Source organism: Lysinibacillus sp. FSL M8-0216, assembly GCF_038595555.1.
Taxonomy (GTDB): Bacteria; Bacillota; Bacilli; order Bacillales_A; family Planococcaceae; genus Lysinibacillus; species Lysinibacillus fusiformis.
In genome coordinates, this window is record NZ_CP152007.1 from 2,133,328 (window position 1) to 2,364,013 (window position 230,686).

The following is a 230,686-nucleotide window of genomic DNA, read 5'->3' on the forward strand; positions in this document are numbered from 1 at the left end:
ATTCTCCTTTTTGCTCTATAATTTCTGCATATCCGAGAATGGAAGTAAGAGGAGTTTTAAGCTCATGAGTAATATTGTCAAAAAATAGCTTTTCCTTCTTGTTTAACTCTTTTAAACGATCACGGTCACTTTCTATTGTAGATATTTGACTATTAATTCGTTTGATCATATCATTGAAATTCATTGCCAATTCACCTATTTCATCTTTTCTTTTAAAATGAATATTAACATTAAGATTTCCTTTTTTAACCTGATTAGATGCATGTGTTAATTCAACGAGGGGAATAGTGATATGTCTTGAAAGAATATATGAAAAAAGAAATGCTACAGTAAAAATAACCACGGCTATATAAAAAATAATATCTAAAATCCTTTTACTTTGATTATAAAGAAGGCTAAAATCTTTCGAAAAACGTAAAATTCCAACCTCTGATCCATCAATTACAACAGGGTAAGAGAAAAGAACCTTGGCTTTATTTTGATAGTAGGAGATATGATAAGCAGTTTTTCCCTTAATAGCTTGTTGAAGATCAGTATCTATTTTTTCTAAAAAGGATTTTTTATCAGAAGAATATAATAACGAACCATCTAAACTATAAACACTTACATTACTACCTGTAGAAAAGTTTAAGTCGTGTACCATTTCTTCTGCCATTTCACCAAAATAAAGCTTGTTATTTTTATAATGATTAATTAAAAAAGATTGGCGAACATACACATTACTGTTTTTTTTTAACTCAACTAAATCAGAAGTTATAATCTTCTCGTTATTAGTCCAAGTTACTTCTTTTACAGTGTAATTAAGTACTAGAAAAGATAAAAAAAAGATGGCGAAAAAACCAAAAATAAATTTTGCTTTAATAGTTCTTAGCATCCTTTACTTCACCTGCTTTTCAAATTTATAGCCAATTCCAAATACTGTGGTAATAATGTCTCCTGCATCAAGTTTTTTTCTAAGACGCTGAATATGAGTATCAACAGTACGTGTATCACCAACAAAATCATACCCCCATACCAAATCGAGCAACTCTGATCGAGTAAAGATTTTACCCTTTTGTCCTATTAGAGTCATTAATAAATCATATTCCTTGGGAGTAAGCTCTATATTTATATCATCTTTTATTACCAGCCTTTCTTCTGGTAGAATTAAAATATTTTTAAATCTAATATCTTGGCTTTTTTCTTGCTTTTCCAAGCTATTCGTTTGATCTAATCTTCTAAAAATTGTTCTAATCCTAGCAACTACCTCACGCAAATCAAACGGCTTTGTGATATAGTCATCTGCTCCATATTCTAGCCCAATTACTTTATCGGTAATATCAGATTTAGCAGTTATCATCAAAATGGGAATATTGTAAGTGGTTGTTACTTGTTTACAAATATCCAACCCGCTACAATCGGGAAGCATCCAGTCAAGTAAAAGTAGATTAGGCTTGTATATTGCTATTGCACTTAATCCAGAAGATCCTGTTGTTTCAATGCGTGTATGAAAACCTTCCATCATTAAACCATATGACAGCAAATCAGCAATTGGTTCGTCATCTTCTATTATGAGAATTTTAGTTTTGTCCATGTAAATGTCCACCTTTTTTTATATCTATTTAAGTATAGTCCCATATCAAATTTAGTATTATCCAGTGTCTAGATGATACAAGAAGCTTTCAAAGAAAGCCAATACAAAGTTGTTTTGTGACATTTTGTTTACATATTGATTAATCTTTAGAGACAATTGAGAGTTATATTTGGCTATGGTTATAGCCCCAATATGGAAAAGGAGGAATGTTTATTGTTAATCGAAAATGAAACTCCTGATGGTTCTAAAAGGAGCTCAGGTGGTCTCGGTCGTTTGGTCGCTCTTGATGTTGCGCGTGGATTGGCAGTCTTAGGAATGTATGTGCAACACTTTGCTTTGAATGAAAAGAATGCAGCAATCGTTTCAGGAAATACAACTTTACTATTTGTACTTTGTGGTGGTATTTCTTATTCTCTCATGGCACAGGGAATGAGGGATAAAGGTATAGAAAAAACTGCTTTTAGGTCACGCATGCTAGCACGGGCGGTTTTTATCGATCTTATTGGGTATACTCTCATTATGTTAAATACACCGTTTGGGGTGATATTACCCGCTTATGCAGCGCTTTTTGTACTTGCTTTACCCCTGGTGTATCGTTCGACTCGTGTGCTTGTTACAACAGCAATTTGTTTAATCTTGTTAGGACCACCAGTAATGGTACTTGGAGGAAGTTTGTTTTCTGAAGCTTTTCTTCTGTATGATATTGCCGGGGGTCCAATGTCAGCTTTAGCACTTTCCTCTGTTTTTGTGGCAGGAATGGCTATTGGTCGTCTTGATCTTACTAGTACACATACTGCTCTTTCATTGGCAGGTAGTGGTTCAATTATGCTTATAATTAGTATTATGTTGTCTAAATTTGTACTTCCTGATTTAAGTCAAACCTTTGAAAATTGGCTTATAAGTGTTCAAGGGGTAAACAGTATTGAACTAGACCCGTACGCAATCTGGCCATATAATGTGGAACCACCAATGTGGCACAGTCTACTTTTAACAAGTTCACATAGTGCATCCTCTTTCCAGACGTTGATGGGTCTTGGGGCAGCATTTTTTGCTCTTGGAATAGTTTGTATCATATCCAAAAAAATTTCTAAATTAGTGATTCCTTTCGCCTTAGTTGGACGTATGGCGTTGACGATGTATGCAATTCAGTTTGTTGTGGTATGGGGTATTCAACTAGCTGGCGGTAATTTTAGTCTAGGTGAAATACCATTTGGAGACATGTTAATCGTTATAATAGCATTGGTGGTAGGGTGGTTATTATCTTGCCTTCCTAAAGGTCCACTAGAGGCATCCTTGCGACATTTTGATAGTTTTTTTACCCTACGCAATCAAACCGAAAGGTGCATTAGCAATCACTTGAAAGAAAAAATATAGTATTTATTGCCACAAATAAAGGTTTATTAAAAGGTATAGCAATATACATGAAATAGAAATTAAAAATACACCTCAAAAAAAATCATACATTTAAAATAAAGCGATGGGACAGTCTTTTTAAACAAGACTGTCCCATCGCTTTTAATATAAAAACTCGATAAATAAAAAACAAACTAAATCTATGTAATACATTTCATCACAAAATTCTTTGTACGACAAATTTTAGTGTGTTCGTATGATAACACAAAATTTTAAACTTCCATTTTAGTTTCACATATATCAAATTTAGCTTTTTTATTGTTGTGACAATTTGTTTACAAGTATGTTAAACTTCTGCGATATTCAAACCTTATATTAAAGATGTGGCGTTTGAATGAGAGCAAAAAGGATTTTGATGCCACTGTTCAACCTTCAATAAATAGAGTAAGGACTGAAGTAACAACATGAATAAAATCCAAAATCAAAAAAATAAACACTATATGCCAGGTCTTGATGGTCTTAGAGCTATATCAGTTCTTGCAGTCATAGCATATCATTTAAACCTTAAGTGGGCACAAGGAGGTCTCCTTGGGGTAGGGATTTTTTTTGTTATCTCTGGTTATCTCATTACTGATCAAATTATCAACGAGTGGAAAGGGAAACAAAGATTTAATCTGCTAAATTTCTGGATACGAAGATTTAGGAGGCTCCTTCCAGCTATGCTATGGATGCTATTCTGTGTAGGAACATGGCTTTTAATATTTGATTTAGATAGATTACTTTCATTAAAGGGTCATTTTGTATCAGCTTTATTTTATGTGAATAATTGGTGGTTAATTTTTAACAAAGTTTCTTATTTTGAAAGTTTCGGTCCTCCTTCACCTATTGGACATTTGTGGTCTCTCTCCATAGAAGAACAATTTTACTTTATTTGGCCACTTTTTCTAGTTATCGGATTAACAATAGTTAAACGCAGAAGCGATCTTATCAAATGGATTTTAATTGCTGCAGCTTTATCAGCTATATCAATGGGATGGATTTATGAACCTGGCACTGATCCAAGTAGAGTTTACTATGGTACTGATACTAGAGCATTTGGCTTACTTATTGGTGCAACTCTGGCTTTTATTTGGCCAAGTAAACAATTAAAACAAAGAGATCAAGTTCCATATCAAGCACGACTAATTTTAGACGTAATAGGAGTAGTAAGTTTATTAATAACTCTCATATTAATGGTTTGTACCAACAAATTTAATGAATCACTTTATCCATGGGGATTTGTATTTTTAAGTTTTATTACTGCAATTTTAGTTGCGGTCCTTGCACATCCTGCAAGCATTATTGGAACAATGTTGGGATGTAAACCTTTACGCTGGATAGGGGTTAGGTCATATAGCTTATACTTATGGCATTTTCCAATCATTATTTTATCAAATACAACCAACAAAGAATTTAGTATTACACACATCACAATTCAACTAGTTTTTAGCTTTATTTTGGCATCTTTATCTTACAAGTATATAGAGGAACCCTTTAGGCGAAGAAATTCTAAAGAAAATCCACGTAGCAAATGGCGCTTAAGAAGATATTATATGCGTGCGATATACTTGGCAAGCATTCTTTATAGCTTATTTTTTCTTATTATATTTAGAGTGTATATCACCCAAATTGAATCTAAAGCCACGGCTAATGAAGAGGAAATACTTTATGTAGAGGAAAAAATTGACACTAAGGAAGAAAAGAATGTTTCAAAAAATTTTGTTTATCAGGATGGGGCTGGGATTACAGTCATAGGGGATTCGGTTATTGTTGGTGTTGCTCCTTATCTGGAAGAGTTACTTCCGGGAATCTTGATTGATGGAAAAGTTAGTCGTCAAATGAGTCAAGTGGAAGAAATTATCAAACAGCTACAAACAGAAGGGAGATTAGGCGAAAAGATTATTATTGAGCTGGGAACAAATGGTCCCTTTAATTCAAATCAATTACGTAATTTACTTTCATCACTTCATGATAAGCAAGTTTTTATTGTAAATACACGTGTCCCTAAAGATTGGCAGGATAATGTGAACAAAGTGATTTCAGAGGTTGCTATTGAGTTCCAAAACACGACTATTATCGATTGGTATGCAGCTAGTGAAGGAAAAGAAAATTATTTTTATGAGGATGGAGTGCATTTGAAACCAAAAGGTGCAGAATACTATGCTTCTATAATACTAGAAGCAGTTAAGGAAAATATTTAGGAGAGTTTTTAAATTATATTCACATTAAGAGAGGAAAGTATTATGTATAAATTAAAAGAGAAGAAACAAACAAAAGGTAAAAAGAAACTAATCCTTGTACTAGCACTATTGCTCATTTCCATTGGCATTGTTAGTTATGGTATGAATAAAACCGTTCCGACAAATAAATCCATAGAAGAAGTAAAAGCAACTCACATTGAGGAGATTCATGACAAGGTGGAAGTGGAGGGGAAGACGGAAGTTTCAAAAAATGTTAATACTCAAGATGTGACAGGGGTTACTGTTATTGGGGATTCGGTCATTGTTGGTGTCGCTCCTTATTTAGAAGAGTTACTTCCAGGAATCTTAGTTGATGGAAAAGTTGGTCGTCAAATGATACAGGGGGAAGAAACTATTAAACAGCTACAAACAGAAGGGAAATTAGGTGGGAAAATTGTTATAGAGCTTGGGACAAATGGCCCCTTTACTTCAAACCAATTACGTAATTTACTTTCCTTACTTAGCGATAAGCAAATTTACCTTATAAATACACGTGTCCCTAAAGAATGGGAGGAAACTGTAAACAATACGATTTCAGAGGTTGCTCCTGAGTTTAAAAACGCAACTATTATTGATTGGTATGCAGCTAGTGAAGGAAAAGAAAATTACTTTTATCAGGATGGAGTACATTTGAAACCAGAAGGTGCTGAATTCTATGCTTCTTTGATTCTAGAAACAATAAATGAAAATAATTAATGATGTATGTTTTCAAAGATTACTTACACTAAGTAAATAGTAAGGACAGTGAAGTATATGTATAAATTAAAAGAGAAGAAAAAATTGAATATCAGAAAGATAATAATACTTGTGCTAACTCTATTTATTATTTTTGCTGGTTTAGTTAGTTATGGGATCTATAGAACTGTAGCACAATCAGTTGACCATATTTATAAACCTTTGAATAAAGACAAGGATAATGATAAACAACAGCAAAATAAAACTAATATAGAAAATTTAAAACCCCTCTCATTTTTACTACTAGGGGTGGATGAGCGACCAAATGATGTTGGTCGTTCTGATTCTATGATAGTAGTTACTGTTAGTCCTAAATCAGAAATATCAACAATGGTAAGCATTCCACGTGATACGAGAGTTTATAATCCTATGAAAAATTCTTATAGTAAAATAAATGCGGCTTATGCTTATGGTGGAGTGGAAGGAACAGTCCAGGCTGTTGAACAATTTTTAAATATTCCTATTGACTATTACATTAAGGTTAATATGGAAGGTTTTAGGGATATTGTTGATGCGGTTGGTGGAGTGACAGTAAATAATAAATTTGCTTTCACTCTTGAAGATGTGTTTATACCTGAGGGAAAACAACAAATAAATGGTCATGTTGCTCTTAAATATGTTCGAATGCGGAAAGAAGATCCTCTTGGAGATTTCGGTAGGCAAACAAGGCAAAGAGAAGTGATAAGTAAAATTATTGAAAAGGGTACTGAATTTTCTTCATTGGTAAAATATCCGAAAATATTAAAAATATTAGAAAAAAATGTACAAACAAACTTAAAACTAGAACAACTAATTGATATTCAAAAAGCATATAAATCTGCTGCTCAAATAATAAAGCAAATAGAGATCAAGGGTGAGGGAAAGACAATAGATGGTATTTGGTACTACATTGTAAATGATGATACAAGGTTAGAGATTTCAGATGAGTTAATGTAAAATATTTGAAGTGGCATATAAAAACAACGTGTAAATATCTCAACAACTACTTTAGAAGTGAGACAAAATGTGTAAAAAAAGAATCTTCTACCGAAAACGGATTTGGAGAAAAAAGCTCTAGAATCTGGAGAAATCCCAAAAAAAGATTGGTGCCGAACTTGCTAATGTTATTTAAAAACCTTTAGAAGATGCGTAAAAGATAGGTTGGTATAAGTTATGACTGAAGAGAAGAAAGAGGCTAAAAAACATCAAATTGATTATAACGTTATATATGTGCACGTCTACTCAACAGGTGAACAGTTAATATGTAGTTTTGATAAGCCCCATCCAACAATGGAACGACCAACGTTCAAGCAAGCTATGCGTGTAACACCTAATTACGTTGCATTTGCTGAAGAAGGCGATACACTTATATTTTCAGATATGACTATTATAATCAAAGAAAATTTGAAAAACGAAGGATTGGATGAAGACTTTCTTGATTCATTAACAACAGCTGGGGATGCCTTTAAAGAATGGCGTAGACTGTTAAATAGGTTGGAGAGTAAAGAACGTTTACAATTCCTAAAAATGGTTTACAATGAAGGCTTTAAGAATTGTAAATAAAACAATGAAAAGATAAAGGTAAAAGAAAAAGAAAAAGAAGCGCAAACAACGGGAGTGTACTCACACTCCCAAAAAACTTTGTTTTTGATTTGGTAGGTGATTTCTCGAACTTTACAAATATTTAGCCTAGAAAAATATGCAGCTATATTAGTTGTCGCTTTGCTCTCCAAATTATTAGTATTCTATAAATTTTATTTGAAGATGATGCTTTTGTATATAGAATACATTCAGATATCGAGCCAATGTATTTTGCGTTAATATACATTGTAAAGAAAAATGAAAAACCCCAACAAAAGACTGCGTATAACAGGCTTTTGAGGGCTTTGTAGGGTACATATTACAAAATAAAAAAAATTAGTCCGTGAAACATTAAATAAATGGCAAAAATATTGATTTATCAACGTTTACACGGACTTTTACATTAATTAGCCCCACTGCTAGCCCCAGTTCCGCATTCCAAACTTCTACTGAAAACTTCTACTGCTTGTTCTTCTAACTCTTTCATTACATGGAAACCAGCTTTTAAAATCGTATCTCTAAATATTTTATGAATGGCCATGCAATAGGTTATTGAATTTATTTATAAATACAAATAACTGAATGTCAAATTGTTTGCCATGTTTCAATAAAATTTGTTTACACCATACTTGGTATTTTTTTAATTGATCAATTACAAGATCATCCACCAAAATTCTTCGATAACTATTTTTAGTTTTCGGGGTACGCGTACCAATATCATCACGTGTACGTTCTATTGTAATTATATTATTTAACCTCGTATAATTGAGTGTCGTCTATCCTCTCATACGATAATTTTCCGCTAAAAAGTACTGTAGTTTGGTTTGAAAAATGAATTTAATAATATTCTTCTTGAACTAACAGTTAAAGGGATACAGAGTCCTCTTTCTGATTTTTAAATAAAAATTATTTGACAAATAAAATATATTTATGATATTATTAAAAAATTTGATAATAAACAATTTATATGTTAAGGTTAAGAAGATTACCATAATGGAGGTGGATTATTTGTTCGAAATTGGCGATAACATTGTTTATCCAATGCACGGAGTAGGTATAATTAAAGCTATAGAAGAAAAGGAAATCTCAGGGGAAAAGCAACAGTATTATGTCATAAAAATGTTAATCGGTAATATGCAAATCATGATTCCTACAGGTAAAATATTGAGTTCTAGTATACGCCCTGTTACTGACATAATTGCATTAAAACACATCATAAACATTTTTCAACATGGAGAATCAGATAGATTACTGCCTTGGAAACAAAGGTATAAAGTGAACACGGACAAAATAAATACGGGTAAAATACAAGAATGTACTGAAGTTGTACGTGATTTAATTCGTATGAAGAAAGAACAAGGACTTAATTCAAGCGAAAAAAAAATGTTAGATAACGCACATGAATTTTTGATTAGTGAACTAGTATTAATTAAAGGGATTACTGTAAATCAAATAAAAAGTTTCTGTTAAGGTTAATTTAAGATAATGTATTACATTTTGCGTAAATATTCTGAATTTTTAGGGAATATGTTTATTATTAAAAGTAAATCATTTTAAAGACATTCAACTTCTCCCACTCACCTTTAGAGCATTAACCTCTTTTGTTCTACAATTTCATCAATTTTTATTATTTAAATTTCTTTTACGAAGGTTTGAAGTTTTAAAAAATAACTTTATAAAATAGTCACCTGATTTTTGCAATCCTGATTCACACTGGCACGGACAAGGAGCCATAAGGATGAAAGAGAGGTAGGGGTTTCATTGTTTTAGGTATACAATATATTATTTAAGTCATTTTTTCTAGAAGAAAAAACAATCAATCTCACCTCTATACTTTAAGAATTTTTTACATCTACATAGACGGTCAGTGGATTTTTCTATGTATTTACATTTTATTTAAAAAATATTCTTCTTAAAAAGAATTATTTTTGTTCGATGTAAAGGATTTGTAACTTTTCATCTTGATGATCACTGAGAGCATGGATAGTATTACATTGTGTGTGTTTACATACTAGGAGGCAAAACAAATGGAAAAAGGTAATGTAAAATGGTTTAATGGCGAAAAAGGCTTCGGATTCATCGAACGTGAAGGTGGAGACGACGTATTCGTTCATTTCTCAGCGATTCAAGCGAAGGTTACAAAACCTTAAAAGAAGGTCAAGCAGTGACTTTTGATGTGGAGGAAGGTCAACGTGGACCTCAAGCTTCAAACGTACGTACAGCTGCTTAATTTTACAAAACAGGGAAGGCAGGCTCTTTTATGAGAGTCTGCTTCTTTCTAGAAACACTATTTACTCAATTAAAAGGCAATTAGAATTGGATGTAGATTTGAAAAAAAGTCATGACGTTAATAAATAGTTTTAAGTAAAATCCTGTGTTGGTATGCAGGATTTTTTATTGTTCCACAAACTGGCCATTTAATTTAACAATACCTTTAAAGGGAAATGGATATTTATGTTAAAATGTAGATAAGAATATGAAGCTATTAAATTTAGAGATGGGGCGGCATATGAATAGCCAATTTTATTTTATCAATGCTTTTACAAAAGAAAAATTTAAGGGAAATCCTGCAGCAATAGTTTTCTTAAGAGAGAAAAGATCAGAAGAGTGGATGAAATACTTAGCAAAAGAACTCAATCAACCTATTACAGCTTTTATTTCAAAGGAAAATGGAAATAACTATCAACTTAGATGGTTCACACCGACTAAAGAGATTGATTTATGTGGGCATGGTACATTAGGAGCTGCTCATATTTTATGGAGTGAGGGTTTTTCTTCATCAGAGTCAACAATTAACTTTTATACTCAATCAGGACTTCTTCAAACTGAGCTATTTGAACAACAAATAATTCTAAAGTTTAATTTAAAAGAATCAACTCAAACAGAAGTGACTGAGAAATTAAAACGTGTTATTGATTTCCACATAAAAGATGCTGCTTGGGCAGAAGATCGGTACATTTTAGAACTGGAAAACCATGATATGGTTCATAACGTAATGCCTAATTTGGATGCAATTCGAGAACTAGAGGGTCCAGGTATAATTATTACTAGTCGTGGATTAGATAAGTATGACTTTGTATCAAGGTATTTTGCTCCAAAGATAGGAATTAACGAAGATTACGTTACAGGCTCTGCACACTGCGCATTAGCTTCATATTGGAGTGGTCTCTTAAATAAGAAAGAATTTACAGCATATCAGGATTCAGAGCGCGGGGGTGAAATAAAACTAAAGATAAAAGGAGAAAAAGTTGAGTTAATTGGGGACTGTGTAACTTTACTGAAAGGACATTTATATAATTAGCTAATCTTCCGTAATAGGGCGCGATTATTTAAGAACGCGTCTTTTTCTTTTAAAGGACCCTATTGTTGCAGATATAAAAAGAGGCTGACATTACATCAACCTCTTTTTAATGATTTTTAGGATGCAGCGATTACTTCGCAAGATATATCAAAAAGCGAATGAAGAACTTTGATATCCTATATTTAAAGGAGGTGCCTTCGTTGTATAACCATGAAATTATAATTAAGAAAATTATTTTGTATGGGGAAGAAAACCTACATGAACCACTACCCTTGGAAAATATTGCAGCACAATCAAATTTTTCAAAGTATCACTTTCATCGAATATTCCAATCCACGATTGGCATGACAGTAACTGAATATATTCGGTTAAGGGAGATATTACAATAGCATATAAAGAAACACCCAAATCATTAGAGCTTACAGCGAACAGTGAATCATCCGACATAAGTGTAAATTTAGAAGGTTATCAGAAAGAAAAACATACAGATAAATTAAAAAAAGGAAAGATTGGAGAAGCCTCAAACAAATTAGAATTAATTAGCAAAGAAGGTGTAATAACTATAAAATAAAAACTTACAATCTGTGTGGTTAATAAATAATGTTAAGACGAGAACTTGAACAACAGGGACCACATTTATCTACTGGGATTGATATTAGTGAGAGCCATTCTATCTGTCGTTATATAAAAAAACAATTGCAATTGCTGAATTAAGAAGTTGGAAAAAAACAATAAAAGGAAGTTCAGGCATTTGAATTCAAATAATATAAAGTGAGGGCCAGATTGTTGAGGAACGTTTTCAATAAAATTGGATTTTATTGTTGATTTATAGAGTAAGATTATGAAGTTTCTCATTTAAACTAACGGCGCAGAATAGTTGAAGAAGAACGACTTTTTGTTATTGATATATACTTAAGTATTGAGGTAGCAGCAGTAAATGTTGCTACCTTTTTTATTCTTTGGAGATTCATAAATAATAATCTGTAACGTAGTAAAAGAAGAATATTTGAATGGTTATATTTTAATTTGTGGTAGAAAAACTTTTTAAGTTAGTAGTACGTCAAAATCAATAGAGTGCGCTTATAATGAATTTTTTACCTTAAGGAGAGGTTGTAAAAGATGAATAAAACAGATTTAGGAACAAACATCGCAGATTTTGTGATGCAGAATAAAGAGAAGTACTACAGACTGGCTTACCAGTATGTGCAAAATAGGGACGATGCACTTGTCGGGCGCGTTTCTGTAACAAGAATTAGCGCTCGTTTTAATTAAAGGGCCAGATTGTGGAGGAGGTAATCTCGCATTAATAGTGGTGAACCGTACCATAAGTAAGTGCATTTTTTGAAAAATAGAGACAGCACACTTGGTGGAGCAGTATTTTACTGCTGCGGTAAAATAAATATAAAGGGGCGTAGAAGTTTTTTTGAAACCATAATAAATTACATCCAACACTTTAATGTACTGTTCTTGACATAACTTGAAACGAAAATCAAAATGATTATCATAACTGATTAAATTGTAATAGCATAGGAAGGAGCAATCTAATGGACTGGGTAGATAGTATTCGTTACATGGTTTTATTATGAATATAGGTGAACAAATTCAATTGTGGAATCAAGTTGTCATTCGTGTACTGGACGTTCGAATTAAACGAATAGGGCGAGGCGATGTGATTTATGATTATGTAACACCAGCAAGCATGTTTATGTTTGTTGCAAATGGACATGCTGAACTGTGGGTAAATGATGAAGTGTGGCTATCCGAAAGGTTTCATTTACTACATATTGGTAAGGGGCAGCGGCTAACGGTTCAAACTACTGATTTTCTTGATCTCTATATGATTTTATATAATGCTTCTTTACCTGCTTCCGCATTGCGAGAGTTTCATATGATGATGCAAACAGACAATCCATTTATGAAAAGCTGGGCAGTGTCCCCCTCCGAACCACTTTTTATGTTGGAGATGCTAGAATCTATGTTTGCAGACTGGCAACAAATTAACAATAAACAGGTAGACAAAGAGAATAATCTAAAGAATGACCACGAATTGATGAGACTGAAGGCCAAAGGGGATTTCATCCGTTTCGTACATGCAGCGTTACAGGAGCGGATGGAGCATGTACATGCCCCATCGCTAACCGAACAAGTTGTCCGCTATATCGCAAAAAATTATTGTGGCATGATTTCCATGGAGCAGCTGGCCCAGCAAATGAATTACACTCCGCAATACATTTCGAGGAAATTCAAAGAACAGATGGGATGCAGTCCACTTGATTATACGATACGCTTACGTATAGACTTAGCGCGAAGGTTACTGTGTGATACCGAAGCGACACTACAGGAAGTAGCTGCTTATGTTGGTTATCCTGACACTATCTATTTTAACCGTATGTTTAAGAAGCAAACAGGTATAACACCAGGGGAATACCGCAAGCAATATCAGGATATAGGTTCAAAAGATACAATGAATTGGACAAAATTGTCCATTGTTGCTCCACATCCAGCAATGTATCATTTAATTGATAGTGATATTCATTATCAATTAATGCTAGATGGAGGAAATGATATGGCAATTAGAAAGAAAAATCTGTTAGCAATGGCGCTATTGTGTCTAACTATGGTCACATCGGGATGTGGGACATCATCAGAAGGGGCAAACGAAAATAGTGACTCAACTGAATCGAATCAAAGTAAGTCTGAAGCACCTGCCAACATTCAAATGCGAACAATGACAACGGCACTCGGAGATGTGAAAGTGCCTGCCCAACCACAACGTGTAGCGGCACCTGCCTATTTAGGAACCGTGTTGGCACTTGACGTCCAACCAGTTGCATCTGTTTCTTTTTTAATGGATAGTCCATACATAGAAGGGATGCTTGACGGTGTGACAGATGTGGGAGATTCGCTAGAAGCACTGGTTCAATTGAAACCAGATTTAATCATTACCCAACTGAATCAAGAAGAAGCAGTAGAAAAATATTCGCTGATTGCGCCAACTGTGGCTATGCCTTACAATAGCTTTGAAACGATTCAGGAGGAAATACGTTATTTTGGTGATTTATTAGATAAAAAGGATGTCGCTGAAAAATGGATTACCAATTTTGAAAGTCACACAAATAAATTACGTGAAGAAGTTCAACATGTACTTAATGAGGGAGAAACAGTGTCTGTCATGCAGGAATACGATGGAAAAGTATTCTTATTTGGACCGAAATCTGGGCGTGGCGGTCGAATTATGTATGAAATATTAGGTGCAACTCCACCTTCAACTGTGCCAGAACACATGCTAGCAGAATCATTTTATGAGTTTTCGTTAGAAATGCTTCCTGAGTATACAGGTGATTATTTGGTTTTAACAACTAAATCGACGTTAGAGGAACTGCAGGCTGATCCGATTTGGGGTAACTTACCTGCAATTCGAGATGGAAAAGTATACTTGTGGAACGAAAGTCAGTCATGGTTTCGAGACCCGATTGCTGTAGAAGGGCAAATAGACAACTTAGCTAAATGGATTATTGAAGCTACCAAAACAAAATAAAAGTGTAGCTAAAGAACGTCTGTGATATATAAATATCAAACATTTAGAAAAGAGACATTTTCGATTTTGGAAATGTCTCTTTTATCATGTCTTTTCAAAATATAATGTAGATACCCCTATAGTCCAAATGACAAATCATATCTATTTAATAAGTGAAGGATTGTATAAGAGTTCAATGAAACAGTATTTAGAATCAACACCTTTAAAACGATTTATCCAATGTTTTAAACGTGAATGTAGTCCGTTCACAATAAAAATTGGTTTAAAAAAGCAAAAAAAATTTATTAAACGAGAAAATTGTTAGTATTTATACTACCTAAAATTGATATAGAAATACATGAGAAAACGCTATTAATAATAAAAAATAGTTATTCAACAATCGGGCGCGTTTGTTGAACAACATAGCTGAAAAATGATTATTCCAAATTTACACCGAGTACTATTACCAGGCGTAGAAATTGTATTTACATCAGACTTTGACAAATTTGCAATATATGCTTTATCATATCGCCCTAATATGGTGCGATATTTGTCTTTCTAATGTCTATAACATCTCAAATTTGATAGAATTACGAGAGTTTTGTACTGTATGATGGTGAAGAGGTGAGTACACATGTGGAAGAAGCTAACGAGTTGGATCTGTATAGTACTATCAATTTCGATTGATTACTTCAGTTAAAAAGAGCAAAGTTTTTCCTCATTCTTTTTCATCTAATTCTCTGTTTCTTCCCAAAGAAAAAGTATTTTTTTATATTGATGCTATAATTTTTCTCCATATCTTGTTAATTTTACTCCCTTTGAATTTCTGATAAACAGTTCTTGGTGATAATGTGATTCAATCTTTTTTATTTTTGCAGTCATATTGGATTGAAGGTGATTTAGTTCAATTGAAGCTCCTGAAATGCTTCTTAACTCCGCCACCATAACAAATGCTTTCATGTTTTCTATAACCACTTTGAGTTAATACGTATTACTAAATTAAAAAATTTTGCTTACACGCCGCTAAGAATTATTAATAATATTAGCCCCAACTTTGTACATTATTTTGCGTTAATATGCATTGTAAAGAAAAATGAAAAACCCCAAAAGACTGCATATAACAGGCTTCTGAGGGCTTAATAAAGTGCTTATTACAAAATAAAAAAATTAGTCCGTGAAACATAAAGATGATAAGTAACCTAACATTAATAAAAGTCCAATACCCATTACGATGCTCATGCTTTGTACCTCCTTTAAAAAACCGACACATTATTCATAAATATTGTACAATGAATTATAGAAATATGAAACCTTTTAATGGCGAGAACGTATATAATAATAGGAGAATTACCAATTTGTACATAAAGAGTAGGTGATACTGAATGAAAACGTGGGTTAAAAAAAGTATTGTCATAATGGTTGCGTTTTTAACATTTGGTTTAATTACGCCAACGCATGAAATATGGGAAGCATTCGATCAAAATCCTTCGAATCGTGCATCTATCGGTCCTGCATCGGGGACAAGCACAGCTCTAGCTGCTGAACCTGATTATAGTAGTGACGAGCAGGTTCATATCCAAGAGGAAGAAATTGATTATAATGCCTTGCTTATGGATGCAGCGAGAGAGCAATCATACATAAAGTTTGGTACTAAAATTGGTCCTAAAATTAGCCATGAATTTGACAACATCATCTTCCCAAAAATGGAGGAGGCGATTGCCATGACTGTCGCTAGTTTGGACGAGCAATCCTTAGCATCTTTAACCATCTCTGAAAAGCCAAGTGGTAATTATGGTGAGAAAATTTTCAATGTAATCAATAACGATACAGGATCAGATGTCATCCGCTTCCATGTACGTACTGAAAAAAGACCTCAGGAAGGCTATTATTACAACTTCCACTATCACAGCGTCGAGGACGACTTCATGGCACACTATAATCTAGGCGATATTTACTGGGAAAAAAACACACCACCGAAGTGGTTGTCATAAAAAACGTAAAACACTCGTTTATATAGCGAGTGTTTTTTTGTAGGGAAACGTTGATATATCAATGTTTGTTGTGGTTCGTTAAGTAATAAGTAATATGAAAGGGTGAGAGGGGTGTTAGGGAATAGTACGTACCCCAAATTGTACCCTAAAATCATCTGTTCGATGGTCGAATTGAGATGAATAATAATCAAGCCGAAAATGCGATTCGTCGCAAGAACTGGCTTTTTTCTGTTAGTGAAGCCGGTGCTAAAGCAAATGCCATCTGTTTGAGTTAAGCAGAAACAGCCAAAACAAACGGCATTGATTTCTATCGGTACCTTGTGAAGCTATTAACGGAGCTACCAAATTTATCGATTCAACAACAGCCAGAGACCTTACAAGATTACATGCCTTGGTGGAAAAATATCTAACCCACATGTTTAAAATAGCCCAGCTATCTGAAAAAAACTCAGATAGCTGGCTATACGTCGTGCGTACCAAGAAGGTGCGCTAATTTTTGTATTTCAGGCTTACGCTTTATCAGCAACTAGCAATAAGCGTATTAAGGATAACATTGTAAAACAGATGATGGAGTGATGCAGAGGCTTCGTGCCTTATATGAATTTATTGCCACAATCTTTGGATTGTGGCAATAAGCAATAAATAAGGATTTTTAAACCTCGCAAATTAATAATCAATTCTAATCAGGGTTTTTACTGTTCGTCCTCAAATACCTGTTTTATATTTATAAATATTTTTTTCTTTTTCAAAAATAGAAGTATTATGTTCATATTTTTTGGGATTAGATAACTTTTCAAGCTCTTGTATCAACATATCCTCTAAATCTATGGACTCTTTCATGTTTTCTGAGGTTTGTTTAACCTCCTTAACAAGTAATCTAACTAATTTTTGTCCATTCGATTTCACAAGATATGTCCGTATATAACCATCTTCATATCTGGTTTCAAATTTAGGTTTGATATTTTTCTCGTTTTCGTCTTTGTCTTTATGTATATTTTTAATTCCAAATAAATCTAAGAGACTTTCATTTTTTATATTTTTATTTACCTCTGTTTTCAAATAATTTAATGTATTACTGGCTTGAATTTGCATTAATAATTCTCCTTAATTACAAAATATTTTAAGTCAAACACTTTAGTTAAATTTGAAATAGGTTTAATTTAGCATTTTTTATACTTTATTATAACCTTTATAGTTAATAAATGGGGGTTTTTGAAAATTCATTTAGTATTTTTAATATCAGTTTGCTGATGCACAAACATTATAGTATTAATAACTACAATATAATTCTTACAAAAGTAATAGATGTTACATTCGTTATAGATTAGGTACTCAAAAATTTATCTTGTAAAATGGGAGGCAAGATGGTGCGATAAGGTTTTCCTCTCTTGGTATTTATAAAAACCTAAATATTAGGAAAAGACAGACCGACATTGATGATAATATTAATAAATAAGGCTAACAATAGAGCCACATCAAATCACTTTGAAAGTTTTTAATCAAGGTGGTTTAGGGTAAATGTTACTGATGGAGGCGTAAGAGGGTAGAACTGGTTCTTCTGCAGCTAACGAAGCAGTATACTTCCATGAGGAGAAATGTATATGGGAACTTATATTAGTTCCCAACGTTTTAAAATTAAAGAGAAAGTGTAGGTACTTGAGATTTAAGTGTGATATTTAGAATGTGGTGAAAAAGTAGGAAGATAGTACCGCCTAATCTTTAACGGGTGTTAGTTAAAGATCAATGTGTAGACTGAATATTGTTAAAAGCGGTATTGAGTAATTAGATAGCGTAGTTTTCTTCAATGCAAATGATGGGAGAAATGATATGGAAAACGACTGGGACAAAGCTATAGGTTCTCTTTCTAAAATAAAAGTTTTTTCAAATCCGAATAACGAGCCAGTAACCATATGTGGTGAAGCTAATGATTTGAAGTGTATAGGTGTTGGTACAGATGCAGCTGTTTTTCAGTCTCTTTCTGTGCCGGCTTATGCATTTAAAATATATGCCAAAGACAAAGTACACAAAGTAAAAGTTGAAGCAACGGTTTATCAAGTATTAGAAGAATCACCTTACTTTTCAACATGTTTTGCTGCATACAACGAATACCTGGTTTTAAGCTACGAAGAAGGAAAAACGCTCTTTGACTGCATTCTTCAGGGTATTCACATTCCAAAACAGGTTATAAATGAAGTGGAGGAAGCAAGAGAATATGTTCGGAAGAAGGGACTTAACCCTCGTGATATTCATTTGAAAAATATTTTACTACAAAATGGAAGGGCAAAAATAATTGATGTCTCTGAATACACACTACAAGGTAATGATCATCGATGGGAGCATTTAAAAAAAGGATATGAGCAATACTATCATTTAATAGATGGAAATTCTGTGCCGTTTTGGTTAGTAGAAACGATTCGAAAGTGGTATAACCAGCGTGGAAAGAATACTTCATTTGAAGAGTTTGCAAAAAATATTTTAAAACTTATGTTAAAAAATAAATGAAATTATGAGTAGTTTAATAACAAGAAGGGGCTAACCTCTTATGATATTGACCATCCACTGATTTTCCTATAAGAAAAGACAGTGGATGGGACATTATTATGATTCATTTTAAGTATGATATATTAATTACTATAAATAAAATCATTATTAAAAGCCTCCAATTGTATAGAGGTTTTTTTTATGCATTTTACCTTATCGTCTATATCATGTTATTAAACGTTTTTAATATCGCTATCTACGTCTTTGTTTTTTAATCTTCTGAACTTAGCTACGAATAGCAGTAATAATGGTAATAAAATAGCAAAAACGGCTATAGCTAGTGGCCAAGTCTGCTGGTTGTATTGATCAGAATGAATGATATTCGCATGAACAATTTGAGAAAGAGCTATGGAAATCATTCCAAGTGGAAGGATTAACGGTCTATGCTCCTTTAGTTTAAGTATGTGACTTAATCCAATTAAAGAAGCATAAAAATACATAAAAGCTCTTACAAATATTGTAACCATCCATATAAAAGCCATAATAATTTCAACGCGTTGTAAAAAGTTTCCTACAGAAACTCTTTGCGCTAATGTATAACTCGGAAATGTTCTTAAAGTAGTATTAGTTACACCTAATACTAATATAGATAAAGCTATAAAAGCTGTTATAATAAATCCTCCAACTATTATTCCAATGTAAAAGCCCTTTTTCCCAGATTCAAGATTATTAATAGCAGAAGGAAAAATCATTAATAGAACAATTAATGGAAATGAAAACAAGCCCATGAAATGTAACACACTATATATTAATGGCGGAATGGATACTTCAAAAACTGGTTGTACATTTTTAATATCTATTTGGGGAGAAACAAAGAACAGGAAAATAATAAAAACAAACAAGAAAATCGGAAACAGTATTTCTAAAGTACGCGCAAAAACTTCTATACCTTGATATGCTGCAAATAGAATAATAAAACTAAAAAGTATAGAAAATACAACCGGCGGCGTTTCCGGCATCACTTCTGTTTGTAAAAAATTCCCAATAAAGTATAGTAGCTCACCTGATGACAGAAGTGTTAACAGCACGAATGCTAAAGATATAATTTTTCCTATAAAGCTCCCCAAAAATTTTTCAGTTACTTCTGTAAGAGAAAGATTCATCATTTTATTGGATAAAGTGATATAAAGCTTTATTAAAAGTAAGCTTAATATTGTACCTATGGTGGCTACAATCCAAGCATCCTGCTTTACTTCCAGCGCTAGGCTTGCGGGAATAATTAATATTCCTGTCCCAACTGTGAAGAAAATAACAAGTATTGTGAATTGACGTGAACTTATCAACTGTTTTTCCATATAAATGCCTCTTATAAGTTATTTTTATTTAACAATGTTTCTTTTAGCAAGTTACTGATTGGTTGGAAAATATACATGATAGGCTCCAATGGGCTGATAATTAGAGCATTAAAAACTACAGCAATATTTAAGAATGTCCCCATGAATAACAAAATAGAGAATGTCCAAATTAATTTAGTGCCACCTTTTTTTAATTTTGGAAGTTCAATAACAACAATAACAATTGAAATTATTAATATGCCTAAGGTGATAAACATAGTCAATTTTACTCCTTTAATTTTGAGTTTTGCAAAGTTCCTAACCCCCGTGTATAGACATTAACCTTAACATTTACTTCTACCTCAGGATAAATGGTTTGCCAGTCGTCTTTAATTTTTCTCCATTCTGTAGGATTAGCACGATGAATCGCTTCTCCAAAGCCAAGTACATCTGCCTGATAATTTTCTTGAAATATATTCAGCACTTGATTAATATTTTTTTTAATGTGTTTTTCAGTTTGATTATTAATCCAATCGATCGTTTTTATGTCTGTTAAATCAATATCACATTTCACCTCAGCAACATTTTGAACAATATCAATGTTAATGTTTATAGTCGGTTTGCCGTCCTTAAAAATTCCTTTTGTTTTCGTTTTAGATTGAGTAATTTCGGTTGTTAGCTCTCCATCTGAAGGACAGGAGATAATTTCAATTGTTGATTTAATATTGTCGTTTAAATAACTAAAACTTTTACTGTTATATTCATCGATGTAGCCTAATAATTTATCCTCTTTAAAAATGGCGAGGCCCGTAAACTTAAGTTTTACTGGCGTTTCAATTCTTTCAACATTTGTTTGGTCAATTCCTAAAGTTTTATCCCCTAGAACTTCAATTGCTGATAAAACAAAATACTGATCATTTACTCCTAAATCTGTCACTAAATCTTCAACATCGACTTCTAAAGTAGAGCCCCATGCATCTTGCGTGATTTTAAGAGAATTTAACATCCTACTTGCAGGTATTTTTTCTATGGGAGTTAATACATTTAAGACATCCTTTGCAGTTGCTTGCTGAGAGACAATTATAGTAAAGTCATTTCGAATCTCCTGATCTCTTGCTAGAAAATCAACAGAATCTCGTATACCTTTGTCTGCTAATTCTTCTCCAACAACAACTAGCTGTAAATGGGCAAAATATAATTTTCTTGGAGATAAAGCTAATATTTTTCTAACTGCTTCAAATACAGTTTTTCCTTCGGCATGATAAGTAACTACTGGTGCTTGTCCATTAGCCGATTTTAAAGAGACTTGACTAGGATCAATTACTTGTACCGAAATGGCATATTCACCATCAATAAAGTCTATACCTAGCGCAGCGACAAGAGCTAAATCATTTAATTCACGTTTACTCCAACAACCACTAAGAATTAAAATTAGAAAAATCAATGAAAGAACGATTAAGTTTTTCTTCATAATGTAACCTCATTTAACAGTTAATTATTACTAATTTTTACGCCCTCTAACATTATTAATTTGACTGATCAATCGTGGACGTGTGAGTAAGGAACGTCGTGGAAAAATAATGAGCGCATCTTTTTGATCTTTTGGTATTAAAGGTGCAAATGGGCTCATGTATGGAACACCAAAAGAACGCAAACTACATAGATGGATAATCAAAAGCATAATTCCTACAAAAACTCCAAACAGTCCAAACATAGCTGCTAACACCATTAATGGGAAACGTAAAATACGGATAGAATTGGATAGACCATAGGCTGGGAAAAGAAAACTACAAATGGCTGTCAAAGCAACAATAATAACCATTGCTGCTGATACAATACCTGCCTCAACGGCTGCTTGGCCAATGATTAGTGTTCCGACTATAGAGATTGCGGATCCAATCATTCTAGGCATCCTTAATCCTGCTTCCCTTAACACTTCAAATGCGATTTCCATAATTAAAGCCTCTACAAATGCAGGGAAAGGAACACCTTCTCGCTGTGCATATATACTGATAAGTAGGCGTGTTGGAATCATTTCTTGATGAAAAGTCGTTAGAGAAATATAGAGAGAAGGGGCAACCAAGGCAAGGCTGATACCTAAAAACCGAATAAGTCGAATAAATGAACTGACAAAAGCGCTTTGATAATAATCTTCTGCAGATTGTAAAAAAGAAGTGAATAAAGCAGGTACGATTAAAACAAAAGGTGTACCATCTACTAAAATAGCAATTTTACCTTCAAGCAATTCTCCAGCTATAACATCTGGACGCTCGGAATTATAAACAGTAGGAAATATAGTAAACTTTGAATCTTGAATTAATTGTTCAATATAACCACTCTCCAGAATGCCATCTATGTCAATTCTATCTAATCTTTTGAGCACTTCCTTCACTATTTTTTCATTTGCAATACCATTTATATACATAATGGCTATTTCCGTTTGGGTAACTTCACCAATAACTCTTGTTTTTATCCAAAGATTAGGACTTTTTATTTTGCGTCTAATTAAAGCTGTATTGGTTCGTAATGTCTCGGTAAATGATTCTCTGGGCCCTCTAATAACAGCTTCTGTTACCGGTTCTGTGATAGATCTATCTTTAGAGCTTTTTGTACTTGTAGAGATGCCTATAGCAAGTCCCTCTAATAATAAAACGGTTTCTCCACTTAAAATAGCGTTAAACAATGAAGGGAAATCTGAAACATTTTTTATACTCCCTACAGTTAAGCAATATGTTTTTAATCGATCTACAATTTCTTGTGAAGTAGTATCTGATGTTACCTCAAAATCAGAGATAATAGATTCTAATATAAAGTCAGTAATCGAGGTATTATCAGCAAGACCATCTGTATAAATAATAGCTATTGGTACTTCTATAGGTTTACCAATCAAAAATTCACGGATAATAATATCATTGCTGTTACCGATTGAGTTTTTAATAGTTTTGATATTTTTCGGGAGAGATGTAGAAAGTGACGTAATGGTTTTATTTTTTAAGAGATTATCGATTTCTGAATTGCTCACTACAATGTCCTCCTTTAGTTTTCTATTTAATAGAATATGCAATAGATAGTGAGTTTATACTAGATTTAATGAAGAGAGGAAGAGTTTAATAGAATTATGTATTTATTTTTTGATAGAAATAAAAAAGCAGTCAACAAAACTCGTTGACTGTTTTAAAAACTTTAGCTGCTTAAAATAGTAGGTTTATCAAATGAAACAATATCAATTATATGGTCTAAACACACAATCTGATAATGGAATAGCTCCTTGTAGGAATATATATCGAGAGCTATAGTCCCTTTACTTATGAAATCTAAATAAGTTGATTTTGTAAAAAGACGTACTGAGTTACCCAAGAAATTATCTTCTTGATTTACAAAATGAAAAGATTCGTCAAAAACAGAGTAGGCTACATATGTATCGAATTCTAAATGTATGACCGGCAATGTCTTATCAATTTCAATAGGATGGACATCATTAAATGTATTTTCATCAAAACTTACATCCTCGCCTTTTGAACTAATGGAAGCTCTATTAATAGAAATTCTTAAAGAGTTTGTCCCTGGCTCTACTATATTATCTAAAAACAAATAACCTTTCCATTGCATTAAATCTTCATAGTACAAAAAAATCACCCTTCCAAATTAACAATGAGGTTATGGTCATTTTATAGGTAGAATATTAAAATGTCAATTTAAAATAAGTTGAATAGAAATAAAAATTTATTGTTTATCAATAAAAAAAGATTGATTTAGAATATATTTCGGGTTTATAATTGTTACAGCAAGTTGTAGGAAGAAGCAGTGGAAGAATCAAAACTTTTTACATTAAAATATTTAGAATGGAGGAAATAAGTTATGAAAAAATATATTTTTGCATCAACACCAATTATATTAGGAGTACTTAGTTTTTTAATCTTTATGATGAAAGGGAGTAATGTAGCACCTGATGGTACATTAGAAGAACCATTCTTTCTTATTCCAATAGGATTTTTATTGTTATTTATTGGATTTATATGTGTAGTAGGGGTAGCACTAATTTCGGTTATTAAAAAAACACAATACGTTAAATAATAATATATAAAACAACCAGGTCTGATGTGACCTGGTTGTTTTATATATTTACATATTTATTTTACTCAAAGAAAATATTATTTTTTCAAATTATACTGCTCTCCCCAATCTCTCATAAGTTTTATTATTGGTTCAAGTGTACGACCGAATTCAGTTAGCGAATATTCTACTTTGGGTGGTACTTCTTTAAAGATTTCTCTATGGATTATACCATCCTTCTCTAATTCACGGAGTTGTAACGTTAACATTCTTTGAGTAATATCGGGCATCAAACGTCTAAATTCATTGAAACGCTTCGTTCCTGACATAAGGTGATATAAAATAACACCTTTCCATTTACCACCAATTACCGCAAGTGTTGCTTCAACAGGACATCCATAGGCATCAGGACAAGCTGAATAAGGGTTGATTTGATTACTATCTGTCATTAAAATACCTCCAGATTAATTAGTATAAAAATTGATACTATACAACAAAAATGTGCGTACTTACATTAAATATATCATCGTATTATTATAGCTGACATAAGGAAATAAAAAATGAAGGAAAAAGGAGCAATTTTAATTATGGAAAAAATGAAAGCTGTAGGTTTACATCAATACTTACCTGTTGATCAACCAGAGAGTTTATTAGATTTACAAATTGCAAAGCCAAGTGTTAAAGATAGAGATTTATTAATTAAAGTAAAGGCAGTTTCAGTGAATCCAGTAGATTATAAAGTAAGAACTCCGAAAGAAAAGTTTGAGGACACTCCTAAAATTTTAGGGTGGGATGTGGCAGGCATTGTTGTAGAGTCTGGTCCATTATGTACATTGTTTAAACCAGGTGATGAGGTATATTATGCAGGCGATATAACACGTCAAGGTTGTAATAGTGAATTTCATCTTGTCGATGAGAGGATTGTAGGTCATAAGCCAAAGTCATTAAATTTTGCAGAATCTGCCGCATTACCATTGACTTCAATTACTGCGTATGAGGCCATATTTGATAGAATGAAAGTTAGTAGTTTATCAAATGAAAATAAAAATAAAACAATTTTAATTATTGGTGCAGCTGGTGGGGTAGGTTCTATTGCAATCCAACTAGCTAAATGGGCTGGGCTAACGGTTATAGGTACAGCTTCTAGACAAGAGTCACGTGTTTGGGCTACTGACCTAGGTGCAGACTATATCATAAATCACTATGAGGAATTTATTCCGCAGCTTAAAATAATAGGTTTTGAAGCAGTTGATTATATTCTATGTTTGAATTCGACACAAGAATATTGGGCCAATATGGCCGAGGCTATCGCTCCACAAGGAACAATTTGTTCTATTGTAGAAACAGATGAGCCAATTAATTTGACATTACTTAAAAATAAAAGCGTAACATTTGTGTGGGAGTTTATGTTTACACGATCTATGTATCAGACTGAAGATATGAATGAACAACATAAATTATTAAATAGAATAGCTATTTTAGTTGATAGTAATATTTTAAAAACCACAATATCTGAAATTCTATATCCAATTAATGCAGATAATTTAAGAAAAGCTCACGCTATTCTTGAGAATGGAAAAACTATTGGGAAAATTGTGCTTGAGGGTTTTAAATAAGACATTGTGACTGCCTTTGTTTTTCACCTCCATTGGCAGTATTTTATTCGTGTGATAAATAGAGTGAAGGGCAGAGTAGGCTAACAATCGACTAAATTTAATCGTCATTATTGATGTTTTATTTAAAAGGATTGGTTGCAAGGATAAAACTAATTTATAAAAGGGCTAAGATTTTTCGCATTTTAAATATTAGATAATGTTTATGTATGGATATCTAAAACAGCCTTTGATCCAAAGTAATGTTCGGAGATGAGAAAAAGCTGCAACGTCCTCGCACGTTACAGCTTAGATATAGATGTTAATTATTCATATCTTTAAGGCCTATGCTGTGTTCATTTGGCATCTCTGGCATAACTGGTACTGGGAATCCTTCAGGTGGAGGAGTCACATTTAGATCTCCACCATTTCTACTTGGAGTTTGTCCTTGGAATATTTCACCGATACGAGTTGGATCTAATGCGTTTCTTTGCCTCTAAAATTAGAGCTTTGGAAAAAATATTGCATCATGGTTCTCATTTCCCCATAATGACCACCTAGTATTTCTTGCATGACACGTGCTGCTTGTGGATCTGGTATGTCAGGTTTAATAATGTTAATTAATTCTTCTTTGTAATCATACATTTTAATTCCTCGATTCGGGGAAATTGGCTTTATTTTTCAGGGTAATCTACATGCAATGGTGGTGGTACAAGCCAACCTTTATTTTTGTTGAGACGCAGTAGTTTAGCACCGATAAGAGCTTTTGCAGTATGGAATTGGCCATACATTAAAGCAATATCCTCTCGAGTGGAAGTGCCCATTGCCTGACTACATGCAACTAATCCAGCAGCTAGGTCTACTGACAGTGCAGCACTAATTTCTGGATCATTAAATTTAGCACCAGGAGGGATATCTTCCATTCTTGCTACAGGTCGTTCAGGTGAAGCAGGTGGTAAAGCAACACCATTCGTTTTTAGAATTTTTTCTAATTGTTTTACTTCATCCCTACATGTTTCGATGATATCTTCAATAATTTTTTTAAGATCTTCATCCCCAGCGTGATTATAAAACGTTTGATAGCCCGAAATCATACCATAGTCTGCAATTAAACTTAACCAGACACTAAATACTTCACCATAATGCAATGGTTCATCTTTTGGATTTCCACCAAGAATACCCATAATAACACTTCCTTTTCTTGTTTTTCGCCATTAAAAGCAAGGTTAGTATGGATGAAATAATAATTACCATTCAATTTTTAATAAAATATTTAAGGGTTTGAGGTAATAAAATGAACTAAAAAGGACCAACTTCTATACAGAAAGTGATCAAGTAATTAAGTAAATGTTAGGAGCAACAATACCTAGATTGATATTATGTATCCAAAGCTGACTATGATAGGCGGTTACTTTATCAAAAAAGTCACAGCAAGTGAAATCTCTGCAGTTCCTTTAACGGATTTAAGTATGACTTCCTCAGCCGTTATCTTGATAGAAATAGACATAACTCTTATGCGTTGGTAATGTAGAGAAAGATATAAGTAGTGATATGGTTTACTTACTTGAAACTAATTGTGCAGTGAATCAAAATGAAGAGACTAATATAAAGCTTTGCAATAGCGGTAACAAGTAGGCAGGTGATAAATTGGTATTCGTAGTATTAGATAAGGAGTAAAACTATGAATGAATTTAATGAAATATTAACATATGTAAATGAATTACTTTATGAACCTAATCAATTAATTATAAAAAACATCCGAGAGGAAACTCAAAATTCTGAGTACGGGGCTGGGATATTTCAGTTGAATTCTAAATCTGTTAGATTTAGAGTCGCAAAAATAACACCTACCAAGGTAGGCCAATTTGTTTCCTTTTGGGAAAAGGATGAAGCTAATAAAAACCAAGCATTCTCATATGATAATGCCACTGATTTACTAGTAATAAACACTTTTAATAATAGTGGTGATTTTGGCCAATTTATTTTTCCAAAAGAAGTTCTTTTAAAACAAAAGATCCTTAAAAACGTTAATTCAAAGGGAAAAATGGCTATTAGAGTTTATCCTAGTTGGGATACTCCTACTAGCAAACAAGCAATAGCAACTAAAAAATGGCAATCACCATATTTTGTTAAAATAGACGCTAGTACTAGTTTTCCAAACCATGAGCTATTAAAATTATACTCCTTCTAAAATTAGATATCTTTAACTGTGTCATTCAAATATTTACTATACATTTCGAGTTCATATATAGCTTATTCAACAATCGGGTGCGTTTATTTAGGAACGCGTTTTTTTAGTGCCAAATTGTGGAGGAACGCAGTCTAAAGTCATTAAATGCAGCATTAAACTATTCGTATAGATTACTTCTATTACCTATAAGAACGAGCTTTTTTAAAAACTCACTTTACAAAGTATATCAAAAGTGTAAAATTACACTTTAATACAACTTATGTATATTTACAATAAAACATAAGATAAATGGAGTGGGATGATGAAGAAGACGATTGTTTTAGGTATATTTGTTGTTAGTTTATCGGTAAATTTTTATATGTTCGGGAAATGGCTTTTTTTGGATCTATGGTACGAGCCAACTGAGGAAGAACAAATTTTTTTAAATCAAATGGCTCAGTTAACAGTTGAGAGCGAGGATTACCAACATATAGCGAAATATTCGAACGTCATTGCCCTTGCACCTTATATAAACAAAAGTACAGGTGGACATTTTCCATTCAATATGGAGATTGAGGTTAAAACCACTAAAAAAACATTTATTTTTACATGTGAGGATGCTACTTGTTCGAAGATGCACATGGGAGGGGAATACCTCACTACTTATACAGATGAAGATTTACTACTGCCCTTTAAAATATCAAATTAAAGGTAAGTCTAAAGTCTCGAATGCTTTTAAAGTATTCGAGGCTACTTGTGTTTATCATTTTCCGACAGAAGAATCCTCCTTCCCAGTCTTCAACAAACGGGCGAGGTTGTTGAACAACATTGATAGAAAATGAACCAAACTCTCTAATTAAATTCTTAATAAAGATCAATCTTTGAATTCGAAGTTATGATATCATCCACGAGTGTTTCTAATGGCGATAAAGATGCTAAAGCCTGTTATTAATTGGTAATGGGCTTTTTAAATGTACAGTCCAATAAGCGTAAAATCACATTTTATTGCTATTAAATTTTTTAATGACAGTTGCTAAAATGGCGAGCATCAAAACGATGACACTATTGATCAATAAAAAGTACCCTATTTGCATGCCATAAAACAACGCAAAAGGATCGCGAATAACCATTATCGCTAAAGTCCCACCAATTGCACCAAAGAAGACTGCTAGTAGTAATAGTATGAACGCGGAAACATAAAGATTATTCTTTTTTCTGTACGCTATAAACGCAATCATATTCGCAATAATGATAAACAAGACCATAAGTATTATGAAAAACCTATCCATATGACGCCCTCCTTCATAAACAAACACACCATTAATACGATTGTTGAACTATTCTGCACCGATGGTTGAAAGATAAGCCTTCTTTTAACTTCGGAAGCGGGATTTTCCATTTTACATCTATTTACTTAAATACGCTTACAAAGAGTATAAGTTCCATTATAAAACAATTCACCTATCTAAAAAGGATGGACATGGCTAATGACGACGCAGTGTTACAAAGGCGTATCAAGATTTTTATCTACAGCAGAAAATGACGTGGTACTACGCTATGTTAATATTGCTCTTCAAGCACAAGTAGAAAATTATTAAAGCCCAGGCACTGCATTAATTTTGAGCCTGGGCTATTTGTGTATTTTCTTAAAAAGTTGACCATTCTATTATGGATAGGAGTGAAACAATGAACGATATAGGCTACTTACAAATAGCTATTGAAACAATTATAACTTTTTTTGTCCTTCTGGCTCTTACACGTCTTTTAGGAAAAAAACAATTAAGTCATTTAACTTTTTTTAATTATGTAACAGGAATAACAATAGGGTCCATGGCTGCAAATATGGTTATTCTTAGTACAAAAGATTACACAAAGGATTTACTTAGCCTAGTAATTTGGTGTTTACTTACTATAATTATTAGTTATATAAGTCTTAAGTCAGGGAAAATTAGAGTAATCCTTGATGGTCAACCTACAATTATTATAAAACATGGAAAGATAGACAGAAAAGCATTAAAAAGAACAGGTGTGAATATCGATGACCTAACGATGCTGATTAGGCAAAATCAAATCTTTTCAATAACAGAAATTGATTTCGCCATACTAGAACCCGATGGTAGACTTAGTATTCTCAAAAAGCCTGAATATCAAGGGACACAAAAAAGTGACTTAAACATATATCCTTCGCCACCCACTTATTTACCGATTGAAATAATTACGGATGGAAAATTATTACCTAAAAATTTATTAGAAGTTGGTAAAAGTAGAGATTGGTTAAAAAATGAATTAAGCAGGGCCCATATAAAAGAGATAGATGAAGTATTTTATGCTGAGATTCAATCTGATGGAAGCTTATTTATACAAAAATTCTAAACAAAAGTAACCAGTCACTCAATGGAGTACCTGGTTATTTTTTTGAAGCTCACGCAGCAGCCAGTAAAAAAACAATCGAAGGCTAGCTACGAAAGTAATAAAATATAGCTATTTTTATTGACCTTCCCCTTACAGGAAACATTATATTTAAAGTAATTGATTAAAGGAGGTGATGATTATGCTTTCAATTGGTGAATTCTCGAAAATATCACATCTTACGTTGAAGACACTTCGATACTATGATGAAATTGAGCTTTTAAAGCCTGCTTCCATAGACAGTCAAAATAACTATCGCTACTATCATCTTTCCCAATTAAAAACGGCTCTATTGATTACGCGATTAAAAAACTATTTATTTTCGCTTGAAGAAATCAAAGATATTTTAGCAAATTTGGAAGATACGGACTTTTTAAACGCTAAAATGCAAACCAAGCAAGAAAAATTAACAAAACATATAACTGATTATTGTTCGCTATTAAAGAAATTAGAGCTTGATATTCAACGCCTAAATAAAGCGGAACATATCATGGGTTACTTAGATAAAATAGAGATTAAACTTATGAATCACTTGACCTTTCATATATTATCTCAACGAAAACAAATGAATACCGCTGATTTTCTATTACACTTTAATGAATTATTGAGTAGAGCTTTGTTTGCAAATTTAGCACCTATTGCGAAACCACTTGCCATTTTTCATAGCGCAGAATATGTACCAGAAAAATATGATGTAGAAATAGCAATTCCCTTGGCAGAGGCCACACATGAAACAAAAGTGTTTAACCCCGGTCTTTGCGCAATGGCAACGCTTACTGGCTCTTATGATGAATTACCGTCTATTCATACAAAGCTACATATGTGGATTAAAGATAATCACTATAATCTGAATGGTGCGCCGTTTGAAGTTTATCAAACGAATCCATATAGTACATCGGAGGAAAATAATATTGTAGAAGTATATTTTCCTATCCAATAAGAAGTTGAAGGAGTGTAATACAATGTATGGCATTAACCAGCCAACGATAAAAGAAAAAATCTTGATTGTAGTTGCTGAAATGATCTATCTGGTCATTGCATATTATTTACTTTTCATTACTTATGACAAATCAGGCATTGCACTAGGGCTTTTTATTGCTTTGATTATTACAGCTTTACGATTAACGGCTATGATGTTTATTTGGTTGACTAGAGGCATAGCATGGCAAGAAGCTATTATGAACAGTATGGCTTTTGGGATCTATTATTTAGGCTTCCCAATCTTAATGATTACTAGTAATCAAGATCCAAATGTAGTTGTCCTTATTTTAGGTTGGGTATTATTTGTAGGAGGAAGTATGCTAAACACCGTTTCAGAGTTGTTAAGAAAGCCTTTTAAAGACAATCCTGATAATCAAGGAATGCTATATACTGGAGGATTATTTAAATATGCAATTCATATTAATTATCTAGGGGATTGCCTCTGGGTATTAGGTTTAGCGCTCATCTCTAACAATATTTATAGTTTACTTATACCACTTGGTCTAATTTTAGTATTTGTATTTGGATATATTCCTAAATCCGACGATTATTTACAGAGCAAGTATGGAGAACAATTTACAGTATATAAATTGAAAACAAAAAAGTTAATTCCGTTTATCTGGTAAATCCAAAACAAGCGTTTCAAACAGAGCAAGATCACCCTTTAACTTGGGACATTTGCCTATTTTTATTCTATAAAAAATAATTACTAATACGTACCATTAACGGGTTTTGCTTGTTGCTTCGCATATTTGGATTAACTAGTTCTTCGTCTTACAAAGATAAAAAAGCTGCGGCTTTTAATAAACGCCACAGCTAATAAAAAGTGCGTGCGAGGCACCAATATCAATGTATGCAATGGAATGTTACTTATTACTTTTAATCATTTTAGCTAGGATGAGATGTTTTAAAAGAAAGGAATTAAGAAGAAATGAACTTGTCATAATAAAAAACAAAAGCCACTTTAAATCTCTTCAGCTTCTTTAGTAGAGAAAAACAATATGGAGTTCATTTTATACTTCAAAAAGCTTACTGAACAATAACTTTGAGGGAGGACTTTATAAAAAAGAATATAAATACAACCGGCAAAGGCTGCCGGTTGTGGATGATGAGTAAATTTACTTTGTATTGTTTTCGTTTGAAAATCGACCTGACGCAAATTTTTTGTTAGTTTCAGCTTGTTGAATTTGCTGTCTGATTTCATTAACATCCGTCTCATTTCCGAATTCTTGGCTCATCGAATTCGTTGAACCAGAAGCTTGCATTTTCTTAGCTTCAGCTTGTTGGATTTGTTGTTTAATTTGATTTACATCAGTTTCATTTCCAAATTCCTGGCTCATGGCATTTGGAGTTTTTGAGTTAAAGTTTTGATTGTTGTTCGCCATTATAAATCACCTCCTGTAATTAGTGTGTACAGAAGGTGTATTTATATCCGTTTTTTTCTAAAGCTTATACGTTTAAAGGTTTCGACCTAATCAGCAGCTTGGCTAGTAGAGGGTGAAACAAAGTAATAATTTAAATAGCGCAACTCATAAATATTGTAGATAGCTTAATAGAAATGACCAGCAAAGCTAATTTAGTCATGCTGGTCATTTTAAGTTACGTCGTTAATTATAGGTCTTAAGCCTGAAAGGGGATAAGTCTATCATTGTATTTACGAACATAGTATACTACGATATTCTATTTATAGAAAATATTTCTTTTTTCTAAGAAATATTTTCTTAAAATCTATTACTTCACTAAGGAGGAAATTTTTTTCATGAAAAATAAATTATCCGGGGTGTTAGCTGCTACTTTAGCGTTAACGATAAGCCTACCAACAGGGGCTATGGCAGTTTCTGACAATCAGACTACGGTTGTAGTGAGCCAAGAAGTTGCTAACCATAAACTGAAAAAAATTGCAGCAGAGAAGGCAAATCTACTCACGCAGTCCTATGAGACGACTAGTGTGCAGTATGCGCTAATTGATAATGGTAAAGTTATTTTGTCGGGTCAAGCAGGCAAGAACGATATGGAAGGAAAACAGCCGCTGACTAAAAATACCCTTTACGGGATTGGTTCAGTTAGTAAAATCTATACAACGGCGGCTGTGATGAAATTGGTCGACGAAGGAAAAGTTGATTTAGATGTTCCAGTCGTTCATTATGTTCCTGATTTTCAGATGAAAGACGAGCGTTACAAACGCATTACGCCACGTATGCTGCTGAACCACTCCTCCGGCTTGCAAGGTACTGGGTACGGTAATAGCTTTTTATTTGATGATAATGATACGTATGCCCATGATAATTTGTTGCGACAATTGTCCAACCAGAGCTTAAAAGCTGACCCTGGTGCATTCTCGGTATACTGCAACGACGGCTTTACACTGGCTGAGATTATGGTGGAAAAAGTAAGTGGAATGAGCTTTACCGAATTTATACATCAGCAGTTTACGGAACCCTTAAAGCTCAATCATACGAAAACACCGCAGAACACAGGGAAAAATGACAAGTTTGCTGGACTTTATTTTCCAACATACGAAGGGCAGCTTCCTGCTGAATCGGTGAATGTGATTGGAACGGGAGGAATCTCATCCACAGCAGAAGATATGGTGCGTTTTTCACAAATATTTATGGGACATGAAAAAGGAATTCTCTCTGATAAGGCAGTCAAGGCAATGGAGCAAGAGGAATATAAAAAAGGAATGTGGCCAGGAGATGGAGATAATATTATCAACTATGGTCTTGGCTGGGATAGTGTGAAACTATATCCATTCAGTGAATACGGGATAAAGGGCTTGGCTAAAGGTGGAGATACAGGACTACAACATGCTTCATTGGTCGTACTTCCTGAGCAGAAGATGGCAGTGGCTGTGTTGTCATCTGGCGGTAGTAGCTCTACAAATCAACTGATGGCGACAGAAATACTGCTCGCTGCGCTTAAAGAAAAAGGCGTAATAAAGGATATCAAGCCGAACAAATCCTTTGGCAAGCCGGTCAAGGCCAAGATGCCTGAAGATATAGCAAAGAAAGCGGGTTTTTACGGCAATAGTTTCAGTCATTTCAACATAGAAATTACGAAGAATGGAGAACTACTCTTACCCGGTAATTCAGAAGAAAAATATGTCTATACTGCAGATGGAAGCTTCATTCATGAGACAGGCACTTCCAAGCTCTACTTCATTAAAGAAAAGAATGACCGAACATATTTAGTGGAGAGCTCATTTATTTCGTTACCGGGTTTAGGGCAAGTAGCGGTTACTCAATATTTAGCCGAGAAACTAGAAGACAATATGCTATCGAAGGAAACGACTGTCGCATGGGCACAAAGGGAAGGGGTTAAGTATTATCTCGTAAACGAAAAATATAGTTCTGTGCTATATCTCTTACCAATGATGCTGACAACACAAATTAATCGTAATGAAGATCTAGATGGCTATTGGAATGGCAGAAAAATTACAGGTCCGAACACGGCTGCGCATCAGCTTCAGATCCCTGTATCGGCAGGTCGTGATACGTCGGAAGCTCGTTTCTATACAGAAGGTGGTAATGAATATATGGAGATGGGCGGATTGTTATACGTAAGTGGGTCCAACGTAAAATCACTTGATGCAGATCAAACATCCAAAGTGAAGTTACAAGCAAGTGGGCATGCAAAATGGTTTACGATCCCGCAAGCGGCAGCAGGGAAAACGATGACAGTGTCATTACCAGCAAAAAGTTCGTTCGCAGTGTATGATGAGGAAGGACTATACGTCAATTTTACTGTTGTGAGCGGCAATAACAAAGTAAAGCTGCCGAAGAACGGAACGGTTGTATTTGCGGGTGCACCGAACTCGGAGTTTACAATCACGTTGAACTAGTTCTAATACAATCGGGTGGGTATTCTGAGTATACATGTAAACCACTGCCCACATGATAACATTCTTATTTTATGCCATGAAATAGATAGAAGATAAGAATTAATACACACAAAATCACTCATTTGAAAAATAATGAGTGATTTTCATTTTATTCTTATATTAATAGTGAAAAGATACAACTACTGAACTTCATTTTCTAATATTCCATAGAAGCATCCTACACATTGCAAGATATGGTCAATTGATTTTGGGAGGGAAGTAAATTAAAAAATTGAGCCATTTCCATAATAGGAAATGGCATAATGGGCAATTAGAATAAGGGTACAAAATGGGATACGCGAAGCTAAACCATATGGCTTAACACTATTATTTATATGATTTTTTTTCTGTGTTTTTTAGTTAATTGTCTTTAAATAAAAATTATATGGTCTCCATTGTATTGTAAATTTACAGGACCACCTTCTAATTTAGGAAGTGGTCAAGATGAAAGAAAAAATTAGGAGAGCCTAGTATCTGGGAATAGGATGTTCTAAGTGTTATTTATGTATCAAAAGTTTTGTGATAGAAGCGTTCAACTCAGATAGACGTTCTAGAAATAAGAGCTGTAGCGGTACACACGCTACAGCTCGTTGGTTGTATTAACAGTCTTTTTCTCTTTTTAAGAAAGTTGCGCCGACAATGATCAAAAGAATAAATAGAACAACAATTAGGGCAAATGTTGAGCCATTATTAGATCCGCCGCCATAATAGCCACCATTTTCTATGCCGCCTACATTTCCACAGTATCCCATAATATATCCCTCCTTTCTACAATACATAGTATGTTAGCGGTAGACAAGGATTGGGGTGTTAACCTATCAATTATAGGGCTACATAAAGTATATTTTTGTTAGACGAGACAATAAAAAAAGCCATTAGGGATAGGAGCGATCATTAGATTTAATTAGGGTATGTGTGATCAGGTTAGCTTTACCTTACTATTAATAAATGTGATAACTAATCATGAAAATAGATAAAGCATTTCAGAAACTACTGGAGCAAATTTGAAGAGGATATATACTGGATAAAGCCCCTTCAGATAGTTTGAAGGGACTCTCCTATACGATTTGTGTATGACGATAGTACTAAAATAGTTATTTGTATTTTTTAGCTAGAGATTCGCTAACAATTGCTCCAATGATCGTCATAAAAAATGGTGCAATTTGAAAGAATAGAGAATCCTTTAGGAACACAATATTTAAATCAAATAACTTATTTCCTATGACAATGAATATCTTAGCTAGTATGAATAAGAATCCAATGATTAAAAGAATATCAAAAAATAACTTCCATCTTGGATAGACTAATTTTTGGCTATCTTTGATGAGTTTCTCTTTCTAAGAATGATCCTCCTTTACTAATTCATCAAGCGTAATATCAAAAATATCACTTAACTTAATTAACAATTCAATACTAGGGTAACTTTCTCCACGTTCCCATTTGGAGATAGAATGTCTACTAATATTAAGTTTTTCTCCAAACAAACCTTCTTGTCTTGTCTGTATTTTATAATAACGGGTTCTGTTGTTGATTGCGAAATGTAAAAAAGTAAAATTAAAGAGAGATCAGTTCGCAAGCGAATTAAACTCCCTTTTAAATATTGATTTATCAGTATTTTATAATGGGCGAGTTTCTAGCAATATATATTACAATAACGAACAACTGCAGACCAGCAGTCAGTGGTCAAATGTATAGAAATGGGGTGAGTATGATGACGAAAATTTCCTATAGTGGTTTGAAATGTGGAAAAAGTGATGTGGAAATAAAAATATTGGTGGATATACAAAATGATTGGTTAGAGATATCGCATACCAAGGAAGTCTCTCAAGTGATGAACAAAACAACAGGTGAATATATCATAGTCGATCGAAATACCTTGAAACTTGAGATAGTTTAAGCTTTCAATGAAGCTTGCAAAGAGGTAAAGGTCTTAATTAATATTAAAGGGTTTATAAGTGGTAATTATATCCATATCATCTTTTGTATTGTATAATAAAAGTACACTATTTAAAAGGTGATGGTCATTTTGCTAACAATCTTACAAATTGTTTTTTCAATCCTAGTAGTCTCATTTTCAACTTACGGAATTATCACAGGTGATTATCGGTTAAAGTTCTTAATGATATTGTTCTTAGGTGTTTTGCTTTTAATTTTAGGATTGAAAGAATTTCAAAAAGAGAGAAAAATTAATGGCTGGCTCTATATTGGGGTATTTTTATTTTTAGTATTTGTGTCCATTACTAGTATCTTTTAATAAACAGGAGGTATAAAGTTACCTCCATTTTTTAAGCTTTCACCTTTGGGTGGAGGCATTTTCTTTTGCTTTGATAACGACATCAAACAGCCAACATGCAACAGATTGAGAGTGGAGAGTTTGGTGTGGTTATGAGTGGGCTTGGTAGAATAATATTCTAATTCGGTAATTCTTGCATTATGATAATGTATGGGGGATGTAGGTTTCCTCGCCATCATGGATAACAATGGAGGGTTTAAATGACACCAGAGCATATTGTTAAGAAATTTTTTGAAGAAGTACGTTCAGGAAAAAATCCAGATTATGCAACTGAATTAATGGCAGACCAAGTATTGGCACACCAAGTTATTTCAGAAGAAGAAATAACGGTTGTAAGAACGCCAAAGGATTATGCTGAACATGTAAAAGAAATGATAGACGCATATGGCGATTTTTCATTAGAAATACAAGAATTCATAGTACAAGATCAGAAAGTATATGTACGTTGGAAACAAGCTGGTACACATGTTGGAGAGGTTGATGGATATCAGCCAACTAATCTTCCGGTTATTGAAATAGCTAGCGCGATTTATAGAATAGAAAATGAAAAAATAGTAGAATACTGGATACAAATTGATCGAGCTGGTATTGAAAACCAACTCAAACGCAATACGAATAATTAACATCCTTGAAGTGACCCCTAAAAGTTAGACACGCTTCATTGTTTAATAGGAGGCTAATTTCAATCATACGTTTCACTGGCTCCTTCCAAAATTACATATTTGGCTCTTTTAATAGGTGCAATCAACCTTTTATAATCAAATTACATGGTGAAAGGGAAACTGTAAACAAATTAAGAAGATCGTTATTTTTTATTTCACAATGATTGTAAAGAGGAGGGGTTTATATGTTTATTCCAAAGTATTATAAAATAACAGATATGAAAGAAATACAAGAATTTATTAAAATGAATTCATTTGCGACAATTGTTGCGATAAGTAAGGGGAGGCCCATAGCGTCCCATATTCCATTACTGCTTAATCAAGATCAGGATGACTATTACCTAACAGGTCACTTAGCTTACGGCAATCCGTTATGGAAAACTTTTGAGGAGACGGATCAACTATTAACTATATTTAATGGTCCACATGCTTATATTTCTTCGTCTTGGTATGAACAAGAAAATGTACCCACTTGGAATTATCAAGCCGTTCATATTTATGGGAAAGCAAGTATTATGGAAGGTACGGAATTAGAACAGGATTTATCAAAATTACTAGAAAAATATGAGAAATTCCGAGAAAACCCTGTCCTGTGGGAAAAGCTATCTCCTGAAATGTTACAAAAAGAAATAAAAGGAATAAAAGGATTTAAAATAAAAGTAGAAGAGGTTCAGGCTGCCTATAAATTAAGTCAAAATCGGAATAGTACGGATTACGCCAATATTATTAAAGAGCTTTATCAAGAAGACGATCCATATGCTTCTGCAGTAGCTGAGGCAATGAAGAAAAACAGAAATGACTAAAACAAAAGGCAGAAACGAGGTGTTAGGAACGTTTCTGCCTTTTGATGAAATTGAAGAAAGAGAAGATTAAAAATGAAAAATGAGTTGTCCTATAATAGAACAGCTAGTAACTAGTAAAATTATTTAGCAGATTTAAAAAGTGCTTTTCCTTTTTTGTATACAAATCTTTCCCACTTAGCTAACAGCCCATTTCCATTCTCGCCATTTTCTAAAGCTAACGCGTGATTTTTATGGAAATCTTTTACTCGATGATGATGTTCTTTTTGCCATTGGTGTAAAGGACGATGATTCATTTTCTAACCTCCTTTTAGTGATTTAAGTATATGGCGAAAAGAGATTAATGAAAAGTAATCTGTACCTTTTAGGAAAAGCAAAAATAATTCGTTAACTTATTTCAATCGAGAAAAGAATTTAGCGGTCCATGATATTTCTCCTTATTCATTTCGTAGATTTAAAGGTTACAATACCAATAGTTCTTTTAGGCAATAATTATGGATAAAGAAATTGGGTTATTAAAATTAATTCATTCAGTAAGTTTTTTCTAGATCAGAGAGGTAGAAAAATAGGTATGGTAACTTTTGGTACTTTGATAGCTTTTGCACTTGTTTCACTTGGGATGGTTTGCTCGCCAGGACCGAATATGATGTATCTCATTTCTCGTTCTATTACACAAGGACGGATGGCAGGATTCATATCATTATTAGGTATAATGCTAGGTTTCATCATTTACATTATTGCCACAATGTTTGGACTTACAGTGCTGTTCATTACGGTTCCATTTTTATATGAATTGGTGAAATGGTCTGGAGCCGTGTATTTATTATGGCTCGCTTGGAATTCGATAAAACCTGGCGCAACATCTATACTTGAACCTCGGACAGTTTCTATAGAACCACCAAGGAAACTATTTTTAATGGGACTTATGACGAATTTGCTAAATCCCAAGATTGCCATTTTGTATGTATCACTATTACCTCAATTTGAAGATCCAGCAAAGGGTTCTTTACTGATTCAGGGAGGAATATTGGGCCTAACACAAATCACCGTGAGTTTTATAGTCAATCTTATTATTGTTTTGGTAGCTAGTAGAGTTGCTAAATTATTGGGCACACGTCCTACATGGTTAAAAGTTCAACGATGGTTCATGGCAAGTGTTTTGACATGTCTTGCTGCTAATCTTGTATTTGATTGTAGATAAAGTTTGATTAGTATATAACTAGCTCTTTATGAAATGAAAGATTCTGGTGTAGTGGGCGTTGTATATACAAATGGGCTAAAATGTGCATTCCTACAACGGCATTTTGTTCGACTATTCGAAAAGGCATATAGAGGGCGATTAATGTTAGTCGGAAAAGGTCGTATACAAGAAGCGTATTCTTAGAATTAATAAGAATCATTGTTATTTTTATAGTTTTTGGATGTCTTATGTGGGGAGCGGTACAACTCATTTATTCCACTTTACAAACAAATATGGATCATGATATTGGCTGGTTCCCAGGGATAGCAATATACATAATTTTATTCATTCTGTATCGTAATAAGTTACAATTCTCAGGCTTTTATGAAGGCCCCAATCAAAAAACATTACCCAAAAAAGTAACTCTTGTATTAATGGCTTGCTCTCTATTACTATTCATACTACCAACCATCATACAATAAACTTGAGAACTTAGTGGCAACAGGATCAGGGCTCGTTTTTAGAGTCCTGGTCTTTTTTTATTCTCTAATTTTGCCGTACTTCATTTCCATAAACCTAGCGTGAAGTATGAAATCCTATTGTTGTTGGACTGAGGAGAAATGAAAATTAAAAAAAGGGTCAATTTTCGGGGCGACCCTTTTATGGTAAACATAAAAAAGGCTGTTATGATTATTTTACCTCGAAGAAGGAAGGCTATATGGAGACTATTAATTATTGCCCGACATTTATGTTGAACAAAGCTAGCGCCTAGTGCCGACAATAATTAAAAGTATGAATAGGACAACGATTAGTGCGAATGATAAATTATCGTGTTTGTCATAGTTTGTACCCATTATAAATCCCTCCTTTCTATCATCTAGAATATGTAAAGTTATAGATAGGAGAGATGCTATTCATCTAATCAAACCTTTCTTTTGAAAAATTTAATAAGAATTTTTCGTCCATAAAGGTCCTATTTATTTCATGCAAATAGAAGATTGCTGAAATCAGTCGCTTAGTGCTGTAATATGAATCGATAATGTCAGTTCCTGCGCTTACCCGGGAAATTTTTTTCTTATTTCCTAGGCGAGTAACCCAATTGATTAGGGAAATATAAATCATGGCAGCATATGAAATAACAGCGGATGAACGGATTACCGAGGAAATAAGGCTGTACAGGGAGCGTCATTTGGTAGTGAAATGATTGCTAGCATATAGAGAACATTTAAAAAAGCGGAAATAAACGTGATCTATTATATAATGGCTGCTTTTACAAATGCGAAGTTTGATGGAGGCCAGTCGGCTTAATAAATAAACATAATCCAAGAGTGGTAGTAGGTGGACATGTAATTATACGGTAAAAGGTCAGCTCACGGCTCTAAAGATATGAATTATGTTTTAAAAACAGGATACAATTTGTGTTAAAATGATAAAAAATTAAGGGGTGATTCATTTGATCAACTATCCATTTTTAAAAGATGACATGACCATTGGAGTTACAGCACCTTCCTCTGGTGTACCCGTTGAACTTCATGATTTATTGAAAACAGCGTGTATTCGTATGGAAAATAAGGGGTTTAGAGTCATTTGTGGAGAAACTGCTTGGACTCAGGATAAGGCAAAATCTGCCTCTGCTATTAAGCGTGCCGAAGAATTTCATCACATGATGGCTAATGATGATATCGATATTATTATTCCTCCATGGGGTGGAGAGCTCCTTATTGAAATACTTGAATATATTGATTTCTCCAATATTCAGCCAAAATGGGTATTAGGGTACTCAGATGTTAGTCTATTATTGTTGGCAATTACATTAACAACGGGTATCGCTACTGCACATGGAACGAACTTAGTAGATTTAAGAGGAGAGTATTTTGATGATACAACCGCCATGTGGCAATCAGTTTTATCCTTAAAAAAGGGCGAGTCCATCGTACAGCATTCGTCAGACCACTATCAAAAAGAATGGCAGTTCGATAGCCCCTCGCCTTATGTTTTTAATTTTACGGAAAAAACGAAATGGCAATCTACATCAGTGGAGAGGGTGAAAATTCAAGGGCGTTTACTTGGTGGATGTATAGATACTATCAGACATTTGATTGGAACGAAATTCGGTGATGTTCAAAGCTTTCAAGAAACGCATATTCAAGGAGAATCTATTATATGGTACTTGGAAAACTGCGAATTATCCACGACTGATCTACGCAGATCCCTTGTACAAATGAAATTAGCTGGATGGTTTAATAATTGTTCAGGTATTCTATTTGGTAGAAGTGCTGCGAATACATCCGTTGGAAACTATACAATTGAAGATGTATATCAAGAACTTTCTGAGGAGCTACAAATTCCTATTATCTATGACATTGATTGTGGGCATGTGCCACCACAAATCACTTTTATAAACGGAGCATATGCAGAATTAGAATCATATAACAGTAAAGGGACTATTGTGCAACACTTTATATAAGTATTTCCCAATGTAAAAACACCCTCTAAAAGATTTAGAGGGTGGGTATTTGTATGGTTATGCGATTAGATGGAATTTCGATAAGCTTTTTGTGTGGTGAAGTACTTAGATTTTGATAAAATATTTTGGAGATTATGTTGCGCTAATGGTCCTAATTTATTACTATTAGAGCCCAATAAACCATCCTTAGCCGCATTTTTAAGTGTGTCAATTTGTTTAGTTGTGAGTTTAGAGGTTTTGCTGCTTTCAATAATTTTATTCACATTATCGATTCTCTGTTGTTTCTCTTTAGAAGTACGGTTAATGTCGTTACTGTTTTGGTTGTTTTGTTTTTGTTGTGTGAGACCTTGTTTATAAGATCGACGAGTCATTAAATATTGCATAGTTGATGAGTTTCTCGATGTTATCATAAAAAGTTTCCACCTTCCTAATTTTTTTAGTTTTTACCATACATATCCTATTATCGTCCAAAACTCTCTTTACATTAGCTTCAAAATTAAATTATGGAGAAGATGAACATGAAAATTAACTTAGCACAGATGAATTTAAAAACTTTACCTGATTTTAATGTATCCCAAATAAAGGGAATAAAGGATTTGAATCTATTTGATAACGATTTGAGGGAAATACCTACAGAAATCTTTCAAATGACGAGTATAGAAATACTGAATATTTCAGTCAATAAAATTAACAATTTGCCAGCAGAAATCACGAACTTAAAGAATCTGAGAATGTTAGATGCAGGGCATAATCATATTGACCTCATTCCTCCTGAAATTGGTCATTTAGTGAATATGGAGGACTATTTGTATTTTCATCATAATCAATTGCAATCGATTCCTCCCGAAATCGGCCAGCTTACAAAAGTAAGATATTTAAACTTAAGTGATAATTTGTTGAGTGGACTACCAGAGGAAATAGGGAATTTAAATAAACTGGTAGAACTGCGAATAATGAATAATCGATTAACGGAGTTACCAGAAAGTTTGTGTAGATTAACGAATTTAAGAGAATTACATTTGAAAAAAAATAGCATGACTAGTCTGCCTGAAAAAATCGGAGAACTAGCATTATTACGGGTTTTAGAGTTAGAAGACAATCAATTACAGGAAGTACCTGATTCATTACATACATGTATAAAATTAAGGCGGTTAAATCTCAGACAAAATAAATTGAAAACATTGCCAGCATCGATGGGTCATTTGAAAAATCTACTAGAATTAGATCTACGAAGTAATGATTTAAAGGAATTACCGGAATCATTATTGGCAATGGAAAGCTTAGATCGACTAGATTTAAGGTGGAATCATGAATTAAAAATCCCGAGCTGGTTAGATGAATTAGAGGCAAGAGGCTGTATCGTATATTTGTAGAATTAGAACAGTTGAGTGTGCTTTGACCATATAAGTAAAGTTCGAAAAGCACGTGAATAGTTCTAGCTAATCGTTTTTATCGTAAATAAAAAGGACTTCCACAATCAAAGGTGGAGGGCTACTATTGCTAGTTGGGCTAAGTTTCATAACCGATTGGAAAGGGATTATGCTTTCGGTAGTAGGATTATTTATCATGATGCAGCCTTTCCAAAAGCTGCTGCCGGAGTGTACCTTAAGTGCCAGAAGAGGTTTGCCTGCTACGATTACCTCAAGAGCGACCGAAAGTTAAGTTGTGTTGACTTTGACAGAAGTGAAAATACTTCCTGCAGATTTGGCTGGATTAATTGTGGCCGCAGGTGCATTAAGTTGGTCAACTGCAGCTTGGCTACAGTCAAAACTTGATGCTAAAGACAATGGAAATGGGCGAAAGAAACGGGTATTGGTGGGACTAGGGAATTTGCAGTAATCTCACAGCTAATTACTGGATTTCGTATCGGTTTAGCACATCCTACCACTGGAGCTATTGCGTTGCAACACGCTAAATCAGGTGAAGAGGGAGAAATATCCGCAAGTCTCCTGTTTACTGATGCATTTAGTCCGGGTTTGAGCATCGGGATTGGCGGAGCTCTCATCGGTGTTAGTCAATCGCTGAATTTGGGATTGTTGACGGGGATTCTTTTGGCATTGTTTCTTCAATTATTTTTCGTACTCATAAAGGGCCAAATTTTTGAATAACATTCTTTAACGAAAGGTTCTAAAATGATGATATGGGAATTTTTCATTGACAAAATTTTCAGTATTTAATATGATTTAAATCAATATATAAGTCAATGATTGGAAGTAGTAGGGAACAATTATTGTATAGAGAGCTGTTGGATGGTGCAAAACAGTCAATAATTTTCTGAACTCGTCCATGAGTATTTATGCTGAACTAAAGTAAGTATAAACGGCAGCTACCGTTATAGCTTAAGTGGATTAATGTTTAATTAATCAATTAGAGTGGTAACGCGAATGTAACTTCGTCTCTTTATTGAGGCGAAGTTTTTTTATTTTTAGGAGGGTGAGCCATGAAACTATTGTGAGAGAAGTTAAAAAAAGTGATCGAAGATTTCGAATGTAAAAGGTTATTACAATAATATTTACAGCTATAAATATTAACTTTCAATGTGTTAACCGAAGGGGGAGAAATTTTATGAACGATTGTTTTATTTGTAATAAACACGCTGGAAATATTCATACCGCAGGGATAATGATTTACGAGGACGAATATGTTTTTGTTGGACATATTGATAGAAATGGTAATCCAAACTATCTTGGGCATATTATGATTGATTTAAAAAGACACGCTCCCACACTTGCCGATATGACAATGGAAGAAGCAAAAGCGTTTGGAGTTATTATGGCTCGAATTAGTAAAGCTCTAACAGAGTCAGAAAATGCTGAACACATTTACTCATTTGTTTCAGGAAATTCAGTCCCACATCTTCATATGCATCTAGTAGCTCGTTATCCAAATACGCCAAAAAAATACTGGGGACCATCTGAAGTTTACGATTGGAAAGATGCTCCAATGGGTGATAATAATGCTATTATAGCGCTTTGTAATCGTCTTAAAACGTATCTAGATGGTAATCCACATGAATAATAAGAGTAAAGATTTTAGTTGGATCGGAAGCCAAGAAAACTTCGTAGACAACCCAAGCATTCTTCAACTAAATCATATTCTAGTTGGTCGTTACGGTGGTAATTCTAATGCAGGACAATATAAGAATGAAGATGGTTGCTTAGTTTGGCATAACATCAAAGAAAATTGGGAGTTCGTGATTCTCCTTGATGCACATAATACAACAGAGAGCGCTAAAATTATTTTAGAGCAGTTCAATAAAGAAAAATGTACCATCAAAAATTTATTATCCTCACCTGTAAATATGAATTTTTTTAATATGATGGAAAATAAGATTTTAAGTATGTTTCAATCGGCGTATTTCCTATCTAGTTGTCGGAGAATCAAGGGAGAAACAGCTTGCTTAATTGTAGTCAGGAAAGATAAATATGTATGGTGGTTTTCCGTTGGAGATTGTATTCTTTGTTTATTTCATCCACAATTAGCTGCATTAGGCCAATATCAATTGAATCAAAGGCAATTTTATGAATGGATAGGACAGGTTAATACTTTTGAACAAGAAGTTCCTTGCTATACAGTTGGAAGAAGGGAATTAAGAAAAGGAGAAAATCATTTATTCCTTACAACCGATGGAATAACGGAATGCCCGAATGAACCCTATGCAAACGTGATAGATATTTATAATGCAGTTAATAACCTAGATGATGAGCGTAGTATTTGGAAAATGTTACGAGACATCCAAGAAAATAATGTTAGAGACAGTACAACAATTATTTCATGGAAGGTAAATATTTCGAAGACTGCCACAATCCCTAGTAATCAGTAAAATATATTAATTAGTATGCAAAATAAATCTAAATAACGTTCCCAAATCAAAGTTTGGAAAGAAACCGAAATCCAAGAAATGCTATGGGTAGTTAGCGGGGGAATCATCATATTTATTTTATCTGTAGCCATCAATATATTTGATGGATTCCGTAAGGCTCGAATCCGTTAATTCTTTTAGTATCTTCCATCACTCCATCTAACTTAAATCATTTTAGCTAGTCCAAAAAAGAACACATTGACGAATACGAACATTGAATAAGATAGCTTCCATCTATTTTTTTGTATGCTAGCTCATGTTATAATGAGGAGCTTAAGTTAATTAAGACCTTGAACGGATGCCAAGAAAAGCCTCCGCAGAACGAGAAAGTATGGAGGTGTAAGAAAATGAATAAACGTTGGACGATTGGTAAAATTAAAGAATTTGTTGAGAACAATTCGGAAAGTAAGTTGCTATCAACGGAATATCACGGGTTTTCTCAAAAGTTACTATTTAAATGTGCATGTGGTAGTAACTTTGAAAAAACATTTACTAAATTTAAAAATAAACATCAACGAAAATGTGATGTATGCCAGCCACCAAAAGAGTCACGTTAAACGTAGTGTCGATATTTAATAAAGCTTTATGTGACCTAAAGTATTAATAATTTTATATGAGTTTGATTTGAAATCACCTTCCTCCTATAGTTCCTTTATAGAGGAGGTGATTTTTTGTGTCTGAAATTATTTCTGAAGTTTTTCCAAGCAGTGGAGGGGGATAGTGTCATTTTTCACTCAAGCTATGCCACTACAAAAGTCAAATTGCGCTAGCCATTAAAAAGGCAGAAATGTTGCCTACACAACATTTCTGCCCTTATTTCATTTATTTTTGGGTTATTCGTTGGAAAAAGTCGCGCGTTCTATTCATATCTGATACATGCTCATTACATGTTTGGCTATCTGCACAAATATAATTACTATGGTTAGTAAATGTACCAACGACTTGCCCTTTAATGGAAGTCGTAAATAAGCCAACATCTGAATGACGATTGCAGATGGCGCAAATACCGCGAACAGTATTGTTGGAAAATACCCCTTTAATCCCCTGGAGTTTGTCGTCTTGTTCGAGGACAACGTATTTTCGATGTGTCCCAACATCATCCCATGCTAGGTAACAAATTTGTTGAAAATCAAGTTCATCTAAATTAGGTAGCTTCAGCTTTTTCTCCTTTTTAAACAATGATTTGAGGGTGCTAGCTGTTACTGGCTTAAACGGTATGACATAAGGCTTTAACTGCTCTAACAAGGCATCGCCCTGCGCACGATCTGTGACGGTGAAAAGCTGTTCAACAAGTTGTGTTTCCTCAGTGGATAACTCTAATTTGGTAGTAATTTCCGTTTCGACAAGCCCACGTACTGCAAGAATGACACTTTTGTCCTGCGTTGTGGTAAGGGCATGTAAAATTTTACTTAATTGCTGTTCCAGTAAGTGATAGTTTGCGACCATTAAGAACGGCTGAATAGTTTGTTTTTCCATTTGAAATCTCTCCTGTTTTATAGGCTAATTTTAAAAGCATTTGGCCTAAGAGATCATTCAATTTCTGTTATGGATATAACTTAATTTAGACCTCTTTGACCTCAGAAGCCGTTCTAGAGCATGCATTACAAGTGAATGCGGACATTTCGATCCCTCCCTTAAGGATTGTTGATTTATATAAGTTTTTTATTTTTAGTCTAAAAAGTGAATTATCTTGATTTTTTAATTTTATCAAATGTTACGCTTGTTTTTCAATAGTCAAATGACCGGTGAAGTGGTGATAAGTATTTAAACATGCATATGACTCAATTGCCTTTGAAACATACTTCATTAACGATGGCATATTGAGCGAAGTTATATCTAAGACCATGTAAATTTATATAGTTGAGATCGAATATACCTTAAATAATTCAGGCACGAAGATAATGCGCGATTTTTTATTTTTTGGAAGACTGAATGAGAATGTTTTAGTTTTCACATCAAAGTACAATTGTTTATTAATGTAAATTTTATTATACTCATAAATCTATATAACAGCCCATTGGTATTGAAATTCAGAGCTTCTTAAGAGAAAAATTAGGATTGTTTGCTTATTTTTAATAAACCAATTATTTTTCTAACATAAAAAAGAAGAAAGTAAATAAGTGTAACATCTATAAAAAAATAAAGTATATTAAATTGAATTGATGTAATACCATTTTTGGTAAATAAAGAAAATGTAGATGATAACTCATTCTCACCGATGTAACTTATAAATTGAAAAGGGGCTCCAAATTTGTTGGTTCCATAAGATACAAAGAAAACGGACAATAAAGTCATGATAATGCTAATCCATAATAACCCCTTTTTATTTGTAACTTGCATTAGCCACCTCCTTTTTAACTACCCAATATAATTATTGTATCATAAAAAAGAAAAAATGTAATATTTTGTAAATTATTAATGGTTTACATTACGAGAAAACCACTATTAGTAGCAGTAGCTTCATTTTCAGTATGAAGTTTTGTATTCGGACAGAGTGTTAATGTGCATGAGCTAGTAGCACAGGAAGAAGTATCTACAGCTGAACAAGAGCTTAGAGAAATTCAACAAAAGTATAATATTTGCTTATTGCCCTATGTATTTTCTGAATTGTTCGATAGATAAAAGATTGCTATAATTGAATGAATTGGTTCATAAAGGAGGAATTGTGATGACACAGAAAATGAATAGTCAACGAAACAATGCTTGGAGAATTTATTCAATTTAGGAGGCACTATGCTATTAAATCAACAAGGTTTTGATCTCTGGGCGGATGGCTATGACCAAACCGTTCAACTTAGTGAAGAAAATCAGCAATACCCATTTGCGGGCTATAAAGACATTTTAAATAAAATTTTTAATGAGGTCATGCAAGTTCCGGCATCGACTGTATTAGATATTGGCTTTGGGACAGGTGTTTTAACAGCTAAACTTTATGAGCATGGGCACAAGATCGATGGCTTTGATTTTTCTTCGAAGATGATGGCTATTGCACAGGCAAAAATGCCACAGGCTAACTTACTCGAATGGGATTTATCGAATGGTCTACCTACAACACTGATGAACAATCAATATAATGCGATTGTTAGTACGTATGCCCTACATCATTTTACTGATGAGCAGAAGGTTACGTATATCAAACAATTATTACAGCAACTAACACCCGATGGTAAAATTTTAATAGGCGATGTTGCCTTTCAAACAAGAGGGCAGCTAGAACAATGCCGTCAGGCTAGCAAAGGCTATTGGGATGATGATGAGTTTTATTTTGTCCATGAGGAGCTAAAAATTAGCCTGCAGGATCGTTGTCAGCTACAATTTTACCCAATCTCGCATTGTGGTGGTGTTTTTGTAATATCGAATTGTACTGAGGTAGATAGATAAATGCTCAATCAAGACGTTTTATATGGAGAATTCGAAATAGATGGTGTGCTAGAGGAACTTATTCAGTCATCGCCTGTTCAACGATTAAACGGAATTCATCAAGCAGGAGCTGGCTGTTTGGTATATCGTCAATGTAAAAGAAATAAATACCCATGCGATTTAAAAAAATAAGAAGGGTATTTATGTGAGAATCATCAAAAGTTAGTCTATGACAGATAGGGCTAATGTAAATAATGCGAAGGAGCTGTCAAAAGATAGCTCCTTTTGCTTGTTAGGCGAACATCGATAAAATATATTTGCCAGAAAGCATAAACAGCTAGCGCACTCATTACCGAAGTACCAGGCTTAAACCAGTTCGTTAAGAGGAAGACCAGTACAGTAAATAACAGCATGCCGATCGCTCCGAGCACGGTGTTTTGTAGGACTGTATGAAAGGTAGATGCTTTCATATTTTTCATTTGCATGCCCATGTTAATCAATGTCAAAATCGGCAGGGCCGTAACAATTGCCATTTTGCTTTAGTAAACTATCTGAAAATATAAACTTTATGGGGAGTACTTTAAATGTATCGTAATTTACGATATAATCGTATTCAACGATATATAAAAGGGGTACCAACATGATTACAAATATAAATGAGTATTTTACTACGATATTTTATCATCTACATACAACACATGAAGATGTGATTTCTCACCAAAGTGTGCGGATTTTACAGATGATTCAAAAGGAAGAAGAGGTAACAGTACGCGATATTGCAGGGTTATTAAATATTTCTCCTAATACAGCGTCAGAGCATGTGAAAAAACTAGAGCGACATGCCTGGGTGACAAAAGAACGTGCGAGTGACGATCAACGTAAGGTTATTCTTCATTTGACAGTAGAGGGCTTACAAATACTGAAGAAAAACTCAGAATTAGATGAAGAGAAGCTCAAGCATGCACTTAATAAGCTAACAGAACAGGAACAACAGGCCATCCTACAGGCATTCCGACGTCTAAGTGAGGTGGCGAAATAATGTATACATTGTTTAAAATTCTTAGCTCGGCAGCAATTATTGGTGTCGTCACAGAAGTGGCACGAAGATTTCCTTCCTATGGAGGAATTATTGCGGCATTACCTTTAGTGAGTATTTTAAGTATCATTTGGCTGACGGTACAAAGTGAATCGAGCGAGCATATTCAACGCTTTACAGTTAGTGTCATTGTAGGTTTACCGGCAACCATGTGCATGCTGTTTGTTATTTACATGGCGATGAAATCCTCTATTCATATTGTCTTTGCTATTGGTCTAGGTATTCTTTCCTGGGCAGTTTTCTTAGGCATTCAAAAGGCCATTGCTGGTGTTTTTCATCTATCCATTTAACGAGGAGTTCAGACATGACAATCATTGAAATTCAACAATTACCACAACAAAATGTGCTTCATTTTTTTAAGGAGCATTGGGGAACTACAGAAATGGTCATTTCAAGTGGCGTTTATGACTGTAGTCAATTAGAGGGCTTCGCTTTTGTCAATGACCGTCAAGAGATGATAGGACTTGTTACTTACATTATTCGTAAGCAAGACTGTGAAATCATTTCTCTCGATAGTCTTCAAGAAGGCAAAGGTATCGGTTCAGCGCTTGTACAAGCAGTAGAACAAATAGCTTTTGATAACGGTTGTACAAGCATTACTCTTATTACAACGAATGATAATTTACATGCCCTAAAGTTTTATCAAAAAAGGGGATATTACTTCATCGAAATCTTGCCTAATGCGGTGGAAAAGGCAAGAGCCTATAAGCCTTCCATCCCATTTATCGGCAATGATGGCATTGCGATACGAGATGAATTACGACTACAAAAACAGCTTGACTTCTAAAAAGTCAGGTTGTTTTTTGTTATACTGAGAAAGTGGAAAGAGAGGGAACATATGAAAAAAATAGTATTTGCCTTATTACTAAGTGTGCTTGTGGTGGGCGCCGCATTTATGATTTATCTTAAGAGTAATCCACCGCTTGTCATTCAAAGTTACACAAGTAAGCAGGGCAATGAAGCGGTCAAGATCATTGCGATTGAAAACAAAGGATTACGTGAAATTAAGCTTACGCAACTACTTGTTAATGAAAAACTTCCTGATAGTGCTGAGCTGGTCATTAGTAAGTCTGAACCATTTGAGGTCGAAACAAAACTAGAGGGAAATTCCAATATGTCATTTCATAAATTAACGCAAGTTAAAGTTTTACCTCGTTCATACATAGATCAACAAGCAATTGGCAAGCAGCCACAGCATTATGCGGTTCAAGTCAAAGCAGCCGACATCAAAAAGGTGAAGATTCAATATGAATATTTACGCATACCTTTTACCCTAACCGCGGAACTTCAACAAGGTCAATAGACAGACGATACGCTAATTTTGTCTTATCATTTATGCCTGTGTCATTTCTTAAGATTGTTTGCTGAAAAGCACTAATTCCTCCTAAATCATGGTAATATTATAGTAATAGCAATCGTGATACTAGGAGGGACCTAATGGCAATTATCATAATGGGTATAGTACTATTTATCTGTGTTATCACTGTGGCTTTAGTGTTAATGAAAAAGTTATCGAAGAATGAAATTATGCTTGAAGTAACAGCCACCTCAGAAGGAAAAAATGAATTAGATCAAGCGATAATGAAAATATATTTTACGTATTCTATCGGCAAACTTGCTAGTAGGAAACGTCAAATCCTTGGCAGTGTTGAATGGTCTGATGGGTGGATGCCTGTTAGCTATAATCTAAAGGAAAATGGTGTGTATCGTGAGGAGCGATTACTTTATGCAACAAAAAATCAGTCCTACTCAACCTTTGAGATTCATGCACCCAATGCAATCGATGATCAAGGGCGAGGTGAAGGGTACGCTGTTCTTGTATTGGAAAATCCCGATATTTCCCATAGATCATCTAGAGCAGGTGTCATCCTTGCCGTCACAGCCAATATGATTACATATCAATTATCAGATTCCACTAGCTGGCATAATGAAGTTGTTATCAATTAACTCGAAAAAAGCTATCCAAATAGGGTAGCTTTTTTTATTAGTGCTAAAAAGTAAAATTAGGCTGATTATGGAACTAAATGAGGGGAATAACGTATAGAAAGAAGAGGGACTTGTAGGATGGAGGAGGATGTAGATGAACGAAATGCCAAGCATACACCAAAAACGATTGGCAATAGATGAGCAAATATGTGCACTCTTATTTCAACGGAAAGAGCTCTCTGCTCATACAAAAGATAGCCCAACAGATGAAATGATGAAGGAATGGGCGCAAAAATATGGTTTCGATGACAAATTTTTAACCATGATTTTCAGTGTGATTAAATCAGAAAAATACTATCAATCACGTGTCGAGCCAGTCGGATTTCGTCAATATATTCCGGTATTACAATCGCAGGGAGTGGGAGATCGAATCTATACGATTTCTTATGTTCGCCAATACGAAAATGCAAGTGTTGTACAGCTTTTGATTGACTGGGATTATGAGGAAGATTCCTATCAAGATATTCATCAAAGATCAAATCGCCATTATTTAGGGTTATTTATAGACCAGAATTATGAATGCCGCCATACAGGTGCATGTGGTTCAGATGGATATGAAAGTAATAGATATGTAGTGACGCCACCATTACCAGATGACATACAAGGACTCAGCTTTATTTTTACAGAATACAAAGATGTGTTTGAAGAAAAACCAACAGGATTGACTGTCACCATGCATTGTTAGGGGGAATAAAATATGAAGAAATGGATAGTGCCAATTGTTTTACTACTTCTGTTAACAGCCTGTCAGAGTCCTGAGCAGGAAGTGCATTATATCGCTAAGAGTGAGCATTGGAAAGCGATCTACCATAGTAATTCTGATCAAGGATTACGCTTATATTATCTTGATGAGAAGGATGATTTAGGGCCCTTACAAATCACCATTGAAGGGGAAAAGGAATCCCAAAATATAATGGATGTGCAGTTAAATAAAGAGGGGTATTATTCATTTACGAAAAAAGAAAGTGAGAAGTTTTTTAAAAGGAATGCTAAGCCAATTATTCATATGCAATGGCTATCTGAAAATGAGTCTTTAGAAATAAAGAATCATTAATGGATAATAATAATTCGATACAGAACTTTTGGGCTCATTGTTTCATTTGTTATAGGGATATCGTGTATGACGCGTTATGTATGTAAGTTGAAATAAATGTAAGCGTTACGAATTTTGACCAGAACAACCGTGGTCATTGAAACGGACGATTTTTTTATTTCAAGGTTTGACAAAAAAAACAGAATTCGTTATAGTAATTAACAATTTCATGCAAAAATGAAATGAGCCATGATAAGGACAAGAGATTCGATCAACCATTTTCAGAGAGGGAGGCCTTCGCTGCAAGCTTCCTAATGTTGTGATCCCTTCTTACTACCTTGGAGCTGTGCTTGGAAACTTGCACCGTCTTTTGCAACGTTACGGCAAAATCAATGAGCCACTAGTCTATTTACTAGTGGGAATTTGGGTGGAACCACGGGTAATGAACACATACTCGTCCCTATGTAGGGGCGGATATGTGTTTTTTTATTTTGGTCCCCATTCTAAAAGCTGAATGAGGATCAAGTCTTTGGCAGGTCCATAGTTTTTCAAATTGTAGTCACAATTAGGACTTCTATGACACACCATAGCAAAATTGATAAAAATTAAAGGAGTCGAGAACATGTCAAATCAAGTTATTCACATTCAATTTCCAGATGGTCAACAGCAAGCATTTACAAAAGGCGTGACACTAACCGAAATTGCCCAAGCGATTCGTCCTGAGCTTCGCAAAAAGGCAGTAGCGGGGAGTGTCAATGGAACCATCGTTGATTTGACGCGCCCGATTATGGAAGATGCTCAAATTACATTGTATGATGCTAGCTCTAAGGAAGGAATTGAAGTTATTCGTCATTCAACGGCCCATTTATTAGCACAGGCTGTCAAACGTCTATACCCCCATGCACAGTTTGGGGTAGGACCCGTGATTGAAAACGGCTTTTATTATGATATAGACATTGCGGATACACTGACACTAAGTGATTTACAACAAATTGAAAAAACAATGAAACAAATTGTGCGGGAAAATGTACAAATCAAGCGACGAGAGGTTTCGAGGAATGAAGCTAAGGAGCTTTTTGCTCATGATGCGTTAAAGCTGGAACTGTTGGAGTCTATTCCCGCTGATGAAACCGTGACGATTTATGAGCAGGGTGAATTTTATGATTTATGTCGAGGTTCCCATGTTCCGTCTACGGGGAAATTACAACACTTCCAATTAATGCATGTATCAGGTGCGTATTGGCGAGGCGATAGCGACAATCAAATGCTACAACGTATTTATGGGGTTGCCTTTGCAACAAAAGAAGAACTTCAACAATACTTCGTGTTTTTATACGAAGCAGAAAAGCGAAATCACCGTAAACTAGGCAAGGAACTTTCGTTGTTTATGTTTTCAGAGGAAGCGCCGGGAATGCCCTTTTATTTAGCAAATGGTCAAATTTTACGGAATGAGCTGGAATCCTATTTGCGAAATTTACAAGCAAAATATGACTATCGAGAAGTACGGACACCTCTAATGATGAATCAGCGTTTATGGGAACAGTCAGGTCATTGGGATCACTATAAAGACAATATGTACTTTACACAGGTGGATGATCAAAGCTTTGCCTTAAAGCCAATGAACTGTCCAGGACATATGCTCATCTTCAAAAATAGCCTACATTCTTACAGAGATTTACCAATACGAATGGCAGAATTCGGGCAAGTGCATCGCCATGAATTTAGCGGTGCGCTGAATGGATTGTTACGCGTTAGGTCATTTTGTCAGGATGATGCACATATTTTTGCAACACCGCAGCAAATTGAAAATGAAATTGCATTGGCTCTAAAAATAATAGATGAGGTGTACAATGTATTTGGTTTCCAATATTCGGTAGAACTATCGACACGTCCAGATGACTATATGGGAGAATTGTCGTTATGGGATCAGGCAGAAGAGGCGCTTGAAAATGTGCTGACAAATTTAGGCATCGACTATACGATTAATGAGGGGGATGGGGCTTTTTACGGGCCGAAAATCGACATTCATATTAAAGATGCCATCCAACGAAGTCATCAGTGTGCCACAGTACAACTCGATTTCCAGCTACCTGAGAAATTCGATTTAACATACATTAATGAACACAATGAAAAAGTTCGACCTGTTGTCATCCATCGTGCGGTGTTTGGTTCCATTGATCGTTTCCTAGGTATTCTCATTGAGCATTTTGGAGGGGCGTTCCCGATTTGGCTTGCACCGCAACAAGTGCAAGTCATTGCAGTGGCGGATGCACATCAAGACTATGCTAAGCAAGTAGTAAAAGCCCTACAACATGAACAAATTCGGGTGCAACTTGACGATCGTCAGGAAAAGCTCGGTAAAAAGATTCGGGAGGCACAATTGCATAAAATACCGTATATCCTTGTTATCGGGGATCGAGAGACTGCCCATCAAAATGTGTCTGTCCGTAGACATGGACAACAAGCCACTGTTGAATATTCCATATCACAATTAATAGAGGAAATGACAGAAGCCATCAAACTAAAGAGCTTATAAAAGAAAGCTTGCTTTGAATAGATCTACTATTCAAGGCAAGCTTTTTAAAAAAAATTTCTATTTTTTTGAAATGACTACTAGAATCTAGTTGCGATGCATACAATGAATTAAAGGTCCTTGGTCCTCTCTTGGAATTGGGATTGACCAAGTAATACTGTTTGTGTTTCAGCGTCGATGACTAGAAATTTTCGATAGGTCTCATCGGTATTGTGCTGAAAAGATGCTAAAAAATAAACTTGTCGATTGGGATGAACAAAAGTATGTTGAGAGAGGTCTATTATTTCTTGTTTACTATTGGTTTGTAAATAAAAATTTTCTGTCGCCTCTGCTATATCTCTAAAGGCCATTTTTTGCCGAATATTCCATGACGCATGGGGATATTCCTCGTAAATTGTACGATTAAGCTGCTGATAAAATTCGTCCTCATCACGAAACGATTGAAATTGGTTGTTTGGATATTGATATAGTGTATTTATTTCAGTTGGTGTGCAAAGTGTGGGTGCCGTATGGTCTACTGAATGTTGGGGTGGCAATAATATTTTGGAAACAACCATAAAAGTTAAGATGAATACATGCATTATTCAACCTCCAGATGTCTTCTTATCAAAAACATCGCCTACTTTTTTGGGATCTATACATGTAGAGGTTGGCTAGCCGAATGCAAAGATAAAACCAGCCAGAATTCAGGTCTGGCTTTACCCATATCTATACTTTCTTCTATTATATGCCTCGTTATGATTAGGAAGCTTGTGCTTGTTTTAAATATCTATTTAGTAGGACGTCCAATTCTTGACTGTAATCTACTACAGCCGGATGAGTGAAACCAAGATCCTTTGCTTTTTTATACATAATTCTACGTTTGATCTCAATTTCCGCCTTCAAGAATTGTTTAAGCAATAAGTTTACCAAGATATTTTCCTCCTAATTTTTTATCCTTATTCATAAAATTAATTTCTTATGACCTCGATTCAACTTTTTCATTGTATATCACTTATATTAAAAAAAATGTCATATTGTGTATCGTAACTCAAATTCGTAATTTAGTCACAGATAGGGACCTTCATCCTGTTATGCGAAAAACAAACATTTTTCACTGTTTAGTTAAAAGGATTTATTATAATATCCATTTATTTCATAAAAATTAAGTATATTAACCCTAACTGTTGAGCTGTTAGGGTTGTTTTCGTGTTTCAATTTAGAAAAAATTAAGTGAGAAAAAGAATGGGCTTAAACCATTTATACTATGAAAAAAGTTGTTGTTTGATATTGAATTTTCCAACAATTTATGGCGTTATTCGTATCTTGTCACATTTTATCAAATAAGCTTTAATGTTGTTTAGAAATGGGGACATTTCATTGAGTGTGGAGAATTATTGAGAATTTTTGAAATTAATGGAATAATAGAAGGGGTATGAAAGAGTAACTTTGTTGTCGCTACTTTTCCAAATAAACGAGCAGCATGTGAAGTGGAGGAGCTCTCACATGGGAACCATCCGTTGGAATACCTTTACTAAAATATGAAACGTATCAGCTTTTCTTAAATTAATATTATTACTACGTTGAAAATAATTGAGTAAATGCTGTCTCGCTGGATGCATTATAGGCCATTACATATAGTAATCACGAATACGCAATAAAAGAATTGTTTGAGCAACAACTTGAAGTGAATTGGCTTGTTTGATGTAATGACGAATAGCTTTAATAAAACGCGCAATTCTGATATGCATGTTTATTTGGAAATTACTGTGGATAGCAGGCGATTTTTGCATGGTAATTTCATTTACCTTGATTCGGCGAATGATGAGTGGAGGAGACAAGAATGACAGAATTATATTTTGTGAGACATGCACATGCCGATTATTCCGAGGATGAATATCATTAAAAGGAATTAGGGATGTAGAACGAGTGACATCTTTATTTAACGATCAACGCATCGATGCAATCTATTCGAGTCCTTATAAAAGAGCCATTCAAACAGTACAGGGTATTGCTAGGTATCATGATGTACCAATTCAAATTGTGGATGCACTAAAGGAACGACAGCTTGCCAATGGAGCGATAGAAAATTTTCAGGAAGCACTACAACGAGTTTGGGAAGAGCCTAGTTTTGCATGGGCTGGTGGAGAGTCCAATCAGCAGGCAATGGCACGGGCTGTACAGAGCTTACAAACTATCATTCTTTCTCACCCCCATGACAGCATTGTTATTGGTACACATGGCAATATAATGGTGCTGATGATGCAATCCTTTGATTCACAGTATGATTATGTATTTTGGCAAACGCTGTCTATGCCTGATATCTACCGATTATCTTTCCGTGAGCTGACTTTATTAGAAGTGGAGCGAGTATGGCAAAAGGGCTGATAGACAGCTAGTGATGGTCTTATGAGAGGGTCCATGTAAAGGACGATGATTGAGGCAGTTGGATAGCTACGTGAATGGATTCGTTAAAACCCAGTCGAGTTGATGTAAAGAAAGAACCCCAAAGAAGACACGATTTATGTATCTCCCCTGGGGACATTTACTATTTGACTTGGTTCCATTCAGAACGTAATAAGCCAAATACTATGAGGTCATGGAAGGTGCCGAAGCGGAATATTTCATTTCGTAAATGCCCTTCCTTCGTGAAGCCGCATTTTTCATAGGAGCGAATAGCTGCAGGATTAAAGCTGAATACTTGCAGTTTGATTTTTTGAATGGCCATGTATTGGAAAATGAATTCAATTAGTGTTTTCATAGCATCCGTGCCATAGCCTTTTCCTTGCCATTGCTGTCCAATTGAAATGCCCACAGAGCAAGTGCTATTTTGCCAGTTAACAGCAAAAACACCACAGGAACCAATCAGTTGGTGAGTCGCTTTTTCATAAATACCAAAGAAAAATTCATCTTTTTTTCCACTGATAGAATGAAAGAATGCGGAATGGTCCTCCATCGTTTGAGGGAAGGGAATTTCATCATTAGCTAGTAGTAAAGTTTTTGTTTCACTTTCAATGGCTACAAATGATTCTAAGTCAGCGGGGGCCATTTGCTGTAATGTAATGGATTGACCGGTTAAAAATGTTTTTAAATAATGATCCATCTATGATTCTCCCTTTAATAAGGGCTGCAAGTATCGTTACAACCCCTAGATTGATAGCAAAGCTTTAACGTCTACTGCCATTTTCGCACTCATAGGCACAACTCCTTTAGTTTGAGTGCTTAAATTGTACCATGTCTACCAATTTAGGGGAATATTTTTTAAGAGAGGAAGGAATAGCCGTGCATACAGCCTATTTTAAGAATTTACTACAATATTTACCGCAAGAGGAGCAACAACAATTACAGAAAGCAAATGGTGCCACAGATGCACAAATTGAAAGCTTACTAGAAATATTTCCACAAAGTCCGCAATCCTTCATTGAACTACTACAGGATGTCAACGGTACTTACCATTGTAAGCATGGACAAGAAAACATTAGTGTGCTTGTACTAGGTTCCGATTTGGGGGATTATCCGTACTATTTAAAGGCAGTTGAGCAAATACTAGCAGATGCTCAAAATCAGCGTGAAACGATTTTTGAGCGTTATCAGGACTTTTTAGAGTATGTGGACATAGATAAAAGGATAAATATGCATGTACCGTTAAACGAACGATTATGCTTTGCAGATTGCATGAATAATGGAGGAACATCCTGTTTGTATCTTGATTTTTCGCCAGCTGAAGGCGGAAAAATGGGGCAAGTGGTTCGATATGTCCATGATCCCGATAGCTTTGAGGTCATCGCTTCTTCATTTGATGAATATTTACAACAGCTTGTTGAGGGGGAATATGAGTTTACAGCTCTCTACGAGGAGGAGTTTTGATGGCTCTGACATTGAAGTTTTATGAGGACAAGGCACAATCGTTAGTAGATCAATATACTATTACAGAGGAGCAGCTTCGCTATACAAAGTCGCCAAAGGATAGCATTGAACTTGCTAAGGAGGATGACAGTAGACACGCTGTTTTAGCTTTCGATGGAGACAAGCTAGTAACCTTTTTTGTGTTACATGAAAAAGAAGGGGTAAAGCCTTATTCCTCGAATGAACGGGCGTTACTAATTCGCTCATTTTCGACCGATTATCATGAGCAGGGCAAAGGCTATGCAAAGGCAGCTCTTCAAATGTTACCAGACTTTGTTCGTCTGCATTTTCCATTGATCAATGAGCTAGTACTAGGTGTAAATGTCCCAAATATAACGGCACAGGCACTCTATATAAAATGTGGGTTTGTAGATGAGGGTAAACAGGCGACAGGCTTAGGGGAAGAACTCAAGGTAATGAGTTATTATATAAAGGATGTGGAAATTTGAGCGATATAAAAGTGGCAGGGTTGGAACATTTGCAGACACTATGTGCAATCGATCAAGAGGTGATTGGGAACGCATCCAGAAGTGATGAAATTCAGCAAGCCATCGAGGAGAAACGTTGTCTGCTTCACCATTTTGCTGATGATATTACAGGATTCTTAATTTCTACTGAGGACTTTTTTGGCTATGACTTTATTTCCTTAGTCATTGTTAAGCCATCAGCGCGAAGAAAGGGGATCGCCTCTGCCTTAATAAATGCATATGTAAAAACAAGCAATTCGTTAAAGGTTTTTTCCTCTACGAATCAATCTAACACAAGTATGCAACATGTATTTCAAGCCTTAGGGTTTGTCAAAAGCGGGGTTATTAATAATCTGGATGACGGCGACCCAGAAATTATTTATGTAAAAATAGCCTCACCACTGTAGTAGGGTGAGGCTTGCCTTTATTTTTTTGCTTTTACAAATAAAAAGGATGGTCGGCGAAGTTCCTTTTCAATAGAAGGAAGCCGTTGAATAGCTTCCTCGCTTGGCTGAGGTTCAACCATTTTGTCGATCGATAAGCCATGGTCGATTAATGTATTGATGATTGTAGCAATAGTGCGATGATATTTGACCACTCCGTCTACCAGCCATGTTTGCTGTCTTATGCCTTCTTCTTGGTAATTATCCATTGCATAGTGTAGCCGTTTACCTTGTTCATCGTAAATCCAATTACCCTCCTTCGTTCGGCGAGCAGTAGCAATCGGATGCTCCACGGAGAAAATAAAAACGCCGTCTGGACGTAGCATTTGGGCAATTTGTCTAATGACTGCCTCAAAATTTTTAACATAATGAAGCGAAAGTGAGCTTGTTATACAATCAAAACGATTGGCGGATGCTTCATAATCCTCAATTGCTTGAAGCTGATAATCAATTTGTGGATGTGCATTTTCTGACTGAGCGATGAACAGCATATTACTTGAAACGTCCAAAGCAGTCACATGCTTGGCGTGGTGTTGGATACAGTATTGGGCGAAGTCACCCATGCCACAGCCAATATCGAGCATTTCTAAATTCGTTAAAGAGGGCAGTAATGATTTCATGGTAGGCTGCTCTAATAAGCGATTATAATTAGATGGTCTTTGCCGTAATGCCTTGTATTGATGGAAAAATTCAGGGTTGTCATAAATATTTTGTTTCATTATAACCTCCAGCTTGTGAAACATAACGTTATGTCATTTGTGCGCACTCTTATTTTCCCATGCGAGACGAAAAAGAAATAGACTTATAATCCGATTTTTTGTAAGATGTAGATAGAGGCATGCCATCATTTAATAACGATTAAATTCCATATATTAACAAATATATGGTTTGTTTTTTGAGGAGGAAACTAATGAAAAATTATGTTCTACTCAGGACGATGTTTTGTATATATAGCCTCACAGTTTTGACCCATTATTTTCTGACTTTCCTAGAGCATGGAAGAGCATTTTTTGTTACCATGATCATCCCACTACTATCAGTGATTATTGTTCAAAAGATTTTCACCAAGCTACCCATCCTATCAACTTTTTCCTTCACAAAGCCTAAATGGTCATGGCTCCTAGCCAGTATTTTCATCCCTTTTTTGTTAGGTCTCCTAGTACATAGTTATTTTTACTTGACGCATCATCCATCTTTTCTCATCATCACCCCATCTCAACTGAGTATGTTATTACTAATAGGGCTCACCATTAGTACAGGCTTGGCTTTACTAGAAGTAGTCGTCTGGCGAGGCAACTTTCATGTATATTTGCGGCAACGCTATAGCTTTTGGTCGACCGCTACCCTTACTGGAGTAGGGTGGTCTTTATGGCATCTACCTATAGTTGTACTATATAAGCCCTATATGATGCCAGCTGTTGGAATACCTGCGTATTTGTTGCTCCTTTTTGTGTTATCCATCGTGCTTTCAATCATTCGAGAAGTAGGTCAATCCATTGTGCCTGTTGCTATTTCATGGAATGATGAATGTCTTTTACTTAGGGGTTAGTCAGAGTATGACCGTTTCTCCAGATAACCAAGAGATCGTCAAATGTCTTACGATTATCTTGTTCCTCTTCCTTTATTGCCATAAAAATGTAACAATTTTTAAAAATTAAAAAATTAAAAGGAAAATATGGCACTTCTTGTAATCTGTAGCGTTCTTCTTATTTGGAAGCAAATTCCGTATTAAAAGACGTTGGAGGGATTTAGTTGAATCAAGAAACCTTATTATCCTTTAGTAGCAATTCCTTATTTATTGCCTTCATTCTACTACTGATTGCGATTGTGCCATTAGGGCTTGCCGTCAAATCGAAAGGGAAGATGTTTGGCAAGCTAGGTATACTTCTTACTTATGCAGCCTTTGTCCTGCAACTCGTTTATTTCGTGGTGAGATGGGTAGCTGTAGAGCATGCACCCGTCAGCAATATGTATGAATTTATGACGTTCTTTGGCATCATGCTCACAGGGAGTTATCTCATCATCCATTTTTTATACAAGCAGCTTGTTGTGGGCTTATTTACAATTCCTGTGTCATTAATCATTCTTGGCTATGGAAGCGTTTTTGCGAAAGAAGTGTCACCACTCGTACCTTCCTTGCAGAGTCACTGGTTAACGATACATGTGATGACCGTCGCTTTTTCCAGTGCGATTCTATCGGTATCCTTTGCCACTGGATTAATATTTTTATTAAGCACATTGGATGTTTCCAAAAGATCCATACGTACATATTCGTTAGAATTTGTCTTGTATTGCTTAGTTGTCGTAATTGGATTTATCGGCATTTCGACTTTTTTCAGCCTAACAGCGGATGACCTACAAGTACAATTCGAGAATGTTCAAGGTCAATCAGAAAAAGCAGTCTATTCCATGAAACCCTTAATCGTGAATAAAGGAGCAGTCACAGAAAATGGTGATTCTGCTGGTTTAATCGAAATAACAAATAAAATAGATGCTAAAAAGTTAAATTCGATTGTCTGGGCATTTATGATTGGTACGGTCTTATATGTTGCCATTCGTCTGGCTACAAGAAAATCGGTGAGTGCTACATTAAAGCCATGGACAAGTCGGGTTCAGCCACAATTAATGGATGAAATCTCCTATCGAGCAGTTGTCATTGGCTTCCCACTATTTGCATTAGGTGGGCTGTTATTTGCCATGATTTGGGCACAAATAGCTTGGAGCCGGTATTGGGGATGGGACCCTAAAGAGGTCTGGGCGCTAATTACTTTTTTATTCTATGCAGCCTTTCTCCATTTCCGCTTATCCAAAGGCTGGGAAGGGGAGAAAACAGCCTGGCTTGCCATCATTGGCTTCAGTATCATCGTGTTTAATCAGGTGTTTGTTAATCTAGTGATTGCAGGCTTGCATTCTTATGCGTAGGGACCATTTGCCATTTGATGCCGAAGGAACAACGCATTTAGATAGAAAGGACGCCTTCAACTTATTCAAGCGAAGCCATATAATGAAAGGGAAAAATCGATGACCATGTCCTTTTTTCTAAAATTGAATATTGTTAGTCTGCTGTACGGTTGGATTTTCTTTATATGTATGACATTACAACTCAATTATTATCGATTACTACGACTTACAGGCTGGACAGCTGACAATTTGGATCTTTTCTTGCTTATTGTTCAATTAGTAGGCCTTAGCGTAGCGACGATATTTATATATAAGCTCACCGTTACGTGGCTTGGGCATCGCCGCTGGATTTATGCAACAATGATTCTATGGTTACCGTATACTGTGATTTTCACAATGGTTTTTACCTACCTGTTTCCCATTTCCGATCGAGGAGATATGCCAGTACCTGTGCAAGGGCTTATTCTGTTGGTCATGCTTTGGGGATATCCGTTGTATATTGCCATCATAAGTCTTGCTGCGAGGACATAAAAAAAGAGACATCTTCAAAATGGATGTCTCTTTTTTCATTTGCTCGTCTATGTTTGGTGAATATTATATTTTCACTACATTCGTTGCTTGAGGTCCGCGGTTGCCTTCTTCTACGCCGAATTCAACTTTTTGGCCCTCTTCTAAAGTTTTGAAGCCATCTGTTTGGATAGCTGAGAAATGTACGAATACATCATTGCCACCTTCAACTGCAATGAAGCCAAAACCTTTTTCTGCGTTAAACCATTTTACTGTCCCTTGTGTCATGTAAACACCCTCCCAAAAAAATTCAACAATCAATTTCTTCAATACATATAAAAAGCGGATTCAAAAGCTGTATTACCTTTGAATACAAGTTTTTAATCGTAGCAATGAAGTAATGTAATTATTAGCTTTATTATAGTACAGAATTGTTTGTATATCCAGTAAATTCCGTTTTTAGTAAGAAAAAATTTACAATTGTAATCTATTAGTAATGAAATGTTCTTCTAGCATTAGTTAATCCATGCTTTTTCCTTTGCTACAATTACTGCCTCTGCACGAGATTCAACGTTTAATTTAACGAATAGTTTCGATAAATAATTCTCTACGGTTCTTTGGGTCACACCGATAGCAGACGCAATGGCTTTATTTGTACAGCCTTGAGCTACGAGCTGTAAAATTTCCTGTTCTTTATCGCTGAGTAATACTTCCTGCTGGGTATTCGGCAAATTGGATCGTTGCTGGACAAAATCTAAGAAGTCTGCTGCCAGTAATATTTCGCCACGTAGAGCTGCTTGAATCGTTTGGATGACTTGCTCTTTTGTAGCTAGTTTTGATAATAAACCATCAATCTTTTTCTCAATTAATAGCTCATAATAATCGGCAAGCTCGTAGCCTGTATAGAGAATAATGAGGGCCTCTGGTTGTTTTTTCTTGATCATTTCTGCTAGTTGGATACCGTTGATCGGTTTCATATTAATATCAATGAGAAATAACTGAAAGGCTTCCGTATCCATTCTTAGTAAAACTGCTGCACTATCCTGCTCTGTTTCAATCTGGACATTGACTAAATCCTGTAACAATGTTTTTGTACCATCTAAAACGACAGGATGGTCATCTATAATAAGTATGTTCATCATATGAATCCCCGTCCTCTTGTATTTGAATAAAAATATGCATTCCTTCATTGTGTCTAGATTGGATGGTGATGTCCCCGTTAAAGGCACGGACACGCTCACGAATTCCATTAATGCCCATGGAAGCTGAGGACTGAATTAAATCCTCAATATCACAGCCTACTCCATTATCTTCATATTGTAGAATAAAGCCTTGAGGTATCGCTCGTAGAGTTAGTGAAACTTCTGTAGCATTAGCGTGTTTAATCGCATTATTTAATAGCTCCTGAACTAGGCGATAGACGACTAGATGGAGTGTGGCATCCTGAAATTCCACTCGTTCAATTTGAGAGCTTACTAAAAAGTCAGCCCGTATTTTTACCTTTTGTATTAATTTTTTTAGGGCTATTTGTAAGCCGAAAGTATCGAGTAATGGTGGACTTAAATTCTCACAATACTCTCGTAGATCCTTTGTGGCATTCAGGAGCTGTTCACGAATATCCAAAATGGTGTCCCTTTGAATAATAGGAGTGCCAGCAAGGACATCGAGTTCTCTTGCTAAATGTAGCTGCTCCTGCAAAATCGTATCATGTAGTTCCTGAGCTAAAATACTCTTTTCCTTCTCAATAATATTCCATAATAGTTTATCAAGCCAAGGAAGCGGTGTATCACTGGTGTTTTTCATATGTTGAACTTCGAGTACTAAATCTTCAATTTGCTGTAAATTATTAATAGACATTGAAACATAAAGTGCGAGTAGCTCTAGCCATAATAATTCTTCCTTTTGTAGCGTATGCTTTATTTCTAACATTATTTTTTCGTCACCTGCATCATGCAGCAGCAATTTTGTGTAGTAGCTTCCGAGCATGGGAGCTGGTGTATCCTCTGTGACCGTTCTTATAAGAAAGGCTGTCGTGCCTAATTTTTCAGTAATTTCAAACTTAAAGCGTTCCAGTAATTCTTGTTGATTTTTAGCCTTGCCCATACGTTGCACGGCGGCATATAAATTATGTACATAATTTCCAGTAGAAGAAAAAATAATTTTTCGATACTTAAAATCAATACGTTCCTTAATATAAAAACTAGCCATCATCACCATGAAAACTAGTAAAAAAATACTTGTAACATGGACTACAGATAATTGACCCATAAACAAAAGGGCAATACCTGTTGTCAGTAGAAGGGCACTGAAAAACGCCAGTGTCGAATAATAACGTAATCGTGATAATTGGTATTCAATATCAAATAATCGTTCATTCACTTGGATGAACAGAAATGAAAAAGGAATAAATAATAAAAATAACGCGGCGATATCTGCATGTAATAACGGCTTATTACCTAAAATTTCAGGTGTCACGAAAAAAATCAGGAATGGCAAAAATGGAATGATAAAGGCTATGGCAATCAACCGAATTTTAGCTAATTTTGTGCGCAAATAACTTGTTAATAAAATATAAATAGCGTACAGCACAAGGATTGCGAATATACCTAAGTTTAGGAGAGGAGTAATCTCTCGGAATGAAGGTATAAAACCTTCCAGAAAGTAACAACCTGGGATGACCAATGATGAAAAATAAAGCCATTTGCTGTCAATATAAGCCCATTTGATTTGAAGGTAACGGAAAAAGTGCTGTAAAAAATCAATGAATAGCACCATGCATAAAATAATACATAGGCCAATCACAATCTGGCCAATAAGATTGCCCCTTGCCGATGCCCCTGTACTAATATAAGCCAACGAACAGGTTAACAAAAATAAAGTCAATAAAAATGTCGGAGGGTTATCTTTATTGCGTTGCCATAAATAAATGGCCACACCGAAAGCTAAAAGAAAATAAAAGATCGGGAATAGAATTTGCAAATATAATTCTTCTGGCATATCAATATGCTTCACATCAATTGTTTGAATAGTCCCATCAGTCTTTTGGATAGTTAATTGTTTAGCACTTCTAATCAGTGAGAACAATCGCACAGAGCGATTTTCCAAAGCTGGCTGCCCATCAATAGCTAGTACAATATCACCCCGTTCGATATTTTTTTGATGAGCCCATGAAGTGTAGTAGCTATCCATAATAGCTGCTTGCCCATTTGTTGTATCAAGGGTGAGACTAATAAACGGTGTTTTTATGGCAATCGCTAATACGTAAATGCCGAGCATTAAATAGGTAAGAAAAATACAATATGTCCATTTTTTCATTTTGAAACCTCTGTTTGCTAGATGATAATAAACTCCTATATATTATCGCTAATTATTGATAAATTTGGAATACCGAAATAGAGGCTTTCGGAAAACCACTATTGCGTTTTCGGAATGACGAAATAGTTTTTTCGGACATGGCTATGATAGTGTAAGTTTAATAATTATGACGAAAAGGGGGACGGTGACGTGAAAAAAGGCGTTTTAACACTAATTCTTTTTTTCTTAATCGCTTTGATTATGATCCCATTGACCACGAAGGCTAAAATGGTTCATGAAGATAAAGTCGAGGTTGAAATTTGTCTAATCGGTAGCGATAACCATTTTGTTTATAAAATTCCAAAGAGATTACATAAAGATATACCCTATACGGAGATGAGAAATGGCATACAAGCATCTTTAGCCAGTCATTGGGAAATTGAAGAAGCTCGCTACGATACGAATAAATCGGATGTTTCCTATACTTTTTACATTCAGGATTTATTCCAAGAAAAGCAAGATGGGCAGCTAAAAGTTGCCATTCCCTATAGTATTTTGGTAGGGATGTTTGGAGAGCAAGATCCGATTCAATTGAAAATTTTAGCGAGTAAGTTATCGAATTGGACGGTGAACACGAAGGATTGGACAGCGCTCGGTTTTATGGAGCCTTTTACTTTTTTAAGTGAACGTCAATATGTTTATGAAGGAGCCGTGAATGATTTATTGAACCAAAGAGTAGGTCATTTTGATGGTACGATTCAGAAACGTCCATTTATCCTTTACGCGGTCATCTATTTTAGTTTTATGGTAGTCCAATTGCTAGCTTGTTTTATTTTATCGAGACGATTAAAAAGGAAAGTCATCAACAATCCAGCCAATTTACATCAGTTCCGTAAACTAAATTATATGTACCAATCATTGCCAATCATGATTATTGTTGCACAAATTGTATTCCTTGTACTTTCGGGCTTGATTACGGCATTCGGTCTTTATTTTAGTCCTGGCATCGATTTATTAGTTATTGTTGGACCTGTTTTATTAAATATCATCTTGCTTCCTACCTTCTTTGTCACAACAGAGAGTGAAATTTCAAGAGAGCTGAAGAACACTTCCTCCCATTCTGGCTTCTAATGAAATAATTTCTTCATACGAAAATACGTGATGAAATGGTATAATGGTCAACAGCAAACTGGAAGGAGCTGTTGAAGAAAAATGACGCATCCAGAAATGGCGTACTTAAATTTACTACAACATATATTAGAAAATGGCACGAAAAAAGAGGATCGAACTGGGACGGGTACATATAGCATCTTTGGTTATCAAATGCGTTTTGATTTAAGTAAAGGATTTCCTCTTTTAACGACAAAGCGCGTACCTTTTAAGCTTGTCGCGAGCGAATTATTATGGTTCATTAAAGGGGATACGAATATCCGTTATCTATTGCAACATAATAATCATATTTGGGATGAATGGGCATTTAAAAAATGGGTTGAATCAGATGACTATACAGGACCAGATATGACTGATTTTGGTCGACGTTGTTTAGTGGATGACGCATTTAATACATTGTATCAGCAAGAGTTAGCCTCATTTTGTGAGCGTGTCTTAGCAGATGATGACTTTGCTCAAAAATACGGAGAGCTTGGCAATGTCTATGGCAAGCAATGGCGGCATTGGACAACTTCTACTGGGGAAAGTATCGACCAGTTGCAGGATGTCATTCATCAAATCAAGCATAATCCAGATTCACGCCGTATTATCGTCAATGCGTGGAACCCAGAGGATGTTATCAATGCAGGTGCGAAGGGCAGTAAAGCCGCATTGCCACCATGTCATGTCATGTTCCAATTTTATGTATCTAATGGCAAATTAAGCTGTCAGCTCATGCAAAGAAGCTTGGACACTTTATTAGGCTGTCCTTTTAATATAGCTTCGTATGCATTGTTAACACATTTGATTGCACATGAGTGTGGATTAGAGGTAGGCGAATTTATTCATAGCATTGGGGACGCGCATATTTATGCGAACCATGTGGAACAAGTAAAAGAACAACTTGCTCGGGAGCCAAAGGAACTACCGACGTTACACATCAATCCAAATAAAGCATCGATTTTTGATATCGAGCTTGAGGATTTATCAATCGAGGGGTATGATCCACATCCCGCTATTAAGGCTCCGATTGCCGTCTAACATAAACAGCAGCCATTTTGGTTGCTGTTTTTTTTGGCACTATAACTAGGTCAAATTATATGTTTTGCTAAATAGGCTAGTAGTTGGATGACTGATAGCTAGGAAGTTGATTATAGTAATTGTGGGATTGTTAGCATTATTTGGAATAGGTAGTCGGTCAAATTTATGGTAGAGGTGAAAGTTGTGAAGAAAACAATGGTCCTTCCGGAAGTAGAAGAAAATGAGCAACAGTCCGATCATCTAGAACGAAAAAAGGTTTCCGAGCAACAAGCGCAGGACGCTAATACCTCCAATTTATCCCGGCAACAACTTTTCGACATGATGCAAGTGATTGAAGAAATCCGTATTAAAGGCTATAAAGAAAGACTATAAATGTAAGCGCCTTCTAAGCTATAATGGCTGAGGAGGTGTTTTTTTATGAACGTAATCTTTATAGATTCAGTCACAGGTGATGAATTATTGCACATGGTATCACACGACGTGGCAGGTATACTTGCGGCAGCACAGGGGGAAAGCGTGACTTTTCCAGTAGGTCATTTTAAATATGAATTTCATAATTTAGATTTTTATGATGACAATGGGCAAATACGGCAGGAACTAGTGATTTATGTCAATAAAATCTAAATGTATGTATAGATAAGTCAAGAAACGGAACTATAAAAACAGGTAGCGAAAAGCAATGTGCTTGCTTTTTTATTTACCTGTAACTATAATAGTTACAACAGGTGGTGATACATATGGTGAACAGTCGATTTTCGGTGGCGATCCATATTCTTTCGCTAATTGCTACAACATCTGATAAAAGCTTACTTACGTCCGATTTTATCGCTGGAAGTGTAAATACAAATCCAGTGGTCATAAGACGTATGATTGGTGTTCTGAAAAAGGCAGGCTTACTTTTATCACATTCAGGGGTTGCGGGGTATGAGCTTTTAGTGGAACCAAAGAATTTAACACTTTTAGCAATTTATCAAGCAATCGATGGGCCAGAACAGCTTTTTGCGATTCATGATGAGCCGAATCCAGCGTGTGCAGTGGGACGAGAAATCCAACATACTTTGGAAGATGTGTACACATCTATTTGGCAGGCAATGGAAGCACAGCTACAGGCACAGACTTTGCAGGATGTGCTAGATCAGCTTCGTACTTAAGCGAAGATGGTCTATCTGTATCTAACCTGTAACTAAAATGGTTACAACTATATATTAAGGAGGAACATACAATGAAAATTGCTGTCATTGGTGCAACAGGTAAAGCAGGACAAAAAATAGTAGAGGAAGCGGTGCAACGTGGTCATGAGGTAACAGCTATCGTTCGTTCTGCCGCAAAAGTAACAACAGCTATCCCCGTAATAGAAAAAGACGTGTTTCAATTAACACAGGATGACGTGAAAGACTTCGATGCAGTAGTGAATGCGTTTGGCGCACCAGCTGGTCAGGAAGATTTACATGTGAAAGCGGGTCGTCATTTAATCGAAATTTTCCGAGACATTGATACAAAATTATTGGTTGTGGGAGGGGCAGGTAGTCTTTTTGTAGACCCTGAAAAACAAATCCGTGTAATGGAAACGCCTGATTTCCCAGCTATGTTCCTAGCAACTGCGCAAAATCAAGGACAAAATCTACAAGACCTACAACAATCTGCTATCCATTGGACATTTTTAAGTCCATCTGCATTTTTTGATCCAGAAGGTCCACGTACAGGTCACTATACAACAGGAGTCGATCATTTATTAGTAAATGAAGCTGGTGAAAGCTATGTAAGCTACGCAGATTATGCAGTGGCAGTATTGGATGAGCTTGAAAATCCTCAGCATCAAAATAGCCGTTTTACTGTAACTTCGAATAAATAATAGAAGAATGAACAAACCAATAGAATGGACCTAATCGGTTTATTCTATTGGTTTTTTTGATTCACAATGAAATTTTTAACACTATCGCATACAGTTGCCTAATTATTTTGTATCGAACCTTTATCCGCTAATAATGCTAGGGCATTATTAAAATGTGCTCGGTTTTTAGCGATTTCTTTGCTTTTTTGAAGGATTTTTTTCGTTTACAGAAAAATGACTGTTTACAATACGACTTTTATTAGCTACTATCAAGTGTGAGTATTACATAAAAGGAGACGACAATGATGTCAACACAACGTATAGAAAAAGATTTTTTAGGTGAGCGCGTATTACCAGCAGAGGCTTATTACGGAATTCAAACACTACGTGCAACGGAAAACTTCCCGATTACAGGCTACACAATTCACTCTTCACTTATTAAGGCTATGGGGATTGTGAAGAAAGCAGCTGCGTTAAGTAATATGGAAGTACACCTATTATCAAAAGAAATTGGTGAGGCAATTGTCGAAGCAGCGCAAGAAGTAATTGATGGCAAATGGGATGCAGAATTCCTTGTAGACCCAATCCAAGGTGGAGCAGGTACATCCATCAATATGAATGCAAACGAAGTCATCGCCAACCGTGCCCTAGAAATTTTAGGGAAAGAAAAAGGTGACTATCATACAGTAAGTCCAAACAGTCATGTCAATATGTCACAATCAACAAACGATGCTTTCCCAACAGCCATTCATATCGCTGTGTTAAATTTAATAGATGAATTATTAGAAACGATGGACTATATGCAATCCGTTTTCCATCAAAAAGCAGAGCAATTTGCACATGTCATTAAAATGGGACGGACGCATTTACAGGACGCAGTGCCAATTCGCTTAGGACAAGAGTTCGAAGCTTATTGCCGTGTCATCAACCGTGATATTGTACGTATTCGTCAAACACGTCCAAACTTATATGATGTAAATATGGGTGCAACTGCAGTAGGTACAGGCTTAAATGCTTTCCCAGATTATATTAAATCTGTCGATGAGCATCTTGCAGAAATCTCTGGTTTACCATTAAAGGGTGCGACACATTTAGTTGATGCTACACAAAATACAGATGCTTATACAGAAGTATCTGGTGCGTTAAAAATTTGTATGATCAATATGTCGAAAATTGCAAATGACTTACGCTTAATGGCTTCTGGTCCACGTGCCGGCTTAGGGGAAATCCTTTTACCAGCTCGCCAACCAGGTTCTTCGATCATGCCAGGTAAAGTAAACCCTGTGATGCCAGAAGTACTGAATCAAGTGGCTTTCCAAGTGATTGGTAACGACCATACAATTTCATTAGCTTCTGAAGCTGGTCAATTAGAGTTAAATGTTATGGAGCCGGTATTAGTATTTAACCTAATTCAATCTATCAGCATTATGAATAATGTTTTCCGTGCTTTTACAGAAAACTGCTTAAAAGATATTGAAGCAAATGAAGAACGTATGAAAGAATATGTAGAGAAAAGTGTAGGGGTACTAACTGCTGTGAACCCTCATATTGGCTATGAAGTTGCTGCTCGTCTTGCACGTGAAGCGATTCTAACAGGTCGTTCAATCCGTGAGCTTTGTATTGAAGCGGGTGTTTTAACAAAAGAACAACTGGACCTAATTTTAGATCCTTATGAAATGACACATCCAGGTATCGCTGGCTCAAGTATCATGAATTTAAAATAATTAAATTATAGGGACTGTAGGTATGCCTTTGTGGCTGTCTATAGTCTTTTTTTATGCGCTTTTTAGAACTTTACTCATATAAAAGGGGCTTTTTCTTATGTTTTTTAGGATTATTCAACTATAATAATGGTATGGAAGTAATATTTTAGTTGGGGGAATTTGTTATGAGTTTACGAAATAAGAGTTTACTTGGCTTTTCAGCTTTAAATGTGTTAATGATTATTATTTTATTTTTAGATTTGGCCAATGTAACAACATTAGAATGGCTTGCAACCGTTTTAACCATCTTGGGAATTGCCATTACACTTTCGTACACGGTCTATGTCCATTTTAAAGTGATACAGCCTATTAAACAGTTAACGGAGGCTGCTCAAGGGATTACCTCAGGCAAATTGGATACAGTTGTCATTGAGGTACATGATAATGGGGAAATCTCTCAGCTAGCACAATCTTTTTTAGATATGAAAAATCAATTACGAACAATGACACAAAAAATTGCGAATAGCTCTACGGATTTATCGACAAGTATTGAAGAACTATCAGCAAGTACGAGTGAAATTACGCTAGCTGTGGAAGAAGTAGATCAGCAGATAGAGAAAACATCAGATGGCTTGAAGCAAGCTGCACAATCCGCTAGTGAAAGTGCCCATGCGATGCAAGAAACTGTCGATGGAATTGAACGTATTACCGTTGCTACACAGGATGTTTTTAGTCATGCGAAAGAGGCCAATGAAATTGCTGGAAACGGGGTAGCCATTTTACATGTAGCAAAGGAACAAATGCAATTTATTTCATCATCAACTGACAAAACAAGTAGTCTGATGCAGCAACTATCCACTAAAATGTCAGATATTAAATCGATGACCGATATGATTACAGCCATTACTGATCAAACCAATCTATTAGCCTTAAATGCTGCCATTGAAGCCGCACGGGCTGGAGAACATGGTAAAGGCTTTGCAGTAGTAGCAGAAGAGGTCCGACAATTAGCTGAGCAATCGAAGCATTCTGCTACGCAAATTGTTGACTTAGTAGTAGGCATTGAACATGATACAAAACAAGTCGCTTCATCGGTGGAGGAGGATTTGAAAAATGTTCAGCAAGGTGTTTATGTCATTGATGAGGCGACAAAATCATTCGGGACGATCACACAGCATGTAAGTCGCATGAATAACCAGCTTGAAGACATTTCCGCAACAGCCGAACAGCTTTCCAGTAGCGCAAATGAAGTGGCATCAACGGTCATAACTATTGCGGATGGAATGGGCCGATTATCGAATTACACAGAGTCTGTTTTGCAGTCAATGGATGAGCAAACTGCCTCCATGCAAGCTGTCAATCACGTCACACAGGATTTAAGTGTGCAGGCTGATAGTTTACAAAAATTAACCAATCAATTCGGTGCTTAAGAGGCCCGTGGGAAATTTCAAGGGTTTATAGCCCTGAAATAATGATTCGAAACAAATAAATTTACAAGTTTTTTAGTATAATTTTATTGTTCCTTTACTCCATAGGATAAGAGGCTTTTTTACAGTTGACCAATTTTCTGTAAAATAAGCCTCTTTTTTTATGAATTATTTATAAAACTTGTAAATTCACAGATAAATAAAAATGTTGAATTTTTTAATTTAGTTTCTTATAATGGACTAGCTGTTACCTCTATTACTCACTTCAACTATTGCAACCCGCGTTCGCCGGGTCAACAAGTCATTTCTATTTCTCTTCGCATATCCCTTGCGAAATCATAATTTGTAAGACAACAATTAAATGCTAAAAAAACTAAATGGTATTAAAAAGCTCATCCAATTGAAAGGAAGTATGCTTCGAAAAATATTATTGAAAGATAATTCTGAATATAGGAAAGAGAGAGATTGATTTGAAGCTATCACCAGTAGAACAAGAAAAACTACTCCTCCATGTGGCAGGAGAACTTGCGCTGAAAAGAAAAGCTCGCGGTTTAAAGCTAAATTATCCAGAAGCTGTTGCCCTTATTAGTAGTTTCATCATGGAGGGTGCTAGAGATGGAAAAACTGTAGCACAGCTAATGAGTGAAGCTAAGCATGTTCTGACAGCAGAGGACGTAATGGAAGGTGTCGGTGACATGATTTCAGATGTACAGGTAGAATGTACCTTCCCAGATGGGACAAAACTTGTCACAGTTCACCGTCCAATTCAGTAAAGGAGTGTTGGCAGATGATTCCTGGAGAAATTCGACCAAAAAATGGTGTGATTGAAATCAATGTGGGCAGGGCAACAAAAAAGGTTTTAGTAGCCAATACAGGTGACCGTCCAATTCAAGTAGGTTCACATTTTCATTTTATCGAAGTGAATCGATTTCTAGAATTTAATCGTGAAGATGCAATCGGTATGCATTTAAATATTCCATCAGGGACGGCAGTTCGCTTTGAACCTGGGGAAGAAAAAGAAGTAGAGCTTGTCGAATTTGGTGGGAAACAGCTTAAATAAGCTAACAGAAGGGTCAACTCACCATAAAGATGAAATTTTAGACAAGGCAATTGAAGGTGGCTTTAAAGGAGCGGAAGAAAAATGAAGGTAACACATGAAGCTTACGCGAAAATGTTCGGTCCTACAGTTGGCGACAAAGTGCGTTTAGCCGATACGGATTTGTGGATCGAAATTGAGAAGGACTATACATCCTATGGAGATGAAGGTGTCTTTGGTGGTGGTAAATCACTGCGTGTTTCAATGGGGCAAAATGGTAAAAATACACGTAATGAAGGTGTGCTAGATACAGTCATTACTAACGTCATCATTATCGATTATACGGGTATTGTGAAAGCTGATATCGGTATTAAAGATGGCCGAATTATTGGTATCGGCAAAGCAGGCAATCCGAATAGTATGGATGGCGTCGATCAGGATATGATTATCGGCGTAGGGACAGAGGTTTATGCAGGGGAAGGGCTTATAGCAACAGCTGGTGCCATTGATACACATATCCACTTCATTAGTCCCGATCAAGTTGAAACAGCCCTATTAGCAGGCACAACAACTTTTATTGGTGGCGGAACAGGACCAGCAGCAGGTTCAAAGGCGACAAGCTTAACTGCTGGTGAATGGCATCTACATCGCATGTTACAGGCTGTGGAAGGCTTCCCAATGAATGTTGGATTACTTGCAAAAGGTAGTGCCTCGGACCCAGCACCAATTATCGAGCAAGTTCGTGCGGGTGCCATCGGATTGAAGATTCATGAGGACTGGGGGGCAACACCTTCCGCACTGGACCAAAGCTTAACCGTTGCAGACGAGTACGATATTCAAGTAGCCTTGCACTCCGATACATTAAATGAAGCAGGATTTGTGGAAGATACAATCAATGCCATCGATGGCCGTGTTATTCATATTTTCCATACAGAAGGTGCTGGTGGTGGACACGCGCCTGATCAGCTAGTAATGGCATCTTTACCAAATATTTTGCCAGCCTCGACGAACCCTACGAAACCATTTACGACGAACACGATTGATGAGCATTTAGATATGCTGATGGTATGTCATCACTTAAAGCATGATGTGCCAGAAGATGTCGCATTCGCAGATTCACGTATCAGACCTGAAACGATTGCTGCAGAAGATATTATGCAGGACTTAGGAATATTGAGCATCATGTCTTCGGATTCACAGGCGATGGGTCGTGTGGGAGAGGTGACGATACGGACGTTCCAAACAGCAGACAAAATGAAAAAGCAACGTGGACCTTTGCCACAGGATGAGGGCAAGGAACACGATAATTATCGCGTCAAGCGCTATATGGCGAAGCTAAATATTAACCCAGCAATCGCACATGGTATTAGCCATGAAGTTGGTTCACTGGAAGAAGGGAAATTAGCCGATATTGTTTTATGGGAACCAGCGTTCTTTGGCGTAAAGGCAGAAGTGGTCATCAAAGCTGGTATTGCCGTTTATGGTATTACAGGTGATCCAAATGCATCCATTCCAACACCGCAGCCAATGAAAGGGCGGCAGACTTATGGCTTCTATGGACAAGGTCCTCAAAATTGTGGTATGACATTTTTACCGAAAATTGCGGTAGAAGAAGGATTGCCAGAAAAATTAGGCTTAAAACGAATGATTGGGACGGTTTCGAATTGCCGAAATATTCGTAAATCTGATATGAAGCTTAATAACGAGACGCCAGAAATTGATGTGAACCCAGAAACATATGAAGTAAAAATTGATGGTGAATTAGCAACATGTGAGCCGGTAGATGTACTACCAATGGCTCAACGATATTTCTTATTCTAAGCAATTAAAGTGAGAGTAACAGCCAATAAAAAGACAATGAGGTGCTAAACATATGTTAATCGAAAAAATTATTGGGAATATTGCCCACGAAGAAGAACATCAACAAAAGACAACAGAATGGATTGAGCTAGAATGGGAGGAATTAAGCAAACGAATTCTTCGCACAGAAACAGATCAAGGTACAGACATTGCTTTACGACTAGAAGGTGATGAACCATTAAAATATGGTGATTTATTATTTGAGGATGATCACCTTCGTATAGCAATTCGTACAAAATTAGAGACTGTCATTGTTATTACGCCCAAAGACATGCATGAAATGGGAAAATCAGCTTTCGAATTAGGAAATCGTCATACGCCTTGCCTCATTGAAAACAATGAAATCATCGTACGAGCAGATCATACGATAAATCCATTATTAGATGAAATAGGGGTGCACTATGAAACAACAGAAAGACGTTTCAAGCAGCCATTCAAATACCGTGGACACTCTCACTAATTTATCGATACTGCAACTTTTACAAATTCATGATTCGGCATTCCCAATAGGTTCATATACACATTCCTACGGTATGGAAACGTATATTCAAGAAGATTTCATTCGTACAAAGGAACAATTAATCGAATTTTGTCAGGGCTATTTATTTCATAATTTAGTGCACGGAGATGCGATTCTTATTCAAGAAGCATTCCATGCAGCAAAAGACAGAGATATTGCTCGTCTTACAGAGCTCGATGAACTTTGTGGGGCTATGAAGCTTGCTAAGGAATCTAAAGAGGCGAGTGTCAATGTAGGGAAGCAATTTGTGCGAACTGTGACACCGCTTATGGAATACCCTTTTTTATCGCAGTGGAAGGAGAGAATCGAGCGTGAAGAAGTGAAGGGACATTACGCCGTGATTTATGGAATCTATTGCGAGGCGCTAGGTGTCAATGTTTTTCACGCAGTGATGACCTTTATGTATGCATCAATTAGCGGCCTAGTACAAAATGCTGTACGTGCAGTACCGTTTGGTCAGAATACAGGTGTCCAAGCATTGAATGAGCTATTGATTTCGGTAGAAGAAGCAGCGCAAACAGTGATGTCATTAACGATGGATGATTTAACGAATAATGCGTTAGGGATTGAATTGGCATCCATGAAACATGAGTTTTTATATTCCAGATTATTTATTTCATAGAAAGAGAGAGGATAACAATGAAACCAATACGTATTGGTATCGGCGGCCCAGTTGGGTCAGGAAAAACATCTTTAGTAGATCAATTAACACGTGTGATGCATGAGCATTATCATGTAGCGGTTATCACAAATGATATTTATACAAGAGAAGACGCTCAATATTTAATAACGAATGGTGTTTTAGAGGAAGAGCGTATTATTGGGGTGGAAACAGGTGGTTGTCCTCATACAGCTATTCGTGAGGATGCATCGATGAATTTTGCAGCGATTGATGATTTAAATAAACGTTTCCAAGATTTAGATATTATTTTCATTGAAAGTGGTGGCGATAATTTATCTGCAACATTTAGTCCTGAGCTAGTGCATGGCTATATTTACGTAATTGATGTGGCAGAAGGACAGGATATCCCACGTAAAGGCGGTCCAGCGCTAACGCGTTCAGACTTACTACTAATCAATAAAACATCATTGGCGCCTCATGTTGGGGTTGATCTAGAAATAATGGATCAGGATGTGAAAAAAATGCGTGGTGGCCGTCCATATATTTTTGCAGATGTTCGTTCACAAACGAATGTAGATAAGGTGGTTGAATGGATTCAGCACCATATGCTACTTGAAGGTGCCGAAGCTGTTGACAACCATGCTTAATCAACCAAAGATCAATCATTTCGGCAAATTAGAAATGGCCTTTGAGCCTAGGAGGGGCTATACAAGACTAGTTCATGTGTACCAGCAGCCTCCCTTAAAGGCTAGCCGTGAATTATATGAAGGTAGTGATCCAACTGCCACAGTATTTTTGATGGAATCCTCTGGTGGGATGGTAGCGGGAGACCGCAATGAAATCGATGTCAAACTGGCACCAGAAAGCCGAGTAAGACTTAAGCAACAATCAGCATTGAAAATCTATCCTTCGCATACAGGTGATCATTGTACCCAGGCTATTACGGTTGAAATTGCTGATGAGGCACGGTTAGAATGGCTTCCTGAAGTGACCATTCCATTTGAACGAGCCAAGTTTCAAGCGTATACAACTATTCACATGAAGGAGAGCTCGACATTAATTTGGGGTGAAATTATCGCACCAGGCCGAGAAATGCGGGGAGAAGTCTTTGATTATCAAGACTACCAATCTAAATATAAGGTTTATGTAGAGAATAAACTTATAGCGTTTGATTCCATCCATTTTAAACCACAGGAAATGAATTTTGCAGCGCTTGGCTTGCTCGAAAAGGCACTCTATATCGGTTCCTTATGGATTGTGTCACCACTTGTGAAAAATATGAACATGAGAGATTTACAGGCTTTGATTCAACAGGAGCAATCTCTTCAGGCAAGCGTAACAAAGCTAACAGATCAGGCGATTCATTGTAGATGGCTCGCCAAAGAGCAACGAACACTTCACAAGGAAATAAATCGTATGTTTGAACATATGACAGCATTACTGTAATTTCTGCTGTGATAAAGGAGATAGTGAATTGAAAAAGTTTTCAGTATGGATACTTCTAATGATACTTTGTCTTGCAGGCTGTTCGAAAGAGTCCAGTCAAGGCGAGGAGAAACAGTCAACTGCTTCGTCAGCTTCTCAGGCGAATGAGCTTGTTTTTGCCTCAGAGTCAGAGTTTGCAGGTTTAAATCCTCTTTTAGAGGAAACGAATGTGGATGCCTTTTTATTTAGAGGTTTGATGCGTTTTGATGAACAAAATGTACCTGTATTTGATATTGCTAAAAGTATTAATATATCAGATGACCAGATGACTTATACAATTGTGTTGAATGATCATGTGACATTTCATGATGGGCAGGCTTTAACAGTCGACGATATTATTTTCACCATTGAAAGTATTCTTGACGATGCAAACGGCTCCTATTTAAAATCTGATTTTACCCATGTGACGGGCATGAAAAAAATCGACGACACGACAATGACCCTCCAATTAGATGAACCATTTACGCCGATGCTAGACAAACTAACTGTGCCTATTTTGCCAAAGCATGCCTTCGAAGGACAGGAAATGAGAACCGCACCATTTAATCAACAACCAATCGGTGCCGGTCCTTATATGTTTGAACAATGGGATAAAGGGACAAGCTTGACACTCAAAGCATTTCCTACTTTTTATGGTACAAAAGCTTCAATTGAACAAGTCATTTTTAAATTTATCCCTGATAGCAATGTGCGTGCCTTACAGCTAAAATCTGGTGAGGTTGATATTGCATTACTTGATCCAAATCAGGTTGAGGAACTATCAAAAGTAGAACATTTAAAAATGTACGAGGTTGAATCCGCCGATTATCGCGGCGTTCTATTCAATATGCAGTATCCGATTTGGAAGGATGTTTCACTAAGAAAGGCGATTAGCTATGCAACGGATCGTGCTGGCATCGTAAAAGGTATTTTACATGGCTACGGCACAGAAGCTTATTCGCCACTACAAAAACATAATTTTGTGAATGAAAAAATCGAACATTATACTTACGATGTAAAAAAAGCAAATGAGCTGCTCGAGCAAGCAGGCTGGCAATTAGCTGATGACGGTTTCCGCTATAAAGATGGCCAAAAATTAACATTTACCATTACCGCGCCCATTACTGATACTGTGCGTGTGAATATGGCCAATTATGTGGCGGAGGGCTATAAAGCTGTTGGGGCAGATGTGAAAGTGGCTGCACTGGATTGGAGCAATATTGTTATTGAAGAAACAGAAGCCTTTATGGTTGGATGGGGAAGTCCATATGATGCGGACCATCATACGTACAGCCTTTTCCATTCTGGAGAATCCAGTCTCACGAGTGCTGGCTATAATTACGGCAGCTATGCCAATGCAAAAGTAGACGCATTGCTAGAGGAAGGCCGTACTACGGTCGATCCTGAGCAACGTAAGAGAGTCTATATGGCATTGCAGGAGGAGCTAGCTCAAGACCCACCGTTTGCCTACTTTGCTTATGTGGATGCTGTATATGGTATCGATAAACAAATTAGCGGTGTTAAAGAGCGAATTTTAGGTCACCATGGAGCAGGCTTCTTATGGAATGTCGAGGAGTGGAAATGGAATGATCGCTAAATGGCTTGGGAAGCGAGTGATAATGGGGACAATTGTCCTCATTATCGTGAGCTTCCTCTCTTTTTTCATGATGCATACCGCTCCTGGCAATCCCGCAGCAGCGTATTATGGAGGCAATGCCCAAACATTAACGACGGCTGAGAAAGAACGTATTGAACAAGCCTTTGGTCTCGATCAACCCGTATTCTTACAGTATGGGACTTGGTTGGGGGAAGCATTACAAGGTAATTTAGGGTACTCAGCTAAAGAAGGAAGACCTGTCTTGACGATTTTACTTGAGCGCTTACCGAATACGCTACAGCTCGTTATTTTAACGTTAGTCCTTGTAACCATTGCCTCTATTTGGCTTGGCTTACAGGCTGGCATGAGGGAGGGCTCATTACTCGACCGTGGACTTTCTATCTTTAGTATTGCTAGCTCCGCGATACCCCCATTTTGGCTAGGCATATTATTCATTATGGTCTTTTCCATAACATTAGGTTGGTTTCCGTCTTCGGGAATGAATGATGTGCGGGGCGATGGAGGGTTCGTGGATCGTTTATATCATATGGCACTCCCGCTAACAGTCCTCGTTATTTCCCATGTTGGCATCTTTGCCCGTTTTTTGCAGGATAGTGTAAAAGTAGAGAATCATAGCTACTATGTACAAGTGGCACGTGCGAATGGAGTATCTGAACGTGAAATTCGAACTATGATTTTACGAAATGCTGTCATTCCTTATATTAACTATGTCGGTGTGACCATCCCATCATTTTTCGGAGGCTCCATTGTAGTCGAAACATTATTTGGTTGGTCAGGATTAGGACAGCTTTTGGTAAAATCCGTCATGCTCAAGGATTTTCCCGTTTTAATGGGGGCTATATTGATCATCGGCGTTGTTGTGGTCATCTGTTTATTTGTCATTGATATTCTGATGATTGGCTTGAACCCTCGATTAAGAAGAGGGGGATTTGTATGAGAAAACAGCGGAAGTACCCGATCTTTTGGCTTGTGCTTTTAGCTCTCATTTGTACAACGACTATTTTTTCTTCATTATTAGCTCCTTTTGAGCCGAATATGATGGATATGAATCAAATTTATCAAGCACCGAATGCCATTCATTTATTAGGAACTGACCAGCTAGGGAGAGATGTTCTTTCGCGCTTATTAGTCGGAGGAAAGGTGACGCTCCTCATTGCCACTGTGTCTGTCGTGCTATCTAGCATAATTGGCATCATTTATGGGGGCATAAGCGGTTATTTCGGCGGTGTCATTGATGCTGTAATGATGCGTATTCTCGAGGCCTGTTTAACCATTCCCTCATTAGTGATCGTCTTAGCTCTACAGGCAATTATGCAGGGCAGTGTGTGGCGAATGGCGATGATTATGGGGATCACTGGATGGTTTGTTACTGCTCGTATCGTCCGCTCTGAGTTTATCCGGTTAAAGGAACAAGAATTTGTGCAGATGGCGAAAATGTTCCGCACGCCGCTGTGGAAAATTCTCTTTGGGCATTTATTGCGTAATTGTATCCCTGCGTTATTTGTGGTGACCATCTTTAATTTTGCTGGGGCTATTTTTACCGAAGTTTCCTTAAGTTTTTTAGGAATTGGTGTCCCCCCAGCTACTCCATCATGGGGAACAATGCTGTACACAGCTCAAAATGATTTACTTGTAGGTGCTTGGTGGATGGGACTTTTCCCTGGGCTGTTAATTTTTATAACGATTTTATGTGTGCAAGTTATTGGAGGTACTTTCAAACAAGGAGGGAGCCGATCGCATGTTTAAGGTTGATAATTTAGCTGTTCGCTTATCCGGCAAATCCCTTATTCAAGGTTTGACTTTTACTGTGCCTAAAGGGCATATTACCGCTATCATTGGTGAGAGTGGTAGTGGCAAAAGTACGACCCTTTCAGCTCTGCTTGGGATGCTGCCAGCACGAGCAAGTATGGAAGGCTCGATTTTATTTAATGAAAAAAACCTCATGGCCATGTCTGAACAGGAGCGTGTGGAGCTACGGAAAAAGCATTTCTTTACCATCTTTCAGGATGCCACGAATAGTTTTTCACCAACTCAAAAAATGAAGCCGCAACTCTATCGGTTGACGGCTTCGAGGGTGGGACATAAGGAAGAGGAATTTTTAAGTAAAATCATGGCTATTTTAAAGGAATTAAACTTACCGGAGGATGTGCTACAACGCTATCCATTTGAGCTTTCTGGCGGTATGCTACAACGCTGCATGCTTGCCTGCGCCTTCTATAATGAACCCGATGTTTTAATGGCAGACGAACCGACCTCTGCTCTAGATATGCTCCATCAACAAGAATTTATCAAATTGCTAAAAAATCTCCATGCCCGCCTTGGGACGACCATTCTCTTCATTACCCATGATTTAGGGGTTGCTAAGATTGCTGATTCCATGCTGGTGATGAAAAATGGTGAAATTGTAGAAAGTGGGCAAGTATCGGAAATTTTTAAGGAGCCCAAGCATCCATATACGAAGCGGCTTGTCGCTCATCATTTTTAGGAGGCGTTGATATTGTTGCTTCATGTTGATCAGGTGAATAAAAGCTATCGAGCAGGACAGCGAATATTGAAGAATATAAACCTAACAGTTGGAAAAGGTGAAATCGTAGGGCTTGTGGGAGAAAGCGGTAGTGGAAAAAGTACTTTGGCCAAACTAATTATGCAGCTAGAAAAGCCTGAAAAAGGGGCTCTGTTTTTTGAAGAGCAATTAATGACGAAGCAAAATCGCTCGTATTTTTATGAAAATTGCCAAATCATTTTTCAAAATGCTACGGCTGCCTTAAACCCCGTGTGGACCGTCAGGGAATTGTTACGCGAGCCCAAACAGGTGGCACACAAGTCCTTCACGGACCGCGAACTACAGACAATGCTTGAAATGGTAAAGCTCCCATCAGATATTTTAGAAGCCCTGCCTTCTGAGCTAAGTGGAGGGGAGCGACAACGGGTTAATATACTAAGATCGATTTTAGTCGAACCTCAACTATTAGTATGTGATGAAATCGTTTCGAGCTTAGACCGCTTGATTCAACGAGAGATAATCGATTTATTAGTGACTTTAAATAAAGAAAAAAACATGGCGATTTTATTTATCTCGCATGATTTAAAGGCAGTTTCTTATTTGTGCGATCGCATTTACGTGATGAAATCGGGTGAAATTGTTGATGAGAGCCGTAAATGCGAAGGTGGCTTTGCTTTTACAGACAAGTATGCGCAAATGCTCTTCCAAGCCGTAGAAAACGGATGAAATATCCATGTTACCAATAGAAAATAAACCGAAAAACACTTTCCTTATTTGAATGGAAAGTGTTTTTTATTCTTCTTTCAATGATCTGAGTGGGGCGGTCAAATCCTCAGAGGGGCTATAGATTGTATGGGTATCCCTTACGTTCATCCATGTACCAAAGATGAAAGCCATATTGGTTTTCAGCCGTATCCACTACTTGTACGTCAAATTGTGGGGCAGCCATATTGACAATTCCCTCATTTAACACTGCTGTCGTCATTCCTTTATGGAATAGGTTGAGAGAATCCTCATCCTCATATCCTTTCATAAAATCAGTATGCACAGAGCCAAATATAACGCTGTTAGAAATGCTAATCTTAGCCAATTTCCCACCTGCAAGCTCCTCATTTGTACAGCCTAAAACAACAATGGCTAATAGGGACATGACTATGACTAGCAATGTTCGCTATAAGCCTTCTCCTTTATAGAATAAATATTACAAAAACGAGGGTCGTAGCCCAGTTTTCATCATAATATAGTAAACAAACAAAAGCTGAAAGGGGATAAAGCATGGGTTTATTTGATGGATTAATTGGCAATGCAAGCGAGGTGAATTTTGAAAAATTACAGGAGGAGGTCAATGATTTACTAATTCCAAACGAAACCATTAAAAATGCCTATAAAATTATTAGAGACATATTTATTTTTACGAATAAACGATTAATCCTCATTGATAAGCAAGGAGTGACTGGCAAGAAAACGGAATACCATTCCATCCCCTATAAAAATATTGTCCATTTTTCAGTAGAAACGGCTGGTACATTTGATTTAGATGCTGAGCTAAAAATATGGGTATCAGGCAGTTCATTACCCATCCAAAAAAACTTCAATAAGGCGACCAATATTTATAAAGTGCAAAGTGTTTTAGCGCAGTATGTTTTAGGCTCGAATTAATGGTACCTATAGAAACAAAAGCAAAACACATCCAAAGCCCGCATATATGCGAGGCTTTTTTTGTTGTGATTAGAGGACAAATCATAGTGTTAGGTGTAGTTAAAAGTATATGGTAACTTTTGTATTACTTATATTTGGCATTAAACTATTCATTAGTAGAAAGGGGATGAATGTCATACAAGGTGCGAGATTTCTCGATATATTTTACAGTACAGTCGTAGGTTCCTTGTCTAACATCACTAAATTTATCAAAATCTCCAGTGAAATAAAGTTCGCCGTTAATGTCTACAAGTAGTTCGTGGATTGCGGTTCTTCCGTTTGATTCAAACTCTCTTACGGTACATTTACCAGTAACTATTTGAAAATTTTTAGTTTGAATAGCAATAAAATCTTCGATTGACCATACAACAAGAAACAAACATAGGACGCTGAAAAAAGACGCAGTAATTATAACCCCATAAAAATCCTTGTGACTACGTTTATTCTTTATAAAAAAGATTAGGAGAGATGTGCAAATGAGTAGCCCAATTAGTGGGAAGATGATGTCTAACAAAATATATTTCTCCTTTTGAATAACATATAGGCTATTATTCTACAATTATTTTTAATTACTTACTAGTAGAAATAATTTTTTGAAACAGTTTATTTAAGAAGAAAATCAATCACACAATGTAGTTATTAGAAAGCAAAGCTACAAAGAAATCGAAGCGCTAATTGAAATCTCTCTCGCAAATTTAGCGAGCGAAAGAAGTGAGCAAATAATCTTGATCGATTTTTTGCGTTGAAAGTTCGTGACCCAAAAGTTCTCTATGCTGATCGGTGCTTTCTGCTGCTCTGACGCACAACTTTTTTTCTTTTTGAAGAACAATAGTTATAATATACACATTAATATTTGTAAAGATGGTGAAACAATGGAACAGATGCTAAAGGAAATAATGTCTCCAAGTAATCAATATAAAGTTCAAATTATAAAACGGAGAGATGGTCTTTTTACAACAGAAGTATATATGTGGCAAGAAGACTGCGGATATGAATTTTGGAGTCCTATTAAAATAGGATTGAGTTTGATTGAAACTGAGGAAGTAGCCGTAACATTAGCCATTGAACAATTAAGACAATACTCTGGTGAAATTATTACTCTGTAGTTACATCACTCAACACTGTCATACGTAGGGAGAATCAGTCAATCGGGTAGATAATTGTTTAGAGTCTTCTAAGTGAAGTTAGTTATTAGTTTGAATATTCTGAAATATCGTAAGATAATAATAAAGAAACTGGAATATTTTATGTTATTTGACATCGGAAATAGACTACCTTACAATTGATTTTAATAGTCTGTAAGGAATGTATAGAACACAGCATTCCTCCACAACTGAATAGCGTGTAGTAATAGGTGTAAATTGCGTGCAATTTGCTTAAAAGGGAAGTCGGTGTGAATCCGACACTGTCCCGCAACTGTAAATGTGAGCGACTTTTCAGCAACCACTGTCAAATGATGGGAAGGGGAAAAGTGGCGATGACCATGAGTCAGGATACCTGCCTAGTTACGAGTACACACCATAAACCTACGAGGAATCATACAGATATGTCTTTCTAAAAGATTGATATAACAACGTTTAAAGCCATTTCAGGAATATGTACAAGTAGATTACCCTTTTCTGATTATCTAATAAATTGGAGAAGGTGTTTTTATGTTGATAAAGTTTGCAATTCAAGATTTTTTGTCAGAAAGAAAAATGATGAATGCAAGTGAATTTACCCTAATTAATTACAGGAGCTTTTTTAGAGGGTTTCAAGAATGGCTGAGAGAGAATAATATTCAAGATGTGCAAGACATTACTACAAATACACTAAGATTGTATTTGATGTATTGTAAAAATGAGAAAGGTAATAGTCCAAACACAATCAACAATAAAGTAAAAAATCTTAAAGCATTTTTTAATCACCTTATAGAGAATGAGTTTGTACAACATAATCCTTGTCTAAAATTGAAAAAACAACAAACAGATGAACGGATCGAAGTATTTACAGATGCACATATACGACAAATGCTCCGATACTATAGACGCATGAAACGTAAAGATCATGAGTTCACAGCTTATAGAAATACTGCCATGATTATAACGCTTCTTGGAACAGGTATACGCTTAGGAGAAATGCGAGGATTAAAATTTTCAGATGTGCATATTAAGCATATCAGCATATTTGGTAAGAATCGTAAATTAGAGACTGTTCCACTTACTAAAAAGGTATATAACGAATTAATTGATTTAAAACTATATTATGAGAGATACTTTGGTCATGAAGTAGAATATGTTTTTGTGCATAGAAACGGTGAACAAATATCCTACGAGGCGATAAAGGGTGTATTTAAAAAATTGCAAGAAGTAATGAACTTTAAAGATATACGACTTTCAGCTCATACATTTAGACATACTTTTGCTCAGAAGTTTTTATTAAATGGCGGCGATGTATTTACATTACAAAAGATTCTTAGACATACATCACTTTCAATGACAGAAAAATACTTGGCTCTTTGGGGATCAGCATTACATGAACAAAATGAGAAATACAACCCATTAAATAACTTGGATATTTAAAACAAAAAGAAAGGTTAGTTATAAGTAGCCAACTCTAAGATAAATTTAATTAATTATTAGGTGAGTAACTATATGAGTTACTCACTTTTAACTTGGTATATGATATAACATTACTGCAACTTTAATTTCTTTATTTTTGTCCCCGTTCAAGTGGAAAATATAATTAAACCAACTTTCATCCTTTTGATCCACAAACTTAATGAAATTCTCATGAGTCTGAATAGACTCTGTTGCAGCTTTTATAACATTTGTGAAATCCTTATTTCGAACAAACATTATTACAGAAGTTTTAGAATCTCTCCAAGTCAGGTAACCTAGTAATTGGTCAATAGTTCCTAAAAATCCTTTTGCGCCTGTCCAGAATTTACACTCTCCAACAAAAACGTTGCCACCATCATACCTTAATAAAATATCTGTCTTACCACTTTTATTAAATGTTTCTCCTGTTGCACTACCATCAAAATGAGGTTCTAGCAACATTAAGAAATGATCACGTAAATCTTCTTCTCCTTTATCACTATACACAGATGGCTTTCGTTCAAACTCTTTACCCATATCATTAATTATTTGCAAAATAGCATTATAGGTATTATCTTCTAGGGTTGGAGTTGGAGAAAAACCATCAATTGTAGAAACAGGTTTGGTATCAATCTTTTTCTTTATCTTTACATCTGGAATAGTAAAAGTTTCAGATACACTACCGTTTTTTCTTATAGGTACTGTTAACCCAGAAACTAACTCTTTTCTTCTTAATAGCTCGTTCTTCCTAAATAAAAATTCAAGCTCAACAGTCTTTCTTAAAGAATTATTATAAGAATCAATATTTTTATTTAAATCTTCAATTGTTTGCGATAAATCTGCTTTAAATCTATCAAAATCTTGTTGTACTTTTTGATAATCTTCATCAAAAACAATATATCTTTTTATAATATGTGTCTTGGAAACCTGTGCCTTTTGTGGATTTAATATAAAAGCATTCGGAGTAATTGAAAACAAAGTTCTATTACCATTGTACGGAATATGATAATATACTACAGGTTTAACATATTTTTGCTTAAGGCTATTAACAACTTTTTCATCTTTAATATCTGCAAAAATATCATTCTCTATAATTTCAAATCTCTCCATAGATAGCTTATTTACTAGATAATCTATATACTGTTCTTGACCAACATTAAGAATGTAATTTTCTTCCTCTAAAGCAACAATATTTTTAATATCTTTTGTCCATAAATTTAAGTAATGCATGAGAGGCTCTTTCTTCTCACTAAAAAACAGATATTCTTCCTGATAGTTCAATAATACCAACTCCTACAAGTAATAGTAGTTAATTATATCAAACTAATCTAATTTCATCCAAGAACATAATAACTTTGAATTATTTCCTATTACATCTATTGATAAATTCTTTATGCGAATTCGATATTAAAGAATTATCAATAGATGTAAAAATAGATATGTAATTACAAATAAAAATAATAAACACATTAATAGTAAATATTCCTTGTAGTATAATAAAATTAGATTTTTTGAACTAATTTATTGATGAGAGTTGGGACACAATTGATAAAAGAAATAATTGAAAAGATGGACTCTTTAATACCTATATTGACAGTTATATTTGGTAGTATTAGTATACGAAGTCTATTCATATCTTTCTATACATCTCTATCTTACGATTCATTTGACATGAGATTATTACAAAGAGATAAATTTGCAATGATTAAATTTAAAAAAAATATAAGTATATTTCTAATTATTGTTCCAGTATGTTGTGCTTTAGGATTTTTATTAGCATATGAAGTAATAATTTTTCCAGTATTTCTTTCGGTATTTAGTATCGCTTTCCTTGTTTCTACTGTAGGCATGATTCTTCACTATGTAGCATCTTTTTTAGAGTTTATTTTTATAAAAAGTACTAACACTAAATGGTTACATTGGCTATATACACCTTTAAGTAAACTTTCTTTTATTTATGAATTAAATGTTAAAACAAAAATTCATATGACGTTAGCTTTCTTACTTCTTTCTATAACAATGCTTGCTTATGGATATATTGCTGATGTAGAAATGGTATTAACTAGCCTAACTGATTATTTAATAACAATGATAGGGATTTCATTTTTACTAATTTATTCTTTAAAACCAGAGACTAAATCTGTTAATTATATCTTTATAGAAGAAAATGATAATTTGAGCATCTTATTAGAAAAGAATGGAATTTCAGAGAAGTTAAGATTAGAGTACTTTTTAACTGACTCTATAACAGTGCTTTCAACTGAGGATAGAGTATATAGGGTAATTAAAAGAATATCAGAATCGAAAAGTACATATGAAATATATACAAAACTTTGAATAATGATCAATATTCTTTAAGAAAGTGTTAAATGAGAGGATGTATTTCGAATGTGGAGTATTAATAGTAAAATTTGGTTTTCTATATTCACGGTATGGCTATTAGTAATTTTAAGTGTATATTTAAAATCAGATATTACAATGGAGAATATAAATAGTCTATTGAATATTTTAGCAGGTATATTAGTTACGGCTTCAGTTGGAATGGGGGCTATAGCATACATTTTTGTAAAGGCAGGAACAATGACAAGAGTATTGGATATGGTTATTGTTCTTATCTTCTTATCTTTTACTTGAGCAGTTATTGCACATATAGACGATATTGGCTTCCTTTTCCTAAAAAAAGTTCAAGTTTTCCTAAACGCATTAGTTTTAACAACGAGTTGTGCTTATATTGGGGGATATTTAGTGGGTCTTATAGGAGAAGGTAAGGAAACAAATAAGCGGAATGTTAATAATGTAACTCAGTATAAGAAAAAAATGAATAAGCGAAAGGGAAAAACAAACATAGTAAAGTAAATTTCAATTTTGAATGATTCATATTCTTTGGGATATTTAAAGGCTGAGTAGAAGGGTTTTCGACTTTTTTCAGCCTTTTTTTGATCAAGAGGGGGGTACGAGTGACACTGGTATTACATTTTCTTAGCTAATTGTTTTGCTAGGAGTAATGTGTTTTCTATTGAGGCGATTAATAATTCTTTATCTACTTCATCTAATTCATTTATTATCTCATGTAGTCTTTTGTCTGCATAACTCTCGTTTTTAACTTTTAAATTATCACATCTTTTAAATTCAGTTCGAGCTAGAAGGTAGTCAGTCGATACATCAAAGTAATCTGCTATTGCTTCTAATTTATCCGAACCGGGTGTTTGTGTTTTTAAACGGTATAAAGTATTTTTGGAATATCCTAGTGATTCTTCCAAGTCATTAATCGAAATTTTTCTTTCTTTACATAAAATTTTTACTATCTCAAACGTTGTCATATCAACCATCCCTAAGAAGCCAGTCGGAATAATTTAAACTTTTTGCATAAAAATAGTTGACTTATATTATACTTATAGTTTAATATTACTGACATAAGCTAAGTTATTCGCATAAAGACAATAGAAAAGACAACCTTATAATATTCATTTTATCGTGGGGGAACGGTTCAAAATGCTGATTTAGCAGGCTTTTCAAAGTCTTATTTAGCTATGTCTATATATTAAACTATACGTATAAAAAAAGTCAACATAATTAGTGAATTATTTAAATATGTCCAATCTAAAACACACAAAGGAGAGATTACATGAGCAGTTGTTACAGCGTTTTAAGTCCTAATTATAGAGGAGTAAAGAAGTATAGTGTACTAGTAAGCACACGAATCGTAGTTGAAGCTGATTTTAATGATTATAACGGTGTTAAGTTATTAAATCGTGATGGATTTTTACGTTACATGGATAAATTTAACAAATTAATGGTGCAGCTAGATGGAGAGGATGCATTAATTACAATTAAGAAGGCTTCTTACTCTGTTTTAGAGGGCAATGACAACATTGCAGTAATTGATGTCCTACTTGAATTTGATATCTTTGCAAACAATGAAAATGAAGCTGCTAAAAAGATGCTACGTACATTAGAAGGGGATATAACAATCAACAACTTTACACTGCTAGATGCGGATACATCAAGAATGGATTTTGATTGCGAAATACTGTTGTACGAGTTTAATCATAAATACTTAATTAAGGAGATCACTCACTATGATGAAGCACCAAAAAAATATGAGCAACTTGCTTCATTAAAAGTAATTGTGAAGGGCGATATACCTGAAGTACCAGAATGTTTTGGGGAGTGGGGTGTTCCGTATAAATCGGATGACATATCAAATGATGATATTTACAAATTTGAAGGCTTTAATTTGACTATTAACAGCTTAAAAAATATTGATTATAGACTAATTCCAGTATCCTTTAAAGTGTTAGAGAAAGATTTAGCAGAATTTACTTTTGCTTTTAATATTAAAATTTACGGTTATAGCGCTGATCATGCAAGCGACTTATTTGAAGAGTATTTTTCTCCTAGCAATATAAAGATAGATGATTTCACATTCATAGATGATGAAAATTTTATCACTACAGAATTAGAAATTGTAAAAATTGCTGAATCTTCAGTCGAAGAGTTGGCGGTAGCATTATGAATGAAGAAATTAAAGAACTCGAAGAATACTACTCTAGTCATTTGAAAATCGAAAATAAAGTGGAATTCGAAAACGCTATAAGCGATTTATACAGCGAGTTGCGATCACTGGATGCTTATAACCTTCTCGTTTAAATTAAATTTTTCTTCCTCACCGTCTACCAAACGAAAGAAGAATAGTCGCAAATGAAACTGAGGGGTTAACTCCCCTCTTCCTATCTAGTATAGTATCACGATCCATTATTTTATGCAAAAAAAGGTAGAATTAAAAAAGTTTTGAACTCCACTAGCTACTTACTGAAATTACTATTATTATTTGAATGAGTTTAAGTTTAACTAATCATACAAAAAATGTTTTTAGGCTCGACTGTCACTTCTCCAAATTTTACATTATAATATTAATAAGTATCCGAAAATCGATTAAACACAAATAAACACATACAAACTACTTGTAAATGTGTCGATTTTATTCTACCTATATTTAGAATGGAGGTGTTTTTATATGTTTAGATTAAGATGTACTTAGTATAACATCAGAAATAATAGATGTAAATAGGTAACAGTGTATATTCAAAAATGCTTCTTTAAATGTAATAGAAAAGGAGAGATGGGGGAAACGTTGAGAATTTCAGAGTTAATTACAGTGGAGAAAATAAATAAGTGGAAGTTAGGAGACATTATTACTATCGATGCACAGACAGGAAAGGGTAAAAGCTATTTTGTAAAAAATATACTTTACGCAATTGCGAAGAGGGATAAAAAGAAAATCCTATTTCTTGTACATCGAAAAACGGTAGATGAACAATTTGTTAAAGAATTAAAAAGAGATAAAAAGTCAGATGTAATTGAAGTAAGGACTTATCAGCATATCGACTCTAAATACAGGATGCATCAAAAGTTTGATTTCTCTGACTATCAATATATCATTTGTGACGAATTCCATTATCACACAAGTGACTCAGCTTTCAATGAATTTACGGATTTATCGTTAAATGCCATTTTGAAGGAAAAGGATAAAACTAGAATTTTTATGTCGGCTACAGGTAGGGATGTTACTCAATATATCAATAATCATATGAAACTGGAAAGTATCAATTATCAAATACCACACGATTATTCACATATTAAAAAGTTAGAATTTTATAAAAGGAAAGAATCTGTACACGATTACATAACTAGTATTATTGCCAGTGATAAAAAAGGATTAGTCTTTGTTAGATCTGCAAAAGAAGCATATGATCTTCATCTCATGTATAAAGATTATTCAATGTTCCTGTGTGGGGAGTCTAATAAACTGTATAAACATGTAGAAAAAAATAAAGTAGATTCAATGCTTGAAAATGAACGATTTGAAGATAAGCTTCTGATTACTACTCTTACATTGGAAGCAGGAGTAAATCTTAGAATGGCAGACTTAACTGAAATTGTATGTGATGTTGGATATGATGTTGGAATTTTACTTCAAGCTTTTGGACGAAAACGAATCGAAATGAAAACGGATTATATAAACCTATACATAAAAGCTGTAACGAATAATCGGTTGGGAGGAATTAAGTCTCAACTCATAATAGAAAATCAGATTGCAATGAATTTTTGTCTTACCACTGATACTGAATTTACAAAGGCTAATTATCGTAAAAAACTAAGTCCGATGATTTATGATGAACCGACTAAAAATGGAATAGAAAAAAGGTTAAATATGGTGAGATGGTTCAAGGTTCAAAAGGATTTAGAACTGATAGAAAAAATGCTTGAATTAAAAAATAATAATCTTGGTTACTGCCTATACGTATCCAACTTATTAGGAATTCCTTACACAATTAAAGAAGAAGGTGAAGTATTGTCAGATTTGGAAATTTACTTAGAATCTCTAGTGGGAAAAATGTTATTTGTTGATGAAAGATGGGATTTGATTAAAAAGATTGGATTGAAAGATAAAAATAGCAAACTCCAAAAAGGTTTAAAGACCATAAATTCATATTTAAATGAAAATAACATCAATTATCAAATAACATCTCATGTTGATAAGAGAAGAAAGTTATTTAATGGGGATATTAACGATAATAGAGATAAAACTTATTGGACTATAAATTGAATCTTGGGGTAAATTTCATACGAAAGGCTCTATATAAGCATTACACATATTTTTTACCCCAAATAAGATAAATACATATACGACAGATTTATTGTTGAATGTGACCGAATAGGGAACATTTAATTATAAATATGGCGAAGGCAATAGTTTTTAGTTATTAGAATCACTCAATTTGCGATAGCGAATTGTTAGTGATACTTATAATCTCAAAAGTGTTGACTATCTTTTGACCTTAGATTTTTACTGATTAAGAAAAGAGAGCATATATTCAGAAGTAAAGGTTAGAAATAGTCGAATTAATTAATAAAGTTTTAAATATAAAAATACATAAAAAGGGATGGCAATTATGACAAACATTATTAAATTTAAGAAACGTACAAAATCAAAGCATGAATTATACTCCAATGCTTTGGATAGGGTTTGTAAAAGTATTAAACCAAATATGAATAAAGATGAGGTCACTAATACAGCGATTAGAATGGCTTATTACAGTATTATGATAGTCAATACTTGCAAGCCATATGAAGCATCCTACAAAGAGTTACATAAATATTTTGATATTGCTCAGATGGCAAAAGGTGCGCTATCTATACTTACATATAAAGAGCTTCAGCAAGGTTTCCCTATTGAAAAGGAATATGACGGTGAAAAGTTTGGTATGATGGACTACTTTTACACTGTTGATGAATTAAAAGGATTTGATTCAGATATGCGAATTGGTGACAAAATCAATGAAATATTATGGGAGTATTACAACAAAAAAATAATGAAACTTAACTCTAAATTAGCTGTAATCATGAGTCAAATTAATCGCATGGAAGGTAAGAAAGGTATTTCAGAACAGGTATTTGAGGATATGGGAATTGATACTTACACAATGAAATCAGATGGTGAATTAGTCCGAAATAAACGTAAACCAAATCTAAGATTGATTACACCATCATAAAATTGGTCGTAACCATTTCAGTTACGACCTATCACTGGTCATAGGAGAATTACCCAAGACCTTATATGAACAGCACGACAGTAGTGGTCAACTTGGTAAGCAGAGCAGGTCACGTTTGTCTAAATTATCTATGACACTAGGTATACGAAGAAGATGGTCGAGGTCGGTGAGAGCGATTACAACGCATCAGGTTACTGATTTAGTAACATAACAAAATCTGCTATGCCTGAGTGACAGAGCGTAATTAAGTTATCGGCACTAATTGATAAGTCATGATAGTGTATTTTTAATTCCGACTCTATGTCTGAGTTAACCATAGGGATACTATCACAGGGGGCTTGATACTTACGAAGCGACATTATGTCACTCAGTGGAATTAATATTAAAACTCAACTTCGAAAATTTGGGTGTTGCGTCAAATTTGAGGTAGGGATATTTTGACAGGTTTAGCATGTATCTCGCAATACACAGAGTTACAACTTGTATTGTAGATAGAGTAGCTCATTTAAAAAATATATAAAATTGAAAGGGAGTATTACGTGGTAAAATATGACAACAAAGGTATACATATTCGTACTATTCAAGCTTCAAAGGCTTTTGAGCATTCGGAGAGAGGAGAATATATCAAAGCAGATTATACAGGTCTGATGCCACATTCATTGTTGTTGATGAAATTGGAAAAAGAACGTGGATTTAAAAAACGTATTGTTTTTTTAGAGGGTTCGAAAAAAAATCCAATTAATTATAAATATGTAAGTGACGATTTAGTTAATATTAAATTTGATACAAGTGTAAAAGATTTAGAATTTGTTAAACATCAGTTATTAAAGGATATTTCAAACCTTGAAAAAAGTATTGATAAAGCAGTGATGGATAATGATGCCAAAAAGGATAAGATGTTGCAGGGGATTTTGAAGCGAAAGAATGAACGCTTTGAGAAAATAAAGAAAATTGATTCCTCTAAGGAAGTAAAATGGCAAGAAAAATCAACAGGCGATTTACGTACATACTTGTACGCAAATGGATTTAAATTAGATGATGATGTGAAATTTGTACAGTTTTCGAGATCATCATCAAAAAGCAGAAAAGGCGAGGTACTTTTCATTAAGGAAACTTTATTAAAAAATATACAAAAATGGATTCGGCTGGGATTTACAATTAGAAAAAATGAATCGGTAGACCTTGTTTCTTTGCGAGCTTATGAGTCTCTTATTGGAAGTGGAATTGAATCCACTGTAAAAATTGGTGTAGAAAATATCTTCATTACAAATGATTTGCAGTCTAAATTTAAATTAAAAGATGAAATTAATGTTGTACGTACTGATAGTAGTGGTAAGTTGGGAGTTGTTAAAGAAAAAGATTATGAAATTACAAATGACATCTGGGATGGACAATCTTTAATGGATTACAATGCTTTTTTTAAAGATAAGGATTATTCTTTCATGTTACTACGTAATCACATGTTTAAATCGGCAGGCTTTTCATTCGACATTCAAGGATATTTACAAGATTATCACGATAAATATAAGCCTACTGAGCATTATGATGATTGGGAAATTGAAGATAGATACGGTGTTCCTATGTCAGCTAAGGATATATTGATGGTGACAACTCCGAACAGCTGTAAATTCCTTAAATTTGCATATTTGACTACTCCAAATAATTCGTTCATTGATTTTAAAAATCGCACTCCGAACAAACAAATGTATTATGAGCGTAAAATGTATGAACATTGGAAAGATGAAGTGATAAAAGATGGTGAAATATTTGGTATATGCAAGCACGAAAAAGAATCAACCCATTCATTTTACGATGATAGCGAGGATTCAGTACATCGTCTATCTTACCAAATTATTAATACTTTGCCTGCTGATGAAAAGTCCATTTCAATATTAATGAAAGATGAACAACAATACATAAAAAAACTACAAAATAATGAGAATGAATTATTTATCGATTACCTTGAAAAAACAAGCAGTGACTTAAATTCAAATCATTTATATTCAAATCTTTATCATATTAATGATGACATACAATACACTCAGATGTTTAAGGACTATAAATCAACAACCATTAACAAATACAAATCAAAATTGAAGCGTGGAAACATACGTGTAAATGACATTGATTATTGTATCATGTGTTCGAATCCCATCGAAATGATGGAAAGTGTAATTAATAAGACTACATCAAATGACTTAAAAGCAATCGCATTGAAAGGTGATCAAATTTATACAAAGCTTTTTCCATTTGGTGAAAAAGTCGTAGGTTGCAGAAATCCACATACTGCAACAAGTAACTATTATAAGAGCAAGAATACATATAATTCCTTAATCGATGACTATATGAAACATATGAGTAAAAACATTGTAATAGTCAATTCGATTGAAACATTAATTATGGAAATTTTAAGTGGGTGTGATTATGATTCGGATTCGCAGCTATTAATGGCTAATAAATGTATTCGATATGTTACTAAAGGAATTGAAAAAGATTTTCTTCCTGTTGTAAGTGGAATCAAGCCAGATAAGACGAATAGTTACATATATTCTCCTGCACAAATGGCAGAAGCAGATGAGAAGATTTCAAGATCAGCAGCAACAATAGGTATGGTCGCTAATCTCGGACAGCTTGCACAATCCGTTTTTCAGGATTTAAAGGCAAATGGTGAAGTAGAGAAGGAAAAGAAAGTATTAGATTTGGTTTCGCAAGTGGTGGCACTCTCGACTGTCTGTATAGACCTTGCAAAAAAATCATTCAAAGTAAAAATTGAATCTGAAATTAGTTCTATCCGAAATGCCTTAAATGCTTATATTCAAGATAAAGAAGAATACTTCGAAGAAGGGGTTAAGAAAACTAGAATCAACGCAATTTATAAACCTAAATTCTTTAAAGAAATCGAAAAGAAGAAAATTGAGAAGGAGCGTAAAAAGGGGACTGTACGTAAAGTTCCTGTAATATATAAGGACTTCAAAACACCAATGGACTACCTTCAAAAGCAAATTAAACTTATTGGCAATTCGGATCGCACAGATACAATTCCATTAGCAGATTTATTAAATAAAGATATAAAATTAAGTGATTCAAACAACAATCAAATTCCTAAATTTAAAGAAATGATTACTAATATCAATGCTGAATTTAGTCCTATTAATAAAGATACTTCAAAAGATGATATGGAAGAGAAAATGATGAGAGCTAATGAATTAATGAGTAAATATAAAAATGAACTGTCTGGGTTAGTAGTGAATGCTGCTACTATTAAAAGTTTGATTAATCGAATGTATATTGAAGATAAGGATTCAGATTTCAAAATAGATGAAAATAGCAAAATGCTTAATCTTTTATTATGCACTCATTACGAAGAATTTAGCAAGGTTTTTGCAAAAAAAGGAGTAAAATTTTAATGAATTTTTTAAAAGAGAGTCTATAAACCGTTGGTATTACTAGGTTTGTAGACTATTCTTTTCTTGCTATATAGTAGAGGAAATGAATTATTTCAATCTACTTGAACTAATTCTGAATTTTTCATACACATATGTTATTATTCTCCCTTCTCCTTTTAATTTTTTATGTAAAAAATAAAATCATTTCTTAACGCCTTATCGCTTTTTGTAAATGATCTTCTCTTTTTTTACATGTAGAGACTCTTAATCGAGTCTCTAATGCCTCTTTAATTCAATTAATTGTTTGAAGTTGCCATTAAATTTCTTCTAAACAGTTCTGATTTTTTGAGACTCCGATTCGAGTCTCTCTTTTTTCATTTAATTAATTCATTTAATAAATTTACAAAATACAATAACAGGAGATGATAAAAGTGTCACAAGATGAACGAAACGAGTTGTATCTCGAAATGAGAAAAAAAAGAATAAAAGGTAAAGTGGCTGCGAAAGCAATTGAAATATCACCATCATTATTGAGTCAATATTTTAATCATAGAGCCAACATGAATATTGAAAATGTAAATAACTTAAAAAAATATATCGAAGAATATGAGGGATAAGGATGAGTGTATATACTATTTTTAATAAAATGTACAAACATGCAATTGAAGATGAAAATTTATTGAGGTATTTATTTTATGTTCCGCAACATAAAGATGATGATGTGACTTTGGTGACGGCTGAGCGAGCTAATCTAGTGGGTAATTTTGATGTAATTAATCAAATTGTTAAAATGCGTAAACGAAACGAAGACGATTTATCTATTGATGACTCTAAATGCGTTTTGTATATGTACTTAGACAATTTTGAAAATGCAACTACTGGTACTAATAATGCTATTGATCCTTACAGCTTTTTACAATCAGTTAATATTGATGTATATGTGCATCGTGATTACCAAAATACATCTTATAACTTAGCGAGAGTTGTTGATCGAGTAACAGCATTATTTAATCAAAAACATGTAGGTGGAATTGGGAACGTTACTTTTGCGGGAAGTGGGAAGTTAGATGATGTCGATGGCTTTGAAGGAATGCAAATTAAATTCAAAAATAGATATTCAACTCGATAATCTTTGTATTTATACTAATTTATCATAACACAAAAATTAATTATAAACAAGGGTAAATAATAATATGGTGAAATCATTAAGGGATATAAAAGAAATTGTTTTGGAAAATAAGAATGTAATAGTAATTGACATTGAAAAAGATGACAGCGATAAGATGGTTAGAAATAAGGTTATTACTGCTTTAGTTGATGCATACGCATTTTATACAGTGGGCGAAGCCGATGAAGTTGAGTTTAGTTATTTCAAAAATCAATTATCGTATTATATTAAACTTTTCTTTAAAGAAAATAACTCATTTGAAGATATTGTTCAAAGAAAAGAAGTAAAAATACAAGGCATTTCAAATAAAATCGTTTTTATAGATAAAGGATCATCTTCATTTGATATTAGCACTAGGATAATTGAAATCAACGAGGATTATTGTGATTTTTCTTTATCATCTGCAAAAAGACTATTAGCTTCAGAAATTGGAAGTGTGCTTTTGAGCCTTATGCAACATTACAGTCGAGTTGGAGATGTGATTAAAAACTCTGGAAATAAATATGGAGTTTCAATGTACGATTTAATGTCAACTATTGTAAATAACAATATTGATAAATTGTTGTTTGGAGAGCAGCGTGATAAGTATATCAGTATTTTGGATGTCGGAAACTCAATATACAGGATTTCTTTTGAAAATGAACTTGAAAGTGAAAGCGAAAAGGGTGATGGGGATAAAGTTTATGGACGATGTATAACGTACAATGAAAATAAATATAGTCCAGATAATAAAATCTTACTTAAAAAAGATATGCCTACAGACTTTACTTTCCATGTATTTATTCACGAGTTATGCCATGCAGTTATAAATGAAAATGATATTGATTTCGCTGGAATTTACAGACGGTATGAAAAAACTGGTACGAATTATGATGAAATGAATACGGTTATTGAGGAAGAAGTGGTAAGTAAGATGTCTGCAACTTTATCTTCTGTATTTTTACGAAATAAAGAGACATTCAACCTGTTTTTCCCATTATCTATATCTAGTAATGATAAGAAAAGCGAAACTAAAAAGAAAGAAGCTGTATAAATGAAATTTGTTTGGAACGATAAATGTGAAAACAGTAAAGAAGGATTCGCTGAAGCAGTTGTAAGCAACAGTAATAATGAAGGGTTCGAAAAGTGTAGTCTTTACGTAGATAAACCATGTCGAATCATTGTGAATGACTCTATGATCGAAGATATCACATCAAGCTTCGTTATTACTGCTGTATCATTTGGCGAGAAGATAAAAAGTATTGTAATACGTGATAGTAACGTTAATTTTAATTGGGAAGGAGTTTATTGATGTTAAAAACTTATACAGATAATTATATGAATGTATTAAAAAATACGTATAAGAGTATTGTTGATTTAAAAGGTGAACAGCTTCATGCGAAAATCAATACTCAATATTTAGATGTTAAAGAGGTCAAATCTGCATTAGGTGATGAAGTAGCAAAGTATTTTAATATTAAAAAACAGGAAGCGATTAAGCTTTTAAATGTCGAAGCACAGGAATAGGGGATTCAGTAATGATAAGAGGAGTTCACTTAGAAAAAGCGAGTATTATTGAACAGTTAGAGGATTATGTGTGTGACAATAAACAGGATAATAGAGTTGTTTCTGTTGAGATTGATAAGCACATCGATAATATTATTAACTCGAATTATGTAGTTACAAATATAACGATTAGAGCAATGAATGACGATATTGCACATACATTAGATTCCTTAAAATGGCGAGATGGAAACTTGGTTGAACATCTGGAAAGAGAATTAAAAAAGGTATCGGAACATGGTTAAATTGAGTGTGGATGAGATAGTAAAGCGTATTAGTAAAGGTAAGTCTATTCAATTGAAATTCGGTGTACTTCATGAAGCAATTAATAAGGTGCAAATTGGTTGTGCTTTGATTGATCCTTGGGAGTACGAATGGATTTTAGATGAATATGAGGAAGATAGAATATTTTTTTCTTAGCTGGATATGGTCAAGGTTATGAGAGAGTACGTGATTATTTTGAATACCTTGCAATAACATGTTTCATCAATGATAAAACATAAACTAATGCTTAAACGTAAACATATATGTGTACATATAATTAATATTGAACATAATAGGAAATACATAATAAAAAAGAATTAGTAAAACAATACGAGGATGCTTCAGATTATCTGTGGACGTTTGTTAATACAGTTGATGAATATTCAGCATATATGCAACAATATAAAAATGATTACAAATTATTAATGGACAAATTAGATGATTATTTAGATGCCATATTAAAGTTACATTGTAAAGTGTTTAAAATAGATGACTATCAAAATATCTATACTGATAACATTGCGATTTGTTGCAATAGTTATTATGAAGATCCGATTTTTCCAGTTCCATTCGTTGAGGTATTTAGTTATCTGAATAAGGAAAAGTTTGATAATGTCGATTTGAAAGATTTTTGTCTTGTGTTATTCGGAGAAGAATTTGAGCACATTACAGACGGAAAACAGAAAGAATCAATTTATATGTCAGAAGCATATCGAACAGTATTGAATAGTGCTCGTGAACAGGTGGAAAAAAGTGTTGAAGAGGAAAATGCTATATAGGGATATTTTAGCCAACTTTTTAACTATAAAAATACATGATTTAAGAGGGAGGGTTAAATTTGACCTTCCCTCTTATTTTATAGGAGTTACCAAATTGGGATTACTCGAATTTTTAACAATCGTATTTTTAGTATTAAAGGTAACAGGTATCATTTCATGGTCTTGGTGGATAGTATTTATTCCTGCATACATAGCAGCAACTATTTATGTTATTTGGATTAGTACATCATTAGCTAATATGTATAAAACGAATAAGGTTATTAAAAATCTGATGAAGTAAGTGTTTAGGTTATGATATTGTTTGATTATTTTAACTTAATGAAAGAAGGGTAGATTAGGATGAATACTGATGAAAAATTAAATAAACGTTTTGGGAGATTTTATATTTCAAACGAGTTACTTTTTGATAATTACCAACTCGTTAATTGTATATTGAGTCGTGTAGTGGTAGTTGAGTGTACTCACCATTATTACAGTAATCAATTTGAGTATATTGCTATTTCTCCATTATTTGAAGTAGTTGAAGACGGATGCAAATTTAACGAATTTAAAGTATTGATAACAGGTGATGAAATCAAGTTTGAAAAATTAGAAGGATGTTAAAAGGGGATGGAATGGGAAATGAATATAGAGAGTTACAAGAATAAACCATTAAATATTGCTTTACATGAATTAACTACTATTGAAGATGAAGAAAAGTTGATTGAAACTGGATTGATTCTATTTGGAAATACGTTTGTTGATTTAATTGTTACTGAATCACGTTAAGGGTGTTGCTTCATTTCAATGCCTTTTTATTATGCGTAAAGGAGGAATTATTGAAATGAAATATATGATTGATAAATATGGAAATGTAACAGTGGTTCAAGATGGACTAGAGTTAAAAAAGTAATACATTTTAAAAAAATGATTAGGTTGTGATATTCAATGGAAGAAAAAGAGTTGCAAAATGAGATTGCAAAGGTAAGGAGCGAATTAAATTTTAAGCAGCTTCGTTTTTGTGATGCCTATTTAAATAATGGAGGAAATGCAACCCAAGCATACAAAGAGGCAGGATATAAATGTTCAAGTGATGCTAGTTATACAACCCAAGCGAGTCGGCTATTGAAGAAGGCTTATATTCAAAAATACATAAACCTTTGTAATCAATTAAATAGTATCTATTGTTCACTTGATCGTGCCGATGTAATTAGAAAGTTAGAACATATTATTACTGTTTCTGAATTTCCGATTGGTCAACAATTAGAAGCAATGAAAATGCTCAATCAGATGAACGGTTGGAATGCTCCAGAAAAATCTGAAGTTGTCGTTAATACTGATGATAATTTAAAGCGATTATCTGAAATGACTACTGAAGAAAAAATGGAGTTGTTACATAAATTTGAAAACAATAGAATTGAACATTAATTTCTCAAGTACCAAAAAACTACCTTTTAGGTATGTGAGAATGTGATTTTTCAGGTACATAAAATAATTGCTTTTTGGTACTTGAAAGTGTATTGTTAATCTAACAAGTATTTCCATTGGGAGGTTAACTATATGACTAATGTTGTACCATTAAACAAAGCGATCCATGAAAAACAAATGAATGAAATAGTTGAGCAATCAAATTTAAAAAAGTTACAGGATTATAAAGGTGAATTTAATCTATATGTAAAATGGGCTAAGGCTTCATCTTATCCAGAGGATTCATTTGAAACTGTTGAAAAGTATCTACTTGAACAGGTGCAAGTGAAGAGGGTTAAGTTGAATACTTTTAACCGTAAACATGCAGCATTAAAATTTTACCTTGAATATCAGTACGATTTAAAACAAACAGATAAACAAACCACGAATACAAAAGCAATGAGAGCGTTATATAAAACTGGTGAATACATGAAGTTGGCAAGTGTTCAAGCTAAGACTAAAGCCGAAAATAAAGATGAAGTATTAGGCATGATTGATAAATACGATACGAAAGAAAAGAGCGATATTCGTAAACGTGCCATACTACTTGTTAATCTTATTACTGCTAACCGTCCTAGTGAAATGGTAACTATGAAGGTATCTGATTTCAATTTAGATAATAATGAAGTATTAATTTCCCTTCATAAGCAAGGAGTACCACATAAGAAACGATTAACAATTGAATGTGTAAATGCAGTTAAAAAGTATATTAAAACGTTTGATTTGAATTCAGATGATTATTTTGTAGGCAAAGCAGATAAGCATGGTAATTATTCAAGTGCTGAATTAGATGCAAATGTTTATAATAAACATGTTAAACGATGGTTAAACGGTTTAGCTCCTTATTCGTTACGTAAAACGCAAATCACAAACATGTATAAAAATGGTGCTGATATTCCTGTAATAGCAAAGCAAACAGGTCATTCAAGTAAAGAGACAATTACAAAACACTACATCGACGTATACGCTAATGATGTGGATCAATACTTATAATTTTTGAAGTCGTGCATATTGCATGGCTTTTTTATTTTGTAATAAATTAGGACTACCAACAGCAAACTATTAATTAGGGTGCTGCTGAAAGGACTATAAAGGAGTATGCGAATGAATTTAGACCATTTAACTGAAGAAGAGTTAAATATGTATTTGCTATTAAAGCGAGAAAAAATAATTGAAGATGCACAGAATGATTTTTATGAGTTCTGCAAAGTTTTATATCCTAATTTTTATAAACCAAATCGTACCTTCTTGAAAACCATCTGTAACACTTTACAGGACTTTATAGAAGATAAGCTTATTAATCCTACAACTAATGAGCCTTATCAAAATTTAACACTCAATGTTCCTCCTCGACACGGTAAGTCATTCACAATTAAAAACCTTGAAATGTGGCTACTAGGTAAGAATAATAAGCGACAGATTATAACTGTATCATATTCACGAGATTTAGCTGATTTATTCGCACAACAAGTACGAGATGGAATTGATGTTGGAATGAGCGATGATCTTAATATTACATATGCAGATATATTTCCAGATACTAAATTAAAGTATGGTGATTCATCTAAAAGAAAATGGTCATTAGAAGGTAGTGAAAGACCAAACTATTATGCAACTTCTATTGGTTCTGCAATTACTGGTATGGGTGCAACTGTAGGAGTAATTGACGATCCAACAAAGGATGATTCAGAAGCCTTTAATGAAGATGCATTAGAAAAGATATTGAACTGGTACGATAACACCTTTGCTTCTCGCATAGAAAAAGGTGGTAAAACTATTTTAATTATGACTAGGTGGAGTACCAATGATTTAACAGGTCGATTACTTGAACGTGAGAGTTCTGATTGGTACGAATTAAAATTAGCAGCTTGTTTGAACGAAGAAACTGGTGAAATGTTATGTGATGAAATATTTGATTTTAAGATGTATCAAAAGCGCAAAAGAACAATGTCGCCAGAAATTTTCATGAGTAACTACCAACAAGAACCAATCAAATTGACAGGGAGACTTTACACGCATTTTAAAACGTTTAAAAAGATTCCTGTTAATGAATACGATAAACCTTTATTCACCAAAGTAATAGGATATGTTGATTATGCGGATAAAGGTAAAGACTGGACTTGTTGTGTGATCAGTGGAGTATTCAATAATGAATTATACATACTCGATGTTCTCTATTCTCAAGAATCATCGGATAAAACAGAGTATATGTTGGCTGAAGTTATACATAAAAACGAAGCGAATGAGGTTACTTTTGAAGGTAATGCAGCAGGCTCAGTAATTGCTCGTAATGTTGAAAAGATATTGCGTTCCCAATTCAATAATCATTTAACAACTATTAAAACGTTCCACCAATCTAAAAATAAGGAATCACGTATCTTATCTATGTCCTCGACTGTGGAGCGATTAGTTTATTTTCCTTCAAATTGGAATGAACGATGGAATAAGTTTTATTTAGCATTGATTTCATTTCAACGTATTTTTAAAAATAACAAGTGGGACGATGCGCCAGACTGCATTACTGGATTAGTCGAATTAATTGAAAGTGGCGGTAAACCAATTAGAGCAGTTAAATCAATATTTTCGTATTTAAAATAAGAAGGTGATAAATTGAATACAAAAATACAAAATAAGATTTTACGTAAATTGAAAAAAGGGATTCCAATCAATTCAGAAATGATTGATGAATTACTACAGGATCATAAAGGTAAAATTACGGATGTTGATAGGCTTTGGAATCGATACTTAGGTGATGCACCAATTAAAAAAAGGGAAATGCCAGAATACGCACTATCTAATGAAAAAATAACTAATGATTTCTTTTCGTTGATTGTGAATAATAAGACTGGTTTCTTTTCTGGAATCCCTATTAATTATACGATAGATAAAAATTCATATGGAGAAATTGATGGTGAAATATCCGAAATAGCTTCATTGAAACATAAATCACACAGTAATGTATTAACTGAGTTTTTACTACGTAATAACATACCAGATCTCGATGCTGAGATGACGAAAATTGTTAGTGTCTGTGGTGACGGTGTTCGCAAATATTATACTGATAAACAAGGTTATACAAGAGTCGTAAATCTTAAAATGAATGAAGTAATCGTACTTCTAAATGAACATAAAGAAGTCGAATATGCTTTGCGATTTTTTAAGGATTACAACGATGACGATGAGTTAGTTACATATGTGGAGTTTTATGACGAATTTGGAATTACATACTTTGTAGAGAACACAGGTAAGGATAAGGACATAGTTAAATACATTCTTGATGCAGATTATAGTGATAATCCTGTTCAGCATGTATTTGATTTTTGTCCTTTTGTATATTTCCAAAATAATGAGGAATCAATGTCCGATGGGGAAAGAGTGTTTTCACTGATTGATGCCTATAACACAGTCTTATCAAACAATAATAATGAGTTAAATGGTTTTTCAATGTCTTTGTTACTGTTTAAAAGTAAAAATGGAATTGATGATAAAGTAGTCAAATCAATGATAGATTTAGGTGCATTAGAATTAGACCCCGAAGATGTTGTTGAATATTTAACTAAAACACTTGATGCAACGTTTAGCGATTCCTTTCTTGATCGTGTTGAACAAAATATCTTCCAGTTTTCTGAATCGGTCAACTTCAATGACGAAAAATTCAACAATCTTTCGGGTATTGCATTAAAGCATAAACTACAGGCACTAAGCAACAAATGTATCGCCTTGGAAGCTAAATTTAAACGTTCATTAACCGAACAGTTTAAAATCATTACAAGTGGATGGAAGAAAATTGGTATTGATATTGATTATCTTGACATTTACTTTACATTCAAACGTAACCTTCCACCAGATCTTGAATATGAAGCGAATTGGGCAAGTAAGATGCAAGAGACATTATCTCATAAATCTGTCCTTGACCTAATGACAAGCGTAGATAATTCGGAGTACGAATTACTTGAATGGGGAAAAGAACAGCAATCATCTTATGTACAACTAACTAATCCTAATACACCAGTAGAGGAATTATATAATGTTAGAAATTTAGAAGAAGGTAATGCAGATGAATCAAAGTAGATATAAAGAATTTATCAAAATGATTCGTACCATTCAAAATGAAAACGAACGTAGAATAGCTAAGTTGTATCTGAATGAATTGGATGCGTTACGTCAACAAATTTCCAAAATGTATGAAGATTACGGTGAAGACGGTTCAGTTACTTTAGAAGGTGTAGAAAAGTATGGCTATTTGGAGTCATTAGAGGATTCATTTATAGAGCGTATTAAAGTTCTTTCAAGGCAACAGGAATTGATTACGAAAGAAGCTATTACAACCTCATTTACTGAATCATATTATTATAGGGGGTTTGCAATTGAATCTGTTGCAGCTATAAGTATCTTTACATTACTTTCTCCACAGGTAGCTAATTCATTTGTCTTCAATGACTTATTAGCCGTAAAGTGGAATGAATCGATTAATGATGATAATAATGCATTAATTAAAAGCATTAAAAGTACAATTAGAACTGCTCTAGTGCAAGGTGACGATTACAAAAAAACTATTGATAATGTGAAAGAACGTGTCAATGTTGGTAAAAATAAAGCACTACAAATCATACAAGAAGAGATCCATCGAGCTAGTGAAGATGCTAATTTAAAGGTAATGCAAGATGCTAAAGATAAGGGCGTCATCATGAAGAAAAGATGGCTTTCTACTTTAGATAGCCGTACCAGAAAAACGCATCAACACTTAGATGGTCAAACGATTGATGTAGATGCTTATTTCATCTCAAAAAGTGGACGCAAAGCACAAGCACCAAAGAAGTTTGGTGATCCAAAAGAAGATATTAATTGTAGGTGTACTACTATTGCTATCTTTGAGGGATTAGAGCCAAAAGCACGTAGAGCAAGGGATGCTCAAAATAAAGGTGAAATAATAAAGTATACCAATTTTAACAAATGGAAACACAATTTAAATTAGTAAATATTATTATAAGCATATAATCAACCTTGCCACCCTGACGAGGAGGCAAATAGTATAGTTATTATGGTGATTAAATATGACAAGATTATATCACCATACAGGTTCCCCGAACTAATGGATAAACGTTTTAGTTAATGATTTTCTCTAAATCGTTAATGTAAATAGTTTTAGAGTTTTTAATGTCTGACGTAAAGACTAAAGTCAAGTTATTTGAAAGAAGCCATTCCAAAACAGGATATCCATATCTTGAAGATATTTTCTTCCGTTGATTTGGTTTAATCGTATTGCTATTTCGTAGATACCAAGGGAATATTGATTCTTCATTCTTGTCTCCGCCTCTTTGTCTATGACGCTTTGTTTGTTGATTAAGAGCTTCGCGAACAGAATTATCAAATTCATTTTCGGTGATTTCACGGATCATATTTTCTGTGAGCTGAGTTAAACGGTCAACGTAATCTTCCCAAAAGTTGTTCATCTTCCAACTTGGCGCTTGGCAAATTATTTTCTTAACATCCCAATAGGAGATTGATTCCCAAAAACCATTAAAGATAAGCTCTTCATCAGAGCGTCTGAAGAAAACAAGTTGTTTAGCGGATTGATCGCCCTTACTGTTAGTGATTACAATCATTATTTTCCAAATTCCGTCAGTTTGGTTGAAAAAAGTTGATATTGTTCCTACTTCACCTTCGTCAAGGTTTACAGAATTATCATACTGATAGTCGAACCGAAAAGGCGTCCGAACACGACCAGTCAAGGTATTTAGATTATTCATTACATTAGTGATTATCAAAAAGAGTCACTTCCTTTGTTTTAAGATTTACTTATATAGAAAATAAGATTGATAAAATTTTCTATATAAATAGAAAGTTATTACATAAAAGTGATTCATAAAGCTTAAAAATATTTTTTAAAGTTATAAGAATCATAGTACTATTATAACAGGTAAATTAAAGTACAACATTACAATTTTTCTTTTTCGTATTTTTCATGGACACAACCTCACTTGAATAGTTTGGATTTGAAAAGCTATAATATCAAAATTAAATTAAAAGAGGTTAATATAAGTAAATTTAAAAGGAGCAATATTAATTATGAAAAAAATATTTTATGACTTATTAAAATTAGACTTACAATATTTCGCAGAAGAAACACAAACTACTGAAACGAGTACAGAAAGTGAGCAACAGGAAGAAACTAAAACTCTCACAATGGAAGATGTTCAAAAACTAATACAATCCGAGACAGATAAAATTCGTACTGAATACAGTAAGAAGTTGAAAGATAAAGACGAAGAATTAGAAAAGTTTAAAATCGATAAAATGTCTGAAGAAGAATTAAAGGCACATGAAATTGAGCAAATTAAATTGGAAAATGAAGCATTAAAACAAGAAAAGTTAGGCTTCTTTGTTCAATCAGAGTTAGTTAAACAATCAATCGCACTTGAAGCAACAGAACTTATTATCGGTAACGATGAGGAAGATATTGTTAAGAAGGTAACTGTATTAAAGCAAATCATTGATAATGCAGTAACAGTTAAAGCGAGTGAATTGTACCGTGAAAAAGGTACAGAACATAAGCAAGGTACAGATAAAGTAGGTAGTATGTCAAAAGCAGAGTTCAATGCTCTTAGCTTAAAGGAACGAACAGAATTATTTGATACAAACCCAACTTTATACAATGAATTACGTAAATAACTAACTAATCGAATTTAAGAATAGGTCGTAAACCTGTTCTTTTTATTTTGTCTTGTTTTGGATTTTAAGACATTAAAGATAAAAATACTAAAAACAAAAAAGAAATGGAGTGCATATTCAATATGACACAAACAAAATTAGCTAATCAAATCAATCCACAGGTGATGGCTGACATGCTTTCAGCTCAATTACCATCTAAACTAAAGTTCGCACCTTTTGCAGAAATTGACCAAACTTTAGTCGGTCAAGCAGGGGATGCCGTTACAATCCCTTCTTTCGTTTATATCGGTGAGGCTGAAGATGTAGCAGAGGGAGTAGCAGTTACACCTACACAATTAACTACTGCTTCAAAAGAAGTACGAGTTAAAAAGGCAGTAAAGGCTGTGGAATTAACAGATGAAGCAATGTTATCAGCACATGGGAATCCTGTTGATGAAACATACTCACAATTAGAAAAATCACTAGCAGATAAGGTGGACTCTGATTGTGTGAAGGCTCTTAAAGGAGCAACATTAGTGCATACAGCAGGTACAGCAATTTCTTACGATGCAATTGTTGACGCTATTGATAAATTCGTAGAAGAAGATGATGAGGTAAAAGTATTATTTATTCACCCGAATCAAAAAGCGACAATCCGTAAAAGCCCAGAATACATCAAAGGTGTCGAAAAGGCATTTATGACAGGTGTTATTGGTGAAATTGCAGGAGCACAAGTTGTAGCTTCTAGTAAAGTTCCATTCGATTCTGTTGGCAATACGTACACTAACTTCATTATTAAAGAAGGTGCATTAGGTATCTATCTTAAACGTGATGCAAATGTGGAGAAGGATCGTGATGTTCTAGCAGGATTAGATGTGTTAGTAGCTAATCAACATTACGTAGCTGCTCTTAAAAATGAATCAAAAGCAGTAAAATTAATTACAACTAAATAATACTTATTAGTAAAACTTAAACATTTATGTATACATAATAATTAAATTGAAGGGGTAGGAATATCCCTTCTTTTTAAATTTAAAACGGAGGTGTAATTATGTTATTGAATAGACATCGTAAAAAGAATGTTGAAAAAGTAACAGAACAGGATTCTAAGAAACCTAAAACTGTTCCTAAGAAGAATCCAGAAGCACAAAAACAAGTTAAGAAAACTGAAGAGAGTGATAAATGATGAATGAATCATATTTTTCCTCATTAACAGTTAAATCTTTTTTAAATATTAAAGGTAGCGAGAAAGATGAACAAATCAATATGCTTATCCCTTCAACTGTCAAATTCGTAGAAAATAAAACAGGATTACACTTAGATTTATCAAATTTAGATGATGGATTAGCTTTCATCATCTCTAAAATTATTGAATATTTTATGACTAAGGCAGGTTTAACAAGCTACAGCTTATCAAGGGAATCAAGTTCATTTTCAGACGAAATCCCTGCATATTTATTGTCGTTACTTGAGCCTTACATTGTAGATTGTCATGGAAATAATACCAGTAAACCAATTAGATTTATTTCGTTGAGGTGATTCATTATGAATGATTCAATTGAAATTTATCGTACTACAGAAACATTAATTATGGGTAGGATTCATTATGATTACAATAAACATTGCAATGTGAGTGGAGTAATTGATTTGCTTTCTGGTGGGGTTAATTTAAAGGCAATGAAGATGGTTGAAGAGTCTACACACATTTTAATCTGTGGTGTAGATGATATTCAAATAGGAGATTACGTGACTTGTAACGGTAATAAAAAACGAGTATATGAAGTTACATTTGTTGATAATCCCATGAATCGAAACCATCATCTTGAGGTTGAATTGAAATTCCATCCAGATCAAGAAATAGAAGAATAGAAGGTGAAAGAATGTCAGAAGTACAAGAATTGGCATACATAGATCTTCGTCAATACATAGTAGAGAATTGGAATCAAGTACGGTTACTTAACGATTTAGGAGAAGAAGTATTTGTTAAGCCTATCCCTAGTGGGAGTCATATTAGATGGACTCATACAACAACACGAACACAAGTTGTTATTGGGACGGATTTAAGTGGTAATCCCATTTTAGGATATATCAATGTACAAACTAATCCTAAGATGCAATTGCGTATCCAAGTATATGGGAGTGAATTGACTCTACCTACTAACATTGCATCGGTTGAGTTAGTTAATCTTAATAGCCATGATGTGTCAGCCCGAATCAAAGAAAGCTTAGATACTGTTGCGAACTTTAAAACAGCACAAGATATTTTAACTTACACATTAAACCTTGATGTGGGTGATGTTTTATGAGTATCACAGTTATAGTAGAAAGTAATTTAGATACTATTCTTGACGAACTAGATGCTAAAAAAGCAATTGTGCTTAAAGCATGGGGGCAACTCGGTCAATCTGAAGCTAAAGTACGTGCAGCAGTTGATACAGGTGACTTACGCAGATCGATTCAATATGATGTGAAACTTTCAGAGGACAAAGTAGATATAGGATGTAATAAAGAATTAGGTGAACATGCTCCGTATGTTGAATTTGGAACATCTAAAACTGAAGCACAACCATTTTTAGCACCTGCCTTACAAGAAAACACTCGTAAATTTAAACAAATTGCAGAAGGTATTTTTGAAGGTGGGTGATTAAATGGGGAGTATGGTATCTAAATACGATTTCATCATGAATAAGTTATCAGACATTGCGCCTGTTTACATAGTACAAGCATCATCAACAGCCAAATTTCCATATATCATTGTCGATTTTACAACTCAAAATGAATTAGATTGTCTCAAAGATGAGTTGTTTCTCGATGTAGATGTATGGCATAAAGCAACCTCTAAGGAAGATGTCTTTATGAAGACAGAAGATTTAGCAGATAAAGTTGAAAGCTGTCTAAAGTATCTACGTGACTCTGATTCCGAGCATGGTTATGTGATTAATCAAATTAATCGTATTCGAGTTCCAGACGAAGATAAGACAACGCAACATAGGAAATTAAAATTTTACGTTAAAGCGTACAATCGCCATTGACAAATTGGAGGAATACATAAATGACATTAAATACACGTAATTATTCAAATAAAATTGTAGATCGCATCATGTTGGATGCAGGGGCTATTTATTTGAATACAAAATTAGAAAACGGTGAATTTACAGGTACAGAGTTAGGTGCCACGCAGGGCGGTAATGAATTTTCTATTGAAACAGAAATTCGCAATATTGGAGTTGATGGTGTAAAAGGTCGAGCAAAGGGATTAAATGTACTCGAATCAGCAAATCCAAAACTGAAAGTAAATTTACTTGAAATCACAGCTCGTAATTTAGCTATGGCAATTGCAGGAAGTAATTTAGATACAACTTCAGATGAAGCTTATGACATTCTAACAGGTAGTGACTCAATCAAATTAGAAGAATATCTAGATAACATTGCTTTCGTAGGTCGATTAGGAACTACAGGTAGAAATAAACCTGTTATCATTGTAATTGAAAACGTTCTTCAATTAGATCCAGTTTCTATCAAAACAACTGATAAAGGTGAAGTAGTATTAGCACTAAACTTTACTGGTCACTATTCAGAGCAACAGATTCTAAATGGTACTCAACCATATAAAATCTACTATCCGAAAGAAAAGGAAGTAACATCTCCACCTGAAACAGAATCACCTTGATCACCTAGCCTAGATATCCTCTAGGCTTTTTATATTGAATAAAATTAAAAAATATGAAAAGAGGAATTATTATGGCTGAAAATAAAGTAACTGTACGTGGATGGGAATTAGATGATTTCTTTGACTTACTAGAAATCTACGACAAGCTAGATATTACTTTTGATACAAATGCATTTAAAGGGATGGATAATAAAGCAATTCAGAATTATATGGTTAATCAAGCTTTACGTAAATTACCTAAAGTTCGCACAGAAGTATATACATTAATTGCTTCCCTTACTGGTTCAACAGTTGAGGTCACTAAAAAGAAGGGAATTAAATTCCTTATGGATTTATTTACTGAATTACTTAAGGATATTAATTTTACTGAAGCCTTATCAGAGGTTTTTACTCAAGAACCAATCGAATAGAAATCCCTGATAAATACGATGTCAAGCATGTGCTGTATAAAAATTATGGTAGCAATGCTGATAGGATTATCAAAGGTCGTTTTCGTGAGGTTTTTATCTACTACAATAAGGCAATCGAAGAAAAAGAAGATGACAGGCTTTATCATTTATGGACTAATTTAGTTCCACATATGACTAGAGAAAGCTTTGTTCCTTTTAACCAATATAAGCGAAATATATTTAATAAACCTTCCGATAAGTCAAATTCAAATAGCAATTCAATGAGTAACATTATTGAAAGCAATAAATCTGAAGAAGAGATATTACAAGATGCAAAAAATATTTTGAATATGAGTATTGGAAAGGTACACCAGATTGAGGTGAAAGTTTAATTGAATTTAATGAGTCTAGTTATGTCTGTAGTGTTACGAGATGAAGAAGCAAGAAACTCTTTAAATGAATTACAGAACCAAGCGCAACATGCAGGAAATAAATTTAAAGATGTCGGTGCTAACATGGCTAAAATCGGAGCAGGTGTAGCTTTAGGTGTTGGTGCAATTGGTGGTGCCATGATGACTATTGCTACTGATGCAGATAATGCTAACCGTAAAATCCAAGCTACGTTAGGATCAACAGCAGAAGAAACAAAAGCAGTAGCAGACCAAGCTAGAGCCGTATGGAAAGCAGGTTTCACTGGATCAATGGAAGAAGCGTCTGATGCGGTATTAGCGGTTAAGCAACACATGTCAGAACTAAATGATGCTGACTTATCTAAAATTACACAACAAGCTATGTCTATTTCTCAAACGTTCGATGAGGATGTTGGGGCTATTTCACGTTCGGCTGACATGCTAATGAAACAATATGGTATTTCATCTGAAGAAGCAATGGATAAAATCACATGGGGATTCCAGAACAATCTAAACTATTCTGGTGAATTTTTAGATAGTTTATCCGAATACTCGGTATATGCAAATGAGTTCGGTATGAATGTTGATCAGATGATGTCCATGCTTCAAACTGGCTATGAAAATGGCGCATTCCAATTAGATAAAGTGGGCGACTCAATTAAGGAAAGCTTCCTACGATTATCTGATATGGGTAAAGGCGAACAAGAAGCAATTAAAGCATTAGGATTAAGTGCGGATACTATAATGTCTCAAATTAACGCAGGTGGTGAATCTGCTAGTAAGGCATATGAGCAAGTAAACATGGCTTTAGCAAGTACAAAAGATGAGACAGAACGTAACGCTTTGATGGTTGCATTGTACGGTACACAGGCTGAAGATGTTGGTATGAAGGTAATCGAAGCTATGGGTGGCGCAAGTAACTTAATAGGGGATACGACAGGTAAAGCACAAGCGTTAAATGAAACATTTAGTCAATCACCTGCTCAACAAATGGCGGCACAATGGAATACAATGAAGGATTCTTTGGTTCCATTAGCTACTGAAATGATGAAATTAGGTATGGAGATATTACCCTATATTTCATCTGGAATTGAAAAACTGACTGGCTTTATGTCTGGAATGTCACCAGAAACAACTAAGACGGTAGTTGCAGTAGGGGCAGTTGTAGGTGCGATAGGCGGATTATTACTTGTATTATCACCTGTAATTGGAGCAATCGGTTCAATCATTCCGTTATTCGCAGGAGCAGGTGCAGGAGCAGGGATTTTTGCAGGAGCATTAGCTGTTTTGACAGGTCCAGTAGGAATAACTATTGCCGCAATAGTAGGTATAGGGACGGCTGTAGGGTTGGTTGCTAAAGATCTTAGTGAGTCTTCAATTGAAGTGGAATCATGGAAAGATAAAGTGTCTGAATCAACTGCCAAAGCATTAGGTAGCTTTATGGATTTATCGGATGAGGCAACGACTTCATTAAATCAATTATCTTGGTCTGGACAAGCAGTAACTCAAGAAATGGCTACTAAGATGACTGAAATCTATAGTCAGATGGGCGATCAAGTTTTAAATGAAATGAAAGTTGATCATGCAAAAGAATTAGAAACAATGACTCAACACTTTGCTAATACGTCATCTTTAAGTCAAGCCGAAGAAGCTGCTATTTTACAACGTGTTCAAACTCATAATGCTGAACGTGAAAAGGCGACTAAAGCAGGAACAGATAGAATTAAAGAGATATTTGCTAATGCAGCAGCAGAGAATAGAACAATTACAGAGAATGAACAAAAAGAAATAAATTCAATTCAAGATACAATGAAAAATAATGCTATTAAGCATATGACTGAAAGTGAAGCAGAGCAAAAAGTAATTCTTGAAAATCTTAAAAATGAAGCGTCTAAAATTACAGCAGAACAAGCAGCAGAAGTTGTTCAAAACTCGTTAAAACAAAAAGATGATGTTGTAAAAGAAGCTAACGAACAGTATGACAAAACTGTTGAATGGGCTATTAGACAACGTGATGAAACAGGTACAATGTCTGCTGAAGAAGCTCAAAAAGTCATAGATGATGCCAAACACAAGCGTGATGAATCGATAAGAAATGCAGAAGAAATGCATGAAAAAGTAGTTGGTGAAGCGAAATCACAAGCTGAAGAACATGTTCAAAATGTCGATTGGGAAACAGGTGAAGTTCTCAGTAAGTGGCAAGTTTACAAAAATAACGTGTCATCTGAATGGGAAGCCATGTGGAAGGACATTGATAAGTGGTGGGGTGATATGTCTGACTCTATTACGGACAGCATTGAAGGTTCGGTTAAATGGGTCGGTGACGGAATCGATAAAATTAAAGGCTTTTTTACAAACTTAGAATTGAAGCTTCCAGAAATCAAACTTCCTAAATTACCTAAAATTGAACTAACTACTACGACTAAGACTATTTTCGGTAAAGATATTGATGTACCTTCTATCAAATGGAATGCTAAGGGTGCAATCTTCAAAAGTCCAACCATCTTTAATACAGCCAATCAAGGTCTACAAGGGGTAGGGGAAGCAGGGGCAGAAGCAGTTGCACCGATTGACACATTAGTGGGATATGTTAAAACAGCCGTAAATGATGTAATAGGTCAAAAAGGTAAAAGAGACATTCATATAGAACAAAATTTCTACGTCAAAGGTGATTTGAATGAGGTCGAAGTAGAACGTAGAACAAAGAAATCATTAGAGCAAATGGGCTTTGCTTACTAAGGGGGTGATATATTGCAAATTGTAACTTTCACGAATGATTTAAATGAAATGATTGATTTTGATTTTAATTCTTCATTTATCTTGAGTAAAATTGACGGTACTGGTAGCGTAGCTGCTAATCATCGTACTTCTAATATTCCTTCTTCGCATGGTTCACAGCGTACATTATCCACTTTAAATCCTCGATATTTAACACTTCATGGCTCTCTTATTGTATCTCATAGAAGTGAACTAGCTTTACTCAAAGAACAATTATGTGAAATATTTAATCCTTCTTTGAAAGATGGAAAGCTTACATATGATGCAGGAGCTGGTACTAAATTTGTATATGCAATTGCTGAAGAACTTCCCATTTTCAGTGATTACATAGGGGATTCAGTTAATTTCATCATAAATTTAGTTGCTAATAATCCATTTTGGCATGATATAGAGTTTTATGAACATACATTTACTACTCCTTATCAATCACTATTTACATTTCCTCAATCCACACCTACACAAATGGGATTACATACTGATACTCAAACATTTTTTAATAAAGGTAATGAGCGTACACCTTTAATTTTAGAATTTGAAGGTGGAATTAAAAATGTGAAGTTTATTAATAAAACAAATGGTGAATGGATTGAATTTAGGAAAAAGTTGAATAGTAATGAGAAATTAATTATTAATTCAACAACAGGACAAAAAGAGGTAAATATTACTAATACAAAAGGTGAACAAAAACAGGGTTATGGATTATTAACCTTTGATTGTTCTACTTATATACATCTTGAAAAAGGAAACAACATAATTCAATTTATAGGTGAAACCGATTCTAAAAAAGGATTAGTTAAATTGAAGTGGGAAACAAATTATTTAGGGGTATGAGTATTATTTGTACGTATTAGTAATATGTGTACATATATGTTTACTTAATTATAAGGAGGTTTATTATGGCTGAAATATCAAGTTTCTTTGATTCATCTGAGTACCATGTACGTAAGTATTCGGCTGAAGATTTTAGTGAGGTTTTTTCTACTTTCCTATCAACAGGTTTAGTACATACAAATAACAATCCAATGCTTTATATTGAGCAAGATGTTGAAGATAATTTAAAGGTTGTATTATCAAAAGGAATTGCAATGATTGAAGGTCATATGTATAAAAATACTGACAATTTATTCTTCAATATTAAGCCATTGGAGAATTCATTTTCACGTATTGATCGCTTAGTAATTCGATGTGATGAAAGACCAGAAGTGAAATCAATTAATGCATTTATTGTTGAGGGATTACCTTCTGTTAATCCTGCTCCACCAACTATTACACGTTCAGATGGTGTTTATGAATTGTCGGTATGTCAAATTGTCGTAAATACAAACAACACACTGAATATCATTGATGAACGTTTAGATGACTCTGTATGTGGATTATCTCACTCTCGTTTTAGCATTCCAATGGATAAGATGATTGAGGACTTTGCTATTTTTAAAGATCAATTAAACACACAATATAATGATTGGATTCAAAACGTTGAACAAGGCTTAGATGTGCCAGATTTGCGTAAAGACTTTGAATTAATGAAGCGAAATTATACTGAATTAATCATGCAACGAAATCTTGAAGGGAAAGTAGGAGCAGGGGAGCGAGGGTTCTTTTATGACAATTTAGCCGATAACAAAAAGATTGATGTAACTAATACTACTGCTGTCGTTGATACGGATAACATGAGTATTAATCTAAATCCATCTTCTTTAAATGGTCACGTTACGTGGAAAACACACCCAGTGGGATTCGTAGCTAGTAAAATTGAACACTTCCATACACGACCAATCGGACAGTTATTAGAAGTGGTTGAAACTGCTTATGGTGGCTCAAATCAAATTAAAGTTAAAAATATTGAGGTTACGTTAACGGAGGTGATTTAGCTTGAATGTACAGCGTATTAAAGATTTGCCAATAGGCTCAAAGATTAAAATGGGCAAATTCCAATCCCATAAAAATGACTATCCTATGTCATGGCGAGTCGTATCAACGAACCATCATGAATTAGATAACAACTATCCTTTAAATGCGGTTACTGTTATTGCTGATAAAGTAATTTATACGATGTCATACGATGCTAAAGAGCCAGATAACGCAAATGAGCAACGAGCAAAGGTGGGGAATAACCGTTATCGATTATCTAATATTCGTCAATGGTTAAATTCTGATTTGGGTGATGGACATTGGTTTGAACCTCAAAATATTGCAGGAGCAAATCATTATAATGATAGAGACACTCCACCTTCAAAGGAATTCATTAAAAATGAATGGAGACACGAGTCTTACGACAATTTGAGGGGCTTTGTATCAATGTTTAGAGAGCATGAATTGAATTCGATTCTACCTACTAAAGTCAAAGTAGGGATAAATGAGACATATGATTACTCTCCAACAATCAATGAATTAGAGCGATACGATTTATTAGATGATAAATTCTTTCTCCCTTCTGTCACTGAATTGGGGTATGGGGATAATACTTATAATACAGTAGATGGAAAAGGCATTTCTGAAGGTGCGGCAATTCCTTATTTTGAAACAAAAGAGAATCGAAAATCAGCTATGCTTAAAGAGTATTTTGTTAATTCGAAATATAATACTGTTCATTCCGATCATACTCATGACTCATTAAATTACTCATACATGACTCGATCCTCTAAATTGGATTCAACTACTCAATTTTATTTAAGTAACGATAAACTAGAGGTTGCAGCACAACCATTTAATAACTATTGTTTACGTCCGATGTGCAATATTGATGGTGAAACATTAATCACTCTTAATCCAGACGATGAAGGGTATTACACAATTGTTGCAGATGTTCCTCCATTAATCGAAGTGAAAAAGGTTGATGTATTAGACGTACATTTCAAAGTGCATGACATGAAGGGCATACCATTAAGTGTTGAAACATATTTCAATGGGGCATTATTAGATACTTTTACAGCTAATTTAAGCAATACGTTAATTACAACTATTCCTTACAGTGCTATTAAATCAACCCAAAATGAATTGATATTTATAACAAAAGACGATGCTAATTTAGAAGGTAATCAAACTTTCAAATTGGATTTTAAAGGTGACTTAGTAAAAGTAGGGGATAAAATCAATGGTAAAAATGAAACATTTGATGTAATCGGTGTAACTGATAACAATGACGGTACAGCATCATTAATCGTTGACCGTAATTTAAAGTATCTTATCGAGAATGGTCGAAGCGTTGAGTTGTTAACTTTTAATTATCAACCTAAAGTCCATTTTACAGAGAATTATCATTCAATACCAACTTATCGAGACATGACGTTTAATGAATTATCCATTGAATCAGATGGAATTGTTAGAGAAAAATGGTCATTTGAAGGTGATGGAGTATATAGTAAAACAAAAATTGATATTAAACGTAAATCAACACATGATCAGATTTTATTAAAATCAATAGCACAAAACTTTAAATTTAAAGATGAAATGTGAGGTGAGTTAAATTGGTAAACTACACGCACACTTCAGATCTAAAATTCCCCACTTTAGTTGCTTCTGGTGAATTTGACTTATCCTTAAAATTTACTATGTCTGATTCATCTACTGTCAAAATAAGTTCAATTAGAGTACACAGTAAAGTTGATTTTTTTGAAGGTGAAATACCACCTTTAACTGTCACTATGTTGGATGATTTTCATTTAAAGTTGTCATTTAGTCCATCTATGTATAAAGCTAAGTTTATTTTAAATGATGTAGACATAAGTGAGATGAGTATTAATGATGCTGAATGCATTTATTATTTAAATCCTGCCATTTTAAAAGAAGGAGATAATATGTTACGCATCATTGTTGAGGATAACGAGAGTTTAGAACATTTGAAAGCATTTAAAGTACATAAAAAGCTATCAGATGTAGCACTTAATGCTAATTCAACCATTCATGTTAAAGGTAAAAAATACAAAGTAATAGATGCATTAGGAGAAGTAGTAACATTAGATCAACCATTATTATCTGGTGTTAATATATCATCATTTGTTGAAATACCAAAATTTAAAACCGTTCCCTATGCGAACCTATCCTTTTACAAAGAAAAAAAAGCAATGTTGCCAATGAGTTTTGTTAAATCGGTATTTAAGGACGGATTAGTTGAGGAAATGTATGAAATGGATAACGTTCTGGGGGATGTGCTACATACAAAAATTGAAGTAGTTAGAGATAATTTAGTTGATTCTGTTGACATTAATAATATTCAATATGCTTTAAAGCCTGACGAGGTGTAATATGAAAGTAAAAATTAACGTTTTAAATCATGATTTAAGTCGATTAACTGTAATAGATGAATACGAATCCCTATTTTTTGAACGTAAATATAATGACGTAGGAGAGTTTATTTTAACTATCAATTTAGCATCCAATCAAGCTCATTTGCTTGGTATGGGTGCTTTTATTATGATTGGATCAGATGAACGTAAAATAGGGGTTATTGGGAACATAACGATGCAAGATAATGAAGATGGAACAAGTTTGATTATAGTCAAAGGTAAAACATTGGGCATCATTTTAAATTGGAGAGAGATTATTCCTCGTGAAAATGAATCCTCAATTACATATACAGGAAATGTGGAAAGTGTACTGCATTATTACGTGAATAATCACTGCATTAATCCATTTGATGCCTCTCGTAAAGTCCCAATATTAAAAGCTTCTAAGGATAATAAAACAGGTAGCGTTATTCGATGGGTATCGAAGCAAGCAAGGTTACTCGATGAGATAAAAATAATCTCAGAAATCTATCAATATGGTTGGCAAATTAAAGCTGATATTGATAGTGCTAAATTAATTTATGATGTCTACAAAGGTAGAAATCTAACCATAGACAATGAAGAAGGTAATAGTCCTGTAATATTTTCTAAAAAATTCGAGAATATTTTCAGAATGGAATACATACAAGATAATAATGATGAACGAACATTTGCTTATACTTTATTAGATAATTCAGGAGCAGGTCGTAAATTATATGAATCTAGTAGAGTAAGTGGATTTGACCGAAAAGAGATCACATTACAAGTTGCTTCACAAGAAGATAACGAGTATATAGATGTACCCGAAAGATCGGACGCTTTACTAAAAGAATATAGCAAAATTAAAACGGTAGATGCTGAAATACGTGATTGCAAAATGTTTAAGTTTGAACAAGATTATGATCTTGGTGATGAGGTAACAGTTTTTAATGAGACTTGGAATATGAAAGAAAACATGCGTATTATCAGTATTGCAGAGACATACGACAACAATGGATGTACTATAAATGCACGTTTTGGAAGTAGAATCTTAAGTATTATCGATAAGTTAAAACGTGAAAATAGAGTATATGAAATATAATACATAGCCCACAAACGTGGGTATGTTTCAGTTTAATTAATTCAATATTATCACTAGTTGGAAGGATGGATGTGTGAGCAGGAAAATAAAGATCCACAACACAGATATTGAAATGGAGTTAACAGATCCTACTGCTATATGGTTTTACGAATCTCAATTAAAAGAAGCAGAAGAAAGAGGACAAGTACTTAGAGCAAAATTAACTGATCAGGGAACAATCTACTATACAATAGGAGAGCTAAATATAGAGAGGGCTGCTAGGCTATTTTATGAAATGTTAAAAGAACAAGGGAAAATCTAATAAGAACTTTGTATTTATTTGAGTGTATTAAAAGGTAATATCAGCCTTACCTCGAATAATGTTGTAAGAGGTGATTGTAATGGAGGATAAGGTGTATTGGAAATGTGATTATACGTACTTTGAAAAAGGCGAAGTCAAAACTACTGAATATAAATCGCCTAAGCAATATGATAATTCATACAATATAAATGTGATTGCTAAGATATTAGCGAGAGAGATTAAAAATGAAACAGGTCGTACAGTAAAAAGTTTTATTAGGTTCGTGGAAAGCCCAGTGGTAAGGAAAAAGATAAATCAGGTTGGGGACATTAAAGTTAAAAATGGAGCAAGTCTAAGTGAAATTGTTTATAATGTGGCTACGACAGAAGAAGAATTAAAAGAAGTAGAGAAAAATAGAAAGAATTTAGAAGATTTAATGGTTAATATGTTCCTTCATTATTATAAATCGAAAAGAGATAATAAAAACCTATAAGGTTTATTTAATGTAGTTTAAGGGGATGATGTGAATGGGGAAGATAGTTACTGAAGAAGAATTCATGAAAGGCTGTTTGAAATTAGCTCCACCTAATTCAAAGATAAGGAAAATTGAGAAGGATGGATATACATTTTTTCAAATAGGGGATCTAAATATAGATAGAGCTGCTAGATTATTTAAAGATTTAATTAAATAATAGTATTTTTTTAAAAGAGGTTATTCTTGATGGATAGCTTCTTTTTGTTTACTTCTTAGATAAATCAATTATTACTTGCTTATAAAATTAATTCTCCCCTTTAATGTATTAAATTGGTATAATTGTACTAATAATGTATGAGGGAGAGAATTAATTGAAAAAGTTAAAATTTATAATTCCATTGTTGTTTTGTTTGTTAATTGGATTAGGTATGAATAACGCTAGTGCATCAGAAGGAGTATCAATTTATATAAACGGTGAGAAACAATCGTTTAGTAATCAAGCAGTAATAGAAAACGGTAGTACATTAGTTCCTTTAAGAGGTATTTTTGAATCACTTGGTGCTAATGTCCAGTGGAATCAATCTACTCAAACAATTGACGCTTCAAAAGGTAATACAAAAGTATGGCTGAAAATAGGTTCGAAAAATGCTAAAGTAAATGATAATGCTATAAATTTATCTGTTCCAGCACAAGTTAAGAGTGGAAAAACACTTGTTCCACTTAGATTTATTAGTGAGTCATTAGGGGCAAATGTCCAATGGAATCAAAAAACTCAAACGGTAACAATTACTGGAGATTCAAATAATAAAAAAACGGAAAATGAAGAAAAGAAAGTTCCAACTTTAAAAATTGGCGAGACTTTTTCAGATGATCAAATAGAAGTTACACTTAAAAAAGTGGAATATGTAGATGGTGTTGATAAGGGATTTAATGTTTATTTATCTGTAACTAATAAATCTGAAAAGCCGTTAATTTATCCTGGTGGATTGCGATTTAAAATTAATGAGTCTAAATATGAAAAAGAAATAAATGACATTGGATATATAAATCATTTTAATTCAAAAGGATATATTTACAAAGGGGAAACAACGGAAGGACATTATCAGTATCTCTTTGACAAAGATATATCAATTAAAGAAATAGAATATAACACAGGGATTGTTAATTATCCTAAAGCAAAGTGGATTGTTGAATAAATAATTAGGTCGCCTTTTGATAGGTGGCTTTTTTAATTGCCTTCCTTTTCCAATTTCTTGACAGTAGGTAAACTACATATTACAATTTAGTTTGATAGTCAGTAAGGAATATTTACTCTACTATTTCTGACATCTTTTAAACGGCTAGAAATCAACTGAATAGCGTGTAGTAATAGGTGTAAATTGCGTGCAATTTGCTTAAAAGGGAAGTCGGTGTGAATCCGACACTGTCCCGCAACTGTAAATGTGAGCGACTTTTCAGCAACCACTGTCAAATGATGGGAAGGGGAAAAGTGGCGATGACCATGAGTCAGGATACCTGCCTAGTTACGAGTACACACCATAAACCTACGAGGAATAGGAGGTGGCATGTTGACAAAACAGAATGCTCTGTTCGTCACAGTACGTCATACGCCCAAAGTTCATGAAAGGGTTCATTTTAGAACTCCTTCACATTTACTTAGGGTTTGTTTGGCATTGTGTGATGAAGCACATTAAAGCGAAGGATTTCCTCAAACATAGTAGGAAGTCCTTTTTGTTTTGAAAATATGTACGCAAAGGGGATGCACATAGGATGAATATTCATGCAACGACAACACAGGAAACGCCTTTTGTAGATATGACGATTTGTAAGCAGCCACGGACAGAAATTGCTAAGAAAGCGAAAACAAGAATGGTGGTCGAATCACTAATTGATCAATTATTAGCAACGAGACTGATTCGCAACGATCGTTTTTTTGAGCAAATCTTATATAATAAAGACATTATTTGGATACAAAATGGGGAGGTAGAAGGCCATCTTTTTGCTCAGGCGAATTTAACGGATCAACTGAAAACGAAGACGAATAGCTTTATGATGTATATGCCAACCAACCCTATTGTTTATGAGGTGAATGGGGAGCAGTACCACTTAATTACACGCATTGATTCAACACGAGCAAAGCCTAATCTTGACCGTCTTTCACAGGAGCCCAATCCAGTGTTAAGCGCTGCACGTGTCAATGATTTACTATGCTCGATTGTCATACGTTTTTATGAAACGTATATGAACGATTTAGAGCAAATTCCTCATCAGGATAAACTAATTGCATTTGCACAGCAGGAATACACGCAGTTTCTTCAAGCCGTTAAGGAATTAAATGATTATCACTTTAATTGGCATCCACGTGGGAACGGCCACGAGCTATTATTAACATTAATTGATCAACTACAAATATTAAAAAGTCAGCCTGGAAAAGTAGTTATCGACTTCACGAATACGCAAGGTTATGTGGTGGTTGAACCTGCCTATCCGGTGCACAAGCCTTCAAAGAAAGCTGTTGGTGCCATATAAAAGCAAGCCCTCCATGAAGCGGAGGGCTTGCTTTATTTTTTGTAGGGATATTCTACCTTCATCTGAAGTACTAGTTCAACAGATTTGCCATGCTAGTACATGAACTTAGCTCTGACAATGCATGGCTGCTTGCGCCTCTTGCCAAGGGACAGAATAGCCTTTACCTTTTGAACAAAAAATGCTAGAAGAACTGTATTCAGGGTCGGCATTTTTATCATAGCCTATTTGAGATATTACTTCTTCTGCATGATGACACAAATCATAGCCATCAAATTGGAGGGTAAGCGCACCTTTCCCATTTGTATAGGCGGCAAAAATCGTGCTATAGCTCATGAAGGTCGCTACTGGTGCACGTCCTGTTAATACAACTTCTGTTTCAGTGAGTACAGGGTCGTCGAAGGTGCCAGCAGCCTGTTGAATGTCGGTCATCATACGGCCAATAAAGTCATTGGAAGCCTTCATTTTAAAGCGATAATACGGCTCAAGCAGGACGTTCTGTGCTTGTTCCAGTCCTTGGCGCAGTGCTCGGAAAGTGGCTTCTCGGAAATCACCGCCAGACGTATGTTCATTATGTCCACGTCCCGTTAAAAGCGTAAAATGAATATCTGCTACTGCGTAGCCTGTGAGTAAGCCATGATGATCACGTTCAAACAAATGCTTCTCTACGAGGCGCTGGTTGCCCACTGATAAATCATCCGCATGGCAGGCATTGCTAAAGGTAATGCCAGTCCCACGTTCATTTGGCTGCATTAATAAATGAATTTCTGCATAATGCTTAAGTGGTTCAAAATGTCCGTAGCCTGTAACGGTTGTCGCAATTGTTTCCAAATATAATATTTGCGGCTCTCCAAAAGAGATGTTTAATGTAAAGCGCTTCAATAATACTTCTATCAGTACCTCTAACTGAATGACACCCATTATATGCACATGGATTTCCTGAAACTTTTCCTGCCATACGACACGCAATGATGGCTCCTCGGCCTCTAGTAGACGGAAAATCTTTAATACTTCTTTAATATGTTGCTCACCCTCATATTGAACTTTTGCCTGTAATGTAGGGACAAGCTCATAGGGCTGTGATAGCGTGTTACTGCCAATGCGATCGCCAATGTGTGCCTGGCTGAGCCCTTTAACAGCGAAGATTTCACCAGCCTCAACATGCTGAACAGTTTCAAAACGGCTGCCGTTATAAAGACGAATTTCTGTTACTTTCTCTGTAAGGTCTCCAAACGTAAATTCATCTCGAACATGTAATTTGCCTGTTAAAGCCTTGATGAATGTTAAACGCTGATGGCCATCATGTCGTATTTTAAAGACCTCTCCTTGAAACGGTGCTTCCGGCTCGAAGTGAGTACCCGTTATGAGTGGAAGTTGAGCAATCAATTCTTGAATGCCTTCATCTTTTAATGCCGAACCAGTAAAGCAGGGGAAGGCGGATTCATTTTTAATCATCGATTGTAGGTGCTTCATACACAGGCCATGCTCCAATGCTTCATTCAAAAAGGCATCCAGGAGCTTTTCATCACGCTCCGCCAGCCATTCCATGATTGTGCTGGAAACATAATTCTCCTGAAGTGGTTCATCGACGAATAATACATGTTCCGAGAAATCTTTATGGAGCTGGGTCATCACAGCCCTTACATCTGCTCCGTCACGATCTATTTTATTAATAAAAAAGAATGTAGGGACATGATAGTTTCGTAAAAGCTGCCATACCGTTTCAGTATGACCTTGAATACCCTCTACCGCACTTATAATAATGATGGCATAATCCATGACACGGATGGCACGCTCCATCTCTGGGGAGAAATCGACATGTCCTGGTGTATCAATCAACGTATATGTATCGTCGCCAATAGTCATGCGTCCTTGCTCGGCAAATATCGTAATGCCCCGTTTGCGCTCAAGCTCATGATTATCTAAATAGGCATCCTGATGATCGACACGTCCCCGCGCTTGAATACTATTTGTATGAAAAAGCACTTGCTCAGAAAAGGTTGTTTTTCCTGCATCAACATGAGCAAGAACCCCAATCGTCTTGTACATAATAAATCCTCGTTTCTATAAGTAGCTATCTTCTCATTGTATCAGAATACTAGCACAATTATTTCTTGTAAAATGATTCGTCTTTTTGTCGAAATAGTGCTAATATAATGATGATTATATTTTTTGCATTCTATTACTGATTGCGAATTAACGCATGAACTGCTAGTCTATCAATAGCATAATTAGAACATATTGGTGCAAATGGCATTTGTCATTTGCTTAAAAGGGAAATCGGTGCAATTCCGATGCTGTCCCGCAACTGTAAATGGGGAGTCTATACAGCATGCCACTGTAGTTTAACTATGGGAAGGCGTATAGATGATGAACCTAAGCCAGGATACCTGCCAGTATATGTATGTTAACTAAGAACCACGAGGATGGGGATAGTGATAAAGGTACTAATACCGTTTTTTCACTATGCAACTCTCTTGGCGACAAGAGGGTTTTTTTATGCCCTTCCAATTATCCTAGTAGCAAAGAAGTCTCTGATTTCTTTCTATATTTATGACAACAAAGGAGAAAAGGACATGAAAAAATGGAGAAGTATATGGCTAGTCATGGTCATCGCCTTAATCGCTGTATTAGGAGCGTGTGGCGCAAAGGACAAGCCTGAATCAGCAAAGCAAACTGAAAAAGTTGAACCGTCTGAGGCGACAACAACTGAGGTCATCATTGAAAATAATGAAACTACCCAAACCTATAAGGAAGCACCAAAAAAGGCCATTAGCTTAAATCAGCATGTAACAGAAATTATGCTTGCATTAGGCTTAGAGGATTCCATGGTAGGGACAGCTTATTTAGATGATAAAATCTACGAGCCGCTTCAAGCAGCCTACGATAAAGTTCCAGTTCTTTCAGATCAATACCCAACAAAGGAGCAAGTCATTGATGCCGAGGCAGATTTCTTGTATGCAGGCTGGAAAAGTGGCTTTGGTGAGAAAGGTGTTGGAACACCAGAGGAGCTTGAGGAATTAGGAATTCATACGTATTTACATACGGCTTCCAATATGACAAAGCCAACATTAGAGGATATTTTCACGGATATTCGTCATATCGCGGAAATATTCCGAGTGGAAGATCGCGGTGAAGCATTAATTGAACAAATGACAAAAGATGTCGAAGAAGTTCAAGCAAAATTACCAAAAGACAGTGAAAATTTACGTGTGCTAGTCTTTGACAGTGGTGATAAAGACGTATTCACGGCTGGTCAAAACTTTATGAATGAGCTAGTAGCAATCGCTGGCGGTCAAAATATCTTTGGAGATGTGGAGTCAGGATGGACAACGGTATCGAAGGAAGATGCAGTAGATCGCAATCCAGAGGTGGTGGTTGTCATTGATTATGGTGAAACAACTGCTGAACAAAAGATAAAATTCTTAAAAAATGATCCAGCGTTGAAGGAAATGGAAGCAGTCATAAATGATCGCTTTGTCATTCTTCCACTTTCAGCGGCATCTGAAGGGGTACGTGCTGCAGCGGCCATTCAAATTTTAGCCAAGGGCTTCTACCCAGCCAACTTTTAAAAACATTCGAGCTAGCGCTTTGCTAGCTCCTTTTTCTTAAGGAGCGATAACAATGAATGCATTTCGTCAAAACATACCAGATAAAACGTTCGAAACTCTAAATCAGCAAGGTGGTTATACACGATTAGCGGTAAGCCCTGGCATTATTAATAAGCATTATACGCCAGCCCAATTTCAAAAAATAGCTGAAATAGTAGGGGAGAAGGGGGCCATTAAATATTCGGCCTCCTATAGCATATTATTATCGATCCCCTCTAGTGAACTGACAGAAGCGACCCATGCCTTACAGGAGGCTGGACTGTTTGTTGCTTCCTCAGGACCTCATATTGCCATGAAGGCATGTGATTTTTGTGATGGAGAAAAAATGGAGGCAGTTCCTCAAACAGAACAACTCTATCAGGCATTGGACGGTATAACTGTGCCTGCAAGAGTACGAGTCAATGTGAATGGCTGTGCATCGGCTTGCTATAATCCTACATATGATGATATTGGTTTAGTCTATCAGCATGAGAGCTTTGATGTTTATGTAGGAGCCATCCCTATGGGGGCGAAGGCACAGGCGGGTACTCTCTTCGCGAAAAGGGTAGGGATTGATCATATTGAGGATTTTTTGCTACAAATCATTCGTCTCTATCAAAACCAAGCTCGTTCCAATGAACCTTTTTATAAATTTTATCGCAGAACAAAAATGAATGCTGATTGGGAACTAGTAAAAAAATCAATAGAGTAGCAGGAAAAATACTTAGGGTGTCGAAATATTGTAGTAGAGCATAGAAAATGACAATACAAAGGAGCAAGAACATGACAACTAAACAAGGGATTCAACCAGAAGATCTTTATCACTTGAAATCAGTGGCAGATCCACAGCTCTCACCTGATGGGACTGAGGTAGTTTATGTAGAGACACGTATTGATGAGAAGAAAAAAGACTATGTATCTAACTTGTTTTATTTAAATTTAAAAGACAAACGTCCTCAGCAATGGACATATGGTAACGATCGGACAAGCTCTCCTGTCTGGTCGCCAGATGGCAGTCAAATTGCTTTTTCTTCGACAAGATCAGGCAAGCCGCAAATTTTTGTACTGTCGAAAACAGGGGGAGAGGCGAAGCAAGTGACGTATTGCAAAAACGGTGCGTCAACGCCTGTCTGGTCTCCTTGTGGAGAGAAAATTGCCTTTTCAGTTTTGCTAGGTAAAGATGAAACTATCTTAGACAAAGCTGAAGATGACAAGAAAGAAGAAAAAGAACTCAAGCCACTCGAAATCGATAAGATGAAACATAAGTCGGATGCGGGTGGATTTATGGATATGGACCAGCATACTCACATTGCCATTGTCGATTTAAAATCTGGTGACTTAAAGCAAGTGACAGAAGGGAACGAGGATTTCCATCTGAGTACATGGTCGCCAAATGGCAGTTATCTTACGTACTTAGCAGATCAAGCAGAGGACTTAGATTTTTCGTTTAATGCGGATATTTATTTATTCGATTTAGAAACAAAACAGAGTCGCAAGGTAACAGAGGGGATTGGCTCCTATTACCAAACGTCCTGGTCGCCTAATAGCCGCTTCCTTTCCTTTGTTGGAGGAAAACGTGAGTTTGAAAATGCCACACAAGCGAAGCTATGGATTTATGATATGGAACAAAATCTGCTAAACTGTGCAACAAGTGAATTTGATGCCCCTGTGGGTGACTATGTCATCGGTGATTTCCTGCAAGGGGTAGCAGCACCAAGTGTACAATGGATGAATGATAATCATAGTTTCTATTTCCAAGTAACGGATCACGGCAATGCGGCAATTTACTTTGGGAATGTAGATGGTGAAATTTATCCAGCTATTCACGATGATCAATACGTTTATGGTTTTTCATTAGATGCTCAAAATGATCAAGCCGTTGTCGCCATAAGTACGACAACGAATCCGGGCGATTTATATTACGTCAACTTAAAAACGGGTGAAAAAGAACGATTGACGACAGTCAATGAAGACGTTTTAAAGACGAAAGAGTTAGCTGTGCCAGAGAGCATTGAGTTTGAAGGAGCTGAGGGCTGGAAGGTCAATGGCTGGATCATGAAGCCAGTGGGCTATGAAAAAGGGAAGAAATATCCTCTTATTCTTGAAATCCATGGTGGTCCACATGCGATGTACGGCAACACCTATTTTAATGAATTCCAAATCCTAGCTGCTCAAGGCTTTGCGGTGCTGTATACAAATCCGCGCGGAAGTCATGGCTACGGACAAACGTTTGTGGATGCAGTACGTGGTGATTATGGTGGCAATGACTATCAAGACCTAATGGCCGCTGTAGACTATGCTTTAGAGCAATATGAGTTCATTGATCCAACTCGACTAGGTGTAACAGGTGGGAGCTATGGTGGCTTTATGACCAACTGGATTGTTGGGCATACCAACCGCTTTAAGGCAGCAGTTACACAACGCTCTATTTCAAACTGGATTAGCTTTGCAGGAGTGAGTGATATTGGCTATTACTTTACAGACTGGCAAATTCAAGCGGGGCTCGAAAATATAGAGAAGCTATGGCATCATTCACCATTGAAATATGTAGACAATGTTGAAACACCATTGCTTATTTTACATGGTGAAAAAGACTATCGTTGTCCGATTGAACAGGCGGAGCAATTATTTATCGCCTTGAAGTATCGGAAAAAAGAAACGAAATTCGTCCGGTTCCCTGAAGCTAATCATGAACTGTCAAGAAGCGGAAAGCCAACATTAAGAATTAATCGTCTCGAATATATACGAGATTGGTTTGTGGAAAAGCTTTAAAAAAGAGGTGGCTTAGGAAGTGAACATACTTCTTAAGCCATTTTTTATAGAAAAAAAGAACCACAGCAAAGTGTGATTCCAGATGAGTTAGTCCATTTTTTGAATAAAAACGACCTTCAAATAATTAAATTCAGGATATTCACGAGGCACACGGAAATCCTTTGGTAAACCGTATTCCTCTACAATTTTATAGCGTGTACGAGTCTCTTTAAATGCTTGGTCGATAAACCCTTTAAACTTTTTCATACCGAAGCTTGCGTTGTTTGTGGAAGCCACAATAATGCCATTTTTGGCTGTAATCGCAATCGTATCCTTCAGTAATTTTGGATAGTCCTTCGCCGTTGAGAACGTCATTTGCTTTGTGCGGGCAAAGCTTGGTGGATCTAATACAACAAGGTCAAATTTTAATTCGTGACGCTGTGCATATTTAAAATAATGAAAAACGTCCATTACTTTTATATCCTGCGCTTCATAATCAATTTGATTGACGCTAAACTGCTCAATCGTTTTGGCTAAACTGCGCTTTGCAACATCGACACTTGTTGTTTTAGTAGCTCCTCCAAGCGAGGCTGCTACAGAAAATGCCCCTGTGTAGGAGAAGGTATTTAGCATATTTGTTGTGCTCGCATAGCGCTCACGAATAGCTAATCGTACTTCCCGTTGATCAAGGAAAATTCCAGTCATCGCACCATCATTTAAATGGACTGCATAGGTCATCCCATTTTCCTTAACCATGATTGGAAATTCGCCAGGAGTCCCCATGACAAAATCATCCTGTTCCATATATTGCCCTTTACTATCGAATCGTTTTTTCTCATAAATGGCCTGGTAGTTGATGGTTTCAGCAAGCGCCTCATAAACGACTTCTTTCAATGAGTAAATACCCTCGCTATACCAACTCACCATATAGTAGCCATTAAAGAAATCGATCGTTAGGCCACCGATACCATCACCCTCGCCATTGAAAACACGGAAGGCTGTTGTATGTTCATTCTGGAAGAATGCTTCTCGTAGCTGTATAGCTTTTTTGAATTTTTTAATGAAAAAAGCTTTATCAATGGTTTCATTTATATCTGTCGTCAGGACCCAGCCAATCCCTTTATTTTGAATACCGTAGTAACCTGTACCAATAAAACGATTATGGTGATCCATCAGCTTAAGTAGAGTCCCTTGCTCGTAAGGTAGTTGTCGTGCATCCACTGCATCTTTTGAAATTAATGGGTAGCCTTTTTTTAATTGATCAGCAAAAGGCTGTTTTATTTGTAGTGCAATTATTTGTGTCATGTTGTCATCCTTTAAAAACGTTTTGCTTTATTATCGCACTGTTTGGATGGGATAGCCAAACTTATTTCAGGAATTCAGCAATTTTTGCCACCGTTTCGATTGTTGCCTCTTCAAAATAATTCATTTTGCTAAAATAGCTATGAATTAAACCAGACATGGTTATATGCTCCACAGGTACTCCAGAGTCAGACAATTTTTGGGCATAACTTAAACCTTCATCAAAGAGGACATCTGCCTCTGCTGCAATGAGGAGTGTTTTAGGCATACGTCTTACATCCTCGAGCAGTAGGGGAGACACCAATGGATTTGTAAAGTTCAATTCATCTGTATAGTGTTGAGAAAACCATTGCATGCCCTGTTTATCTAGGCCGAACTTTTCTCCATAAGACTGATAGGAAACGGTCGTAAAATCCACATTCGTAACAGGATAAATGAGTGCTTGTGCTTGCAATGATGGTCCACCTGAAGTTACAGCTAAGTAGGCCACGACCGTTGCTAAATTTCCGCCAGCACTGTCCCCAGCCACGGTCAACCGAGCAGCATCGCCACCATATGCTTCGATATGGTCATGCACCCATACTAAGCTATCGTAGGCATCCTGCAATGGAGTTGGAAAAGGAAATTCAGGAGCCAAACGATAATCCACTGAAACGACAATTGCTTGCGCTTGGTCTGCTAAAAGCTGACAGCCAGCATCAACAGACTCTAAATTACCATATACCCAGCCACCGCCATGATAATAAACAATAACAGGTAATGGTTGAACATGAGTAGGTATATAAAGTCGTAGCGTAATTTGAGCCCCATCACGCATGGTAATTAGTTGATCTTGCATCGCCGCTAATATTGGCTTATGGGGTGATTGCCATGGCGTAACCGTACGCATCGCGCGAGCTTCCTGTGGTGTAACTTGATAGTAGGGTGTAGCAACTTGTTGATCTTGAATATAATGAACAGCTTCTTTTCTTAAAGTAGTCATCCTCATCAGTCCTTTATCGTGACGTTTATTACTTACATTATAAACTATTCATATAATTTTACTAGGATTTAATTTTAGAAAAAGAAAATTCTTTCATAATAGAGGTGAAATCAACGAATTGTGTTTATAATAAAAGGGAAGAAAGTATTTGGAGGGACAGTATGATTTCTTTAATTGTGGCACATGATGACAACCATGTAATTGGTTATAATAACGGAATGCCTTGGCATTTACCGGGAGATTTGCAGTATTTCAAAAACAAAACAATGGGCAAGCCAATGATTATGGGACGAAAAACGTTTGAATCCATTGGTCGTCCACTACCTGGACGTCGCAATATTGTTATTACACGAGATGAAAATTATCACGCAGAAGGCACTGAAACTGTGACGAGCCTAGAAGAAGCAATAGCGATAGCAGGGGATGTAGAGGAAATCATGATTATTGGCGGTGAGCAAATTTTCCGTTTATCAATGGAAATGGCAGATCGCTTATATATTACAAAAATCAATCATTCATTTCGGGGCGATACCTTTTTTCCGAGCTATGAGGAGAAGTTTGTAGAGGTTTCTGCTGAACAGCCCGAAACAGCTTCAGAAGGCTATACTTTCCAATATCAAATTTTTGAGCGTAAATAACATGGGAAAAGCACGGTTTTGATAGACCGTGCTATTTCTATATTTAGGGGAGATATTGATGCGCAACATACGATTATCGAGTGGAGAAATTGCTCAAGTTGATTGCTTGAGCTGTGCCATCATAAGTGGACAGGTCAAGCCCAATGGTGGTGTTATCATTGAAACGGATTATTTTCACGCCCACCAGGATGTAGCTTATCCAATCAAGGGATTAGTTATTTTAGCTTCAAAGCGTCACATCCATTGCTTCGATGAATTAAATAATGACGAAAAACTGGATTACATCAATCTCTTAACAAAAATTAGACAAGCTCAAAGGGAAGTATTGGGCATTGAATACGTTTATTATTTTTACAACGAAGATACGACTCATCATTTCCATACTTGGATGGTGCCCCGCTATGAATGGATGAATGCATTCGGGCGATCCGTTGAATCCTTGAGGCCAGTATTACTTCATGCCAGAAATAATTTGAGTAATGAGGAGCATGAAAAAGAAGTAAGGGAAGCTATTGAGCTTTTAAGAGAATCCATAAAAAATCGCTCCTTATGAAGAAGGGCACTGAAAAAGTCCATATCTTTTTTTTCATTTGGCACTGTGACTCTACTGTTGTTTTCCGAAGCATTCCGCTCGCTTTCCGCGGGCGAGCGCCGAGTCTCCTCCTACGCTTCGCTTCGTGCGGGGTCTCGTCTGTCTCGCTTTCCCGCAGGAGTCGAGCGATGCTTCTCCAAACAACGCAATGTATCATTCTATTATTTTAGTCACACTTTCCTTTATAATAAAAGAATGAATATGTAGGTGGTGCCCCAATGATTTCAAATCAGGAAACCCTTAATTTAAGTCCATACATGGCAATCTACGATATTGTTGTGCCAAAAGATAATATGCTTCGCCAGATCAATGAACTTGTTGATTTTTCATTCATTTTAGAAGAGCTAAAAACAAAATATTGTTTAGACAATGGACGTAATGCCATTCCTCCAATTCGCATGTTTAAGTACTTATTATTAAAAGCGATTAATGATGTATCAGACGTCGACCTAGTAGAGCGCTGTCATTCAACTATTTCTTGGATATGGCAACAGAAGATCCAGTGAGACAGAAATAAGGCACTTCCTGTTCAAAATTGAACAAGAAGTGCCTTATTTTTATCTGAAAAAGGTTCGCATTTATGAAAACATAAGTTTTTCAGTGCCCTCTTATGAAGGGAGCGACTTTTTTTATAAATAGAAGTACACACAAGCGTACATGGAAGCACAGCCAGCTAGCACAAAAAGATGCCAGATTGCATGGTTATAAGGTAGAGAGCGCCAAGCATAAAAGATGGCTCCAATTGTATAGAACAGTCCACCTGCAAGTAGTAAAGCAAAGCCATAAAATCCTAAGTATAAATAAACAGGCTTAATAGCAAAAATGATGAGCCAGCCCATGCCAATATAAAAAATTAAGGATAGCACTTCAAAGCGGTTAATGAAGAAACATTTAAAAAGAACACCTAATATTGCGAGTGACCAAATAATACATAATAAAGTAATGGCTAGGGTGCCACCCACCGCAATTAATAAAAACGGCGTATACGTACCGGCAATTAAAATATAAATGGACGAATGGTCCAAAATAGCGAAAAAGTGTTTATATTTTTCTGGCATACTGTGTAGCAATGTGGACATTAAAAACAGGATGATGACAGAGACGCCAAAAATACTAAAAGTAGTAATATGTAGAGCATTACCTGTTTGCACAGCTGTAAGCAGTAAAACAACTAGAGCCGGAATACTTGCAATAAAACCAATACCGTGTGTAATGGCATTCCACAGTTCTTCCTTCCAAGATTTATAGTCAAATGAATCAATCATTTACAACACTCCTTTCGTTCATGTATTTACTATACCCCAATAATTTATACATGAACATTTACATTTGTCATATATTTCATATCAAAAATGTCATAAGGCTGTCATATTCTTTTAGGGGCTTTGATAGACAAGAGATAAAGGAAACGCTATAGTATCAAAGGTAGCGTTTACATTTTCAAAAAATCAAGGCTTTGCCTAATGACAAATGTCATGTTTACATAATGATTCATTAGTCTATATAATAAATTTTAATGAAGTAAAAGGATGTGTCGAAGTGGGACGAATTCATATAGTAACGGACTCAACTTGTGATTTAACAAAAGAAGAAGTAGCACAGCATGGCATACATATCGTGCCATTAACAATTCAAATTGATGGTGAAACATATATAGATGGTGTGGATTTAGAGCCACAACCCTTTTTAGGCTTGATGAAAAATGCTAAAAATTTGCCGAAAAGTTCACAGCCTGCACCAGGTAAATTTAAGGAATTATATGATGAGCTAGGCAAGGATGGCGATCAAATTCTCTCCATCCATATGACAGGTGGTATGAGTGGCACGGTAGAGTCAGCACGACAAGCGGTTCAAATGACAGACGCTGATGTGACGGTGATTGATTCACGCTTTATTGCAATCGGTTTAGCTATTCAGCTACGTGAGGCTATTAAAATGCGCGATGCTGGAGCAACAGTTGAGGAAATCGTAGCTCGTCTGGATAAAGTACGTGCAAACACACATTTATATGTAATTGTGGATACGCTTGAAAATCTAATTAAGGGCGGTAGAATTGGTAAAGGTACAGGCTTTATCGGTTCATTGCTGAACATCAAAGTTATTGCTAATTTAGAGGGTGGCGTTTACAATCCCGTTTCCAAGGTGCGTAGCCATAAACAGGTAGTGAATTACTTATTTAAACAATTCCAAGCTGATACGGCTGGGAAAACAGTCAAAGCTGTCGGTATTTCTCATGCAGATGGCCTCATCACAATGGGGAATCCATTAAAAGAGTTAATCGAAGGTACTGGCTTTAATGACGTTGAGATTGCCTTTACATCTCCAATTATTTCGACACATACTGGACCGGGTGCCATCGGATTTATTTATTTTGCAGAATAATAGTGAGGAGCTACTACATAATGAACTGCCCCGTAAAAGTTAGACATTAATCTAACTTTTACGGGGGTTTTTTTATGACAAAAGTAAGTGTTGAACAACGTATTCAAGCAGTTCAACGATATTTAAATGGAAATGAAACTTTGATCGAAATTGCGAATGATATCGGTGTTACAGCTCAGATTGTCAGTGAATGGGTTCGCCGTTATCAAAAAAATGGCGTAGAGACTTTCTTAAAGTCCTATACAAACTATTCAGCTGACTATAAAATGAATGTACTTAATTATATGAACGAGACAGGTACATCTTCGAGAGACACAGCTGCACTATTCAATATTTCATCTCCTGGCATGATTCGGAATTGGAAGTTGAAGTTTGAAGTTGGTGGTTATGATGCTCTTGTTTCTAAGAAAAAGGGGCATCTATCTATGAAAAAAGAGACAAAAAGAACAACGAAATCAACACCAGCTGAAGGATCTGTTGAGGCGTTAGAAGCACGAATCAAACAATTAGAAATGGAGAATGCGTACTTAAAAAAGTTGAATACTTTAGTTCAAATGCAAGAAAAATTACCAATCAAATCAAAGCGCAAGTAATTTATGAACTAAAGGAAATCTATGAAGTAGTGGAATTAATCAAAGTCGCTGATATTCCACGTAGTACGTATTATTACTGGGAAAAGCGTTTGAATCGTCATGATAAATACGCTGATGTGAAAGTCGCAATTCAGTCCATTTATCATGAACATAAGGGACGTTATGGTTATCGTCGGATCACCAAAGAACTAAAAAAATTTGGTATTCATCATGATCCGAAAACGATTAACTGCTTGATGAATGCCATTGGCATAAAGTGTGAAGTCCGCATGAAGAAATATCGTTCGTATAAAGGTAACGTCGGAAAAATTGCCCCAAACATATTACAACGCGATTTTACAGCGGAAAAAATGAACGAGAAATGGGTAACAGACGTGACAGAGTTCCATCTATTTGGTGAGAAACGCTATTTATCACCCGTCCTTGATCTATGTAATGGCGAAATCATTGCATACTCGGTTATGAAGCGTCCAGTGTATAAACTAGTCCATAATATGTTAGAACAAGCATTGGAGCGCCTTGAATCAAGTGATCAAGTTATTCTTCATTCAGATCAAGGTTGGCATTATCAAATGAAAAAGTATCAACAAACATTAAAGCAACATGGTATTACGCAGAGTATGTCCCGTAAGGGTAATTGTTTGGACAACGCAGTCATCGAAAATTTCTTTGGCTTATTAAAATCTGAACTCCTGTATCTACAAGAATTTGAATCTATGGCACATTTTGAACAGGAGCTCAATGACTATATTCACTACTACAATCACAAACGAATGAAAGAAAAATTAAAAGACCTAAGCCCGGTGGAGTACCGAACTCAGGTCTTAGCAGTTGCTTAACTAAATATGTCTAACTTTTTTGGGTCAGATCATAAGTAAATGTAGTGGCTTTTTTCGTTTTGGCCCTTTTAGCTGGATACTTGTTCGCTATTTGGAAAAGAGGAATTTTGGCAACAACACAAAATTATGGAGAACAGAGAGTAAGTCACTTTTCATTAGGGTATGAACTATTCTATAATAGAAGGTACAGAAAGGGATGGAAGGTGGTCAAATGGACATTCGGCGATTTATGTTGTCATGTTTGGCCGTCTTAGTACTTAGTGGTTGTGCAATATCAATCGATGAGCCGAATCCGCAAGCAGAGCCTGACGGTGAGCAAGCAGAAACGGAGCAAGATATGACGCAGGATGAGCAACAAACAGTAGAAGAGGAAAAAACCTCCAAGAATATGTTGACGCAAATTTTTGAACATTTTTTTGAGCCATCAGCAGAGGATTTATCGCAAATTGATGAAGAAAATGCAAAGCAACTGCATTATCTGGCACTAGGAGATTCATTAACAGATGGTGTCGGTGATGAGTATAGTCAAGACGGTTATGTAGGAAGATTAGCAGATTCATTGCTTACGTGGCCCTCGATTTCCGAGGTAGATGTTGATAATCGTGGCAAACGTGGTAGACGTAGTGATCAGCTACTAAAATTAGTGAAAAAAGGGCATTATGATGAAGAGTTGCAACAAGCGCAGCTCATTTCTTTAACAATGGGTGGCAATGATGTCATGAAAGTTGTTAAACAGGATTTGTTTAATTTAAAGCGTGACGCATTCGATAAAGAATTGCGGACGTATAAGCAGCGCTATAGCAAAATCGTTGAAGGCATTCGTGCAAAAAATCCGACAGTGCCCATCCTACTCATTGGTTTCTATAATCCGTTTTCGATTGTGACCAATGAGGCGAATGAATTCGATACAATTATCACAGAATGGAATAATGTGATTGAGGAAGTAGCGAGTGAAGATTCCAATGCTTGCTATGTATCGGTGGAGGATTTATTTGATTCAAATGAAGAGCTCGTCTATCATACAGATTTTTTCCACCCCAATGCAAAGGGATATGAAAAAATGACAGAACGTATACTAGCGGCAATGGAGCAGTGTGGTATGGAAGAAAAGATTAACAAGGCAATAGGCTTCGAGGAGTGACAAAATGAATAAATGGAAAGTCGCGTTTTTCGCCTTAGCAGGCACAGTGCTTTTTGCAATCCTCCTCGTCGTTTTTTTAGCAACTAGACCAGTAGATGGAGTCGATGTTGCCAAGCGTTCAGCAGGTGAAAGTGAAAGCAAAGGAAATGTACTCGTGGTGCAAACCACAACAAAGGAATTAGAATCGATTTCCAAAAAATATTTAAAGGATGCAGCAAAAGGCTCGCCTTTACCACTTGATTTTACAATCGGCGATGATATTCAATTACGAAGCACGCTCACGGTGTTTTACACGGAAATTCCGATTTCCATGAATTTTGAACCCATTGTAGATGACAAGGGCAATATTATTTTAAAGCAAACGGGGATGAATGTCGGGCTATTAAATATTCCGCCGGAGACGACGATGAAAATTATGCGGGATTCGGTGGAATTCCCTTCATGGATTACCGTGAACCCAAATAAAGCAGAAATCTATATTGATTTATCTCGCATTAACATAGCATCCGGATCACGCGTCCGTGCTAAAGAATTGGACTTACCAAATGACAAAATTTTATTAGAAATTATTGTTCCTGGTGAATAAGGAGTGAAATGAATGGCAAAGCAATATGCAACATTTGCAGGAGGCTGTTTTTGGTGTATGGTCAAGCCATTTGACGAAACACCTGGCATTGAATCGGTGCTATCTGGCTATACAGGTGGACATGTTGTCAATCCAACCTATGAGCAAGTGTGCTCAGAAACTACTGGACATGCCGAAGCCGTGCAAATCGTATACGATGATGATCTTTATAGCTATGAGCAACTACTGTCTATCTATTGGACCTTAATAGACCCGACAGATGCAGGTGGACAGTTTTATGATCGCGGCGAATCCTACACAACAGCCATTTACTATCATAATGAAGAACAACGTCAACTAGCAGAGCGTTCAAAGGCTGATCTAGAAGCTTCTGGAAAGTTTGATAAACCGATCATGGTGAAAATCTTACCTGCTAGCACATTTTACCCGGCTGAGGACTATCACCAATATTATTATAAGAAAAATCCAATGCACTACGAACGCTATTCGGTTGGAAGCGGTCGCCGAGCGTATCAAGAGCATCACTGGGGGAATAAACATGAATAAAGAACAACGTTTAAAAGAACTTACAGACATGCAATATTACGTGACACAGGAAAATGGCACAGAACCACCGTTTCGCAATGAGTTCGATGAGCATTTTGAAGAGGGCATCTATGTAGATATCGTCTCTGGAAAACCACTATTCAGCTCATTGGACAAATACAACTCAGGCTGTGGATGGCCAGCATTTACGAAGCCCATCCAAAAAGAAGAAGTAACCGAGCACTTCGACACAACCCACGGTATGCGCCGAGTAGAAGTACGCAGTAAAGAAGCAGACTCCCATTTAGGACATGTCTTCCCAGACGGCCCAAGCGAACTAGGAGGCCTACGCTACTGCATTAACTCAGCATCCCTTCGCTTCATAGCAAAAGAAGATCTAGAAAAAGAAGGCTACGGCCAATTCCTATCATTATTCAAATAAAAAATCCTAGCAAGAGCGATCTTGCTAGGATTTTTTTGTTTTGGTGGGTGTAGAGGGAGGGAGAGTTCAGATGAATGGCAAGCAATAGCAAAGCGGTGGATAGAATATGCGAAGAGACGGATAGAATTCTCAAAGTGGTGGATAGCCATCGAAAAGTGAAGGATAGCCCGCTAAGAGCGATGGATAGGACTCTAAAGTTGAAGGAAAGCCGCATTAAGTGAGGGGATTCCCCAATATAAAGGTGCAAAATAGCAAAGTGACGGATAAAGCTCTCAAAGTGACGGATAGAAAGTGAAAATTGGTGGATAGCCCGCTCAGAGCGATGGATAGAATGCTAAAATCGAAGGGAAGTCGCATCAAGTGAGAGGATTCTCCAATATAAAGGTGCAAAATAGCAAAGTGACGGATAAAACTCTCAAAGTGACGGATAGAAAGTGAAAAGTGGTGGATAGCCCGCTCAGAGGAATGGATAAAACACTACATAGCAGGAGACAATTCAAAGAGACGGATAGCCGACCTGACTATGGCTAATCCATATCTCCCCAATTGAACCCCCTCCAGCCAAAAAAAGAGGGATCCTCCAACGAAAGGATCCTCCTCAGAAATTCGCAATAAAACTTAAACTTTAAATGCGCCTACTAGATTACGGAGGCTGTCTGCTTGTTGGGCAAGCTCTGTGGCAGCCGCATTGATTTCCTGCATGGAAGCGGAGCCCTGGGTGGCAGCGGCGGCGGATGTTACAGTGTTAGCTGCGGACTGCTCGGCATAGGCATTGACGTGAATGAAGTCGCTTGCTACTGCGTTGCTAAAGTCCAGTGTCGATGCAATTTTATCCACCATGGCTGCTATAATCGTTGTAGTTTCTTCTGTATGCGATAAAATGTTGGCCAAGGATTGATTAGTTTCATTGGTCACTTCAACGCCACGAATGACAGTAGTGACCCCTTCATGGTTTTGGGCAATGATCGATGTGACTTCATTCTGAATAGATGTCACTATCGCAGTTACTTCCTTGGCGGCACTTTGGGATTGTTCTGCTAGTTTACGAACTTCATCCGCTACCACGGCAAAGCCCCGACCATGCTCGCCAGCTCGAGCTGCTTCAATTGCTGCATTTAAAGCTAATAGATTTGTTTGCTCGGAAATAGCTGTAATGGTACCAATGATCGATGTAATGTCGGCAGATTTTCGACCTAACGCCTCGACCGTTGATGTTGTGGAAGCCATTGTTTCTTCGATTGATTGCATAACCAGCGAAGATTGCTCCACAGAAAGGCTTCCTTCATCGGCTGCTTGCTGCATGGCTATAGAGGCACGATGTACGGCACTCGCTTGTTCGTTTAATTGATGCATAGAGTGCTCTAGGTCGCTCATTTTTTGTTGCGCACTATTCATACTAGAAATGGTATTATCACTATCGCTTGCAATATCGGCTGTTGCATCCGCAATATCTTGAATGGTACGAGCATTTTCATCTGCTAACGACATGAGCTCCTGACTACTACTTGATACATGATCAGCCAGTTCGCTTACACGTCGAATTAAATTGGAAATCGACTCAATCAATGTATTTGTAGAAGCGGCAATAGTGGAAAATTCATCGCGATTTCGCACTTTCACACGTCTTGTTAAATCGCCGCCTGCCTGAGCAATATCAAGGATGGAATCATTAATCGCTTGTGTATTACGCTTCAAAGATTTAAAGAGCATGAAACCAAAAATGACGATCGCTAAAAAGCCGATAATGGATACAATAAAAAATGTAGTGATTGAAAGATTGACTTGCTGATTAAGCTTGTCTAACTTTGCTTTATTCGACTCATCCATCACCATATTTATGGATTCAATATTATTATCAATATGCGTTTTCATTGTTTCTCCAGTAGCCCCCATCATGAGCTTACGAGCCTGTTCGAGACCAAGTTCATCACGCATAGTCATTACTTTTTTTGAATAATCCAGGTAATTTTTATAATATTGGTCGATGGCCTGCATATGACCAAGCTCAACTTGCCGATCCTGAAATTGTTCATTTAATGCTGCTAATTTTTTATTAATGGTATCAATTTTTAAATGATAGGAGGTAGAATAAATGCCATTCCCTGTTATTAAGTAACTTTGTTCCAAATTCGTCAACCTTGCTATCTCATAGGCAAGTTGGTTAACTGTTAATTGCTCTAGGACATTTTTCTTAGTGAAATCTTCCATCTCCTGCTGAAGCTTCTGTATATTGACATAAGACAATATACCCATAACACCGTTAATTACAATAAGAAGTGCGAACATAATAAGCACTTTGCCCCGAATTAAATGGTAAAAACGTTGTCGTTTTTCTTTCATAGGAGGGGGATTGATCCCGGTTTCCTCTTGTATAGAAGCTTTCTTTCCTTTAAAAAAGCTAAAAGTGAAGAGAGTCGGGCGTTTTTTTGCTGCATCATGAGTTTTTTTAGTCTTTTTCATCGCATCACCTTCCTATTTTTTAGTAATCGATTTCAATTTTATCTTATTTTACTAGATTTTTCTATTATTTTTTCTAAAAATTAAAATTTTTCTGATAGATATAACTGTGACAAAAGTCAGGATGACCAAGAAAATAGTTCTAAAATCGAGAATAGGAAATATATCTTAGTAGTGGGAATTATGACGAATACCTTTTTTTCTGCTACACTATCGAAAAGTAAATGCAAAAAAGGGGAAATTGTGTGATGAAAAAAAGTTTTTATTTATATGTCCTTACATTTCGAGGCGGCGACTGGTCAGATGCCAAGGTACGGTTTGCGGAGGAAATGTTTCATGAGCATAATTTTCCAAAGCAAAGTGCAGACTTTAATGAGTTATCCAACTACATTGAATCCTATGCTACAGAAAATTTAACGATTGAAGCTTTTGATCATTTGTGGGAGTTATATGAGGGACAGGCATAAATTGTACGAAAACTATAAATAATTTTTAAGTTGCTAGACGTCTAGCATTGCGTAAATGACAGAAACACAGTATTATTTATAGTGATAACTGACAGAAAAGAGGGATTGCAGTATGAGTGTTCATATTAATGCAAAAAAAGGTGAAATCGCTGACACAATTTTACTTCCAGGAGATCCACTTCGTGCAAAATACATCGCGGAAACATTTTTAGAAGATGTAACTTGCTACAATGAGGTACGTAATATGTTTGGTTATACAGGTACGTATAAAGGCAAACGTATTTCAGTACAAGGAACTGGTATGGGTGTGCCATCTATTTCAATCTATGCGACAGAATTAATGCAAGAATATGATGTTCAAAAATTAATCCGTGTAGGTACTTGTGGTGCAATTCAAAAAGATGTGAAAGTGCGTGACGTGATTTTAGCGCAAGCAGCAACATCTGATACACGTATGAACCAAATCATTTGGGGCGGTGCTATCGACTTCGCACCAATCGCAGACTTTGACCTATTATTAAAAGCGTATAACGCAGGAAAAGATGCTGGACTTAACTTACAAGTGGGGAATATCTTCACAGCAGATTTATTCTACTCAGATGAGCATCAAAATGAAAAATTAGCACAATACGGTGTACTAGCTGTAGAAATGGAATCAGCAGCTCTGTACACATTAGCAGCTAAATTCGGGCGTAAAGCACTTTCTGTTCTAACAGTAAGTGACCACATTTTAACTGGCGAAGTAACAACATCAGAAGAACGTCAAACGACTTTCAACGACATGATGGTTGTTGCACTTGAGGCTGCTATTCAAGACTAAGCGTAGCAAGGGTTTGTGAGTTACCAAATATTGGCGAGAGACCAAAAGAGACCAAAGTGATTTTTCACAGGTTATCGAAAAGGTCACTCGCCTTTTCTTTTTGCTCTCTATCAATGTGTGAATAGGTGTTTAATGTCTCACGAATGTTAGCATGACCAAGCTGTTCTTGAATGACTTTAATGTTCACACCTTTAGACACCATATAAGACGCATACGAGTGCCTTAAACCATGAAACGTAATAGCAGGAAGGTCATGTCGTCTTACAATATCGCTCCATTGTTTACTCATACGGTCAGGATGGTTAGGGTATCCGTTATCTTTCGAGAAAATGAAATAAATAGGCTTATCCTTTTTATCTAGAAGTGGATTGAACTTGTCGCCAAGTTTTTGAAGCTTCTTTTTCTTTTGCTCAATGTAATCGTGCAGCTCGCTCATTAAACCTTGAGGTACATGAACAATTCGCTCTTCTCCTGTCTTTGTAGTATCTAGGAAGAATCGTTCTGTAACTTTATCGTACTGAAGGGTGTGATTAACAAGTATAGTCCGATTTTTGAAGTCTAGTGATTCAAATTGTAGTGCAGCAATTTCTGTCATACGCAAGCCACAAAAGAGAGCAACCCTAATTTGAAGTTTGTGCTTGATATGAAGTTTAGGTAGTACGGGCAATAGGTGTTGAATTTGAGCTTCTGTATAGTAATTAATTCGCTTAGACTTTTGACGCTTAGGTTTGGTAGCTTTAGCACAAGGATTGACCTCTAAATAGCCCCATTCAATTGCTTTGTTGAACATGGTATTAAGTAAAATAAACTTTTCTATTAGTGAACCTGCTTTCGCTTTCTTTTGTTCTTTAAAGAAAACGTTAATCTGAGCAGAAGTGATTCTTTTAATTAGGTTTAGCCCAAAGAAATCTACAAGTCCTTGTTTTAGATAGTTTTCATAAGCGTTGCGGGATTTCACTTTCAGCTCAATACCGACATAGTTAGTCATAAACTCTTCTGAAAAAGTTTGGAAAGTTATCTTAGTAGATTTTTCAAAGCTTTGTGTTTCCATACCAAGAGACTTCTCAAATTGAGCTATAGCGTTAAATATGTTGCTCTCGGTCAATTTATCTAGAGTGACTGTTTTCATCTTTCTAAGTCGCTTGCCGTTGCTGTCATAGCCATATTCCACAAATAGCTTAATTCGTGGTTGACCTTTTTTATTTGGTGGTAAAACTGAGTAACTTGCCATGTTGATTGCTCCTTAGCGGGCATAGCAATTCTTCTTGTATAGATGTAACAAACTTTCAATTTCAATTATAGCTGAACTATTGAAGGATTTGGTATTTAGATTTTGAAGAAGTTGCAAAGGATTTTGGGGGGATCTATAGGTTTTAATAACTGCCTATGTCTTAGATCTAGTTTGTATTTAAGATGTAGGCAGGCACTTTTTCACCGAGCTGTTGTCCTCAATTCTAGCTTCATGGTGGGGAGGGCAAAATCAATTATCAATCATAAATATGCTTGGTGTACATATCAATGCTCACGCTATTAAAAGGGCATATGCAAAAAACTTGCATAACAATGTTGCAGACGAAATAAAAATATTAAAAATTCTTGGGAATAGTGTTTTAAGTTCCGTAATTTGGTATCTGTACCTAAATGTCGAAGAAATGGAGGGAGGTTTAAGAGAAAATTAATTTAAAATATCTGACATAAAATGCTCGGTAATACATCCTTTTTCTAAGTTGCATATTATATTGCTACTCTTAGTAGGGGGGAGTAAATTAGGTGTCAATCTATTAATAATACCATCTATCACCTATTGAATCAATACAGAAAAAAGTGGTAACTTATGTTGGTAAGTTGTGCAAATAGCTTTCAAAGAATGGATTAGTAGACAGCTGTTGTAGAGTAATATTTCTATGAGGCTAAAGTAAAAGAGTTCGGCAAATGAATTAATAAAAGTGCTAATTTGGATAGGGGGGGAAAAAATGACACAAGAATTTTATTCAATTCCAAAAGACTCATTCATAGATCAAATAATTCGGAAGTTTCAAGCTTATGCAATTGTTGATATTGAAAATAAGATCAATAGGTTGCTACTGACAGACACTAGAGAAGAATTTTTTGATGAAAGAATTACTAAATTAATGGGTGAATGTAATTATTTCGAACGAGCATCTAATGAAACTTTATTAGTAGATTTAATTGAATGTGCTAAAGAACGTTTAGATGAAGAAGAGATGAGCTATGCAAAAGCTGCATTTGATCTAGTATTATCAAAACGTAAATTTAATTCTTATCACTAAGTATAGTAGTGGTAAAAAATAAGAGTCTTATTATAATAAAACCTACTTTTCCAATAAGTAAAGTTTGTAGAAATGAGGAATTACATGAAAAATGTTAATGAAGTAAATGTAAAAGAGTTAGTTGTTGTGAATGAAAGCAATCAAAAGGAGTTTTTAATGATTCCAAATACACCAATGTGTCAGGAAATCGTTGAAAAATATCGTGTTCAATTAGTTGAACGTTACAAAGAGTCAATTTTTAATAATTGGGATGAGCGGCGTAATCTTGATTTAACTGATGAACTAATGAGAGAAGCAGTTATGGTTATGGATGCATCTGATGAAGAAATTCTAAAAATGTTTTTTGAAGATGCTAATGACAAAGCTGCTGATATGGACGGACAAGATTATTTCAATCAGCTATTTGAAGTAGCAACATAATTCCCTTGATTTATAGGGATTATTACAAATTCAATTTATATGAAATGGAAAGTAAAATCTCTATTTTACTTCAAAATAAACTTATAGAATTAGAGGAGAATGAATATGAAATTTCAGTTAAAACACATGGATAAGGACTTATTTAACTTTGTAGATGTAAGTAAAAATCCATTTGATCGTAGATCACGTCACATTGCTGTGAGGCTTAATTTAATGGGAGTTATACAGAAATCGGACCTTAAATACGCAACTGTTCTTGCAAAGCGAACAATTGGTGAGTACAACAGAACGAAAGGTAAGGAAGATGAGACGTATACAGAAGAAATGTATGTGTATGGCACACCTTTTAAAACTGCTTATGCCTACCTAGTTGGAAATTTCAATCATTTCTTTACTCGTTCTAAGTATCTGATTAGAACTTATGGAGAAGAAAATGTTGATATTCATCGTATGGGTGAGAATTATAGTGCTGATAGCGTAGTGGCTATATTAAAAAAGGATCATAAAGCTGTTCATAATGTGAAGTATGTAACACTTGAATACTTTGAGGGTTATATTTATCCTCAGGAGTTTACTTCTAAGGATGCGTTAAGAAAAGCATACAAACTTTCCAAAGAAGAATTAGAAGTTGGTTTAAGTGAGCGGTATTTTATGAACCTAAATAAACGCATACAAATCAAAATCATTCCTTCTAGTGTTGAACCTTCTTTTGAAAAACATAAAGAAAGTACACAAGATTTTATTAAAAATCTAACGAGATCATTAGAAAAAACTTCCGATGTAACTGAGAAGAAAGCACTTGAACAACAAATAAAACTCGAACAGAAAGAGTTACAAGTATATGACCAACTTCTTAAACAAGATGAACTGTACAATCAAAAAGTAGCGAAGTTTAAAGGTGTCAATGCTGATGAAGTTTGGAATAAGATTGCAATAAGCCTAAAAGAGCAGTATCAAAACCAAAAGAAAGCTGTTTTGAAGCTAATCAAAGATGAACTAGTTGATTTGTTCACAGAAGGAAGCAGAATTGATTATGAGCTGTTCTTTAATATAACTACCGATATGATTCGCATTGAAAATATCCTTAAAGATTTGAATAGATATGATTATGTATTTGAAGAATACTGTATCTTAGTGAAAACTAAAAGCACTAATGTAGTTTGAGAAGATTGAATTTTCTGTATTAAGAAGTGTGTGCAGTAATTAGTGCAGTAGATTGTCTAGCATGTTTAATTAAGCTACTATTAATCAGGGGAGCTAGAAATAGCTCTTCTTTATTTTGGAGGAAAGTAAGATGAATGTAACAGATTGTATTCAACAAGAATACTTAGAATGGCAAAGAGGAGACATTATCACCATTTCTGCAGGTACAGGGAAAGGAAAAAGTCATTTTATAAAGAATGAACTTTATGACCATGCAAAAAGTAAAGGCAAACGAATTTTGTTCTTTCTTCATCGAACCAATACGCTAGAACAATTTGAAGCTGAAATCGCTGCAGAAGGAAAAGATGATGTGATTGAATTAAGTACATATCAAGGTTTTGAGAAGGCTATTATTCGTCAAAATCAGCTAGATCTATGGATGTACGAATATATCATCTGTGATGAATATCATTATTTTGGAAATGATTCTTCTTTTAATAAATTCACCGACTTATCACTCAATGAAATTATTGAAGGAGCAGATGAACGGGTTGTAGTGCTTATGAGTGCTACAAATGAGTTTATTAAAGCATATTTGAATAATAGCAAATCAATTAATCCAAAAGAATATATTCTGTCAGCTAACTATGATTATATTAAAACCTTAGAGTTATTTGATGATGATCAGCTTATCATTGATGGATTAAAAAAGAGAGTAGCAAAAGGAGAAAAGGCTCTAATCTTTATAGAATCTGCTAATGATTGCTATGAGCTTTTCAAGCACTTTGAAGAACATAGTATGTTCATTTGCGGTAAAAGTCATAGAAATTATAAGTATGTCGATGAGGAAAAGCGTGAACAACTTTTAAAGAATCAACGTTTTAATGACCTATTTTTATTCACTACTCAAACACTTGATGCAGGAGTAAATATCATTGATGATGATTTACACTTTATAATAGTAGATATAGCTGATCCCGATGTGTTGGTTCAGTGTGTAGGGAGAAAGCGAATACGAGATGCAGAATCTGATTACGTGCATTTGGTTGTGAAAAATCGTTCGAATGGGCGGTTAGGTTATGACAAAGGGAACTTAACAAATCGTATGAAACACGCAAAGTTTTTTGAGGAACATTCCCAAGAAGAATACGATCGAGAGTTTTATCGTGAACCTGATCCTTATCAGCTAGTTTACTACGAACCACTCCCCAACGGGCTTTATAAAATAGGTGTAAACCAACTTCTCTTTGATAGTTATAAGTATAAATATAAACGACTTGAGGATATTCAAGAAATAGCTGGCGGGTATCGTCAATTTATAGTTGAGCTATTTGGAAAAGAAGGGAGCGTATCAATGGATGCTTATTTAGATCCGAATACTCTTACAGCATTAGAGGCAGGGTTTACTGAGGGATTAATTTTTTATAGCAAAGAGGAGAAACGGGCATTTGCTGAAAAATTAAATCTGAAAGTAAATGGTCGGATTATAACTAGCTTTAGGAAAATAAATGAGTTGCTAACTACTAAGGAAGCATCATTTCGAATTTTTCCACATGAGGCTAAAAAGGATGGAAAACGATATAAAACAGCATGGAGAATCATTCAAATGTCAAAGTGATATTGGTTAAAAATGTTGTGAGTATTATTATATACGGACACCAAAATTGACCAAGCATAAAACTCGTTGAGGGGTTTGGGGACGGACGAAAAGCGTTTTTTTTGAATTGCTTTTTATCGGGAGCGAAGCGGGAGATAAAAACACTTCAAAACACGCAGCGTCCCCAAGAATATAATTCCACGAGTTAGGATAAAATTGTAGATTGCAAATTGTACTATACTTTATGGATAAATCATATTAATTCTTAATTTGTTACAAATAATAATAGAAGAGAAATAATTATTCATACATATTGTGATATAACATTTCATATATTTCAAATATCATAAAAACAGACAATCTTGCAAGATTTTCCGAAACATGTCCATGATTTGCATAATTTCTAAGTGGTTGGTGAATTAAACTGATTAATTCAATTTCATCTTTTGAAAAGTAATTATTTGTATTAATTTCATTGATAATTTGTCCTAAATCACGCTTTTTTTCTAAATTGACTTGTTTTATGTCAAAATAGTCTCTCAATAAGCCCTCTACCGTAGGCGATAGAATTTTAAAAATATTTGAGTATGTAAGTGAAGTAGGAGAAGTATTAATAATGTGAAAACAGTTATTAATATCATTATAATGTCTTGAAAATAAAGGTTTTCTAATTTTAAAGTTTAAATTTTGTATAGAGTGATATAGTTCAGAAAAATCGGTTGCATAGTTAACAATAGCTCGAATCTTGTGGGCTAGCTTCTCAAATAACGATTTAGATAATTTTACATTTTGCATATAATAACCTTTATTTAGTATTGAAAAATCAAATAAAACATATTCATTATCTATAGATCTAACATTTAAGATATAATCATATGCTTTACACTTACGTGAAATTTCTTTTTTAGTGAGTGATCCTATGTAATATTTAGAAGGAAATTGTATTTTTTTTATATTACCAATAAACCATCGTAAATCTTTATCTTTAACAATTGTTCTATCGTTAAGGAACATATTTTTGGAAATCAACCCCAAGAAATGCTCTTGAGTTAAAATAATATCATTTAATATTAATCTTTTTTCAACCATTTTTAGTGTTATAATCATTAAATGAATTTTTTTCTACTATGTATTCATATAAATCAAAATAAACATGTGTATCATATTGTTTGATTGAACAATAAAAATAATATGAATATTTATTGTTTATGTTGTCATAGTAAGCATCATACATATCTCAAATTCCCCCTTAATAAACCTTTCATACTTTAAACATTCTAATATAAGAATCCAATTTCTACAAATAAATTGTTGTGAGTATTATTATATAGGGAAACCAAATTTGACCACATGAGCATCATTCATGTGGTCTTGTTATATTTTCACGAGACGATAAAATTTTTGTCTTAATGGTAAATAATAGGTATTATATACTGTGAGAAGATATTTATTTAAGGGGGTTGGTTTCAGTGAAATATCCTTTCAATATTGGTGAAATGTATACTAGAAAAGAAGTGAAAAGAAATGTAGGACATTCCGATCCAGAAGCAATCGGAGGGGATTGGGCAACTGGTTATACTAGGTTTGCAGGATGTTATTTTATATTTGCTACTATAAGCACTGCTGGTAGAACAGGTCATGATTATCCGAATATTTTAACAAACAATGAATTATATTGGTTTAGTAAAAATAAACACACGCTAAATACACCATCAATAAAAGACATGATGGATGGTGAACATGAGGTTTTTATTTTCACTAGAGAGGATAGCAAGAACCCTAACTTTGTGTTTAAAGGATTAGGATATGTTAGAGATTACGAAGATACAATACCTGCACATATTGTTTGGGGATTTGTTGAGAATATGAGCAACGTGCCTTTTAGTTATAGAGCCGCTGAAAGAAAAAGATTTTTAGAGGGTGCGAAAAGAGAAGGTACTATAACTAGATATGAAAGAAATAGTCGTGCAAGAGAAGCATGTGTTGAATATTATGGTCATAATTGCCAAGTTTGTGGAATGAATTTTAAAGATACATATGGAAATATAGGAGAGGGTTATATTCATGTTCATCATGAAGTCGAAATTAGTATGATAGCTCAAGAGTATGAGGTTGATCCTATTGAAGATTTAAAGCCTGTTTGTCCGAACTGTCATGCGATGATTCATAAGAGAAAGCCAGCATACACAATTGAGGAATTAAGAAGAATAAAAAATAGCTTATCATAAAGTATGACAATGATTTATAGAAAAGGGGAATCTTAAATTGAAAAATAAAAGATATGTAAAAGATATGTTTTCTGCTTATGATTTATCGGTAGAAGATATACAAAATCGTAATATTGATGAAGATTATATTGAAGAAGTAGCTAACAAAACTTGTGTTTATATTCAATATACTTCAGATTTGAAGAAATTTTATGTCGGTGAATCGAATAGATACCTTACAAATACACATAATAGTAGGTTTATGGAACACATTAATGAACCTGCAACGGTATCAGGGAATATTACTCATAATAAATTTGATAGAGTCTTGATAATAATTAGTAAACATCTTAAAGGTAATGGAGATATTTTAGAAACAAAATTATTGAAATTTATGGACACTGAGTATTTAGTAATTAAAGATAAAGAGTTAGTTAATAGCAGATTAAATCAAGTTCATGCAGAAGAATTATCATATGAAATTGAGGAGGAATTATTTCCGGAATTGTGGACTTTTCTTAAAGAAAAGAAGTTTGTGAAAAGTGAATTAGAGGATGTAATTAAAAATCCAATTAAGTATTATTCGCCTTTCGGGAAAATCTTAGACAATATACAAATTACAGCTATTGAAAAAATAGTTGAGGCTGTTTTTTCTGATGACAATAGTGCAAAGCTTTTGATTCAAGGAGAGCCGGGTACAGGAAAAACATTTATAACAGCTACTGCTATTTTCGAATTAATACGGTTAGAGAAAAAAGTAGCTATAATAGTAAATCAAACGTCAATGGCTAAGATTTATACTGATTTATTTAAACTTGTTTCAAAATCTAGTAAACCTTTTGTTGGATCATTAGCAACTTTTAAAAATGGACTTGAAAGAAGAGATTTTTCAATCGATGATTATTCATTGTTAATTGTTGATGAGGCTCACAGATTAAAACAGCCTCAAGGACGACATAATTATTTACCAAGCACTTATACGTTAGACAGAAATAATTTGGATTTTACGGAGCTTGATATTATTGAAGGTTATAAAAAATCTTTAATTTTAATGTATGATGAATTTCAGTTAATTAGAGATAGCGATATTGATATTAAGAAATTTAAGGAACGAGTAAATGAGTCTACGGGTTACGAGAAGATTGAATTAGAAACTCAATACCGAATTAAATCGTCTTCAAAGGTTGCAGCTAGTAATTACACTAAGGGGATTAGAAACATACTTCAGCTAGAAGAAAGTAACTTTGACGAAGAAATCTTTAATAATGGTTACAAGTTTAAAATTGTAGATTCATTAGACGAACTTGTCGATGAAGTAAAGGCTAAAATTAATGCAAGTTATACTAATGCGAGAATTTTAAGTGGATTTTATAAAAAATGGATTTCTAAAGATGATTTAACTAAATATGAATGGAAAGCTAGTGAATATGGTGTGGATTTAAGATGGAATACACCGAATGATAAACTTGGTAAGAAAAACTGGTTGAAATATACAACAGAAAAAGGGTTAGAATTTACTGAAGTAGGATGTATTCATATAGCACAAGGTATGGATTTAGACTATGCTGCTGTTATTATTGGAAACGATTTAGACGTTGAAGATGTTGATGGTAAAATAAATTTGGTTGGAAATCCTAAATATTATCATGATACTAATGGTATTCCAATTCAAGGGACAGATGATGGAAGTAGACTAACTGAATATATTAAAAAGGTCTATTATATTTTATTAACAAGAGGGATTCATGGAACTTTTGTTTATATTGAAAATCCAAAGGTAAAAAAATATTTTAAAGAATTAACAGAGAATAAAACTCTAGTTTAAACGATTATCTAAAACCATCGTTTAATAGACATTTTGAAGACGGAGCATAAATTAACGTTTATGCTCTGTTTTTTTATTGCATTTGTCTATAAACTCGTCTATTATGAAATGTATATAAAACGTATAAGTTTGTAGAAAGTGGTGTCAAAAATGGGACGAGTAATAGGATATTGTCGTGTTAGTACGGAAGATCAAAATTTAGATATGCAGGAGCAAGCGATCCAAAAATATGCAGATGAAAAAGGACTGGAGCTTATTTTGTATGTAGAAAAGATTTCTAGCCGTAAAGTTGAAAGGCAAGAACTTGAACATGCGATAAAAGCTGCAACTAATGGAGATTTATTTGTTGTGTATAAATTAGACCGTTTAGCTAGAAGCACAAAAGAGTTATTTAAATTAACAGGAGATCTAAATGAAAAGGGTGTTGAGTTTGTTTCAATAAATGATGCATTTGATACAACCACTCCAACTGGTAAAGCAATGTTCGGTATGCTAGCTGTGTTTGCTGAATTTGAAAGAGATATTATACAGCAGAGAACTAAAGCTGGATTAGAAGCAGCTAAGAAGCGAGGACGTATTGGTGGACGACCAGCTATCGATGAAAAAACTAAGAAACGTGTGAGAGCATTATTTGAATCAGGTGAGAGTGCATCTGATATAGCTAAGGAGTATGGGATTGGTAGAGCTACTGTGTATAAAATTTTAAAAGATTAAAACGTGGATTTTTATTCCTTTTTGTTATAATTGAAATATACATACAATATGGGAGGAAAGAATATGAGAATTAGTGAAATTTTTAATTTAAATATGACACAAAGGCAATTAGATTTTGTTAATGTGAACATTGAAGTAGATACCCCATTATTTTTAGATCCTTATTATATAGGAAATCGACCAGACAATTGGTCATATGATGCACATAGAACAATCGAAAGTTTTTTTCAACATATTCTTTCACTCTTTAAGAGTAATAATATTACTCGTGCAAGACAACTATTTGAGAATTTGGGAGAACCAAATGAAACATGTTTAGGAATCTCAACGAATCGACCTAATGGAAGAGGCATAGGTGTAGATGAAGCTGAAAAAGTATTTAAGCATTTATATGAGAGTAAAGTAATTCAAAATAATATTGTTGGTCATTTCGAGGATTTGGTAATATTTGTAGATAAGATAGGTAAGGATAAAATTTCTGACTTAACAACAAATATTATACGTAAGCATTTAATTGATTATACTATCTCGCAGTGTGAATTATTAGGTATACCCTTAGAGGATAATGTTCCAACAGGATTCTATTGGAATGGAGAAAAGCTTAGATGGGAAAATGGATATGAAAAAGGATTAGTAATTGGAGAACGAGTAATAATCTTAGTTCCAAAGTGGGCTGTATCATATTCAAATGCTTATACTAAAGATTATTATGCGCAACATTTTGTTCTAAACTTTATGCAAAATGAGCATTTGAGGTTGAATACAAGTTTGGTGAGAACAAAGACAACTAAAAAAGGTGTAGTAAAAAGAAGAGTCTACAAAAAAGATTTAAAAGCATCAGAACCTGTTTTTCAAAAAGAATATCTCAGAGAGTTTACTTTGAAGCACCCTGAAGTATTTGAAGATTTCAGGAAAAGAGCTAAATCTAAAATAGAACCAATAAGTAATCCGAAATTATCTAATATTATTGGACAAGAGGAAATTGATATAATCGATTACTTAATACTTCAATTTACGACAATCTCTGCTGGTGCTAAAGAGGCTACAAATTATCACAGGTTAGTTACCAGCGTATTGGAATATCTCTTTTATCCATTTATTACTCGACCTATTATTGAGCAAGAAATACATGATGGGAGAAAACGTATTGATATTGTTTTTGACAATTCTGCAGAAAAAGGTTTTTTCTTTGATTTACATACCATAAAAAAAATTCCTGCATCTTATATATTTGTTGAATGTAAGAACTATACTAAGGACATAAAAAACCCAGAATTAGATCAAATTGCAGGTAGATTCTCTTTAAGGAGAGGTAAGTTTGGATTTATAGTTTTTAGAGATATTGATGATTTTGAAACATTAATTAAAAGATGTGCAGATACATTCAACGATGATAGAGGATGTATAATTCCACTGATGGATGAAGATTTAATTTTCTTATTAAAAAGCTTAAAAACCGAAGATGGTAATATAATAGATGGATTTTTAAAAGATAGGTTAAGAAAAATAATAATGAAATAATTTCTACTACGAGGTGATGAAATGTCTGTGTATTTTTTTGGTGAAGAAGATCGATTGTCAGATTTTATTGAAGATCCAGACGTGCCTACACAATGTCCAGTATGTAGGCACATAATGATAGTTAATGCATATCTTATTGCTAGGACTGGTTATGATGAAGGAGTAAATTACAGTGAAGTTTTATTTCAATGTGTAAATCCTAAATGTAATTCATTATTTATTGGTAAGTATGCAGACTATAATCAGTTTACAGAATTATATGAGACAGTACCTAAAACGGTAGAATTTCCAGAAATTTCGGATGATATAAAGACAATTTCCTCAGAGTTTGTCTCTATTTACATACAATCTTTAAACGCTGAAAAACAAGGCTTGGATAAAATTTGTGGCATAGGCTATAGGAAGGCTCTAGAATTTTTAATTAAAGATTATTTGAAATATCACATTACAGAGGATTCAAATTATACTATTCAACAAGTTGAGTCAACTGCATTGAGAAATTGTATTAAACAATGGATTGAAAATCCTAAAATTAAAATGGTAGCAGAAAAAGCAACTATATTAGGTAATGACGAAACTCACTATATTAAGAGATGGGTAGATAAGGATATAACAGATTTAAAAGCTTTAATAAAGCTAACCTTAAATTATATTCAGATGGAACTAGATTACATTAAGTATGAAAATGTAATAGTTCAAAAGTAAAATCATTCTTTTACATTGACATGTGACAAGTTCACAGAGCCACATCATAAACGATATAAACTTCGTGTTTGTGTCGTTTTTTATTATATCTATCAAACTTAAATGGGATGTATAATTATTTGTATTTGTAAATAAATAACAGAGGTGAACTTATGAGTACGTGGATATTTCAAGGAAATCCTGAAAGATTTAATGTAAATGATTATTTGTTAGATAATGATGAAATTTGGTGGTCTATTAGACAAAAACATTTAGCTGATAAAATTGCAATCGGTGATGAAGTATTTATTTGGCGTTCTGATGGTGGAGAACGAGGTAGTGGTGGTATTGTTGCGAGAACTATAGCTCTTACGACTCCTGAACAGTATGTGAATGATGAAGAAGCAGCAAACTATTGGTATGAAGATGTAAGTAATGATTCATATTTAGCAGTTAAATTACAAGTAATTGAAGTAGATGTTATAGAAGGTCTTAATAGATTAGAGTTAGCTGAACATCCAAAATTGCAAAATCTAATGATATTACGATTAAAACAAAATACCAATTACTTAGTTGAAGATGAGTTAGCGAGTTATTTGAAACAGCTTTGGAAAGGGAAGCACTTTTCGCAAAAATTAGAGAAAGTAGATAAAAATCAGTTAATCAAGCATTTCCATAAAGCTATGTTAAAAATCTACGATGAATCAAAAGAAATTGGATATACACCATCTAAATTTAGACAGATGGTTGCAAACGAAGGTGGTTTAAATACAGCAAAAAAACTTATTAATAGTAAGCAACTTTCAGATGGGTTTGCTGAATTAGCTCACCTTAATAGGCTCGATTTAACGGTAGAAGCTTTAGTATTAAAGAAAGAAAATAGAATACTTTTCACAGAATCAGAATTAGAAAAAGCTAGAGAAAGGCTAACTCAATTAGGCTTCTTTTTAGAAATTGAAGATGATGAACATGATGACTTACTTTTGATTGTTGAAGATGACCTAGAAGCCTTGAGGATTGAAGAAGGTAACGGGATAGAGGGAGCAAAGAAAGCCTACCTTGTAAACAAATATGAGCGTGATTCAAAGAATCGTAAGAAGGCAATTGAAATTCATGGTTTAAACTGTTATGCCTGTGGATTTAATTTTGAAGAAGTGTATGGTGAACGTGGCAAAGAGTTTATAGAAATACATCATATTAAGCCGTTAAGCACTCTTGAAGAAGCTATAGAGATTAATCCTGAAACAGATTTAGTTCCTTTATGTGCGAACTGTCATCGAATGGTACATAGAAGTATAGATAGAGTATTAAGTGTTGAAGAACTCAAGGAACTTATTCAAAATCACAAGAGCTAATTCTAAAGTGTTATGAAGAAGGTAGGCGGTGCATATCCGATAATCAGTAAAGTCATTGCTAACACGAATTTGAGCCTGCCACATCAACATCACTTGGAATAGTAAACGAAACGAGATAGCCAAGTGTATATCTCGTTTTTCATATATATTGGGTAATGAAGTGAAATTTAGGGGTGGGGGCTATTTAGCGATAAATTAGTGTTGTCTATACTAATATAGATCGCTCCCGATACACGCATGGAAATCGACATTGAAAACGAAACGACATGTTCATTATTCAAGAAATTGAGGACACGAATTCCATGAATAGAATTGAATTTATTGTTTTGAAAAACACTGAAACTCAATGGATGGTGAGAGTGATGTATTATATTACTTCTAAGCCACTAGCGAAGATATAATTTAAATGATTAAATAACAACTAGAAAAAGCTTTAGAGCCTTATTTAACAGGGGTTCTACCAAGCTTTTTTGTTTTATGATACCAATAATAATTTATAAGTAAAATAATAAATATTGTTTGATTTTTAAATGTATAATTGAAGTTAATTATGATGGATTTATCTAAGGAGGTTTTTGATATGCAACAGTTATTGGCAACTACTCATGTAGATTCACATGGCATGAAAATGACCAGGGAGGCTTTAGAAGGTGCAGTCAGACAGATTAATGGAAATATAGTTCCAGGAATGGGTGTTGAGCACGATGTTACGATACCGCCACTAGGAAAATTTGTTGAGGCATTTATCTATGAATTACCAGATGGTGAATTGGGATTATTTGCTACACCAATTCTTTATAGTGAGGAAAAGTCCTCATCCGTAAAACTTCCAAATGGAGAGTGGGGAAGGAAGGATGTTTGGGAAGATAAGCGCCCATTTGCAGATAAGCATGAGGAAGTGCCTGAAGAAATGGAATTTTCTTATGACTTAGTCAATTTTGAAACGAATGATGAATTGGATAAATTTTTAAAGAAACTTGAAGAAGGTGGATCCTTTAATCAACAACTTTTGATTAGAAAATCATTAATTCCAGATCCAGAGCTAATTATAAAATTAACACAACAAGGTATGTCGGCATTAGTAGCTTACAAAGTGCTTAATACTTTTGGTAAGAGAATCAAGGAAGATTTAAATAACGATTTAATAAATATATATTCTAAAATTAGAAATGCAATGATTAATTATGCTAAATATTGCATTCCTAAAAATAGACCTGTTACATATCTCTTGGTTTTACCTGGTTCTCCCTCTCAAGAATTTGTTATAAAATCTACAGACCCTAATGTGGCAATTAATGCTATAAGTGCTGAGGAAATTTCAAAAGCTTTGAGTGAATCAGAAAGATTTATTATGAATTTTGATGTAAAAAAAATCCAATTTGTATTTAGTAATGAAGAGAAGCAATGGAAGTTTAATTATTTGTTAACGGATACTGGAGAAGTAGTAGGATCAAAAGAAGCCATAAAAAATAGAGAAAAAGCAGTTGAAATGATAATGGGACAGAACGGTTGAATTTTTCAGTAAATTAAAGACAGCAGGAACCTAGAAAGGAACTGCTGTTTTTTTGAACAATAAAATATAAAAATGTCTTCTCTTTTAGTATTTTTAAGCTTGTTTTCATTGAAATTTAGTTCATGAAGCATGTGAGTGTCACAATGCTTTAGCTTGAATTGGTTTGACGATAGAAAAATATTGCAATACGCTCAATGATTTTTGAAATTGTGGATTTCTAGTGTTCTTGTGAAACTTAGGCATGCTTGTCAAATATCATTCTTAAGAACTTCTGAAAGTATATTATTTTTTTAGAGGAAACTTATACTTTTTTAGATTATTTAGAAATAAGATGATGGATAAAAATGGTGTGTAGTATTATTAAGAGAGACAACAAATATGACCATATATAATTGTAAATATATATTTTGTGAAGCTTTTTGAGACAAAGTAATATTTTTGAGCATTTGGTATAAAAAATATTAGTGTTTTATATGAATGAAATTAAAGACTTAATGGGCAAGGTGATTCAATTTCGTGATGATCGTGATTGGCAGCAGTTTCACAATGCTAAAGACTTAGCTGTATCTTTATCGCTGGAAGCAAGTGATTTATTGGAGCTATTTCAATGGAAAACGAGTGAGGAAGCTGTTGAAAAGAATTTGGAGAAGACTGAGGATGAGCTGGCAGACATTGTTACGTATACTCTTTTATTTGCTAACGAAACAGGTATTGATATTATTAGTGCAGTTAATGAAAAGTTGAAAAAGAATGATAAGAAGTATCCTGTTGAAAAGGCTTATGGAGTTAACAAGTAGTATACGGAATTATAAATAAGGTTTCTTAATTGTTAATTTATAAAAATTCGAAATTCCTTGTTATTTTACTAATTTCATTCCCACAAATTTTCCTTTATATATTAGTAGAAGAACATGTAGAATTTGAGAGAGGATTGATAAAGAAATATTCGCAATACTTATGAGTAGAAAGTGAGGAAAAGAAATCATGTTATTTAAAGTTTTAAATAATCTTTCAGAGATTGAACCTGATAGTGAGGAAGTTGTACATTTAATACAAGATGATTGGAATGATTGGTGGGAATTTAAAACACTTTATCAGGTCTATATTGGTAATAATTATATAGGCAGTGTAAAGATAGGGAGCAATATTTTAAAAGAAAAAAGACCAAATTTACCAGAAACTTTTACAGAATTAGATAAGGATTTTTATTCTCTAGGGCAGTCGGAAGATTATTATATGGAATTAAATAAATTGGGTGCAACAAGAGTGGTATTTTTAAGAGCTTTGAAAGATATTGCTTATGATAAAGAGCATTACCAGAAAGTAAGAAGGAAACAAATTGTAGTTAATTCATTAATGAGAGATATTAGCAGCGTTTCTGTACAAGGTAGACTTAGAAAATTGGCTAATGGGGATGCCACACTAACTAAATTCTATTTTACTTATATGTTCAAGGATGAATCCATTGGTGAAATTGATTTTGAAGTGAATCCTAGGTCATATCCACCAAGTAATATGCATGTATTAATTGGACGAAATGGAATAGGTAAGTCATTTTTTTTAAATAAAATGTTGGATTCATTAGTAAAAGGTGATAAAGAATACGGAGAGTTTATAAATTTAAAAGGTAAAAGGAATTTATTTTCAAAGGTTGTGTCGGTATCTTTTAGTGCCTTTGATGATTACATCCCTATTGAAGATTCAAAAATTATAAACTATACATATTTAGGTTTAAAGCAACTAAAAAAAGAAAAAGCAAAAAAGATAGATTTACCACCTAAATCTCCAAAAAAGCTTACAACTGAATTTGCTCAAAGTATCTTCAAATGTAGTATAGAAGGGAAAATGGATTTGTGGCAAGAATTAGTCAAAGAATTACAATATGATCCAGCATTTGACCAACCAGAAATCAAAAATGTATTAAGTTTCGAAAATTTAAATTTAGATGAGCAGGAAATAAAGAAAAAGGCAATGGATGCATTTAAAAACTTAAGTTCTGGACATAAAATTGTTCTTTTAACATTAGCAAGATTAATCGAAAATGTTGAAGAAAAAACTATAGTAATAATGGATGAACCAGAAACATATCTTCATCCACCATTAGTTTCTGCATTTATACAAGTTATTTCAACTTTATTAAGAAAGAGAAATGGTGTAGCTATAATAGTTACTCATTCTCCAGTAATTCTCCAAGAGATTCCTAGGAAATGCGTGTGGAAAATTAGGAAAGAAGGTGTGCAATATAGTTTTAATAGACCAAAAATAGAGACTTTTGGTGAAAATTTAGGGGTATTAACTAGAGAAATATTCGGGTTAGAAGTATCGGAAACAGGATTCCATAAATTGATTAAACAAGCTGTATTAGAATTAGGAGATTATAGTTCAGTATTAGAGCATTTTAATAATGAATTAGGAGACGAGGCAAAGAATTTAGTTATGGCTTTAGCTGATGATGAAGGAGATTTCTAAATTTATGTTGACAATTAATAAACCTAGTTTTTTTGTTGAAGAGATACTTGAAACTTGCATTTCTAGTTTTAGGGAAAGTAATCCTTTAAAAGAAAAACTAAATCAATGCAAAGAAAAAATAGTGCTTGAAGAAAATACTTATAATGAATTATGTGGGGAGAAAAAATTTCACGTTTATCCAGAAGTGGAATCTATAATCTCTATATTAGATTCAAAAGAAATGGCTAAAATTTACGATGAAAAGCTAGTCGGAGGAGCAGCTCGCTACTTTTATGATCGTCTTAAATTATCAGTTGTAGATGAAAAATGCCCTTTTTGTGGGCAAAAGAATATAAAAGAAATCGATCATTTTTTGCCTAAAGAGAAGTATGCAACATTAGCTTTAACCCCAATTAATCTAATTCCTATCTGTAAAGATTGTAACTTTATAAAAAAAAGTCATGTGCCATCTACATACGAAGAAATTTTATTTAATCCATATTTTGATGATTTTAATGAAGAAAAATGGTTAGTTGCTTCTATTAGTAAATCATTACCGGTTAGGGTTAAGTTTAAGGTTAATGAAGATTCTACAATTAATGAAAATGATAGAAAAAGGATTGAAACAACATTTAATTTATTGGATTTGGGGCAAATTTACAGAATTGAAGCTAATACTGAGATAGGTAATATGAAATTTTCATGGAAACGAGTTTATGCTAGTAAAGGAAGTGAAGCTTTACATCAAAGACTTTTAGAAGATGCTGAAAGTAGAAAAGAATATAGAAAAAATTCTTGGCAAACTGCTCTCTATGAAGCTTTATCTACAAGTCCTTGGTTTTATAATGAATTAATAAAGAACCTATAGTAAGAAATAAAAAAATTTTTATTTAGCAATAAATTGATATATAATTAATGATAGAAGGTCTTTTAATTACCTCTAGAAATGTTGCTAAGTCAACGTTAATAAAAGTTAAGGTTTCTAAGGAAGGTGTTGAACCTTCAATTAGACTCCCTAGCTTTTTTTATTTAATAGGATATTGAATTTTTAAATTGATTTGCTTTTTTTACCCTTTAATTTTATAAGAGAAATGAAGTTTTTAATATGAATAAAAGTAGAAAACATAGAGCATTTTCAATGGATATGCATTAGATATCGTTTAGAAAAATGAATATTCCTGGAAATAGTCTAGGTAATATTAAAAGTTACGATTATATCTTTCGGGGTATTGTAAAGTAAATAACATAACATAACATCAAATCAACTAATAAACTAAAAAATTTCTTTGAACAATTCGAAGTAATAATTGCGTGTTCCCTTATTTTATTACCCATTAATTCTATTTGGTTACAACAATGAGAGGTTTTATTGTACTTTTACAGTATTATCCATAACATTATGGTAATATGTGATAGAGATCATATGATGGATAAAGGAGGAAATATATGCTTAGAATTAAGGCACTAAAGATTCAAAACATCAACTCCATTTCTAATTTAAATTTACAGTTTTCAGATGGTTTAAATATATTGTGTGGTACTAATGGTGTTGGAAAAACAACTATATTAGAAAGTATTGCAGGTGTTATGAGAGGTAGAATGAATGTTCGAACCTCTGTAACTTCTAATCATGGACAAATTGGAGTCATAGCAGAGAAGGATTTCAATTACATAGAGGAAAGAGTAATCTTTGATGCTGATAATTATATAGAAAAAAGACCATTTTCTAAAGAGTTAATCTTTTACAGTACATCCCATAGAAATAGTTCCAGGCATATTTCAAACGATTATGATGTTGATAGACCACCTACGTCTCCTTTAGATGCAGTAAAAAGATGGTTATATAGAAATTACATGGAGTCTAATGATTTAAGTTCAATAAAACATAGAAATTTTGAATTGATTAGAAAATGTATAAATAAAATTGATAGCAGAATGTATTTTTATAATTTAGAGCTATCCCACCGCACTCGTGAGTATGCCCCAAGGCATATTAATAAGGAATATAGAACGATAGATTTCCTGATCGAGACTCCTCATGGAATTATGGATATAAACTATCTTTCATCAGGTTACAAAGCTAGTTTTACTATCTTGCTTGATCTAATAAGACAATTAGAGAGAACTCTAAATGAAGAAGTTCAGGAGTATCAAGGGGTTATCCTAATAGATGAGATTGACCTGCATCTACATCCCGAATGGCAGTCAAAAATTACTTCTATAATTAGATGGCTCGTTCCAAAGGCACAGTTAATTGTAACAACGCATAGCCCTCATGTGATTCAATCAGCTAACTCTGGAGAAATAATACCACTAGTAGTAGATGAAGATAATAATGTTTATGTAAGAAATCTACCAAAAAGTAATAAATATGGTTATCAAGGTTGGAATGTTGAGGAAATCTTAGTTCACGTTATGGGATTAGAAGACCCAATGTCAATAGTGTTTCGAGAAAAGATAAAAAACTTTGAAGTAGGATTATCAAAAGATGATAAAAATCAAGTAATAGATGCTTTCAATGCTCTTAATTCAATGTTGCATCCTAGTAATCCGCTTTCGGCATTAATAAAAATACAAGCATCTGAATATTTAGAGGAAGATGAAGAAGAATGATAAAATTAAGCCGCCCAGATTGCCCAGAAGAATTAGAAAAACTAAAAGATGAATTAACTCAGGAATATAAGGATACAAAAAAAACAGTCTGGAAGAGAAAATTTATTACTGTTCCATTATTAAAAATGTCAAACGACAAATGTGCTTTCTGTGAGTGCAAATTAGGTGAAGAAGGAAAATATATGCAAGTGGAACACTTTCATCATAAAAATGAATATAAAGATGAAGTTGTAGATTGGAACAACCTGTTACCGATTTGTATCCGGTGCAACTCACATAAGTTAGATCATGATACATATCTTTTACCAATAATTGATCCTACTCAAATTGATCCCAAAAATCATTTGGAGTTCTACAAATATCGGATGCTCGGTAAGGATGACATTGGAAATCTTACAGTGGAAGTTTTAGATTTGAATAATACTACTGAGATTGCAACGCCAAGGTTTCAAATAGGTAACGCAGTATTAGAAAAATTAGAAGATGTGCTTGAAGTGGTTCAGAATTTTGATGTTGATAGTAAAGATGCAACCGAAAAGGCGAGAGTAATTCGTAAAGTTAGAGCGTTATTGAAAAAAAGCACTTCAGTAAATATTTATTGTGCTACAGTAGCTACTGTGCTATTAACTGCACCGGATTATTTGCTGTTGAAGTTAGAGATGGAAAAAAAAGCTTTATGGACTGTTGAACTGCAAAAAATTGAAGATTCTGTTGCTAATATTGCCCTTGATCAAAGGGAGAGGTTTTAAATTACATGTTAAAGGAGCTAAAGGTTATGCCTGTGTATAATAAATTAGTAAGAGATAAGATTTTAGAGATTATCGAAGCAGATAGATTATCTTATAACGCTCGAACATTAGAGTCTAGTGAGCTTTTAAAGGAAGTTAAGGCGAAGATGATTGAAGAAGCTAAAGAGTTCCATTCGGCAGATACTGCTCATGAGAGCGTTGAAGAATTAGCTGATGTATTAGAGTTAGTACATACAGCTCTTAGTGCATTAGGTGTGACCTTTGAAGAACTAGAAGAAGTGCGAAAGCAAAAAAGGGAAAAACGTGGAGGCTTTGAAAAAGCAATTTATTTAATTGATGTAGAAGATAAGTAACCTTTCTTCAATGGAGTGTTTAGATGAATAATTACTTAGAAAATGATAATACCTTGGAATCGAATTTTCGCTCGATTTACTTGTTCGGTAGGAATGTTGCAACTTATAAATTTGCTTTCGCTAAAACATTACTTGTATTAGGCGAGAGTAACAAAAGTTTTGTTAGCTTAGAGGAGTTATCGCCTATCTTTGCTAGGTACATGTTAGAGCATATTGGAAACGGTAAGCGACAAATTACAAGTCAATCTTCTAAGTTCATCAGTGCCTTGGATTTATTTCATCAAAACCAAATTACTTGGGAACAGTTACTTGAGGTTACTGAAAAATTAGGATTTAACAATGTTATAGATGCTTTTCATAACATTCCTAATGGTGGGCTTGATAAAAGATTTTATGAGAAGTCCATACAAGGAAAGACTATAGGAATTACGTTGACCGATAGCGTTTATTTGTTGAATGAAAGCTCTCAAAAAAAAATATATTAAGTGAAATTGAAGGTAGATGGAACTTAGTTGAAAACGCATGGACTGAACGAAATCCAAAACTAGAAGTTCAGTTTGATACAAACCTTGAGCAGTTTTACTTTATAAAGCCTATGACACCACAGCAGTTTATGTTGTCACATGAAAGAATCAATCTAACTTCTGCTAGGAAGCCATTAAACGGGTATCAAAAGGGCAAATGCTTCTATTGCTATAGTCCGATTTCAATTGAAAGTAACCAATTGAATACTTGTGACATAGATCATTTCGTGCCACTATCAACACAGTTCAACAGTACACATGATTTAGACCTAAATGGTGTTTGGAATCTAGTTCTATGCTGTCAGGATTGTAATAGAGGAGAAACTAATGGGAAGTTTGCTAGACTACCTGAAGAATATCTTTTACAACGATTGAACAAGCGTAATGAGTATCTAATCGAAAGCAATCATCTGCTACAAGAAACGATAATTTTGAGAACAGGGAAAAACCATCAGCAAAGAGCCAACTTTTTAAATACTATATATGGTTTTGCTATGTCTCTAAGTAAATCAAAGTGGCAACCTAAATATGAATATGATGTTGGGTTTTAAGTTTGTAATTTTTAAAGAGTAGTTGTATTAGCGACAGGGGCGTGGTTAGCGATATTGAGGTAGGGTGTCTCCTTGTTTAAAGGTGACCTACTATAGCCACACGAATTGAGGTTGTTCACGAATCGATTATATTACAAATTATATGGTCTCTCAAAAACGGGAGACCATGAGAGACCAAAATTAGTGTAATTTAGTTAGAAGAATTGCTAGCCGTAATCAATTTTATTTGAAAGTTTGATTCTTAAAAGTAGCTCAAAACCCTGTCATATCAAGCATTAGCAATCTTAACAGTATCTGACCACATCATCACAGGTGAAGTGACAACTTCAGAAGAACGTCAAACGACTTTTAAAGACATGATGGTTGTAGCGTTAGAGGCAGCTATTCAAGACTAATTGATATAACAGCGTTTTCAACGTGTGTTAAATACCATTAATAAAAGCAATCGACCAAAACCGACCATTTTTTGTAAAATGGAGTTGAGTAGTCGGTTGCTTTTTCTTTATCTTTCATAGTTAAATGGCTATAAATATTAATCGATTCTTGAGTGATAACATGCCCACGTTGTTCTTGATATCTGGATGTAAGGGAAAGACGTTTGTTTTTGTGAATAGTAGATTTTTCGAGTTGTCCTCATTATCCTTCATCGGTTTCCAAGCTTCACCAGATGTAAGTTGTAACTTCTGATCCCGACGCCTGAAAATATTTTTAAAAAGGGTGAAAAATATCGATATTGGGTATCAAATTTAATTAATAATAGTTCAGGCACAATTATTAAAGGACGAACAGATGATAATAGTCTTTACTATTATGAAATTCCACAATAGAAATGTCGATTTAAAATATAACGGAAAATAAAAATTATTACAACAAAGACCACTCCGTGATGGTCTTTAAGTTTTTTAACAAAAATAAGGCGACTTTTGGCGACCAAAAAGCGACCAACATCTTATATTTAGTTAACACAATAAAAAAGTAAACAATTTTAGATGCATTTTGAATAGTATAGAATGTTATTAAATCAACATTAATGAAGGTATCTTGTCCTTTAAAAAAAGTACAAGTAATTCAACGACATGATGGTTGTAGCGTTAGAGGCAGCTATTCAAGACTAATTGCTAAATACTAGTCGGTTGCTTTTCTTTTTCTTTCTAAAAAACCAAGGGCCACAGCTGAGTGTGACCCTTGGATTATTGACAGAAAGAGTTATAGTTATTTGTTTTACAACTAACTAATTAACAATCTTCTTTTTGCATGAATGTTGCGCCAACGATAATGAGTAGAATGAATAGAATAACGATTAAGACAAATGTTGAACTATTACCTTTGCCGTGGTCCATGCAGTAGCCCATGCTATATTCATTCCCATAACCGCTGTAACAACAACCGTAATTACCTACATTACCATAATATCCTGCGTTTCCTACGTTTCCGTAATATCCCATGAAAACCTCTCCTTTCTTCAATTTATAGTATGTAATTTGTCATTGAAGGGAGTGGGGTATTCGTCTAATGTAAGCTAAAAAAGAGTCCTCGATATAATAATGGTCTACTTCTAATCCATAATTAAACGCCATTGAAATCCGATTTGAGGTACTATGAAATTAACAAAAGAAAAGGAGAAATAAAAAATGTTTACCTTTCTTAAAAATGATATGAAATTTGTGGAAACCGAAAAGGACATTATGAATTCGAATCAGGAATATAATTTAATTGCCTATGATAAAAAAGTTCTTGGGAATGAGGATATTTTAGATATACATGAAGAAACAGAAGAATTACAGATTGAAAGATATTTGGTGAAAAAAGGGGATGACTTTATAGCTATTTTGGATTATGGAATGTCAAGCCCTCGTCATCAAAAACCTTGGATAAGTTTGTTGGCGGTACACAAAAAATATCAAGGTTTAGGATATGCCAAAAAAATTTACATGTTGTATGAGGAACGGATGAGAAGCCAACAAGTAAAATGTATTCATATTGCTGTTCATTCTACCAATAAAAATGCAGTAAACTTCTGGTCGTCGCTTAGTTTTATACAATTTGATGAGAGAATTTACGAAGATAAAGTTATCTTAAGTTTTGAGAAGGTTTTAGATTAAACAAAAATACGAACTTCTAACTTTATGAATAAGAGGTATTCCATGAGTAGCAACTATCAGATAAGAGACAGCTATTTTATACTTGTTGATCCACTTTCAATGATTTTTATTGGAATGACTATTTTAATTCTAATGATGTTCGTTTTAGTATTGTGGAAAAAAGTTTTGAAGAAATAAAATCCAGTCAGTAATTTAACAATGAAACCAAGGCCTATCTGTATAACCATAATCGAAAGGAAGAGTTCTATGGAAATTATTCAATCTATTCCTATTCAGCCTACAGTGAAAGTTTTATTATCCTATGCCACATCAAAAACAAAAGTGGATCAGGAATATGATTTGTATATACATGCCCCAGCAAGAAAATTATATGGCTATTACATGGATCAAGAACTTGTTGGCTGTCTAGGTATTGAATTAGTTGATGCACATCAGTGTGTCATTAAACATATTGCTGTATCACCAGCGCATCGTGGGAAAGGCATTGGGGGTGAGATGGTACAATTTATTAACCATCATCATTCATTTTCTTCCATTTATGCTGAAACGGATAGAGATGCTGTGATTTTTTATAAAAATATAGGATTTCACATTACGAGTTTAGGAGAAAAATACCTAGGTGTGGAGCGATTTGCATGCCTTTTAACCGGCCCTCCATTGCAGCGTACCGCTTTCAACTAGTACATAATAATAAATAATCTATATTAGGGAAGAAAGGAGCTGCATCTATTAAGAAGAAATTGTGGTTGATCATGAGTGTCTTGGCATTTTTAATAGCGGGCTATTCTATCGTTCAATATATTGTGTTGGATGCACAGCAAGCAGGTTTTGTTCAGTTAAAGCTTATGCTAAATGCTACTTTACACTCATTGTGGTTCATCGTGCTGTATATTCATATTATTTTCGGAGTGTTAGCGTTAATAATTGGTCCTTTTACCTTGTCCTCAAAATTAAGAGAGAACAATGTAAAACGTCATCGAATATTGGGGAAACTATATTGTGCCAGTATTTTGTTCGGCGGTAGTGCAGGTCTTTATTTAGCATTCAACGCCACAGGGGGATGGGTCTCGCAATTGGGCTTTGGTTTATTATCGATAGGTTGGTTATTGACAATGTTGCAAGCGCTCATAAAAATCAAACATCGAAACATTCAAGCTCATCAAAAATGGATGCTAAGAAATTATGCTTTAACGTTTGCGGCAGTGACCTTACGTATCTGGTTACCTCTGTTTACCATCCTATACGGGGATGAAAATTTTCAGTATTATTATGCTGTTATTGCTTGGTTATGTTGGGTACCGAATTTAATCGTAATCGAATGGTATATCCGGCGTAAACTCGGACCATTTCTTGCGAACATACATTGAAATATAATCAGACATTGAGTTCTCAATAGAGCCCAATGTTTTTTTAGGTTATGGCCAAATTCAAAAGCATTTGTATATTAATTAACTAATTAGTCAATAAACTAGGTGCATTAATTATCCCTATAGTAAATTTTCGAATATGATGCAAAAGAATGGGAGGTGAAATGTTTGAGGTTTAGTTACAGCCGTAATTTTGATAATTTCAAATGTGATTCCAAATGTAACTATCCCATGAAGTATAAGTGTAATGAATTTGGTTGTAATGGCTATCCATATGATTTTTCTGGCATCCAAGATCCGATAGGTGTAACAGGAGCAACAGGTGTCACGGGTGCGACAGGTACAACAGGTCCGCAAGGTGCACAGGGTTCGCCAGGGGCAATGGGACCCCAGGGCATAACGGGGGCAACTGGAGTGACAGGTGCCCAAGGACTAGCAGGAGCAACTGGAGATACAGGACCACAAGGAGTGGCAGGAATAACCGGAGCAATGGGACCTCAAGGGCTGGTAGGAGCAACTGGTGAGAGAGGACTGCAAGGACTAGCAGGATTAATCGGTGCGACGGGATCTCAGGGAGCAACAGGAAGAACTGGAACTACAGGAACTACAGGAACTACAGGAACTACAGGAACTACAGGAGCTCAAGGACTAGCAGGAGTAACAGGAGCGACAGGACCTCAAGGAGAAAAAGGAATAACAGGAGCGACAGGACCTCAAGGAGAAAAAGGAATAACAGGAGTAATAGGGCCCCAAGGAGAAAAAGGAATAACAGGAGCAATGGGACCCCAAGGAGAAATAGGAATAACAGGAGCGACAGGACCTCAAGGAGAAAAAGGAATAACAGGAGCGACAGGACCCCAAGGAGAAATAGGAATAACAGGAGTAACAGGACCCCAAGGAGAAATAGGAATAACAGGAGCAATGGGACCACAAGGGATAACGGGATCAACTGGAGCGACAGGATCTCAAGGGATAACAGGTCAAACTGGAGCCATAGGCATTCAGGGAGTGACAGGACCTCAAGGGCTAGTAGGAAATAAAGGGGCGACAGGACTTCAAGGACTAGTTGGGAATACCGGAGCCACGGGACTTCAAGGACTAGTTGGAAATACTGGGGCCACAGGGCAACAAGGTACAACTGGATTCACAGGAGTGACAGGGAATACTGGAGTAACAGGAATCACCGGACCGATGGGTCTCCAAGGGACAATAGGAAATACCGGAGCCACAGGGCAACAAGGTACAACCGGATTCACAGGAGTGACAGGGAATACTGGGGTAACAGGAATCACCGGAGCGACGGGTCTCCAAGGGACAGTAGGAAATACCGGAGCCACAGGGCAACAAGGTACAACTGGATTCACAGGAGTGACAGGGAATACTGGGGTAACAGGAATCACGGGAGCCACGGGTCTCCAAGGACTAGTAGGAAATACTGGGGCCACAGGGCAACAAGGTACAACTGGATTCACAGGAGTGACAGGGAATACTGGAGTAACAGGAATCACCGGAGCGACGGGTCTCCAAGGGACAGTAGGAAATACCGGAGCCACAGGGCAACAAGGTACAACTGGATTCACAGGAGTGACAGGGAATACTGGGGTAACAGGTATCACGGGAGCCACGGGTCTCCAAGGACTAGTAGGAAATACCGGAGCCACTGGTCTACAAGGTACAACAGGAACCACGGGAGCGACAGGTCTGCAAGGAGCCACAGGAATTGCTGGAATCACAGGCGTTACGGGGGCAACTGGAGCAAGGGGGACTACGGGTGTTATTGGTATAACGGGCACTACTGGCTCTACGGGTCCAAGTGGTCCGGGTCTCATGGAAGTATACTTATCTACAGATCAATCAGTTGGTAATAATGATTTTCTAGGAACAGGCAATTCATCAGCTTCTTTTGTGAGAAGTTCAATCGTAATTCCGGAAAATGCTATTATTCAAAGCTTAACGTTGAATATACGGGATCATTCACTTAGTGCAGGACAAACCGCTTCAGCACAAGTATTTACAAGCACGAATGGTGGTTTCACTGCCCCAACTGCAACGGGGATTATTGCGACAGTGACAGGACCAAGTTCAATAACTACTCCAAATAGTTGTGCCAAGGCAAATGCGAACTATTCAATTAATAGTTGTACACTTCTTTCTGTGCAAGTGACTACAACTGGTGGAGCTTTTTCTAATGGCGTTTCTGCAACTATCATTTTGACCACTATTTAGTGTCGTTTAATGAGACTCATTTAATATAGGAAAATCTGCAAATTGTCATGTTGATCGATGGTTGCTAAGAGTATATTTTTTATATTTACTTGATGAGTTGTCGTTAGTTGTTCATGTAACCAGTCTTTCGTATGTTTAGGTTTTGTAGCCCATGATAATCAATCTTTCCTTCTTTAATAAGAATAATTGGTAGAAAAAAGGGCTGAGATTTTAGGTTCAAATCTGTACGCGTAGTTGTTTGGAGTTGTGTATGCAAAAAACTAGAGATTGATTCGTCTGATTCCCATAAAGCAAGCGCAACATTTTGAACCTCTTCTATTTTTCCCCTTCATTCGGTTAATAAAAAAGCCAGCCGATATATCGAGCTTTACGTAAGTTTTCAGATAGGATTTCCTCTTTTAAATAAGGGGGATAGGCAATAATATTACCAAGAGATGACTAAGGCAAAGTTCAATAGTCTTAGTTGTAAAATAATCAAAGAGTAAAAAGAAAAAGGCTACAATTGCTCGAAGTACCCATTGAATGGCAGTACTTTCGATTTTGGAAAAAATTCACATGACACATTCAATCTATATTGTTAAAATAGAAAGAGTAATTATTTAGAAAATTTAATAAAATCAGGGGAGTCTGTATGGATACAAAATTACATAACATCATAATGGACATTCAACAGAAGATTGATTTTTCAGGGACCGTGCTTGTGGAGAATCGAGAGAAGGGTGTCTTAGTCAATCAAAGCTTTGGGTATGCTAATCGTTCTGAGCAAATCAAAAACCAGGCAAAAACTCGATTTGGAATTGCTTCTGGTTGTAAAATTTTTACGGCAATAGCTATTTGTCAGCTAATAGAACAAGGGAAACTTTCGTTTGATACGAGATTACATGAATACCTTAACCATCATTTTGACTATTTTGATCAGGATATAACGATTCATCATTTATTGACGCATACTTCTGGAATACCAGATTATTTTGATGAGGAAGAAATGGAAGATTTTGAAGAGTTATGGGTGGAAAATCCTATGTATCATCTTCGAACATTGAGTGATTTTTTACCGTTATTTCAAAATCGCCCTATGAAATATAAAGTAGGCGATAGATTTCATTACAACAATGCTGGCTATATTTTATTAGGATTAATTGTCGAGCAAACATCTGGATTGGTTTTTTCAGATTACATTCAACAATATATTTTTGATCGAGTGAAAATGACGGAATCAGGCTATTTCTCGTTGGATGCTCTGCCGTCAAACACAGCCTTAGGTTACATCGACAATCCAGATGGTACATGGAAAACAAATATTTACTCATTACCCGTAAAGGGGGGTTCTGATGGGGGAGCATTTGTCACAGTAGGTGATATGGCGAAGTTTTGGCGTGCCCTGATGAATTTTGAACTTTTAAATGAAGATTTAACGCAGCAACTTCTAACAGTACATGTAGAAACGAGTGGAAATAATGGCTATGGACATGGTGTATGGATTAAGAAAAATAGCAAACCATCTATTCTGAAATATCATGTTATCGGGTACGATCCTGGGGTCTGCTTCCACTCAGCATATTATCCAGGATCCTCTTTCAAGGTTGTGATTTGTTCCAATAAATCAAATGGAGCCATTGATATTATGAAAGGAATAGAAGAGGCGTTAATTTCAATTTAAGAGACTTGAACTGTGCGTATTTTATACAAAAATTAAGAGGAAAATCGATTTTGTTTTTTTAATTTTTTTTGCTTATAAGTAATATAAGAGGTTTTCAACGCAGCATAACTACCAATGGCCGCATAGCCATAAAACCAGCCCATAAATAGACCCGCTAACAAATTGTGGCGATGGCTGATGAAGATGGAAATGAGTAAGCCGATAACTAAAGCGATGGAGGGTACCCAAAAAGATTTAATATGGCAAAGCCTCTTCATCAACTGTGTTAGAATCATCACCACTGGAACGGCAATGACGGCATCCCAAAAGTTCGTATGTATGAGTGGGAAATGTTCCATACTTTTCACCTCGATTAGAATGATTTACAACTATTGTTAGCTGTAAACATGATTTTATACTCAAAATGACGGAGCATTTCCTAGGAGGTAACGAATGAAATTTGTTCTTATATTTGGTCCTCAAGCTGTTGGAAAAATGACAGTCGGGCAGGAATTAGCTAAAATAACAGGCTTAAAGCTATTTCATAATCATATGACGATTGATTTAGTTAGTCATTTTTTTGACTATGGTACGAAAGAGGGGAAAAGGCTAGTCAATTTGTTTCGACAGGAGATATTCGAAGAAGTTTCAGCTAGTCATTTATATGGATTGATTTTCACCTATGTTTGGGCGTTTGATTGTCAAGAGGATTGGGACTATGTGAAGCAAGTTACTGAGCTTTTTGAATCCAAAGGTGGCACGGTGTACTATGTAGAACTTGAGGCTGTTTTAGAGGAGAGACTTCAGCGCAATAAAGGATCTAATAGACTTGAGCATAAACCTTCAAAAAGGGATCTTGCTTGGTCTGAACAGGATTTATTAACCTCTGTAGAAAATTACAGATTGAATTCAGTCGATGGCGAAATCCAATTTCCCAATTATATAAAGATAGAGAGCACAAATTTAAGTGCGGAAGATGTTGCAAAAATGGTCCAAGAAAAATTCCGGTTATAAGAAAAAACGCTTGGCTCCCAAGCGTTTTTTTATTCAGAAGAACCAGATTTTTTAATTTTAATGATTTCAGAAAACGTTTTGCGCCCTGGGTTTATTTGCGAAACATCAATAGAAATTTTACGAATAGTATTCTCTTGTAAAGGGATTTTTCCATCTTTCTCCAACTTTTTCCATACTTTGATTTTGTTGCGATAAAGTACCTCTGATAATCGAAAAATATCTACATCTAATTTTAATCCCTCATTATAGGTCTCGCGGATTTCCTTTTTCACTTCCTTAATAATCTGCCTCTTCAGTTCTTTTTCGCTAACTTTTCCTTTAAAGCCATTGACGGTTGCACGAAGTTTTAATTCGACATCAAAATAAACTTCCTCTTTGTTCACTACAGGTATTTTTTTGACTTGTAATTTGTCAATACTGACGGTTAACTCTTCTTTACCATCTGTTCTCAATTTAAAGGTGATTTCTCCTCGGTTTGTGTAATTATGCATCCATTGATTACCTCGGGCAGCATTATCCTTCACAAATCCTTTTAAGCCGTCTTTCGATAAAATGCCGACACCTGAAAAATAGGTTTCCTCTACATTTTCCTCGTCCGTTTGCCAATCTTTCCTAATGGATACATAAGGTACTGTCACTTCGTGGTTAGGCTCATTTAATCCAATAACGATTTCTCGTAAATTTTTTGGTTCAACAAACGTTTCCTGTTCTGTTGGGTTAATCGGGTTACTTAGCTTTGAGGAAGACAGTGAATTTTTTAATATTGGTGAGACAAGGAGGACATCGTGCACTGGATCCTTTGTACAATACATCCAAATTTGATACCTTGTATCTCGAAAACGAATAAACGTATCAATAACGGGGATAAATCGCTCATTTTCCATGGCACTCTCCGAGAAAATGATATATCTCATATGCCCCCAAAAAATTTGCTGGTCAGATGATCGATACAATTTGTAGATAGCCTCTTCTACGGTTCTTCCTTTAGCACGGCCGATTTCAGCAGGTTCAGCATTTGAACTAGGTTGAACTGATTTTGCGACATCAGCAAAATTGATAATTTGTAAATAGACCTCATATTCATCATCAACGTAATCAACACCGACTGCATTGATATAGTACATTCTTTGTGGCTCTGTAATATCCCAGCAACCTGCGAGCAGGGTTGTTAGAAAAATCATTACTATAAATTTGAAGGTTGTTTTCATCGTTTCTCCACTCTCAAGTAGCTATTTTATAATAGTAGCTTGGACAAAAGCTGGTGTTTTTATAAAAAAATGTAGGGTATTTTAATACGTTTTGATTGTTTATAAGCCAAAGGGAAAATGAATTGAAGAAAATGAAAAAATTTATTATTTTATATGTAACTTTTTTTAGCGGAATACGACTAATCCATTAGTAGAATACAAAAAAACTGAAGCAAAGTAGTAAAATTCACTTTTCACAAAATGACCAGGGCTCACGATCGAGCACCTGGTCATTTTGTGTTTATCGAAAAAAGGACATGCGTTATTTGCATATCCTCAGTTCTTTAATCGTTAAGCATAGCTTTTAATGTTCGTTTTTGCCAGCCTAGCTTGAAGTAAGCATACTGCATAATGAAATGTACACAGAAGGTAATTGGGTAGGCTAACCATACACCATTTAAGTCTAGTGAAGTGTGGTGGGATAGTAGGAACGCTAATGGTACCTCAACTACCCAAATCGTAATGACTAAGAAAATTGTCGGCCATAAAACGACACCTGTTGCACGCATCGTAGCTGAAACCGTTTGTGTATGCCCAAAAATTAAATAACTCCAAAAGGCGATATATAAATAATTTTTGGCAATGAGCACAGTATCATGTGAATCGATAAAGAAGGCCAAAATTGGCTCAGCAAATAGATACATGATCAGTATAATGGCGCCTCCTAAAAGATAATTGATACGGACACCCATTTGGCGAATTTTTTTAATCATTTCTGTAGAATTTGCACCTAATGCCTGTGCGACAAATACAGATGTAGCAATGGCAATACTCATCGCAGGTACCTGTGCATAGCTAGCGACCTGATTAACAACGCCGTAAGCCGCCGTCGCATTGGAGCCATAGACGTTGACAAAGCCAATGACAGCAATTTCTGCGACAGAGATAGCGACCATACTAATACTAGAAGGAATCGCTAGCTTTAACAATGAAGCTAAAATATCTTTCTTCAATTTAAAATGCTGTAAAATAGATTTGTCTAAACGCAGTAAATGCTTTGTTTTATGCAAATATGCCAGTAACAAGATCATTGTTACTAGGTTTGATAAAACGGATGCATAAGCGGCACCATTTAAGCCAAATGCAGGCAAGCCAAACCAACCGAACAGTAATGGGGGAAGGAAGGCGATATTTAACACAACACTAATAACTAAAAATAGAAATGGTGTTTTGGAATCGCCAACTCCACGCATAAAGGTTGTATACACCATATACCAGAACATAATTGGTAACGTGAAGAATAAAATTTGCGCATAGCTAATACTCATGTCTAATATATTAGCTGGTGTTTGCATAAAACGTAAAATCCACTCAATAAAAAAGCCGCCAAAGATTGCCACAACAATGGATAAAATCGTTGTGAAGGCGAGCGTTACTCCAACAACTTCCTTCATCTTAGCATGATTACCAGCCCCGAAAGTTTGCCCGACTAAAATGGAGCTACCTGATCCAATGCCAATGGCAAATGCCATTAAAAAGAAGAAAAATGGGAAAAAGGCTGAAATCGCTGCTAGTGCATCGACACCTAAATTACGCCCCACTAAAAACATGGCAAAAACCTGGCCAACGGATTGCAGGACATTCGCCAACATAACAGGAATTAAAAAATTAAAAAAGGCTTTCTTAAGTTGTTGATCATCTTGTAACATTTGTGCATTCATCAATAGGTTCCTCTTGAGTTTTAATAACCCATTTCTTTTAAGATTCGTGACAATGTGCGCAGTCGTTCACCGATTAGCTCACCATCATTATTTAACGCTTGCTGAAAAAGTTGAATATCTTCATTGATTTGCTCATTTTCTGTGCAAACTTCCACAGTCATGGCATCTCCCTGTAAGCCTACACGCTTAATCACAGGGTTTTCTTCATCATATAAATGTTCGAAGCGATAGGCATCTTTAAAATGAAGTTGTGCCTCACATACTAAAATAGCAAGGTCCAGCACACGATGCAGGGGAAGTTCTTCTGATTGACGAGACCATTTACCACCAGTATGGCGCCAAACTTTCGCTGAAATATCCACCTTTCCTCTGTCATTCCACTGTGCTAAACCGAGAGAAAGCCCTTGAGCATCAGTTTGATAAGCTGTACGCCCATCAATATTGGCATAGTTTTCGGCAACAATTACGGGTTTATGTTTTAAATGTGTTGGGATGTTCATGTAAAAAAACTCCTTATCATTTGAATTTAGTAATTTACTAAATTACTGCTTTAGTAAATTTAGCATTAGGGACTTCATAAGTCAATCCAAAAATTAGTGGCGTTTACCTGTATGACATTGGCCAAACAATATAACGCAAGACAAATGGAGGGTTTTAGCGCCTGTTTTTGTGAACCTAGGTTTACCCTGTTTTTCTGGATAAATCGTATCGGTGTATGGAGCGGTATTATACATATTGCATAGGCAATTCAAAGGATTATGAAATATACATGTATGGGGAGGAGTATGTACAAGCAGCATGTAGGAATCTACTTATTCTAAAAGTATGCTGGATGCTTTTGACTATGTCTTGTGATTTATTCTTATCGCTTGCCTTGAAGGAATCGTTTAGGTGGTTATCCAAAAGGTATAAAAAATTTTTAACATTAGCTGTAACTTTTCTAGCGTGAACACGACTACTGTAATAGTAGGATACAAAAACTAAAGCAAACTAGTAAGTTTCACTTTTCACAAAAAGACCAGGACTCCCAGTAAGGTGAGCATCCTGGTCTTTTTGTGTTTAGAGAAGAGATTGCCTGTAATTTCATCGATTTTCATGATAGTATGGAATAAACATTTAGAAATTTCTTACAAAAATATACGTAGGAATTAGATAGTTCGTATGATTTGTTTCATTAAACAAAGAGGTGAATAAGGATGGAAGTAGTATATTTTGCAGGTGGTTGCTTATGGGGAGTACAAGCTTTTATAAAAAACTTACCTGGCGTTAAGTTTACAGAGGCAGGAAGAGCCAATGGAACAAGTTATACCCTTGAGGGGGATTATGATGGGTATGCCGAATGCGTAAAAACAGGATTTGATCCTTCCGTTGTAACCATCCAGGAGTTAATGGGGTATTTTTTTGAAATTATTGATCCTTACAGTTTGAATAAACAAGGACAGGATGTTGGCGAGAAATACAGAACGGGAGTTTATAGTGAAAATCCGGAACACTTACTAGAGGCGAAGGCGTTTCTTGGGGAAAGAAATGATTACGATTTGATCGTTGTTGAAGTATTACCTCTTACGAATTATGTGAGAAGTGCAGAAGAACATCAAGATAGGTTAGCAAAATGTCCAAATGATTATTGTCATATTCCAGAAGAACTATTAAATAAATATAAGTAAGAGAGATGATTATTTTCGGAGGAAAAATTGACTACTACATATGTAAATTGGGGAGAATCAAACGTTAAATTAACTTGGGAAAAAAATAACTTACTGCCCCCTGATCATTTAATAACAAGTGTACATGTCTTTTGTTTTCAAGAGGATCCATTATTATTGGTAGATGTCAATCATAGAGGATGGGATTTTCCAGGAGGACATATTGAACCTGGAGAAAGCCCAGAAGATTGCTTTAAACGGGAAGCGCAGGAGGAGGGGTATGTGGAAGGCAAATATGAATCTGCTCAACGGATGTTTGTTAATCCCAATGATATGGCCTCTTATTATCACAATTGGAACATTCTTTATAAGGAAATAGTAGATTGTGCAATACAATAACATTTTCGAATATATACATTGAGCCTATCAGAGCTCGAACATAAATGTATATATCTTTTATTCCTTAGTCTTTTAAAGTATATACTCTTTTCATTGTCTTTAATGTTATAATTTGTTAAATAATGAAATGTGTATATTGCTTATGGGGGGAACAAATGAATAAAAATTTATTGTCTGTTTCTATTATTTTTTTAGGATTCTGTTTGCTTTTAGGTGCATGGTTTATATCGCAGTCTTTCACATCCGAACAAGTCGATAAAACGAAGAAAGAACAATTCAGGTATGAGTTAATCTCGCCAAACGATAGTAATATCATTATATTTGATAAGCAAAGCGGGGAGTATTGGCGGAAGTATATAGAACCTAATGAGGGACCCACTGATTGGGAAAAGCAAAGTTCGCCAATTACTAAATAATGTAATTTCTAATGAGGGTACATAATAATCAACCACTTGTTGATGTAACGCATCTTTAGGCATGTCCTCTTCATGCACGTTTGGCAAGCCACTTGATGAGGAAGGCATTTTATATGGATGCTCATAATACTCATCGCCCTAATCTTGCTTATCATCTTTGAATGTAAATGGAAGTTCCACGTTAGAGATGGAAGTATACAGTATTTTTATAAAAATAAAACTTTTACCAAATGGATGCGTACATAAAGAAAGAAGGGGGTTTTTAGAATGAACCGAAAACATTATATAATGATGGTTATTGCATTTATTGTAGAATTTTCCCTAACTTATTGGATTGCCTCCGTATTTTCTGTCAGGTTTATAGAAGTCATGTTTTTCACAGGGGCTGCCTTTACATTAGGAACGCTCTACTTTACAAGTAGTGGTGGTGCTATGTCAAGATTTTTTGCAGCTCAATCTGGAGCCGTAACAGGCATTATCCAGGAGCGAGACCGATTTCAGTTTAAAGCAGGTCCTGTTTTTATAGCATCACTTATATTCGTACTAATAGGTTTGGTATTCTTTATCTTACTTGTTACAGGCATCATTCCACCGCAGAAATGATAATAGGTAAGGGAAATCAAGATAGTCACTAGACTGTCTTGTTTTTTTGGGGGAAAAATAGATTGTTCAGATTCTGTATAAGTAGACTTGGTAGAATAGGAGGTTATGGGATTACTTTTAGATTGAGGAGGTGTTATGATCATTCACTATGAAACATAGAAAAATTGCTGTCATCATTATATTCTTTATAGTCTTTTTAACAGGTTCTCGTATTTTATGGCTTCAATCATTTACGCAGCCCGATCAACCATATGCAATGAAAGGGCAGATGGATGTCCGTAATTTTGATTTTCAACAAAGTGCATTAACTCTTGATGGCGAATGGTCCTTCTATCCATCGCAATGGTTGATGGATAATCATTCTTCCAACCAGACATACATACAAGTCCCGGATGGCTGGGACAAAGTTTTTCAGGAAGGGGAGCAAAGCCCATTTGGATATGGCTCTTATCAACTAAAAATACTGGTTAATCCAGATGAGACAAAAACCTTTAGTATAAGAGTGCCAAGTATTCGTAGTGCCGCAGAAATATATGTGAACGATCGCTTCATTGCGAAATCAGGGGAGCTAGGTGAAAATCGAGCGCAAACGGTGGCTAAAAATGTACCGTTTACAGCCTCATTCGAGACAAATGGTGAAAGTGAAATCGAACTGATTATTCAAGTAGCCAACTTTCAAGATCCTCGTAATGGGGGAATTGTCCGTTCTATCAAATTTGGACAAGAAGATGTAATCAATCGGGAGACACAATTGTCCGTCACAATGCAGCTATTAGTGGCAGTTGTTTTAGTCTTGCATGCCATCTACTCTGTTATTCTCTATTTAGTTGGAAATAAAGATAAACGCTTACTATTCTTTTCGATCTTAACCGTAAGTATTATGTTTTATTATTTATTAGGAAGTGATGATAAACTTCTTTCATTTTGGTTTCCCATAAATTATGATTGGGGTTTTATTTTAGTCCATCTTTCTATGGTGGGCATTGGCTATTCATTACTGCAATGTATAGAACACTGGCTACCGCCACATTTACAGCTCTATAAACATGTATACACTTTTTTCAGCATGGTAGCGATCCTATTAGCCTTCACATTACCTATACGTTATCTTGTTTCCATGCAAGCATTTTATATGGTTATTTTAGGAGCTCCGATCGTTATTACTTTAATCTTAATGATTGGAAAATCAATAAAGGATATTCGCAGGAATGTTTTTATTTTATTAGGATTAGTGGCCTTTGTGAATAGTATCATTTGGGATGTCATACTGCTGATTACAGGCATAAAAATCATTTCTTATCCTTTTGATTTGATTGTGACAATTGCCTGTTTAGCGACATTGTGGTTTAAAGATTATGCAAAGGTACATGCCGATACGAAGGAGCTTGCTCATAAACTGCAAGAGATTGATAAAATCAAGGATGAATTTTTGGCAAGTACCTCTCATGAATTACGTAATCCACTTCATAGCATTATCAATATGTCTAAAGCAGTACTTGATCGTGAAGCTAAGACGTTAACTACAAAAAGTGTGAATGATTTAGAAACTGTTCTGTCCGTAGGGAATCGAATGTCTTTGTTGTTAAATGATTTGCTGGATGTCATGCGCTTGAAAGACGATACACAACAATTACAACTAAGTATGGTATCCATCCATTCTATTGCTGTAGGTGTATTTGATATGCTGCGCTTTATGATTGAGGGAAAGCCTGTTCAGTTCGTCCTGAAAATACCAGAAGATTTTCAAAGAGTGCAAGCTGATGAAAATCGTGTGATCCAAATAGTCTTTAATTTAGTGCATAATGCTGTGAAATTTACGAATGAAGGGTCGATTACGATTTCGAGTTATACGCATAATGGGATGGCGAATATCGTCATTACAGATACAGGTATCGGTGTGGACGATGAAACCATGCGTCGAATATTTGAACCATATGAGCAAGGAACGATCAGTAAAACTATGGTAGAGGGAGGGTTTGGGCTAGGGCTTAACATCTGTAAGCGGCTCATTGAATTCCATGGAGGAACATTGGAAGTGCAATCCGTTGTAGGACAAGGCTCCACCTTTACCTTTACATTGCCCCTAGCAGATGAATCGAATGTCCAAGTGCCACTTGAAAAGGTACGACAGAGCGTTAGCAAGAGTTCAGAGCGCACAGCAAGTTTACAAGCAGCCTTGGAGGATGATCAAAGTGCGGAGTGGAATCATCCACGTATTTTAGTAGTGGATGATGAGCCTATTAATTTGCGAGTAGTTGAGACAATTTTAGCAAACGAACAATATGACATTGTTACGGTGACAAGTGGCTTAGATGCGCTAGTAAGTATTCAATCACACGAATGGGATTTAGTTATTTCAGATGTGATGATGCCGAAAATGTCAGGGTATGAATTAGTGCGCCTCATTCGGAAGCAATTCTCCATCACCGATTTACCTATATTATTGCTGACAGCGCGTAGTCAACCCCAGGATCTTGAAAAAGGCTTTTTAGCAGGTGCGAATGATTATGTGACCAAGCCTGTCGATGCACTAGAGCTACGTTCACGAGTAGCGGCATTAATAAAGGTGAAGCGATCCATTCAAGAACGTCATCGTATGGAAGCTGCCTGGCTGCAGGCACAAATTGAGCCTCATTTTCTTTTTAACACGTTAAATGCCATTTTAACGTTGAGTGAAATGGATAGTGAACGAACAAGTAGATTAGTAGAGGCACTCAGCGATTTTTTAAGAGAATCCTATAATTTTCAAAATGTTGAAGCACTTGTGCCGTTAGAAAATGAACTTACATTAATTCAAGCTTATCTTTATATTCAGCAGGAGCGCTTCGGCGATCGTATTCACGTTAAATGGGATTTAGAGGCATCTACCGATGTGCTCATCCCCTCATTAACTATCCAGCCCTTAGTTGAAAATGCTCTACAGCATGGTATTTTAAAACGGACAGAAGGGGGAACGATCCATATTCGGATTTTTGAAAGTGAATCACAACTTGAAATTACAGTTTCGGACAATGGTGTTGGCATGGATGAACTTCGTTTGTCCCAGTTACTTCAAACAACGCAACAGCCGTCCAAAAGCATTGGTTTAATGAATACCCATCTTCGCCTTCAACAGCATTATGGGCAAGGATTGACTATTACGAGTAAGCTACATGAAGGAACATCTGTTTCTTTTGTAGTTCTTGTGAAGAAGCCCGTAAAACAAGATGCATGACACGTCTGTGTGCCATGCATCTTTTCTTTATAGTATAGCCTGCGGAGCTTTTGTTTTAAAATGGGTGAACAGATAGCATCCCATAATGACGATAAGCCCACCAATTCCCTGGAGCCAGGACATATTTTCTCCAATAAATAAATAGGCGAGAAGTGCAGTGAAAATGGGATTGAAGTTTAAAAAAATTCCCGATGTGGTCGCGCCTAACTTCTGTACACCTATATTCCAAAATACCATACAAACAACGGTGGAAATAATGCCGGTATATAGCATGGAAAGAATGAAAGATGTATTGACATTCGTAAAGGTAAAGTCTGCACTCGTAAATGGTAGGAGCAGTAGCACACCGAATACCCCGGCATACAAAGTAGCCATTAAGGGGGAGGCTGTTTGCATAGCCCATTTACTACATACGGAATATAGACCCCAAACGCACACAGCAGCCAGCATCCATAAATCACCTGTATTCAATTGAAAATCCAGCAATAGCTGCCAATCTCCTTTTGAAAGAACGAGAACTACCCCAAACAATGATAAAACCATTGCCGATAACTGCCATTTCGTTATTTTTTCTTTCAGCAAGACAAACGAAAAAAGGGCAATGGATATTGTATTCATGGTAGAAATAAGCCCTGCATTAGTAGAAGTCGTAAGCTCTAATGCTAGAAACTGAAAAATATTAAAGAGAGCAACCCCTGTAACACCCATTAAAAGTAGCGGGACAATCGCTTGTTTGGGGGGAACTAATTTTTTTTCTTTCCACCAAACCAATGGGACAAGGACAATGATGGCAATGAACCATCTGACTGTTGTCAATGTCATAGGAGAAGCATGGGCAACAAGCGTCTTGGCAACTACAAAATTCCCTCCCCACAGTAAACTTGTGACAAGCATTAGACCCATATACAATTTAACCAAAGCTCGTAACACCCCTCTTAACTTTATGTATATTAAGAATCATAGCATTAACAGTGATTTCGCTGTATAATATTTTGTGAAATTGATTAAATTTGAAATAAAATTAAGTATATGGAGTTTTTTTTGGAATATTGTTCGGAAAAGAAGCTCTGTGGATACATCATGGGAAATAATCAAAAGGGGAGACATCAATGGAGGATAGCAAGAATAAAGAACTAGACAGAACGGATCTTCAAATTTTAGATATTTTACAGCGAGAGGTTCATATTAGTAATGCCGAATTGGCGAGACGTGTCAGCTTATCGCCACCAGCGACTCATACAAGAGTCAAACGAATGGAAAACGAAGGCTATATCGATCAGCAAGTCGCTATTTTAAATCAGGAAAAACTAGGATTTGATTTACTGTGCTATGTTTTTATGAGTACGGATATCCATCAAGCAAAGGAAATAGAGGAATTGGAAACAAGCCTACAAACGATGACAGAAATATTGGAATGTCACTGTTTAACAGGTGCCTATGATTATTTATTAAAAATCGTTATCCGAGATCGTCAAGAATTGAATCAATTTATTCGGAAATTAAATAGGTTAGGTATCTCTAGAATTCAAACAAATTTATCCTTACGAGAAATCAAATATTCCACGGTGTTACCCTTATAAAAACACAGCAAGTGTGAGTGTCCTACTCAAGCTTGCTGTGTTTTTTATTATTATATATTTACAGAAATATATATATTTAAAATTGCTTTGTTTTTACTTATAGGCAACTACTAGGTTGCTTATACTTGACATGCAACCAAAAAGTTGCCTATAATCAATTTATGAAATGGGATAAAGACGCTATATTTAAAGCACTTGCAGACTCGACTCGGAGGCTTATAATAGACGAGCTATGTGAACAAAATGAGATGACCTTATATGAGTTAACGGTTCGTCTACTTATGAAGTACGAGCTTTCCATAACGAGACAAGCAATTGCTAAACATCTTGCTGTTTTGGAAGGGGCAGGGCTTGTCACATCTAAGCGGAAGGGGAAATATCGAGTTGTTATGTTTAACAATGAACCACTTAAAGATTTATTGAAGGGGTGGGTAGAGTAATTTTTTGAACATCATACAATAGGGCGTGAAGCATTTTGTGCAACTAACAGAGGAGGCTATTCAAATGAACATTATCGTGAACAGTATATTTGTAACAGACCAAGCAAAGGCATTGTCATTTTATACAGAAAAGCTAGGATTTGTTAAAAAAGAAGATGAACCATTAGGAAAGCATAGATAGGCTGACGCTTGTATCGCCAGATGAGCAAGGTGGAACTGAGCTTTTACTAGAGCCGGATGAGCACCCTGCCGCAAAGGATTATCAGAAGAGAATATTCGCTGAAGGTATTCCAGCAACAATGTTTGGTGTTGCAAATATTCATGAGGAGTACAAGCAATTATTAGAAAAGGGCGTAGAATTTACGATGACGCCAACAAAAATGGGGGCCGTCACTATAGCTGTCTTGGATGATACTTGTGGCAACCTTATACAGATTATCCAAAAATAATTCATGATGAATGCGTGTTTTGAGTCTATTCAAAACACGCTTTTTCTATTTATTCATTCATGTATGGCTAAACCTCGGTTATTCTCTAAAAAATCTAGGGTTTCTTTTGGTTGTGCATTTACGGTTTGTTCTTTAGCTTCAGCTTCTTCGCTTGGCGGCGCTTCTTCCGATGAACAGGCTGCTAAAGCCAATAGTAATAATAATACCAAACTACATGACAGTAACTTCTGCATGAGGCAAACCTCCATCCATAAATCGTTGATATGAATATTTTGCACATTTTCATACAGAATATGTTTAGTTTACTGTTATTTTTTAAAGAACGGTATTGCTAATAATTTTATTAAATCCGTTGTTAGTTGCGGCATTCATAAGCTGTTGAATAGACTGCATTTTATTATCTGAGAATATATACCAGCTATCATTATGAACATCATGGAGAAGAAGCGTAGGATAACCTTTTAATAGTTCATCAGGGAATGCTTGGTTTAAGGAATACGTATCGAACTGCTGAACACTTTTATTGTCAGCGTTTAAGAAATCATATTGTCCAAGCTTATAATAGGAACCAGGTATGTCCAGATTTAATTGCCAAGAATAGTCTTTAGGCGCTTCTACTTTATCTCCTTTTTGCTGAAAAATTTTGTACATAGCGTTGTGATAGCTATGTCCCTTAACTTCTTGAATAACTCCACCCATCGTCATGTGATATTCATAGTGAAGAGCCTTTATTTTTTGATTGTTAATGAATAGTGGCTTTGTCGCAATATTAACAGTACTTTGTTTGTAATCGACTTGACTGCCGAATGTTTCAGCAATAAAACGGATTGGAACGAAGGTACGATTATTTTTAAGATATGGTGTTGTATCCAATTGTTCCGCTTGACCGTTTTTAATAACGGTCTGACTGTTTAAAGTTAAAATAACGGTTGATTGGTTCGTTGAAAGGATAATTTGTGAATCCTTCCATTGTACTTGCGCACCTAAATTTTCACTAATTACACGCAAAGGTACCATTGTTCGATTGTTTTTGACCTCAGGTGCTGTATCAGTTTTCACGACAACCTCGTCAATCTTTAGTTGTAGTGTTGCTGCGTCAGCAGGGGAAGCTGTCCATAATACAGCTGTTAATAATAGGCCTGTGAAGATTTTTTTCATGGTAGTTGCCCTCCTTTATTTTCACGACCTTATTTTACCATAAAATTCTAATGTGATTATAATAGTTTACTATTTATTAATTTTTTACAGTGTATAAACCGATTTTGAAATCGAATACTAAGAGTGAAAGGAGGTTTTTTTGTGAAATATTTAACATGGGGCATAGTTGGTGCAGCATTGTTTGCTGCGATGAAAGGCTACGGGAAATCAAACCAAGGACAGAAGGATAGCTACCAACAAACGACAACACCTGTTCAATTAGTAGCTAATGCAAATCCTTTAACAGCGAATACACCGAAACAGTAAAAGACATCACAGCTTATGGATTACTTTGATCTATAAGCTTGTTATATTTTACATAAAATCCCTATGGTTTCTTTAGAAAGATGGGTAGAAGATTGGCTTTATTCATGATCAATTTGAAGAGCTTCTGACTAAGACTCGTTAAGAATCCGATGAATCGTTAAGATTGCCTGCACATGCATGCCCTCATGGAAAATAGTTCGCAGTAGTACTTGTTCTATAGTTTGCATGCCCATCTCAATGGGAGGGAATACTTCCATTAATCGATGACCATATTGTTCCTTTAGCTGTTCGGGCTGCTGGGCCAATAACATTTTTAATGCTTCAAAAGATGGGGTTTTTTCATCAAAATGATCAGGTGAGGTACCGAATCCAAACCAGTTGGTGAAATGGTCTAGTTCCTTATGTTTGTCTTTTGTTAGAGCCTCTATCCATAAATATTGATCGAGATATAAATGGCCCATATTCCAGCGGATATTATTATGGAAGTCAGTCGGAATGATATTGGCCGTTTCGTCTGTTAGTTGATCTAGTATTTGTAGTAACTCGCTTCGATAATGCTGTAGTTGTTGAAATAAATTTTCTTGTCGCTGATTCATTGTAAAACCTCCTTTTAGTATGTATTAGCTATTGCCACCAATTTTCCTCCAAAAAAAAGAAGAACTCCGATTTGGGTTCTTCTCGTCATTTATTTGCTTTGTGTTTGTAGGGCTAATCTGACACCTAGACCGATATAGACAAAGCCAACCGTTTTCTCAAGCCAACGGGAGCTTCCACTTGTTTTCGTAAACATTTTTTCTCCGATAAAGCTTGTTACAACAGCTAGTAAAATAGTATACAACGCACTCATGACAACAAATGTAATGCCAAGTGTCAGCAGTTGAACTGTAACAGATGTCTCATTATGCTGGATAAATTGAGGTAAAAAGGCAAGGAAAAATAATGCCGTCTTTGGATTTAATATTTCGGCTAAAAAGCCTTGGCGGAATGAAGTACTTGCTGGGCTTTGTTCCACAGTAGGCTGTTCAATTTTCTTCGGCTTTGTTACGAGCATTTGTATTCCTAAATATACAAGATAAGCTACACCTATATATTTCACTACTTCAAAGGCTGTGGCAGATTTCATTAAAATAGCAGATAGACCTAAAACAGCTGCCAGAGTATGGACTAAGTCACCGAGACCGATACCTAAAGCTGTATAAATGCCATTCTTTTTACCACTTTTTAACGTTTGTGTAATGGTGATAATGACTGCAGGTCCTGGAATTAAAAATAATAAAAGAACTATTGCGATAAAAGATAACATGCTTACCATCCTATTCTAATAAACTAATCATTCTAGGGTGAATGCATGACATATTATATTCTAGCTACTATAGAGCTGTCGATAAAGAAATATTGAAAAAGGAATGAAAAAATATTCAGAAAATAATAAGCGGATAGTATATGCGACTTGAATGGATGATTCGCTTTATAGTTCAGGGTATTTTTTAGTACCAACTAATAGTATTTAATGATAGAATGAGATCATTAAAAAAATGGAGGTATCCGCATGTTAACTAGTCAACAAATACAAGAAATTTTACCACATCGTTATCCATTCCTTTTGGTGGATCGTATTGAAGAATTGGAGGAAGGAAAACGTGCAGTAGGTCTTAAAAATGTGACGATCAATGAGGAGTTTTTTAACGGTCATTTTCCCCAATATCCTGTGATGCCAGGTGTTCTGATAGTGGAAGCATTAGCGCAAGTTAGCGCGGTCATCATGCTAACGAAGGAAGGCAATGAGGGAAGACTGGGATTGCTAGCAGGCATAGATCAATGTCGTTTTAAAAAACAAGTGAAGCCTGGAGATCAATTACGTCTTGAAGTAGAAATTACACGTGTAAAAGGCTCAATCGGTAAAGGGAAGGGAATCGCGACGGTTGATGGAGAAATGGTTTGTGAAATGGAGCTTGTGTTCGCATTTGGCAATTAAGAAATTTGCTCAATAGACGGTGTTATAGCATTTTTAGCGTAAAAATAGATAAAGACTTGCTTCAAGGCGTACTACACCCCTAATTTTCTTTCATATAATAGTAATCATTATGACCGAATGAGGGGGATTGAGGGTCGCTATAGTAGAATGTAATGAAAAGCTGTTACGGCCAGAGGAAGCATTAGATAATGATTTTTGTGATCGATTTGTACAAAAAATGCATAAACAAATTCTCCATAAGAAGCTTCACCAAGATATTTATCAGTCCTATTTTGTTATTTTTCAGCAACAATATACAACACAGGAGCTATGCTTTATCATTCGTATGTTAAGGCAGCAGGCGGAGGAAATTATGCGTTTAAAGCCCATCTTCATCACTTTAAGTGGGGTCATTTTGTCCGTGTTTACGTTGATTGCTGCTGCCGTGAATAGCCAATTGATGATGGGACATTCGCTTGTCCAAATTGTGGCCTTGGCGATATTGAGTTTGAATGTCACGATTCTCTTTATTTCCTATAAAATTGAAAAAGAACATAAACGAGTGCAGGCTGTGATAGCGTTAGTAGATTATTACGTGACCATTTATCAAACAGGAGATGATCATTATGCAGAACATCATTGAATCATTACGTTATTGGTTGCTGAAAATCCCCGAAATGTTTCACATTATGACTGAAACAGAAATGACAGAACGCACTGCTCCGAATAGATGGTCTAAAAAAGAATACTTAGGTCATTTATGCGATTCTGCTCTCATCAACCTTGAACGATTTATAAAGATTCAATACGACGTTTCACCATATGTAGTGTCTACATACGACCAAGTTCAATGGGTCGAGCTACAGGGTTATCAAAAATTACCTATAGAAGAAATCTTATTATTATGGACGAGCTTAAATAAAAAAATATTGGTGGTATTGGAAAACCTCTCAGAACAGGCATTATCTCGACCTTGTGATATGGGTCAACAGCAAAAGGTGACACTCAAATGGCTCGTTCAGGATTATCTCGATCACCTAGAGCATCATGTGAAAAAGCATTTATAATATTTATCGAAATGTAAGCATTTTTTTGCGAAATCCTCAAATAATAAAGTACGAAAAAATTTTGGGGACGTGAAGATTTGAAAAAATTATTACTGTTTTTACTGCCACTTTGTCTGATTACGGTGTCATTTTTCTATGTCAAAGCAAGTTCTTATGACAATAAAGGCAGAAAGTATTATGAAGAAGCTGGACAAATACTTTGGGAAATCCAAACAGAGGAGAAAATCATCGCACTCACATTTGATGATGGCCCACATCGCACATACACATCGGATGTTCTAGATGTTTTGGATAAATATCAAGCAAAAGCCACATTCTTCATTGTTGGACAAAATGCAGAAAAAAATCCTGAGCTTATTTCGAGAATGTACGATGAAGGGCATGAATTGGCCAACCATACGTATACCCATCCTTTAAAAACAAATGTAACGAATTTGATGAAGGAAATTGATCAAACGAATGAGACTCTTTATAGTATTACCGGTTTTAAACCCACTTTATTCCGTCCGGTGGAAGGGCAGTTCTCAGATGCGATGATAGATGCAATCGCAAAAGAGGGCTATAAAGTGGTGATGTGGTCATGGCATTTGGATACACTTGACTGGAAGAGCCCAGGCGTTAATCGAATTGTGAATACCGTCATAAAAGGAGTAAAGGCAGGTAATATTGTGTTGTTTCACGATGGTGGAGGGAATCGGGCACAGACAGTGAAAGCGCTAGAGCAAATTTTACCAGAGCTTGAAAAACAGGGCTATCGCTTTGTGACCGTTTCAGAATTGCTTGAAGTACAGATGGCTCACAAAAAAATGGAAAAAAAACAGTAGTGTTGAGAGCCTTCTTTCAACACTACTTTTTATTGCGATTTCTCTTTATGTAAAGGTTATTTCAGCATTTTTTTGATGTGCTTCAGCTCACCAATTAAATAATCAATTTGCTTCTGCATATTATCAATTTGAACGTTTGATTGGCTGTCACCATTATTATTTTGAGAAGAATCCTTATTCGCATTAACGAGTGCCTCTAGGGCAAGACCTGCTGCAATGGTCTGTAGGCCATCTCCTAGTGTTGAAATGGCTGTGCCAATATAAGATAACTTAGCTGCATATATTTCCAAGGAATCATTGTTTTGATCGGGCTTATTATTTCTCCCCATTATCCTTCCTCCTTATGTTTGTCATTACTTGCATCATATGCGTGAGGAAGATAAAAGGAGAACGATTTAAATGATTCACAAGAAATGGTAAAATTAGCTGAACGACTAAATATTGGAGGAGCGGCCATTGACACATATAGAGATAGTTGAAATGGATGGACAATTGTTGGAGGGGATAGGGAGTTATTGTTTAAGAAGCAAGAAAATAGGTGAAGGCTATAAAAGCAAAAATAAATGGCTAAATCAACAATTTGAAAAGGGCTTACGTTATATACAGTTATTAGAAGAACAAAAACAAGTGGGCTTTATAGAGTATACTGACGCAGAATATTCCTCTAGGGTTGTGCATGCGGAAGGCTATATAATGATTCATTGTTTATGGGTAAGCGCTGTTGGAAAGGGGTACGGTACACAATTATTGCAAAAGTGCATAGATGATGCTAAACAACGGGGTAAAAAAGGAGTAGCGGTTCTTACTAATGACCATACTTCGTGGACCCCAAGCAAGGCTTTATTTTTACAGCACCAATTCCAACTAGTCGCCACTGCACCTTTTGATTTCGAATTATTGGTTTACCCATTTAGTGGAGATGTAGAGTTACCGTATTTTCCTGAAAATTGGCATGAACGTTTAGCAGGCTATCACAACTTGACGATTCTTCGATCTTTTCAATGTCCATATGTAGAAGTCGCAACGGAGAACATTTTAGCCGCTGCCAGTAAGCTAGATATTTCAGTAGACTTAGTCGAAATCCAAAGCCGTGAAGAGTTGATGGAAAAATCGCCGACACCCTATGGGATTTTCTCTGTCATCTATAAAGGACAGCTTATTTCCTTTCACCGATTAACGGTTCATTCTATTTATAAAAAGCTTCAAACCCTATTAGAAGAACCTGTGTAAAAAAAATTACCATGATTTGAAACTTTTTCAGTCACTGGCACGTTATATTTTTATAGTATTTCTATGATTCAATTGAATTTTTAGTTGACTGCTACTAGGAAATGAGTAAAATTAGAAGGCAGTACCATTATATACCTTAAGCTTCTATAGGGAATGATGGGTCCATAAGCATTTGGATGCGAGATGCTTGGAAGCAGGATCAGACAAACAAGGTCTGTCATAAAATTTCGACAGTCTTTTTCTTTTCGTCTTCTGTATAACCTGTTAAGATGGTAGTAGTGTGACAACAAGTTAGTGTATATGAGAGTGGTGACAATCAAGATGGATGAACAGAAAAATGAAAGTACGGAACAGCAGCAAGAGTCAACACCTGCTGAAATTAAGCCAGCAGGACAATTTATACAATTAAAACCGTTTAAATTCATCATGCTAATGTTCTTTACAATTCTTATTACTGCCGGTTTAACGATTTTTGCGTTAACATTTGGTGATAAGAAAGTAGTAGAAGTGAAAGTTCCTGTAGAACGTGAGGAATTTACGAAATTATATGAAGCATTTGATTTACTGAAAAATAACTATTACAAAGATATTGAAGATGAAAAGGTTGTCGATGGTGCTATTAATGGCATGTTCGACGCATTAGGAGACCCGTACTCTGATTTTATGGTGAAGGAAGAAGCAGACCAATTTAACTCTGGTTTATCTTCAAGCTTCCAAGGAATTGGTGCAGAAATTCAAGAACGTAATGGTTATATTACAGTTGTGTCACCGATTAAAAATTCCCCTGCTGAGAAGGCAGGCTTATTACCAAAAGATATCATCTTAACAGTTGATGGGAAAAGCATTCAAGGTTTCAGTGCTACAGAAGCAGTAGCGTTAATTCGCGGCGAAAAGGGAACGCCTGTGAAATTATCAGTGAAACGTGGCGACAATACGGAGCCTATTCAAATGACAATTGTTCGTGATGAAATCCCAGTAGAAACTGTATATGGTGAAATGCTTGATGGCAATATTGCTCATATTCAAATTACATCGTTTAGTGAACAAACTGCCCAAGAGCTTGAAAAAATCCTCGTGGAGTACGAAGGCAAAGGCATGAAGGGGATTGTTTTAGATTTACGTCAAAATCCTGGTGGCTACTTAAAGGCTGCAGTGGATATTTCTAATCTGTTCGTTCCAGAAGGCAAGGCCATTGTACAGGTACAAGAAAAGGATACAGAACCAGAAGTCACAAATGCGATTGCTGGTAAAAAATATAACCTACCAATTACAGTTCTAGTTGATGGTGGTAGTGCTTCTGCCTCCGAGATTTTAGCTGGTGCTTTAAAAGAATCTGTTGGTGCAAAGGTTGTCGGTGAAACATCCTTCGGTAAAGGCACAGTTCAAAATGTGACTCCGTTAAAAGACGGCTCTAATCTGAAATTTACTACAGGTAAATGGTTAACGCCGAAAGGTAACTGGATTAATGAAAAAGGGATTACTCCTGATGTCAAGGTCGCTTACCCAACATATGCCTCATTACCATACTTGAATGCTTCTATAGAAATGAAGGCAGGTATGCAATCAGACTCTGTGAAGGCGGCAGAGGAGATGCTCCAAGTATTAGGGTACGAGCCTGGTGAAATAGATGGTCTTTTCGATGACAATACAGCGCATGCAGTAGAACAATTACAAGCTGCGAATAATCTTGAAGAGACAGGTGTTTTAACAGGAAACACAACGTATGCATTAATGGATGCTTTACGTGCAAAAATGAAAGCTGATGATCCTCAGTTGTTAAAAGCGAAAGAGCTTCTTTTAGGTACAGCTGATAAGACAGAGGAAACTACAAACTAACATTACAACTGTCGCAACAGTCGTCTTCACGGCATCTGCGACAGCTTTTTTTATAGGAGGAAGAAGAGAATGAAGGATGTATATCTATTTAGTGGCTTTTTAGGAAGTGGCAAAACATCGATGCTGACAGATGTGATTCGCCAACTAAAGGAGAAAAATTTAAAGCCCGCGGTTATTATGAATGAACTGGGCAAGCTACCATTTGACTCACAGGCCGTGGAAAAGGATATTCCGCTCAAAGAGATGCTAGAAGGCTGTATTTGCTGTTCTGGTGCTGAAAAAACAGAGGCACAAATTCAATCTCTTCTATTAGATAGTGATTTTGATGTATTAATTATTGAAACAACGGGTGCTGCCCATCCGGTCGAGGCTTTAGATGCGGTATATTCACCATTGTTTGCTGATAAGCTTAATGTCAAAGGCATTGTAACAGTGGCTGATTCAAAGCTATGGCTTCACCGTGATACGCTGACACCACAAGTACGTTCTCTATTTATGGAACAAATTCGCCATGCACACTTATTATTAGCAAATAAAACGGATCTTTTAACAGAGGCAGAGCAAGCGCAAGTAGTCTATGAGCTACAAAGCTTAAATCCCCATGCCTTTATTTTGCAAACGACGAATGGACGAGTACCACTGTCATTATTAGAGAATTTAAAGGCAACGACACAAATGGATAAAGCTGATATTGTGAAAGCGCCGATAGCCTCTATGCAACTTGGCTCGCGCTTAGTAGAATTTACGGATATGGAGTTTACCCAGGAGCAATTTGAAGAATGGGTACGTGCATTACCTGAAACAATTTATCGAATGAAAGGGTATGTGCCGATAGAAGGCATTAAAAATCCAATGCTGTTCCAATATGCATATGGCATGGTTCAATGGCTACCGGAATATATAAAAATGCCAGCGAAACTTGTTATTATTGGTGAAAACGTAGGAACTCTTCCTGTTATTGGCATTTAATAAAGAAAATGTAAACCTGTGGATTATTGCACAATTTAGACAATGTGTGGATTACGCAGGTTTTTTTATTTTTATGTAAAGAGAATGTAACGTGTCTGTAATATATTTGTAATATAAATAGTGAGAAGAGCCACTAGAACTAGTGATATCACAATTCTGGCGGCTTTCAATCAGGATCATTAGAGTAACTGAATCATTGAATAACGCATACATTTTGGATTCACTTTTATGGTGAATTTACGATAATATTTGCTAGATTTATAGGGGTGTCAACCCACTTTCAAACGTAAGTATTTCATAGATTGGTTAATCCTACTAAGAAATATAGCAAAAAAACCCCGATTTTTCGCGTATTTATTGCCGTATTGGCGTAGTTAGCAGATGCTGGTAAGAATTTAATGAAAATTATCCTTTACGATTAATGGCATAGAAGGAGGAATTGCAAACATGAAAAAAACACTAACTGCAATTTGTGCAACATTTCTTTTAGCAGCTCCAATTCAAATAGCTTCTGCTGCTACAAATACAACAGAGGGGAATTCAGTAAAGCAAACAACAAACTGTAAAGTTTATTATAAATGGTCTAACAATCATAAATGGAATATTCAATTCCCGCAGGCATCTACACCATCTAAAGAGACGCCTACAACAAATAATAACAATACGGCAACTACGCCAAACAATAATCAATCATCACAAAACGAAAAGCCAGCAACACCACCAACTAGCTCTACACCTTCAACAACAACTTCAGATGTGAATGCATTTGAACAAGAGGTAGTAAAATTAACAAACGCTGAACGTACAAAGGCTGGTTTATCTCCATTACAAACAGATGATAAATTAATGGCGGCAGCTCGTGAAAAATCACAAGATATGCAAAGTAATAACTATTTCTCACATACAAGTCCAACATTCGGTTCACCATTTGATCGTATGAAAGCTTTAGGAATCGCCTATAAAAGTGCAGGAGAAAACATTGCACAAGGTCAACGTTCTCCACAAGAAGTAGTACAAGCGTGGATGGACTCACCTGGTCACCGTGCTAACATTTTAAATGGTAAATTTACACATATTGGTGTAGGTTACGTGAAATCAGGTAATTACTGGACACAACAATTTATTACAAAATAAGATTCTTGTTTACGAAAATGTCTTATAAGTCTACTAGGCTTATAGGGCATTTTTTTATTGAATGAATGTAGAAGTGGGAAGTACAGGTAGAGCCAAAAATAAATATTAAAAAGATGCCTAGTTAAAATCCGTCTGGGCATCTTTTTATGGAGATGAATCCGTTATAAATTTGTTTGAAATAAGAGAAAAATGCTTATACTCTCCAGTAGAGGAGGCGTTTTATGGATAGAGTGGAATATATGATGAAAAGCCTGCAAAAAGCATTCTACCATTCCTCTGATTTGACAGTCAGACAGGTAGATTGGCATGAAGGCAATACAGCTATTTTATGCTTTTACGCTTCTCTTGTAGATGCTAAGGAAGTTCAAAAAGTTTTAGATACAATTTATGCACGTTTAGATACAGCAAAGCCTTTTTGGAGTGAAACATTAATTACGACATTAGAAAATTTTTCATTACCCCTTGCGATAGAGCGAGTTTGTCAGGGAGAAACCATCGTTATATTGCCTGATACAGGAAAAATGCTGGCGCTTACTATAGTGAATGAAGTTCGACGTAACCTCGAAGAACCGAGTAGCGAAAGTATTTTACGTGGCTCTCATGAAGGTCTAATTGAGCGTGTGGATACCAATTTAGCGTTAATACGTAGACGTATTAATAATCCTGCATTGGTCGTGAAATCATTTTCGATTGGCCAACAAACGAAATCAAAGGCGTATTATCTTTATATGGATGGGGTTATAAAGCCAGAGACATTACAAGAGATAGAGAAGCGGATTGCTGCTCTTCAAATTGATTATTTTTATAGCTCTGGTCAATTAAGTGATGCGCTAGAGGATTCTGTGTTATCTCCATTTCCGCAATTGTTAAATACCGAGCATCCAGATCGTGTAGTAGCCAATTTAGTGGAGGGTAAGGTTGTGGTCATGACGGATATTTCACCGACCGCATTTATTGCTCCTGTCACTTTTTTTTCATTCTATCAGACGCCAGATGATTATAATGGTCGAGTTGTAGTCGGTTCTTTTTATAAAATTGTTCGACTTCTGTCGTTTTTAACTGCCGTTTTTTTACCAGCCTTTTATATTGCCATTATAAGCTTTCATTTTGAAGTGCTACCATTGGAATTAAGTAATCAAGTGAAAAATGACGTAAATGATATTCCTTATCGACCGCTAATTGAAGCATTGATTCTAGAGATTATTATGGAATTGATTCGAGAGTCTAGCATTCGATTACCACAATCTGTAGGGCAGACAATTGGAATCGTAGGGGGATTAGTCATAGGGGATGCCATCGTCAGTGCGGGATTAGTTTCTAATTTAATGGTCATTGTTGTTGCATTAACGGCTATTTCCAGCTATGTTGTCCCGTCAGTCGAGATAAATAGTACTATTCGCATGATCCGTTTTCCGTTTATGGTACTAGCCTCTTTGTTTGGTTTTTTAGGGATTGTCGTAGGAGTTGTCATTTTACTCATTCATTTAATTAATTTAACGTCTTTAAAACAGCCTTATTTTTCACCTATCATTCCTTTTCAACCGAAGGCAGTGCTTAAAATTTTTCTACGCTGGCCGTTTATTAAACCGACCGTGCAAGTTACATCGTTTCAACCACCAAAAGATGAGCAAACGAAAAACGAGGATACACCATGAATGTTTCCCTGACAAAGGCGCAGTTCTTTTTACTATTATTTATTTTTCAAACGGGTGTTGTCTACATCGCCTTTCAAACTCCTTTAATTATTTCCAGTAGAAATAGCTCATGGTTCATTTTTATTATAGCAAGTGTCATACATTATGGCCTACTCCTATTTTTTGAACGGTATTACTCGTATTTCTATTTAAATGGTTTCTTTCGTTGGGTGTATCAAATCTATTGGCTACTAGTGACCGTTGTCTTTATTGCCTATATGAGCTATGTTTTGGCATCGTGGGTGCTACCACAAACGCCCGAGTGGATTGTTGTTGTCATTATAGTAGGCCTTTCGTTATATGCCAACCTAAGTAGACCAGAAACGGTCATCAATATTGGTGTATTACTCATTCCCCTTATTTTTCTATTTGTGATTTTTCTCATGCTAACCATACCCGGTTTAACGTGGAGTAATCTTTTTCCGATTGAATGGAATCATACAAAACAAATAGTAGCTGGCCTGATTCATAGTATCTATGCTTATTTTGGTATTGAAATGTACCTTATTTATCGCCCATTTTTACAAAAAGATTTACAAGTAAAGGGAAGACCCTTATTGACCTATCAACTAGTCATATTCGTCTTTTACTTTATCTCGGTACTTTTTACGCAAATGTTTTTCTCTTTGGATGAAATTAATCTCATACCAGAACCCATTATGTATATTTTAAAATCACAGGAAGTCACATTTGTGAAGCGACTTGATATTTTTTTCGTCTATATTTGGCTTTCCTGGTCGATTGTTACTATTATGATTTATGGGCTATCTTTCAGAGTGCTTCATTTTATGAAACAAAAGAAGCATCCGAGAAGAAGTATTATTGTGTATCATCTTTTCCTAGCCATTCTACCGCTTTTTGTCTTACATTTTCGAAGCATTGAGTTTATCAAAAATTCTTTACACTACGTATTCATCTTCTTTACTATTTTATTGCCTATAGTCATAATTGGTTGGAATAAATGGAGGGGAAAAAGTGTTTCGTAAAGGAATTGTAATGGTCCTGTCGATGTTACTGCTAGCTGGCTGCTGGGATGAAAGACTTTATAAAAACTCTTCCGTTGTGACGCTTGTTGGGATAGAAGGTTATGTTGGAACGTATAAAGGGTATTATGCTTATCCAACTTCAATGACTCAAGTAACGGAAATTATCGAGGCTGAAGGGTTATCACCTCGTGAAGTGCGGACAAATGCCAATTTAAAAGTGGAGCAAACACTTGATTTATCGGAGCTATCAACAATTCTGATTTCCGATCGTACGGCGAGGGAGTCAATCTTTGAACTATTGGATATATATTTTCGGGACCCTCAAAATCCTATATCTATCAAAATCGCGCTTACTGATGGTGATGTTAAACCGTTTGTAGATTTGACAAAAGATCTTGCCGGTAGCGCGGGGAGCTATTATCAGCGATTTATCGAAAGTTCAGAGGATAATACCTATTTTCCAAAGATCGATTTGCAAGTAGTGGGTTCTATGCTTTTGGATCAGACCATTGATATTGCTCTGCCTTATTTTCAACTTAATGAAGATAAAAAGCATGCGGTGGCAGGGGGCTTAGCTATATTTTCGGGACGAAGCTTTACCGGCACTGTCTTAACACCATCCCAATCCTTAACGATGCTGCTATTAATGAATAAAAAAAGTAAAGCAGCACGAATGAGCTATCTGTGGCAAAATGATGGGAAGGTCAATCCAATTACAGTTGATGTGTTAAAGGTGAAGCGTAAATGGACTGTCAATGAGGAATTACGAACAATAGATATGAGTTATACCATTGATGTGGAGGTTGAAGAATTTCCGCACGATCATTTATATAAGGATGAAATTTTTCAAGACGTACAACAAATGATAGAGGAAAACATGCAAGCTGAGTTTGAGGAAGTCTTGCGGATTCTTCAAAATCAAAAGTCTGATACATTAGGGATTGGTCGTCATATTCGGGCGTATCATCCAAACATGTTTAAGGAAGATTGGCATACCGAATTCTCCTCTTTATTACTCAAACCGAAAGTGGAAGTAAAAATCATTCGAACAGGAGTTTTACGTTAAAAAAATCGCCTTTCCTAGAACAATGGAAAAGGCGATTTTTATTATGCAACAGTCACTCTTTTTTGAACAAGTAGCAAGCGAATCAATAGCGTAGCAGCGCCAGTAGTCAATCCTGCGACGAGTCCGATCCAATAGCCAAAAGGCCCTAAATCTGTATGGGTCGCAAGCAAATAACCAACTGGTAAACCAATTACCCAGTAAGAAATAATAGCCATAATAAATGTTATCATCACATCTTTATAGCCTCTTAAAGCTCCTTGCACAGGGGCTTGGATAGAATCAGATAGCTGAAAAATAGCGGCAAATACTAAAAATTGCACAGCATATTCAATTACGTTGCTATCTGTCGTATACATATGCGCAACAGGTTCACGCAAAATAAAGAGTATACAAGCAGAAATAAAGCTAAAGACAATGGCAGTACCAACACAAAGATAACTATACGTACGTGCATCCCTCATGCGACCGGCACCAATCTCAAAGCCTACTAATATCGTGACACCCATTGAAATACTTAGGGGTACCATATAAAGGAGGGAAGTGAAATTAATCGCAATCTGATGGGCTGCGATGATGGTTGTGCTAAAATTACTCATCATCATGGTGACGGCCGAAAAGATACTTGTTTCTGCGAAGAGTGAAATGCCTATCGGTACACCAATTAGCAAAATTTCCTTCCATTGTAGCCATGAAGGCTTGCGCCAATTGTGAAACATCCGGAAGCGTTCGAAAGGCACTCGTTTTGCGATAATCCAAGCTGTAATGAAGAAAATCAGCCAGTAAGTAATGGCTGTGGCTACGCCTGCTCCAATCCCACCAAGCTCAGGTGATCCGAATTTTCCGAAAATAAAGCTGTAATTTAATACGATATTTATCGGTGTTGTCATTAAGGTAATGATCATTGTGACACGTGTTTGTCCTAGTGCATCAATGAAACAACGCATAACAAAAAATAAAAATAGTGGCAAAAGACCAGCGCACATCGCATAGATGTAGCCCTTTGCTATATTATGTACAGATGTTTCTAAGCTCATCTTGCTAAGTATCCAATCGATGCCAAAGAAAAGTCCAATGAAAATAATGACGGACAGTGTAATGGCTACATAAATGCCTTGCTGAACAGCCTTTTTAGCATCCATTTCCTTTTTTGCCCCTACAAGCTGGGAGACAATCGGTGTAATGGCTAGGAGAATGCCCGATAGTCCAGTATAAATAGGCATCCAGATGGAGGAACCAATCGATACGCCTGCTAAATCCGCCGTCCCATAGCGACTTGACATTAACACATCAAAAAAAGAAACGAGGTAGATAGCTACTTGGGTTACTAAAATAGGGATGATCATTTTTAAAAGTAGTGCGTATTTTTCTTTCAAAGTGGATGTTTGATACATGTATGATACTTCCTTCATTAACATAATGAACAAGTATAGCATATGTAAAGAGAGAAAAGCTGAAAATTTATTGCTTCATCTATATCTTTTCGTCGGCATATAGTAAAATAGAACACTGTACACAAAAAGTAGTCTACCTACAATGTTTTTTAAGGAATAGGAGAATTCATGTGAAACAACAAACAATCATTTTAACCGGTGGTGGGACAGCTGGCCATGTATCGTTAAACCAAGCGATACTCCCGTCTTTACTTGAACTAGGTTATGATGTCCACTATATTGGCTCAGAACAAGGTATTGAAAAAGAATTAATTGGTGAGACGTTCCCTAATGTGCCGTTTTATGGCATTGCAAGTGGTAAATTGCGTCGTTACTTTTCGATGAAAAATTTTACAGATCCATTTAAGGTGCTTGCTGGAATGATGCAGGCTTTTCGTATTATCAAAAAAGTAAAGCCGCAAGTCGTATTTTCAAAAGGGGGCTTTGTTTCTGTCCCTGTTGTCATGGCAGCCAAGCTGGCGGGTGTTCCAGTCGTAATCCATGAATCAGATGTGACACCTGGGCTTGCCAATAAAATAGCTTTACCTTTTGCCTCTCATGTGTTTACCATTTTTGAAGAAACACTGAAGCATTTACCAAGTGACAAAGCAACTTGTACAGGTTCCATCATTCGTCCTGAGTTGTTGAAAGGGGAAAGAGCAAAAGGATTAGCATACTGTGGCTTTACAACATTAAAGCCTGTTTTACTTGTCATGGGTGGTAGCTTAGGCTCAGTTGTTCTGAATGATGCCCTTCGAAAAAATTTACCAGAGCTGTTAAAACAGTTTTACGTGATTCATTTATGTGGAAAAGGAAACTATGATGAGTCGTTAGAATCATTGTCCGGCTACAAACAATTTGAATATGTGACGACGGAGCTGCCTGATTTAATGCATGCAGCAGACTTCATTGTGTCTCGAGCGGGATCAAACTCTATTTTTGAGTTTTTAGCACTTCATAAACCAATGCTTTTGGTGCCTTTATCTGCCCAAAAAAGCCGTGGTGATCAAATATTAAATGCCAATTTATTTAAAAAGCAGGGCTATGCAGAAGTGTTACAGGAAGAAGCTTTAACAAAGGAATCCTTTATGAAGTCTGTTTATACACTAACAGGGCGTAAAGAGGAAATGGTTGAAACGATGTCCAAAACTCAAAAACCAAAAACGCCTGACGAGATGGCGTCATTAATTTTGAACTATCAAAAATAAAAGTCATTAAAAAAGCTATGAGGGATATCGATGATGACAGCACCTCATAGCTTCTCTTATTTTAATAGGCTTACATTGCTTGTTCTTCGCCTTCTTGCATTTCATAAGCAGTTGTTAAGTAGAATAAATCTTTTGGAATTTTAAATAGATCAAATTGTGCCATACCACTATTTACTTGAGCTAACAAAGTTGGATGACTTTCATTAGCGCTCACTATATAGGGTAATTTTAACGCAGCACGCTGTGATTTTATATTTTCAACACGAATACGGAGGAATACCGTATGGAAATTATAATCAAAAAATAACTCATTCAAAAAAAGCATTTTTGCCTTTTGATTGTAGCCTTTTCCTTGGTAAGGGAGTCCAATCCACGTTCCTAAAAAACCTGCACCGTCCTCAACATCGTGTATACTAATGGTGCCGATTGGTTGACCCCAGTCATCAGTGATGGTCCTCGAGATAGCGAGTCCTCTCGCTTCCTCTTCGATCAGTTGCTTTGTCATAAACCAGTATTCATCAGCGGATGTGGCTTTCTGACGGACAAAAGGGAATACAGAAGGGTGTGATAATAGTTCATAAAGCTCTGTACATTCATGCAGGTCTCGATGTTTAAGCATACGAAACGCCTCCTTTACTAGGGTAGTTAAAACAATTCCGTTGAAGCATAAAGAAGAAAACTAAAATTCGTACTGGAATTAAAACCCAAAGAACTAGACGTTATAACTATGATATTCCATAATCTCCCGCTGTCTTACTGATTTCGACCATACCGAAAAAAGACTAGTTTTTTAAATATAATATAACATGCTAGCTGTTTCATGCAATCATTTTGCTCGTAAAAAACAAAATTTTTAGTTTAATAGTCAGTAAATTCTGATAAATGAATAGAAATATTCAATTTATTTTACATATTTAAAATTAAGTAAATCATATCACTTTTATCTATTATTAATCGATTGTATGAAACTTTAGTAGTATATTTTTATGTTTAAATAGCTAAATTATCAAAAATATCCTTAAAAGGATATAATTTATCTAATTCTAGAAAGGTAATTTTTTATTTTTATGTTATAATAATAGAATTAGTTTTTACGTATAATTAAGCATATACATAGTTTTTTATTATGATGGCAATGGCCTTTTCTGGAGGTGACAGTATGGAGTATCTTTTAAGCGAAGATTTTTTTAATGAATTATTTATTGGCAATGATTTTGTTTTTCTTATGAAAAAAGTAGAGGAAGATTTTCAATATATTCGCTTAAACTATGCAGCTCGAGAACTGTTATCGATCGATGTAATTGGAAAAATGCTTTCCGCAGTTACCTCAAATCGAAATTTTTCGATCATTCAGAAAAACTATCATCATGCAATTGCAGAACATATACAGGTTGACTATGTAGATTATGCATATGTGCAGTCGGAGGTTCGTAAATATGAAACAACTGTACGCCCATTGCACTATAACCAAGAAGACTATGTTTTAGCAATTACCAAGGAAATTCACTATGATCGTAGTATTGAAGATAAATTTTTGTTTATGCGGTCCATGTTCGACCATGCCTTTTTTTCGACCGTTGTATTATCAGCTGAAGGTATGATTTATGAAGTGAATTCAAGCTTTATGAAAGATTTTCAATTAGATAATGAAGCCGTCAAACAAAAAATGTTTATTGATTTACCGATTGTTCCAAAAGAAGAAGTGCAGCAAATTAAATTGTATTTACAACAAGCGGCTAGTGGAGAAAACGTGAATGAAAAGTTTGTGAAATTGCTTACGTTGGACCAGCAAGAACGCATGTATTTACTGTCACTATCGCCTGTCATGCAGGAGGACAATTCCTTTGCAATCTTTCTTATTATGCAGGATTTCACACAGTTCACCTTGCAAAAGGCCGAACTACGGTCGAAATCTCATGGCTTTGAAGTGTTTAAATCGGCATTAAATTCAGCTACGGCCATAGCTATTTTAGATAGTGCAGGCCATATTTCAGAAGTGAGTGAGATGTTTTTACAAGCCTCAGGTTACACGGAAGAGGAATTAATTGGGCAGTCTTATGCACTACTTAAGCCTCGGTACCAAACACAAAATTTTTTACAATTAATCAATGACAAACTTGCTAGTGGAGAGATCTGGCGGGGAGAGCTGTGCTATCGCACAAAATATCATGCTGATTATTGGGTGGAGGCAACCATTGTTCCATTAAAAAATGAATTTGGTCAGATTGAACAAATTTTAACCATTAACTATGATATTACAGACAAGAAAAGAATGTTCACAGAATTAAAAAATATTGAACGTACTTTCCGTCTCATTACGGAAAATACGAATGATTTAATTGTTATTACGAATGAGGATGGAATCATTATTTATACGTCACCATCCTATGAAATATATTTAGGCTATGAAAATGGGGAGCTACAAGGTCAGTTTTACAGTGCCATTATTGATACAGAAAGCCAGCATGAATGGCAAACATTTTTAAATAACTTTACTGGTCAAACAGATACCCAGTTCGAACTTTTGCTGAAGGCAAAGGACGGCACACCTATTTGGACAGAAGGGAATGTCACGGTGGTCCATGATCCTGATCGAGAAAAAGTTTCTCAAATTATGATGGTGTCCCGTGAAATTACCCATCGTAAAGAGAGGGAAAATGATTTGCTTTATCTTGCCTATCATGATTCTTTAACACAACTGCCCAATCGCCGTTATTTACAAAATGAGTTTCCGACAATATTGGCAGAGGCCGACGAAAACAATGCAAGTGTAGCGATGCTTTATTTGGATGGTGATGATTTTAAAGCTGTCAATGATCGCTTTGGCCATGATACAGGAGATGCGTTTATTCAGAGCTTTGGTCACGCTTTGAGCAAAACCGTTCGAAGTCATGATATCGTTATTCGAATTGGAGGCGACGAGTTTCTCGTCATCCTAACAGGTTTAACAAGGGAAATTGATAAAAGGCATAGTCAAATTATGCATATTATTCGTCGCATTCGTGATGAATTAGCAGCGGGCTGGATGATTGAGGATCATCAGTTCACACCAACTGCTTCAATAGGAATTTCCTACTATCCAGATCATGCCCAAACATTGGATGAATTAATGGATTTGGCTGATCAAGCTTTATATAAATCAAAAGAAGCTGGGAAAAATAATCTCTTTATTTCGGAAGCTCATTAAAAAAGTCTGTCCACAAGTTATTCCTTGTGAGACAGACTTTTTATTTGATGTTATGCTATAACAGTATAGGGATAAAAATCCTGCATCGTTATTTCGGAATAGAAGGTGATTATGTGCCTAAGAAAATATTAGTAGTGGAAGATGAAAAGCATATTGCACGTTTTGTTGAGCTAGAGCTACAGCATGAAGGCTATGACGTGACGGTTGCCTTTGAAGGGCGTGAGGGGCTATCTTTAGCAACAATTGAAGCATTTGATGTGCTATTACTTGACGTGATGCTACCGGGCATCAATGGTATTGAAATTTGTCGGCGAGTTAGGACACAATCTCAAGTACCTATTATTTTAATAACGGCAAGAGACGCTGTTATGGATCGTGTAGCTGGCCTTGATGCTGGAGCAGATGACTACATCGTCAAGCCATTTGCGATCGAAGAACTATTAGCAAGAATTCGAACGATTTTACGTCGTGCAACAACACAAGAGCCAGCAAATAGTGAATTTTTGAGTTTACGTGATATTGAGATAGATATCGCAGCCTATGAAGTTTTCGTGCAAGGGAATAAACTTGACCTTACAAAGACAGAATATGATTTACTGAAACTATTAATCGAACACAAAAATAGAGTTTGTACACGCGAGCATATTCTAACATCTGTATGGGGCTACGATACAGATATAGAGACCAATGTGGTAGATGTGTATATACGTCATTTACGGACGAAGCTCCCAGGTGATACGAATGCCTATATTGAAACGGTTCGAGGGGTTGGGTATGTGATGCGGGAATGAACAAGTTACTGATGTATCTCCGTCGTCAATCTTTACAGAAAAAATGGATGCTCACATCGAGTAGTGTGATTTTTTTAAGCTATACGATTATTTGCGTGGTTGTTTATATTTCTCTCCATACATGGCTTTTAAATGATGAGGAAAGCAAGGTTGAACGGACTAGCAGGGATATTATTTCATTTTTACAATCACAGGGACCGGATATTACGATTCAACAAATTCAACAAAATACTGGTTTGCTCAAATCGATTGTCGATCGAGATGAAACTGTTAGAATGTTTAATGCGGACGGCGTGGATATTTTGCGTATCAATAATACTTCAGCTGCTGCACCTCTTAACTCCATGCAGGAGATTTTTGAGACGACCATTGATAAGCAGGATGTACTGGTCATGAATGAACCAATACGACTAGGCTTTTTTCAAGGGTATGTCCAAGTTGTCCATCCGCTCAACGGTTTTCAATCGCTTATGCATTATTTATTAACAGCTATGCTCATCGCAGGTCTTGGGGCATTGGTGTTATCAGGCTCTATTGGGTATTATCTAGCCAATTATTTAATGAAGCCATTGCGTGAATTACGTGCTTCCATGAAAATGGTGATGGATCAAGGCTTTAATGAGCCTATACAGCTAACCTACACATCACACGATGAGATTGGTGATTTGTTGAAAATGTACAATGCCATGATGAATGAGCTGCAAATTTCTTTTACACAGCAGCAACAATTTGTCGCTGATGCTTCTCATGAGCTTCGTACGCCAATCCAAGCTATCGAAGGCCATCTTTCTCTGCTAAAAAGATGGGGCAAAAATGATCCAGCTATTTTAGAGGAGTCAATCGATACTTCCTTAACAGAAATCGCTCGCATGCGTAAAATGATTGAGGAGTTATTAGAGCTTGCAAGACGTGAGGAAAAAGATGAGATGAGTGAGGCAAATGCACAATCGGTGATTGAGGCTGTTATCGATGAAATGAGGCTTGTACACCCAAAAGCGCGAATTTTGCTGTCGAAAAATGATGAAATGGGTCCTTTATTTATAACTGAAAATGCACTAAGTCAAATCATTCGTAATATAATAGAAAATGCAATTCGTTATTGTGAAAAAATTCCTAAGATACAAATTTCTATTTCAGTTGCTGGAAATTATGCATGTTTAGAAATTGCTGATAATGGTATAGGAATAGCAAAAGACAATATTCCTTTTATCTTTGATCGTTTTTATCGAGTGGATGAGGCAAGAAACCGTCAAATTGGTGGAACTGGCTTAGGATTAAGTATTTCGAAGATGTTGCTTGAAAAATATAATGCGACGGTAGAAGTCAAGAGTGAGGTTAATATTGGAACCGTTTTCTCATTAAAGATCCCGCTAAAATATTAAGAAAAATGCACGCTTTATTTCATTATTCTATCCTTTGCGAAAAAAATTGCTTAATTTGCTAAAAAGAGTTGTATTTTTTGTGAAGAGTAGTAAGATTGAGATGGAAAAAACGTTCTTTAAAATATGGAAAAGTAGTGTAAAACATTCTTTTAAAGAACGGCTAAATATTATATAATTAATTGCAATTTAATTAATGGAACTGCCGAAAGGCAAAATTTGGAGGTCATTTTTCATGTCGAACAACGTTACAACTGTAAGTTCTCCATGGTCAGCTTTCTCTGGTCCTAACTTAGGATATGTGATGGAGCAATACGACTTATTCTTACAGTCTCCTGAAGAAGTAGAACCGGAGTTAGTTTCTTTATTCCAACAATTTGGTGCACCAGTAGTAGTAGAAGGTGAAGTAGCTGTAGCTAGTCATACAGCAGCGGCTCCTGCTGGCGATTACAAAAAAGTGTTAGCCGCTGTGAAATTAGCCGATGCAATCCGTTCACGCGGTCATTTAGCAGCAGATATTTATCCTCTGAAAAACCGTGAACTACAAACAGCTCAAATTGAAGAAAGCGCGTTCAACTTAAGCGCTGCAGATTTAGCTGAAATTCCTGCAGCAATCTTCTTCAAAGATGTGCCAGCAAACGTGAAAAATGGTAAGGATGCAATTGACTATTTAAAAGCTATTTATACAAATAAAGTAGCGTTTGAATATGAACATGTAGTAGCTACAGAAGAACGTAATTGGATTCAAGCACAAATTGAATCTGGCTCTTTCCAACAAGCACTTTCTTCTGATGAAAAGAAAGCCTTATTAGATCGTTTAACGCGTGTTGAAAATTTCGAGAAATTTATCCATAAAACATTTGTAGGACAAAAGCGTTTCTCTGGTGAGGGCTTAGATACGCAAATTGTACTATTTGATGAAATCATTAAAACTGCAGAAGCGCTAAGTGTTGAAAAAGTACGTATTGGTATGGCACACCGTGGTCGCTTAAATGTTTTAACACATATTTTAAATAAACCTTATGACATGATGTTCTCTGACTTTGCACATGTATCAAATGATTTATTTATGCCAGAAAATGGTCGCCTTGAAATTACAAAAGGGTGGACAGGTGATGTGAAATACCATATGGGTGCTTCTTATAACCGTGATTCAGGTATGAATGTAAAGCTTGCATACAACCCATCACACTTAGAAGTAGGCAATCCAGTAGTTCTAGGTGCTACACGTGCAACGCAAGATGACACTTCAAAACCAGGTCAAGCGATTCATGATCGCACAAAAGGCTTAGGAATTCTTGTGCATGGTGATGCAGCATTCCCAGGTCAAGGTATCGTAACTGAAGTATTAAACTTCGCTAAAACTGAAGGATTTACAACAGGTGGTACTATTCACATTATCGCGAACAATATGATCGGTTTCACGACTGAACAATATGATTCTCGTTCTTCTGTTTACTCTTCTGACCCAGCAAAAGGGTATGAAGTACCAGTAGTACATGTGAATGCAGATAGCCCAGAAGCAGTGGCACAAGTTGGTCGCTTTGCAGCTAACTACCGCCAAAAATTCGGTAAAGATATTGTCGTTGATTTAGTTGGTTACCGCCGTCATGGTCATAACGAAACTGATGATCCAACGGTTACAAACCCAGAAACTTATAAATTAGTATCTAAACACGAAACTGTACGTTCACTATATGGTGCAGCACTTGTAACAGAAGGTCTTGTATCAACTGAAGATGTAGCTGCATTAGATACAGCTATTTATGCAGAAATGCAAGCGGCTTATGATCATGTAAAAGAAATGGCTTCAAAAGATGAGCATCATCAATTAGAAATGCCAGAAGAATTAAAAATTGAATTCCCACAAATTGATACAGCAGTTGGGGCAGAACGTTTAGGTAAAATTAACGAAGAGCTTCTAGTGTTTGAAGAAAACTTCGAGCCACAGAAAAAGCTTGGCAAAATTTTAGAAAAACGTCGTGATGCATTTGCATCTGCGAAAATCGACTGGGGTCATGCGGAAACTTTAGCTTATGCAACTATTATCCAAGATGGCACACCAGTACGTTTCACAGGTCAAGACGCACAACGTGGTACTTTCTCACAACGTCACTTAGTGCTTCACGATAAAAACAATGGTAATGTCTTTACACCACTTCATCATATTTCTGGTGCAAGTGCATCCTTTTCAGTGCACAACTCACCACTGACTGAAGCAGGGGTAGTTGGCTTTGAATATGGTTATAACTTAGAAAACGGCCATGTATTAACAGTTTGGGAAGCACAATTTGGTGACTTCGCGAATATGGCACAGGTAATGTTTGATAACTTCATTTCAGGGGCACGCTCTAAATGGGGTCAAAAATCTGGCATGGTGATTCTATTACCACATGGTTATGAAGGCCAAGGTCCAGAGCACTCTTCAAGCCGTATGGAACGTTATTTACAAATGTCAGCAGAAAATAACTGGTTTGTAGCAAACTGTTCAAATGCAGGTAACTACTACCACTTATTGCGCCGTCAAGCAGCGTTATTAGGTACTGAAGGTGTACGTCCACTTGTGGTTGTATCACCAAAATCATTATTGCGTCACCCATTAGCAGCAGCTAATGCTGAGCAATTAGCAGATGGTTCATTCCAAGAAGTGATTGAACAACCTGGCTTAGGTACAAAAACAGAAGCTGTAGAGCGTATCGTATTAGGTACTGGTAAAGTGATGATCGATTTAGCAGATCGCGTGAAAGATGGAGAAGGTTTCGATCACGTACACATTGTTCGTGTAGAACAACTTTACCCATTCCCAAAAGAGCAAGTTGCTGGTATTATTGCTAAGTATCCTAATGCAAAAGAAATCGTATGGGTACAAGAAGAACCTAAAAACCAAGGCTCATGGAATTATGCACTAGAAACATTATATGAACTTGCAGAAGGTAAAAAGCTTCGCTATGTAGGTCGTCCTGCAATGAGCTCAACTTCTGAAGGGGATGCAGATTCTCATAAAGCAGCTCAATCATCACTTATTGAAGAAGCAGTTGCTGAGCCAGTAAAGGTTAAATAATAACATATAAATATTGATAGCTGGGCTACTTGCCCATAAGCAGTAGCCCTTTTATGTGCGTCATGCACGTTAATCAAAGGAGGAAATGAAAGTGGCTGAAATTAAAGTCCCTGAATTAGCAGAATCGATTACAGAAGGTAGTATCGCACAGTGGGTAAAAAAAGTGGGCGATCGCGTTGAAAAAGGTGAATTCATCGTTGAACTTGAAACAGATAAAGTAAACGCTGAAATCATTTCTGAAGAAGCAGGTGTATTAACACAAATTTTAGCTGAAGAAGGCGATACTGTACTAGTTGGTCAAGTTATTGCTATCGTAGAAGCAGGCGAAGGCGCAGCAGCTGCACCAGCAACGGCGGCTCCAGCTGAAGCAGCTCCAGCTCCAGCAGCGCCACAAGCGGCTCCTACAGCACCAGTTGCAGCAGCTCCTGTAGTAGAAGAAACTTCTGGTGAGCGTGTTATCGCATCTCCAGCGGCACGTCGACTTGCACGTGAAAAAGGCATCGACCTTGCAGCGGTATCTCCAGTAGATCCACAAGGCCGTGTTCGTGTACAAGATGTGTCAGCACATGGTACAGCACCAGCAGTACCAGCACCAGCACCAGTAGCAACTACAGGTGGCCCAGTTGTATTCACACCAGCTGCTAATTCTGACCGTGTAACAATTGAAAAAATGAGCCGTCGTCGTCAAACAATTGCAAAACGTTTATTAGAAGTTAAACAATCAACAGCAATGTTAACAACATTCAACGAAATTGACATGACAAACATCATGGCACTTCGTAAACGTAAACAAGAAGAGTTTGTTAAAGCAAACGACATCAAACTTGGTTTCATGTCATTCTTCACAAAAGCTGTTGTTGCAGCACTGAAAAAATACCCATACGTAAACGCTCAAATCGTTGGCGATGAATTACATTTAAATAACTTCTTTGATATCGGTATTGCAGTATCAACTGAAGAAGGTTTAGTAGTACCAGTTGTACGCGATGCAAACAGCAAAAACTTCGCAGAAATCGAAAAAGATATCGCTAGCTTAGCGACTAAAGCTCGTGAGAAAAAACTAGGCTTAAATGACATGGCTGGTGGATCATTCACAATCACAAACGGTGGTGTATTCGGTTCATTAATGTCAACACCAATTATGAACGGTACTCAAGCTGGTATTTTAGGTATGCACTCAATTGTTAACCGTCCAGTTGCAGTAAATGGTGAAGTTCAAATCCGTCCAATGATGTACGTAGCACTTTCTTATGATCACCGTATCATCGATGGAAAAGATTCTGTAGGATTCTTAAAAACAGTTAAAGAATTAATCGAAAATCCTGAAGATTTATTATTAAATTCATAAATCCTTTAAACCCTGTAAACTTTGTTTTACAGGGTTTTTTTCTTGGTTTTCTGTATCACTAAAGTCTTTAGTGATTTTGAAAATACGAAACTATTTTCTTAGTATAAAAACCATTGATAGTAAAAATTTGTGGTTTTCCGGCGGATATATTGACAAAAATACATAGATTAACAATGGATAGGTCAAGCATAATACCCTAATATTGTCATTAGTCAGAAAAATGCTAAAACTCTCTTGACGTACATACTAGTTTTATAGTAGTATCTAAATATCAATTAAATAAACAAACCTCACTAACCTATAACAGTGAGGTAGAGGCGCGGTATTTATTAGTTCATTGTTGAGTACAAGCAAACAAAGACGCAATGAAGAAGGAAATATCGCCGAAGTATAAAAGGAGCTCGTACTTTTATGCTGGGTCTGCAGTGAATAAGTGCAGGACTGTCCTAGTGAATTCAATTCCAGGTTTACTAGGTTGTGCTATCTCGGAAACATGGAATTATAGTGAGGATTTGGGCAACTGTCATAAAAGGTAAGACCTAAGTTCACAAAACTTAGGTCTTTTTTCGTACAGTTGTCTTATTTTTTTACAGAAAAGGGGAGTTTTTCATGAAAAGAAAATGGCTGTTAGTAATGATCTCTATCATGACGGCAATTGTGCTAGCTGCATGTGGCACTAGCGACAAAAAAGAAGGCAGTTCAGGAGAAGCTGGCGCAGATAAGGAAGACGGCGGCGGTGAATTCCGAATTGGAATGGAGGCTGGCTACCCACCATTCAACTGGACACAGCAAAATGATGCAAATGGTGCGGTGAAAATTGCAGATAATGCAGAATATGCAGGCGGCTATGATGTACAAATGGCGAAAAAAATCGCTGAAGGCTTAGGCAAAGAATTAGTAATCGTCAAATTGGAATGGGACGGCTTAGTACCAGCGCTACAATCAAATAAAATTGATGCAATTATCGCAGGCATGTCGCCAACAGAAGAACGTAAGAAAACAATTGATTTTACAGAAAACTACTATACTTCTGATTTTGTTATGGTTATTAAAAAAGGCAGCAAATATGAAGGGGTCAAATCCATTCAAGATTTCTCTGGAGCAAAAATTACATCACAACTTAATACATCCAACTACAATGTGATAGACCAAATCAAAGATGTTAATAAACAAACAGCAATGGAAAGCTTCCCAGCTATGCGTGTAGCTTTAGAGGCAGGCAAAATTGATGGCTATGTTGCAGAACGTCCAGAAGGTATTTCCGCAGCTGCTGCCAACGATAAATTCACATACGTAGCATTTGAAGAGGGCTTCGATACAGATCTTTCAAATACGTCAATTGCTGTAGGCTTACGTAAAGAAGATGCGAATCTTGATAAAATCAATGAAATTCTAAAAGGAATTTCTGAAGATGATCGCCAAGCGATTATGGAAGAAGCTATTTCTCAGCAACCAGCAGCACAATAAAAAAATGGCACGGACTATTGACTAGTCCGTGCACTATCATTTCATCATTATTAAAATGAGAACCTCTCTACATAATGATAATGTCCTAGCGAAATAAAACATAGACTAGTAGAAAGAGCTAGGGCACGAAAAAGATAGCAAGCAACATGACATTGTTAGGAGGAACATCATGAGTCTTGAATGGATACTTTCAATTATTGAAAACAACTGGCAAATGTTTTTACGAGGTGCGTATTATACGTTACTAATTTCGACTATAAGTACAATTATTGGTGCATTTATCGGATTTTTCATCGGAATTATGCATACGATTCCAGTTCGTAAAAAAGGTGTGAAATTTTATGGCTTAAAGCTTATTAATTTTATACTCACATGCTATGTTGAATTTTTCCGTGGTACACCAATGATTGTACAGGCTATGGTTGTCTACTATGGATTAGATATTGCATTTGGCATAGACATGCACTTTATTACAGCAGGGATTTTAGTCGTTTCTCTTAATACAGGTGCCTATATGGCAGAAATTGTTCGCGGTGGTATTGTATCAATTGATAATGGTCAATATGAGGCAGCATCGGCTATCGGTATGAATCACTTCCAGATCATGCTTCACGTAGTTTTACCACAAGTAGCGCGTAACGTACTACCTGCGACAGGCAACCAATTAATTATGAATATTAAAGATACAGCCGTATTAAACGTTATTGGAGTAACAGAATTATTCTTCCAAACAAAATCAATCTCCGGTAACAACTTCCGTTATTTTGAATCATTCTTTGTAGCTTGTATTCTTTACTTCATCATGACATTTACTGCATCACGTATTCTGCTATATGTTGAAAAACGATTAGATGGACCAGATGCTTATCAAAAAGAACAAAAAGAAGCAATTTAGGGGGACGCACAAATGGCAGTCATTAAAATTGAGCATTTAAGTAAATCATTTGGACGTAACCAAGTGTTAAAGGATGTTAATTTTCAAGTGGAAAAAGGGGAAGTCGTTTGTTTAATTGGTTCCTCTGGTTCTGGTAAATCCACTTTACTTCGTTGTATTAATTTATTAGAAACACCAAGTGGTGGGCAAATTATTTATCAAGGGGAGGACATCCTAGACGAAAAACACAATATCCAAGAATATCGAACACATCTAGGCATGGTATTCCAGCAATTCAATTTATTTAACAACCACAATGTTTTAAATAATTGTACAGTGGGTCAAATAAAAGTTTTAAAACGTTTGAAAAAGGAAGCGGAGGAAACAGCGCTTAAATATTTAAAAATCGTCGGGATGGATCAATATGTGAACGCAAAACCTCGACAGCTTTCAGGAGGGCAAAAACAACGCGTAGCCATTGCCCGAGCATTATCCATGAATCCAGAAGTGATGCTTTTTGATGAACCTACATCAGCACTAGACCCTGAGATGGTAGGGGAGGTACTCAAAGTCATGCGACAATTGGCGGATGCAGGCAATACGATGCTTATTGTGACGCATGAGATGGAATTTGCCAAAGAGGTAGCAGATCGCGTAGTCTTTATGGATAAAGGTGTAATTGTCGAAGAGGGCCCACCATCACAAGTATTAATAAACCCTCAACATGATCGAACGAAAGAGTTTTTAAAACGAACATTAAAGTAGTAGCAACAAATGAAAAAGTGAGTCCTAATAGAGGGACTCACTTACTTTCTAGAATTCCACTCTGCATAAAGGACAAAGCAGATTACAAATGCTATTGCAATAATAAAAAACCATTGCGGTACACCGCCAAAGCTCATCATAACACCTCAAATGTAAAATTATTTTGGATAGATTAGGTATTGTATTTCTTTTTTCTCCACAAAAGCCTAAAAATATTATAAAATAAGCATTAGACATTAGCTTTATGCTAGTAAAGAGAGGTAGAGAGAATATGTTACATTTAAAATGGAAAGATGCGCCAACATTACGAACAGTGACTTGCAAACATACCAATGCATCAAAATACTTAGTATCAAACGTATTAACAGTTGGAAAAGAATATGAAGTGAAAAATGAAACAGAAGAGTTCATTTTTATCATCGATAACACTGGCAACGTCGGTGGCTACTATAAAGATTATTTTGCCTAAAAAAAGACAGGGCGGTTCAGATCATTTACTGAGCCACCCTTTTTTTCATTAGTCTCTCTGATAGCCTCTTATATCTGTCGCATCTTGCAACTGTTGTTTTTCTTGTTCAGTCGCCGTATGTAGGGCGAAGACATCTTTTATAGCTGTTTGTAGCTCATGCTGTGTTTCCTTGAATTTCGATACTTGCTGTTCAAATGATGGCCTTGCAAAACGATCCTGTGTCTGTGTTAATCGTTCCTCAAGCTGTGCATAGTGATGATCCATATGCATGGAAAGCATCATCGCCAATTGATTTTTCCATAAAGGAATTAGTGTGACAATGGAAAATTCAATTTTTTCAGCTAATGTTTGGTTCGCTTGCTGTATCATACGAATTTGTGGTGCCGTTTGAAGGGCTACTTGTTGAGAAACCTGTAAATCATAAATGCGTTGATCCAACCTCTCAATTTGCGCAGCGAAATCATTTAGCTGTTGTATAGCAAGTGGCTGTTTATTTGCTTGGACACTTGTTATTTTTGTAGGAAGCTCAACTTCAATGGCTTGCTGTTTTTTCATTTGACCAGCTGCAATGGCAGTAGCTAGTTCCTCGAAAAATCCTCGATTATGTGTATAAAGCGCTTCTAAATTTTCTACATCTCGAATTAGTTGGAGCTGAGCACGTTCCAATTGGACCCCAATACGTTCCACCTGAATACTAATACGCTCAAATTCTGTTAGCGTTTGTTTCACAGTAGGCTCTGTTTTACTACCAAATATCTTATTGAAAAAGGTTTGCTTTTTCGGCTCTAAAGCTGTCGGGTCTACACGATCTAAAGTATGCATTAAGGAATCGAGCATTTGGCCGATTTTTGTCACGTCTTTTTGCTTTACCTGCGCTAACATCCGATCTGCAAACTGGGATAGGGAACGCTGTGAATCTTGCCCTAAGGACAGCAAAGATTCAAAATCAGTTAAATCAAGTTGGCTAGCATATAGTAAGGCTCGACTTTGCGCAAGAGGCGATAGCGTTTCGTACGTCGCCATCGCCTCAGTTTGTGGAGTTGTTTCTAAATAAGATTGTACTAATGGAGAAAGACCGGGAATGGTATTTAATTGGAAAGCATGTTCATTTGCCGTCATTTATCATCGCCTCGCCAGTCCAATTGTTCTCTACGTCTAAGATTAGAACGATTTGCGAATTCAATCTCCATTTGTAGGTGGTCAATATCATTAGCTAGCGCATCCTTTAAATCAATTTGAATCGTATCATTTAAATCGGTAAGTGTTTCACGCGTTTTTGATAACGTCAATTGAATTTCTTTATCCTTCACGGGCTGCCTAGAAAGCATTGTATACTTATCCGTTAATTCCACTGCTGAAGGTAAATGCGCATAGAAAAAGGGTTCAACATTATAAAACTTACGTGGATCCGTCTTTACAACTTTGACGATATTTTTTGAAATGCGCGTCATCTCAAGTAGTTGTTTAAAAGCCGATACAGAACGTACACGTAAATAGTTTTGACTTAATGTTTGAATTTGCTTATTAGCGGTTGATAATTGTGTTTCAATGTGTTTGAATTCTTCTTTTGTGATACCTGCTATTTGCATGACTTTCTTTTTTTGTCTATGTTTCAGCAACGCTGTACTCGTCGCATATGAACCAGCAAACAGTAAACCACCAAGGAAGAATCCAGGATTTGCTGCAATTGCTGCGATAGAAACAGTTGTTAACGAAATAACGAAGCTAGCAGTATGTCTAGAAAAAAACTGTCCAACACTAAGCATTGTTTCTTCCTCCTTGCATTTCAATATGTCTATCTTCTTATACGAAATAATCGACATAAAGTTTCAATGAAAAATGAAACCTTACATAAATTTTACTGCGAAACGCAAATTTTCTCAATGATATTACCTAGAATACCTAGCAATAAGTCGTTCATTATTTATGTCCACTTATTTTTAAGAGATTTGTGAACATTATAGCGTATAGATTCAAATTACTCATGCTTAGGTTTATGTGCTGTTTGATTTGAAAATAAACGTGGATGGCTTGTTTTTTGAAAAAACTTTATGTACGGATGTACGGATATTTTTTTTTCTGTGCTGATTGCGGAAAAATGTTTAATAATACAAAATAAGATAATTACTGTATAATAAAGTCAGCTTATTAGAAATTAGTAACTTGTAAAAAAGAAAGTGGTGGAATGATGAAGAATAATAAAGGAATAATTATTGCTAGCATCATACTTTTATACTGTGTGCTTGACGTTATCTATACATGTGTATTATATGGAAAAATCAATTGGTCTATATTATTTTTAGCAACATGTATGATTGGTTTAATAGAAGTCGCAATAGCCAATAATAAATTACTTAAACAGAACATAAATCATTAACCAGTAAGGCATCTTGTAGTGTCTTACTATGGCCTTACTACTTTGTAAAAAGAAGAGCCAGACTAAACAATGTCTGACTCCATTCGTACATATCCTTTTAAATCATCATACAGCTCTAAAGAAAATGAGTTGGAATCGGCTTGGGGACTTACACCTTTTTGGACAAAAAGAAGGAATTCATTCAGCGCTTTTTCAGCTCCTTCGACTTCAACCTCAATTTGCTCAGCAGCATTCAATCTGCAATACCCTTTTAGCCCTAATTCAATGGCCTTTTGTTTAATAAAGAATCGGTAGCCTGTCCCGTAGACGTCACCAAAAAATTTAATACTTGCTCGTTTGTTCAAGGAAATACCTCCTACCATTAGAGAGAGGGGACGAGCCGCTCTCTTTATTGCATAACTCTTTCTTTTTCTAAATAGGCGATTAAGTTATTAATATTATAAAGAACTTGAGTAGACGCTTCATCTACTTCTTTTAGATGGCTATCTGCTTGTGCGATATTGCCAGCTTTAAAGGCAGCCGCCGCGCGCTTCGCGGATTCGTGAACAAGTAAATGATAATTGTCTAAATCATGATAATCCTGTAAATGGCCGAAGCGTTCCACCGTGCGAGAAGCTGTGTACCATTTGCCAAGTCGACATTCTCTATGGGAAGAGACATCGTTTGGCTCAACATGTTCTAGGCCAAGGAACATATTATAAATGCGCCACTTCCATAAAATATGATCAGCTTTAGATAGCTGTAATAGGGCAATGGATGAAAGCTGGACATTATTATTGGCAATAATATCATTTCGGAAACGATTGATTTCTTTCCCTAAAAGGTGAATATCACTTGATGTATTATGACTATAGTCTCGAATATCTTCCTGCAAGTTGGAAATTTCAATCATTCTAGAGGAGACTTCATCGATAGCCGCTGCCTGTTGCTGGGAAATCGCTGCCGTATTGGTCACATCCAAGTTAATACCTTCAATCGCATGAACAATAGCATTCAATAATGGCAACGATTCTTTCGCCTCAACGGTTGCTTCTTTTATGATGGCTGTTGTTTCTGTTATCGAGTCGGAAACGTCATTGGAATAGCTCTTTAAATGGTGAACATTTGTAGAGACTTCGCTTAAAGCTGAGACCGTGCTTTCCGCAAGTTTTCGTACTTCCTGTGCTACGACCGCAAAGCCTTTACCATGTTCACCCGCGCGTGCAGCTTCAATGGAGGCATTTAGTGCTAGTAAATTAGTTTGGTCCGCAATTTGGTTGATCAATGTCACAACTTGTTCAATATCATTTACCCGTTTTTGCAGTTCTGTAAAAGATTCTACAATCGAAGTAAACGTTTCTTCCGTTTTGAAAATTTCTGATAATGCATGCTCAATTGCATTTTTACCCTGTGTCGCATGGTCAACAGATTCAGTTGTTTTTTCTGATATATGAGAGGACATACGGGCTACTTCATTTATAGAAGCGGCTATTTCTTCAGTCGCAGCTGTAGAGGACTGGATTTCCTCATTTTGCTTGTCTAAACTAAATACTAAATCTTTCATATACATGATTTTGGCATTGACATCCATCAAGGATGATACTTCACCAACAACATTCTCAATGATGCGCTCCGTCAAAACTTCTACCAATAGCTCCTGATCGACATTGACAGCAGACTGGAATGATTTCATAAATTGGAAGGCTTTATTAGGCTTCATCCCAAAGTTATGTAAAATATAAGTAGTAATATAGAAGGCAAATTGATTGAAAACGACAATTAATTTACCAGGCTCATATTGATGCTTGCGAAATAAATTGAAAAATTTGACGGTTTCATCCACATACTCGTCATCACGTGTTGCTAGGAAAAATTGAGTTAAATATTGATTAATATTTTCTTCACTAATGGTTAATTGAGAGGTAGGGGATATCTCACTTAAATAATGGTGAAAAATGGCATTCATAGAAGGGGTAATATCTTTTAGCTTTTCATAGAGCGTCTTTAAATGCTCTTCATCTTGCGAATTGAAATGGTTAAATGCCAATGTTTGATGGAATCGGCCTGTTGCACGTAAATCAGTCCCACGCTTTAGTAGTTCTTCTAGCTCAGCTTTAGGTCGAATGCTTGAAAACATATAAAAACCTCCAAAAATTATGTATAATAAGGTAATAATAGCATAATTCAGGTTGTTTTAATAGACATTTCAGGTGTGTTTGCTAAAATGAAAATATCTTATGACAGCAAGGAATGGGCAAATATGTATACAATTATTTACATGAAAGCGGACTATGAGCCTTGGTGGAAATTTGAGGGCTGGGAAGCTTTTATTCAAACACACGATACATTTGAAGCAAAGGAGCAGTTTGAGCTGGCTTTACAGCATAAACTAGCACTCTTTCGCTCAACATATGATAATGAAGCAGTAAAAGAAGGGCAATATTGGGCCTTTTGGTCAGAGGATGAAAGTTTCTTCTGTGAGGCATGTGATGATGACGCACAAGTATATCATGGAATTATTGCATGTAAAATGGAAGAAAAGTAAAATACTTTTGAAATAAAGTAAAAAAACAATTTTCTTTATTTGACAAAATTATGAATGCTGGTTATACTTAGGTTAACAATTTAATTGCTTCACCGGAAACATGAATTCACATATTACAAAAAGTGATCGCGTTAGTACGGTACTCTTTGTAATATGTGAATTTTTTTCAATCGCTGAAGAAATTACATATTGTTCACTTTTATTTTTTGGAGGTTTTCTTAAATGAAACAAGGTACAGTAAAATGGTTTAACTCAGAAAAAGGTTTTGGATTCATCGAAGTTGAAGGTGAAAACGACGTATTCGTACACTTCTCAGCTATCCAAGGCGAAGGTTTCAAAACACTTGACGAAGGTCAAAAAGTGGAATTCGAAGTTGTAGATGGCAACCGCGGACCACAAGCTGCTAACGTAACTAAACTTTAATTCTCAGAAATTAAAATTACTTTCGTTAAACCCAGGCATCCTATGCAAATAGGATGTCTTTTTTTATATCATCGCAATGTTCAATGATTATAAATCTTAAAATTGGATAAATATAAAGTAGTGCTGTTGGCAAAGTTAATAGCGCGGTGGAAGTGCTGGATAGAAGCGCAAGAGCGATGGATAACTAGCAAAGAGACAGATAGTGCGGCGAGAGTGACGGATAGCTCGCAAAAGTGGTAGATATCGAGCAAAGAGACGGATAGCGCAGTGAAAGAGACGGATAGAACTAGCAAAGTGATGGATAGCGCGGCGAGAGAGACGGATAGAACCAGCAAAGAGCCGGATAGCCCGCAAAGTGCTGAATAGCGCACTAAGATTCGTATAGGATTTGAAGAGTGGCGAATAGCCCGCAAAATGTGCTAAAAAGCACCTCAAAAGGTAACTAATTAGCGCCACAAAATAGCACACAAAGGTACTTACTATTGGAGGTTGATTTATTGATGGAAGATTTAATGAAATTACCGAATGATCAGGAACAGCAGGATTTTTATCAGAAGTTACGTACAAAATTAGTTGTTTTTCTTGGGTCGAAGAAGGGCAAGAATAGTAAATTTACACCGTATTTAATGTTTGTGCCTGATTTATTTCATCTATTGGTTAAAACCTTAACAGATGCAGGGGTGGATAAGAAAAGTCGGGCGTTGATCGGTGCGTCGATTGCGTATTTTGTGTTTCCGTTGGATCTGATGCCTGAGGGAATATTAGGGTTTGGTGGTTATTTGGATGATATCGTGTTGGCGACGTTTGTGGTGAATACGATTATTAATAAATTAGGGCCGGAAGTGTTGGAAAAGCATTGGACAGGGGATGATAATCTTTTGCATGCTCTCCAAAAAGTTGCTGAGGTTAGTGATGAGGTCGTTAGTAAAATACCTGTGAAATCGGCCATTGCTCAGTTTGTGAAACAGGAAAGTAAAGATAAATAATATTATTATGTAAACCCCGAATAACTTCAACACCAACAAAAATGAACCTGCACTTTACAGGTTCATTTTTTGTTGGATTGTTCTAAAATATGGTGGAGTTGTTGGACTGGGACAAATAGGCCTACTCGTCCTATAGGTTCATATTTCATCGTGGCAAAGATAATCCCGATGACTTCACCCTGTTGATCAATGACGGGACTGCCACTATTGCCACGGTAAACCGGGGCTTTCAGCATTATTACTGGTACTTGCCAATCGTCTAATTGAATGGATTCCAGCAAAGTTCCCTCATTAGCTATTCCAGTAAAGGAAAGGGGGTTACCGATAAAATAGATATGCTCATTTTCAGGGAAGGTTGGATCAGCTGCTAGTGGAAGATAGGGAAGCTGATCTGCTTGAACTTGCAATAAGGCTAAATCAATATCCGGATAGCTCTCAATTAGTGTTGCTTCCATTACTCCCTCATCAGGAAATACAACGGATAATGTCGGTGCTTGCTCTACTACATGGGCATTGGTGACAATGAGACCGTCTGGTGAGATGGCGAAACCCGTGCCTTTGCTGGAACCTGTCGAAATTTCCACGATAGCTTTTTTATAAGTTTGTATATCCTCTTGTGCTGATAGCTTGGTTGATACTTTGATAAATTCGATAGCCGGAATAGAATAAATTTGAAAAATAAGCGCGAATGTATTGAAAAACAGTACGAATGCCATACTCCATACAATCCAGCGTACGAATGGCTTGGGCTTTTTTGTTTTTTTGCCATAAAGACGTTCTTCTTGCTCTTGAGCTAATGCTTTTTGTTGCTCTGTTAACACAAGCTCGATAAATTCTTCTTCTGTTAATTCTTCCTGCTCGTTAGCAGACTTATGTAGGTCACTCATAGGATGATGCCTCCTTTTGCTACATAATAGGCGCCCAAGCAGGACGCCTATCATCATCATACTATTCTATTTTTTGTAAGGTGGAAGTCACGACAAATGGCTGCTCTTGATCAGACTCCATCGTATCTTCGATTTTGATGAGGCCAACCCCTTGTGCAAAATACTTGGTCGTTATGAATTGATCTTCAGTGCGTGTAAGTTGGATGACATTTGTATAGACTTTTGTTCCTGTATCGACTTGAACAGTTGTTGATTGAATGGTCCAGCCTTGAAAGCTTGTTCCTACTTGTATCGGTTGCTGTAGTATCGTTTCTAGCACAGGGTAAGCTGCAACCTCAGTTGTACTAGGCAATCTTGGGTTACTGTCTACAGGTTCACGATAGACTAGCTCAATCTTTGAATCTGTCATGCGATAAATTTTTAATAGAGTCACACCACCATTATCTTCCACTTGAGCAATATGTTGTGTATCGATATAGGTAGTTTGTAGAGTAAAGCTGGCATATTCATTTCCCTCTCCTTGAAAATATGCGACAGAGCCATCAGGTGGGAAATAGGTGAGTAGTGACACTTGATCTTGAACAGCTGGGTGCACAGGTTCTTTTTTCATTTCTTCATGGCACCCTGCCAATAACAATGCAAGAGCAAGTACGAAAATAGAATGTTTCATTGGCACACTCCTTCGCTACTTTATATTAATTATACGTGAATGTAGCGCATTATACGAATCATAGCTAGTATACCAGTAATAATATTATGTAAACTAAAAAGTAGAAACTTGTAACTATGAAAAAAATTAACTAAGATAGAATTGTAGTTAGAAAATGGGGGGCATGGTTATGTATAGACAAGCGGATGATTTTTTACAGGAATGGACGATGGCTGCAGAGGGAACACTGAAAGTATTACAGGCAGTAACTGACGATAAGTTGGATCAAAGTATCGTAGAGGGACATAGTACACTTGGCTGGCTTGGTTGGCATTTAGTTGGAGCGGCTGGATATTTTAGTTATTTAGCAGGCTTAAAGGTTCCGATGATTCGTCAAGAAGACCCTGTACCAACGACAGCTGTAGAAATTGTACAAGCATATGAGAAAGTTGTAAATGGTATAAAAGAGGAAGCAGCAAAGCTTTCAAATGAAGATTTACTAGAAGTGGTAAATGGCTTTACAGGGCCAATACCAAAGGGCGCTTTATTACGTGCATTAATTGATCATCAAACGCATCATCGCGGTCAAATGACAGTTCTACTTCGTCAAGCTGGTTTACCAGTACCGGGTGTTATGGGACCAACACAAGAAATGAAATAGACTATAATTTCAGCAGATAAATAACCTATCTGCTGTATTTTTATTTGACACTTACCTACTAGTAAGTTAGTATATAGCCATGACAAATAGAAAATCACAAATCATTGAATTAACATTGAAGAATATTCAAGAAAAAGGTTTCACATCATTTAGTTATGACCATTTAGCGAAAGAGCTTGGTGTAACAAAAGCGAGCATTCATTATCATTTTGAAAAGAAGGAAGACTTAGGGGTCGCAGTTTGCGAAAGAATTCAAAAAGGATTAGGGGAGGCTTATACAGTAATTAAGGAATCTACAGTAGCAGCTGAGGAAAAACCTTTCGCCTTTATTTTGCGACGGATTAAATTTCTAGAACAAGATGGTGTTTGCCCGATCACTGCGTTACAGGCGGATTATCAAGAATTGTCACCTTCGATGCAAGAAAAAGTTCAACAGCTTAGCCAAATGGAAGTCGATGTTTTAGTGGATTTACTACAAGATGCTAAGAACTATGGTTCACTTCAGTCGACAATGGATTTAGAGGCATTAGCCATCCTTCTTATTTCGAGTACGAAGGGTGCTTTGCAATACAAACGGGTTTTAGGGGAAGATTTCTTTCACAAAATGCTGGAGCAATTAAAGAAACTGTTAAAGTAAACGAAAAAGGAGAGGAAGATATGGTACGTAGAGTAGTTGTCACAGGATATGGTGTTATCTCACCACTAGGTCAAACAGTATCAGCCTTGTGGGAGAACATTAAAGAAGGTAAATCAGGTATTACAAAGTTAGAAGCGGAGGAATTCAGCGGCATTCATACACAAATTGCTGGTTCTATTGCTGACTTTAATGCTACTCAATATATGGATAAAAAGGAATTAAGTAAATATGATCTTTTTGTTCAATATGCACTGGCTGCATCTCAGCAGGCTTTGGAGCAAGCAAACATAAATATGGAGCAAGTTGATAAGGAACGACTAGGTGTTTATATTGGCTCAGGTATTGGGGGAATTGAGACGATTTTAGCGAATCATCAAGCCATGCTCGATAATGGACCAAGGAAGGTGTCACCGTTTATGGTGCCGATGATGATTAGCAATATGGCCGCAGGGATTATCGCGATTAAAACAGGCTTTAAAGGGCCAAGCTTCTCACCAGTTTCCGCTTGTGCAACGGGTAACCAAGCAATTGGTGAAGCGTTTTTAAATATACGCCATGGCTATGCAGATGGAATTTTAGCTGGTGGGGCTGAGGCACCGATAAATCCGCTGAGCTTTGCTGGATTTTCCCGTATGAAGGCGATGTCTACTAGGAACGATGTGCCAGAACAAGCTAGCCGACCATTCGATAGCCATCGTGACGGCTTCGTCATGTCAGAGGGAGCAGGGGTTGTGTTCCTAGAGGAATATGAACATGCTAAGCAAAGGGGCGCTACGATTCTTGGAGAAATCGTAGGCTATGGGGTGACGACTGATGCTTTCCATATTACAGCGCCTGATTTTACTGGGGCAGCTAATGCGATGAAACTAGCCTTAAACATGGGGGACATTGATGTGACGGCTGTCGATTATATCAATGCGCATGGTACTAGTACACCAGAGGGAGACAAATCCGAAACAAAGGCTATTAAAAGTGTATTTGGTGAGCATGCCTATCAATTAAAAGTGAGCTCCACGAAGTCGATGA

Annotated in this window: 243 protein-coding genes, 11 pseudogenes, 4 riboswitches and 1 other annotated feature (2 of these 259 running past the window's edge); of the genes and pseudogenes, 193 read left to right on the top strand and 61 right to left on the bottom strand. The window is 35.5% G+C overall.

What is annotated here, in order from left to right; genetic code table 11:
• Together MKX57_RS10345 and MKX57_RS10350 are read right to left on the bottom strand one after the other, a co-directional pair.
• Positions 1 to 874: the 5' portion of a HAMP domain-containing sensor histidine kinase gene (locus MKX57_RS10345; protein WP_008175053.1), read on the bottom strand. The gene continues 584 nt to the left of window position 1, outside the view; 874 of the gene's 1,458 nt are visible here — the first part of the coding sequence; the start codon lies at positions 872 to 874; its stop codon lies beyond the left edge, outside the window.
• 3 nt (positions 875 to 877) lie between these two features.
• Positions 878 to 1,573: a response regulator transcription factor gene (locus MKX57_RS10350; protein WP_008175050.1), complete on the bottom strand. Its 696-nt coding sequence runs from the start codon at positions 1,571 to 1,573 to the stop codon at positions 878 to 880.
• A 192-nt stretch (positions 1,574 to 1,765) separates the two neighbouring features.
• Here MKX57_RS10350 and MKX57_RS10355 point away from each other — a divergent pair, with 192 nt between their 5' ends.
• From MKX57_RS10355 to MKX57_RS10375, 5 genes are all read left to right on the top strand, one after another.
• Positions 1,766 to 2,947, top strand: coding sequence for a DUF418 domain-containing protein (locus MKX57_RS10355; RefSeq protein ID WP_090001659.1), 1,182 nt, complete (start codon positions 1,766 to 1,768; stop codon positions 2,945 to 2,947).
• A 443-nt stretch (positions 2,948 to 3,390) separates the two neighbouring features.
• On the top strand, positions 3,391 to 5,166 hold the full coding sequence (locus MKX57_RS10360) for an acyltransferase family protein (protein ID WP_008175042.1): 1,776 nt from the start codon (positions 3,391 to 3,393) through the stop codon (positions 5,164 to 5,166).
• A 42-nt stretch (positions 5,167 to 5,208) separates the two neighbouring features.
• Positions 5,209 to 5,901, top strand: coding sequence for a hypothetical protein (locus MKX57_RS10365; protein WP_174804736.1), 693 nt, complete (start codon positions 5,209 to 5,211; stop codon positions 5,899 to 5,901).
• Between the two features lie 57 nt (positions 5,902 to 5,958).
• On the top strand, positions 5,959 to 6,876 hold the full coding sequence (locus MKX57_RS10370; RefSeq protein ID WP_342551006.1) for an LCP family protein: 918 nt from the start codon (positions 5,959 to 5,961) through the stop codon (positions 6,874 to 6,876).
• A gap of 216 nt (positions 6,877 to 7,092) precedes the next feature.
• Positions 7,093 to 7,482, top strand: a complete 390-nt coding sequence (locus MKX57_RS10375) for a hypothetical protein (protein WP_342551007.1) — start codon at positions 7,093 to 7,095, stop codon at positions 7,480 to 7,482.
• Positions 7,483 to 8,105: 623 nt separating this feature from the next.
• On the opposite strand, the pseudogene MKX57_RS10380 reads toward MKX57_RS10375, so the two are convergent.
• A pseudogene (locus MKX57_RS10380) lies at positions 8,106 to 8,243 on the bottom strand (site-specific integrase); the annotation flags it as partial.
• 250 nt (positions 8,244 to 8,493) lie between these two features.
• On the opposite strand from MKX57_RS10380, the gene MKX57_RS10385 reads away from it, so the two are divergent.
• The 7 genes and pseudogenes from MKX57_RS10385 to MKX57_RS10415 all read left to right on the top strand — a co-directional run bounded on the left by MKX57_RS10385 (position 8,494) and on the right by MKX57_RS10415 (position 14,339).
• Positions 8,494 to 8,970, top strand: coding sequence for a CarD family transcriptional regulator (locus tag MKX57_RS10385; RefSeq protein ID WP_008175037.1), 477 nt, complete (start codon positions 8,494 to 8,496; stop codon positions 8,968 to 8,970).
• A 557-nt stretch (positions 8,971 to 9,527) separates the two neighbouring features.
• Positions 9,528 to 9,730 (top strand): annotated as a pseudogene (locus MKX57_RS10390) (cold-shock protein).
• A gap of 279 nt (positions 9,731 to 10,009) precedes the next feature.
• Positions 10,010 to 10,801 (top strand): PhzF family phenazine biosynthesis protein, encoded by a 792-nt coding sequence (locus MKX57_RS10395; RefSeq protein ID WP_043989862.1) that lies wholly within the window; start codon positions 10,010 to 10,012, stop codon positions 10,799 to 10,801.
• A gap of 158 nt (positions 10,802 to 10,959) precedes the next feature.
• The gene (locus MKX57_RS10400; protein WP_342532823.1) at positions 10,960 to 11,190 is read left to right on the top strand and encodes an AraC family transcriptional regulator; all 231 of its coding nucleotides are present in this window, start codon (positions 10,960 to 10,962) and stop codon (positions 11,188 to 11,190) included.
• The gene (locus tag MKX57_RS10405; RefSeq protein WP_258954671.1) at positions 11,187 to 11,372 is read left to right on the top strand and encodes a DUF4097 family beta strand repeat-containing protein; all 186 of its coding nucleotides are present in this window, start codon (positions 11,187 to 11,189) and stop codon (positions 11,370 to 11,372) included. The genes MKX57_RS10400 and MKX57_RS10405 overlap by 4 nt, the downstream gene beginning before the upstream one ends.
• Positions 11,373 to 11,920: 548 nt before the next feature.
• On the top strand, positions 11,921 to 12,073 hold the full coding sequence (locus MKX57_RS10410) for a hypothetical protein (RefSeq protein ID WP_239355067.1): 153 nt from the start codon (positions 11,921 to 11,923) through the stop codon (positions 12,071 to 12,073).
• 334 nt (positions 12,074 to 12,407) lie between these two features.
• The gene (locus tag MKX57_RS10415; RefSeq protein ID WP_342551008.1) at positions 12,408 to 14,339 is read left to right on the top strand and encodes an AraC family transcriptional regulator; all 1,932 of its coding nucleotides are present in this window, start codon (positions 12,408 to 12,410) and stop codon (positions 14,337 to 14,339) included.
• A 762-nt stretch (positions 14,340 to 15,101) separates the two neighbouring features.
• On the opposite strand, the pseudogene MKX57_RS10420 reads toward MKX57_RS10415, so the two are convergent.
• Positions 15,102 to 15,293, bottom strand: a pseudogene (locus MKX57_RS10420) (LysR family transcriptional regulator); the annotation flags it as partial.
• 407 nt (positions 15,294 to 15,700) lie between these two features.
• Here MKX57_RS10420 and MKX57_RS10425 point away from each other — a divergent pair.
• Both MKX57_RS10425 and MKX57_RS10430 read left to right on the top strand, forming a co-directional pair.
• Positions 15,701 to 16,309, top strand: a complete 609-nt coding sequence (locus MKX57_RS10425) for a YpjP family protein (RefSeq protein ID WP_008175017.1) — start codon at positions 15,701 to 15,703, stop codon at positions 16,307 to 16,309.
• Positions 16,310 to 16,464: 155 nt separating this feature from the next.
• Positions 16,465 to 16,719: pseudogene (locus MKX57_RS10430) on the top strand (transposase domain-containing protein); the annotation flags it as partial.
• A gap of 295 nt (positions 16,720 to 17,014) precedes the next feature.
• Here the strand turns inward: MKX57_RS10430 and MKX57_RS10435 are convergent.
• Positions 17,015 to 17,401 carry a hypothetical protein gene (locus MKX57_RS10435; RefSeq protein ID WP_107922193.1) on the bottom strand — a complete coding sequence of 129 codons (387 nt, stop codon included), beginning with the start codon at positions 17,399 to 17,401 and terminating at the stop codon, positions 17,015 to 17,017.
• Between the two features lie 735 nt (positions 17,402 to 18,136).
• Between MKX57_RS10435 and MKX57_RS10440 the strand changes: the two genes are divergently transcribed.
• Positions 18,137 to 18,811, top strand: a complete 675-nt coding sequence (locus MKX57_RS10440) for a serine/threonine protein kinase (protein ID WP_008175015.1) — start codon at positions 18,137 to 18,139, stop codon at positions 18,809 to 18,811.
• Positions 18,812 to 19,023: 212 nt separating this feature from the next.
• Here MKX57_RS10440 and MKX57_RS10445 read toward each other — a convergent pair whose 3' ends face one another.
• The 5 genes from MKX57_RS10445 to MKX57_RS10465 all read right to left on the bottom strand — a co-directional run bounded on the left by MKX57_RS10445 (position 19,024) and on the right by MKX57_RS10465 (position 23,751).
• Complete coding sequence (locus tag MKX57_RS10445; protein ID WP_089984632.1) at positions 19,024 to 20,145, bottom strand: endospore germination permease; 1,122 nt, start codon at positions 20,143 to 20,145, stop codon at positions 19,024 to 19,026.
• Positions 20,146 to 20,156: 11 nt separating this feature from the next.
• Positions 20,157 to 20,402, bottom strand: a complete 246-nt coding sequence (locus MKX57_RS10450) for a hypothetical protein (protein ID WP_089984630.1) — start codon at positions 20,400 to 20,402, stop codon at positions 20,157 to 20,159.
• Between the two features lie 8 nt (positions 20,403 to 20,410).
• Positions 20,411 to 21,595: a Ger(x)C family spore germination protein gene (locus MKX57_RS10455; RefSeq protein ID WP_107922195.1), complete on the bottom strand. Its 1,185-nt coding sequence runs from the start codon at positions 21,593 to 21,595 to the stop codon at positions 20,411 to 20,413.
• Between the two features lie 30 nt (positions 21,596 to 21,625).
• Positions 21,626 to 23,146, bottom strand: a complete 1,521-nt coding sequence (locus tag MKX57_RS10460) for a spore germination protein (protein ID WP_090001647.1) — start codon at positions 23,144 to 23,146, stop codon at positions 21,626 to 21,628.
• Between the two features lie 161 nt (positions 23,147 to 23,307).
• Positions 23,308 to 23,751 (bottom strand): hypothetical protein, encoded by a 444-nt coding sequence (locus MKX57_RS10465; RefSeq protein ID WP_090001645.1) that lies wholly within the window; start codon positions 23,749 to 23,751, stop codon positions 23,308 to 23,310.
• 231 nt (positions 23,752 to 23,982) lie between these two features.
• Here MKX57_RS10465 and MKX57_RS10470 point away from each other — a divergent pair, with 231 nt between their 5' ends.
• Positions 23,983 to 24,198 carry a DUF3955 domain-containing protein gene (locus MKX57_RS10470; RefSeq protein WP_008174967.1) on the top strand — a complete coding sequence of 72 codons (216 nt, stop codon included), beginning with the start codon at positions 23,983 to 23,985 and terminating at the stop codon, positions 24,196 to 24,198.
• A 77-nt stretch (positions 24,199 to 24,275) separates the two neighbouring features.
• Here the strand turns inward: MKX57_RS10470 and MKX57_RS10475 are convergent, their stop codons facing one another.
• Positions 24,276 to 24,626: a helix-turn-helix domain-containing protein gene (locus MKX57_RS10475; protein WP_008174966.1), complete on the bottom strand. Its 351-nt coding sequence runs from the start codon at positions 24,624 to 24,626 to the stop codon at positions 24,276 to 24,278.
• Between the two features lie 111 nt (positions 24,627 to 24,737).
• On the opposite strand from MKX57_RS10475, the gene MKX57_RS10480 reads away from it, so the two are divergent.
• Positions 24,738 to 25,793 carry a zinc-binding alcohol dehydrogenase family protein gene (locus MKX57_RS10480; protein WP_089984621.1) on the top strand — a complete coding sequence of 352 codons (1,056 nt, stop codon included), beginning with the start codon at positions 24,738 to 24,740 and terminating at the stop codon, positions 25,791 to 25,793.
• 298 nt (positions 25,794 to 26,091) lie between these two features.
• On the opposite strand, the pseudogene MKX57_RS10485 reads toward MKX57_RS10480, so the two are convergent.
• Together MKX57_RS10485 and MKX57_RS10490 are read right to left on the bottom strand one after the other, a co-directional pair.
• Positions 26,092 to 26,414 (bottom strand): annotated as a pseudogene (locus MKX57_RS10485) (manganese catalase family protein).
• Between the two features lie 29 nt (positions 26,415 to 26,443).
• Positions 26,444 to 26,953, bottom strand: a complete 510-nt coding sequence (locus MKX57_RS10490) for a DUF3231 family protein (RefSeq protein WP_008174960.1) — start codon at positions 26,951 to 26,953, stop codon at positions 26,444 to 26,446.
• Positions 26,954 to 27,450: 497 nt separating this feature from the next.
• Between MKX57_RS10490 and MKX57_RS10495 the strand changes: the two genes are divergently transcribed.
• Both MKX57_RS10495 and MKX57_RS10500 read left to right on the top strand, forming a co-directional pair.
• Positions 27,451 to 27,960 carry a MepB family protein gene (locus tag MKX57_RS10495; RefSeq protein WP_342551009.1) on the top strand — a complete coding sequence of 170 codons (510 nt, stop codon included), beginning with the start codon at positions 27,451 to 27,453 and terminating at the stop codon, positions 27,958 to 27,960.
• A 298-nt stretch (positions 27,961 to 28,258) separates the two neighbouring features.
• Positions 28,259 to 28,648 carry a hypothetical protein gene (locus tag MKX57_RS10500; RefSeq protein WP_008174955.1) on the top strand — a complete coding sequence of 130 codons (390 nt, stop codon included), beginning with the start codon at positions 28,259 to 28,261 and terminating at the stop codon, positions 28,646 to 28,648.
• Between the two features lie 286 nt (positions 28,649 to 28,934).
• Here MKX57_RS10500 and MKX57_RS10505 read toward each other — a convergent pair whose 3' ends face one another.
• On the bottom strand, positions 28,935 to 29,228 hold the full coding sequence (locus MKX57_RS10505) for a hypothetical protein (protein WP_043989851.1): 294 nt from the start codon (positions 29,226 to 29,228) through the stop codon (positions 28,935 to 28,937).
• A gap of 397 nt (positions 29,229 to 29,625) precedes the next feature.
• Between MKX57_RS10505 and MKX57_RS10510 the strand changes: the two genes are divergently transcribed.
• The 3 genes from MKX57_RS10510 to MKX57_RS10520 all read left to right on the top strand — a co-directional run bounded on the left by MKX57_RS10510 (position 29,626) and on the right by MKX57_RS10520 (position 31,955).
• Positions 29,626 to 30,312 carry a DUF421 domain-containing protein gene (locus tag MKX57_RS10510; RefSeq protein WP_090001642.1) on the top strand — a complete coding sequence of 229 codons (687 nt, stop codon included), beginning with the start codon at positions 29,626 to 29,628 and terminating at the stop codon, positions 30,310 to 30,312.
• Positions 30,313 to 30,490: 178 nt separating this feature from the next.
• Entirely contained in the window at positions 30,491 to 31,288 is a 798-nt protein-coding gene (locus MKX57_RS10515) for a MerR family transcriptional regulator (protein ID WP_342551010.1), read from the top strand.
• A gap of 22 nt (positions 31,289 to 31,310) precedes the next feature.
• Entirely contained in the window at positions 31,311 to 31,955 is a 645-nt protein-coding gene (locus MKX57_RS10520) for a DUF1295 domain-containing protein (protein ID WP_089984610.1), read from the top strand.
• 492 nt (positions 31,956 to 32,447) lie between these two features.
• Here the strand turns inward: MKX57_RS10520 and MKX57_RS10525 are convergent, their stop codons facing one another.
• Complete coding sequence (locus tag MKX57_RS10525) at positions 32,448 to 32,714, bottom strand: gamma-type small acid-soluble spore protein (RefSeq protein WP_008174944.1); 267 nt, start codon at positions 32,712 to 32,714, stop codon at positions 32,448 to 32,450.
• A gap of 374 nt (positions 32,715 to 33,088) precedes the next feature.
• Here MKX57_RS10525 and MKX57_RS10530 point away from each other — a divergent pair, with 374 nt between their 5' ends.
• Positions 33,089 to 35,170 carry a serine hydrolase domain-containing protein gene (locus tag MKX57_RS10530; protein ID WP_342551011.1) on the top strand — a complete coding sequence of 694 codons (2,082 nt, stop codon included), beginning with the start codon at positions 33,089 to 33,091 and terminating at the stop codon, positions 35,168 to 35,170.
• A gap of 638 nt (positions 35,171 to 35,808) precedes the next feature.
• Here the strand turns inward: MKX57_RS10530 and MKX57_RS10535 are convergent.
• The gene (locus MKX57_RS10535; protein ID WP_008174939.1) at positions 35,809 to 35,961 is read right to left on the bottom strand and encodes a YjcZ family sporulation protein; all 153 of its coding nucleotides are present in this window, start codon (positions 35,959 to 35,961) and stop codon (positions 35,809 to 35,811) included.
• Between the two features lie 585 nt (positions 35,962 to 36,546).
• A complete protein-coding gene (locus tag MKX57_RS10540; protein WP_175445521.1) occupies positions 36,547 to 36,741 on the bottom strand; it encodes a helix-turn-helix transcriptional regulator in 195 nt (64 codons plus the stop codon).
• 179 nt (positions 36,742 to 36,920) lie between these two features.
• On the opposite strand from MKX57_RS10540, the gene MKX57_RS10545 reads away from it, so the two are divergent.
• From MKX57_RS10545 to MKX57_RS10560, 4 genes are all read left to right on the top strand, one after another.
• A complete protein-coding gene (locus tag MKX57_RS10545) occupies positions 36,921 to 37,106 on the top strand; it encodes a hypothetical protein (RefSeq protein ID WP_090001636.1) in 186 nt (61 codons plus the stop codon).
• Between the two features lie 120 nt (positions 37,107 to 37,226).
• Positions 37,227 to 37,463: a DUF3953 domain-containing protein gene (locus MKX57_RS10550; protein WP_089984604.1), complete on the top strand. Its 237-nt coding sequence runs from the start codon at positions 37,227 to 37,229 to the stop codon at positions 37,461 to 37,463.
• Between the two features lie 239 nt (positions 37,464 to 37,702).
• A complete protein-coding gene (locus MKX57_RS10555; protein WP_008174933.1) occupies positions 37,703 to 38,125 on the top strand; it encodes an ester cyclase in 423 nt (140 codons plus the stop codon).
• Between the two features lie 224 nt (positions 38,126 to 38,349).
• The gene (locus MKX57_RS10560; RefSeq protein ID WP_008174932.1) at positions 38,350 to 38,967 is read left to right on the top strand and encodes an FMN-binding negative transcriptional regulator; all 618 of its coding nucleotides are present in this window, start codon (positions 38,350 to 38,352) and stop codon (positions 38,965 to 38,967) included.
• 119 nt (positions 38,968 to 39,086) lie between these two features.
• Here the strand turns inward: MKX57_RS10560 and MKX57_RS10565 are convergent, their stop codons facing one another.
• Entirely contained in the window at positions 39,087 to 39,260 is a 174-nt protein-coding gene (locus MKX57_RS10565; protein WP_170844050.1) for a hypothetical protein, read from the bottom strand.
• Positions 39,261 to 39,535: 275 nt separating this feature from the next.
• Between MKX57_RS10565 and MKX57_RS10570 the strand changes: the two genes are divergently transcribed.
• Positions 39,536 to 40,165 (top strand): LysE family translocator, encoded by a 630-nt coding sequence (locus MKX57_RS10570; protein ID WP_089984601.1) that lies wholly within the window; start codon positions 39,536 to 39,538, stop codon positions 40,163 to 40,165.
• A 740-nt stretch (positions 40,166 to 40,905) separates the two neighbouring features.
• Here MKX57_RS10570 and MKX57_RS10575 read toward each other — a convergent pair.
• Positions 40,906 to 40,998, bottom strand: coding sequence for a YjcZ family sporulation protein (locus MKX57_RS10575; protein ID WP_080709335.1), 93 nt, complete (start codon positions 40,996 to 40,998; stop codon positions 40,906 to 40,908).
• A 599-nt stretch (positions 40,999 to 41,597) separates the two neighbouring features.
• Between MKX57_RS10575 and MKX57_RS10580 the strand changes: the two genes are divergently transcribed.
• A complete protein-coding gene (locus MKX57_RS10580) occupies positions 41,598 to 42,611 on the top strand; it encodes a S66 peptidase family protein (protein ID WP_089984599.1) in 1,014 nt (337 codons plus the stop codon).
• A gap of 65 nt (positions 42,612 to 42,676) precedes the next feature.
• Here the strand turns inward: MKX57_RS10580 and MKX57_RS10585 are convergent, their stop codons facing one another.
• The gene (locus tag MKX57_RS10585; protein WP_089984596.1) at positions 42,677 to 43,021 is read right to left on the bottom strand and encodes a hypothetical protein; all 345 of its coding nucleotides are present in this window, start codon (positions 43,019 to 43,021) and stop codon (positions 42,677 to 42,679) included.
• 108 nt (positions 43,022 to 43,129) lie between these two features.
• On the opposite strand from MKX57_RS10585, the gene MKX57_RS10590 reads away from it, so the two are divergent.
• The 5 genes and pseudogenes from MKX57_RS10590 (at position 43,130) to MKX57_RS10610 (ending at position 47,030) form a co-directional block, all read left to right on the top strand.
• On the top strand, positions 43,130 to 43,984 hold the full coding sequence (locus MKX57_RS10590) for a hypothetical protein (protein ID WP_237068817.1): 855 nt from the start codon (positions 43,130 to 43,132) through the stop codon (positions 43,982 to 43,984).
• 121 nt (positions 43,985 to 44,105) lie between these two features.
• Positions 44,106 to 44,719, top strand: a pseudogene (locus tag MKX57_RS10595) (MFS transporter); the annotation flags it as partial.
• A gap of 86 nt (positions 44,720 to 44,805) precedes the next feature.
• Positions 44,806 to 45,014 (top strand) — a binding site (T-box leader).
• A 162-nt stretch (positions 45,015 to 45,176) separates the two neighbouring features.
• On the top strand, positions 45,177 to 45,629 hold the full coding sequence (locus MKX57_RS10600; protein ID WP_036125557.1) for an HIT family protein: 453 nt from the start codon (positions 45,177 to 45,179) through the stop codon (positions 45,627 to 45,629).
• Positions 45,622 to 46,434 (top strand): protein phosphatase 2C domain-containing protein, encoded by an 813-nt coding sequence (locus MKX57_RS10605; RefSeq protein ID WP_089984590.1) that lies wholly within the window; start codon positions 45,622 to 45,624, stop codon positions 46,432 to 46,434. Before MKX57_RS10600 ends, MKX57_RS10605 begins: the two co-directional genes overlap by 8 nt.
• A gap of 386 nt (positions 46,435 to 46,820) precedes the next feature.
• Positions 46,821 to 47,030: a hypothetical protein gene (locus MKX57_RS10610; protein ID WP_025117169.1), complete on the top strand. Its 210-nt coding sequence runs from the start codon at positions 46,821 to 46,823 to the stop codon at positions 47,028 to 47,030.
• A 265-nt stretch (positions 47,031 to 47,295) separates the two neighbouring features.
• Here the strand turns inward: MKX57_RS10610 and MKX57_RS10615 are convergent, their stop codons facing one another.
• A complete protein-coding gene (locus MKX57_RS10615; RefSeq protein ID WP_342551012.1) occupies positions 47,296 to 47,949 on the bottom strand; it encodes a FusB/FusC family EF-G-binding protein in 654 nt (217 codons plus the stop codon).
• A gap of 576 nt (positions 47,950 to 48,525) precedes the next feature.
• Entirely contained in the window at positions 48,526 to 48,813 is a 288-nt protein-coding gene (locus tag MKX57_RS10620) for a hypothetical protein (protein ID WP_089984584.1), read from the bottom strand.
• Positions 48,814 to 49,206: 393 nt separating this feature from the next.
• On the opposite strand from MKX57_RS10620, the gene MKX57_RS10625 reads away from it, so the two are divergent.
• Together MKX57_RS10625 and MKX57_RS10630 are read left to right on the top strand one after the other, a co-directional pair.
• Positions 49,207 to 49,854: a class I SAM-dependent methyltransferase gene (locus MKX57_RS10625; RefSeq protein WP_043989843.1), complete on the top strand. Its 648-nt coding sequence runs from the start codon at positions 49,207 to 49,209 to the stop codon at positions 49,852 to 49,854.
• Positions 49,855 to 49,977: pseudogene (locus MKX57_RS10630) on the top strand (hypothetical protein); the annotation flags it as partial.
• A 98-nt stretch (positions 49,978 to 50,075) separates the two neighbouring features.
• Here the strand turns inward: MKX57_RS10630 and MKX57_RS10635 are convergent.
• Positions 50,076 to 50,366, bottom strand: coding sequence for a hypothetical protein (locus tag MKX57_RS10635; RefSeq protein WP_258955924.1), 291 nt, complete (start codon positions 50,364 to 50,366; stop codon positions 50,076 to 50,078).
• A gap of 107 nt (positions 50,367 to 50,473) precedes the next feature.
• On the opposite strand from MKX57_RS10635, the gene MKX57_RS10640 reads away from it, so the two are divergent.
• The 8 genes from MKX57_RS10640 to thrS all read left to right on the top strand — a co-directional run bounded on the left by MKX57_RS10640 (position 50,474) and on the right by thrS (position 56,484).
• Positions 50,474 to 50,872 carry a MarR family transcriptional regulator gene (locus MKX57_RS10640; RefSeq protein WP_008174905.1) on the top strand — a complete coding sequence of 133 codons (399 nt, stop codon included), beginning with the start codon at positions 50,474 to 50,476 and terminating at the stop codon, positions 50,870 to 50,872.
• Entirely contained in the window at positions 50,872 to 51,219 is a 348-nt protein-coding gene (locus MKX57_RS10645; RefSeq protein WP_096364351.1) for a DUF3147 family protein, read from the top strand. Before MKX57_RS10640 ends, MKX57_RS10645 begins: the two co-directional genes overlap by 1 nt.
• 14 nt (positions 51,220 to 51,233) lie before the next feature.
• On the top strand, positions 51,234 to 51,716 hold the full coding sequence (locus MKX57_RS10650) for a GNAT family N-acetyltransferase (RefSeq protein WP_008174901.1): 483 nt from the start codon (positions 51,234 to 51,236) through the stop codon (positions 51,714 to 51,716).
• 51 nt (positions 51,717 to 51,767) lie between these two features.
• Positions 51,768 to 52,232 (top strand): hypothetical protein, encoded by a 465-nt coding sequence (locus tag MKX57_RS10655; protein WP_342551013.1) that lies wholly within the window; start codon positions 51,768 to 51,770, stop codon positions 52,230 to 52,232.
• Positions 52,233 to 52,366: 134 nt separating this feature from the next.
• Positions 52,367 to 52,876: a hypothetical protein gene (locus MKX57_RS10660; RefSeq protein WP_008174898.1), complete on the top strand. Its 510-nt coding sequence runs from the start codon at positions 52,367 to 52,369 to the stop codon at positions 52,874 to 52,876.
• A 133-nt stretch (positions 52,877 to 53,009) separates the two neighbouring features.
• A complete protein-coding gene (locus tag MKX57_RS10665) occupies positions 53,010 to 53,600 on the top strand; it encodes a hypothetical protein (protein WP_239355085.1) in 591 nt (196 codons plus the stop codon).
• 12 nt (positions 53,601 to 53,612) lie between these two features.
• Positions 53,613 to 53,969: a lipoprotein gene (locus MKX57_RS10670; protein WP_008174895.1), complete on the top strand. Its 357-nt coding sequence runs from the start codon at positions 53,613 to 53,615 to the stop codon at positions 53,967 to 53,969.
• 601 nt (positions 53,970 to 54,570) lie between these two features.
• Positions 54,571 to 56,484 carry a threonine--tRNA ligase gene (thrS, locus tag MKX57_RS10675; RefSeq protein ID WP_342551014.1) on the top strand — a complete coding sequence of 638 codons (1,914 nt, stop codon included), beginning with the start codon at positions 54,571 to 54,573 and terminating at the stop codon, positions 56,482 to 56,484.
• 107 nt (positions 56,485 to 56,591) lie between these two features.
• Here thrS and MKX57_RS10680 read toward each other — a convergent pair whose 3' ends face one another.
• Both MKX57_RS10680 and MKX57_RS10685 read right to left on the bottom strand, forming a co-directional pair.
• Positions 56,592 to 57,062 carry a hypothetical protein gene (locus MKX57_RS10680; protein WP_043989840.1) on the bottom strand — a complete coding sequence of 157 codons (471 nt, stop codon included), beginning with the start codon at positions 57,060 to 57,062 and terminating at the stop codon, positions 56,592 to 56,594.
• 160 nt (positions 57,063 to 57,222) lie between these two features.
• Positions 57,223 to 57,393 carry an aspartyl-phosphate phosphatase Spo0E family protein gene (locus MKX57_RS10685; protein WP_025117185.1) on the bottom strand — a complete coding sequence of 57 codons (171 nt, stop codon included), beginning with the start codon at positions 57,391 to 57,393 and terminating at the stop codon, positions 57,223 to 57,225.
• Between the two features lie 910 nt (positions 57,394 to 58,303).
• Here MKX57_RS10685 and MKX57_RS10690 point away from each other — a divergent pair.
• Positions 58,304 to 58,848: pseudogene (locus tag MKX57_RS10690) on the top strand (histidine phosphatase family protein).
• 160 nt (positions 58,849 to 59,008) lie between these two features.
• Here the strand turns inward: MKX57_RS10690 and MKX57_RS10695 are convergent.
• Complete coding sequence (locus MKX57_RS10695; protein ID WP_008174882.1) at positions 59,009 to 59,563, bottom strand: GNAT family protein; 555 nt, start codon at positions 59,561 to 59,563, stop codon at positions 59,009 to 59,011.
• Between the two features lie 179 nt (positions 59,564 to 59,742).
• Between MKX57_RS10695 and MKX57_RS10700 the strand changes: the two genes are divergently transcribed.
• From MKX57_RS10700 to MKX57_RS10710, 3 genes are read left to right on the top strand one after another with little or no spacing between them, the layout of a single operon-like run.
• The gene (locus MKX57_RS10700) at positions 59,743 to 60,327 is read left to right on the top strand and encodes an SMI1/KNR4 family protein (RefSeq protein ID WP_239355087.1); all 585 of its coding nucleotides are present in this window, start codon (positions 59,743 to 59,745) and stop codon (positions 60,325 to 60,327) included.
• Positions 60,327 to 60,815, top strand: a complete 489-nt coding sequence (locus MKX57_RS10705; RefSeq protein ID WP_239355088.1) for a GNAT family protein — start codon at positions 60,327 to 60,329, stop codon at positions 60,813 to 60,815. The genes MKX57_RS10700 and MKX57_RS10705 overlap by 1 nt, the downstream gene beginning before the upstream one ends.
• Entirely contained in the window at positions 60,812 to 61,240 is a 429-nt protein-coding gene (locus MKX57_RS10710) for a GNAT family N-acetyltransferase (RefSeq protein WP_089984568.1), read from the top strand. Before MKX57_RS10705 ends, MKX57_RS10710 begins: the two co-directional genes overlap by 4 nt.
• A 17-nt stretch (positions 61,241 to 61,257) precedes the next feature.
• On the opposite strand, the gene MKX57_RS10715 is transcribed toward MKX57_RS10710, so the two are convergent.
• Positions 61,258 to 61,995, bottom strand: a complete 738-nt coding sequence (locus MKX57_RS10715; protein WP_342551015.1) for a class I SAM-dependent methyltransferase — start codon at positions 61,993 to 61,995, stop codon at positions 61,258 to 61,260.
• A gap of 191 nt (positions 61,996 to 62,186) precedes the next feature.
• Between MKX57_RS10715 and MKX57_RS10720 the strand changes: the two genes are divergently transcribed.
• The 3 genes from MKX57_RS10720 to MKX57_RS10730 all read left to right on the top strand — a co-directional run bounded on the left by MKX57_RS10720 (position 62,187) and on the right by MKX57_RS10730 (position 64,708).
• Positions 62,187 to 62,825: a CPBP family glutamic-type intramembrane protease gene (locus MKX57_RS10720; protein ID WP_008174873.1), complete on the top strand. Its 639-nt coding sequence runs from the start codon at positions 62,187 to 62,189 to the stop codon at positions 62,823 to 62,825.
• 203 nt (positions 62,826 to 63,028) lie between these two features.
• Complete coding sequence (gene ccsB / locus MKX57_RS10725; RefSeq protein WP_008174871.1) at positions 63,029 to 64,198, top strand: c-type cytochrome biogenesis protein CcsB; 1,170 nt, start codon at positions 63,029 to 63,031, stop codon at positions 64,196 to 64,198.
• A gap of 168 nt (positions 64,199 to 64,366) precedes the next feature.
• Positions 64,367 to 64,708 carry a hypothetical protein gene (locus MKX57_RS10730; protein WP_141395383.1) on the top strand — a complete coding sequence of 114 codons (342 nt, stop codon included), beginning with the start codon at positions 64,367 to 64,369 and terminating at the stop codon, positions 64,706 to 64,708.
• Positions 64,709 to 64,771: 63 nt separating this feature from the next.
• On the opposite strand, the gene MKX57_RS10735 is transcribed toward MKX57_RS10730, so the two are convergent.
• From MKX57_RS10735 to MKX57_RS10745, 3 genes are all read right to left on the bottom strand, one after another.
• On the bottom strand, positions 64,772 to 64,972 hold the full coding sequence (locus tag MKX57_RS10735) for a cold-shock protein (RefSeq protein WP_008174868.1): 201 nt from the start codon (positions 64,970 to 64,972) through the stop codon (positions 64,772 to 64,774).
• Between the two features lie 227 nt (positions 64,973 to 65,199).
• Positions 65,200 to 65,826, bottom strand: coding sequence for a response regulator transcription factor (locus MKX57_RS10740; RefSeq protein ID WP_008174867.1), 627 nt, complete (start codon positions 65,824 to 65,826; stop codon positions 65,200 to 65,202).
• Positions 65,801 to 67,999: an ATP-binding protein gene (locus MKX57_RS10745; RefSeq protein WP_342551016.1), complete on the bottom strand. Its 2,199-nt coding sequence runs from the start codon at positions 67,997 to 67,999 to the stop codon at positions 65,801 to 65,803. The genes MKX57_RS10740 and MKX57_RS10745 overlap by 26 nt, the downstream gene beginning before the upstream one ends.
• A gap of 189 nt (positions 68,000 to 68,188) precedes the next feature.
• Between MKX57_RS10745 and MKX57_RS10750 the strand changes: the two genes are divergently transcribed.
• The 20 genes from MKX57_RS10750 to MKX57_RS10845 all read left to right on the top strand — a co-directional run bounded on the left by MKX57_RS10750 (position 68,189) and on the right by MKX57_RS10845 (position 85,478).
• Entirely contained in the window at positions 68,189 to 69,109 is a 921-nt protein-coding gene (locus MKX57_RS10750) for a hypothetical protein (protein ID WP_089984555.1), read from the top strand.
• A gap of 81 nt (positions 69,110 to 69,190) precedes the next feature.
• On the top strand, positions 69,191 to 70,168 hold the full coding sequence (locus tag MKX57_RS10755; RefSeq protein ID WP_342551017.1) for a thymidylate synthase: 978 nt from the start codon (positions 69,191 to 69,193) through the stop codon (positions 70,166 to 70,168).
• Between the two features lie 183 nt (positions 70,169 to 70,351).
• Positions 70,352 to 70,540, top strand: a complete 189-nt coding sequence (locus MKX57_RS10760; protein ID WP_164908709.1) for a hypothetical protein — start codon at positions 70,352 to 70,354, stop codon at positions 70,538 to 70,540.
• Positions 70,541 to 70,585: 45 nt separating this feature from the next.
• Complete coding sequence (locus MKX57_RS10765) at positions 70,586 to 70,792, top strand: thymidylate synthase (RefSeq protein ID WP_089984550.1); 207 nt, start codon at positions 70,586 to 70,588, stop codon at positions 70,790 to 70,792.
• 113 nt (positions 70,793 to 70,905) lie between these two features.
• Positions 70,906 to 71,319, top strand: coding sequence for an Rrf2 family transcriptional regulator (locus MKX57_RS10770; RefSeq protein WP_089984547.1), 414 nt, complete (start codon positions 70,906 to 70,908; stop codon positions 71,317 to 71,319).
• Between the two features lie 71 nt (positions 71,320 to 71,390).
• Positions 71,391 to 72,020, top strand: coding sequence for an NAD(P)-dependent oxidoreductase (locus MKX57_RS10775; RefSeq protein ID WP_008174856.1), 630 nt, complete (start codon positions 71,391 to 71,393; stop codon positions 72,018 to 72,020).
• 281 nt (positions 72,021 to 72,301) lie between these two features.
• A complete protein-coding gene (gene aspA, locus MKX57_RS10780; RefSeq protein ID WP_008174855.1) occupies positions 72,302 to 73,723 on the top strand; it encodes an aspartate ammonia-lyase in 1,422 nt (473 codons plus the stop codon).
• Positions 73,724 to 73,887: 164 nt separating this feature from the next.
• The gene (locus MKX57_RS10785) at positions 73,888 to 75,132 is read left to right on the top strand and encodes a HAMP domain-containing methyl-accepting chemotaxis protein (RefSeq protein WP_090001612.1); all 1,245 of its coding nucleotides are present in this window, start codon (positions 73,888 to 73,890) and stop codon (positions 75,130 to 75,132) included.
• Between the two features lie 467 nt (positions 75,133 to 75,599).
• Complete coding sequence (gene ureA, locus MKX57_RS10790; RefSeq protein WP_012294325.1) at positions 75,600 to 75,902, top strand: urease subunit gamma; 303 nt, start codon at positions 75,600 to 75,602, stop codon at positions 75,900 to 75,902.
• Positions 75,903 to 75,916: 14 nt separating this feature from the next.
• The gene (locus tag MKX57_RS10795; protein ID WP_342551018.1) at positions 75,917 to 76,189 is read left to right on the top strand and encodes an urease subunit beta; all 273 of its coding nucleotides are present in this window, start codon (positions 75,917 to 75,919) and stop codon (positions 76,187 to 76,189) included.
• A gap of 81 nt (positions 76,190 to 76,270) precedes the next feature.
• Positions 76,271 to 77,986 (top strand): urease subunit alpha, encoded by a 1,716-nt coding sequence (gene ureC, locus MKX57_RS10800; RefSeq protein WP_008174846.1) that lies wholly within the window; start codon positions 76,271 to 76,273, stop codon positions 77,984 to 77,986.
• A 52-nt stretch (positions 77,987 to 78,038) separates the two neighbouring features.
• The gene (locus MKX57_RS10805) at positions 78,039 to 78,485 is read left to right on the top strand and encodes an urease accessory protein UreE (protein ID WP_090001608.1); all 447 of its coding nucleotides are present in this window, start codon (positions 78,039 to 78,041) and stop codon (positions 78,483 to 78,485) included.
• Positions 78,427 to 79,167, top strand: a complete 741-nt coding sequence (locus tag MKX57_RS10810) for an urease accessory protein UreF (RefSeq protein WP_237068820.1) — start codon at positions 78,427 to 78,429, stop codon at positions 79,165 to 79,167. Before MKX57_RS10805 ends, MKX57_RS10810 begins: the two co-directional genes overlap by 59 nt.
• A gap of 17 nt (positions 79,168 to 79,184) precedes the next feature.
• On the top strand, positions 79,185 to 79,814 hold the full coding sequence (ureG, locus tag MKX57_RS10815; protein ID WP_008174842.1) for an urease accessory protein UreG: 630 nt from the start codon (positions 79,185 to 79,187) through the stop codon (positions 79,812 to 79,814).
• Positions 79,807 to 80,613 (top strand): urease accessory protein UreD, encoded by an 807-nt coding sequence (locus MKX57_RS10820; RefSeq protein WP_089985152.1) that lies wholly within the window; start codon positions 79,807 to 79,809, stop codon positions 80,611 to 80,613. The genes ureG and MKX57_RS10820 overlap by 8 nt, the downstream gene beginning before the upstream one ends.
• A 28-nt stretch (positions 80,614 to 80,641) precedes the next feature.
• On the top strand, positions 80,642 to 82,228 hold the full coding sequence (locus MKX57_RS10825) for an ABC transporter substrate-binding protein (RefSeq protein WP_237068821.1): 1,587 nt from the start codon (positions 80,642 to 80,644) through the stop codon (positions 82,226 to 82,228).
• Entirely contained in the window at positions 82,218 to 83,186 is a 969-nt protein-coding gene (locus MKX57_RS10830) for an ABC transporter permease (RefSeq protein ID WP_089984537.1), read from the top strand. The genes MKX57_RS10825 and MKX57_RS10830 overlap by 11 nt, the downstream gene beginning before the upstream one ends.
• A complete protein-coding gene (locus MKX57_RS10835; protein ID WP_342551019.1) occupies positions 83,183 to 83,995 on the top strand; it encodes an ABC transporter permease in 813 nt (270 codons plus the stop codon). Before MKX57_RS10830 ends, MKX57_RS10835 begins: the two co-directional genes overlap by 4 nt.
• Positions 83,988 to 84,734: an ABC transporter ATP-binding protein gene (locus tag MKX57_RS10840; protein WP_008174832.1), complete on the top strand. Its 747-nt coding sequence runs from the start codon at positions 83,988 to 83,990 to the stop codon at positions 84,732 to 84,734. Before MKX57_RS10835 ends, MKX57_RS10840 begins: the two co-directional genes overlap by 8 nt.
• Positions 84,735 to 84,749: 15 nt before the next feature.
• Positions 84,750 to 85,478, top strand: a complete 729-nt coding sequence (locus MKX57_RS10845; RefSeq protein ID WP_342551020.1) for a dipeptide/oligopeptide/nickel ABC transporter ATP-binding protein — start codon at positions 84,750 to 84,752, stop codon at positions 85,476 to 85,478.
• A 115-nt stretch (positions 85,479 to 85,593) separates the two neighbouring features.
• Here the strand turns inward: MKX57_RS10845 and MKX57_RS10850 are convergent, their stop codons facing one another.
• The gene (locus MKX57_RS10850; RefSeq protein ID WP_258954664.1) at positions 85,594 to 85,917 is read right to left on the bottom strand and encodes a hypothetical protein; all 324 of its coding nucleotides are present in this window, start codon (positions 85,915 to 85,917) and stop codon (positions 85,594 to 85,596) included.
• Positions 85,918 to 86,027: 110 nt separating this feature from the next.
• Between MKX57_RS10850 and MKX57_RS10855 the strand changes: the two genes are divergently transcribed.
• On the top strand, positions 86,028 to 86,411 hold the full coding sequence (locus tag MKX57_RS10855) for a PH domain-containing protein (protein ID WP_008174827.1): 384 nt from the start codon (positions 86,028 to 86,030) through the stop codon (positions 86,409 to 86,411).
• A 145-nt stretch (positions 86,412 to 86,556) separates the two neighbouring features.
• On the opposite strand, the gene MKX57_RS10860 is transcribed toward MKX57_RS10855, so the two are convergent.
• Entirely contained in the window at positions 86,557 to 86,964 is a 408-nt protein-coding gene (locus MKX57_RS10860; protein ID WP_342551021.1) for a hypothetical protein, read from the bottom strand.
• A 358-nt stretch (positions 86,965 to 87,322) separates the two neighbouring features.
• On the opposite strand from MKX57_RS10860, the gene MKX57_RS10865 reads away from it, so the two are divergent.
• Both MKX57_RS10865 and MKX57_RS10870 read left to right on the top strand, forming a co-directional pair.
• Positions 87,323 to 87,556, top strand: a complete 234-nt coding sequence (locus MKX57_RS10865; RefSeq protein ID WP_171364808.1) for a hypothetical protein — start codon at positions 87,323 to 87,325, stop codon at positions 87,554 to 87,556.
• Positions 87,557 to 87,785: 229 nt separating this feature from the next.
• A riboswitch (cobalamin riboswitch) is annotated at positions 87,786 to 87,970 on the top strand.
• Between the two features lie 132 nt (positions 87,971 to 88,102).
• Positions 88,103 to 89,011: a tyrosine-type recombinase/integrase gene (locus MKX57_RS10870; RefSeq protein ID WP_342551022.1), complete on the top strand. Its 909-nt coding sequence runs from the start codon at positions 88,103 to 88,105 to the stop codon at positions 89,009 to 89,011.
• Between the two features lie 87 nt (positions 89,012 to 89,098).
• Here the strand turns inward: MKX57_RS10870 and MKX57_RS10875 are convergent, their stop codons facing one another.
• Positions 89,099 to 90,310, bottom strand: a complete 1,212-nt coding sequence (locus MKX57_RS10875) for a hypothetical protein (protein ID WP_342551023.1) — start codon at positions 90,308 to 90,310, stop codon at positions 89,099 to 89,101.
• A 420-nt stretch (positions 90,311 to 90,730) separates the two neighbouring features.
• Between MKX57_RS10875 and MKX57_RS10880 the strand changes: the two genes are divergently transcribed.
• Together MKX57_RS10880 and MKX57_RS10885 are read left to right on the top strand one after the other, a co-directional pair.
• On the top strand, positions 90,731 to 91,366 hold the full coding sequence (locus MKX57_RS10880; RefSeq protein ID WP_342551024.1) for a hypothetical protein: 636 nt from the start codon (positions 90,731 to 90,733) through the stop codon (positions 91,364 to 91,366).
• A 51-nt stretch (positions 91,367 to 91,417) separates the two neighbouring features.
• On the top strand, positions 91,418 to 91,663 hold the full coding sequence (locus MKX57_RS10885) for a hypothetical protein (protein ID WP_342551025.1): 246 nt from the start codon (positions 91,418 to 91,420) through the stop codon (positions 91,661 to 91,663).
• 335 nt (positions 91,664 to 91,998) lie between these two features.
• Here MKX57_RS10885 and MKX57_RS10890 read toward each other — a convergent pair whose 3' ends face one another.
• Complete coding sequence (locus MKX57_RS10890) at positions 91,999 to 92,349, bottom strand: helix-turn-helix transcriptional regulator (RefSeq protein ID WP_342551026.1); 351 nt, start codon at positions 92,347 to 92,349, stop codon at positions 91,999 to 92,001.
• A gap of 305 nt (positions 92,350 to 92,654) precedes the next feature.
• Here MKX57_RS10890 and MKX57_RS10895 point away from each other — a divergent pair, with 305 nt between their 5' ends.
• The 19 genes from MKX57_RS10895 (at position 92,655) to MKX57_RS10985 (ending at position 110,145) form a co-directional block, all read left to right on the top strand.
• Positions 92,655 to 93,545 (top strand): hypothetical protein, encoded by an 891-nt coding sequence (locus MKX57_RS10895; RefSeq protein WP_342551027.1) that lies wholly within the window; start codon positions 92,655 to 92,657, stop codon positions 93,543 to 93,545.
• A 606-nt stretch (positions 93,546 to 94,151) separates the two neighbouring features.
• The gene (locus tag MKX57_RS10900; protein ID WP_342551028.1) at positions 94,152 to 95,639 is read left to right on the top strand and encodes a DEAD/DEAH box helicase family protein; all 1,488 of its coding nucleotides are present in this window, start codon (positions 94,152 to 94,154) and stop codon (positions 95,637 to 95,639) included.
• Positions 95,640 to 95,985: 346 nt separating this feature from the next.
• Entirely contained in the window at positions 95,986 to 96,585 is a 600-nt protein-coding gene (locus tag MKX57_RS10905) for a hypothetical protein (protein WP_342551029.1), read from the top strand.
• 539 nt (positions 96,586 to 97,124) lie between these two features.
• Positions 97,125 to 99,992, top strand: coding sequence for a hypothetical protein (locus MKX57_RS10910; protein ID WP_342551030.1), 2,868 nt, complete (start codon positions 97,125 to 97,127; stop codon positions 99,990 to 99,992).
• Positions 99,993 to 100,402: 410 nt separating this feature from the next.
• Positions 100,403 to 100,588, top strand: coding sequence for a hypothetical protein (locus MKX57_RS10915; protein ID WP_340834247.1), 186 nt, complete (start codon positions 100,403 to 100,405; stop codon positions 100,586 to 100,588).
• A gap of 2 nt (positions 100,589 to 100,590) precedes the next feature.
• Positions 100,591 to 101,100 carry a hypothetical protein gene (locus tag MKX57_RS10920; protein ID WP_342551031.1) on the top strand — a complete coding sequence of 170 codons (510 nt, stop codon included), beginning with the start codon at positions 100,591 to 100,593 and terminating at the stop codon, positions 101,098 to 101,100.
• 64 nt (positions 101,101 to 101,164) lie between these two features.
• Positions 101,165 to 102,172, top strand: coding sequence for a hypothetical protein (locus MKX57_RS10925; protein ID WP_342551032.1), 1,008 nt, complete (start codon positions 101,165 to 101,167; stop codon positions 102,170 to 102,172).
• Between the two features lie 257 nt (positions 102,173 to 102,429).
• Positions 102,430 to 102,645, top strand: coding sequence for a hypothetical protein (locus MKX57_RS10930; protein WP_342551033.1), 216 nt, complete (start codon positions 102,430 to 102,432; stop codon positions 102,643 to 102,645).
• A gap of 11 nt (positions 102,646 to 102,656) precedes the next feature.
• Positions 102,657 to 102,926, top strand: a complete 270-nt coding sequence (locus tag MKX57_RS10935; RefSeq protein WP_342551034.1) for a hypothetical protein — start codon at positions 102,657 to 102,659, stop codon at positions 102,924 to 102,926.
• Positions 102,919 to 103,101: a hypothetical protein gene (locus MKX57_RS10940; protein ID WP_342551035.1), complete on the top strand. Its 183-nt coding sequence runs from the start codon at positions 102,919 to 102,921 to the stop codon at positions 103,099 to 103,101. The genes MKX57_RS10935 and MKX57_RS10940 overlap by 8 nt, the downstream gene beginning before the upstream one ends.
• Before the next feature lie 236 nt (positions 103,102 to 103,337).
• Entirely contained in the window at positions 103,338 to 103,724 is a 387-nt protein-coding gene (locus MKX57_RS10945; protein WP_342551036.1) for a hypothetical protein, read from the top strand.
• 94 nt (positions 103,725 to 103,818) lie between these two features.
• Positions 103,819 to 104,004 carry a hypothetical protein gene (locus MKX57_RS10950; protein ID WP_342551037.1) on the top strand — a complete coding sequence of 62 codons (186 nt, stop codon included), beginning with the start codon at positions 103,819 to 103,821 and terminating at the stop codon, positions 104,002 to 104,004.
• A gap of 59 nt (positions 104,005 to 104,063) precedes the next feature.
• Positions 104,064 to 104,327, top strand: coding sequence for a hypothetical protein (locus MKX57_RS10955; protein ID WP_342551038.1), 264 nt, complete (start codon positions 104,064 to 104,066; stop codon positions 104,325 to 104,327).
• Positions 104,328 to 104,333: 6 nt separating this feature from the next.
• Complete coding sequence (locus MKX57_RS10960; protein ID WP_342551039.1) at positions 104,334 to 104,492, top strand: hypothetical protein; 159 nt, start codon at positions 104,334 to 104,336, stop codon at positions 104,490 to 104,492.
• 159 nt (positions 104,493 to 104,651) lie between these two features.
• Entirely contained in the window at positions 104,652 to 105,131 is a 480-nt protein-coding gene (locus MKX57_RS10965) for a terminase small subunit (protein ID WP_342551040.1), read from the top strand.
• Positions 105,132 to 105,263: 132 nt separating this feature from the next.
• On the top strand, positions 105,264 to 106,163 hold the full coding sequence (locus tag MKX57_RS10970) for a site-specific integrase (protein WP_342551041.1): 900 nt from the start codon (positions 105,264 to 105,266) through the stop codon (positions 106,161 to 106,163).
• Between the two features lie 111 nt (positions 106,164 to 106,274).
• A complete protein-coding gene (gene terL, locus MKX57_RS10975; RefSeq protein ID WP_342551042.1) occupies positions 106,275 to 107,768 on the top strand; it encodes a phage terminase large subunit in 1,494 nt (497 codons plus the stop codon).
• Positions 107,769 to 107,780: 12 nt separating this feature from the next.
• Positions 107,781 to 109,241 carry a phage portal protein gene (locus MKX57_RS10980; protein WP_342551043.1) on the top strand — a complete coding sequence of 487 codons (1,461 nt, stop codon included), beginning with the start codon at positions 107,781 to 107,783 and terminating at the stop codon, positions 109,239 to 109,241.
• A complete protein-coding gene (locus MKX57_RS10985) occupies positions 109,228 to 110,145 on the top strand; it encodes a phage minor head protein (protein ID WP_342551044.1) in 918 nt (305 codons plus the stop codon). Before MKX57_RS10980 ends, MKX57_RS10985 begins: the two co-directional genes overlap by 14 nt.
• 130 nt (positions 110,146 to 110,275) lie before the next feature.
• On the opposite strand, the gene MKX57_RS10990 is transcribed toward MKX57_RS10985, so the two are convergent.
• A complete protein-coding gene (locus MKX57_RS10990; protein WP_342551045.1) occupies positions 110,276 to 110,938 on the bottom strand; it encodes a hypothetical protein in 663 nt (220 codons plus the stop codon).
• Positions 110,939 to 111,239: 301 nt separating this feature from the next.
• Here MKX57_RS10990 and MKX57_RS10995 point away from each other — a divergent pair, with 301 nt between their 5' ends.
• The 22 genes from MKX57_RS10995 (at position 111,240) to MKX57_RS11100 (ending at position 127,698) form a co-directional block, all read left to right on the top strand.
• Positions 111,240 to 111,842 carry a DUF4355 domain-containing protein gene (locus tag MKX57_RS10995; protein ID WP_342551046.1) on the top strand — a complete coding sequence of 201 codons (603 nt, stop codon included), beginning with the start codon at positions 111,240 to 111,242 and terminating at the stop codon, positions 111,840 to 111,842.
• Between the two features lie 122 nt (positions 111,843 to 111,964).
• Positions 111,965 to 112,774 carry a N4-gp56 family major capsid protein gene (locus MKX57_RS11000; RefSeq protein WP_342551047.1) on the top strand — a complete coding sequence of 270 codons (810 nt, stop codon included), beginning with the start codon at positions 111,965 to 111,967 and terminating at the stop codon, positions 112,772 to 112,774.
• A gap of 98 nt (positions 112,775 to 112,872) precedes the next feature.
• Entirely contained in the window at positions 112,873 to 113,007 is a 135-nt protein-coding gene (locus tag MKX57_RS11005) for a hypothetical protein (protein WP_340834284.1), read from the top strand.
• Positions 113,004 to 113,360, top strand: a complete 357-nt coding sequence (locus MKX57_RS11010) for a phage head-tail connector protein (RefSeq protein ID WP_342551048.1) — start codon at positions 113,004 to 113,006, stop codon at positions 113,358 to 113,360. Before MKX57_RS11005 ends, MKX57_RS11010 begins: the two co-directional genes overlap by 4 nt.
• A 6-nt stretch (positions 113,361 to 113,366) precedes the next feature.
• Positions 113,367 to 113,690, top strand: a complete 324-nt coding sequence (locus MKX57_RS11015) for a hypothetical protein (protein WP_342551049.1) — start codon at positions 113,367 to 113,369, stop codon at positions 113,688 to 113,690.
• Between the two features lie 11 nt (positions 113,691 to 113,701).
• Positions 113,702 to 114,127, top strand: coding sequence for a hypothetical protein (locus MKX57_RS11020; RefSeq protein ID WP_342551050.1), 426 nt, complete (start codon positions 113,702 to 113,704; stop codon positions 114,125 to 114,127).
• On the top strand, positions 114,124 to 114,465 hold the full coding sequence (locus tag MKX57_RS11025; protein WP_342551051.1) for an HK97-gp10 family putative phage morphogenesis protein: 342 nt from the start codon (positions 114,124 to 114,126) through the stop codon (positions 114,463 to 114,465). The genes MKX57_RS11020 and MKX57_RS11025 overlap by 4 nt, the downstream gene beginning before the upstream one ends.
• A 4-nt stretch (positions 114,466 to 114,469) precedes the next feature.
• The gene (locus MKX57_RS11030; RefSeq protein WP_342551052.1) at positions 114,470 to 114,853 is read left to right on the top strand and encodes a hypothetical protein; all 384 of its coding nucleotides are present in this window, start codon (positions 114,470 to 114,472) and stop codon (positions 114,851 to 114,853) included.
• A gap of 20 nt (positions 114,854 to 114,873) precedes the next feature.
• Positions 114,874 to 115,491: a hypothetical protein gene (locus tag MKX57_RS11035; protein WP_342551053.1), complete on the top strand. Its 618-nt coding sequence runs from the start codon at positions 114,874 to 114,876 to the stop codon at positions 115,489 to 115,491.
• Positions 115,492 to 115,562: 71 nt separating this feature from the next.
• Complete coding sequence (locus MKX57_RS11040; RefSeq protein ID WP_342551054.1) at positions 115,563 to 115,901, top strand: hypothetical protein; 339 nt, start codon at positions 115,563 to 115,565, stop codon at positions 115,899 to 115,901.
• 29 nt (positions 115,902 to 115,930) lie between these two features.
• Positions 115,931 to 116,272 carry a hypothetical protein gene (locus MKX57_RS11045; protein WP_340834298.1) on the top strand — a complete coding sequence of 114 codons (342 nt, stop codon included), beginning with the start codon at positions 115,931 to 115,933 and terminating at the stop codon, positions 116,270 to 116,272.
• Positions 116,273 to 116,281: 9 nt separating this feature from the next.
• Positions 116,282 to 119,029 (top strand): phage tail tape measure protein, encoded by a 2,748-nt coding sequence (locus MKX57_RS11050; protein WP_342551121.1) that lies wholly within the window; start codon positions 116,282 to 116,284, stop codon positions 119,027 to 119,029.
• 12 nt (positions 119,030 to 119,041) lie between these two features.
• Positions 119,042 to 119,899, top strand: coding sequence for a phage tail domain-containing protein (locus MKX57_RS11055; RefSeq protein WP_342551055.1), 858 nt, complete (start codon positions 119,042 to 119,044; stop codon positions 119,897 to 119,899).
• A 65-nt stretch (positions 119,900 to 119,964) separates the two neighbouring features.
• A complete protein-coding gene (locus tag MKX57_RS11060; protein ID WP_342551056.1) occupies positions 119,965 to 120,939 on the top strand; it encodes a hypothetical protein in 975 nt (324 codons plus the stop codon).
• A 1-nt stretch (position 120,940) separates the two neighbouring features.
• A complete protein-coding gene (locus MKX57_RS11065; protein WP_342551057.1) occupies positions 120,941 to 122,524 on the top strand; it encodes a DUF6273 domain-containing protein in 1,584 nt (527 codons plus the stop codon).
• A gap of 11 nt (positions 122,525 to 122,535) precedes the next feature.
• Positions 122,536 to 123,312: a hypothetical protein gene (locus MKX57_RS11070; protein WP_342551058.1), complete on the top strand. Its 777-nt coding sequence runs from the start codon at positions 122,536 to 122,538 to the stop codon at positions 123,310 to 123,312.
• 1 nt (position 123,313) lies between these two features.
• Positions 123,314 to 124,414 carry a siphovirus ReqiPepy6 Gp37-like family protein gene (locus MKX57_RS11075; protein ID WP_342551059.1) on the top strand — a complete coding sequence of 367 codons (1,101 nt, stop codon included), beginning with the start codon at positions 123,314 to 123,316 and terminating at the stop codon, positions 124,412 to 124,414.
• A 73-nt stretch (positions 124,415 to 124,487) separates the two neighbouring features.
• Positions 124,488 to 124,715 carry a hypothetical protein gene (locus tag MKX57_RS11080; RefSeq protein ID WP_342551060.1) on the top strand — a complete coding sequence of 76 codons (228 nt, stop codon included), beginning with the start codon at positions 124,488 to 124,490 and terminating at the stop codon, positions 124,713 to 124,715.
• A gap of 79 nt (positions 124,716 to 124,794) precedes the next feature.
• Positions 124,795 to 125,187 carry a hypothetical protein gene (locus MKX57_RS11085; protein WP_342551061.1) on the top strand — a complete coding sequence of 131 codons (393 nt, stop codon included), beginning with the start codon at positions 124,795 to 124,797 and terminating at the stop codon, positions 125,185 to 125,187.
• A gap of 34 nt (positions 125,188 to 125,221) precedes the next feature.
• Positions 125,222 to 125,386: a hypothetical protein gene (locus MKX57_RS11090; protein WP_342551062.1), complete on the top strand. Its 165-nt coding sequence runs from the start codon at positions 125,222 to 125,224 to the stop codon at positions 125,384 to 125,386.
• 154 nt (positions 125,387 to 125,540) lie between these two features.
• On the top strand, positions 125,541 to 126,365 hold the full coding sequence (locus tag MKX57_RS11095; protein WP_342551063.1) for a copper amine oxidase N-terminal domain-containing protein: 825 nt from the start codon (positions 125,541 to 125,543) through the stop codon (positions 126,363 to 126,365).
• Positions 126,366 to 126,522: 157 nt separating this feature from the next.
• Positions 126,523 to 126,707: riboswitch (cobalamin riboswitch) on the top strand.
• Between the two features lie 232 nt (positions 126,708 to 126,939).
• The gene (locus tag MKX57_RS11100) at positions 126,940 to 127,698 is read left to right on the top strand and encodes a hypothetical protein (protein WP_089984471.1); all 759 of its coding nucleotides are present in this window, start codon (positions 126,940 to 126,942) and stop codon (positions 127,696 to 127,698) included.
• A gap of 105 nt (positions 127,699 to 127,803) precedes the next feature.
• On the opposite strand, the gene MKX57_RS11105 is transcribed toward MKX57_RS11100, so the two are convergent.
• Positions 127,804 to 129,744 carry a translation factor GTPase family protein gene (locus MKX57_RS11105; RefSeq protein WP_342551064.1) on the bottom strand — a complete coding sequence of 647 codons (1,941 nt, stop codon included), beginning with the start codon at positions 129,742 to 129,744 and terminating at the stop codon, positions 127,804 to 127,806.
• 176 nt (positions 129,745 to 129,920) lie between these two features.
• Positions 129,921 to 130,108, top strand: a riboswitch (cobalamin riboswitch).
• A gap of 163 nt (positions 130,109 to 130,271) precedes the next feature.
• Between MKX57_RS11105 and MKX57_RS11110 the strand changes: the two genes are divergently transcribed.
• From MKX57_RS11110 to MKX57_RS11120, 3 genes are all read left to right on the top strand, one after another.
• A complete protein-coding gene (locus MKX57_RS11110) occupies positions 130,272 to 131,267 on the top strand; it encodes an ABC transporter substrate-binding protein (protein WP_239355095.1) in 996 nt (331 codons plus the stop codon).
• Between the two features lie 52 nt (positions 131,268 to 131,319).
• Positions 131,320 to 131,997 carry a precorrin-3B methylase gene (locus MKX57_RS11115; protein WP_008174816.1) on the top strand — a complete coding sequence of 226 codons (678 nt, stop codon included), beginning with the start codon at positions 131,320 to 131,322 and terminating at the stop codon, positions 131,995 to 131,997.
• Positions 131,998 to 132,068: 71 nt separating this feature from the next.
• Entirely contained in the window at positions 132,069 to 134,057 is a 1,989-nt protein-coding gene (locus tag MKX57_RS11120) for a S9 family peptidase (protein ID WP_342551065.1), read from the top strand.
• 87 nt (positions 134,058 to 134,144) lie between these two features.
• Here the strand turns inward: MKX57_RS11120 and MKX57_RS11125 are convergent, their stop codons facing one another.
• Positions 134,145 to 135,341, bottom strand: a complete 1,197-nt coding sequence (locus tag MKX57_RS11125; protein ID WP_171364811.1) for a class I SAM-dependent rRNA methyltransferase — start codon at positions 135,339 to 135,341, stop codon at positions 134,145 to 134,147.
• Positions 135,342 to 135,402: 61 nt separating this feature from the next.
• Positions 135,403 to 136,320, bottom strand: a complete 918-nt coding sequence (locus tag MKX57_RS11130) for an alpha/beta hydrolase (RefSeq protein ID WP_342551066.1) — start codon at positions 136,318 to 136,320, stop codon at positions 135,403 to 135,405.
• Between the two features lie 161 nt (positions 136,321 to 136,481).
• Here MKX57_RS11130 and MKX57_RS11135 point away from each other — a divergent pair, with 161 nt between their 5' ends.
• The 3 genes and pseudogenes from MKX57_RS11135 to MKX57_RS11145 form a co-directional block, all read left to right on the top strand.
• Entirely contained in the window at positions 136,482 to 136,958 is a 477-nt protein-coding gene (locus MKX57_RS11135; RefSeq protein ID WP_008174809.1) for a dihydrofolate reductase, read from the top strand.
• Between the two features lie 58 nt (positions 136,959 to 137,016).
• Positions 137,017 to 137,511 (top strand): diadenosine tetraphosphate hydrolase, encoded by a 495-nt coding sequence (locus tag MKX57_RS11140; protein ID WP_089984460.1) that lies wholly within the window; start codon positions 137,017 to 137,019, stop codon positions 137,509 to 137,511.
• A 257-nt stretch (positions 137,512 to 137,768) separates the two neighbouring features.
• Positions 137,769 to 138,055, top strand: a pseudogene (locus MKX57_RS11145) (transposase); the annotation flags it as partial.
• A gap of 124 nt (positions 138,056 to 138,179) precedes the next feature.
• Here MKX57_RS11145 and MKX57_RS11150 read toward each other — a convergent pair.
• Entirely contained in the window at positions 138,180 to 138,815 is a 636-nt protein-coding gene (locus MKX57_RS11150; RefSeq protein WP_008174804.1) for a hemolysin III family protein, read from the bottom strand.
• 274 nt (positions 138,816 to 139,089) lie between these two features.
• Between MKX57_RS11150 and MKX57_RS11155 the strand changes: the two genes are divergently transcribed.
• The 6 genes from MKX57_RS11155 (at position 139,090) to msrB (ending at position 144,058) form a co-directional block, all read left to right on the top strand.
• Entirely contained in the window at positions 139,090 to 139,932 is an 843-nt protein-coding gene (locus MKX57_RS11155; RefSeq protein WP_342551067.1) for a DegV family protein, read from the top strand.
• Positions 139,933 to 140,006: 74 nt separating this feature from the next.
• Positions 140,007 to 141,364 (top strand): IS3 family transposase gene (locus MKX57_RS11160; RefSeq protein WP_085961709.1). Its coding sequence is split into 2 segments (ribosomal slippage): positions 140,007 to 140,460 and positions 140,460 to 141,364, totalling 1,359 coding nucleotides; the frame shifts between segments, so codons are not numbered across the junction.
• Positions 141,365 to 141,560: 196 nt separating this feature from the next.
• Positions 141,561 to 142,505: a GDSL-type esterase/lipase family protein gene (locus tag MKX57_RS11165; protein ID WP_008174802.1), complete on the top strand. Its 945-nt coding sequence runs from the start codon at positions 141,561 to 141,563 to the stop codon at positions 142,503 to 142,505.
• A 4-nt stretch (positions 142,506 to 142,509) separates the two neighbouring features.
• Positions 142,510 to 143,091: a YpmS family protein gene (locus MKX57_RS11170; RefSeq protein ID WP_008174801.1), complete on the top strand. Its 582-nt coding sequence runs from the start codon at positions 142,510 to 142,512 to the stop codon at positions 143,089 to 143,091.
• A 12-nt stretch (positions 143,092 to 143,103) separates the two neighbouring features.
• Positions 143,104 to 143,637 (top strand): peptide-methionine (S)-S-oxide reductase MsrA, encoded by a 534-nt coding sequence (gene msrA, locus MKX57_RS11175; RefSeq protein WP_008174800.1) that lies wholly within the window; start codon positions 143,104 to 143,106, stop codon positions 143,635 to 143,637.
• Positions 143,630 to 144,058: a peptide-methionine (R)-S-oxide reductase MsrB gene (gene msrB / locus MKX57_RS11180; protein ID WP_008174799.1), complete on the top strand. Its 429-nt coding sequence runs from the start codon at positions 143,630 to 143,632 to the stop codon at positions 144,056 to 144,058. The genes msrA and msrB overlap by 8 nt, the downstream gene beginning before the upstream one ends.
• Positions 144,059 to 144,676: 618 nt before the next feature.
• Here the strand turns inward: msrB and MKX57_RS11185 are convergent.
• Entirely contained in the window at positions 144,677 to 146,518 is a 1,842-nt protein-coding gene (locus MKX57_RS11185) for a methyl-accepting chemotaxis protein (RefSeq protein WP_090001594.1), read from the bottom strand.
• 245 nt (positions 146,519 to 146,763) lie between these two features.
• Between MKX57_RS11185 and MKX57_RS11190 the strand changes: the two genes are divergently transcribed.
• Together MKX57_RS11190 and deoD are read left to right on the top strand one after the other, a co-directional pair.
• Positions 146,764 to 146,982 (top strand): YozE family protein, encoded by a 219-nt coding sequence (locus tag MKX57_RS11190; RefSeq protein WP_036224643.1) that lies wholly within the window; start codon positions 146,764 to 146,766, stop codon positions 146,980 to 146,982.
• Positions 146,983 to 147,094: 112 nt separating this feature from the next.
• Positions 147,095 to 147,802: a purine-nucleoside phosphorylase gene (deoD, locus tag MKX57_RS11195; protein WP_008174795.1), complete on the top strand. Its 708-nt coding sequence runs from the start codon at positions 147,095 to 147,097 to the stop codon at positions 147,800 to 147,802.
• 64 nt (positions 147,803 to 147,866) lie between these two features.
• Here the strand turns inward: deoD and MKX57_RS11200 are convergent, their stop codons facing one another.
• On the bottom strand, positions 147,867 to 149,033 hold the full coding sequence (locus tag MKX57_RS11200; RefSeq protein ID WP_342551068.1) for a tyrosine-type recombinase/integrase: 1,167 nt from the start codon (positions 149,031 to 149,033) through the stop codon (positions 147,867 to 147,869).
• A gap of 742 nt (positions 149,034 to 149,775) precedes the next feature.
• Here MKX57_RS11200 and MKX57_RS11205 point away from each other — a divergent pair.
• From MKX57_RS11205 to MKX57_RS11220, 4 genes are all read left to right on the top strand, one after another.
• Positions 149,776 to 150,093: a hypothetical protein gene (locus tag MKX57_RS11205; protein WP_342551069.1), complete on the top strand. Its 318-nt coding sequence runs from the start codon at positions 149,776 to 149,778 to the stop codon at positions 150,091 to 150,093.
• 84 nt (positions 150,094 to 150,177) lie between these two features.
• Complete coding sequence (locus tag MKX57_RS11210) at positions 150,178 to 150,513, top strand: hypothetical protein (RefSeq protein ID WP_342551070.1); 336 nt, start codon at positions 150,178 to 150,180, stop codon at positions 150,511 to 150,513.
• A 105-nt stretch (positions 150,514 to 150,618) separates the two neighbouring features.
• Complete coding sequence (locus tag MKX57_RS11215) at positions 150,619 to 151,677, top strand: hypothetical protein (RefSeq protein WP_342551071.1); 1,059 nt, start codon at positions 150,619 to 150,621, stop codon at positions 151,675 to 151,677.
• A 130-nt stretch (positions 151,678 to 151,807) separates the two neighbouring features.
• A complete protein-coding gene (locus tag MKX57_RS11220) occupies positions 151,808 to 153,274 on the top strand; it encodes a DEAD/DEAH box helicase family protein (RefSeq protein WP_342551072.1) in 1,467 nt (488 codons plus the stop codon).
• Positions 153,275 to 153,553: 279 nt separating this feature from the next.
• On the opposite strand, the gene MKX57_RS11225 is transcribed toward MKX57_RS11220, so the two are convergent.
• Entirely contained in the window at positions 153,554 to 154,360 is an 807-nt protein-coding gene (locus MKX57_RS11225) for a hypothetical protein (RefSeq protein WP_342551073.1), read from the bottom strand.
• Positions 154,361 to 154,722: 362 nt separating this feature from the next.
• Here MKX57_RS11225 and MKX57_RS11230 point away from each other — a divergent pair, with 362 nt between their 5' ends.
• From MKX57_RS11230 to MKX57_RS11305, 16 genes and pseudogenes are all read left to right on the top strand, one after another.
• Positions 154,723 to 155,481, top strand: a complete 759-nt coding sequence (locus MKX57_RS11230) for a DUF3427 domain-containing protein (RefSeq protein WP_342551074.1) — start codon at positions 154,723 to 154,725, stop codon at positions 155,479 to 155,481.
• A gap of 37 nt (positions 155,482 to 155,518) precedes the next feature.
• Positions 155,519 to 157,285 (top strand): DNA/RNA helicase domain-containing protein, encoded by a 1,767-nt coding sequence (locus tag MKX57_RS11235; protein ID WP_342551075.1) that lies wholly within the window; start codon positions 155,519 to 155,521, stop codon positions 157,283 to 157,285.
• 150 nt (positions 157,286 to 157,435) lie between these two features.
• On the top strand, positions 157,436 to 157,999 hold the full coding sequence (locus tag MKX57_RS11240) for a recombinase family protein (protein WP_342551076.1): 564 nt from the start codon (positions 157,436 to 157,438) through the stop codon (positions 157,997 to 157,999).
• A 63-nt stretch (positions 158,000 to 158,062) separates the two neighbouring features.
• Entirely contained in the window at positions 158,063 to 159,520 is a 1,458-nt protein-coding gene (locus MKX57_RS11245) for a hypothetical protein (protein WP_342551077.1), read from the top strand.
• A gap of 21 nt (positions 159,521 to 159,541) precedes the next feature.
• Entirely contained in the window at positions 159,542 to 160,225 is a 684-nt protein-coding gene (locus MKX57_RS11250; RefSeq protein ID WP_342551078.1) for a hypothetical protein, read from the top strand.
• A 152-nt stretch (positions 160,226 to 160,377) separates the two neighbouring features.
• Entirely contained in the window at positions 160,378 to 161,559 is a 1,182-nt protein-coding gene (locus MKX57_RS11255) for an EVE domain-containing protein (protein ID WP_342551079.1), read from the top strand.
• A gap of 580 nt (positions 161,560 to 162,139) precedes the next feature.
• Positions 162,140 to 163,072, top strand: a complete 933-nt coding sequence (locus tag MKX57_RS11260) for a hypothetical protein (RefSeq protein WP_342551080.1) — start codon at positions 162,140 to 162,142, stop codon at positions 163,070 to 163,072.
• A 473-nt stretch (positions 163,073 to 163,545) separates the two neighbouring features.
• Positions 163,546 to 163,869, top strand: a complete 324-nt coding sequence (locus MKX57_RS11265; RefSeq protein ID WP_342551081.1) for a nucleotide pyrophosphohydrolase — start codon at positions 163,546 to 163,548, stop codon at positions 163,867 to 163,869.
• Positions 163,870 to 164,056: 187 nt separating this feature from the next.
• Positions 164,057 to 165,541, top strand: a complete 1,485-nt coding sequence (locus MKX57_RS11270) for an AAA family ATPase (protein WP_342551082.1) — start codon at positions 164,057 to 164,059, stop codon at positions 165,539 to 165,541.
• Positions 165,542 to 165,545: 4 nt separating this feature from the next.
• A complete protein-coding gene (locus MKX57_RS11275) occupies positions 165,546 to 166,388 on the top strand; it encodes an HNH endonuclease signature motif containing protein (protein WP_342551083.1) in 843 nt (280 codons plus the stop codon).
• A 578-nt stretch (positions 166,389 to 166,966) separates the two neighbouring features.
• Positions 166,967 to 168,133, top strand: coding sequence for an AAA family ATPase (locus MKX57_RS11280; protein WP_342551084.1), 1,167 nt, complete (start codon positions 166,967 to 166,969; stop codon positions 168,131 to 168,133).
• Positions 168,130 to 168,882: an HNH endonuclease gene (locus tag MKX57_RS11285; protein WP_342551085.1), complete on the top strand. Its 753-nt coding sequence runs from the start codon at positions 168,130 to 168,132 to the stop codon at positions 168,880 to 168,882. The genes MKX57_RS11280 and MKX57_RS11285 overlap by 4 nt, the downstream gene beginning before the upstream one ends.
• Positions 168,883 to 168,908: 26 nt before the next feature.
• On the top strand, positions 168,909 to 169,235 hold the full coding sequence (locus MKX57_RS11290) for a nucleoside triphosphate pyrophosphohydrolase (RefSeq protein WP_342551086.1): 327 nt from the start codon (positions 168,909 to 168,911) through the stop codon (positions 169,233 to 169,235).
• A gap of 23 nt (positions 169,236 to 169,258) precedes the next feature.
• Positions 169,259 to 169,720 (top strand): hypothetical protein, encoded by a 462-nt coding sequence (locus tag MKX57_RS11295; protein WP_342551087.1) that lies wholly within the window; start codon positions 169,259 to 169,261, stop codon positions 169,718 to 169,720.
• Positions 169,721 to 169,959: 239 nt separating this feature from the next.
• Positions 169,960 to 170,310 carry a hypothetical protein gene (locus MKX57_RS11300; RefSeq protein ID WP_342551088.1) on the top strand — a complete coding sequence of 117 codons (351 nt, stop codon included), beginning with the start codon at positions 169,960 to 169,962 and terminating at the stop codon, positions 170,308 to 170,310.
• A gap of 269 nt (positions 170,311 to 170,579) precedes the next feature.
• Positions 170,580 to 170,705, top strand: a pseudogene (locus MKX57_RS11305) (purine-nucleoside phosphorylase); the annotation flags it as partial.
• A gap of 840 nt (positions 170,706 to 171,545) precedes the next feature.
• On the opposite strand, the gene MKX57_RS11310 reads toward MKX57_RS11305, so the two are convergent.
• Entirely contained in the window at positions 171,546 to 171,755 is a 210-nt protein-coding gene (locus tag MKX57_RS11310) for a YjcZ family sporulation protein (protein WP_025117240.1), read from the bottom strand.
• A 186-nt stretch (positions 171,756 to 171,941) separates the two neighbouring features.
• Here MKX57_RS11310 and MKX57_RS11315 point away from each other — a divergent pair, with 186 nt between their 5' ends.
• The 5 genes from MKX57_RS11315 (at position 171,942) to MKX57_RS11335 (ending at position 177,665) form a co-directional block, all read left to right on the top strand.
• Positions 171,942 to 172,412: a GNAT family N-acetyltransferase gene (locus MKX57_RS11315; protein ID WP_107922216.1), complete on the top strand. Its 471-nt coding sequence runs from the start codon at positions 171,942 to 171,944 to the stop codon at positions 172,410 to 172,412.
• A gap of 246 nt (positions 172,413 to 172,658) precedes the next feature.
• Positions 172,659 to 173,093, top strand: coding sequence for a GNAT family N-acetyltransferase (locus MKX57_RS11320; protein ID WP_008174792.1), 435 nt, complete (start codon positions 172,659 to 172,661; stop codon positions 173,091 to 173,093).
• Positions 173,094 to 173,140: 47 nt separating this feature from the next.
• The gene (locus MKX57_RS11325) at positions 173,141 to 173,779 is read left to right on the top strand and encodes a DUF2306 domain-containing protein (protein WP_043989830.1); all 639 of its coding nucleotides are present in this window, start codon (positions 173,141 to 173,143) and stop codon (positions 173,777 to 173,779) included.
• Between the two features lie 168 nt (positions 173,780 to 173,947).
• On the top strand, positions 173,948 to 176,005 hold the full coding sequence (locus MKX57_RS11330; RefSeq protein WP_342551089.1) for a collagen-like protein: 2,058 nt from the start codon (positions 173,948 to 173,950) through the stop codon (positions 176,003 to 176,005).
• Positions 176,006 to 176,636: 631 nt separating this feature from the next.
• Entirely contained in the window at positions 176,637 to 177,665 is a 1,029-nt protein-coding gene (locus tag MKX57_RS11335; protein ID WP_342551090.1) for a serine hydrolase, read from the top strand.
• Positions 177,666 to 177,697: 32 nt separating this feature from the next.
• Here MKX57_RS11335 and MKX57_RS11340 read toward each other — a convergent pair whose 3' ends face one another.
• The gene (locus tag MKX57_RS11340; protein WP_008174784.1) at positions 177,698 to 178,003 is read right to left on the bottom strand and encodes a hypothetical protein; all 306 of its coding nucleotides are present in this window, start codon (positions 178,001 to 178,003) and stop codon (positions 177,698 to 177,700) included.
• 94 nt (positions 178,004 to 178,097) lie between these two features.
• Between MKX57_RS11340 and MKX57_RS11345 the strand changes: the two genes are divergently transcribed.
• Positions 178,098 to 178,658: an AAA family ATPase gene (locus MKX57_RS11345; protein WP_342551091.1), complete on the top strand. Its 561-nt coding sequence runs from the start codon at positions 178,098 to 178,100 to the stop codon at positions 178,656 to 178,658.
• Between the two features lie 29 nt (positions 178,659 to 178,687).
• Here the strand turns inward: MKX57_RS11345 and MKX57_RS11350 are convergent, their stop codons facing one another.
• From MKX57_RS11350 to MKX57_RS11360, 3 genes are all read right to left on the bottom strand, one after another.
• Positions 178,688 to 179,866 (bottom strand): Ger(x)C family spore germination protein, encoded by a 1,179-nt coding sequence (locus MKX57_RS11350; RefSeq protein ID WP_342551092.1) that lies wholly within the window; start codon positions 179,864 to 179,866, stop codon positions 178,688 to 178,690.
• 323 nt (positions 179,867 to 180,189) lie between these two features.
• Positions 180,190 to 181,566 (bottom strand): MATE family efflux transporter, encoded by a 1,377-nt coding sequence (locus MKX57_RS11355; protein WP_008174778.1) that lies wholly within the window; start codon positions 181,564 to 181,566, stop codon positions 180,190 to 180,192.
• Positions 181,567 to 181,586: 20 nt separating this feature from the next.
• Positions 181,587 to 182,066: a DUF6530 family protein gene (locus MKX57_RS11360; protein WP_008174777.1), complete on the bottom strand. Its 480-nt coding sequence runs from the start codon at positions 182,064 to 182,066 to the stop codon at positions 181,587 to 181,589.
• A gap of 696 nt (positions 182,067 to 182,762) precedes the next feature.
• Between MKX57_RS11360 and MKX57_RS11365 the strand changes: the two genes are divergently transcribed.
• The 5 genes from MKX57_RS11365 to MKX57_RS11385 all read left to right on the top strand — a co-directional run bounded on the left by MKX57_RS11365 (position 182,763) and on the right by MKX57_RS11385 (position 187,844).
• Positions 182,763 to 183,233, top strand: coding sequence for a peptide-methionine (S)-S-oxide reductase (locus MKX57_RS11365; RefSeq protein WP_008174776.1), 471 nt, complete (start codon positions 182,763 to 182,765; stop codon positions 183,231 to 183,233).
• Positions 183,234 to 183,260: 27 nt separating this feature from the next.
• Positions 183,261 to 183,611, top strand: coding sequence for an NUDIX domain-containing protein (locus MKX57_RS11370; RefSeq protein ID WP_089984427.1), 351 nt, complete (start codon positions 183,261 to 183,263; stop codon positions 183,609 to 183,611).
• Between the two features lie 155 nt (positions 183,612 to 183,766).
• Positions 183,767 to 184,027: a hypothetical protein gene (locus MKX57_RS11375; RefSeq protein ID WP_237068823.1), complete on the top strand. Its 261-nt coding sequence runs from the start codon at positions 183,767 to 183,769 to the stop codon at positions 184,025 to 184,027.
• A 267-nt stretch (positions 184,028 to 184,294) separates the two neighbouring features.
• Complete coding sequence (locus MKX57_RS11380) at positions 184,295 to 184,630, top strand: hypothetical protein (protein WP_008174773.1); 336 nt, start codon at positions 184,295 to 184,297, stop codon at positions 184,628 to 184,630.
• A gap of 148 nt (positions 184,631 to 184,778) precedes the next feature.
• Positions 184,779 to 187,844 carry an ATP-binding protein gene (locus MKX57_RS11385; protein ID WP_342551093.1) on the top strand — a complete coding sequence of 1,022 codons (3,066 nt, stop codon included), beginning with the start codon at positions 184,779 to 184,781 and terminating at the stop codon, positions 187,842 to 187,844.
• A gap of 27 nt (positions 187,845 to 187,871) precedes the next feature.
• Here the strand turns inward: MKX57_RS11385 and MKX57_RS11390 are convergent, their stop codons facing one another.
• The gene (locus MKX57_RS11390) at positions 187,872 to 188,747 is read right to left on the bottom strand and encodes a DMT family transporter (protein ID WP_342551122.1); all 876 of its coding nucleotides are present in this window, start codon (positions 188,745 to 188,747) and stop codon (positions 187,872 to 187,874) included.
• 206 nt (positions 188,748 to 188,953) lie between these two features.
• On the opposite strand from MKX57_RS11390, the gene MKX57_RS11395 reads away from it, so the two are divergent.
• From MKX57_RS11395 to MKX57_RS11405, 3 genes and pseudogenes are all read left to right on the top strand, one after another.
• Positions 188,954 to 189,424 (top strand): Lrp/AsnC family transcriptional regulator, encoded by a 471-nt coding sequence (locus MKX57_RS11395; RefSeq protein WP_008174770.1) that lies wholly within the window; start codon positions 188,954 to 188,956, stop codon positions 189,422 to 189,424.
• A gap of 161 nt (positions 189,425 to 189,585) precedes the next feature.
• Positions 189,586 to 189,864, top strand: coding sequence for a metalloregulator ArsR/SmtB family transcription factor (locus MKX57_RS11400; protein ID WP_008174769.1), 279 nt, complete (start codon positions 189,586 to 189,588; stop codon positions 189,862 to 189,864).
• Between the two features lie 64 nt (positions 189,865 to 189,928).
• A pseudogene (locus MKX57_RS11405) lies at positions 189,929 to 190,313 on the top strand (VOC family protein).
• A 53-nt stretch (positions 190,314 to 190,366) separates the two neighbouring features.
• Here the strand turns inward: MKX57_RS11405 and MKX57_RS11410 are convergent.
• Positions 190,367 to 190,546: a hypothetical protein gene (locus MKX57_RS11410; RefSeq protein WP_342532908.1), complete on the bottom strand. Its 180-nt coding sequence runs from the start codon at positions 190,544 to 190,546 to the stop codon at positions 190,367 to 190,369.
• Positions 190,547 to 190,628: 82 nt separating this feature from the next.
• On the bottom strand, positions 190,629 to 191,471 hold the full coding sequence (locus tag MKX57_RS11415; protein WP_090001571.1) for a copper amine oxidase N-terminal domain-containing protein: 843 nt from the start codon (positions 191,469 to 191,471) through the stop codon (positions 190,629 to 190,631).
• A 141-nt stretch (positions 191,472 to 191,612) separates the two neighbouring features.
• Here MKX57_RS11415 and MKX57_RS11420 point away from each other — a divergent pair, with 141 nt between their 5' ends.
• Positions 191,613 to 191,777: a hypothetical protein gene (locus MKX57_RS11420; protein ID WP_164908711.1), complete on the top strand. Its 165-nt coding sequence runs from the start codon at positions 191,613 to 191,615 to the stop codon at positions 191,775 to 191,777.
• A 128-nt stretch (positions 191,778 to 191,905) separates the two neighbouring features.
• On the opposite strand, the gene MKX57_RS11425 is transcribed toward MKX57_RS11420, so the two are convergent.
• Both MKX57_RS11425 and MKX57_RS11430 read right to left on the bottom strand, forming a co-directional pair.
• Positions 191,906 to 192,373 carry a DinB family protein gene (locus MKX57_RS11425; protein WP_089984412.1) on the bottom strand — a complete coding sequence of 156 codons (468 nt, stop codon included), beginning with the start codon at positions 192,371 to 192,373 and terminating at the stop codon, positions 191,906 to 191,908.
• A gap of 89 nt (positions 192,374 to 192,462) precedes the next feature.
• Positions 192,463 to 193,080 carry a LysE family translocator gene (locus tag MKX57_RS11430; RefSeq protein ID WP_025115411.1) on the bottom strand — a complete coding sequence of 206 codons (618 nt, stop codon included), beginning with the start codon at positions 193,078 to 193,080 and terminating at the stop codon, positions 192,463 to 192,465.
• A gap of 246 nt (positions 193,081 to 193,326) precedes the next feature.
• Here MKX57_RS11430 and fabZ point away from each other — a divergent pair, with 246 nt between their 5' ends.
• The 4 genes from fabZ (at position 193,327) to MKX57_RS11450 (ending at position 195,622) form a co-directional block, all read left to right on the top strand.
• On the top strand, positions 193,327 to 193,752 hold the full coding sequence (gene fabZ / locus MKX57_RS11435; RefSeq protein WP_008174760.1) for a 3-hydroxyacyl-ACP dehydratase FabZ: 426 nt from the start codon (positions 193,327 to 193,329) through the stop codon (positions 193,750 to 193,752).
• 127 nt (positions 193,753 to 193,879) lie between these two features.
• Positions 193,880 to 194,374: a hydroxymyristoyl-ACP dehydratase gene (locus MKX57_RS11440; protein WP_342551094.1), complete on the top strand. Its 495-nt coding sequence runs from the start codon at positions 193,880 to 193,882 to the stop codon at positions 194,372 to 194,374.
• Positions 194,358 to 194,798, top strand: coding sequence for a DinB family protein (locus MKX57_RS11445; protein WP_253734794.1), 441 nt, complete (start codon positions 194,358 to 194,360; stop codon positions 194,796 to 194,798). Before MKX57_RS11440 ends, MKX57_RS11445 begins: the two co-directional genes overlap by 17 nt.
• 77 nt (positions 194,799 to 194,875) lie before the next feature.
• Complete coding sequence (locus MKX57_RS11450) at positions 194,876 to 195,622, top strand: polysaccharide deacetylase family protein (RefSeq protein ID WP_342551095.1); 747 nt, start codon at positions 194,876 to 194,878, stop codon at positions 195,620 to 195,622.
• 56 nt (positions 195,623 to 195,678) lie between these two features.
• Here the strand turns inward: MKX57_RS11450 and MKX57_RS11455 are convergent, their stop codons facing one another.
• Complete coding sequence (locus MKX57_RS11455; RefSeq protein ID WP_089984403.1) at positions 195,679 to 195,951, bottom strand: translation initiation factor 2; 273 nt, start codon at positions 195,949 to 195,951, stop codon at positions 195,679 to 195,681.
• Positions 195,952 to 196,078: 127 nt separating this feature from the next.
• Here MKX57_RS11455 and MKX57_RS11460 point away from each other — a divergent pair, with 127 nt between their 5' ends.
• From MKX57_RS11460 to MKX57_RS11490, 7 genes are all read left to right on the top strand, one after another.
• Complete coding sequence (locus MKX57_RS11460) at positions 196,079 to 196,852, top strand: GNAT family N-acetyltransferase (protein ID WP_239354529.1); 774 nt, start codon at positions 196,079 to 196,081, stop codon at positions 196,850 to 196,852.
• Between the two features lie 321 nt (positions 196,853 to 197,173).
• Positions 197,174 to 198,688: a S41 family peptidase gene (locus MKX57_RS11465; RefSeq protein WP_008181642.1), complete on the top strand. Its 1,515-nt coding sequence runs from the start codon at positions 197,174 to 197,176 to the stop codon at positions 198,686 to 198,688.
• Positions 198,689 to 198,757: 69 nt separating this feature from the next.
• Complete coding sequence (locus MKX57_RS11470; RefSeq protein ID WP_089984400.1) at positions 198,758 to 199,657, top strand: CobW family GTP-binding protein; 900 nt, start codon at positions 198,758 to 198,760, stop codon at positions 199,655 to 199,657.
• A gap of 447 nt (positions 199,658 to 200,104) precedes the next feature.
• Positions 200,105 to 200,791 (top strand): CAP domain-containing protein, encoded by a 687-nt coding sequence (locus tag MKX57_RS11475; RefSeq protein WP_008181638.1) that lies wholly within the window; start codon positions 200,105 to 200,107, stop codon positions 200,789 to 200,791.
• 221 nt (positions 200,792 to 201,012) lie between these two features.
• Entirely contained in the window at positions 201,013 to 202,446 is a 1,434-nt protein-coding gene (locus MKX57_RS11480) for a spore germination protein (protein ID WP_089984397.1), read from the top strand.
• Positions 202,443 to 203,471 (top strand): GerAB/ArcD/ProY family transporter, encoded by a 1,029-nt coding sequence (locus MKX57_RS11485; RefSeq protein ID WP_342551096.1) that lies wholly within the window; start codon positions 202,443 to 202,445, stop codon positions 203,469 to 203,471. The genes MKX57_RS11480 and MKX57_RS11485 overlap by 4 nt, the downstream gene beginning before the upstream one ends.
• Positions 203,461 to 204,537, top strand: coding sequence for a Ger(x)C family spore germination protein (locus tag MKX57_RS11490; protein ID WP_043990818.1), 1,077 nt, complete (start codon positions 203,461 to 203,463; stop codon positions 204,535 to 204,537). The genes MKX57_RS11485 and MKX57_RS11490 overlap by 11 nt, the downstream gene beginning before the upstream one ends.
• 41 nt (positions 204,538 to 204,578) lie before the next feature.
• On the opposite strand, the gene MKX57_RS11495 is transcribed toward MKX57_RS11490, so the two are convergent.
• Positions 204,579 to 205,928, bottom strand: a complete 1,350-nt coding sequence (locus tag MKX57_RS11495; RefSeq protein ID WP_342551097.1) for an MATE family efflux transporter — start codon at positions 205,926 to 205,928, stop codon at positions 204,579 to 204,581.
• Between the two features lie 170 nt (positions 205,929 to 206,098).
• Between MKX57_RS11495 and MKX57_RS11500 the strand changes: the two genes are divergently transcribed.
• Positions 206,099 to 207,175, top strand: a complete 1,077-nt coding sequence (locus tag MKX57_RS11500; protein WP_089984387.1) for an undecaprenyldiphospho-muramoylpentapeptide beta-N-acetylglucosaminyltransferase — start codon at positions 206,099 to 206,101, stop codon at positions 207,173 to 207,175.
• A gap of 70 nt (positions 207,176 to 207,245) precedes the next feature.
• Here MKX57_RS11500 and MKX57_RS11505 read toward each other — a convergent pair whose 3' ends face one another.
• A complete protein-coding gene (locus MKX57_RS11505; protein WP_025115397.1) occupies positions 207,246 to 207,794 on the bottom strand; it encodes a GNAT family protein in 549 nt (182 codons plus the stop codon).
• A 540-nt stretch (positions 207,795 to 208,334) separates the two neighbouring features.
• Here MKX57_RS11505 and MKX57_RS11510 point away from each other — a divergent pair.
• From MKX57_RS11510 to MKX57_RS11550, 9 genes are all read left to right on the top strand, one after another.
• Entirely contained in the window at positions 208,335 to 210,362 is a 2,028-nt protein-coding gene (locus tag MKX57_RS11510) for a diguanylate cyclase (protein ID WP_089984383.1), read from the top strand.
• Positions 210,363 to 210,475: 113 nt separating this feature from the next.
• Positions 210,476 to 211,153 carry a response regulator transcription factor gene (locus MKX57_RS11515; protein WP_043990791.1) on the top strand — a complete coding sequence of 226 codons (678 nt, stop codon included), beginning with the start codon at positions 210,476 to 210,478 and terminating at the stop codon, positions 211,151 to 211,153.
• Complete coding sequence (locus MKX57_RS11520; protein WP_008181236.1) at positions 211,150 to 212,535, top strand: HAMP domain-containing histidine kinase; 1,386 nt, start codon at positions 211,150 to 211,152, stop codon at positions 212,533 to 212,535. Before MKX57_RS11515 ends, MKX57_RS11520 begins: the two co-directional genes overlap by 4 nt.
• 232 nt (positions 212,536 to 212,767) lie before the next feature.
• Positions 212,768 to 215,593 carry a 2-oxoglutarate dehydrogenase E1 component gene (locus MKX57_RS11525; RefSeq protein ID WP_036148259.1) on the top strand — a complete coding sequence of 942 codons (2,826 nt, stop codon included), beginning with the start codon at positions 212,768 to 212,770 and terminating at the stop codon, positions 215,591 to 215,593.
• A gap of 91 nt (positions 215,594 to 215,684) precedes the next feature.
• The gene (gene odhB / locus MKX57_RS11530; RefSeq protein ID WP_090001558.1) at positions 215,685 to 216,941 is read left to right on the top strand and encodes a 2-oxoglutarate dehydrogenase complex dihydrolipoyllysine-residue succinyltransferase; all 1,257 of its coding nucleotides are present in this window, start codon (positions 215,685 to 215,687) and stop codon (positions 216,939 to 216,941) included.
• Between the two features lie 304 nt (positions 216,942 to 217,245).
• Positions 217,246 to 217,432: riboswitch (Lysine riboswitch) on the top strand.
• Positions 217,433 to 217,550: 118 nt separating this feature from the next.
• Positions 217,551 to 218,408 (top strand): transporter substrate-binding domain-containing protein, encoded by an 858-nt coding sequence (locus MKX57_RS11535; RefSeq protein ID WP_089984375.1) that lies wholly within the window; start codon positions 217,551 to 217,553, stop codon positions 218,406 to 218,408.
• A gap of 169 nt (positions 218,409 to 218,577) precedes the next feature.
• A complete protein-coding gene (locus MKX57_RS11540; protein WP_008181226.1) occupies positions 218,578 to 219,303 on the top strand; it encodes an amino acid ABC transporter permease in 726 nt (241 codons plus the stop codon).
• A 12-nt stretch (positions 219,304 to 219,315) separates the two neighbouring features.
• Positions 219,316 to 220,047: an amino acid ABC transporter ATP-binding protein gene (locus MKX57_RS11545; protein WP_342551098.1), complete on the top strand. Its 732-nt coding sequence runs from the start codon at positions 219,316 to 219,318 to the stop codon at positions 220,045 to 220,047.
• 271 nt (positions 220,048 to 220,318) lie between these two features.
• Positions 220,319 to 220,516 carry a DUF6501 family protein gene (locus MKX57_RS11550; RefSeq protein ID WP_012294410.1) on the top strand — a complete coding sequence of 66 codons (198 nt, stop codon included), beginning with the start codon at positions 220,319 to 220,321 and terminating at the stop codon, positions 220,514 to 220,516.
• Positions 220,517 to 220,564: 48 nt separating this feature from the next.
• Here MKX57_RS11550 and MKX57_RS11555 read toward each other — a convergent pair whose 3' ends face one another.
• The 4 genes from MKX57_RS11555 to MKX57_RS11570 all read right to left on the bottom strand — a co-directional run bounded on the left by MKX57_RS11555 (position 220,565) and on the right by MKX57_RS11570 (position 225,009).
• Positions 220,565 to 221,635, bottom strand: coding sequence for a toxic anion resistance protein (locus tag MKX57_RS11555; RefSeq protein WP_008181219.1), 1,071 nt, complete (start codon positions 221,633 to 221,635; stop codon positions 220,565 to 220,567).
• On the bottom strand, positions 221,632 to 222,282 hold the full coding sequence (locus tag MKX57_RS11560) for a 5-bromo-4-chloroindolyl phosphate hydrolysis family protein (RefSeq protein ID WP_036220465.1): 651 nt from the start codon (positions 222,280 to 222,282) through the stop codon (positions 221,632 to 221,634). Before MKX57_RS11560 ends, MKX57_RS11555 begins: the two co-directional genes overlap by 4 nt.
• 673 nt (positions 222,283 to 222,955) lie before the next feature.
• Positions 222,956 to 223,237 carry an acylphosphatase gene (locus tag MKX57_RS11565; RefSeq protein ID WP_025115385.1) on the bottom strand — a complete coding sequence of 94 codons (282 nt, stop codon included), beginning with the start codon at positions 223,235 to 223,237 and terminating at the stop codon, positions 222,956 to 222,958.
• Between the two features lie 44 nt (positions 223,238 to 223,281).
• Positions 223,282 to 225,009: a methyl-accepting chemotaxis protein gene (locus MKX57_RS11570; RefSeq protein WP_008181211.1), complete on the bottom strand. Its 1,728-nt coding sequence runs from the start codon at positions 225,007 to 225,009 to the stop codon at positions 223,282 to 223,284.
• An 87-nt stretch (positions 225,010 to 225,096) separates the two neighbouring features.
• Here MKX57_RS11570 and MKX57_RS11575 point away from each other — a divergent pair, with 87 nt between their 5' ends.
• The 3 genes from MKX57_RS11575 to MKX57_RS11585 all read left to right on the top strand — a co-directional run bounded on the left by MKX57_RS11575 (position 225,097) and on the right by MKX57_RS11585 (position 226,826).
• Positions 225,097 to 225,417, top strand: coding sequence for a DUF1033 family protein (locus tag MKX57_RS11575; protein ID WP_237068825.1), 321 nt, complete (start codon positions 225,097 to 225,099; stop codon positions 225,415 to 225,417).
• Positions 225,418 to 225,639: 222 nt separating this feature from the next.
• Complete coding sequence (locus MKX57_RS11580) at positions 225,640 to 225,840, top strand: cold-shock protein (protein ID WP_004230088.1); 201 nt, start codon at positions 225,640 to 225,642, stop codon at positions 225,838 to 225,840.
• Between the two features lie 500 nt (positions 225,841 to 226,340).
• Positions 226,341 to 226,826, top strand: a complete 486-nt coding sequence (locus tag MKX57_RS11585) for a DUF1232 domain-containing protein (RefSeq protein WP_342551123.1) — start codon at positions 226,341 to 226,343, stop codon at positions 226,824 to 226,826.
• 62 nt (positions 226,827 to 226,888) lie between these two features.
• Here the strand turns inward: MKX57_RS11585 and MKX57_RS11590 are convergent, their stop codons facing one another.
• Both MKX57_RS11590 and MKX57_RS11595 read right to left on the bottom strand, forming a co-directional pair.
• Entirely contained in the window at positions 226,889 to 227,713 is an 825-nt protein-coding gene (locus tag MKX57_RS11590) for a serine protease (RefSeq protein ID WP_089984368.1), read from the bottom strand.
• A gap of 61 nt (positions 227,714 to 227,774) precedes the next feature.
• Positions 227,775 to 228,383 (bottom strand): hypothetical protein, encoded by a 609-nt coding sequence (locus MKX57_RS11595; RefSeq protein ID WP_089984366.1) that lies wholly within the window; start codon positions 228,381 to 228,383, stop codon positions 227,775 to 227,777.
• A 169-nt stretch (positions 228,384 to 228,552) separates the two neighbouring features.
• On the opposite strand from MKX57_RS11595, the gene MKX57_RS11600 reads away from it, so the two are divergent.
• The 3 genes from MKX57_RS11600 to fabF all read left to right on the top strand — a co-directional run.
• Positions 228,553 to 229,023: a DinB family protein gene (locus tag MKX57_RS11600; protein ID WP_089984364.1), complete on the top strand. Its 471-nt coding sequence runs from the start codon at positions 228,553 to 228,555 to the stop codon at positions 229,021 to 229,023.
• 79 nt (positions 229,024 to 229,102) lie between these two features.
• Positions 229,103 to 229,660 (top strand): TetR/AcrR family transcriptional regulator, encoded by a 558-nt coding sequence (locus MKX57_RS11605; protein WP_107922231.1) that lies wholly within the window; start codon positions 229,103 to 229,105, stop codon positions 229,658 to 229,660.
• A gap of 20 nt (positions 229,661 to 229,680) precedes the next feature.
• Positions 229,681 to 230,686: the 5' portion of a beta-ketoacyl-ACP synthase II gene (gene fabF / locus MKX57_RS11610; protein WP_107922232.1), read on the top strand. Its footprint extends 230 nt past the window's final position; the window shows 1,006 of its 1,236 coding nt (coding positions 1–1,006); the start codon lies at positions 229,681 to 229,683; its stop codon lies beyond the right edge, outside the window.

Excerpts from the sequence above, each read along its gene's own strand:
- MKX57_RS10350 (WP_008175050.1), bottom strand. The coding sequence starts at position 1,573 with ATGGACAAAACTAAAATTCTCATAATAGAAGATGACGAACCAATTGCT.
- MKX57_RS10355 (WP_090001659.1), top strand. The coding sequence starts at position 1,766 with ATGGAAAAGGAGGAATGTTTATTGTTAATCGAAAATGAAACTCCTGAT.
- MKX57_RS10360 (WP_008175042.1), top strand. The coding sequence starts at position 3,391 with ATGAATAAAATCCAAAATCAAAAAAATAAACACTATATGCCAGGTCTT.
- MKX57_RS10365 (WP_174804736.1), top strand. The coding sequence starts at position 5,209 with ATGTATAAATTAAAAGAGAAGAAACAAACAAAAGGTAAAAAGAAACTA.
- MKX57_RS10370 (WP_342551006.1), top strand. The coding sequence starts at position 5,959 with ATGTATAAATTAAAAGAGAAGAAAAAATTGAATATCAGAAAGATAATA.
- MKX57_RS10375 (WP_342551007.1), top strand. The coding sequence starts at position 7,093 with ATGACTGAAGAGAAGAAAGAGGCTAAAAAACATCAAATTGATTATAAC.
- MKX57_RS10385 (WP_008175037.1), top strand. The coding sequence starts at position 8,494 with ATGGAGGTGGATTATTTGTTCGAAATTGGCGATAACATTGTTTATCCA.
- MKX57_RS10395 (WP_043989862.1), top strand. The coding sequence starts at position 10,010 with ATGAATAGCCAATTTTATTTTATCAATGCTTTTACAAAAGAAAAATTT.
- MKX57_RS10400 (WP_342532823.1), top strand. The coding sequence starts at position 10,960 with ATGAAGAACTTTGATATCCTATATTTAAAGGAGGTGCCTTCGTTGTAT.
- MKX57_RS10410 (WP_239355067.1), top strand. The coding sequence starts at position 11,921 with ATGAATAAAACAGATTTAGGAACAAACATCGCAGATTTTGTGATGCAG.
- MKX57_RS10425 (WP_008175017.1), top strand. The coding sequence starts at position 15,701 with ATGAAAACGTGGGTTAAAAAAAGTATTGTCATAATGGTTGCGTTTTTA.
- MKX57_RS10435 (WP_107922193.1), bottom strand. The coding sequence starts at position 17,401 with ATGCAAATTCAAGCCAGTAATACATTAAATTATTTGAAAACAGAGGTA.
- MKX57_RS10440 (WP_008175015.1), top strand. The coding sequence starts at position 18,137 with ATGGAAAACGACTGGGACAAAGCTATAGGTTCTCTTTCTAAAATAAAA.
- MKX57_RS10445 (WP_089984632.1), bottom strand. The coding sequence starts at position 20,145 with ATGGAAAAACAGTTGATAAGTTCACGTCAATTCACAATACTTGTTATT.
- MKX57_RS10450 (WP_089984630.1), bottom strand. The coding sequence starts at position 20,402 with ATGTTTATCACCTTAGGCATATTAATAATTTCAATTGTTATTGTTGTT.
- MKX57_RS10455 (WP_107922195.1), bottom strand. The coding sequence starts at position 21,595 with ATGAAGAAAAACTTAATCGTTCTTTCATTGATTTTTCTAATTTTAATT.
- MKX57_RS10470 (WP_008174967.1), top strand. The coding sequence starts at position 23,983 with ATGAAAAAATATATTTTTGCATCAACACCAATTATATTAGGAGTACTT.
- MKX57_RS10475 (WP_008174966.1), bottom strand. The coding sequence starts at position 24,626 with ATGACAGATAGTAATCAAATCAACCCTTATTCAGCTTGTCCTGATGCC.
- MKX57_RS10480 (WP_089984621.1), top strand. The coding sequence starts at position 24,738 with ATGAAGGAAAAAGGAGCAATTTTAATTATGGAAAAAATGAAAGCTGTA.
- MKX57_RS10490 (WP_008174960.1), bottom strand. The coding sequence starts at position 26,953 with ATGGGTATTCTTGGTGGAAATCCAAAAGATGAACCATTGCATTATGGT.
- MKX57_RS10495 (WP_342551009.1), top strand. The coding sequence starts at position 27,451 with ATGAATGAATTTAATGAAATATTAACATATGTAAATGAATTACTTTAT.
- MKX57_RS10500 (WP_008174955.1), top strand. The coding sequence starts at position 28,259 with ATGATGAAGAAGACGATTGTTTTAGGTATATTTGTTGTTAGTTTATCG.
- MKX57_RS10505 (WP_043989851.1), bottom strand. The coding sequence starts at position 29,228 with ATGGATAGGTTTTTCATAATACTTATGGTCTTGTTTATCATTATTGCG.
- MKX57_RS10510 (WP_090001642.1), top strand. The coding sequence starts at position 29,626 with ATGAACGATATAGGCTACTTACAAATAGCTATTGAAACAATTATAACT.
- MKX57_RS10515 (WP_342551010.1), top strand. The coding sequence starts at position 30,491 with ATGCTTTCAATTGGTGAATTCTCGAAAATATCACATCTTACGTTGAAG.
- MKX57_RS10520 (WP_089984610.1), top strand. The coding sequence starts at position 31,311 with ATGTATGGCATTAACCAGCCAACGATAAAAGAAAAAATCTTGATTGTA.
- MKX57_RS10525 (WP_008174944.1), bottom strand. The coding sequence starts at position 32,714 with ATGGCGAACAACAATCAAAACTTTAACTCAAAAACTCCAAATGCCATG.
- MKX57_RS10530 (WP_342551011.1), top strand. The coding sequence starts at position 33,089 with ATGAAAAATAAATTATCCGGGGTGTTAGCTGCTACTTTAGCGTTAACG.
- MKX57_RS10535 (WP_008174939.1), bottom strand. The coding sequence starts at position 35,961 with ATGGGATACTGTGGAAATGTAGGCGGCATAGAAAATGGTGGCTATTAT.
- MKX57_RS10545 (WP_090001636.1), top strand. The coding sequence starts at position 36,921 with ATGACGAAAATTTCCTATAGTGGTTTGAAATGTGGAAAAAGTGATGTG.
- MKX57_RS10550 (WP_089984604.1), top strand. The coding sequence starts at position 37,227 with ATGGTCATTTTGCTAACAATCTTACAAATTGTTTTTTCAATCCTAGTA.
- MKX57_RS10555 (WP_008174933.1), top strand. The coding sequence starts at position 37,703 with ATGACACCAGAGCATATTGTTAAGAAATTTTTTGAAGAAGTACGTTCA.
- MKX57_RS10560 (WP_008174932.1), top strand. The coding sequence starts at position 38,350 with ATGTTTATTCCAAAGTATTATAAAATAACAGATATGAAAGAAATACAA.
- MKX57_RS10565 (WP_170844050.1), bottom strand. The coding sequence starts at position 39,260 with ATGAATCATCGTCCTTTACACCAATGGCAAAAAGAACATCATCATCGA.
- MKX57_RS10570 (WP_089984601.1), top strand. The coding sequence starts at position 39,536 with ATGGTAACTTTTGGTACTTTGATAGCTTTTGCACTTGTTTCACTTGGG.
- MKX57_RS10575 (WP_080709335.1), bottom strand. The coding sequence starts at position 40,998 with ATGGGTACAAACTATGACAAACACGATAATTTATCATTCGCACTAATC.
- MKX57_RS10585 (WP_089984596.1), bottom strand. The coding sequence starts at position 43,021 with ATGATAACATCGAGAAACTCATCAACTATGCAATATTTAATGACTCGT.
- MKX57_RS10590 (WP_237068817.1), top strand. The coding sequence starts at position 43,130 with ATGAAAATTAACTTAGCACAGATGAATTTAAAAACTTTACCTGATTTT.
- MKX57_RS10600 (WP_036125557.1), top strand. The coding sequence starts at position 45,177 with ATGAACGATTGTTTTATTTGTAATAAACACGCTGGAAATATTCATACC.
- MKX57_RS10605 (WP_089984590.1), top strand. The coding sequence starts at position 45,622 with ATGAATAATAAGAGTAAAGATTTTAGTTGGATCGGAAGCCAAGAAAAC.
- MKX57_RS10610 (WP_025117169.1), top strand. The coding sequence starts at position 46,821 with ATGAATAAACGTTGGACGATTGGTAAAATTAAAGAATTTGTTGAGAAC.
- MKX57_RS10615 (WP_342551012.1), bottom strand. The coding sequence starts at position 47,949 with ATGGAAAAACAAACTATTCAGCCGTTCTTAATGGTCGCAAACTATCAC.
- MKX57_RS10620 (WP_089984584.1), bottom strand. The coding sequence starts at position 48,813 with ATGCAAGTTACAAATAAAAAGGGGTTATTATGGATTAGCATTATCATG.
- MKX57_RS10625 (WP_043989843.1), top strand. The coding sequence starts at position 49,207 with ATGCTATTAAATCAACAAGGTTTTGATCTCTGGGCGGATGGCTATGAC.
- MKX57_RS10635 (WP_258955924.1), bottom strand. The coding sequence starts at position 50,366 with ATGGCAATTGTTACGGCCCTGCCGATTTTGACATTGATTAACATGGGC.
- MKX57_RS10640 (WP_008174905.1), top strand. The coding sequence starts at position 50,474 with ATGATTACAAATATAAATGAGTATTTTACTACGATATTTTATCATCTA.
- MKX57_RS10645 (WP_096364351.1), top strand. The coding sequence starts at position 50,872 with ATGTATACATTGTTTAAAATTCTTAGCTCGGCAGCAATTATTGGTGTC.
- MKX57_RS10650 (WP_008174901.1), top strand. The coding sequence starts at position 51,234 with ATGACAATCATTGAAATTCAACAATTACCACAACAAAATGTGCTTCAT.
- MKX57_RS10655 (WP_342551013.1), top strand. The coding sequence starts at position 51,768 with ATGAAAAAAATAGTATTTGCCTTATTACTAAGTGTGCTTGTGGTGGGC.
- MKX57_RS10660 (WP_008174898.1), top strand. The coding sequence starts at position 52,367 with ATGGCAATTATCATAATGGGTATAGTACTATTTATCTGTGTTATCACT.
- MKX57_RS10665 (WP_239355085.1), top strand. The coding sequence starts at position 53,010 with ATGAACGAAATGCCAAGCATACACCAAAAACGATTGGCAATAGATGAG.
- MKX57_RS10670 (WP_008174895.1), top strand. The coding sequence starts at position 53,613 with ATGAAGAAATGGATAGTGCCAATTGTTTTACTACTTCTGTTAACAGCC.
- thrS (WP_342551014.1), top strand. The coding sequence starts at position 54,571 with ATGTCAAATCAAGTTATTCACATTCAATTTCCAGATGGTCAACAGCAA.
- MKX57_RS10680 (WP_043989840.1), bottom strand. The coding sequence starts at position 57,062 with ATGCATGTATTCATCTTAACTTTTATGGTTGTTTCCAAAATATTATTG.
- MKX57_RS10695 (WP_008174882.1), bottom strand. The coding sequence starts at position 59,563 with ATGGATCATTATTTAAAAACATTTTTAACCGGTCAATCCATTACATTA.
- MKX57_RS10705 (WP_239355088.1), top strand. The coding sequence starts at position 60,327 with ATGGCTCTGACATTGAAGTTTTATGAGGACAAGGCACAATCGTTAGTA.
- MKX57_RS10715 (WP_342551015.1), bottom strand. The coding sequence starts at position 61,995 with ATGAAACAAAATATTTATGACAACCCTGAATTTTTCCATCAATACAAG.
- MKX57_RS10720 (WP_008174873.1), top strand. The coding sequence starts at position 62,187 with ATGAAAAATTATGTTCTACTCAGGACGATGTTTTGTATATATAGCCTC.
- MKX57_RS10730 (WP_141395383.1), top strand. The coding sequence starts at position 64,367 with ATGACATTACAACTCAATTATTATCGATTACTACGACTTACAGGCTGG.
- MKX57_RS10735 (WP_008174868.1), bottom strand. The coding sequence starts at position 64,972 with ATGACACAAGGGACAGTAAAATGGTTTAACGCAGAAAAAGGTTTTGGC.
- MKX57_RS10740 (WP_008174867.1), bottom strand. The coding sequence starts at position 65,826 with ATGATGAACATACTTATTATAGATGACCATCCTGTCGTTTTAGATGGT.
- MKX57_RS10745 (WP_342551016.1), bottom strand. The coding sequence starts at position 67,999 with ATGAAAAAATGGACATATTGTATTTTTCTTACCTATTTAATGCTCGGC.
- MKX57_RS10755 (WP_342551017.1), top strand. The coding sequence starts at position 69,191 with ATGACGCATCCAGAAATGGCGTACTTAAATTTACTACAACATATATTA.
- MKX57_RS10765 (WP_089984550.1), top strand. The coding sequence starts at position 70,586 with ATGAACGTAATCTTTATAGATTCAGTCACAGGTGATGAATTATTGCAC.
- MKX57_RS10770 (WP_089984547.1), top strand. The coding sequence starts at position 70,906 with ATGGTGAACAGTCGATTTTCGGTGGCGATCCATATTCTTTCGCTAATT.
- MKX57_RS10775 (WP_008174856.1), top strand. The coding sequence starts at position 71,391 with ATGAAAATTGCTGTCATTGGTGCAACAGGTAAAGCAGGACAAAAAATA.
- aspA (WP_008174855.1), top strand. The coding sequence starts at position 72,302 with ATGATGTCAACACAACGTATAGAAAAAGATTTTTTAGGTGAGCGCGTA.
- MKX57_RS10785 (WP_090001612.1), top strand. The coding sequence starts at position 73,888 with ATGAGTTTACGAAATAAGAGTTTACTTGGCTTTTCAGCTTTAAATGTG.
- MKX57_RS10795 (WP_342551018.1), top strand. The coding sequence starts at position 75,917 with ATGATTCCTGGAGAAATTCGACCAAAAAATGGTGTGATTGAAATCAAT.
- ureC (WP_008174846.1), top strand. The coding sequence starts at position 76,271 with ATGAAGGTAACACATGAAGCTTACGCGAAAATGTTCGGTCCTACAGTT.
- MKX57_RS10805 (WP_090001608.1), top strand. The coding sequence starts at position 78,039 with ATGTTAATCGAAAAAATTATTGGGAATATTGCCCACGAAGAAGAACAT.
- MKX57_RS10810 (WP_237068820.1), top strand. The coding sequence starts at position 78,427 with ATGAAACAACAGAAAGACGTTTCAAGCAGCCATTCAAATACCGTGGAC.
- ureG (WP_008174842.1), top strand. The coding sequence starts at position 79,185 with ATGAAACCAATACGTATTGGTATCGGCGGCCCAGTTGGGTCAGGAAAA.
- MKX57_RS10820 (WP_089985152.1), top strand. The coding sequence starts at position 79,807 with ATGCTTAATCAACCAAAGATCAATCATTTCGGCAAATTAGAAATGGCC.
- MKX57_RS10830 (WP_089984537.1), top strand. The coding sequence starts at position 82,218 with ATGATCGCTAAATGGCTTGGGAAGCGAGTGATAATGGGGACAATTGTC.
- MKX57_RS10835 (WP_342551019.1), top strand. The coding sequence starts at position 83,183 with ATGAGAAAACAGCGGAAGTACCCGATCTTTTGGCTTGTGCTTTTAGCT.
- MKX57_RS10840 (WP_008174832.1), top strand. The coding sequence starts at position 83,988 with ATGTTTAAGGTTGATAATTTAGCTGTTCGCTTATCCGGCAAATCCCTT.
- MKX57_RS10855 (WP_008174827.1), top strand. The coding sequence starts at position 86,028 with ATGGGTTTATTTGATGGATTAATTGGCAATGCAAGCGAGGTGAATTTT.
- MKX57_RS10865 (WP_171364808.1), top strand. The coding sequence starts at position 87,323 with ATGGAACAGATGCTAAAGGAAATAATGTCTCCAAGTAATCAATATAAA.
- MKX57_RS10870 (WP_342551022.1), top strand. The coding sequence starts at position 88,103 with ATGTTGATAAAGTTTGCAATTCAAGATTTTTTGTCAGAAAGAAAAATG.
- MKX57_RS10880 (WP_342551024.1), top strand. The coding sequence starts at position 90,731 with ATGATTAAATTTAAAAAAAATATAAGTATATTTCTAATTATTGTTCCA.
- MKX57_RS10885 (WP_342551025.1), top strand. The coding sequence starts at position 91,418 with ATGTGGAGTATTAATAGTAAAATTTGGTTTTCTATATTCACGGTATGG.
- MKX57_RS10890 (WP_342551026.1), bottom strand. The coding sequence starts at position 92,349 with ATGACAACGTTTGAGATAGTAAAAATTTTATGTAAAGAAAGAAAAATT.
- MKX57_RS10895 (WP_342551027.1), top strand. The coding sequence starts at position 92,655 with ATGAGCAGTTGTTACAGCGTTTTAAGTCCTAATTATAGAGGAGTAAAG.
- MKX57_RS10900 (WP_342551028.1), top strand. The coding sequence starts at position 94,152 with ATGGGGGAAACGTTGAGAATTTCAGAGTTAATTACAGTGGAGAAAATA.
- MKX57_RS10905 (WP_342551029.1), top strand. The coding sequence starts at position 95,986 with ATGACAAACATTATTAAATTTAAGAAACGTACAAAATCAAAGCATGAA.
- MKX57_RS10920 (WP_342551031.1), top strand. The coding sequence starts at position 100,591 with ATGAGTGTATATACTATTTTTAATAAAATGTACAAACATGCAATTGAA.
- MKX57_RS10925 (WP_342551032.1), top strand. The coding sequence starts at position 101,165 with ATGGTGAAATCATTAAGGGATATAAAAGAAATTGTTTTGGAAAATAAG.
- MKX57_RS10930 (WP_342551033.1), top strand. The coding sequence starts at position 102,430 with ATGTTAAAAACTTATACAGATAATTATATGAATGTATTAAAAAATACG.
- MKX57_RS10935 (WP_342551034.1), top strand. The coding sequence starts at position 102,657 with ATGATAAGAGGAGTTCACTTAGAAAAAGCGAGTATTATTGAACAGTTA.
- MKX57_RS10940 (WP_342551035.1), top strand. The coding sequence starts at position 102,919 with ATGGTTAAATTGAGTGTGGATGAGATAGTAAAGCGTATTAGTAAAGGT.
- MKX57_RS10945 (WP_342551036.1), top strand. The coding sequence starts at position 103,338 with ATGCAACAATATAAAAATGATTACAAATTATTAATGGACAAATTAGAT.
- MKX57_RS10955 (WP_342551038.1), top strand. The coding sequence starts at position 104,064 with ATGAATACTGATGAAAAATTAAATAAACGTTTTGGGAGATTTTATATT.
- MKX57_RS10960 (WP_342551039.1), top strand. The coding sequence starts at position 104,334 with ATGGAATGGGAAATGAATATAGAGAGTTACAAGAATAAACCATTAAAT.
- MKX57_RS10965 (WP_342551040.1), top strand. The coding sequence starts at position 104,652 with ATGGAAGAAAAAGAGTTGCAAAATGAGATTGCAAAGGTAAGGAGCGAA.
- MKX57_RS10970 (WP_342551041.1), top strand. The coding sequence starts at position 105,264 with ATGACTAATGTTGTACCATTAAACAAAGCGATCCATGAAAAACAAATG.
- terL (WP_342551042.1), top strand. The coding sequence starts at position 106,275 with ATGAATTTAGACCATTTAACTGAAGAAGAGTTAAATATGTATTTGCTA.
- MKX57_RS10985 (WP_342551044.1), top strand. The coding sequence starts at position 109,228 with ATGAATCAAAGTAGATATAAAGAATTTATCAAAATGATTCGTACCATT.
- MKX57_RS10995 (WP_342551046.1), top strand. The coding sequence starts at position 111,240 with ATGAAAAAAATATTTTATGACTTATTAAAATTAGACTTACAATATTTC.
- MKX57_RS11000 (WP_342551047.1), top strand. The coding sequence starts at position 111,965 with ATGACACAAACAAAATTAGCTAATCAAATCAATCCACAGGTGATGGCT.
- MKX57_RS11005 (WP_340834284.1), top strand. The coding sequence starts at position 112,873 with ATGTTATTGAATAGACATCGTAAAAAGAATGTTGAAAAAGTAACAGAA.
- MKX57_RS11010 (WP_342551048.1), top strand. The coding sequence starts at position 113,004 with ATGATGAATGAATCATATTTTTCCTCATTAACAGTTAAATCTTTTTTA.
- MKX57_RS11015 (WP_342551049.1), top strand. The coding sequence starts at position 113,367 with ATGAATGATTCAATTGAAATTTATCGTACTACAGAAACATTAATTATG.
- MKX57_RS11020 (WP_342551050.1), top strand. The coding sequence starts at position 113,702 with ATGTCAGAAGTACAAGAATTGGCATACATAGATCTTCGTCAATACATA.
- MKX57_RS11025 (WP_342551051.1), top strand. The coding sequence starts at position 114,124 with ATGAGTATCACAGTTATAGTAGAAAGTAATTTAGATACTATTCTTGAC.
- MKX57_RS11030 (WP_342551052.1), top strand. The coding sequence starts at position 114,470 with ATGGGGAGTATGGTATCTAAATACGATTTCATCATGAATAAGTTATCA.
- MKX57_RS11035 (WP_342551053.1), top strand. The coding sequence starts at position 114,874 with ATGACATTAAATACACGTAATTATTCAAATAAAATTGTAGATCGCATC.
- MKX57_RS11040 (WP_342551054.1), top strand. The coding sequence starts at position 115,563 with ATGGCTGAAAATAAAGTAACTGTACGTGGATGGGAATTAGATGATTTC.
- MKX57_RS11050 (WP_342551121.1), top strand. The coding sequence starts at position 116,282 with ATGAGTCTAGTTATGTCTGTAGTGTTACGAGATGAAGAAGCAAGAAAC.
- MKX57_RS11060 (WP_342551056.1), top strand. The coding sequence starts at position 119,965 with ATGGCTGAAATATCAAGTTTCTTTGATTCATCTGAGTACCATGTACGT.
- MKX57_RS11075 (WP_342551059.1), top strand. The coding sequence starts at position 123,314 with ATGAAAGTAAAAATTAACGTTTTAAATCATGATTTAAGTCGATTAACT.
- MKX57_RS11085 (WP_342551061.1), top strand. The coding sequence starts at position 124,795 with ATGGAGGATAAGGTGTATTGGAAATGTGATTATACGTACTTTGAAAAA.
- MKX57_RS11090 (WP_342551062.1), top strand. The coding sequence starts at position 125,222 with ATGGGGAAGATAGTTACTGAAGAAGAATTCATGAAAGGCTGTTTGAAA.
- MKX57_RS11100 (WP_089984471.1), top strand. The coding sequence starts at position 126,940 with ATGAATATTCATGCAACGACAACACAGGAAACGCCTTTTGTAGATATG.
- MKX57_RS11105 (WP_342551064.1), bottom strand. The coding sequence starts at position 129,744 with ATGTACAAGACGATTGGGGTTCTTGCTCATGTTGATGCAGGAAAAACA.
- MKX57_RS11110 (WP_239355095.1), top strand. The coding sequence starts at position 130,272 with ATGAAAAAATGGAGAAGTATATGGCTAGTCATGGTCATCGCCTTAATC.
- MKX57_RS11115 (WP_008174816.1), top strand. The coding sequence starts at position 131,320 with ATGAATGCATTTCGTCAAAACATACCAGATAAAACGTTCGAAACTCTA.
- MKX57_RS11120 (WP_342551065.1), top strand. The coding sequence starts at position 132,069 with ATGACAACTAAACAAGGGATTCAACCAGAAGATCTTTATCACTTGAAA.
- MKX57_RS11125 (WP_171364811.1), bottom strand. The coding sequence starts at position 135,341 with ATGACACAAATAATTGCACTACAAATAAAACAGCCTTTTGCTGATCAA.
- MKX57_RS11130 (WP_342551066.1), bottom strand. The coding sequence starts at position 136,320 with ATGACTACTTTAAGAAAAGAAGCTGTTCATTATATTCAAGATCAACAA.
- MKX57_RS11135 (WP_008174809.1), top strand. The coding sequence starts at position 136,482 with ATGATTTCTTTAATTGTGGCACATGATGACAACCATGTAATTGGTTAT.
- MKX57_RS11140 (WP_089984460.1), top strand. The coding sequence starts at position 137,017 with ATGCGCAACATACGATTATCGAGTGGAGAAATTGCTCAAGTTGATTGC.
- MKX57_RS11150 (WP_008174804.1), bottom strand. The coding sequence starts at position 138,815 with ATGATTGATTCATTTGACTATAAATCTTGGAAGGAAGAACTGTGGAAT.
- MKX57_RS11165 (WP_008174802.1), top strand. The coding sequence starts at position 141,561 with ATGGAAGGTGGTCAAATGGACATTCGGCGATTTATGTTGTCATGTTTG.
- MKX57_RS11170 (WP_008174801.1), top strand. The coding sequence starts at position 142,510 with ATGAATAAATGGAAAGTCGCGTTTTTCGCCTTAGCAGGCACAGTGCTT.
- msrA (WP_008174800.1), top strand. The coding sequence starts at position 143,104 with ATGGCAAAGCAATATGCAACATTTGCAGGAGGCTGTTTTTGGTGTATG.
- msrB (WP_008174799.1), top strand. The coding sequence starts at position 143,630 with ATGAATAAAGAACAACGTTTAAAAGAACTTACAGACATGCAATATTAC.
- MKX57_RS11185 (WP_090001594.1), bottom strand. The coding sequence starts at position 146,518 with ATGAAAAAGACTAAAAAAACTCATGATGCAGCAAAAAAACGCCCGACT.
- MKX57_RS11190 (WP_036224643.1), top strand. The coding sequence starts at position 146,764 with ATGAAAAAAAGTTTTTATTTATATGTCCTTACATTTCGAGGCGGCGAC.
- deoD (WP_008174795.1), top strand. The coding sequence starts at position 147,095 with ATGAGTGTTCATATTAATGCAAAAAAAGGTGAAATCGCTGACACAATT.
- MKX57_RS11200 (WP_342551068.1), bottom strand. The coding sequence starts at position 149,033 with ATGGCAAGTTACTCAGTTTTACCACCAAATAAAAAAGGTCAACCACGA.
- MKX57_RS11205 (WP_342551069.1), top strand. The coding sequence starts at position 149,776 with ATGACACAAGAATTTTATTCAATTCCAAAAGACTCATTCATAGATCAA.
- MKX57_RS11210 (WP_342551070.1), top strand. The coding sequence starts at position 150,178 with ATGAAAAATGTTAATGAAGTAAATGTAAAAGAGTTAGTTGTTGTGAAT.
- MKX57_RS11215 (WP_342551071.1), top strand. The coding sequence starts at position 150,619 with ATGAAATTTCAGTTAAAACACATGGATAAGGACTTATTTAACTTTGTA.
- MKX57_RS11220 (WP_342551072.1), top strand. The coding sequence starts at position 151,808 with ATGAATGTAACAGATTGTATTCAACAAGAATACTTAGAATGGCAAAGA.
- MKX57_RS11225 (WP_342551073.1), bottom strand. The coding sequence starts at position 154,360 with ATGATTATAACACTAAAAATGGTTGAAAAAAGATTAATATTAAATGAT.
- MKX57_RS11240 (WP_342551076.1), top strand. The coding sequence starts at position 157,436 with ATGGGACGAGTAATAGGATATTGTCGTGTTAGTACGGAAGATCAAAAT.
- MKX57_RS11245 (WP_342551077.1), top strand. The coding sequence starts at position 158,063 with ATGAGAATTAGTGAAATTTTTAATTTAAATATGACACAAAGGCAATTA.
- MKX57_RS11250 (WP_342551078.1), top strand. The coding sequence starts at position 159,542 with ATGTCTGTGTATTTTTTTGGTGAAGAAGATCGATTGTCAGATTTTATT.
- MKX57_RS11255 (WP_342551079.1), top strand. The coding sequence starts at position 160,378 with ATGAGTACGTGGATATTTCAAGGAAATCCTGAAAGATTTAATGTAAAT.
- MKX57_RS11260 (WP_342551080.1), top strand. The coding sequence starts at position 162,140 with ATGCAACAGTTATTGGCAACTACTCATGTAGATTCACATGGCATGAAA.
- MKX57_RS11265 (WP_342551081.1), top strand. The coding sequence starts at position 163,546 with ATGAATGAAATTAAAGACTTAATGGGCAAGGTGATTCAATTTCGTGAT.
- MKX57_RS11270 (WP_342551082.1), top strand. The coding sequence starts at position 164,057 with ATGTTATTTAAAGTTTTAAATAATCTTTCAGAGATTGAACCTGATAGT.
- MKX57_RS11275 (WP_342551083.1), top strand. The coding sequence starts at position 165,546 with ATGTTGACAATTAATAAACCTAGTTTTTTTGTTGAAGAGATACTTGAA.
- MKX57_RS11280 (WP_342551084.1), top strand. The coding sequence starts at position 166,967 with ATGCTTAGAATTAAGGCACTAAAGATTCAAAACATCAACTCCATTTCT.
- MKX57_RS11285 (WP_342551085.1), top strand. The coding sequence starts at position 168,130 with ATGATAAAATTAAGCCGCCCAGATTGCCCAGAAGAATTAGAAAAACTA.
- MKX57_RS11290 (WP_342551086.1), top strand. The coding sequence starts at position 168,909 with ATGCCTGTGTATAATAAATTAGTAAGAGATAAGATTTTAGAGATTATC.
- MKX57_RS11295 (WP_342551087.1), top strand. The coding sequence starts at position 169,259 with ATGAATAATTACTTAGAAAATGATAATACCTTGGAATCGAATTTTCGC.
- MKX57_RS11310 (WP_025117240.1), bottom strand. The coding sequence starts at position 171,755 with ATGGGATATTACGGAAACGTAGGAAACGCAGGATATTATGGTAATGTA.
- MKX57_RS11315 (WP_107922216.1), top strand. The coding sequence starts at position 171,942 with ATGTTTACCTTTCTTAAAAATGATATGAAATTTGTGGAAACCGAAAAG.
- MKX57_RS11320 (WP_008174792.1), top strand. The coding sequence starts at position 172,659 with ATGGAAATTATTCAATCTATTCCTATTCAGCCTACAGTGAAAGTTTTA.
- MKX57_RS11335 (WP_342551090.1), top strand. The coding sequence starts at position 176,637 with ATGGATACAAAATTACATAACATCATAATGGACATTCAACAGAAGATT.
- MKX57_RS11340 (WP_008174784.1), bottom strand. The coding sequence starts at position 178,003 with ATGGAACATTTCCCACTCATACATACGAACTTTTGGGATGCCGTCATT.
- MKX57_RS11345 (WP_342551091.1), top strand. The coding sequence starts at position 178,098 with ATGAAATTTGTTCTTATATTTGGTCCTCAAGCTGTTGGAAAAATGACA.
- MKX57_RS11350 (WP_342551092.1), bottom strand. The coding sequence starts at position 179,866 with ATGAAAACAACCTTCAAATTTATAGTAATGATTTTTCTAACAACCCTG.
- MKX57_RS11355 (WP_008174778.1), bottom strand. The coding sequence starts at position 181,566 with ATGAATGCACAAATGTTACAAGATGATCAACAACTTAAGAAAGCCTTT.
- MKX57_RS11360 (WP_008174777.1), bottom strand. The coding sequence starts at position 182,066 with ATGAACATCCCAACACATTTAAAACATAAACCCGTAATTGTTGCCGAA.
- MKX57_RS11365 (WP_008174776.1), top strand. The coding sequence starts at position 182,763 with ATGGAAGTAGTATATTTTGCAGGTGGTTGCTTATGGGGAGTACAAGCT.
- MKX57_RS11375 (WP_237068823.1), top strand. The coding sequence starts at position 183,767 with ATGAATAAAAATTTATTGTCTGTTTCTATTATTTTTTTAGGATTCTGT.
- MKX57_RS11380 (WP_008174773.1), top strand. The coding sequence starts at position 184,295 with ATGAACCGAAAACATTATATAATGATGGTTATTGCATTTATTGTAGAA.
- MKX57_RS11385 (WP_342551093.1), top strand. The coding sequence starts at position 184,779 with ATGAAACATAGAAAAATTGCTGTCATCATTATATTCTTTATAGTCTTT.
- MKX57_RS11390 (WP_342551122.1), bottom strand. The coding sequence starts at position 188,747 with ATGGGTCTAATGCTTGTCACAAGTTTACTGTGGGGAGGGAATTTTGTA.
- MKX57_RS11395 (WP_008174770.1), top strand. The coding sequence starts at position 188,954 with ATGGAGGATAGCAAGAATAAAGAACTAGACAGAACGGATCTTCAAATT.
- MKX57_RS11400 (WP_008174769.1), top strand. The coding sequence starts at position 189,586 with ATGAAATGGGATAAAGACGCTATATTTAAAGCACTTGCAGACTCGACT.
- MKX57_RS11410 (WP_342532908.1), bottom strand. The coding sequence starts at position 190,546 with ATGCAGAAGTTACTGTCATGTAGTTTGGTATTATTATTACTATTGGCT.
- MKX57_RS11415 (WP_090001571.1), bottom strand. The coding sequence starts at position 191,471 with ATGAAAAAAATCTTCACAGGCCTATTATTAACAGCTGTATTATGGACA.
- MKX57_RS11425 (WP_089984412.1), bottom strand. The coding sequence starts at position 192,373 with ATGAATCAGCGACAAGAAAATTTATTTCAACAACTACAGCATTATCGA.
- MKX57_RS11430 (WP_025115411.1), bottom strand. The coding sequence starts at position 193,080 with ATGTTATCTTTTATCGCAATAGTTCTTTTATTATTTTTAATTCCAGGA.
- fabZ (WP_008174760.1), top strand. The coding sequence starts at position 193,327 with ATGTTAACTAGTCAACAAATACAAGAAATTTTACCACATCGTTATCCA.
- MKX57_RS11445 (WP_253734794.1), top strand. The coding sequence starts at position 194,358 with ATGCAGAACATCATTGAATCATTACGTTATTGGTTGCTGAAAATCCCC.
- MKX57_RS11455 (WP_089984403.1), bottom strand. The coding sequence starts at position 195,951 with ATGGGGAGAAATAATAAGCCCGATCAAAACAATGATTCCTTGGAAATA.
- MKX57_RS11465 (WP_008181642.1), top strand. The coding sequence starts at position 197,174 with ATGGATGAACAGAAAAATGAAAGTACGGAACAGCAGCAAGAGTCAACA.
- MKX57_RS11470 (WP_089984400.1), top strand. The coding sequence starts at position 198,758 with ATGAAGGATGTATATCTATTTAGTGGCTTTTTAGGAAGTGGCAAAACA.
- MKX57_RS11475 (WP_008181638.1), top strand. The coding sequence starts at position 200,105 with ATGAAAAAAACACTAACTGCAATTTGTGCAACATTTCTTTTAGCAGCT.
- MKX57_RS11480 (WP_089984397.1), top strand. The coding sequence starts at position 201,013 with ATGGATAGAGTGGAATATATGATGAAAAGCCTGCAAAAAGCATTCTAC.
- MKX57_RS11485 (WP_342551096.1), top strand. The coding sequence starts at position 202,443 with ATGAATGTTTCCCTGACAAAGGCGCAGTTCTTTTTACTATTATTTATT.
- MKX57_RS11495 (WP_342551097.1), bottom strand. The coding sequence starts at position 205,928 with ATGTATCAAACATCCACTTTGAAAGAAAAATACGCACTACTTTTAAAA.
- MKX57_RS11505 (WP_025115397.1), bottom strand. The coding sequence starts at position 207,794 with ATGCTTAAACATCGAGACCTGCATGAATGTACAGAGCTTTATGAACTA.
- MKX57_RS11510 (WP_089984383.1), top strand. The coding sequence starts at position 208,335 with ATGGAGTATCTTTTAAGCGAAGATTTTTTTAATGAATTATTTATTGGC.
- MKX57_RS11520 (WP_008181236.1), top strand. The coding sequence starts at position 211,150 with ATGAACAAGTTACTGATGTATCTCCGTCGTCAATCTTTACAGAAAAAA.
- MKX57_RS11525 (WP_036148259.1), top strand. The coding sequence starts at position 212,768 with ATGTCGAACAACGTTACAACTGTAAGTTCTCCATGGTCAGCTTTCTCT.
- MKX57_RS11535 (WP_089984375.1), top strand. The coding sequence starts at position 217,551 with ATGAAAAGAAAATGGCTGTTAGTAATGATCTCTATCATGACGGCAATT.
- MKX57_RS11540 (WP_008181226.1), top strand. The coding sequence starts at position 218,578 with ATGAGTCTTGAATGGATACTTTCAATTATTGAAAACAACTGGCAAATG.
- MKX57_RS11545 (WP_342551098.1), top strand. The coding sequence starts at position 219,316 with ATGGCAGTCATTAAAATTGAGCATTTAAGTAAATCATTTGGACGTAAC.
- MKX57_RS11550 (WP_012294410.1), top strand. The coding sequence starts at position 220,319 with ATGTTACATTTAAAATGGAAAGATGCGCCAACATTACGAACAGTGACT.
- MKX57_RS11555 (WP_008181219.1), bottom strand. The coding sequence starts at position 221,635 with ATGACGGCAAATGAACATGCTTTCCAATTAAATACCATTCCCGGTCTT.
- MKX57_RS11560 (WP_036220465.1), bottom strand. The coding sequence starts at position 222,282 with ATGCTTAGTGTTGGACAGTTTTTTTCTAGACATACTGCTAGCTTCGTT.
- MKX57_RS11570 (WP_008181211.1), bottom strand. The coding sequence starts at position 225,009 with ATGTTTTCAAGCATTCGACCTAAAGCTGAGCTAGAAGAACTACTAAAG.
- MKX57_RS11575 (WP_237068825.1), top strand. The coding sequence starts at position 225,097 with ATGAAAATATCTTATGACAGCAAGGAATGGGCAAATATGTATACAATT.
- MKX57_RS11580 (WP_004230088.1), top strand. The coding sequence starts at position 225,640 with ATGAAACAAGGTACAGTAAAATGGTTTAACTCAGAAAAAGGTTTTGGA.
- MKX57_RS11585 (WP_342551123.1), top strand. The coding sequence starts at position 226,341 with ATGGAAGATTTAATGAAATTACCGAATGATCAGGAACAGCAGGATTTT.
- MKX57_RS11590 (WP_089984368.1), bottom strand. The coding sequence starts at position 227,713 with ATGAGTGACCTACATAAGTCTGCTAACGAGCAGGAAGAATTAACAGAA.
- MKX57_RS11595 (WP_089984366.1), bottom strand. The coding sequence starts at position 228,383 with ATGAAACATTCTATTTTCGTACTTGCTCTTGCATTGTTATTGGCAGGG.
- MKX57_RS11600 (WP_089984364.1), top strand. The coding sequence starts at position 228,553 with ATGTATAGACAAGCGGATGATTTTTTACAGGAATGGACGATGGCTGCA.
- MKX57_RS11605 (WP_107922231.1), top strand. The coding sequence starts at position 229,103 with ATGACAAATAGAAAATCACAAATCATTGAATTAACATTGAAGAATATT.